The following is a 215,093-nucleotide window of genomic DNA, read 5'->3' as shown; positions in this document are numbered from 1 at the left end:
GCCTGGTCGACGAGCGCGGCACCTCCTCCACCTGCCCAGCCTGCCGGCAACGTATCCGCAAACCGACCGGGCGGACGATGACCTGCCAGCACTGCAAGGCTTCTGGGCACCGTGATCTGTTGGCGGCGGCCACCATCGCCACCCGCACCCCCAACGCGGGCGGCGGCACCGACACCACCACGGCGGCTGCGGTGCTGCCGTGTGTGGTCACGCACCGTCGAGCGGGACGGCACCTGCCCGGTGCCGGACCGTCCCGGCGTGACCCCCGTCGACCACACCGGTCGCCACCGACTGCGGTGACGGCAGGTGCGGCGGCGCGAGGGTCCGTTGGCCGGCTGAGGCCCGCCCCACTGCCACACACCGCGGTGGTGGGGAGTCGCTCGACCGCACCTGCGGGCGAGGAACCACAAACCGGTGAACGTTTGTGGTCACAGCACTAGCCCATTCGTCCCGGCGCCCTCAGACGGCGTTGCGGTCCAGGGCCCAGAAGCCGGTGACGGTCCTCAGGTCGGCGAGGTAGCGCACGCCCCCGGCCTGGTCCCAGGCGCACTGCCGGTCGGTGACGACCGCGGGCGCCCGGTCCGGATAGCCCAGCACGACGATGTGCTCCGTATGTCCCTCGAGGCTGCACGAGGTGCCCTCCGGCCGGCGGGTCGTCAGGCCGTTGAAGTACCCGGCGACGCGGGTCGCGTCGCCCGCCAGCCGATGCGTGGCACTGAGCCGGAGCGGGCGCTCGGGCGTGAACGCGTAGGTGCACAGCAGGGCCTCGCTCGGCTCGCGGGGCACGAGCGGCCCGCGCCGCTGCGGCCGGACGAAGGTGTCGTCCCAGGTCGCCGGGCACGACGCCGGGGACGGGCTGCCGGCCGCCGGGACCTCCGGGCCGTCGGCGAGGTCGTCCTCCCGGCGCGTCACCAGCACGGCCGCGACGGCCGCCGCGAGCACGACGGCTAGGGCCGCCGCGACGATCCACACCCCGCGCCGCCGGGTCGCTCGATGCTGCGCTGCGCTATCGGCGCAGGTCATGGCGGCGGTGGGTGGCCCGCTCCACCAAGGTCCGGGGGAGCAGGCGGCGCAGCGGGAAGACGAGCGCGGCGTTGCTGCCGACCGCGTAGAGGGGCCCCGGGCGGGAGGCCTCGACGGCCTTGACGATGGTGGCCGCGACCCGGTCGGCCGAGACGCCGGCCTTCTCGTTGCGGTCCAGCGCGGCCAGCATCCGTTCGAAGTCCTCGCGGTGCGGGGAGGTTGCCGAGGTGTACTTCGTCCGGCGCTCGCTGATCCCGGTGCTGATCGACCCGGGCTCGACGGTGGTCAGCCAGACGCCGAACGGCGAGTACTCGTGCCGCGCCCCGTTGCTGAACCCCTTCAGCGCGGCCTTCGTCGCCACGTAGGAGGAGCGGTAGGCGAGGGGGAAGGAGGCCAGCATCGAGCCGACCATCACGACCCGGCCGTAGCCCCGCGCGCGCATGCCGGGCAGGAGCAGCTGGCTGAGCCGCACCGGGCCGAGCACGTTGACCTGGAACAGCCGTCGCAGGGCGTCGCCGGGCAGCTCCTCGAACGGCCCGGACTGGCTCTCGCCCGCGTTGTTGACCAGCACGTCGACGTTGCCGGCGGCCGCGGCCAGGGACTCGATGGAGGCGTCGTCGCCAAGGTCCAGCGGCAGGTACTCGACGCCCTCGGCCCGCTGGCCGGGGCCGAGCGTCTCCGGGTGCCGGCTGGTGCCCACGACCCGGTAGCCCCGTGCCGCCAGCGCGGCCGCGGTGGCCTTCCCGATCCCGGACGATGCCCCGGTGACCAGCGCGGTGCGATCCATCGCTGCACCTTACCCAGGTCAGGCCGACCGCGTCAGGCAGACCTCCGGACAGCGGCGCGCGCCGATACGCTCAGGGCGTGGCTCTGGGATCGCGGCGGCGGGCGTTGTTGTGGGCGGCACGGCGCGGCGCCGAGCTGCGCGGCGGGGCGATCGACGCCGGCCTGCTGCGCGAGTGCTGCCTGACCGGGGAGCGCACGGTCGACCCGCGCGGCATCCGGCTGCGTGGGGTGCGGGTGCGCGGGCGGCTCGACCTGGCCGGGGTGGACGTCGGGTTCCCGCTGGCGTTCGACGGGTGCGCGTTCGACGAGGCGCCCGACTTCACCGGCGGGTCGGTGCGGGCGCTGGCGATCACGTGGGCGCCGCGCCTGCCGGGCCTGCTCGCCGACGGGCTGCGGGTGCGCGGCGACCTCGACCTGTCCGGCAGCCGCATCGCCGGGACGCACCCGGGCGCCGGCAGTCGCAGCATGGCCGCGGTGTGGCTGCGCGAGGCGCGCATCGGCGGGCGGCTGCTGTGCCTGGACACCACGATCGAGGCGAACGGCGGGCGGGCGCTGCACGCCGACCGGGTGCAGATCGGCGGCACGCTGCGGCTGCTGCGCGGGTTCACCGCCGACGGCGAGGTCCGGCTGCCCGGCGCCCGCATCGCCGGGTCGGTCGAGCTGGTCGGCGCGCACATCGCGCCGCGGGCCGGGACCGCGGTCGAGCTCGGCGAGGCGAGCATCGGCGGCAGCCTGTTCGTCATCGACCATCAGTTCGCCGACGGGCGCGCGCCGCGGCGGCCGCGGGTGGCCGGGCCGATCGTCGCCGGCAACGCCACCGTCGCCGGGCGGGTGGTGATCCGCGACGCCGACCTCGCCGGCGACGGCGAGGGGCCGGCCCTCGTCGCGCCGCGGCTGCGGGTCGGCGGCTCGGTCCTGGTCGAGGGGCGGTGCTCGGTGGACGGCGGGCTCGACCTGATGTACGCCGGCCTCACGACACTGTCGGTCGGGGCCGGGTGCGCGCTCGCCGCGCCCGGGCGCGTCGCGCTGGACCTCGTCGGGGCGGACGTGCGCTCGCACGTGACCGTCGAGCGGGGCACGGTGGTCGAGGGCACCGTCCGCGTCGCCCGGGCCCGCATCCGCGGCGACCTGTCCCTGCGCGGCGTCACGCTGCGCGCCCCGCAGCCCGACGGCGCCCTCGTCACGGCGGCGGGGGTGACCATCGAGGGGTCGGCGCGGCTCGAGGGACTGTCGGCCGCCGGCGGGTACCTCGGCTTCCGGGGTGCCCGCATCGGCAACGTCTTCGATGCCACCGGCGCGAGCGTCGACAACCCCGGCGGGCCGACCGTGCGGCTGGTGCAGGCGAGCGTCGGCGGCTCGGTGCGGCTCAAGGACGGCTTCCGCTCCAGCGGCGTCGTGCAGCTCAACCGGTCCACGATCGAGGGCCGGCTCAACCTCTGTGACGGGCACTTCACCTGCCCCGGGCCGTCGGAGGAGAACTCGCACGGGCACGCGGTGCAGGCGATCGGGGCGAGCGTGCGCGGCGGGCTGCGGCTGCGCTGGGCCGCCGTCGAGCCCAGCGTGGACCTGCGCAACCTGACGACCAGCGTGCTCGACGACGACCCTGACCGCTGGCCGGAGTGGATCGTGGTGTCCGGCATGACGTACGAGCGCTTCGGCAACCCGTCGTGGGACCGGGCGGCGCGGCTGCGCTGGCTGGCCCGGCAGGCCGTCTACGACGCCGGGCCGTACGAGCAGCTGGCGCGGGTGTTCCGCCGGCACGGGTACACCGGCGACGCCGAGGCGATCCTCATCGAGCGCCGCCACCGGGCCCGCCGCGCCGCCCGCCGCCACCGGCTGGACCCGCGCGGGATGCTCGACGCGCTCTACGGCGCCGCGGTCGGCTACGGCTACCGCCCGGGCCGCACCGCCTGGCTGCTGCTGGCGCTGCTCATCGCGGTGGCAGCGTCGCTGTACGTCCCGGACGTGCGCGCCTCGCTGCGCGCCACGGACCCGCGGGGCAACGTCTACGCCGTCGACGGGCGGCTGGTCACCATCGACGCGTCCGAGGCGGAGCCGGACCCGCCGGACGCCACCCGCTCGGGCCGGGCGCCCCGCCGCGACCCGTGCGGCGACGGGCAGGTGCGATGCTTCAGCCCGGTGCTGTACGCCGTGGACACCGTCGTGCCGCTGATCTCCCTCGGCCAGCGGTCCACCTGGTACCCGAGCCCCGAGGCGGAGCACGGCCGGCTCGCCGAGTGGTGGCTCAACCTGGCCACGCTCGCCGGCTGGGTGCTGAGCACGATGTACGTATTGTCGTTCACGAAGCTCGCCCGCACCGCCTGACCGGCTTAGGGGGAGACGTCATCCCGTGGTGGGGGAAACCCCCGGTCGGAATCGGGGGAGTTCCGGATCGATTCGGAAGATCAGCTGCTCAAGACTGCTTTGCATGGCAGAAAGGCCCAGGTTCAGTATCGTTATCCCGTGCTTCAACGAGGCCGGCTACGTCACCGACGCCCTGCTCTCCCTGCGTAAGCAGGACTTCGACGGGGTGTTCGAGGTCGTCGTGGTCGACAACAACTGCACGGACGACACCGCCGGCATCGCCCGCGACTTCGGCGCGCGGGTCGTCGCCGAGCCCGTTCCGGGGGTGTGCAACGCCCGCCAGCGGGGCACGGAGGCGGCGTTCGGCGAGATCGTCGTCTCCGCCGACGCCGACACGGTCTACGAGCGCGACTGGCTCAGCCGGATCGACGCGCGGTTCCGCGAGGACGACCGGGTCGTCGCGGTCGTCGGTCCCTGCCGGTACGCCGACGGCCCGCGCTGGGGCGCGGTCTACGGCCGGCTGCTCTTCGGGGCGGTCAACGGCTTCTACCGGCTGACCGGCCGCGCCGCCTATGCGAGCGCGACGAACATCGCCTTCCGCCGCGAGGCGTGGACGGGCTACGACACCAGCCTGACGCAGGGCGGGGACGAGCTCGACCAGCTGCGCCGGCTGCGCAAGCAGGGCCGGGTCGTCTACGACCACGGCAACCCGACCTACACGTCGGGCCGCCGGCTCAACCGCGGGCTGGCGTACAACCTGTTCGTGACCCTGCCGGTGCACTACCTGCTGACCTATGCCGTGAACCGGGTCGCGGGGCGGCGCGTGCTCGGGCAGGCGCCCGCCTTCCGCGAGGCGGACCGGTGATCGTCCTGGCCGGGCTGACGCTGGCGGCCGCGCTGGGCGGGGCGTACTGGCTGCTGATGTCGCCGTTCGCCCCGTCCTCGCGTGCCTATCCCTACCACGGCCCGGCCGCCGAACGGGTGGTGGCGCTGACCTTCGACGACGGCCCGAACGAGCCGTACACCTCGCAGATCCTCGACATCCTCGCGGAGCACGACATCCGGGCGACGTTCTTCCAGGTCGGGCAGTGCGTCGAGCGCCACCCTGACGTCGCCGTGCGCGCGATCGGCGCCGGCCACGTCGTGGGCAACCACTCGCTGAGCCACCGGTTCGGCACGTACCTGCGGCCCGGTGCGTTCGCGCGGGAGGTCGAGCGGAGCCAGCACATCCTGGCGCGCGTCACCGGCCGCACGCCGGCGCTGGCCCGCACGCCCTGGCTGTGGCGCCAGCCGGCCCTGTTGCGGATGCTGCGCCGCGGGGGGCTGCACCCGGTCGCCGGCGAGTTCGGCCATGCCCTGGAGGTGTTCCAGCCCTCCGGCGTGCGGATGGCCCGCCGCGCCGTGGCCAAGACCGGCCCCGGCTCGATCCTCATCTTCCACGACGGGTTCGACAGCCGGGGCGGCGACCGCGCGCAGACCGTCGTCGCCGTGCGGGAGACGATCGAGGGCCTGCTGGCCCGGGGCTACCGGTTCGTCACGGTGGACGAGCTGCTCGGCGTGCCCGCGTACCAGAGCTAAACGGCTCAGTCCCGCGCCTCGACCGTGAAGGTCGTGGTGATGACGCGGCCGTCGGCGGTGCGGAACTGGCCCCACATGCGGTACAGCCCGGGGCGCGGGAAGGTGGCGTGCAGCCGCAGTTCGGGGCCGAACTTCTGGCCCGGCAGCGCGAACGCCGTCCGGCCCTGCCCGTCGATGGCCTCGGCGTGCTCGTGGGCGAAGCCGCCGCCGTCGACGGGCATGATGACCACGTGGCCCGCCGCGGCCAGGTAGGGCTGCAGCGCGGTGAGCGGCCGGCCGGTGGCGACGTCGGTGAACCAGTAGCTGAAGCTGCTGCGGGTGCCGGCCTTCGCGGTGCCGGCGAGGATCACCTGGACGCCGTCGACGATCTGGTCGCGGGGCGACGGCTCGGCGCTGACCCGCGGCGCGCCGGCCGGGTCGCCGACGACGATCTCGTGGCGCTCGAGCAGGTCGGCCATCTCGCCCTGGCGGCGGAACTCGGTGTGGACGAGGTAGCGCCCGGCGGTCGGGAACGTCAGCTCGACCGCGAACTCGCCGGTGCGGCCGGTGGGGTGCGGGTGGACGTGGGCGAACGTGCCGAGGTCGGCGCGGGTGGCGATGAAGTGCATCCAGGCCTCGTGGCTGCGGGTGACGTCGCCGATCGGGCGGCCGGTCGCCGCGTCGGTGACCCGGATGCCGATCGTCGCCGGCCGGCCGGGGGCGAGGCCGGCGGGCACGTCGAGCGCGACCCGGACGCCGGCGTCCTCGGCCGGCAGGGGCTCGACGTCGGCCTCCATCATGACGCTCATCGACGGGCGCATCGGCATGCCGGTGCCCTGGGCCCAGGCCAGCACCCCGTTCATGCCGCGGCCGGCCGCGTCGGTGTGGCTCAGGCCGGTCAGCGCCGCACCGACCGCGACCGCCAGGAGGGCGATGCCGGTCAGGTACGCCATGTCGGCGACCCCGGCGCCCCACCGCGGGCGCAGCGCGGCGGCGGTGGCGGGGCGGCGGAACCGGCGCAGGCGCAGCGCGTTGGTGATGACGCTGACGGAGCTCATCGCCATCGCGGCGGCCGCCAGCGACGGGTCGAGCAGGGTGCCGTTCAGCGGGTACAGCACGCCGGCCGCGACCGGCACGAGCAGCAGGTTGTAGGCGAAGGCCCAGCCGAGCCCCTGCTTGATCACCGCCACGGTACGGCGGGACAGCGCGATCGCCGACACGACGCCGCGCAGGTCGCCGCCGACGAGCGTGATGTCGGACGCGGCGATGGCGACGTCGGTGCCGGTGCCGATCGCGATGCCGAGGTCGGCCCGGGCGAGAGCGGGCGCGTCGTTGATGCCGTCGCCGACCATGGCCACGACGGCGCCGCGGCGCTGGAGCTCGGCGACGTGGGCGGCCTTGCCGTCGGGGCGCACGCCCGCGATGACGTCGGCGATGCCGACCTCGCGGGCGACGACCTCCGCGGTGCGCCGCTCGTCGCCGGTCAGCATCCACACGTCCAGGCCGAGGGCGCGCAGCTGCTCGATGGCCTCGCGGGACTCGGGGCGCACCGTGTCGCGGACGCCGATCAGGCCGCACAACCGCCCGTCGAGCGCGACGTACACGGCGGTGCCCCCGGCGTCGGCCACCTCGGCGGCGGTCGGCTCCAGCGGTACCACCTCGATGTCCAGGCGGCCCATGAGCGCCGCGTTGCCGATGGCGACGTCCCGGCCGCCGGCCCGGGCGAGGATGCCGTAGCCGGGGACGGCCTCGAACGACTCGACCGGCGGGAGCGTCAGCGCGCGGTCGCGGGCGTGGGCGACGATCGCCTCGCCGACCGGGTGCTCGGAGCCGGTCTCCGCGGCGGCGGCGAAGGCGAGCAGGTCGTCGGCGCCGGTGCCGGGCCGCGCGGCGAGGGTGGTGACGGCGGGACGGCCGCGGGTGATGGTGCCGGTCTTGTCGAGCACGACGGTGGTGACGCGGCGGGCCTGCTCCAGCGCCTCGCCGCCGCCGATGAGGATGCCGAGCTCGGCCGCCTTGCCGGTGCCGACCATGATCGCGGTCGGGGTGGCCAGGCCGAGGGCGCACGGGCAGGCGATGATGAGCACGGCGATGGCGGTGCCGATGCCGAGCGTGAGCCGCCCCGAGGCGGGCCCGGCGAGCGCCCAGACGCCGAAGGTGAGCGCCGCGACGGCGATGACGGCGGGCACGAACCAGCCCGCGACGGAGTCGACGAGCCGCTGCATCGGCGCCTTGCCGGCCTGCGCCTCCTCGACGAGGCGGACGATCTGGGCCAGGGTGGTGTCCCGGCCGACGGCGGTGGCCCGCATCACGAGGGCGCCGGTGCGGTTCACGGTGGCGCCGATGAGCACGTCCCCGGCGGCCTTGGCGACCGGCAGGCTCTCGCCGGTGAGCATGCTCTCGTCGACGCTGGAGGCGCCCTCGACGGCCACGCCGTCGACCGGGATCTGCTCGCCGGGGCGGACGCGGACGAGGTCGCCGACGGTCACGTCCTCGACGCGGACCTCGACCTCGTCGCCGCCGCGCAGCACGCGGGCGGTGCGGGGCTGCAGGCCGACCAGGGCACCGATCGCCGCCGCGGTCTGCCGCTTGGCGCGCGCCTCCAGCCAGCGGCCGGCGAGCACGAGGGCGGTGACGATGACGGAGATCTCGAAGTACACGTGCAGCGGCAGGCCCCATCGCTCGGCCTGGGCCGGCCAGAGGGTGACGAACGCGCTGTAGCCGTAGGCGACGGTGGTGCCGAGCGCGACGAGGGTGTTCATGTCGGCCGCGCGGTGCCGGGCCGCCGCCCACGCCGCGGCGTAGAAGGGCCGGGCGGCGACGACCTGCACGACCGTGGCGACGACGAGCAGCACCGGCATGAGCCAGTCCATCGCGTCGATGGGCAGCGGGACGTACATCAGCACCATCATCACCAGGCCCACGGCGAGCGTGGCGAGCCAGGCCCACGGCCCCCGATCGCGCTCGGGCCGGGGTTCCTCCTCCGGCCGCGGGCCCTCCTCGGGGGGTGTCTCGGCCACGGCCCGGTAGCCGGCCCGGCCCACGGCGGTGGCCAGCGCGTCGACCGTGACGCGGGCCGGGTCGAAGGTGATCGTGGCGCGCTCGGTGGCCAGGTTGACCCGGGCCTGCTCGACGCCGTCGACCTTGCGCAGCGCCTTCTCCACGCGGCCCACGCACGACGCGCAGGTCATGCCGCCGATCTCCAACGTGCACGATGTCGCCATCGGGTGCTCCTCGGTGCGGGCCCGCGGTCCGGGCCGGTGCGCTGACCGTGCCGGGCCGCGCTGTCCGGGAACTGTCGGCGCCGGACAGGGGGCGGACAGCGGCGCCGCGCAACGTGGGCCGCATCAGCCAGTCCGAACGAAGGAGCCTTTCGTGAACGAGATCCTGCTCGCCGTCCCCGGCATCACCTGCGGGCACTGCGTCGCCGCCATCACCGCGTCGGTCGGCCAGGTGCCCGGCGTGACCGCGGTCCACGTCGACGTCGCGGCGAAGACCGTCCGCACGATCGGCGACGCCGACCCCGCCGCCGTGCGGGCGGCGATCGACGACGCCGGCTACGAGACGGCGTGAGGCCGGCATGCTCCCCCAGCTGGACACCGTGATCGTCGGCGGCGGCCAGGCCGGCCTCGCCCTCGCCTATTACCTGCGCCGCGCCGGGCAGGACTTCGTCGTCCTCGACGCGCATCCCCGCGTCGGCGACGCCTGGCGGCGGCGCTGGGACTCGCTGGCGCTGTTCACGCCGAACCGGTACAACGGCCTGCCCGGCCGGGCGTTCCCCGGCGACCCCGACGCGCACCCGACCAAGGACCAGGTCGCCGACTACCTGGAGGACTACGCGGCCCGGTTCGGCCTGCCGGTCCGCCTCGACAGCCCGGTGACGTCGGTGCGGCCCGGCCCCGGCGGCGGGTTCGTCGTCGAGACCCCGCACCGGCGCTACGACGCCCGGCAGGTGGTCGTGGCCGCCGGGGCGTTCCACACGCCGAGCGTGCCCGGCTTCGCCGCCCGGCTGGCGCCCTCCGTGGTGCAGCTGCACAGCAGCCGGTACCGCAACCCGGGCCAGGTGCCCGGCGGCGACGTGGCCGTGGTGGGCGCGGGCAACACCGGGGTGCAGATCGCCGGGGAGCTCGCCGCCGACGGCCGCCGGGTGGCGCTGTCCGCGGCCTCGCTCGGGCCGGCGCTGCCCCAGCGCTGGCTCGGCCGGGACATCTTCTGGTGGTTCGACCGGCTCGGCACCATGCGCCTCGGCCCCGACGGCCCGCTCGGCCGCCGCATCCGGGAACGCAATCCCATCATCGGTACCGACGTGCGCCGGCTGCTGGGCGACGTCGAACGCCTCGATCGCGTCGTCGGCGCCGCCGGGCGGGACCTGGTGCTCGCCGGCGGGGCGACCCGGCGGGTCGACGCCGTGGTCTGGGCGACCGGGTTCCGGCCGCACTACCCGTGGCTGGAGGTTCCGGTCCTGGACCCGTCCGGCGCGCCGGTGCACCGCCACGGCGTGACCGCCTGGCCCGGCCTGTACTTCCTCGGCCTGCCGTGGCAGCGCACCCGCGGCTCGGCGGTGCTCGGCTGGGTCGGCCGCGACGCGGCGGTGCTCGCCCGGCGGATCCTGGCCGATGCGCCGGCCCGCTCCGACGCATCGGCCCAGGTCGGCGCGCCCGCAGGCCGGTAGCATGGTGGGCCGGCCCGGAGGAGGACGTGGACTTTGGCGAACAGCGAGCCCGACACCGGCGCTGAGGTGCAGTTTCGCCTGCTCGGGCCGGCCGAGGTCCAGGTCGCGGGCCGGCCGCCGGCCGCGCTCGCCCCCTCCGTGCGGCCCCTGCTGGCCCGGCTGGTGCTCGCCGCCGGCCGCGTCGTCTCGGCCGACACCCTCACCGACGCGCTGTGGGGCGAGGAGCTGCCGGTCGACGCGGCCAACGCCCTGCAGACCCGGGTCTCCAAGCTGCGCCGGGCGCTCGGCCCGGCCGGCGACCGGCTCGTCACCCGCGCGCCCGGGTACCTGCTCGCGGTGCCGCCCGAGGCCGTCGACATCCACCGGTTCGAGCGGGCCGTGGCCGGGGCCCGGGCGGCCCGCGACGCCGGGGACCCGGCCGGCGCGCTGCGCGGCTACGACGAGGCGCTGGGCTGGTGGCGCGGCCCGGCGCTGGCCGACGCCGGCGACGCGGAGTGGGCCGAGCGGGAGCGGCACCGCCTGGAGGAGCTGCGGCTGGGCGCCGTCGAGGACCGGCTGGAGCTGCTCGTGGAGGCCGGCCGGCCCGCCGAGGCGGTCGCCGACCTGGAGCGGCTCGTGGCCGAGCACCCGCTGCGCGAGCGGCTCTCGCGCCTGCTCATGCTCGCGCTGTACCGCGGGGGCCGGCAGGCCGACGCGCTGGCCGTGCACCGGACGGTCCGCCGCCGCCTGGCCGACGAGCTCGGCATCGATCCGTCGCCGGAGCTGCAGACCCTGGCCGAGGCGATCCTGCGCCAGCAGGTGCCGGGCGGGCCGGCGGCGCCCGAGCCCGTGTCCCGTGCGACCGGCGCGGCCGCCCCGGGCCCTGCCGGGCTGCCGGCCCGGCTCACCTCGCTCGTCGGCCGCGACGACGACCTCGCCATGGTGCTCGACCAGCTGCGGGCGGCCCGGGTCGTCACGCTCGTCGGCCCCGGTGGCGTCGGCAAGACCACCCTCGCGCTGGAGGCGGCCCGCCACGCCGACCCCGGCGAGGCCGTCCGGTTCGTCCGCCTCGCCGCGGTGCCGGCCGGGGCGGACGTCGCCGAGGCCGTCGCCGTGCAGCTCGGCGTGCCGGCCGCCGAAGCCGTCGCCGGGCACCTGGCCGGCGCCCGCACCCTGCTGGTCCTCGACAACTGCGAGCACGTCGTCGACGGCGCGGCCACGCTCGTCGAGCGGCTCGTCCAGGCCGGCCCGGGGCTGCGCGTCCTGGCGACCAGCCGGGAGGCGCTCGCCGTGGCCGGCGAGGTCCAGGTCGCCGTCGCGCCCCTGCCGGTGCCGGAGGCGGTCCGGCTCTTCGTCGACCGGGCCCGGGCCGTGCGCCCCGGGTTCGCGCTCGACGACGACAACGCGCCCGCCGTCGAGGCCGTCTGCCGGCAGCTCGACGGCATCCCCCTCGCCGTCGAGCTGGCCGCGGCCCGGGTCAAGGCGCTGCCGCCGGCCGAGATCGCCGCCCGCCTGCACGACCGGTTCGCGCTGCTGACCGGCGGGCCGCGCACCGCCGAGGCCCGGCACCGCACGCTGCGGGCCGTGCTCGACTGGAGCCATGAGCTGCTGCCGCCGGCCGAGCGGACGCTGCTGCGCCGCCTGGCGGTGTTCCGCGGCGGCTGGGACCTGTCCGCGGCCGAGGACGTCGGCGGCTTCGGCGACCTCGCGCCCGGCGACGTCCTCGACCTGCTGCTGCGCCTGGTCGACCGCTCCCTCGTCGTGCCCGACCCGGACACCGGGCGGTTCCGGCTGCTGGCCACCGTCCTCGAGTACGCCGCCGCGAGGCTCGCCGACGCCGGCGAGACCGGCGCCTGCCGCGACCGCCACCTCGAGCACTACACCCGGCTCGGCGAGCGGCTCGGGCCGCTCATCCGCTCGACCGGCGGGGCGTGGCCGCGGATGCGCGAGGACGCCGACAACCTGCGCGCCGCCGTCGACCGCGCGCTCGAGCTCGCACCCGCCGAGCTCGGACCGGGGCTGCGGCTGGCCGGCGCGCTCATGCGGTACTGGAACTACGGCGTGCGCCACGAGGGCGTCCGGGCCGTCACCGTCCTGCTCGGCGCCGGCGACGTCCCGCCGGCCGCCCGCGCCGGGCTGTTGCAGGGCCTCGGCCTGCTCGGCGTCTACTACCCGACCCCCGAGTCGCGGGCGGCGGCCCGGGCGAGCCTCGCCCTCTTCGAGCAGCTCGGGGACGCCGGCAATGCCGCGATCTCCCGGCTCGTCGTGGCCTGGGAGGGCGTGTACGGCGGCGACGCGGGGCAGTACCGGGAGCTGATCCAGCGCAGCCGTGGCGAGCTCGGCGGCGCGGAGGACGACTACTGGCTGGCCACCGCCGAGTATCTCGAAGCCCTGCTCGACCTGCGCACCGGCGACTTCGCCGTGGCCGTGCGGCGGTGGCGGCAGGCCGAGACGATGTTCCGCGACCTCGGCGACGCGATGATGGCCGAGGCGTCGCTGGCCCACCTCGGCGTCGCGCTGCACGGCGCAGGCCGGACCGCCGAGGCCCTCGACACGCTGCGCGCCTCGGCCGACGAGTGCCGCCGCCTCCACGCGCCTCACGGGCTCGCGTTCGCCCTGATCCACCTCGCCCACGCCCGCCTCGACGCCGGCGACGACACGGTCACCGCGCTGCTCGCCGAGGCCGACGCCGTCGCCCGGCAGGTCCACAACCCGCGCTGCCAGGCGTGGGCGGCCTGGGGCCGGGCCCGCATCGCCCTCGGCCACGGCGACGCCGTCACCGCCGACCGGGAGTGCCGCCGGGCGCTGCGGCTGCTCGACGACCGCGAGTTCCCGTGGGCCCTGGACAAGCTGCGGGCCTTCGCCGCCGAGGCCGAGGCCGCTCAGTAGCCTCCGCGCCGCACCGCGGCGGCGATCACGGCCGCGTCCACGCTGCCGCGCACCACGAGCAGGCCGCGGCCGGCCCGCACCTCCAGCGCCACGACGCCGGGCACGTCGCCGACCCGCGCGCTGATCCGGCGCACGCACCGCCGGCAGATCGGCCCGCCGATCGACAAGGTCGTCACGCCCCCCGCGCCGCGGCCGTCATCCGTTGTCATGCCGCCCAGCCTCCACCGGGCCGCTGTCCGGCCGCTGTCCGCGCGCTGCCCGCCCCGGCCGGGCCGCCGGCGGCGACCGGACAGCGCGGCCACGCACGCTCCCCATGACAGAAGCCCACCGATCCAAGGAGCACCGGACATGGCCGCAGAGGCGCACGACCTCGTCAAGATCTACGGCAGGGGGGACACCGCCGTACGCGCCCTCGACGGCGCGAGCGTCACCATCCCCACCGGCACCTTCACCGCCGTCATGGGCCCCTCCGGGTCCGGCAAGTCGACGCTCATGCACGCCCTCGCCGGCCTCGACACCGTCGACTCCGGCCGGGTGGTGCTCGGCGACACCGACCTCACCGCGCTCGACGAGCGGCGCCGCACCCTGCTGCGCCGCGAGCGGCTCGGCTTCGTCTTCCAGAGCTTCAACCTCATCCCGTCCCTGACCGCGGCCGAGAACATCGCCCTGCCGCTCACCCTCGCCGGCCGCCCCGTCGACCAGGACTGGTACGAGGAGCTGGTCGCCACCCTCGGGCTGGCCGGCCGGCTGCACCACCGCCCGGCCGAGCTGTCCGGCGGCCAGCAGCAGCGGGTCGCCGTCGCGCGCGCCCTCATCGCCCGGCCGGAGATCGTCTTCGCCGACGAGCCGACCGGCAACCTGGACTCCCGCAGCGGCGAGGCCCTCCTGGAGTTCCTGCGCCACGCCGCCCGCGACCTCGGCCAGACGATCGTGATGGTCACCCACGACCCCCGCGCCGCCGCGTACGCCGACCGCGTCGTCTTCCTGGCCGACGGGCGCGTCACCGCCGAGCTCGACGACCCCACGGCCGACGCCGTCCTGGCCCAGATGGCGCGCCTCGACGCGCCCGCCCGGATCGGCGGGTGACCGCCATGTGGCGCCTGACCATCCGCAACGCCGTGGCCCGGCCGGCCCGGCTCGTGCTGACCCTGCTCGCCGTCGCGCTCGGCATCACCTTCGTCACCGGCACCCTCATCCTCACCGACACCTCCAGCACGCTGCTGGACGATCAGTTCCGCACCGCCGCCGCGGGCACCGACCTCACCGTCCGCCGCGCCACCGCGTTCGACGACGCGATGGGCGTCGAGGTCCAGCGCGACCCGCTGCCGGCCGCGACGCTGGAGCGGGTCCGCGCGGTGGCCGGCGTCGCCGACGCCCAGCCGGTCGCCCGCGGCCAGGGGCTCCTCGTCGTCGGCGGGCGGCCCGTGGTGCCGTCCGGCCCGTCGCTGCTGCAGTCGTGGACGACGGCGCCGTTCAACGCCTTCGCCGTGCGGGACGGCCGCGCGCCCGCCGCCGACGGGGAAGTGGTCCTCGACGCCGCCACGGCCCGGCAGTACCACATCCAGCTCGGCGACGCCGTGACCGTCCAGGCCGCCGAGAACGCGCCGCTGCGCGTGGTCGGGCTCGCCTGGTTCGGCGACCGGCCCGGCCTGCCCGACGCCACCGTGGCCCTGGTCACCCTGCCGGCCGCGCAGCGGCTGCTGCACCTCGGCGACGGCGCCTCCGAGATCGCCGTGTCGGTCGCCGACGGCGCCACCGCGCAGGAGGTGCAGCGGCGGCTGTCCGAGCGGCTCGGCGCCGACCACGAGGTCGTCACCGGCCGGGACGTGGCCGCGTCGAGCGCGGCGGCGGCCAAGACCCAGGTCGGCTACCTGCGGGCCATGCTGCTCGCGCTCGCCGGGGCCGCGCTGCTCGTCGGCGGGTTCCTGATCGCCAACACCTTCGCCATCGTCGTCAGCCAGCGCACCCGCGAGCTGGCGGTCCTGCGCGCCGCCGGGGCCACCGGCCGGCAGGTCCTCGCCTCGGTGCTCGGCGAGGCCGTCCTCGTCGGCGTGGCCGCCTCGGCCGCCGGGATCGGGCTCGGCGTCGCCGCCGCGGCCGGGCTGCGGGCGCTGGCCGCCCGGTTCGGGGTACCGCTGCCGGACGGCTCCCTCGTCCTGCTTCCCCGCACCGTCGCGATCGCGGCCGCCATCGGCGTGCTGGTCACCGTCATCGCCGCATGGGCGCCGGCCCGCCGGGCGGCCCGGGTGGCGCCGGTGGAGGCGATGCGCGAGTCCGCCACCGGTGCGGCGACGGGCCGGGCCCGCCGGCTGACCGGCCTGCTCGTCACCGTCGCCGGCGCCGCCGCCCTCGTGCTCGTGCTGGCCGGCGGGGGCTCGCTGCCGCTGCTCGGCGCCGGCGGGCTGGTCGCCGTCGCCGGGCTCGCGCTGCTCGGCCCCGCGCTCGCCCCGGCCCTGGCCCGCACGGTCGGGCGCCCGCTCGACCTGGCCGGCGTCCCCGGCCGGCTGGCCCGCCGTACCGCGGCCAGTGCGCCCCGGCGTACCGCCGCGACCGCCCTGGCCCTCGCCCTCGGCCTGGGGCTGATCAGCTTCATGACGGTGCTCGGCACGTCGGTCAAGGACGCGATCCGGCAGTCGTACGGCGAGACGATCACCGCCGACTACGTCATCGAGAGCAGCCGCAACGAGATGCTCGGCGGCCTGCCGCCCACCGTCCACGCCGGCGTCGCCGGGCTGCCCGAGGTCGCGGTGGCCTCCCGGCTGCGGTACGGCCATTGGAAGGACGACCGCGGGATGACCGGCGCGCTGACGGCGGTCGACCCGGCCACGCTGCCCCGGGTGGCCTCGCTGCACATGGTCGCCGGGCGCCTCGACGCGCTCGCCGCCGACGGGATCGTCCTGGCCGAGCGGGCCGCCCGCGACCGCCACGTCGCCGTCGGCGACGAGCTGGCGATGACGTTCGCCCGTACCGGCGCGCAACGCCTCCGCGTCGTGGGGCTCCTGCGCGACGCCGACGCGCAGGCCCTGGGCACCGACTACCTCATCGGCCTGGACTCGTACTCCCGGCTGTACACCGAGGACGTCGACGCCAGCGTGCTGGTCCGGACCGCCGACGGCGTCGAGGCGTCCGCCGCCCGGCGGGCCATCGAGGCGGCGCTGGCCGGCAGCCCGACCGCGCAGCTGCGCGACCAGGCCCAGGCGGTGGCCGGCCGGACCCGCAGCATCGACCAGATCCTGGCCGTCACCACCGCCCTGCTGCTGTTCACCGTCGTCATCGCGCTGCTGGGCATCACGAACACGCTCGCGCTGTCGATCGTCGAGCGGACCCGGGAGATCGGCCTGCTGCGGGCCGTCGGCACGACCCGGGCCCAGGTGCGGTGGATGATCCGGGCCGAGGCGGTGCTCGTGGCGGCGCTGGCGGTCGTGGTCGGCGTGGGGCTCGGCGTCGCCTTCGGCGCGGGGGCCGTGCGGGCCCTCGGCCGCGCCACGCCGCTGGCCGTGGAGATCCCGGCCGGCCGGCTCGCGCTGGTCGTCGCGGTCGCCACCCTGGCCGGGCTCCTCGCCGGCCTGCTGCCCGCCCGCCGGGCCGCCCGCCTGGACGTCCTGGACGCGATCAGCCGGGAATGAGGTCGCCGGTCACGCTCCTGCCCCGCCTTCCCCTGATCGCCGCCGGCCCGGACCCGCCGGGCAGGTCCGGGGAAGGCGGCGGCGGCACGCTCGCCGTCATGAGGAATCGATCTCGCGAGGGGGCCGCGGAGTTCTTCCGCGGCTACGGCGTCCTGGGACTGCCCTTCGCCTCCGGCCACGTGCTGGCCATGCGCAAGTTCGTCGTCTCGTCGTTTCGGCGGCGTCATCGCGGACCGGTCCACTGGCTGACGGAGCATATGGCCTGCAGCGGCACCCCGCGACCGCTCCGGCGTCCAGGGACATCACCTACGATCCCAAGCGTCGCTCTTCGAGGAGATCCGGGGGTACAGGCGGTGAGCGATTTCAGGCTGCCGACCCTGGTGCGCATCAGCATGATCGAGGGCGGCGCGGGGGTGGCCCGGGCCGTCGCCGACGCCGCGGGCCGCGCCGGCCGACACGCGCTCGAGTTGCACGATGGGCTCGACATCGGGGCGGACGAGATCGGCCTGCGTGTGGTGTTCATGCTGCCCGGCACGATCTGGCGGCCGCCCTTCGAGGGGCTGCGCGCGGGAGGGTGGTCGGCCCGGTTGCGCTCGGTGTTCTTCGAGGCCGCGGTCCCGCCCGGCCACTACGACCGGCGGGCGGCGCACGCCTACGTGCAGGCGACCCTGGCCTCGGCACGCGACCGGTTCCACCCGGCCCTGCACCGCAAGCGCAAGACGGGACCGACGGCCGTCGCCGACGCGATCCTGGACGGCGTGCTGGAGCGGCTCGAGGCCGAGCGGGAAACGGCCGGACGGCCCGAGTGGTAGGGCACCGATGACGGGCCGCTCTCGTCAGCAGGCTGACGATCCGCTGTGGGGGCTGTGAGGACCTGAGAACGAATCGTGATGCAACCTCCGGACCGGTTCGCTGGTCGCAACGGTATGCGCGTATTGACGGGGATCTGCTGTGTACTGCTGCTCCTTGCCGGCTGCTCCTCCAAATCCGAAAAATCCGGCACGGCCGACACGCCCACCTCGCCCAGCCCGGCCGCCGCGCCGAGCCCGACCCACGGCCTGTGCGGCGGCGACACGGAGCTCGACGACAAGCAGGTGACCTTCCCCACCAAGACCGGGGCCCACCTGGCCGCCTACGTCCTCGGCACCGGCGGCGTCACGCTCGTGCTCGCCCCGCAGGCCAGCACCACCGGCTGCTCGTGGCTGTCGTGGGCGAAGCGGCAGGCGGCGGCCGGGTACCGCGTCCTGGCCTTCGACTTCAACGGCGAGGGCCGCTCCACCAGCGCCGATACCGGCCACAACTCAGACGACGTCGCCGCGGCGGCCGCCTTCGCCCGCACCAGCGGCTCGACCAAGGTCGTGCTCATCGGCGCCTCGCGGGGCGCGACGGCGACCCTGATCGCCGCGGCGGCCCTGAAGCCGCCGGCGGTCGCGGTGATCAGCCTGTCCGGCCCCAGCGACTACGCCCGGGAGAGCGCCCTGCAGGCCGTGCCGGGGCTGACCGCGCCGGTCCTCTACGTGGCGGCGAAGGGCGACAGCGCGTTCGCATCGTCGGCGCAGGAGATGTACGACGCCACCCCCGGCCAGGACCGCAAGCTGGTCCTGGTGGAGGGCCGGCTGCACGGCACGGCCCTGCTCAGCGTCACCGCCGAGGGCGCACCGGAGGCCACCAAGGCCGTTGACGACTTCCTGCGCACCGCCGCCCCACCGGCCTAGCACCGCGGTGACTCCGCTAGCTTCACCACCATGGCGACCGAATTCATCCACGAGGCCTACATCCTGGTGCTCGACGGCCGGATCCTGGAGATCTTCCACCGGGGCAACGAGGACTCGAGGCGGGTCCACGTGGCGTTCCTGGGCGTCTCCGTGAAGCCGAAGGGCGACCGGTTCAAGGTCCAGGTCGGGCCGGCGTACGGCGACCAGGTCATGTCCGGCGCCTGGCTCACCATGGACGCGGTCGAGTACGAGCGCTTCCGCTCGTTCGTCGCACTGGCCATCGCGGCTCGCGACAGCGCCCCCAACCCCGCCTAGCGTCCCCGGCACACCGGCACCGGGGCCGACATCCTGGGCTCCTCGGCCGGGGGGACTGCGCCCAAGGGAGAAATCGCACCCGTACCGGGACATCAGTGTTAGCACGTAATGCGCGGTCACTCCGGGTGGTTGACGGTGCCCGATCCGGTCTGGAACGGGCTGGTGACGCCGGTGTAGCCGAGGTGCAGGATCATCCCGCTGGCGGCGTGCTCGAGGTTGTGGCAGTGGTCCATCCACATGCCGGGGTTGTCGGCGCGGAACGCGACCCGATACGTCTCGCCGGGGCCGACGTCGAGGGTGTCGACCCACCACGGGCTGCCGGTGGTGGTCCGGCCGTCGCGGGACAGCACCAGCATGTGGTGGCCGTGCAGATGCATCGGGTGGTGCTGGCCGCTGCGGTTGACGTAGGTGACCTCGACCAGGTCGCCGTCGGAGACCATGAGCATCGGCACGTCCGGGAACGTGGCGTCGTTCAGCGTGTACCGCACCGCCGGGCGGCCGTCGTAGAAGCCGAGCCGCTCGTCGAGCCGCAGCGTGAACCGCCGGTCGAAGTGGCTGTCCGCCCCGAACGCGGTCGCGGCCGGCGTGCCGTAGCGGGCCGGATCGAGCACCGGCGGCGCGGCGGCGGAGTCCGGGCCGGCGTCGCCGTGCGGGCTGTAGACGATGGCCGGCCCGTCCGCGCGCAGCGTGACCGGCTGGTCGGGCATGGTGAAGACGAGGTCGTAGCGGGCGCCGCCGCCGACGAGGATCCGTGCCCCGGGCAGTACGCCCGGTTCGTGCACGTCGGTGCCGTCGATCGCCGCGACGCGCACCGGGGCGCCGGTCAGGGTGAACGTGGCGGGGTCGCCGTCGGTGTTGACCAGCCGCAGGCGCACCTGCCGCCCGGGCGGCACCGCCCGCCGCTGCACGCCGGAGGCCAGGCCGAGCGTCGCCACCCCGTCCTCGTTGCCCCAGATGTGCCGCAGCACCGTTTCGTCGACCGTGTCGTCGTCGCGCACCGGCGCGTCCCGTGGCAGCACGACGAGGGCGCCGAACAGGCCGCGGCGGACCTGGACCGAGGACATCTCGTGCGAGTGGTACCAGTACGTGCCCGCCTGCACCGCCCGGAACCGGTACACGAAGCTGGCCCCCGGCGCGACGGCGTCCTGGGTCACCCCGGCCACGCCGTCCATCGCGTTGGGCACGTCCACGCCGTGCCAGTGCAGGGTCACACCGACCCCGGGCAGCCGGTTGACCAGCGTCACCTCGACCAGATCGCCCTGCCGGACCAGCAGCTGCGGGCCGGGCGTGACGCCGTTGAACGTCCACGCCGCCACCTGTTCACCGGAGTCCAGCCGTACCGTGGCCTCCTGCGCGGTCAACGTGAACCGGTCCACCGCCGCGTCCCCGGCGGCCGCGGTGTCCGTGCCGGTCAGCTCGGTCACGCTGCGCCCGCCGAGGTGCTGATGCTCTGCCGCGCCGCCGCCGGTGTCCACGGCGCCGCCCGTCATGCCGCTGCGCGCCGGCAGGACGCTGGCTGCGGAAACGCCCGCCGTCACCGCGAGGACCAGCGCCACACCGATCGCGGCGCGTGCTGCCGCGGGCCGCCATCCGGCTTGCCCGGCTCCCGGACGGCGCGGGAGCTTCCGGAATGCCCAGCCCAGTGCCGACGCCCCGAGGACGGCCAAGCCGGTGGCAACGGCGGCGCTCGTCCCGGCCAGCTCCGCCATCGCCGCGACGAGCACGACACCGACCGCACCGGCCAGCGCGGCCACGCGGGCCTGGCCGCTGCGGTACCGCACCGGAAGCTCGTCCGACGGCCCCCCGGCCGGGCGCAGCCACACCAGGTACACCGTCGCCGCCACCACCAGCGCCGGCGCCACGAACACCAGGCGGGGCCCGGCGAACTCCCACCCCCAGGGCAGCATCAGCGCACCGGCGGCCAGCCGCAGCGCGGCCCCGCCGAGCAGCAGGGCGAACGACACCACGGCCGCGCGCGACGGCCCCGCCGCCGAGGCCTTCGGGCCCGTCCCGGCCCACCACACCGCCACGGCCGCGGGGAGCTGCAGCAACGCGATCACCATGTCGGTGTAGTGGACCCACATATACACGCCATCGCCTCCACCCGCACCCTCGGTGCGTCCGTGCTCACGTCCCGCGCACCATACCCGGCGAATGCTGTGCGCTTTCTCAGCTGGAGCGCTGTGCGATGCGGCGGGGCAGCACGATCATGAATACGACGTACAGCGCGACCAGCAGCAGCGGCCCAGGCCCGATGGCGAAGAACGAGCCGAGCAGCCACACCACGGGCCAGAGGCCGAGCAGCCACTTCGGCAACAGGCCGGTGCGCCACGACCCGGCCGCGAGCAGCGCGAGCGCGATGAACGTGAGGAACGAGCAGAGCACGTACGTGGGGCCCCAGCGCAGCTCGGCGCCGGCGAGGACCGACGCGGCGCACTGGACGGCGAGCTCGGCGCAGGCGACGGCGTAGAGCCAGGTGCCGATCGCGCCGAGCGCTCCGTCGCGGCCGTGTTGCAGCTTGTGTACCGCGAACGCGTGCACGATGCCGACCAGGGCCATCGGCACGCCGGCGGCGGTGTACCAGTAGTCGGCGGCGTACTTGAACTCGCCGCCGTCGACCGTGGTCCAGAACGTGCTGACGATCGCGAACCCGACCAGCGCGACGATGCCGATGCTGAGCGCGACCCGGACGACGCGCACCAGCCTCGCGTCGGTGGTGCCGGTGTCGATCGCGGTTGCGGTGGTTGCCATGGTTGGTTGTCCTTCCCGGTTCGATGACTGCCGGTAAGGACGCTAGGAAAGGCGGGCGCCCGGATCGTCGGCCCAGCGAGCGAACGCCCGTCCTCCGGCCGGGGTCCTTCGCGAGGAGGACGACCCCGGGTAGGGGTCCTTCTAGGCTGACCTGCGTGGATCGTGGTTCGAGGGTCGACGCGGTCGTCGCGGCCGGCTTCGCGCTGGCCGGCGTCGTGGAGGCGGCCGTCGTCGGTCACACCGGGCCTGGGCACCTGCTCCTGAACGTGGTAGGCGTGCTGCTGCTCGTGGTGCTCGCCGTGCGCCGGCGGCGGCCGGTGCTCGCGATCGCCGGCGTCGCCGTCGCGGGCGTGCTGGTGGCCGTCGTGCCGCGGCTCGTGTGGCCGCCGACCGGCGCCGAGCTGACGGTGCCGATGGTCGCGTTCATGGTGGCGTCGTACTCCCTCGGCGCGCACGCGCGCAGCCGGGCGGTGTTGTGGCTCGGCGTCCTGCTCCCGCTGGGAGTCGTGCTCGCGGTCGACCTCACGGCGATGATGCGCGGGTGGCGGCTGCTCAACGGGGTCCTGTTCGTCACGCTGTTCCTGGGGCTCGTCCCGATGCTCGTCGGCCGGGCGGTGCGGGCGCGGCAACAGCGGCTGTCGATGCTGCGCGAGCAGCGGGAGCGGATCGAGCGCGAGCAACGCGCCAACGCGCGGTCGGCGGTGCTGGCCGAGCGGCTGTACACGTCGGAACGGCTGCGCCCGACGCTGCTGGAAGGCATGCGCGCGCTCTCCGACGACGCCGAGGCCGGCACGGACCCGGGAGCGGTCGAAGAGGCCGCCCGGGAGCTGCTCGCCCGCACCCGCGAGGAGGTGGTCGCGCTGACCGCGCCGGCCGGCGCGGCCGTCAGTGTCGTGCCCGCCGTTGCCGACCACGTGCCCGCGCTGCGCGCCGCCGCCCAGCCCTGGGTGATCCTGGCGGCGGGCGCGTTCGCGGCCGGTCTCGCCACCGAGTCGGTCGGCGTGCTGGCCGTCCCCGCGGCCGGGTGGGTCGCCGTGCTCGCGAGCGTCGCGGTCGGCCTGCCGCTGGTCGCAGCCTGGCGCGTGCCGGTGACCTCGGCCGCGTTGGCGTGGCTCGCCGCCGCGGCGTACTCGCACCTCGGCGCGCCCCTCGGTGGCACCCTGTCGGAGGCCGCGCTCGTGTTCGCCACGTCGTTCGGGGTCGCCGTGTTGTCGCGGCGCCGGATGGCGGTGGTGGGTCTCGTCGTGTGCTGGGCCGGCCACGCCGCCACGGCGGCCAACCCCGAGATTCTCGGTGACGAGGCGGCGATCCTGGTGTTCTGGCTCGGCGGGCTCGCGGTCAACGAGGTGACCCGGCTGGTCGAGCAGACCCGGGCGAACAACGAGCTCCTCGCCGGGGAGGAGGAGTCGGCGGCCCGCCGGGCGGTCGTCGGCGAGCGCGTACGCATGGCCCGCGAGCTCCACGACGTGATCGGGCACAGCCTCACGGTCGTCGCGCTGCAGGCGGGGGCCGCGCGACGGCTGTCGGCCACGGACCCGGCACGGGTGCCCGGCGTGATGCGGACCATCGCCGCCGCCGCGCGCGAGGGCGTGGCCGCGCTGGAGCCCGCCGACGCCGGGCCGGAGCTCTCGGCGATCATCGACCGGACGCGCGCCACGGGCCTCCCGGTGGACGCGGACGTCGCCGAGGTGACCGCCCTGGGGCCGCAGCAGCGGGCCGTGGTGCTCCGTGTGATCCAGGAGGCGCTGACCAACGTCCTGCGGCACGGGCCCGGCTCACGGGCCACGGTCGTGGTGCGCCGGGACGAGGAGCAGCTGCGGGTGCGGGTCACGAACTCGGCACCGACCCGGCCGGGCAGCGGCCCCGTGATGGGTCGCGGGCTGGCCGGCATCCGGGAGCGGGTCGCCGCGGCCGGCGGCCAGGTGACCTGGGGGCCGCGCGACGGCGGAGGCTTCGAGCTGCGGGCCGTGCTGCCGCTGCCCGCGCCGGCGGATCTGGAGGTCCAGGCATGATCAGCGTCGTCATCGCCGACGACCAGCCGCTCGTGCGCGGCGGGCTCCGGATGATCCTGGAAGGCGAGGCCGACATCTCGGTGGTGGCGGAGGCGGCCGACGGTGACGAGGCGGTCGCCCTCGTCCTGGCCCACCGGCCGGACGTGCTGCTCCTCGACGTGCAGATGCCGGGAGTCGACGGCATCGCCGCGATGCGGCAGATCGCCACGCACGACGTGCCGACGCGCGTGCTGATGCTGACGACGTTCGATCTCGACGAGTACGTCTATCACGCGATGCGCGCCGGAGCCTCGGGGTTCCTGCTGAAGGACATGCCGGGAGAGGACATCGTCTCCGCCGTGCGCCAGGCCGCCCGCGGCGCCGACTCCCTGCTCGCCCCGTCCGTGACCAGGCGCCTCGTCGAGCGGTTCGCCGCGGCGCCGCCGAAGCCGAGCGCCGCCGGGCTCGGCCGGCTCACGGCCCGCGAGCTCGACGTGCTGCGCCTCGTCGGGCGCGGGATGTCCAACGCCGAGATCGCCCGTGAGCTCTTCATCGGCGAGACGACGGTGAAGACGCACGTGGCGCGGGTGCTGATGAAGCTGGGCCTGCGCGACCGCGTGCACGCGGCGATCGCCGCGCATCAGGCCGGCCTGACCTGACCGGCGGGTGCCCCGGCGGGGGATCCGCCGGGGCACCATCCGTTACCGCAGTACCCGGCTCATCGCGCGGGGGTCAGGTGCGCGGCCTCGATGGTCTCGCGCAGGCGCTGCTCCGCCTCCATGCTCAGCGAACTGCGCAGCAGCTGGCCACCGAACTGGTACGGCGCCATCTCCGCCATGACCTTGTCGACGGTGACCTGGTCGATGAGCAGGAACAGCGCCGCGTGACCGGGCTGCAGCGCCGTGCCGACGTCCTTCATGAACTTGTCGTCGACTCCGACGTCGGTGGCCTTTCCGGCGATCGCACCGGTGGCCGCGCCGACCGCCATGCCGAGGAACGGTGCGAAGAAGAGCAGCCCGATGAGGCCGCCCCACATGGCCCCACCGGCCGCACCGACGCCGGTTGCGCTTGCTGCCTGATGCAGCCGGACCTTGCCGTCAGCTCCGGCCTCCACCACGGCGGCATCACGTACGGTGATGAGTCCCTGCCGCTGCAGCTCGATGATCTTCTCCCGAGCGGCGTTCGCGGTGGTCGTGTCGCGGTATCCGATGGCAATCAGATCGCTCATGATGCGTCCTCTCAGATCGCGGTTGGCGTGTCCGCCCGACTGCAACGGTCGGCATTTCGCCGCCGGACCGCTTCGCCCGGCGGGAGTGACGATCGTCGTGCCGGCCATTCCGCCCGGGCTCCCGCCGTTTCATCCTGTGCGAAGGATGGCGCTGCGCGGCGCGCGGTCCGAGGCTGAGAAACAGGGTGACGGACACGATTTTCCCCGGGAGGCCCAAGTGGATGCGTATCCGGCCATTGAGAATCACGGCCTGATCGGCGACCTGCAGACCGCCGCCCTGGTGACCAACGACGGCACCGTCGACTGGTTCTGCGCGCCGCGCTTCGATTCCCCGAGCATCTTCGCCGCGCTGCTCGACCGCCGCAAAGGCGGCTACTGCCAAATCGTTCCGGACGGCACCAGCTACGTCAGCAAGCAGCTGTACCTTCCCGGCACGACGATGCTCATCACGAGGTTCCTCAGCGCGGACGGCGTGGGCGAGCTCATCGACTTCATGCCGATCGCCGGTGGCACCGCCACCGACGTCCACCGGCTGGTCCGGATGATCCGGGTGGTCCGCGGCCACATGCGCTTCCGGGTCGAGTGCCAGCCGCGGTTCAACTACGCGCGGGACGGCCACGAGCTCGAGATCACCCCGGACGGTGCCGCGTTCCGCAGTGCCGGCGCCACGCTGAACGTCAGCGCGGTGCGCCGCAACGGGTCACTCGTCCACCCGGAGGACATCCGGCGGGACGACAACGGACTGCACCTGACCGCCACGCTGTCCACCGGTGATGTGGGCGGCTTCGTCCTGGAAACGCAGCCCGACGGCCCGCCCCGCGCGCTGCACGTCGAGCAGATCCTCGCGATGTTCCAGCAGACCAGGGACTTCTGGCGCGGCTGGATCGGCCGGTCCCGGTACACGGGCCGGTGGCGGGAGATGGTGGAGCGCGCCGCGATGACGCTCAAGCTCATGACCTACGCCCCGACGGGGGCGCTCGTCGCGGCGCCGACCGCCGGGCTTCCCGAGCAGATCGGCGGCGAGCGCAACTGGGACTACCGCTACACCTGGGTCCGCGACGGCTCCTTCTCCGTCTACGCGCTGCTGGGGCTCGGGTTCACCGATGAGGCCGAGGCGTTCCTGCGCTGGCTCAACGACCGGGTGCAGTACGCGAGCGAGAACTCCGCCCCATTGCAGATCATGTACCGCATCGACGGCTCGCCGGACCTCGACGAGGAGGTCCTCGAGCATCTGGAGGGGTACAACCGGTCCTTCCCGGTGCGGGTCGGCAACGGCGCCGCGGGCCAGCTCCAGCTCGACATCTACGGCGAGGCGCTGGACTCGCTGCACCTCGCCGACTCGCACGCGCTGCAGATATCGCACCGGGCCTGGCAGCACGTCGCGCGCGTGGTCGACTGGCTCTGCGAGAACTGGGACCAGCCCGACGACGGCATCTGGGAGACCCGTGGCGGGCGGCAGGACTTCACCTACGGGCGGCTGATGTCCTGGGTCGCGTTCGACCGGGCGATCCGGATCGCCCAGCGCCGGGCCCGGCCGGCCGACACCGCGCGCTGGACCAACATGCGCGACATGGTCTACCGGCAGGTCATCCAGCGCGCCTTCCACCCCAAGCGCGAGGCGTTCGTGCAGCACTACGACTCCGAGGTGCTGGACGCCTCGCTGCTGTACATGCCGCTCGTCGGCTTCATCGCGCCGACCGACCCGATGTGGCACAGCACGCTGTGCGCCATCGACGAGGAGCTCGTGGCCGACAGCCTGCTCTACCGCTACGACCCGATGGCGTCCCCGGACGGGCTGCGCGGATCCGAGGGCACCTTCACGATGTGCAGCTTCTGGTACGTCGACGCGCTGGCCCGCGCCGGGCGACTCGACGACGCGCGGCTCACCTTCGAGAAGATGCTGACGTACAGCAACAATCTCGGCCTGTACGCCGAGGAGATCGCGCCCACCGGTGAACAGATCGGCAACTTCCCGCAGGCGTTCAGCCATCTCGCGCTCATCAGCGCCGCGATGAACCTCGACTACCAGCTCGACCACGGCGCCGGCTGGGTCGAGCCGGTGCTCCGCCACGGCATGGCGACCTCGGGCCGCTGACCTCACCGGCCATTGCGGCCGGGCGACCGTCCCGGCCCACGCTCGCCAGTTGCAGCACCGCTTCCGCTCACCCCGCACGGGGGATGAGCGGTGACGGTTGGAGGCCGACGCTGTAGATGTCGGGCTAGCCCTTGGAGGTGTCGCACCCATGACTACCGCTTCCGGACATCCCTCGACCGCCGGGACGCTGCACGGCCCGGTGGAGGTGCCCTTCTGGCAGTTGGTGGCCGCCGGGGTCATCACGGTGCTGTTCGGCGTCGCCGTGCTGGTCTGGCCGGCGGCGACGCTGCGCCTGCTCGGCGTGCTCGCCGGCATCTGGCTGGTGGTGATGGGCGTGGCGCGCGTCGCCGGCGTCTTCAGGAGCGGCCACGGCGCGACCATGCAGCACCTCGTCGACGGCGCCTTCGGGCTGGTGCTGCTCGTGCTGGGCGTCGCGTGCCTGCGCTCGACCGGGACCGCGGTCGTGGCCCTGTCGGTGCTGATCGGCATGGCCTGGCTGGTGAGCGGCTTCGCCGAGCTGCTGCTGGGCATGACGGCCCATGGGCGGCCGCGGACGTGGCTGCTGACGATGGGCTCGGTGTCGATCGCGGTCGGCATCGTGTTCTTCGCCTGGCCGGGGATCTCGCTGACATCCCTGATCCTGCTGACCGGGATCACCGCGCTCGTGCTCGGCGCGGTCGAGGTGGGCGTGGCCCTGCAAGCACGCCGAGCGGTCACCGCGCACTAGGAGGACAACGTTGGCCCCGCCGCCCACGAGCGGCGGGGCTACTCCTGTTCGAGCGCGCTGCGCAACCGGGTCAGCTCGTCACGCGCCCGGCGGTCCAGGGTCGGGAACTGCGGGTCGAGCTCCATGAGCGCGTGGACGATGGCGGCGGCCGCGGCGATGCGGGCGAACCACTTGTGGTCGGCCGGGATGACGTACCACGGCGCCCACTCCGTGCTCGTGTTCGAGAGCATGTCGCCGTACGCGCGCTGGTAGTCGTCCCAGAACTGCCGCTCCCGCAGGTCGGCCGCCGAGAACTTCCAGTTCTTCTCCGGCCGGTCGATGCGCTGCAGCAGCCGCTTGCGCTGCTCGTCCTTGGAGACGTTGAGGAACAGCTTGACGATCCGGAAGCCGTTCTCGCTCAGGTGCCGCTCGAACTCGTTGATGGTGTGGAACCGGTGGTCCCAGACGTCGCGCATCCGCACCGACGGCGGCAGCTTCTGCTTGTCCAGCAGCTCCGGGTGGACGCGGACGACGAGCACCTCCTCGTAGTGGGAGCGGTTGAAGATGGCGATCTCGCCGCGGGCGGGCAGCCGCCAGCCGTACCGCCACAGGTAGTCGTGGTCGAGCTCCTCCGCCGACGGGACCTTGAAGCTGTGCACCCGCACGCCCTGCGGGTTGACGCCACTCATGACGTGGCGGATGGTGCCATCCTTGCCGGCGGCGTCGAGGGCCTGCAGCACGACCAGGAGCCCCCGGCGGTGCTCGGCGGCGAGCCGCGCCTGGTACTCGGCGAGCATCGCCACGCCGCGCTGCAGCAGCTCGGTGCCCGCGCCCTTGTTGACCAGGTCCCCGGTGTCCCCGGGGTCGAAGTCCCGCGGCAGCCGGACCTTCGTGCCCGGCCGGACACGCAGCGGCGCGATCAGCTCGGCGATGCGGTCACGCGGTGCGCCCGGGGCGTCGCCGCCATGGCGGCCGTCACGCGGTTTGCTCGGCACGGCGCTCGCCTCCCCTGCGCAGGATGGCCTTGCGCACCTCGGTGACCACGATCACGGACAGGGCGGCGCCGATGCAGATCAGCCACTGCACCACGCTGAGGCCCACGGTGTGCAGGAACCGCTGCAGCAGCCCCCACTCGGTGGCCAGCACGATGGCGGCGACGGACATGCCGCTCGTGACCAGGAAGCGGTGGTCGTCGAAGGTGTCCAGGCTGAACACCGAGCGGGTCTCGCTGCGCACCGTGACCGACAGGAACAGATTGAGCAGCGCGAAGGTCGTGAAGCCCATCGTGCGGGCCACGCCGATGCCGTACCACGCGTCCGCCCACTGGATGACCGCCAGCGTGACGACGCCCAGCACCACGCCGACGAACGCCAGCCACAGCAGCGTGCGGCGGGGCAGCAGCGGCTCGTCGGCCCGCCGGGGCGGGCGGTCCATGATGTCGGGCTCCGGGCGGCCGTAGCCGAGGCCGATCGCCTGGAACACCTGGGTCGTGAAGTTCACCCAGAGGGTCTGCAGCGGCACGAAGGGCACGCCGGAGGCGATGTTGAAGATGCTGGCGCCGAGGAACGTGGCGATGAAGCCGATGAGGACGCCCATCTGGAAGAAGACGTACCGCTTGAGGTTGTCGTAGAGCGCGCGGCCGATCTCGACGGCTTTGACGATGGTCGCGAAGTCGTCGTCGGTGAGGATCATCGCGGCGGCTTCCTTCGAGACCTCGGTGCCGGTGATGCCCATCGCGATGCCGATGTCGGCGCGCTTGAGGGCGGGCGCGTCGTTGACGCCGTCGCCGGTCATCGCGACGATGTGCCCCTTGCGTCGCAGCACCTCGACGAGGCGTACCTTGTGCTCCGGGGTCACCCGGGCGATGACCCCGATGTCGTCGATCTCGCGGATCAGCTGCTCGTCGCTCATCGCGGCGAACTCGGCCCCGCTGATGGCCCGGCCGTCGATGCCGAGCTGTTGTGCGATGGCCGCCGCGGTGACGGCGTGGTCGCCGGTGATCATGCGGACCCGCATGCCGGCCGCCTTCGCCGTGGCGATCGCGGCCTGCGCCTGCGGCCGCGGCGGGTCGACGATGCCGACGAGGGCGAGCAGGGTGAGCCCGTCGAGGGCGGCGAGCAGGTCCGCCTGCGGGTCGAACGTCGCCGGGGCGAAGTCCTTGCGGGCGGTGGCCATGACCCGGAGTCCCTGCGCGGCGAGCCGGTCGTTCTCGGCCAGGTAGCGTGCGCGGAGCTCGTCGTCCAGCGGGGTCGGGGTCAGGCCGGGCGAGATCACCGCCGCCGCGCGGGCGAGCAGCTGGTCCGGGGCGCCCTTGACGAAGCAGCGCACGACCTCGGTGCCCGACTCGTCGGTCATCCGATGGAACGTGGCCATCAGCTTGTAGGCGGCGTCGAAGGGCACCTCCGCGACGCGCGGGTACCGCTGCCGCGTCGACGCCACGTCGAGGTGGCCCTTCTCGGCGAGCACGACCAGCGCGCCCTCGGTGGGATCGCCGATCAGCCGGCCGTCGCTCACCACGGCGTCGCCGGCCAGCGCCATCGGCAGCAGGAACGGCTCAAGGGGGACGTCCGGCTGGCCCGCGGCGTGCCGGATGTCGCCGTCGGTGCGGTACCCGCTGCCCGACACCACGTACCGCCGGCCCGGGATGGTCAGCTCGACCGCGGTCATCTGGTTCAGCGTCAACGTCCCCGTCTTGTCGGAGTTGACGGCCGAGGTCGACCCGAGCGTCTCGGTCGACCGCAGCCGTTTGACGATCGCGTTCGACCGGGCGAGCAGCTGGGTGCCCAGCGACAGGATCGTCGTCACGACCGCCGGCAGGCCGGTGGGGACGGCCGAGATCGCGAAGGCGACCGCGGCCAGGAACACGACGTTGAACGCGTTGCCGCGCGCCAGGTTGAGCGCGATCGACAGCGCCAGCGCGACGCCGGCGACGACGAGGATCTGGTTCGTCAGCCGGGACAGCTGCCGCGTCAGCGGCGTCTCGGTGTCCTGCTCCGCCTGCAGCATCCCGGATATGTGCCCGACCTCGGTCGCCATCCCGGTGGCGGTGACCAGGAGCTCGCCGGTGCCCCGGGTGACGTTGGTGTTCATGTACGCCATGTCGACCCGGTCGCCGAGCGCCGCGTCGGCGCCGGCCACCGTGCCGGCGTCCTTGGCCGCCGGGACGCTCTCGCCGGTGAGCGCCGACTCGTCGACCTCCAGCCCGGCGGACCTGACCAGGCGACCGTCGGCCGGGACCAGATCGCCGGCCTCGATCTGCACGACGTCGCCCGGCACCAGCTCCTCCGCGGCCAGCTCGGTCAGCTGCCCGTCGCGGCGCACCCGCGCCTTGACGATCATCATCTTCTGCAGCGCGCTGACGGCGGCCGCGGCCTTGCCCTCCTGGCGCAGCCCGAGGACCGCGTTGAAGAGCGTCAGCACCAGCAGCAGGATGCCCGTGCCGTACTGCTTGAGCGGGTACAGGCTGGCGATCCCGGCACACAGCAGCACGATCTGCATCGGGTCCGCGTACTGCCGCAGGAACGCCCGCCACCACGGCTCCTTGCGCGACTCGACCAGCCGATTGGGGCCGTACGCGGCGCGTCGCGCCGTCACCTCGGCGGCCGGCAGGCCGGCGAGCGGTTCGACGTGCTCCACGGCGAGTGCGTCGCGGACCGACAGCGCGTGGAAGGGCGGGGATTCGGCCTCCGTGGCCGCCGACGTGGCCATGAGCTGGTCGCCTCCTGGAAATCCGACGGATGAGCGGACTACCCAGTCGCCGGCGATTGACGCACGCCCGCCCTAAGCCGGATCGCCTTCCGACGCCGGTGCCGCGAGTGGCGGTTCGTCCGTGTCCTCGTCCGCCGTCGCGGGCGGCTCCCGCAGGACTTCGATGCTGCGTGCCACGATCGCGGTCACCGGGGTGGCGAGCGCGAGCCCGGCGACGCCGGCCAGCGCGCCGCCCACCAGCGTGGCGAGGAGGACCGCCGGTGCGCTCATGCGTAGTGTGGCGCCGAAGGCGAGCGGGCTGACGAGGTTCTGGAGCAGGCCGTTGGCGAGCACGACGACCAGGATCATCCACAGTGCGGCCGACTGCCCGCCGCTGCCGAGCGCGATCAGCACGGCGAAGATCGAGGCGACCGCCGCGCCGAGGTAGGGCACGTATGTGCCGAGGAACGTGATCACCGCTATCGCGCCCACCAGCGGTACGTGCAGGATCAGCGCGCCGATCGCGACCGCGACGGCATTGAACGCCCCGATCAGGCTCAGCCCGCCGTAGTAGCGCCGGATGACGACGGCGGCCCGGCCGAGGAGGCGCCGAGCCAGGTGCTCGGGCAGCGGGAGCCGTGTGGCGGCCCGGTCGGCGATGGCGTGGCCGTTCATGAGCAGGAAGAAGCAGATGAACAGCGCCACGAACAGGCCGAGCAGGATGTTGACGCCGGTGCCGAGCAGGTTGCCCAGCGCGGGCAGCAGGCCGGCCAGGAGCGTGTTGCCCGACTGCTGCACGGAATTCCGGCCGGCCTCGGCGGCGTTGCCGCTGACCCCTGCCGACGTGAGGATGCGGTGCAGCTCGCCGACGGCCGCGTCCAGGTTCTTGCTGATCTGTTCCTGCTGGCTGGCCACGCCCCACACGACGAGCGCGATGGCGCCGGCGCCCAGCGCGATCACGAGGAGCAGCGTGGCGGCGGCACCGACGCTGCGGGGCACGCGGCGCCGCGCGATGCCGTCGATGACCGGCAGGAACACGATGGCCAGGAACAGGGCGACCACCAGCGCGATCACGATGGGCCGCAGGACGACGAGCAGGAAGATCGCCGCGACCACCAGCAGCGCCACGCCGACGAGCGACCAGGCCACGGCGCCCGCCGCTCGCAGCCGGTTCGACAATGGCCGGGAAGATGGCCCATCAAGGCGGTTCAACATCGGCCGGGCACTACCCCCGCAGAGCGCGGGCAATCCTGCTGGATGCGGCTAAGGCGACAGGGGGCGCCAGCTCAGCGGGGTCGACAGGACCATCGTGCTCGACGGCTGGCCGTACGGGGCCAAACGATCAATCGTGGCCTCGAAGTCCTCCATCGACACCGTCACGACCTTCAGGATCGAGCACGCGTCGCCGGTCACGCGGTGGACCTCCATGACCTCCGGCCAGTTCAGCACCTCGGGATCGCGCAGCACGCAACGCGAGCCGTAGCACGACATCGTGATCAGTGCGACGACGTGCCGGCCGGCCTTGGCCGGGTCGACGTGTGCGTGGTAGCCGGTGATCACCCCGGCGGTTTCCAGACGACGGACCCGCTCGGCGACCGCCGGGGGTGAGAGGTGGACCCGGCGGGACAGTTCGGAGTAGGAGAGCCGACCGTCATCCTGCAGTTCGCGCAGCAGCGCCCAGTCCATGTTGTCCACGGACACCTTCCGTTCGAAAAGTCGATCACCCCGGACGGTTTCCATACCGTACGTGAGCAGCCTAAACGACCGTTGATCCACTATTTCGTGGAGGTGGGTCACCGTACCAGGATTGAGGTGTGAGTGGTCCGATCCTCGACTTCCCCGAACAGGTTCCATACGACGCGTACGTCCACGCCAGCACGCTGCACTCGCTGCAGCAGCCGCTGACCAAGGACCCCGGCGAGATGTCGTTCCTCATGGTCAGCCAGGTGATGGAGCTGTGGTTCGGGCTGGCGTGCCACGAACTGCGCGAGACCCAGCGGCTCCTGCGTGAGGACGACGTGTGGGGCGCCCTCGCCCCGCTGCGCCGCATCAAGCTGCATCTGGAAGGGCTCGTCGCCGCCTGGAACGGGCTGCGCTGGATGACGCCGCCCGACTTCAACCGGTTCCGCGCGCAGCTCGGCGACGCGTCGGGCTTCCAGTCGGCGATGTACCGCCACCTGGAGTTCCTGCTCGGGCTCAAGAGCGAGGCGCTGATCCGCCCGTTCAAGCGGCAGGCCGACCTGTACCAGGACCTGACCGCCGCCCTGCGCGCGCCGAGCGTGTGGGACGACGTCACCGCGCTGCTCGCCCGCCGCGGCTTCGAGATCCCCGAGGAGGTGCTGGAGCGCGACCACTCGCACGAGTACGAGCCGTCGCCGGAGGTCGAGCGGGCCTGGGTGGAGATCTACCGCGACGACCGCGGCGACAACCCGCTCTACCTGCTCGGCGAGGCGCTGACCGACGTCGCGGACGTGTTCGGCGACTGGCGGTACAAGCACCTGACCGCGGTACAACGGACCATGGGCAACAAGCCGGGTAGCGGCGGCTCCTCCGGCGCGGCCTGGCTCACCCGCAGCATGGCGCGGGTCGTCTTCGCCGAGCTCTGGTCGGCCCGGACGGTGATCTGATGCGACTCGGAGAAGACGAGGCCCGGCGGCTCGACGCCGACGATCCGGGGCACCGGGAGCTGTTCCTCGTGCCACCCGCCGAGGGCGGCGACCACCCCGAGACGGCGTACCTGGCCGGCAACTCGCTCGGCCTGCAGCCGCGCGCCGTGCGGGGCGAGCTGCTGCAGGAGCTCGACGAGTGGGCCCGGCTCGGCGTCGAGGGGCATCTGGAGGCCGGACGGCCCTGGCTGCCGTACCACGAGCTGCTGCGCGAGCCGGCCGCCCGCCTGGTCGGCGCGCTGCCCGCGGAGACGGTCGTGATGAACTCGCTGACCGTCAACCTGCACCTGCTGATGGTCTCGTTCTACCGGCCGGAGGGCGCCCGCACGCTGATCGTCGTGGAGGACACGGCGTTCCCGTCGGACAGCTACGCGGTGCGCAGCCAGGCGGCCTTCCACGGCCTCGACCCGGACAAGACGGTGGTGCGCACGAACGACCCGCTGGCGGCGATCCGCGAGCACGGCGACCGCATCGCGCTGGTCATGCTGGGCGGGGTCAACTACCTCACCGGCGAGCTGATGGACATCCCGGGGATCACGGCGGCGGGGCACGCGGCCGGCGCGGTCGTCGGATGGGACCTGGCGCACGCGGCCGGCAACGTCCCGCTGCGGCTGCACGAGTGGGGCGTCGACTTCGCCGCGTGGTGCTCGTACAAGTACCTCAACAGCGGGCCCGGGGCGGTGGCGGGCGCGTTCGTGCACGAGCGGCACGCCGGCGCCGACCTGCCCCGCTTCGAGGGCTGGTGGAGCACCGAGGCGGCGACCCGGTTCGAGATGGCGCCGGTGTCCCGGCCGCCGCGGACCGCCGACGCGTGGCAGGTGTCCAACCCGCCGATCCTCGCGATGAGCCCGGTGCGCACGTCCCTGGAGCTGTTCGACGCGGTGGGCATGCCGGCACTGCGGGCGCGCAGCGAGCGGCTCACCGCGTACCTGCAGTCGCTACTGGACCCGATCGGCGTCGAGGTGGTGACGCCGCGCGACCCGGCGCGGCGCGGCTGTCAGCTGTCGCTGCGGGTCGCCGACGCCGGCGGGCTGAGCAAGACCCTGCGGCACCGGCACGGGGTGATCGCCGACAGCCGCGAGCCCGACATCGTGCGGCTGGCGCCGGTGCCGCTGTATTCGACGTACCACGACTGCTGGCGGGCCGCCGCCGCGATTGCACAGGAGGTGGGGGCATGAGCAGTCTGTCCGGCCGTGGGCTGCGGGGCTCGCAAGCTCACTCCTCGCCCACTCATGTCGCCGTGGTCGGTGCCGGGCTCACCGGCAGCCTGCTCGCCTGTTTCCTGGCCCGGCGCGGGCACCAGGTGACCGTCTACGAGCGCCGGCCCGACCCGCGCACCGCCGCGGCCGAGCGGGGCCGGTCGATCAACCTGGCGTTGTCGGAGCGGGGCATCGACGCGCTGCGGCGGGTCGGCCTGCACGAGCGGGTGCTCGTCGACGCGCTGCCGATGCACGGGCGGATGATCCATCCGGTCGACGGCGAGCTGGACTTCCAGCAGTACAGCATCGACGGTCAGCGGGCGATCAACTCGATCAGCCGGGGCGCGCTCAACAACGCCCTGCTCGACGCGGCCGCCGCCACCCCCGGGGTGAGCATTGTCTTCGAGCACCGGCTCACCGGGCTCGACCCGCTGGTGTTCGCGACGCCGGCCGGCGAGGCGAAGGCGAGCGCCGACGTCGTCATCGGCGCCGACGGGGCCGGCAGCGCGGTGCGCGGCCAGCTGCTCGGCATGGGGCTGATCGACGAGTCGGTCGACTTCCTCGACTACGGCTACAAGGAGCTGACCATCGCGGCCGGCCCGGACGGCGACTTCGCCATGGACCCGGGCGCGCTGCACATCTGGCCGCGCGGCACGTCGATGATGATCGCGCTGCCCAACCCGGACCGGACGTTCACCTGCACGCTGTTCTGGCCCCACGGCGGCACGTCGAGCCTCGCCTCGCTGGGCAGCCCGGCCGCGATCGAGCGGCATTTCCGGGCGGTCTACCCGGACGTGGTACCGCTGATGCCGAACCTCGTCGAGGACTACCGGCTCAACCCGGTCGGCCTGCTCGGTACGGTCCGCTGCGGGCCGTGGCAGGCGGCGACGCCGGGCGGCCCGGTCGGGCTGATCGGTGACGCCGCCCACGCGATCGTGCCGTTCTACGGGCAGGGCGCCAACTGCGGCTTCGAGGACTGCGTCGTGCTCGACCGGGTACTCGACGAGACCGGCGACGACTTCGCCGCCGCGCTGCCGCTGTTCGAGGCCCGCCGCCGCGAGGACGTCGAGGCGATCGCGACGATGGCGCTCAACAACTTCGTGGAGATGAGGGACAAGGTGGCCTCGCCGGTGTTCCAGCTCGGCAAGAAGATCGAGCACGCGCTGGAGCGGGCGCTGCCCGGCCGGTACGTGTCCCGCTACGAGCTGGTCTCGTTCAGCACCACGCCCTACGCGCAGGTGCGGGACCGGGTGCGGCGGCAGCACCAGGTGCTCGGGGCGGTCGGCGTGCTCGCGCTCGGCGGGCTCGGGGCGCTCGGCGCCGCCGTGGCGAAGGGGCGGCGGCGATGACCCTGCGCCACTTCGTCGGTGGGCGCTTCGTCGCCACCGGTTCGACGTTCGCGAAGCTGAGCCCGGTCACCGGCAACCGCGTCACCGAGGTGTGCGAGGCCGACCGGTCCACTGTGGACGCCGCGGTGGAGGCGGCGCGGGCGGCCGTGCGCGGCCCGTGGGGGCGCACCAGCGAGCTGGAGCGCGCCGCCGTGCTGCGCCGGATCGCCGACGAGCTGGAGCGGCGCTTCGACGACCTGGTCGCCGCCGAGGTCGCCGACACCGGCAAGCCGGTCAGCCAGGCGCGCACGCTCGACATCCCCCGCGGGGCGGCCAACTTCCGGGCGTTCGCCGACATCGTCTCCGCGGCACCGGCCGAGTCGTTCACCACCGTCACCCCGGCCGGGGGGCGCGCCCTCAACTACGCGGTGCGCAAGCCGGTCGGCGTGGTCGCGATCGTCGTGCCGTGGAACCTGCCGCTGCTGCTGCTGACCTGGAAGGTCGCCCCGGCGCTCGCGTGCGGCAACGCGGTCGTGGTCAAGCCATCGGAGGAGACGCCCTCCTCGGCGACCGTACTCGCCGAGGTGATGTCCGCCGCGGGCGTGCCCGACGGCGTCTTCAACCTCGTGCACGGGTTCGGGCCGGACTCGGCGGGGGAGTTCCTCACCCGTCACCCGGACGTCGACGCGATCACGTTCACCGGCGAGTCCGCGACCGGTTCGGCGATCATGCGGGCCGCCGCCGACGGGGTGAAGGCGGTCTCGTTCGAGCTCGGTGGGAAGAACGCCGGCCTGGTGTTCGCCGACACCGACCTCGACGCGGCCGTCGCCGGCTCGGTGCGCTCCAGCTTCACCAACGGCGGCCAGGTGTGCCTGTGCACCGAGCGGCTGTACGTGCAGCGCCCGGTCTTCGACGAGTTCGTCACCCGGCTGGGCAAGGCGGCGTCCGATCTGTCGTGGGGATGGCCGCAGGACGAGGGCACCGGCACGATGCCGCTGATCTCCAAGCAGCACCGCGAGAAGGTGCTCGGCTACTACGACCTCGCCCGCACGGAGGGCGCCACCGTGGTGACCGGCGGCGGGGTGCCGACCTTCGACGACGCCCGCGACGGTGGCGCGTACGTCCAGCCGACCGTGCTCGTCGGCCTCCCGCCGGACGCGCGGACCAACCGCGAGGAGATCTTCGGGCCGGTCTGCCACATCGCGGCGTTCGACACCGAGGAGGAGGCGTTCGCGCTGGCCAACGACAGTGACTACGGCCTCGCCGCGACCGTGTGGACCCGCGACGTCGGCCGGGCGCACCGGGCCGGCCTGGCGCTGGACGCCGGGCTGGTCTGGGTCAACACCTGGTTCCTGCGCGACCTGCGCTCGCCCTTCGGCGGCGTCAAGGCCTCCGGCGTCGGCCGCGAGGGCGGCGTCCACTCGCTCAACTTCTATTCCGAGCTCACCAACGTCTGCGTGGACCTCTCATGACCGATGTGCAGAAGGCGGCCGAGGCGCTGCTGGCCGCCTACGAGACCGGCACCCCGATCCCGCCGCTGCGCGGGACGGTGCTGCCGGAGGGCGACGTCGCCACGGCGTACGCCGTGCAGCGGGCCCAGGCCGAGCGCTGGGAGGCCGCCGGGCGGCGGCCGGTCGGCGCGAAGATCGGCCTGACCTCGCCGGCCGTGCAGAGCATGTTCGGCGTCTTCCAGCCGGACTTCGGCGTGCTGTACGCCGACATGGCCGTGCCCGACGGTGCCCCGATCCCGGCCGGCAAGCTGCTCCAGCCGCGCGTGGAGGTCGAGGTCGCGTTCGTGCTCGGCCGCGACCTGCCGGACGAGCAGGTCACCGTCGTCGACGTCATCCGGGCCACCGAGTACCTGCTGCCGGCCATCGAGGTGGTCGACTCGCGCATCGCGGGCTGGGACATCTCCATCGTGGACACCGTGGCGGACAACGCCTCCAGCGGCCTGTACGTGCTCGGCACCGCGCCGCGCCGGCTGGCCGACGTCGACCTGCGGCTGTGCGGGGCCGTGGTGGAGCACGCCGGCGAGCCGGTGTCGGTCGGGGCGGGCGCGGCCTGCCTCGGCAACCCGGTGCACGCGGTCGCCTGGCTGGCCACCACGCTCGCCGCCGCCGGCCGCCCGCTGCGCGCCGGCGACCTCGTGCTGTCCGGCGCGCTCGGCCCGATGGTCTCGGTGCCCGTGACGGCCGCGGGGCCGGTGTACGAGGCGCGGGTCTCCGGGCTCGGGTCGGTCCGGGCGGTTTTCGAAGGGAGCGCGGCATGACCGTGGGCGTGGCCGTCATCGGCTCGGGCAACATCGGCACCGACCTGATGATCAAGGTACTGCGGCTCTCGGAGTCGCTCTCGATGGTCGCGATGGCCGGCATCGACCCGGACTCCGACGGGCTCGCCCGGGCCCGGCGGCTCGGCGTCGCCACGACCGCGGCCGGCGTCGACGGCCTGGTCGCCATGCCCGAGTTCGCCGACGTGCGGATCGTCTTCGACGCGACCAGCGCCGGGGCGCACCGGCACAACAACGAGGTGCTGCAGGCGCACGGCCGCCGGGTCGTCGACCTCACGCCCGCGGCGATCGGGCCGTACGTCGTGCCGACGGTCAACCTCGACGAGCACCTCGCCGCGCCCAACGTCAACCTCGTGACGTGCGGCGGCCAGGCGACCGTGCCGATCGTCGCCGCGGTCGGGGCCGTGACCCCGGTCGCCTACGCCGAGATCGTCGCCTCGATCGCCTCGAAGTCGGCCGGCCCCGGCACCCGGGCCAACATCGACGAGTTCACCGTCACCACCGCCCGCGCGCTCGAGGTCGTCGGCGGCGCCGCCCGGGGCAAGGCCATCATCGTGCTCAACCCGGCCGACCCGCCGCTGCTGATGCGCGACACCGTGTACTGCGTCTGCCCCGACCGCGACGCCGACCGGACCGCGATCGCCGCGTCGGTCGAGGCGATGGTGAAGGCGGTCGGCGGGTACGTGCCCGGCTACCGCCTCAAGCAGGAGGTCCAGTTCTCCACCGACCCCGAGGGGCTGCTCGTGTCCGTGTTCCTCGAGGTCTCCGGCGCCGGGCACTACCTGCCCGCCTACGCCGGCAACCTCGACATCATGACCTCCGCCGCGTTGCAGGTCGCCGAGAGGATGGCGGCATGACCGCCGGAGCGAAGCGGAGGCGGGCTTGCCGCGCACTTGTCTTGGTTCTTGCGACTCAAGGTAGGGCTTCATGACCGAGCGTCTGTACATCCAGGACGTGACGCTGCGCGACGGCATGCACGCCATCGCGCACCGGTACACCGTCGGGCAGGTGCGCACGATCACCGCCGCGCTCGACGCGGCCGGCGTCGACGCCATCGAGGTCGCGCACGGCGACGGCCTGGCCGGGTCGAGCGTCAACTACGGCCGCGGCGCGGCCACGGACCCCGAGTGGATCGCGGCGGCCGCCGAGGCGATCACCAACGCGCGGCTGACCACGCTGCTGCTGCCCGGGATCGGCACCATCGCCGACCTCAAGCAGGCCCGGGACCTCGGCGTCACCAGCGTGCGGATCGCCACCCACTGCACCGAGGCCGACATCGCCGCCCAGCACATCGGCTGGGCGCGGGAGAACGGCATGGACGTCTCCGGCTTCCTGATGATGTCGCACATGAACCCGCCCGCGGCGCTGGCCGAGCAGGCCAAGCTGATGGAGTCGTACGGCGCGCACTGCGTCTACGTCACCGACTCCGGCGGCCGGCTGCTCATGCGCGACGTCGCCGAGCGGGTCGACGCCTATCGCCAGGTGCTCGACCCGGCCACCCAGATCGGCATCCACGCCCACCACAACCTGTCGTTCGGCGTCGCCAACAGCGTGGTCGCCGTCGAGCACGGCACCGTGCGGGTCGACGCCTCCCTCGCCGGGCAGGGCGCCGGCGCCGGCAACGCGCCGCTGGAGGTGTTCGTGGCGGTCGCCGACCTGATGGGCTGGGAGCACGGCTGCGACACGTTCGCGCTCATGGACGCGGCCGAGGACCTGGTGCGGCCGCTGCAGGACCGCCCCGTGCGGGTCGACCGGGAGACGCTCTCGCTGGGCTACGCCGGGGTCTACTCCAGCTTCCTGCGCCACGCCGAGCGGGCCTCGGAACGCTTCGGCGTGGACGTACGGGACATCCTGGTGGAGCTGGGCCGCCGGCGGATGGTCGGCGGCCAGGAGGACATGATCGTGGACGTCGCCCTCGATCTGGTGAAGGAGCGAGGATGACTCTGGCAGAGCGGCTCGACGAGGCCGAGCGGACCCGCACGGCGATTCCCCAGGTGGTCTCGCAGAGCGGCGCCGATGCCGACGAGGCGTACCGCATCCAGGAGGCGCTCGTGGCGCGGCGGGTCGGCCGCGGCGAACGGCTGGTCGGCCTCAAGCTGGGTCTCACCAGCCGGGCCAAGATGGCGCAGGTCGGCGTCGACCAGGTGATCTGGGGCCGGCTCACCGACGCGATGCGGGTCGAGGACGGCGGCACGGTCGACGCCGGCCGGTACATCCACCCCCGGGTCGAGCCCGAGGTGGCGTTCCGCCTCGACGCGAACGGCGCGGCCACCGCCGTCGCGCCGGCCCTGGAGCTGATCGACTCCCGCTACGCCGACTTCAAGTTCGCGCTGCCCGACGTGATCGCCGACAACACCTCGGCGGCCGGGTTCGTCATCGGCGCGTGGCAGCCGCTGCCGGCCGGGCTGGACAACCTGGGCGTGCTGCTGGAGGTCGACGGGCGAGTCGCCCAGATCGGGTCCACGGCCGCCATCCTGGGCGACCCCCGCCGGGCCCTCGCGGCCGCGGCCACGCTGGCCTCCTCGGCGGGTGTGCGGCTGGAGGACGGCTGGGTGCTGCTCGCCGGCGCCGCGACGGCGGCCGTGCCGCTCGCGCCCGGTGCGCACGTGCGCGCGGTCGTCGAGGGCCTCGGCACCGCCTCCCTGCGGGCGCTGTCATGATCGTCGACGGCGCGGCCCGGCCGCGCGGGCGGTTCCCACACGTGAAGGTCGCGGGCGGGTTCGCGTACGTCTCCGGCACGTCGTCGCGCCGGCCCGACAACACCATCGCCGGCGCGTCGGCGGACGCGATGGGCACGACGAGCCTCGACATCCGCGAGCAGACGCGGGCCGTGCTGCGCAACATCGACGACATCCTCGCCGCGGTCGGCGCGTCGCTCGCCGACCTGGTGCAGGTGACCACGTATCTGGTGAACATGAACGACTTCGGCGGCTACAACGAGGTCTACGCCGAGTTCTTCGACGAGACCGGGCCGGCCCGCACCACCGTGGCGGTGCACCAGCTGCCGCACCCGCACCTGCTGATCGAGATCCAGGCCGTCGCGCTGATCCCCCGTGGAGGTGGAGATGACTGACATGTCGCCGGTGAGCTTTCCCGACTGGCTCGCCGAGAACCAGCACCTGCTCAAGCCGCCCGTCGGCAACAAGCAACTGTTCCCGACCGGGTCGGACTTCATCGTGATGGTCGTCGGCGGGCCCAACCAGCGCACCGACTTCCACGTGGACCCGTACGAGGAGTTCTTCTACCAGATCAAGGGCAACATGCACCTCAACGTCATGACGCCCGACGGCCCGGACACGGTGCACATCAAGGAGGGCGGGATGTGGCTACTGCCGGGCAACATGCCGCACTCGCCGCAGCGCGAGGCCGGCTCGATCGGCATCGTGGTGGAGCGGGTGCGCGAGGAGGGGACCCTGGAGAAGTTCCAGTGGTACTGCCCGTCGTGCGGGAACAAGGTGCATGAGGTCGAGCTGCAGGTGCGCGACATCGTGGTCGACCTGCCGCCGGTGTTCCAGGCGTTCTACGAGGACGAGAAGGCGCGGACCTGCACCCAGTGCGGCAGCGTGCACCCGGGTAAAGGATGAGGGTCGACGTCCACACCCACCTGGTCCCGCTCGGCTGGCCGGACCTCGCCGCCGAGTGCGGCGGCACCGGGTGGCCGTGGCTGCGCGTCGACTCCGAGCGCGCGGCGATGATCATGGTGGGGTCCACCGAGTTCCGGCCGATCGGCCCGTCGGCGTGGGACGCGCCGACCCGCCTGGAGGACATGGACGCCGACGGCGTCGACGTGCAGGTGATCTCCCCGACGCCGGTGTTCTTCTCCTACGACCGCCCGGCCGCTCAGGCGGTCAAGGTCGCCCGGATCTTCAACGACCTGACGCTGAAGCTGGCCGCCGAGGCCCCGGGCCGGCTCGTGCCGTTCTGCCAGGTGCCGCTGCAGGACCCGGACGCGGCCTGCGCCGAGCTCGACCGCTGCCTGGCCAACGGGCACGTCGGCGTCGAGATCGGCAACCACGTGGGCGAGCGCGACCTCGACGACCCGGGCATCGTCTCGTTCCTGCAGCACTGCGCGGCCGTCGACGCGCCGGTGTTCGTGCACCCGTGGGACATGCCGGCCGGTCCGCGCCTGGACCGGTGGATGGCCCGCTGGCTGACCGGCATGCCGGCCGAGACGCACCTGTCGATCGTGGCGATGATCCTCGGCGGGGTCTTCGACGCGGTACCGCCGTCGCTGCGGATCTGCTTCGCCCACGGCGGCGGCAGCTTCGCCTTCTGGCTCGGCCGCGCCGAGAACGCCTGGCACCGCCGCGGCGACGTGGTCCGGGGCCGCGCGGCCCACCCGCCGTCGCACTACGCCGACCGCTTCTCGGTCGACTCCGTCGTGTTCGACCCGGCCGCCCTGCGGCTGCTGGTCGAGACGCTGGGGGAGGACCGGGTCATGCTCGGCAGCGACTATCCGTATCCGCTGGGCGAGCGCCCCGTCGGCGCGGTGGTCGACCGGGCCGGCTTCCTGAGCGAGGCCCAGCGCGCGAAGCTGCTGGGCGGCAACGCACTGCGGTTCCTCGGACGCTGACCACAAGGCTGCGCCGCGGTTCCTCGGACGCTGACTACAAGGCCGCGAGCCGGCCGGACACCGCCCCGCGAACACCGGGCCGTGCGACGACGTCGTCGCACGGCCCGGCGCCGTTTGGCGGCCGCTCAGACCGCTGTTTCGTGCCTGTGAAATCTGGTGAACAGACCTGATCCGCGGCATCCTCCATACGGTCGGAGAGTGCCGCCGCTAGCTGTATCTTTCCTGTTCACTGCGGGACGCATCTTGTTCACTGAACTCGCGCCTGATAGAACATCGAACAGGTCGGGCTAACAGAGGAGTGAACATGGCAGACTCTCCCCTTCTCTCCCGCCGCTCCGTACTTCAGCTCGGCGGCGTGGGCGCGCTCCTGCTCGCCACCGGCGCCTGCGCGAGCGGCAGCAAGAACAACACTTCGTCGTCGGAATCCGGCGGCGCCAAGTCGTCGACGCTGAAGATCGCGGTGTCCAGCTACATCAGCAGCTGGGACCAGGACTTCGTCGGCTTCGACCTGACCGCCCTGATGCTGTACAAGAACGTCTTCCCATACATGATCGACTACGGCGTGAAGGCCGTCGGGGACAGCAAGATCCTCGACACCGACAACATCATGCCGACGTTCGCCGAGTCCTTCGAGCCGGACGCCGAAAAGAAGGTGTGGACGCTCAAGCTGCGCAAGGGCTTCAAGTTCCCCAGCGGCAACGAGCTCAAGGCCGCCGACGTGAAGTGGTCGAAGGACCGGGCGTTCGCCGCCAAGGCCAACGTCGCCGGCATCTACCGCACGATCGGCCTCACCAAGCCCGAGCAGGTCGTCGTGGTCGACGACTACACGGTCGAGTTCCACCAGGAGTTCCCGAGCGCGCTGACCCGGCAGATCCAGGCCATCTCGCTCTACGTCTTCGACTCGGCCGAGGCGAAGAAGCACGCCACCGACGCGGACCCGTGGGCCAAGGAGTGGTTCGCGAAGAACCCGCCCACCGGCGGCTACTTCAACGTCTCCAAGGCCACCCAGGGCCAGGAGATCGAGCTCACCGCGAACGACGCCTACCCGGGCCCGGACCCCGCCAAGACCAAGACGATCCGCATCTCGGTCGTGCCGGCCGCCGCCAACCAGCGGCTGCAGCTGCAGTCCGGCGACATCGACGTGGCGCTGGGCGCGAGCCCGCGCGACATCAAGGACCTCAAGAGCGCCTCCGGCATCACGGTGCTGTCGGCGGCCAGCAACTCGCAGATCGCCATCCAGATGTCGACGACCACCGCGCCGTTCGACGACGTCAACGTGCGCAAGGCGCTGGCCTACGCCACGCCGTACGAGCAGATCATCAAGAACGTGTACGGCGGCGACGCCCGGCCGACGAAGAGCGTCGTGCCGCTGGACATGCCGGGCTACTCCGAGAAGGGGTACCCGTACACGTACGACATCGACAAGGCCAAGGCGGCGCTCGCCGCGTCGGGCAAGACCTCGATCAGCTCGGAGCTGGTCTTCCAGGCCAACAACGACGAACAGCAGCAGCTCGCCGTGCTCGTGCAGAGTGAGGCCCGCAAGGCCGGCATCGAGCTCAAGCTGACGCCGCTCGACCCGGCGACGCTCGCCGACCGGCGCGGGAAGAAGAACATCCCGCTGCAGATCACCTCGGGCCAGCTGTGGGTCAACGACGTCGAGTACATGCTGGCGACCAGCTTCGTCAAGGGCGCCAACCTCAACTACTCGAACTACACCAACCCGAAGATCGAGCAGCTCTACGAGCAGTCGCACACCACCGTGGATGCCGGCGCGCGCAACCAGCTCTGGGCACAGGTGCAGGACACCATGGCCGAGGACGTGCCGTGGGTCGTGATCTGCCAGCCCAACTTCAACCTGCCGGTGCGCAAGTCGGTGTCCGGATGGGTGCAGCCGATGGACGGCCTGGCCCGCCTGCGCTACCTGGGTGCGTCGGCCTAAATGCGAATCCTCCGGTTCGTCGCCCGCCGGCTGCTCCAGCTCATTCCGGTCCTGCTCGGGGTGGTCGTGCTGACATTCCTGCTGGTCCGGGTGCTGCCCGGTGACCCGATCCGGACCATCCTCGGGCCCAACGCGACCGCCGCCGACGAGGCGGCGGCGCGGGCCCGGTTCGGCCTCGACAAGCCGCTGTGGCGGCAGTTCGTCGACTACCTCGGCGGCCTGGTCACCGGGGACTTCGGCACGTCGATCCAGAGTGGACAGTCGGTCGGCGGCGAGATGGCGCTGCGGATCGGCCCCACCATGGAGCTGGTCGTGCTGGCGGTGGCGATCGCCGTGGTGATCGCCACCGTCGTGGGCCTGTGGTCGGCCCGGCACGCGAACCGGGCCGGCGACCACGGCATCCGGGTGCTCGCGCTGATCGGCAACTCGATGCCGGAGTTCTGGCTGGGCCTGGTGCTGATCCTCGTCGGCTATGCGGGCCTGGGCTGGTTCCCGGCGCCCAGCGGCCGCGTCGACCCGGACACCGACCTCACCCCGATCACCGGCGCCGACGCGCTCGACGCCCTGCTGACCGGCAACATGCCGGCGCTGACGTCGGCGCTGTGGCACCTGGCGCTGCCGGTGCTCACGCTCGTCATCGTGATCGTGGCCCCGCTGCTGCGCAGCGTGCGCGCGTCGGCGCTGGAGGTACTGCGGTCCGAGCCCTACGCGGCCGCCGAGGCCCACGGGCTGCCCGGCCGGCTGCTGCGCCGCGGCTACCTGGTGCGGGCGACCCTGGTACGCCTGCCGTCGCTGGCCGCGCTCGTCTTCGGCTTCGCGATCGGCTCGACGGTGCTCATCGAGTACGTCTACTCCTGGCAGGGCTTCGGTCAGTGGGCGCTGCGCGGCCTGCTCTACCGCGACTACCCGGTGGTGCAGGCGTCGGTGCTGGTGATCGCGCTCTGCTACGTCGTGGTGTTCCTGATCGCCGACGTCGTGCACGCCATGCTCGACCCGAGGGTGAGGATCTGATGTCGTTGCTGCGCACCGGCCGACGCCGGCCGGACCGCGACGGTCGCTTCGGCACCGTCCTGGTGGCCACCGGCGCCGGGATCCTGGCCGTCGTCGCGCTGGCCGTGCTGCTCGGCCCGCTGCTCACCTCGTGGGGGCCGAACCAGATCGACGGGGACGCGCCCACCCTCGCCGAGCCCGGCGGCGCGCACCTGTTCGGCACCGACGTCAACGGCATGGACGTGTGGAGCCGGCTGCTGTACGCCGGCCGCGTCGACCTCGGCATCGCCGTCGCCGCGGTCGCCGTCGCCGTCGTGCTGGGCAGCATCCTCGGCGTGGTCGCAGGCTACTTCGGCGGCTGGCTCGACGACGTGCTGATGCGCCTGACCGACATCTTCCAGGCGTTCCCCACCTTCATCCTCGCGCTCGCGGTCGCCGCCCTGCTGGGCAGCGGGCCGCTCAACCTGACCGTGGCGATCGCGCTGGTGAACGCGCCCGCCTACGCCCGCCTGGTGCGTGCCGAGGTCCGTACGATCCGCGACCTGACCTTCGTCGACGCCGCGCGCACCTCCGGCGCCTCGACGATCGGGTTGCTGTGGCGACACGTGCTGCCCAACAGCATCACGCCGGTGCGGGTCATCGCCCCGCTCAACTGCGGCTGGGCGATGCTCACGCTGGCCGGCCTGTCGTTCCTCGGGCTGGGCATCCCGGTGCCCGACGCCGAGTGGGGCGCCATGATCAGCCTCGGCACCAGCGACGTGGTGGCGGGCCGGTGGTGGACCTCGGTGCCGCCCGGCATCGCACTGCTCGTCTGCGTCCTGGGCTTCAGCCTCCTCGGCGAGGGCCTGCAGGAGCGCGCCGACCGGGTCCGACGATGAGGAGCCGCACGTGAGTCTGCTTTCGATCGACAACCTCTCCGTCGTCATCGGCGGCCGCGTCGCCGCGCTCAGCAACGTCTCGTTCACCGTCGACGCCGGCGAGGTCGTCGGGCTGGTCGGGGAGAGCGGCGGCGGCAAGAGCATGGTCGGCCGGGCGATCGTCGGCATGCTGCCCACCGGCTCGGTGGCGACCGGCCGGGTCGGCTTCGACGGCGCCGACGTGCTGACCATGTCCGCCGAGCAGCTGGCCCACCACCGCGGCCACGGTGCCGCGATGTGCTTCCAGAACCCGCGCGGCGCGCTCAGCCCGACCCGGACCGCGGGGCGGCAGCTGATCGACCGGCTCCGGACCCATCAGGAGATGGACGGCGCGCGGGCCCGCTCGTCGGCGCTGGAGCTGTTCGAGGCGGTCGGCATCCGCAGCGCCCGGCGCCGCCTCGAGGCCTACCCGCACGAGCTGTCCGGCGGCATGGCCCAGCGGGTGATGATCTCGCTCGCCACCGGGTGCGCGCCGCGCCTGCTCATCGCCGACGAGCCGACCACCGGCCTCGACGTCACGCTGACCGCCGAGATCCTGCGCCAGTTCCGCCACGCCGCCGACACCGACGGCCGCGGCGTACTCCTGGTCTCCCACGACATCAACGCGATCGCGGCCGTGTGCGACCGCATCGTGGTCCTCTACGCCGGCACCGTCGCCGAGACCGGCCCGGCCGGGCAGGTGCTGACCGCGCCGGCGCACCCGTACACCCGGGCGCTGCTGCGTTCGGTACCCGACCTCGACGGCCGGCCCGTCTTGGTGACGCCCGGCGCGATGCCGCTGATGCGCGAGGCGCCGGTCGCGTGCCCCTTCGCGCCGCGCTGCGCGCACGCCGAGGACGACTGCCGGACCGCCCGCCCGCGACTGGAGGAGCAGGGCCGGCGGTGGACGGCGGCCTGCTTCCACCCGCTGCACGACGACGTCGAGGCGGGGCAGGCGACCGACGTGACGGTCGGCACGGCCGCCCGGCGGGCCGCGGCGACCGCGGGCACCGAGCCCGTGCTCGTCGTGGACGACGCGCACGTGGTCTACAAGAGCCGGTTCGGCCGGGGCGGGCACCACGCGCTGCGCGGGGTCAGCCTCACCGTCGCCAAGGGCGAGCGGATCGGCGTCGTCGGCGAGAGCGGGTGCGGCAAGTCCACCCTCGCCCGGCTCATCGTGGGGCTCGCCAAGCCGACCGGCGGCCGCGTCACGGCCGCCCGCAGCGCGCTGGTCTTCCAGGACCCGATCGGCTCGCTCAGCCCGCGCCGGACCGTCGAGGACGCGATCGGCGAGCCGCTGCGCGCGCTCGGCGTCCCCGCGGCGGAGCGGGCCGCCCGGGCGGCCGCCGCGCTCGACCGGATGGAGCTGGACCGCTCGATCCTCGCCCGCCGGCCGCACGAGCTCAGCGGCGGCCAGGCGCAGCGGGTCGGCATCGCCCGCGCGCTCGTCGCCGAGCCGGACCTGATCGTCTTCGACGAGCCGACGTCGGCGCTGGACGTGACCGTGCAGGCGCAGATCCTCGCGGTGATCGACGAGGTCGGCGCGGACCGCTCGCACGGCTCGGTGTTCATCTCGCACGACCTGGCCACCGTCCGCGGGTTCGCCGACCGGGTCGTCGTGCTCTATCTCGGCCGGATCGTCGAGGAGGGTCCGGTCGAGGAGGTCTTCGCGCGGCCGCGCCACCCATACACGCGGGCGTTGCTGTCGCGCGGCGTGGCCCTGGTCCGCGACCTGGAGGAGGCCGACGCATCGACCGGGTGCGCGCTCGCGGCCCGGTGCCCGTTCGTCACCGACCGGTGCCGGAGCGAAGACCAGCAGTTGCAGCAGTACGGGGAGAGCCGGGCCGCCTGCTGGCGGGTGCCGGAGATTGGGGAGTTGGTGTGAGTCTCAGGCTGGCCGTCGACATCGGCGGCACGTTCGTCGACGCGATGGAGCTGGACACCCGGACCAACCAGGTGCGGTTCCGCAAGGCGTCGACCACCCCGGCCCGCCCGGCCGACGGCGTGCTCGCCGCGGTGGCCGCGCTCGGCACGGATCTGTCCGACGTCGAGCTGTTCATCCACGGTACGACGCTGGGCCTCAACGCGGTGCTGGAGCGCCGCGGCGCCGCGACCGGCATCATCACCAACGAGGGCTTCCGGGACGTGTTCCTGATCGGGCGGGGCAACGTCCCCTCCGACCACATGTACGACTTCCAGTACGAGCGCCCGCCGAGCCTGGTGAAGCGCCGGCACACGGCGGGGGTCAAGGGGCGGCTGGACTACAAGGGCCGCGTGGTCGACGAGCTCGACGCCGACTCGGTGCTCGCCGCCGCCCGCGAGCTGGTCGAGGTGCAGGGCGTGCGGTCGATCGCCATCTGCTTCCTGCACGCGTTCCTCGACCCGTCGCACGAGCGCGCCGCGGCGGCCCTCATCCGCGAGCGCTACCCCGACGTCAGCCTCTCGCTGTCGACCGACATCGCGCGGGAGTACCGCGAGTACGAGCGCACCAGCACCACCGTGCTGGAGGCGTACATCCGCCCGATCTTCGAGCGTTACGTCGACGAGCTGGAGCGGGGGCTGGCCGACGGCGGCTTCGCCGGGCGCTTCCTCATCATGCGCTCCGGCGGCGGGTCGATGACCAGCGAGGCGGCCAAGCGCTCGCCCACCCACACCGTCCTCAGTGGACCGGCCGGCGGCATCGTCGGCGCCGCGTACCTCGCCGGCGCGCTGGGCCGTGACAGCCTCCTCACCTTCGACATCGGGGGCACCTCGCTCGACGCGTGCGTCATCGAGCAGGGCAGCGCGGTCGCCGCCCACGAGGCGCAGCTGGAGCACTTCCCGCTGCTGATCCCGACGTACGACATCCGCACCATCGGCGCCGGCGGCGGCTCGATCGCCTGGCTCGACCGGGGCCTGCTCAAGGTCGGCCCGCAGAGCGCGGGCGCCGACCCGGGCCCGGTCTGCTACGGCCGCGGCGGCACCCGCCCGACCGTCACCGACGCCGCCGTCGCGCTCGGCTACGTGGACCCGGACCGGTTCCTCGGCGGCGAGATGGGGCTGCAGGCCGACGCGGCCCGTAAGGCCCTCGACGAGCAGGTGGCCGGTCCGCTCGGGCTGCCGGTCGAGGCGGCGGCCGCCGGCATCTTCGACGTGCTGCTCGCGCGGACCGTCGGCGCGGTCCGGCAGATCACCGTCGAGCGCGGCCGCGACCCGCGGCAGTTCTCGCTGCTCGCCTTCGGCGGCGCCGGGCCGCTGCTGGCGCCGCTGCTCGCCCGGGAGATGGGCATCGCGGAGGTCATCGTGCCGTTCGCGCCGTCGGGCTTCTCGGCGTGGGGCATGCTCAGCGCCGACATCGAGGACAACTTCAGCCGTACCCTCATGACCCCGCTCGACGAGGTCGACCCGGCCGCGGTCGAGGCGACCTTCGCCGAGGTCGAGGCCGAGGCGCTGGCCTCGCTGAGCGCGCAGGGCGTGCCCGCGGAGCTGGCGGTCCTGCAGCGGCAGCTGGAGCTGCGCTACCTCGGGCAGGAGCACAGCCTCACGGTCACGATCGGGCGCGACACCCTCGACCCCGACGGCGCGCGGGCCGCCTTCCAGGAGCTGCACGCCGCCCGGTACGGCCACGCGATGAACAACCGCCTGCAGATCCTGAACCTGCGCCTGCGCGCGGTGGGCCGCACGGCGAGCCCGACGCTGGTCGAGCCGCCGCCCGGCGACGGCGATCCCGCCCGGGCCCTGCTCGGGCGCCGGGACGCGTTCGACTTCGGCGCCCGGGCGATCGTGCCGTTCGACGTCTACGACCGGGCGCTGCTCGCGCCGGGCGACGCGTTCGACGGCCCGGCGCTGGTCGACGAGGGCACGTCGACGACGGTGGTCCCGTCGGGCCAGCGCGTGTCGGTCGACGCCCACGGCTACCTGCTGGTGCGTGCGCGATGACCGGTTCGGAGCGAAGCGGAGAGGCCGGTCATCATGGATTCAGCTCGCAAGTCGTGCGGCCGGAGCGAAGCGGAGGGCGCATGACGGACCTGGACGGCGCCACCGCGGAGGTCGTGCGCTCCTACCTGCTCGCCGCGGCCGAGGAGATGCGCGCGACGCTCATCCGCACCTCGTTCAACCCGGTCATCTACGAGGTCCACGACTTCGGGCTCTCGCTCTACGACGCCGACCTGCGCCTGGTGGCCGAGGCGACCGGCCTGACGTTCTTCCTCGGCGCCAACGACTTCTCGCTCGCCAAGGGCGTGGAGTACGTCGGGCGGGAGAACCTGCACCCGGGCGACGTCGTGCTGCTCAACTACCCGTACTGGAACGCCGCGCACGCCTACGACGCGACGCTGTTCGCCCCGGTGTTCGAGCCCGGCGGCCCGCTGCTGGGCTTCCTCTGCGTCCGCGCGCACTGGATGGACCTCGGCGCCAAGGACCCCGGCTACGTGCTCGACTCCACCGACGTACACCAGGAAGGCATCCTCTTCCCGGGCACCAAGGTGGTGTCGCGCGGCGAGCCGGTCCGCGAGATCCACGAGCTGATCCGGTTCAACTCGCGCATGCCCGACGAGGTGATGGGCGACCTGCACGCCCAGATCGCCGCACTGCGCACCGGCGAGCGCCGGCTGCTGGAGATCGTCGAGAAGTTCGGCCGCCCGACCGTCGAGGCGACGATCGAGCGGATGATCGCCGACGGCGCCGCCCGCACCAGCGCGGCCCTGGCCGCGCTGCCGCAGGGCTCCTGGACCGCCGAGGACGTGCTCGACGACGACGGCATCACCGACGAGCCGATCCAGATGAAGGTGACCGTCACGATCGCCGACGGCACGTTCACGGTCGACTTCGCCGGCTCGTCGCCGGCCGTGGCCGGGCCGGTCAATATGCCCTACGGCGCGACCGAGGCGATCTGCAAGGTCATCCTCAAGTCGCTGACCTCGGCCGACCAGCCCTCCAACGCCGGGACCGTCGCGCCGCTGGTGGTGAAGGCGGAGCCCGGCACGCTGTTCCACGCCGTGTACCCGCAGCCGACGTTCACGCTCTGGACCGGCATCGTCGCGGTCGAGCTGATCCTCAAGGCGCTCGCCCAGGGCATGCCCGACCGGCTGCCGGCCTCGTCGGGCGGCGACGTGCCCGGGTTCATGATGGTCGGCGTCCACCCGGACACCGGCGCCCTGTTCGCGGTCTCCAACAACGAGCCCGTCGGCTGGGGCGGCACGGCGCACCACGACGGTATGAACGCCGCCACCCACGTCTCCGGCAGCACCGGGCGGATCACGCCGATCGAGGTGCTGGAGGCGCGGACCGGGATGTTCTTCGAGCGGATGGAGATCCGCACCGACTCCGGCGGGGCCGGGCGCTTCCGCGGCGGGGCGGGCCTGCGCCGGGACATCCGGTTCGTCACGCCGGGGGAGTTCCTGTCGGTCATCAAGAAGACCAAGGCCCGGCCGTGGGCGCTTTCCGGCGGGCTGTCCCCCGAGTCGAACCGGGTGGTCATCTTCCCGGGCACCGAGCGGGAGCAGTCGGTCAGCACGAAGCGCACCGCCGTCGCCGTCGGGGACCGGATCACGCTGCTGACCGCCGGTGGCGGCGGGCACGGCGACCCGCGCGAGCGCGACCCGGACCTGGTGCGCGAGGACGTGGCCGAGGGGTACGTGTCGGCGGAGCAGGCCCGCGAGGTCTACGGGGTCGAGGATGCCTGAGGTCGACGGCGCCACCGCCGAGGTGGTGCGCAGCTACCTCGTGGCCGCGGCCGAGGAGATGCGGGCCGCGCTCGTGCGTACCGCGTTCAACCCGGTCATCTACGAGGTCCACGACTTCGGCATCTCGATCTACGACGCCGACCTGCGCCTGGTCGCCGAGTCGACGGGCCTGTCGCGCTTCCTCGGCGCCAACGACTACTCGATCCGCAAGGGCGTGGAGTACGTCGGCCGGGACACGCTGCGGCCGGGCGACGTCGTGCTGCTCAACTACCCGTACTGGAACGCCGCGCACGCCTACGACGCGACGCTGTTCGCGCCCGTGTTCGTCGACGACGCCCTCGTGGCCTTCCTGTGCGTCCGGGCCCACTGGATGGACCTCGGCGCCAAGGACCCCGGCTACGTGCTCGACTCCACCGACGTACACCAGGAGGGTCTGCTCTTCCCGGGCACCCGGGTGTTCGCGGAAGGCGAGCCGGTCCGGGAGATCCACGAGCTGATCCGCTTCAACTCGCGCATGCCCGACGCGGTGCTCGGCGACCTGCACGCCCAGGTGGCGTGCCTGCGCACCGGCGAGCGGCGGGTCGCCGAGCTGTTCGCCACGTACGGCCAGGAAACGGTGGGCGCGGTGGTCGACGCCGTCATCGCCGCCGCCGAGCAGTCCGCCCGGGAGGCCGTCGGCGCGCTGCCGCAGGGCTCGTGGACGGCGGAGGACTGGCTCGACGACGACGGGATCACCGACGACCCGATCCTGATGCGGGTCACCGTGACGATCGACGGCGGCACCTTCACCGTCGACTTCGAGGGCTCGTCGCCGGCCGTGCCGGGCCCCGTCAACCTGCCCCTCGGCGCGACGATCGCCACCTGCCGGGTCGCGTTCAAGGCGATCACCACGCCGACCGAGCAGACGAACGCCGGCCACTTCGCGCCGCTGGTCGTGCGCGCCGAGCCGGGCACGCTCTTCCACGCCGTCTACCCGGCCGCGACCTTCACCCAGTGGACGGGCACCGTCGCGCTGGAGCTGATCTACAAGGCGCTGGCGCAGGGCATGGGCGGCCGGCTGCCGGCCTCGTCGGGCGGCGACGTGCCCGGGTTCATGATGGTCGGCGTCCACCCGGACACCGGATCGCTGTTCGCGGTGTCCAACAACGAGCCGGTCGGCTGGGGCGGGACGCCCGGTCACGACGGCATCGGGCCGGCCAACCACCCGTGCCAGACCCAGGCCCGGATCACGCCGGTCGAGGTGCTGGAGGCGAAGACCGGCATGTTCTTCGAGCGGATGGAGATCCGCACCGACTCGGGCGGGGCCGGGCGCTTCCGCGGCGGACCCGGGCTGCGCCGGGACATCCGGTTCGTGACCCCGGGCGAGTTCCTGTCGGTGATCAAGAAGACCAAGTCCCCGCCCTGGGCGAGCGACGGCGGCGCGGCCCCGGAGGCGAACCGGATCCTGCTGTTCCCCGGCACGGACCGGGAGCGCGCCGTCAGTACCAAGCGCACGGCCGTCGCGGCCGGCGACCGGGTGACGGTGCTGACCGCCGGCGGCGGGGGACACGGCGACCCCGCCCTGCGCCATCCCGACGCGGTCCGCGAGGACGTGGCCGACGGCTACGTCTCCGCCGACGCCGCCCGCACGACCTACGGAGTGGAACCATGAGCCTGCTGCTGGAGAACTGCACGGTCGTCGATGGGCGGATCCAGCCGGTCGAGGACGCCGCCGTCTGGGTGATCGGCGAGCGGATCGCCGCCGTCGGGCCCCGCGAACGGGTGCTGGCCGAGATCGACGGCGACCCGGCCCGCATCGACCTCGGCGGCGCCTGGCTCACCCCGGGCCTGGCCAACATGCACACCCACCTGTCGCTCACCCTGCCGGGCGCGGCCGGTGACCGGCTCAAGCAGATGGGCCCGCACGAGCTCGCGCTGTACATGGCCGACGGCGCCCGCCGTACCCTCCACTGTGGAGTGACGACGGTCCGGTGCGTCGCCGAGAAGGACCACGCCGACTTCGCGCTGCGCCGCTCGATCGAGGCCGGCCGCGCGCCCGGACCGCGGATCTTCACCGCCGGACGCGCCCTGGTGTGCACCGGCGGCCACGGCCACGAGGGCAGCGACACCCTCGAGTGCGACGGCGCCGACGGCTTCCGGCGCGGGGTACGCGAGCAGGTCAAGGCCGGCGCCGACCTGATCAAGGTGATGATCTCCGGCGGCATCGCCGGCAAGCACGAGTCGATCGACACCCGCCAGCTGCACCCCGACGAGCTGGCGGCGGTACTGAAGACCGCGCACGACTGGGGCCGGCGGGTCACCGCCCATGCCGGCCCGGCGCCGGTCATCACCGAGGCGGTCGAGCTGGGCCTCGACTGTGTCGAGCACGGCTACGAGCTGACCGCGGAACTGGCCGCACTCATGGCCGAGCGCGGCACGGCCCTCGTGCCGACCCTGCTCGTCACCCGGTGCAAGGCGTTCTTCGACGAGCTGGGCGTCCCGGAGTGGATGCAGCAGCGGTCGCTGGGCGCGGGCGACCGGCACCTGGAGAGCTTCGCGATGGCCGTCGCCGCCGGGGTGGAGGTGCTGCTGGGCAGCGACATGCCGCCGTTCTGGCAGTTCGAGGGCACCAGCGCGACCGTCCGCGAGCTGGAGCACATGTCGGCGGTCATCGGGCCGCAGCGGGCGCTCTACGCCGGCACGCTCGGGCCGGTGCGCTGGCTGCGCGCCGAGCAGGACCTGGGCACGGTCGAGCCGGGCAAGTACGCCGATCTGATCGCGATGGACGAAGACCCGATGGCGCACACCTCGGCATTCCGGGGCGTGCGGTGGGTGATGAAGGGAGGCGCCGTGGTGCGCGACGACCGGGTCGGGGTGCGGCCGTGACCGCCCCCGTGGAGATCGCCGACGCGATCGACGACATGTACGCCGCTTTCCTGGCCGGCGACCGGGGCCGCTTCGACGCCCACCTCGACCCCGACGTGACCACCTGGGAGACGCACCTGCCGGGGCCGCTGCGCACCCGGGCGGAGCTGGACGAGTACCGCGACACCCGCGATGCCGCCGGCCGGCGCCCGGTGCTGGCCGAGATGGCCGCCCGCGCCAAGCGCATCGACGTGTGGGGCGACGTCGGCGTGGCCCGCTACGAGCTGCACTGCCGCGCCGAGGACGAGGTGTCGGTCACCCGTGTCACGGACGTGCTGCGGCGCACCGGCGACGGCTGGCGGATCGTCCACCACCACGCGGAGCTGGTGCGCCCGTGAGGCGCCTCGTCGCATACCGCGACGGCGAGCCGCTCGACGTGCTCGCCGTCGCGGACGTGCCGGACGACCCGGAGCCCGGTCCGGGCCGGGTGACGGTCGAGGTCGAGGCGGTTGGTCTCAACTTCCTCGACGTGATGCTCTGCCGCGGGACCTACCCGGTGCACCCGGATCCTCCGGTCACGCCCGGGGTCGAGTTCAGCGGGCGGGTCCTGACCGGGCCCGACGCCGGCCGCGAGGTGATCGGGTGCCCGGCGCTGCCGCACGGCGCCCTCGGCGAGACCGTCACCATCGAGGCCGGCCTGCTCGTGCCGCGGCCCGCCGGGCTCGACCCGGTGACCGGCGCGGGAATTCCGGTGACGTACCAGACCGCGTGGTTCGCCCTGGAGCGGGCCGGAGTGTCCACAGGGGACACCGTCCTCGTGCACGCCGGGGCGGGCGGGGTCGGCGTCGCGGCCACCCAGCTGGCCGTCGCCCGGGGCGCGCGGGTGATCTGCACGGCCGGCGGCCCGGCGAAGACCGAGGCCTGCCGCGCCAACGGTGCCGACGTCGCGATCGACTATCACACCGAGGACTTCACCCGGGCCGTCGACGCGGCCACCGGCGGCGCGGGCGTCGACGTCGTGGTCGACCCCGTCGGCGGCGACGTGTTCGCCCGCTCGCTGGACTGCCTCGCCTTCGAGGGCCGCATCGTCGCCGTCGGCGCCGCGGCCGGCCCGCCGCCGGCCGTCGACCCGATGCGCCTCACCGCCCGCAACGCCACCCTCGTCGGCCTCTCGTGGGGGTCGGCCTACCCCTGGCGGCGGCCGGACGAGGTCGCCGCCGCCTACGAGGCCCTGTTCGCACTCTGCGCCTCGGGTGCCGTGCGGCCGCCGGTCAACCGGGTCGAGCCGCTCGAAGGGGCGCCCGCCGCGCTGCAGGACCTGGCTGACGGGCGTACCACCGGCAAGATCGTCGTCCGGATCGGAGGGTGAGGAATGTCCGAAGAACACGACATGGAGATCTACGACCTCAGGGTCACCGTCGACCACATCGAGGGCCGCTCGGTCTGCGGAATGGCGGTCGGTGACTGCTTCGAGCTGGAGCAGAGCGCCCACCTGCGGCTGCCCGACGGCAAGCACTTCTGCGTCTACGCGCTGGCGGCCGTCCTGCCGTTCCTGGCGGCCAAGCAGCGCGCGCTGCCGGCCGGCGACTGGCTGGAGCGCGACACCCTGTTCTGCTGCCCCGATCCGGAGGAGCGCCTGGTGATGCGGGTCGAGCGGACGCAGCGGCGCGGGATGCGATCGGCCGACCTCACGTGAGCGCCCCGGCCGGGGTCGAGATCGGCCTGGGCATCCAGAGCGACAAGCGGCCCGGCGACTACGCCCGCCTGGCCCGGGCGGCCGAGGCGCACGGCTTCGACGTGCTGACCGTCTTCGGCGACCTCATGTTCCAGCCGCCGATCTTCCCGCTGCTGGAGATGGCCGGCGCCACCTCGCGGGTCCGGCTCGGCGCGGCCTGCCTCAACCCGTACTCCATGGCGCCGTACGAGATCGCCGGGCAGCTCGCGGCGCTCGACCTCGCCTCGGCCGGCCGCGCCTACCTCGGGCTGGCCCGCGGCACCTGGCTCGGCGCGGTCGGGATCGAGCAGCCCCGGCCGATCTCGGCGCTCGGCGAGGCGGCCGAGGTCGTCTACCGCCTCCTCGGCGGCCGGACCGACGGCTTCGAGGGCCGGGTGTTCCGGCTCGCGCCGGGCGTCGCCCTGCGCTATCCGGTCCAGCGGCCCGACCCGCCGCTGCTGATCGGCGCCTGGGGCGCGCAGGGCGCGGCCCTCGCCGGCCGGATCGCCGCCGAGATCAAGGTCGGCGGCAGCGCCAACCCGGCGATGGTCGCCGTGATGCGCGACCGGCTGCGGGCGGGCGCCGAATCGGCCGGCCGGTCGGTGAACGACGTGCGGATCGTGCTCGGCGCGGTGACCGTGGTCGACCGCGACGGCGCCGCCGCCCGGGCCAAGGCCCGCACCGAGGTCGCGATGTACCTCGCGGTGGTCGCCGATCTCGACCCGACCGCGGGCGTGCCGGCGGACCTCGTCCGCCGGGTCACCGAGCTGGTCGACCAGGGCGAGCACGAGGCCGCCGGCCGGCTCGTGCCCGACGACGTGCTCGACCTGTTCGCGTTCTCCGGCACGCCGGAGCAGGTCGCGGCCCAGGCGCAGGCGCTGATTGACGCCGGCGTCGGGCGGGTGGAGTTCGGCACGCCGCACGGGCTGACCGACGACGGCGGCGTGGACCTGCTCGGCGGCGCGGTGCTGCCCCTGCTGCGGAGGGAGACGGCGTGAACGTCGACGTGCTCGTCGGTCCGGACCTGGCCGCCGACCTCGATTTGGTGCGCGAGCTGGCCGAGGCCGAGTTCGCCGGGCTCGGCGTGGACGGCGCCGTCCGCGAGGCGCCCGACCTCGCGGCGGCGCTGGAGGGCACGACCGGCGCCGTCGTCGCGCTGCCCGGGCCCACGGCACCGGCCCGGCGGCTGATGACGGAGCCGGGCCGGCACGCCCCGCGCACGGTGTGGCTCGACCTGACCGCGACCGGGCCACGGCCCGTCGCCGCCGGGTCGGAGCACCACCAGGGCCGCGAGATCTGGGGTGTCACCTGGGCCGTCCGGCGGGCCGTGCACCGGCTGCGGCACCCGGCCCGGCGCATCGCGTACGGTCCGGACGAGGAGCAGTGGGGCGAGCTGCGGCTGCCCGCCGGCACCGGCCCGGCGCCCGTCGCGGTGCTGCTGCACGGCGGCTTCTGGCGCTCGGTCTGGGGCGCCGACCTCATGGACGCGATGGCGATCGACCTGGCCGGGCGCGGATTCGCCGCGTGGAACCTCGAGTACCGGCGCCCGGACCGTCACGGCTGGGCGGCCACCACGGCCGACGTGGCCGCGGGCCTGGCCTTCGCGGGCGCCGCCGATGCCCGGGTCGACCCGTCGCGGCTGGTGCTGTTCGGTCATTCGGCCGGCGGGCAGCTCGCGGTGCGGGCGGCGGCCGACGCGCCCGGTGCGGTCTCGGTGGTCGTGTCCCAGGCGGGCGTGCTCGACCTGACCGAGGGGCAGCGGCGTGGGATCGGCACCGGGGCGGTCGCCGGGGCGCTGCGCGGCGACGAGGCCGCGCTGGCGGCGGCGGACCCGCTGCTGCGGCTGCCGCTGGGCGTGCCGGTGGTCGTGGTGCAGGGCCGGGCCGACGGCCTGGACCTCGTCGACATGTCCCGCCGCTACGGCCGGGCCGCGCTGGCCGCCGGCGACCGGGTGGTCCGGCTCGAGGTGGCCGCCGACCACTTCGACGTGATCGACCCGCGCACGCCGGCCTGGACGGCCACCATGGACGCGGTCAGCGAAATTTTGACGTGAGAGTGAACAACGGTCTCTAGAACAGGCGCGGGGTCACCACCGACACCACGGTGGTGACCCCGTCGGTGTCGTTGTAGAGCCGGTGCGGGGTGCTCGAGCGCAGGTGCAGGCTGTCGCCCGGGTAGAGCCGGTGCTCGATGCCGTTGACCTCGTAGAGCAGTTCCCCCGACACCACGTAGGCGAACTCCTCGCCCGCGTGGCCGTAGGCCTCCTCGCGGCGCCCGCCGGGCGCGATGTGCACGACCATGGGCTCGAGCACCAGGTGCGGGCCGCGGTCGGAGAGCATGCGGTAGGTGATCTGGCCGGAGACGTACTCCGTCGCGCCGTTCTGGGCGCGGGTCAACGTGAAATGGTCCGGCAGGTCGTCGGTCGGCGCCGGCGGCGGTGCCGCCTCGTCGTCGGTGTGGAAGAACTCGGCGACCGGGCGGTCCAGCGCCGCGGCGACGCCGTTGAGGGCGGTCAGGCCGATCGCCGAGATGCCCCGCTCGACCTGGGACAGGAACCCGATGGAAAGCCCGGACTGGGTGGCGAGGCCGCGCAGCGTGAGCCCCCGCTCCTTGCGGAACTGGCGCATCCGCGCGCCGACCAGCGCCTGCCCGTTGTCCTCGACGCGGTGCTGCCTCGCGGTCGTGCTCACCTTCGAACCTCCTGCCGAAACTTGTTCAATCCTATCGAACTTCGTCCGGCGGGAGGACCCCCGAAAGTCCAATTCCGGCGTGCTTGCGGGGATCTGTACTTCGAAATGGGCTGGTAGCCGGCGATTCTCTCCTGGGGAACGCGTCGTTCGCAGCGTTGGCGGCACGGCACCGCGAGCAGACGGCGGTGCCCCCGGTCGGCGTGGACCGGGGGCACCGCAGCGTCGCGCAGGACAGGGCTGGAGCGGCCGCCATCCTCACCGAGTGGCTGGCTTCAGGTTGTACACCCTGAGCGCGTTCTCGCGCATCAGCTTGGCCTCCGACTCCGGCCGCAGGTTCCAGGCGGCGATCTCCTCGCGGGCGCGGGCGTGCGGGATGACCGGGAAGTCGGTGCCGAACATGACCTTGTCCGAGCCCCAGCCGTTGAGGTAGCTCACCAGCTTCGGGTCGAGGTACTTCGGGGCGTAGGCGTCGATGCCGATGTACACGTTGGGGTGCTTGTACGACACCGCGATCATCTCCTCGGTCCACGGCCAGCCGACGTGGATGCCGATGATCTTCAGCTCCGGGAAGTGGCACGCGATCGTGTCGAGCAGGATCGGCCGGCCGACCGACGGCAGCGGGTTGTCGTGGCTGTAGCGCAGGCAGTGCCCGACCTGCATCTGCACCGGCACGCCCAGCTCGGCGCACTTGGCGTAGAAGGGGTAGTAGCGCGCGTGGTCGGGTGCGAGCTCGAACCAGTGCGGGTAGAGGTGCGCGCCCACCATGCCGTACTCGGTCACCATCCGCTCGAGCTCCCGCACGCCCTTCATGCCCTCGAAGGGGTCGATGCCGATGAGCCCGCTGAATCGGTCCGGGTGCGCCTGGACCAGGTCGACGATCCTCATCGGGTCCAGCCGCCAGGACTCGGAGAGCCCCTCGCGGCCCATCTTGGGCGCGATCATCAGCGCGTGCTCGACGTTCGCGGCGTCGAGCGCCGCGAGGTGCTGCTCGACGGTGAGGCCGGCGAGCGTGGTGTCGGAGGCGTTGACCTTGCCCCCGAGGAACTGCTTGGACCACGCGGGACGGGAGGCGATCACCTCGGGCGTGAACAGGTTGCACACGATGTCGATGGCGGGCGTGCTCATGCGGGGGTCTCCTGATGTTGGCGTTCGTCGACGAACCGGCGCGGCTTCATCCGCTCGTCGGGCGGGAAGAGCACGTCGGCGGTCGTGACCTCGACGGTGGGCGTGACGCGGGTCGCGAGCTTGACGGCGGCCGCCACGTGTTCGGTGACCGCCTGCCCGGCGGCCGGCGCCAGCGCCACCTGGACGACGAGCGCGTCGCCCGAGAGCGGGTCGGCCGGGTCGCTGCGGCGTACGACGGCGCGATGGTCGACCACGCCCGGCACGCCGGCCACGGTCGTCTCGAGCACCGTCGTGTCGACGAGCTGGCCCTTGATCTTGAGTGAGCGACCCGACCGCCCATGGTGCGCCACCACGCGCCCGCCGAGGCGGCCGCAATGGGGGCACGGGCCGTGGTCGACCTCGACGCGGTCGCCGAGCAGATACCGCACCAGGACGGTGCCGTGCCGGTCGAGGTGGGTCATCGTGAAGGCGCCCGGGGTGCCGGGCGGCACGGGCCGGCCGCCGTCGTCGACGGCGTCGAGGTGGAGCAGCTCGGGAACCGGGTTGTGGAACCCGGCGCCGGGGACGCACTCGACGAGGCCGTACTGCAGCTCGGAGGCGCCGAGGCTGTTGGAGATCACCACGTCGGGGGCCCCGGCGGCGGCGAGGAGGCCGGCGAGCTGTGCGGCCATCGCCGGCGTGGTGGCCTCGCCACTGATGGCGAGCATGCGAACGTCCGGCAGGGCGCCGCCGCGGCGAACGACCTCGTCGACCACGCGGCGGACGTAGCTCGGCACGCCCCAGAGCACCGTCGGGCGCGTGGCGACGAGGAGGTCCGCGACCTCGCCCAGGCGCCGGGTGACGCCGAACCAGGGGCTCGTGCCACTCATCCCGCACACGACGGTGGCACCGAGGACCGCGGCGGCGTGGTTCGTCCGGGTCCACGCGCCGTGCGGCTGCGGCGTGAGCGGGTAGAGGTTGGCGATCCGGTCGTCCCCGCGCATCCCGCGGATCTCGGCCATCCGGACCTGCGCGGCCAGGATCGCGTGGAAGTCGTAGGCCGACTGGTAGATCGGCGCGGGCGCGGAGGTCGAGCCGGAGGTGTAGGCGATGTCCCACAGCTGCCGCTCGGGCGACCCGTCGGGCTCCAGGCGGAACCGCTCCGGGGCCGCCGTGAACATCGTCTTGGTGGTCAGCGGCAGCAGCGGGAGGTCGTCGATGCCCCGCACCGCCAGCGGGTCGACCCCCTGCTCCGCCCACAGCTCGCGGTAGAAGGGATGGCTCGCCGCGAGCCGGCCGACCGTGGCCCGCAGGGCGGCGTCCTGGACCTCGCGCAGCCGCGCGGGATCGGCGCCGGGCCGGAAGGCGTCCTCAGCGAGCGGCACCGGTCACGCTTCCCGCGAGGTCGTGCTCGGCGACGAACCGCTCGATCAGGTCGGCGCAGACCTGCGGCTGCCGGACCGGGATCTGGCCGATGCAGTCCGGCACCACCGCGTACGGCAGGCCGAGCCGCTCGGCCGCGAGCCGGGTGCCCTCCTCCAGGAACTCGCCGTCGGCCGCCACGCACAGCACCGGGCAGGTGACGCGGGAGAGCGGGGTGAGCGGGTCGTACTCGAACGCCGAGTTGTACGCCCAGTTGTAGCGCTCGAGCGACCCGAGCATCGTCCACACCGCGCGCTGGCGGGTCACCGGGTCGCATCCGCGCCACAGGCCCTGGTACCGCGTCCACGCCGACAGCAGGTGGGCCGCGTCCTCCGCGACGGGCTCCTCGGGCGCCCAGTTCTGCCGGCGGTCGCGCTGCTGCTCGGGCGTGTAGGTCGGGATGCCCAGCAGGACCAGGCCGGACACGAGCTGCGGCGCCTGGTGCGCGGCCTCGATGGCGATGCTGGCGCCGGTGTGGGAGCCGACGAGCACCGCGGGGCCGTCGAGCGAGCCGAGCAGCTCGACGACCGGCTTGGCGTAGCCCGGGATGTCCAGCCGCTGGGGCGGGGCGTCGGACATGCCGTAGCCCAGCGTGTCGGGGGCCAGGACGCGCGCCCAGGGGGCGAGCAGCGGCAGCACGTCGTCGTACACGAACGACGAGAGCGGGCTCTCGTGGAGCAGTACGACGTGCGGACCGCGGTCGCCGGCGACGCGAGCGTGGATCTGCCCGTGGGAGGTCTCGAGGTACGTGCGGTGCGTCATGCGGTTCGGAGCCTTCCGGTGGGGTTACGAGGGCGCGCGCCGCCGCGGGTGTGGCGCGCGCCGATTGAGCACGGGTCAGCCAGGCGCGTGCCTGACCGAGGCCGGGCGTGCGCCTGACCGAGGCCGGGCGCATGCCTGACCGAGGCCGGGCGCATGCCTGACCGAGGCCGGGCGCATGCCCGACCGAGGGTGCGCGCCGGCAGCGCCGCCGCCGATGTGGCGGGGCGCGGGCCGATCGAGCACGGGTCAGCCGGGCGCGTGCCCGACCGCGCGGGAGACCTCCTGCGCCGCGGCCCGGACCAGCACGCCGAGGCGCTGGAAGTCGGTGGCCTCGAAGCGGCCGACCGGCCCGCAGGCCGAGATCGAGCCGAGCACCCCGCCGTCCATGCCGAGCACGGCGGCGGCGACGCTCGCGGCGCCGGCGTCACGCTCGCCCGCGCTGATGGCGTAGCCCCGCTCGCGGATCTGGACGATCTCCTCCAGCAGCTGGTGGCGTCCGGCGATGGTGGCCGACGTCAGCACGTTGAGGTCGTGGGAGGCCAGGTACTCGTCGATGGAGGCGTCCGGCAGCGCCGCGAGGATCGCCTTGGAGGACGCCCCGGCGTGCAGCGGGTAGGCGACGCCCATGGTCACCGACATCCGGATCTCCTGCGGCGAGAGCACCTGGTCGACGTAGATCCGGCTGTCGCCCTGCTTGAGCGAGAGTGTCGCGGTCTCACGCGTCTCGCGGACCAGGCGCTCGAGGATCGGGCGCGCGGCCTGCTGGACGTTGGTCTGGCGCAGCGCGGCCATCCCGATCGCGAGCGCGCCGGTCCCGAGCCGGTAGCACTTGGTGGCGTCATCGAAGGCGAGGAACCCGTCCGCCGCCAGGCCCTTGAGCAGCCGGTGGGCGACCGCCTTGGGCTGGTCGATCTCCCGGGCTAGGGCCGAGACCCCGATGCCCTCGGCACCGGCGGCCGACACGGCGTAGATCACCTTGAGCACCCGCTCGAGCCCCGACGTCGGCTCCCGCGTCGACTGGACCTCCGCTAGCGACATCACGTCCCCCGCTTGCTCTCATCGCCGGACCAGAACACGAACTTACGCTGGCACAGCTTGACGACGCCATGGGCGATCATGCCCATGATCGAGAGGACGATGAGGACCGCGAACATCGCCGGGATGTCGAACCGGTAGTTGGCCTGCATCAATTGGTAGCCGAGACCCTCCTGCGCGCCGATGTACTCACCCACAATGGCGCCGAGAATTGCGAACACCACGCCGCTCTGCAGGCCGGCGAAGATGTACGGCAGCGCGCTCGGGAAACGGGCCATCCGGAAGACCTGGAAGCGGCTCGCCCCGAAGGAGGTCAGCATCTCGATCTTATCGTTGTCGGCGGACTTCAGACCGGCGATCACGTTGATGAGGATCGGGAAGAAGGCGATGATCACTGCCATGACGATCTTCGAGGTCATGCCGAAGCCGAACCACACGACGAACATCGGGGCCAGGGCGACCTTCGGCACCGACTGGAACGCCACGATGTAGGGCAGCACGGTGCGCTCGAGCAGCGTGATCTGGGCGACACAGGTGCCGATCAGGACCGCGACCACGGTGGCGATCACGAAGCCGACGCCGGCCTCCTGCACGGTGACCCACACATTGTGCCAGAACGGACCCTGTCCGAGCTGTTCGAAGAAGATCTTGACGATCTGGCTGGGCTTGGGCAGTACGAAGTCGTCGACGCCGAGCCAGCCCGGGACGTACTGCCAGGCGGCCATCACGACGATGAACACGATCGGCACCAGGGCGAACTCGGGACGCTCGTGCAGGTCGGGGATCAGACCGCGGCGAGGCGCGGGAGACTGGCGCGCCTGCGCGGCGGGCGGGACGGTCTGCGTGGTCATTGGTTTTCCGTCCTCAGTCGATGACGCCGGCACTGTTGAAGTACGCGCGGATCCGCTCGACGTAGACCCCGGCGTCGTCGGTGGCCATCATCCGCAGCTCGCGCGGGCGTGGCAGGTCGATGTCGATGATCTCGGCGATCCGGCCGGGGCGCGGCGTCATCACGATGACCCGGTCCGAGAGGAACACCGCCTCGGGGATCGAGTGCGTGACGAGGATGGCCGTCTTGCGGCTTTCCTGCCAGATGCGCAGGAGCTCGAGGTTCATGTACTCGCGGGTCATCGCGTCGAGCGCGCCGAACGGCTCGTCGAGCAGCAGGACCGCCGGGTCGTGCACGAGCGCGCGGCAGATGCCGGCCCGCTGCTGCATGCCGCCGGAGAGCTCGCCGGGGTACTTGTTCTCGAAGCCCTGGAGGCCGACCAGTTCCAGCAGCTGGCGAGCGCGCGCCGCATGCTTCTTGCGGTCCAGCTTCTGGATCTCGACCGGCACCATGACGTTCTCCAGGATGGTGCGCCACGGCAGGAGGGTCGCCGCCTGGAACACCATGCCGACGCCCTTGTCGGGCCCGCTGACGCGGTTGCCGGCGATCTTGGTTTCGCCTCCGGTGTAGGGGATCAGGCCCGCCAGGATCTTCAGCAGGGTCGTCTTGCCGCAGCCCGAGGGGCCGACGATGGAGACGAACTCGCCGCGCCGGGCGGCGAACGAGACGTCCGAGAGGGCGTGGGTCGGCGCTGACTTGCGCGGTCGGTAGACCTTGTCGAGGCCGGAGGCCTCGATCCAGCGCGAGTCGAGGTCGCCGTCGGCGGCCGCGGGGACCACGTTGGCTGCTGACGTCACGAGGTGTCCTTCGAGTCGGGGACGGGATTCCGAGCGGTTCCCAGGCGGTTCCGAAACAGGTTCGGTCGGATCGATGCGTTCACCTGAGCGGTACGACTGACCGCTGCCCGAAACGCTAAGCAGCAGTCTCCGACCCCGTCAAGAGCTCGGGCCAACCATTCTCGTCCGGGATGGTTTCCGCCGCGTAACGCCTGTTTTCCGGGGAAGGGCCGCACGAACTTCACGCGCGGTAACCCCTTGACGGCACCGTTGCGCCTGTCTAGCGTCGGCTCCCACAGGCGAAACAGCGTTTCTGCCAGCGGAACAACTGGGAACGTCTCCCTCCTCCGCCTCACTCCAGGAGCCGCGATGCACCTGCGAGGGTTCACCAACCCGCTCTCGCCCACCGGATCCGCAAGCCTTGTCGAACCGCCCCCGCACCACATCGGTTCGGACGCCATCCGCGTGCTGTTCCGCGCGGGCGCCGACCTGGCCCGGCGCTACCTCCCGGAGCCGCTGGAGCCCGTCGAGGACGGCGTCGGCTTCGCGTTCGTGGCCGACATGATCAAGGTCAGCGACAGCGACCCCGACCAGGCGTTCACGTCGCCCCGCCGCACCCAGTACGGCGAGGGCATCATCGGCTTCTACGCCACCTACCGCGGCGAGCCCGGCCGGTTCAGCACCTTCATCTGGGTGACCGAGGACTGGTCGATGGGCTTCGGCAACGTGATGGGCTGGGGCAAGAAGATCGGCGAGGTCCGGCGGACCCACATCAACCCGTACAACCCGGCGATGGGCCCCATCGGACCGGGCACCAAGCTGTCCGGGTCGGTCAGCCGGCTCGGCGAGCGGGTGCTCGACGTCGGCATCGAGATCACCGAGGCGATCGAGGCGTCGCAGATGCCGGCGTACGGCAACAGGGGCTTCCTGCTGTCGCACCAGCCGTCGCCGTCGCCCGCCGTCCCGACCCGCACGAGCCTGCTCGGACTCCAGCTCTCGAACGTCCGCACCGGCGACGTGTTCCGGGGCACCCCGCACCTCACGATCCACGACGCCGTCAACGAGGACCTCGCGCTCCTGCGCGACGTGGAGCCGTTCGCGGCGTACGCGTTCAAGCAGGGCTGGACCACCGACACCGTCGCCCAGGTGCTCCACGACTACCCGCCGGAGCAGGCACGGCAGGGCGTGGGGGAGGGCGCGTGAAGACCGTACGCGGCAAGCGTCCCGTCTACCTCGGCGATGCGCACACGGACCGGCTGCTGGCCGCCGTCGTCGTGCTCACCCAGGAAGTCGGCGTCCTGCAGCGCCGGGTCGCCGCGCTCGAGGCCGCGGCCGGCATCGAGGGCGACGATCCCGGCGCGGCATCGATCGCGATGAGCCGCCTGGTCAACGAGCTGACGGCCCGCGCCGAGCCGGCCGGGCCGACCCGGCAGGGAGACGCGCGATGAGCGGCCTCCCGAGGCTCGCCGACGGCCAGCTCGCGCACGCCGTGCTCGCGACGCCCAGCGTCGGCGAGGCCTACCGGCAGCAGGAGATCTGGGACCTGAAGACGCGGCTCGCCTACGACGTCGCCGGCCGGATCCGCGAGCGGTACGAGACCGAGATCGCGCCGGCCTACGCCAGTGCGCACGGCTCGGCCCCCACCAGCCGCCACGTGATCGGCGAGCTGATGGCCGAGGATCCGGCCACCCAGATGTGGAGCGCGCTGCGCCGCAGCGGCCAGGAGCAGATGTGGGACCTGGTCGCGCAGAGCACCGCCCGGCAGCTGGCCCGGCTCACCGACACCGCGGGCGCCCTCCTGGGCAGCGCCGGGTCGCTCAGCCTGGACGCTACGGTGCAGGTTCCGGCGTACCTGCAGACCGTCGACATCCACTGCATGCCGACCGGCTACTACCGTGAGACCGCGCCCGACGACCTCACTGCCGGCGCGCTCTACGACCGCGGTGTGTACATCTACGCCGCCGGCCAGCTCGGCGCGGCCAACGACGACAAGGGCCGCTCGGTCATCGAGCACTACCTCGACGTGCGCTACCCCGACCTCGCGCCGGCCGCGATCCTCGACATGGGTTGCTCGGTCGGCCACAGCACGCTGCCCTACGTCGAGCGCTACCCCGGGGCGGAGGTGCACGCGATCGATGTCGCCGCCCCGATGCTGCGCTACGCCCACGCCCGGGCGGCGTCGTTCGGTCTGCCGGTGCACTTCTCCCAGCGCGACGCGGAGGCGACCGGCTTCGCGGCCGGAAGCTTCGACCTCGTCGTCTCGCACATCCTGCTCCACGAGACCAGCACGAAGGCCGTGCAGAACATCCTGGCCGAGAGCTTCCGGCTGCTGAAGCCGGGCGGCCTGATGATCCACGCGGAGTACCCGCCGTTCACGACGATGGATCCCTTCGCGCAGTTCCTCGTCGAGTGGGACACCACCAACAACAACGAGCCGTTCTGGAGCACTGTCCGGACGCTCGACCTCGAGGCCATGGCCGTCCGCGCGGGCTTCGAGCCCGGCAAGGTCAGCCGCGAGCTGATCCCGACCGGCCGCCGCCTGGTGACCGGTCAGTCCTCCGCGGGCCGCATCGGCCTGATCGTCGCACGCCGCTAGTCAACCCCCGTCTCGCGGCGCACCCACCGGACCTCGGTCCAGGCGCCAGACCCCACGCACGGAGCGTGGGTGCATCGAAGGAGATTCATGTTCCGTCGTCCTTTCGCGCTGGCCGCCGCCCTGTCGGCGCTGGCGCTCGTCGCTTCGGCCTGTGGTGGTGCCAAGGACAGCGGGACCCCCGCTGCCGGTGGCCTCACGTCGGTCAACTACGTCACCACGGCCACGGTGCCGGGCTCGACGCAGATCGCGTTGTACGCGGTCCCCAAGCAGATGGGCTTCTTCAAGGAGGAAGGGCTCGAGGCCAACCTGAAGACGGCCAACGGCTCCTCCGCGGCGCTGCAGGTGATCGCCTCCGGTGACGCGCTGGCCACCAACGCCGAGGTCGCCTCCACCATGGCCGCGGTCGAGCAGGGCGTCCAGGTCAGGACGATCGGCTCGATCAACACCTCCTTCCCGTGGAAGATCGGCATCCCGGCCGGCTCGAACATCAAGTCGCCCGCCGACCTCAAGGGCAAGAAGATCGGCGTCATCTCGCTGGCCTCGGGCTCGAACCTGTTCACGCGCTCCTTCCTGAACGAGAACGGCATCAACCCGGACAAGGACGTCAAGATCCTTCCGGTGGGCCAGGGCACGCAGGCCAAGGCGGCCCTCGACAGCGGCCAGGTCGACGCGATCGCGCTCTACGCCGAGCTGTTCTCGCAGCTCGAACAGGCCGGCAGCAAGTTCACCTACCTGGACAACCCGTCGCTGTTCGACGGCATGCCGAGCATCTCCTTCACCGTCAGTGCCCGCACCCTGAGCGGCAAGGACCGGGAGCTGGCGGTGAAGTACGCCCGCGCCGCCTACAAGGGCCTGATGTTCGCCCGCCTCAACCCCGAGGCGGCCGTCGAGATGGGCCTGAAGACGTTCCCCGAGCTCGCCGGCACCGGCGGCGACACCCCCAAGCGCCGCGCCGAGCTGCTGACCCTGCTCAAGGCATGGATGACGACCTCCACCCCGCAGACCGACGACACGTCCGCCTGGCCGGCGTGGGGCCAGCTCAGCGACGACCAGCTCAAGAAGGCGGCGCAGTGGGCCGTCTCCACGGGCCAGGTGAAGAAGGAGCCGAACGTCGCCGACGTCTTCGACGGCTCGCTGATCAAGGAGATCAACGACTTCGATCACGACGCCGTGATCAAGGCCGCGAAGGACTACAAGACCGCCGGCTAGCCCCGGCCGATCACCGGGTGCGCGGCCCGGCCCTCTCGGGCCGCACACCCGGACCACCCGCACGGACCACCCACGCCGACCAAGGAGTCCTGGTGAGCACCACCTCAGACGCCGGCCCAGGCACGCACTGGGACGTCATCGTCGTCGGAGCCGGAGCCGGCGGCATGTCCACCGCGATCTTCGCCGCGCGCAGCGGCGCCCGCGTGCTGGTCATCGACGCCGCCCCGGAAGAGGGCGGTGCCCTCCACCTGGCCACCGGCCAGCTCAGCGCCGCCGGCACCCGGCTGCAGCGGTCGAAGGGCATCGAGGACACCCCTGAGGCGCATTTCGCCGACATCGTCCGGATCAGCAAGGACACGGCCGACCGCGAGCTGGCCTGGCTGGCCGTCTCCAACGCCGCCGCGACCATCGACTGGCTGCTGGACGACCTGGGTATGCCGGTGCTGCCCGAGCACCCGGTCCGCGGCCAGAACCACGAGCACTACAGCCAGGACCGCTACTACTGGGGACCCGACCTCGGTCGCTCGATTCTCGCCGCGGTCCGCGCGCCGTTGCGTGAGCTGATCGGCAGCGGCGCGGTCACCGCGCGCTTCGGCACCGAGGTCGTCGGCCTGGTCCAGGACCCTGCGGAGGCCGGCGGCCGCGTGACCGGCGTCGTCACCCGGCCCACCGGCGACGCGAAGGCCGGCCGCGAGGAGCACCGCGGTGCCAACGTCGTGCTCGCCACCGGCGGCTACAACGCCGATCCCGCGCTCTTCCAGAAGATGAACGGCGTCCGCGCGTACGCCGACGCCTCATACCGTTTCGCGAAGGGCGCCGGCCACCGGCTGGGCGTCGAGGCGGGCGGCTACACCCGCAACCACGACCTCTACCTGTGCTCGTTCGGCTCGGTCCTCGACCACGACGAGTTCCCCGCACCCGTGCTGTGCCGGCCCGTGCACTGGCCCGAGATGCGCATGCCGTGGGAGATCTACGTGAACGTCGAGGGCCTGCGGTTCGTCGCCGAGGACGAACCCAGCGTCGACGTGCGCGAGCACGCGCTGCTGCGCCAGACCGACCTGCGCCGGTACATCGTGCTCGACGAGCGGATGCTGCGCGAGGCGCCGCCGATGATCCCGGGCTGGAGCGCCGACGACGTGCGGGCGCGCGCCGGGCGGCACCCCATGTTCCACGTCGCCGACGACCTGCGCACGCTGGCCGAGGCGGCCGGCATCGACGCCGGCAACCTGGTGGCCACCGTCGAGGAGTACAACGCGTGCCTCGACGGCAAGGACCCGCTCGGGCGGGAGTTCCGCCCGCTGCCGCTCGCCGAGGCGCCGTTCTACGCGATCCGGGTGCAGGGCATGTCGATCACCTCGACGGCCGGCCTGGCCGTCGACGCCGGGCTGCGCGTCGTACGCCCGGACGGCACGGCCGTGCCCGGCCTCTACGCCATCGGCGAGTTGCTCGGCTCGGGCGCGTTCATGGGCAACTCGTTCTGCGGCGGCATGCTCGCCACCCCGGCGATGACCTTCGGCCGGCTGCTCGGCGACAGGATCCTCACGTGGTGAGCGCGGCGGGCGCCGGCCCCCTCGCCGGCATCCGGGTCATCGACCTCTCGACCATCCTGGCCGGCCCGCTGGCCTGTCAGCTCCTCGGCGACTACGGCGCCGAGGTCATCAAGATCGAGCACCCCGTGAAGGGCGACGGCATGCGCGGCCACGGGCCGAGCAAGGACGGCGTCGCCCTGTGGTGGAAGGAGATCTCGCGCAACAAGCGCGCGGTCGCGCTGAACATCAAGGACCCCGACGGCGCCGCCGTGCTGCTCGACCTGGTCGCCACCGCCGACGTGCTGGTCGAGAACTTCCGGCCGGGCACGCTCGAGAAGTGGGGCCTGGGGCCGTCCGTCCTGCACGCCCGCAATCCGCGCCTCGTGGTCGCCCGGGTCACCGGCTTCGGACAGACCGGCCCGTACGCGCAGCGCGCCGGCTTCGGCACCCTGGTCGAGGCGATGAGCGGGTTCGCGTACCTCACCGGCCCCGCCGACGGCCCGCCCACGCTCCCGGCGTTCGGCCTCGCCGACAGCATCTGCGGCATCGCCGCCTCCTCGGCGATCGCGATGGCGCTGCTGCACCGCGAGCGCACGGGCGAAGGACAGGTCATCGACCTCGACCTGCTCAGCCCGCTGACGACGGCGGTCGGGCCCGGCCCCACGGCCTACCAGCAGCTCGGCATCGTCGAGACCCGGCACGGCAACCGCTCGACCAACAACGCGCCGCGAAACACCTACCAGACCCGCGACGGTCACTGGGTCGCGGTGTCCTCCAGCGCCCAGTCGATCGCCGAGCGGGTGATGCGCCTCGTCGGGCACCCCGAGGTGATCGACGAGCCCTGGTTCGCCTCCGGGCGCGGCCGGGCCGGGCACGCGGACGAGATCGACGCCTACGTCGGCGGCTGGGTCGGCGAGCGCGATCGCGACGAGGTGGTGCGCGCCTTCACCGAGGCCGGCGCCGCCGTCGCGCCCATCTACTCCGCGCGCGATCTCGTCGAGGACGAGCACGTCCGCTCCACCGGCATGCTCACCGAGGTCGAGGACGACGAGCTCGGCCCGGTGCTCATGCACAACGTGATGTGGCGGATGTCGGCGTCCCCCGGTGCCATCCGCTTCACCGGACGCCCGCTGGGCGCCGACACCGAGGACGTCCTGGCCGGCCTCGGCTACGACGCCGACCGCGTCGACGACCTGCGCTCCCGGCAGGTCATCGCTTGATCCACCCGCACGACAGTCATTCCCACCAGCAAGGAGAGCACGTGCACGACTCGGCCGCCACCGTCGACCCCCTCATCGCCGCGGTCAGCGCCGGCGTCGAGGTCCACGACCTCGGCCGCACCCTGCGCATCGGCATGCCGCAGTCGCCCAACCACCCGCCGTACTGGCACGCGCTGCCCCGGCGGCACGGCGACATGGTCCGCAGCGACGGCGGCTCGGCGGCCAACGACATGATCTCGATGGGCACGCACGTCGGCACCCACATCGACGCGCTGGCCCACGTGAGCCAGGACGGCCGGCTGGCCGACGGGTCCGACGCCCGCGAGGCGTCGCTGGGCGGCCGCTTCGACGCGCTCGGCGCGCACACCATCGACCCGATCGTGCGCACCGGGGTGCTGCTCGACGTCCCGACCGCCCTCGGCTCGCCGGAGGGCCTCGACGGCGGCTACGAGATCACGCCCGCCAACCTCGAGCTGACCGCGAAGGTGCAGGGCACGACGATCGAGGAAGGCGACGTCGTGCTCATCCGCAGCGGCTGGGGCCGGCACTTCGACGACTACGCGACCTTCGTCGGCAAGGAGACCGGCGTCCCGGGCGTGGGCGAGGACGGCGCGACCTGGCTCGCCGACCGCCGGCCGCACGCCGTCGGCGCCGACACCATCGCCTTCGAGTGCCTCAAGCCCGGCGCCGGTCACGGGCTCCTGCCGGCCCACCGCGTGCTGCTCGTCGAGCGCGGCATCTACATCATCGAGGCGATGGTCCTCGACGACCTCGCGGCGGCCGGCGTGCACCGGTTCACCTTCGTGCTCTCGCCGCTCAAGCTGTACGGCGCCACCGGCTCGCCGGTCCGTCCGCTGGCGGTGGTCTCCCGTGGCTGAACCCACGCTCTCCCGCCGGATCGCGGAGCTGGCGGCCGAGACGGACCTGGGCCGGCTGCCGGCCGACGTGGTGGCCAGCACCCGGCTGCGGGTCCTCGACACGCTGGGCCTGGCGCTGCGGGCACAGGAGCTCGACTCCAGCCGGGCGGTCATCGGCTACGTCGCCGACCAGGGCGGCCGGGCCGAGGCCACCGCGATCGGCGTCGCCGGCCGGGTGCCGGCGGCCCTCGCGGCGCTGGTCAACGGCACGCTCGCGCACTCCCTCGACTACGACGACACACACCTGCCGTCCGTACTGCACCCCAGCGCCGGCGTCGTTCCGGCCGCGCTCGCCGCGGCCGAGGCGGTCGGCGCTTCGGGCGCCGAGCTGGTCGCCGCGGTGGCGGTCGGGATCGAGACCTGCGTGCGGATCGGCATGGCCGGTTACGACAAGGAGTCGGGCAACTCGACCTTCTTCGAGCACGGCCAGCACGCCACCTCGATCTGCGGCGCGCTCGGCGGCGCGGTCGCGGCCGGCATGCTGCACAGGCTCGACGCCGACGGCATCCAGTCGTCCCTGGGCGTGGCCGCCTCGATGGCCTCCGGCATCATCGAGGCGAACCGCACCGGTGGCACCGTGAAGCGGCTGCACTGCGGCTGGGCCGCGCACAGCGCGGTCACCGCCGCCGACCTGACCCGGCGCGGTCTCACCGGTCCGCCGACCGCCCTCGAGGGCCGGTTCGGCTTCTTCCAGGCGTTCCTGCACGGCACGTTCGACGCCGGCCAGGTGACCGACCGGCTCGGCGAGCAGTGGGCGGTCCCGGGCATCTTCTTCAAGCCCTATCCGGCCAACCACTTCACCCACACCACCATCGACGCGGCGGCCGAGCTGCGCCGCCGCGGCGTGCGCCCGGAGGACGTCGAGTCCATCGAGGTCGGCGTGCCGGGCCCGGTCATCCGGACCATCGGCGAGCCGATCGAGGTCAAGCGCGCGCCCCGGACCGGATACCAGGCGCAGTTCTCGGCGCCGTACGCCGTAACCGTCGGCCTGCTCGGCGGCGGCGGCCTGGGTGCGGCCCTGGAGGACTACACCGACGAGCTCGCGGCCGACCCGCTGCGCCGCGAGCTGATGGCGAAGGTGAGCGTCGTCGCCGACCCGCGCTGCGACGCGATCTTCCCCCACCAGTTCCCGGCCGTGCTCACCGCGCGGCTGAGCGGCGGCCGTACGGAGACCGTCGAGGTCCTCGCCAACCGCGGCGGGGACCAGCGACCACTGACCGACGAAGAGGTCGGGCGCAAGTTCGCCGACAACGCCGGCGCGGCCCTCCCGGCCGGCGAGGCCGAGCGGCTGCGCCGCGCCGTCCTCGCCCTCGACACGCTCGCCGACGTGCGAGCCCTGCTGCACCCGTGATCCCGGAAGGACAACGACCCATGACCCACTACGACCTGATCGTCCGTGACGTCCGGGTGGTCTCCCACGATGCGCCCGAGCCCGTCCCGGCCGACATCGGCGTCGTCGACGGCAAGATCGTGGCCGTCGCGCAGGGCCTCGACACCAGCGACGCCGCCGAGGTCGTCGACGGCGGGGGCAAGCTCGCCTTCCCCGGTGTCGTCGACGCCCACCAGCACTGGGGCATCTACAACCCGCTCGCCGTCGACACCGAGGTGGAGAGCCGGGCCGCGGCTCAGGGCGGTGTCACCACCGGCGTGAGCTACATGCGCACCGGGCAGTACTACCTCAACAAGGGCGGCGCCTACGCCGACGTCTTCCCCGAGGTGCTCGAGCTCTCCGGCGGCAAGGCCTTCATCGACTACGGCTTCCACCTCGCGCCGATGAGCAAGGAACACATCGACGAGATCCCGATGCTGGTCGACAGGTTCGGCGTCACGTCGTTCAAGATCTTCATGTTCTACGGCAGCCACGGTCTGCACGGCCGCTCGTCGGACCAGTCGAAGTTCCTGATGACGCCCGAGGGCGAGCGCTACGACATCGCGCACTTCGAGTTCGTGATGCGCGGCATCCAGAAGGCCCGCCAGCAGTACCCCGACAAGGCCGAGGCGATCTCGCTCAGCCTGCACTGCGAGACCGCCGAGATCATGGCGGCCTACACGAAGCTGGTCGAGGAGGACGGCAAGCTCACCGGTCTCGAGGCCTACTCCGCCTCGCGGCCGCCGCACTCGGAGGGCCTGGCGATCTCGATCGCGGCGTACCTCGCCCACGAGACCGGCCTGCCGAAGATCAATCTGCTCCACCTCAGCTCGGCGAAGGCCGTCGAGGCCGCGCTGCTGATGGCGAGGACGTTCCCGCACATCGACTTCCGTCGCGAGGTCACCATCGGCCACCTGGTGGCCGACATCCACACGGCGTCGGGCATCGGCGGGAAGGTGAACCCGCCGCTGCGCCCGCGCGAGGACGTCGAGGTGCTGTGGGAGCACCTGCTCGCCGGCGACCTCGACTGGGTCGTCTCCGACCACGCCTGCTGCCGTGACGAGCAGAAGTTCGGCGACGACCGCGACGACGTCTTCCTGGCCAAGTCCGGCTTCGGCGGCGCGGAGTACCTCCTGCCCGCCCTGGTCAGCGAGGGACGCAAGCGCGGCCTCGGCTGGGACCGCATCGCCGCCCTCACCTCGTGGAACCCCGCGCAGCGCTTCGGCCTGCCGACCAAGGGGGCCATCAAGGAGGGCTACGACGCCGACCTGTGCCTCCTGGACGCGGACCACCCGTGGACGATCCGCGCCGCCGACTCGCTCTCGGCCCAGGAGTACACGCCGTTCGAGGGCTTCGAGCTGAGCGCCGCCGTCACCGACACGTTCGTGCGCGGCATGCGGGTGCTCACCGACGGCGTCATCACCGGCGAGCCGCGCGGCCGGTTCCTGCACCGCCCCACGGGCCGGGCCGGCGCGTGACGCTGTCGCCCGACCTCGTTGCCCTGTACGTCCCCGGTGACCGGCCGGCGCTGTTCGACAAGGCGCTGGCCGGACCGGCGGACGTCGTGATCCTCGACCTCGAGGACGCCGTCCCGGCGGCCGGCAAGGACGGCGCGCGGGCCGCGGTACGCGACTGGCTCAGCGCGATCCCCGCGGACTCCCGCGCCCGGGTTTCGGTGCGGGTCAACGCCGTCGGCACGCCGGCGTGCGGCGCCGACCTCGCGGCCCTGGCCGGCGTCACCGGGTTCCACTCGGTTCGCGTACCCAAGGTCGAGTCGCCCACCGACGTCGCGCGGATCGCCGGCGCGCTCGGGCAGGTCCCCGTGCACGCCCTGCTGGAGTCGGCCGTCGGGATCGAGGCCGCGGCCGCGATCGCCCACACCCCGCAGGTCGCCGCGCTCGCCCTGGGCGAGGCGGACCTGCGCAGCGACCTCGGCGTCACCTCCGACGACGGCCTCGCGTGGGCGCGCTCGCGGGTGGTCGTCGCGGCCCGGGCCGCCGGCCTGCCCGCGCCGATGATGTCGGCCTGGACCGACCTCGCCGACACCGACGGGCTGGTCGCCTCCTGCCGCGCCGGCCGGGCAATGGGCTTCCTCGGCCGCACCGCCATCCACCCGAAGCAGGTCGAGCCGATCCTGTCGGGCTTCGCGCCGGGCGCCGACGAGGTCGCCGCCGCCGAGGCACTGCTCGACAGCCTCGCCGCCGCCGGGGCCGACGGCCGCGCCGTCGCGGTCACCGCGACGGGCCGGATGGTCGACCCGGCGATGGTCCGCGGCGCCCAGCGCACCCTCGCGGTCCACGCCCGCATCAGCAGTCGCCTCGGCACCCCGTCCTGACCACCCTCACCCATACCGGGAGTTGCCCACCATGACCGTCGTCCCGCACTGGATCTCCGGCACCGAGCTGCCTCCGGCCGGCCGCACCGCCCCGGTGACCGACCCGGCCACCGGGGCGGAGACCGCCCGGGTCGGCCTGGCCGACCGGGCCGTGGCCGACGCCGCAGTGAAGGCCGCGACGAGCGCGTTCGCCGAGTGGAGCGAGACCTCGCTCGCCCGTCGTACCACGGTGCTCTTCCGGTTCCGTGAGCTGCTCAACGAGCGCTCGGACGAACTGGCGGCGATCATCACCGCCGAGCACGGCAAGGTCCTCGACGATGCTCGCGGCGAGGTCGCCCGCGGGCGGGAGGTCGTCGAGTTCGCGTGCGGCATGCCGCACCTGCTCAAGGGCGGGTTCACCGAGAACGCCTCGACCGCGGTCGACGTGCACTCGCTGCGCCAGCCCCTCGGGCCGGTCGCCATCATCAGCCCGTTCAACTTCCCGGCGATGGTGCCCATGTGGTTCTTCCCGATCGCGATCGCGGCAGGGAACACCGTCGTGCTCAAGCCCAGCGAGAAGGTGCCCTCCGCCGCGCTGTGGCTGGCCCGGCTCTGGCAGGAGGCCGGCCTGCCCGACGGCGTCTTCAACGTCGTCAACGGCGACAAGGAGGCGGTCGACGCCCTGCTCGAGCACCCCGACGTGGCGGCCGTGTCGTTCGTCGGCTCCACCCCGGTCGCGGCCTATGTGCACGAGACCGCGAGCCGTCACGGGAAGCGGGTCCAGGCCCTCGGAGGGGCCAAGAACCACATGCTGGTGCTGCCCGACGCCGACCTCGACCTCGCGGCCGACCAGGCGGTCAACGCCGGGTTCGGCTCGGCCGGCCAGCGCTGCATGGCGATCTCGGTGGTCGTCGCGGTGGGCGACGTGGCCGACCCGCTGGTCGAGCGGATCGCCGAGCGGGCCCGGGGGCTGCGCACCGGTGACGGCCGCCGCGGCTGCGACATGGGACCGCTGGTCTCGGCCGCCGCGCGGGACCGGGTGGCGTCGTCCATCGCCGCCGGAGCGGCGGCCGGTGCCCGGGTGGTCGTCGACGGCCGGGAGGGCAGCTACGACGCCGACGGCGAGGGCTTCTTCGTCGGCCCGACCCTGCTCGACGGCGTCGAGCCCGGCATGTCCGTCTACGCCGACGAGATCTTCGGCCCGGTGCTCTCGGTCGTGCGGGTGGCGTCGTACGAGGAGGGCATCGCGCTGATCAACGCCAACCCCTACGGCAACGGCACCGCGATCTTCACCGCCGACGGCGGCGCCGCGCGGCGCTTCTGCCGGGAGGTGCAGGTCGGCATGGTGGGCGTCAACGTCCCGGTCCCGGTGCCGATGGCCTACTACTCGTTCGGCGGCTGGAAGTCCTCGCTCTTCGGTGACGTGCACGCGCACGGCACCGAGGGCGTGCACTTCTTCACCCGGGCCAAGGTCGTCACCACCCGCTGGAGCGAACCGAGCCGCCGCGGCCTGGAGCTGGGCTTCCCGGTCAACACCTGAGTCCCGGGGGAGCGGTTCCGGCCGGCCGGCGGCGCTACGCTCGCCACGATCGGCGTGCGCGAGCGCGACCGCGACGACTGGGACTGTCTCGACCAGTGCGTCGCGGCCACGCGCTCGGACAGCGCCGAGGTGAGCAGGGCCGGCGCGCGGTTCGTGTCGCTGTACCGGCGATTCATCTACGACAGCCTGCCGGCCAACTGGCCCGAGGTCTTCGCCGCCCTGCGGCCGAGCTGACGACCCGTGGTCCGGATATGCCACGCCCCCGCCGCCTCGGGCCAGGGGCGGCGGGGGCGCGGCGGGCGACCGGTCAGCTGACGCCGGTGACGGCCTTGACCAGGTTGATGCCGAAGTAGATCAGGAACGCGACCGCGACCGCCCACATCAGCGGGTGGATCTGACGGGCCTTGCCCTGCGCGACCCGGATCACCACCCAGCTGATGAAGCCGGCGCCGATGCCGTTGGTGATCGAGTAGGTGAACGGCATGAGGGTCATCGTCAGGAAGGCCGGGACGGCGACACCCACGTCGGTGAAGTCGATGTCCTTGACCTGGCGAATCATCAGCGCGCCGACGACCACCAGGGCCGGGCCGGCGGCCTCGCTCGGCACCAGCGTCACCAGCGGGGTGAGCAGCAGCGCGCCGAGGAAGAGGATGCCGGTGACCACGCTGGTCAGGCCGGTGCGGCCACCGTCCGCGATGCCGGACGACGACTCCACGTAGGTGGTGGCGGAGGAGGCGCTGCCCGCGCCGCCGGCGACCGCGGCGACACCGTCGACGAAGAGCACCTTGCCAAGCCGGGGCATGTCGGTGCCGTCCTCGGTGGCAAGGTTGGCCTGCTTGGCCAGGCCGACGGTGGTGCCCATCACGTCGAAGAAGTCGGCCAGCACGAGGGTGAAGACCAGCAGCAGCGCGGTCATGACGCCGACGTGCGCGAACGCGCTGAACGACACGTGACCGATCAGGTGCAGGTCGGGCTTCTGGACCAGCGGGTCCGGCAGGGTCGGGACGTTGAGCCGCCACCCGTCCGGGTTCGGCTTGCCGTCGACGAAGGCGCCGCCGGGCTTGGCGAACGCGTTGACGATCACGGCGAAGACCGTGGTGGCCACGATGCCGATCAGGACGCCGGCCTTCACCTTGCGGGCGGCCAGGATGCCGGTGACCAGCAGGCCGACCACGAAGACGACCGTGGGCCAGCCGTGCAGCGTGCCGTTGCTGCCCGAGCCGAGCTGCAGCGGCACACCGGTGCTGGGCCGGACGAGGCCGCCGTCGACGAAGCCGATCAGCGCGATGAACAGGCCGATACCGGCGGCGATGGCCGCCTTCAGCTCGGCGGGGATGGCCCTGAAGACGGCCTGGCGGAAGCCGGTCAGCACCAGCACGGTGATGAGCAGACCCTCGATCACCACCAGACCCATCGCCTCGGCCCAGCTCATCTGGGAGGCGACGGCGTACGCGACGAAGGCGTTGAGGCCCAGGCCGGTCGCCACGGCGAACGGGACCCGGCCGACGATGCCCATCATGATCGTCATGACCGCGGCGACGAGCGCGGTGACCCCGGCGACCGGCGCGATGCCGAGCAGGGTGCCGTGCTTGTCCGGGGCGGTGCCGATGATCAGCGGGTTGAGCACGACGATGTACGCCATCGTCGCGAAGGTGGTGAGCCCGGCAAGCACCTCACGCCGGACCGTTGAGCCCCTGCGGGTGATCTCGAAGTATTGGTCGAGGCGGCCGCGGGCGGGTTCCGCCGGTTCGACCGGGACAGCAGGATCCTGCTTCGTCACGCTCATGGCGTGGCTCGCTCCGTTCCGGGTTGGCCCGCCGGGCGCGCCGGTCGGGCGGTTGGGGGTGGTTGCAGCCGCTTCGATTCGGTTGGCCCGGAGAACGTCGGAGCGACTGGGCTCCACGGATCCCGTGAAGCCCTTCGATGCCGCACCCTGGTCGGAGCGCGACGTCGCAGCGCCACTCTAACTGCCGGTTAACAGCAGTTGACCTGCCCCTGTGCGTCGCGCAGAGGCGAGGTGGGCAAGGTCACGCCCGGCGCCGGCGGCGCGCTCGCGGCGCAGTGCCGCCGGCGTGACGGTGCGTGGTTCGGGCGCTGGGGCGCGCCTTATCGGTGGGCCGGCCGCAGGACGCGTTCGCGGGGTGCCGCCTGGGTCGCCGGGGCGACGGCGTCGATGTCGACGGGCAGGTGGCGGGGTCCGCGCAGGGTCGGGTTGGGCCGGTACGGCGGCGGGTCGGCGGCCAGCCGGGGGTGTACCAGACGGCGGGCCAGCGCGGACAGGGCGACCTGGGTCTCGACCCGGGCGAGCGGGGCGCCGAAGCAGTAGTGGATGCCGCTGCCGTAGCCGAGGTGGACGTTGTCGGTGCGGTCGGGGTCGAAGCGTTCGGGGTCCGGGAAGCGGGCGGGGTCGCGGCTGCCGGCGGCGAGCATCAGCGTGATCGGCGAGCCCCTCGGGATGGTGGTGCCGGCGATGTCGATGTCGGCCAGCGCGGTACGGCTGGTCAGGAACTGCACCGGGGGTTCGTACCGCAGCAGCTCCTCGACCAGCGGGGTGATCAGCTGGGGCTCGTCGCGCAGCCGGTCGAGCACGTCGGGGTGGCGCAGCAGGGCGAGCGTGCCGTTGGCGATGAGGTTGACGGTGGTCTCGTGGCCGGCGACCAGCAGCAGCGCGGCCGTGCTGATCAGGTCGGCGCGCGACATCGGCGCACCCGGGCCGGTGTCGGTGAGCATCCCGGAGATCAGGTCGTCGCCGGGCCGGCGGGCGTGGGCGTCGGCCAGCCCGTTCAGGTATGCGCCGAGCTCGGCGTTGATCTCGGTCCGCCTGCGCTGCCGCTCGGCGAACGTGCCGGTGGCCGGGTCGACGGTCTCGATGATCGCGTCGGCCCAGTGGTGGAAGCGCGGCTGGTCCTCGCGCGGGACGCCGAGCAGCCGGCAGATCGCGGTCACCGGCAGCGGGTAGGCGAACTCGTCGACGATGTCGACGCGGCTCCGGCCGGCGAAGTTGTCGATCAGGCCGTCGGCGATCTCGGTCAGCCAGGGGCGCATGTCCTCGATGCGGCCGGGGGTGCTGGGCGGCCCGAACGGCCGCGTGGCCAGGTCCCGGAGCCGGTCGTGCTCGGGCGGGTCGCGGGAGATGAAGGCCAGCGGCAGACCGGACGGACCCTCCTGCGGCGCGGACGGGACGCCGGCCAGTTCGGGGTGGTTGCGGGGGTCGGAGCTGACCCGGTGGTCGTGCAGCAGCGCGACGATCTCGTCGTAGGTGCTGACCAGGTAGGTGCCGTCGGGCTGGCGCGCCACCGGGGTCTTGCGCAGCTGGGCGTACAGCGGGAACGGATCGGCCCGGTTGGCGGGGTCGAGAACCTGCTCGAAGATGCTGGACTGTGCCATGTCGGTGCCTTTCCAGCCGCCGCGTCAGTGCTGGTGGAGCAGCTCGGCGCGGCGCTCGCTCGGGTCGTGGCCGGTCACCGAGACGGTGGCGTGGCGGTTGCGGGTGCGGTCGTCGGGAATCTGCGCCGCGACCGGCTGCCCGACGGCCGGCTCGTCGACACCGCGCAGATCCGGCGGGAAGGGCGCGCCCGCCTCGATCAGCCGCTGGTACGACTCCAGCCACTTGGCCTGGTTGAACCCGACCGCGGCGGTGAGGCGGCCCCGGTAGCCGTAGGCGGCCACGAACCGGCGCTGCGCGACCGAGCCCTGGGCGACGACGACCTGGTCGGCGAGGGTCGGCACGCCGACGGACTTGATGTTGGTGCCGAACTGCGCCGACCAGAACACCGGGAGGGCCAGGTGCGGCCACCGCTCGGCCGGGGTGCTGATCATGTTGTGGGCGGCGATGTGGGCCTGGGCCACGGCGTTGCCCCAGTGTTCGAGAGCCAGGAACTGGTAGTCGTACAGCGGGTGCGGGAAGCGGGCCACGTCGCCGGCGACGAAGATGTCGTCGGTGACCACGCCGGCGGCGTCGAAGGCCCGGCAGCCGGCGTCGCAGCCGACGCCCCACTCGCCGACGGCCAGGCCGCTGTCGTACAGCCACTCGGTGTTGCGGACCGCGCCCAGCGCCACCACGGCCACCTCCGCATCCACGGTGGTGCCGTCGGACAGGTGGGCACGGCGCAGCCTGTCGGCGGTGTCCCCCTCCAGGCGCGTGACGGTGACCCCGCAGCGCAGGTCGACGCCGTGCTCACGCTGCAGGTCGGCGGCCACCGCGCCGACCACCGCGCCCAGCGCGCCGACCAGGGGCGTGCGCCCGCGCTCGACGAGGGTGACCGCCAGGCCCCTCTCCCGGCAGGCCGAGGCGACCTCGGAGCCGGTGAACCCGCCGCCGATGACCAGCACCCGGCGCGGCCGTCCGGCCAGCCGGTGCCGCAGCACGGCGGCGTCGTCGCGGGTCCGCAGCACGAACACGCCGTCGAGGGCCGCCTCGTCCGCGTTGAACCAGGGCCGGGCCCGGGTGCCGGTGGCGATCAGCAACCGGTCGTAGCCGATCACGCCGCCGTCGCCGAGGTACACCTGCTTGCCGGCCAGGTCCAGCCCGGTGGCGGGCACGCCGAGCAGCCACCGCGCGTTGAGCTCGTCGACCCGGGGGAGCGTGGTGTGGTCCGGCGGTACCCACCCGTCGAGGACCTGCTTGGACAGCGGCGGCCGGTCGTAGGGCCGGTACGGCTCGTCCCCGATCATCGTCAGGGAGCCGGTGAAGCCCTCCTGCCGCAAGGTCGCCGCGGCGGCCAGGCCGGCCAGCGACGCGCCCACGATCACGATCCGGCCGTGCCGGCGGAGCCGCTCCATCGCCGCGTCGTGCCCGTCCGGCGAGGGCCGCCCGCGCGTTCGCGGCCACCCGGCCGTCCGCGACGGTGCGCCCGTCCTCGGGGACACCGCCGGGCCGGTCGTCGCGGACTCCACCGCGGCCTCCGTGTCGTCGACGTGGTCGACCAGGATGGCCTGCACCGGGCAGGCGGCCGCCGCCCGCAGCACCCGCTCCCGCTGCATCTCGTCGGGCTGCGGGTCGTACATCAGCGCCTCGGCGCCCGACATCCGGAACACCTCGGGAGCCAGGAAGGCGCACTGCGCGTAGCCCTGGCAGCGCGTGAGGTTCACGACAACCCGCATGGCCACACCCCCAAAGAAGAGGTATCCGCGGACTCCTGCCCGGCGGTCCGACCGGCAAACCGCCCGCGCCCGGCGGACCGTGACTACTTCCAGCGCGGGACGAGGGCCGGTACCTGCCTCGCGACGAGCACGTAGGTGCTGCGCTCGATCGCCTCGGGGACGTGGCGCTTGAACCGGTCGCGGGCGGCGATCGAGTGGTGTGCCGCGAAGGCCAGCAGCAGCGCGGCGTCGATCGCGAGCGCCACCGGGGTGGTGTGCCTGGCCGGCCCGTCGACGGTGCCGGCCAGGAATCGTGTGGCCCAGGCGGCGGCGAGCACGAAGGCCGCGTAGGCGATGAGGGCGTACAGGGAACGCATCCGCCCATCGTCGGCGGACCGCCGGCCCGGGGCAGGCGGGAAAGTACCTCAGTTCGCCGCGTGGGCGTGGACGGCAAGGTTGCTGAAGAAGCGCATCCGCCCATCGTCGGCGCGGCCGCCGGCCCGGGGCAGGCGGGAAAGTACCTCAGTTCGGGGCGGCGCTCGCGACGTACCAGGCGGCGATCTGCGAGCGGGAGCGGAAGTCCATGCGGTACCGGATCCGCTCCACGTGCGCCTCGGCGGACCGCTCGGTGATGCCGAGCCGCTCGCCGATCTCCCGGTTGGTGCGCCCCTCGGCGATGAGGGCCGCGACCTCGCGCTGCCTCGCCGTCAGCGTGGGCGCGGCCCCGCGGTGGCGGCCCGGCAGGCCGAGGAACTGCCGGATCGCGCGGGTCAGGGCGTTGGCGTCGCCGATGTACGGCAGATGCGACCGCCCCTCGACCGCCTTGAACTGGGCCCCGGGTATGCCGTCGGCGAGCCGCCGGCCCTCGCCGATCGGCGCCGCCCGGTCCCGGTCGCGGTGCACGACGAGGGTGGGCGCCGCGATCTGCGGCAGCACGTCGCGCAGGTCCACCCGGTAGGCGGCCCGCAGCATCGCGCACGCGGTCTCGGCGTCGGCGGCCTCCTGCTGGTAGCGCACGAACGCCGCCCGGGTGCCGGCGTCCGCGTCGGGCGCGAAGACGTCGGCGAGCAGGCCGGACGCGAGCCCCCAGTGCTGCCGGACGAGGCCGAGCACGTGCGTGCGGATCTCCGGCGCGGCGACGTCGGCGCCGGAGGCCCAGCCGCCGTACAGCACCAGCCGGGCCACCCGCTCCGGGTGCCGCGCGGCCCAGGTGGCGGCGACGGCGGCCCCGAGCGAGGCGCCCATGAGCTCGAACCGCTCGACCCCGGCGGCGCCGGCCACCGCGTCGAGCGCGTCGAGCTCCTGCGCCATCGAGTACCGCTCCGGCGGCGTGCGCTCGGACAGCCCGCAGCCCGGCTTGTCGTACCGGATGAGCGTGCGTCCCTGGGCCAGGGCCTGGTAGAAGGATCGCTCGGCGGGCAGCGCCCAGCTCAGCTCGAGATGGGACAGCCAACCGGCCACGTACACCAGCGGCGGCCCCGACCCCGCCACCGAATAGGCGATCCGGACCCCATCGCCCGACTCGGTCGTCGCGACGCGCTGGCCCACGCGCCAGATTCTAGCGGCCCGCCATCGACACCCGCAGAGTGAACCCCTGCCTGACAACCCGGGGTTGACAGGCTGGGGTTGAGTAGCCATGATCGGATCATGGGAGCGAGTGGTCACCACGAGGTCGTCGAGCTGGAGCGGCGCGAGCCCGGCCTGCGGGTCGTCGCCCGATGGGAGGGCGGCGACCCGGTCGACGCCCCGCCGTCCGGCCCTCGGGAGGTGCTGATCCGGATCACCGATGACGCCGCGCCCGACGCCCGGCGCCGCGGCGTCACCTCGGGCGTCATGCGCCGCGCCGAGCGCCACCTCGCCGACCTGACGGCCGAGTACAACGCGGTTCCGGCCGTCGGCGCGTATCAGGTCATGGTCCGCCAGTACCTGCAGCGACGCCTGGCCGAGCTGCCCGCCGACCCCCGGTCCGGCGGCGACGCCTACTACCAGGGTCTGCTCGACATCTACGAGGACGTCGCCGGTCGGGGACATCCGGAGCCGGTGAACGCGTTGGCGGCCGCGATGGGTGTGCCGAAGGAGACCGTCAAGACCCGGCTGCGGGTCGCGCGGCAGCGCCAGGCGGACGAGTAGGTGCCGCGGGTGCCCGGGCGCGGGGGCGCCCGGGCATCCGCGGTGCCCGTTACAGCCGAGCGACGATCTTGTTCATCGTGTCGATCTCGGCTTGCTGCGCGGCGATGATCTTCTGGGCGAGCGCCTTCGCGTCGCTGCTGGCGCCGTTGGCGAGTTCGTCTTCGGCCATGGCGATCGCGCCCTGATGATGGGCGATCATCATGGTGCAGAACCGCTTGTCGAAGTCGTTGCCCGTGGCCGCCTCGAGCTCGGTCATGTCGGCGTCGGACATCATCCCCGGCATGCCGCCGTGGTTCATGCCGCCCATGCCGTGGCTCGCCGTCGGGGCGGGCCTGCCCCATGCGGTCAGCCAGCCCCGCATGGCCTGGATCTCCGGATCCTGCGCGGCCTTGATCTGCCCTGCGAGGGTCTTGACCTCGGGTGCGGCGGCGCGGGTGCCGGCGAGTGCGGCCATCTCCACGGCCTGCTGGTGATGCGGGATCATCATCTGGGCGAACATCACGTCCGCGTCGTTGAACGCGGCGGCGCCCGATGGGCCGCCGCCGGCCGGGTGCGTGCCCGGCATCTGATCGTGGCTGTCGCTGCCGCCGCAGGCGGCCAGGAGCAGGGCAGCGGTGAGTGCGGCGCCGGCCAGGACGGCTCGGCGCACGAGGGTGCGCTTCATGATGGACCTTTCGGTGTCGGACGAGCCTGCACGGGACGCGGTGGCACGGCACCGGCGCAGCGGCCGGCGTCGTGCGGGGCGTCCTATCTGCGCAGGACCGACACCGTGGCGAGGGCGAGGCCGACCGGACGGGGCGGGGGCGCCCGCGGGCGGGCCTGCCGCGCGGCATGCCGCAGCGCGGCCGCGGTGGTGGTGCTACGCCGGGCCAGCAACGCGACGCCCAGGACGACGACGGCGAAGGCGACCAGGACGGCCAGGCAGATGGCCCAATCGTCCATGCCGCCGTGCTCGTGGCCGGACCCGGTCAGGAGCACGGCGGACAGCACCGGCATCGCCGCGACGTGTTCGGCGACGGGCGCGTGGCGGTGACCGTCGCCGAGATGCGGGCCGGAATGGCCGAGCGTGTGCATGGCGGTCAGGCCGACCAGCGTGGCCAGCAGCAGCGCGATCCGGGCCGCCCGCCCGAGACCTCCGTTGACCGCATGCGCCACGCGGTTCACGGTACCGGCTAGCTAGGGCGTGTATCAAAGTCCCCTTAACGCTGCTCTCCGCAGGGTGTGTCGCGGTTCCGGCTGGGTGGTGGCGTTGGGTAGTGTCGATGTGTGGCGGGGGCAGGACCACGGCGGCGGGGGCCGAACCGGGCGGTGCCGTGGCGGTGTGAGGGTCCGGTGTCGGTGCTACGCCTGCCGCTGGACGTGCGTGAGCCGCGGACGCGGCAGATGGTGGAGCGGGTGTTCGCGGCCGCGTTCACGGTCCGGCGGGCGGTCCAGCGTGACGCCCGGGCCCGGGTCGACGCCTACTGGGCCGCGTGTCGTGAGCGGGCGGCGGCTGGGCCGGACGCGGTCCGGGGCCGGCTCGGGTTGTCCCGCAGCGGCCTGGAACACGCCGCCTACCGGCATGTGGACGGTGCGCCGCATGTGCGGCGGTATCTGACCAAGGCCCTGGCCATGCACCTGGCCGACGGGGTGTGGGAGGCCACCGAGCGGCATCTGTTTCCCGACGTCACCGGCCGCCGGCACGGCCGGCCCCGCCTGGGCGGCTGGTGGGAATTCGCGACGATCCCGGGCCGGGCCCGTTCGCATACCCGGGCCCGGAAGTGGGAGACGTTCCGGCTGGTGGGGAGCCTGGCCGGGCATCGTGCCACGTTCGGGCACGCCGGCCGGTTGTGGCAGCCGCGGCGGATGCCGGCCGTCACCGCCACCGCCGCCAGTGAGCCGGTGCGGTCATGGTGGGATCACGACGGCCCCTTCGCGGTGATCCTGACCGGCCTCGGCGGAGACGACCTCGTCCTGCCGGTGCGGCTGCCGCAAGGCCCCGCCCGCTGGCCCGTCCTGGAGCACTACCTCGCCGACCCCGGCCGCTGGCACAAGATCGACCTGGTCCGGCACCGCGACCCGGGCGCGGTGGGCGGGTGGCGGTACGAGGCGCACCTGATGATCCTCGGCCCCGGCTACACCTCACCCGCCGTCACCCAGCGCCGCCAGACGGCTGGGCAGCTGCTGCGGCGGGGCGGGGTGGACGTCAACGTGTCCAACCTGACCGTCGTGTCCGTCCCCACCGGCCCGGACGGCGACCTGGCGGCCAGCCGCATCGCCCGCACCTGCGAACACGACGCCGCCCTGGCCGCGCAGCGGTTGCGGCAGCGACGCCGGCAGCGGGCCCTTGAGCGGTCCCGCCGCGCCGCCAACCCCGGCCAGTACCGGCTCTCGCCACGTCAGCAGCGCCGCGCCGACCGCCGCCACGCCGCCGGGCTGCCACCGGTGCAGGCCGCCGTGCCCGGCGGCCCGCGAGTCGCCAACACGGCCGGGATACCGGTCCGTGCCTACCGACGCGACACCCTGACGAACACCTACCAGCGGCTGCGAGGCCGGGCCGCGGCCGACGGTGCTGCCCGCACCCGGGCCGGGCACACCCGCGCCCGGATCACCGCCGCGGCCCTGGTCGCGGTCCACGGCGCCGGGCTGGTCGTCGAGGACACCGACATCCGCGTGTGGGCGCGCCGGTGGGGTCGTGGCATTCACGCCTTCACCCCCGGCATGCTCCTGGCCGCCCTGCGCCGCGAAACCACCGCCGTCGCCGCCCACACCGGGCAGGGGGCCGGACTTGGGCTGGTGCGGGCCGGGACCCGGCACACCGCCTGGACCCAACACTGCCTCTGCAGCCAGCGAGTCCCGAAAGGCCTCGCCGATCGCCGCCACCACTGCCCCAGCTGCGGGCTGACCGGCGACCGCGACCTGGTTGCCGCGCTGATCGGCGCGCACACCGTGCTCACCGACCCGGCCCAGCCCGGCACCGCCCGGGTCGACTGGGACGCGGCACAGGCCACCCTCGACCGGTACGGGATCGAGACCATCAACGAAGGGCTGCAAGGAGCCCTGACCGAGTCAACCGGAACCCACCACCCCGACCCCCACCAACACGGTGGACGGCCGCGGCGGCCGCAGCCCACCACCGGCCAACACGGCCAGCGGCAGGGCGCTCGGCGAACCTTCGGAACGAGCCCTCGACAACCCCGGATGAGCCCCACCACCACACCAGTGGCCAGGACCACACCGGAACGACGAGACGCACACCCCGGACTGTTCATCAAGCCCGGCATTACAACCGGACTTCGACACAGACCTCAGCCCGGCCGGCGGTAGCCGGCGATGGGCCGGCCGTCGAGTTTGGCCATGCGGACGTAGTCGCCGCTGGTGGGCGCGTGCACCATCCAGCCACCGCCGACGTAGAGGCCCACGTGGTGCAGGTCGCTGTAGAAGAACACGAGGTCGCCGGGGCGCAGGTCGGCGCGGGCGACGGCCTTGGCGTCCTCCCACTGCCATTTGGTGTAGTGACGCAGCGTGACCCCGGCGGCGGCCCAGGCCGCGAGGGTGAGGCCGGAGCAGTCGTAGCTCTTCGGGCCGGTCGCGCCCCAGACGTACGGCTTGCCGATGAGCTCGCACGCCTTCTTCGCCGCCGTGCCGCCGGCGCCGCCGAGGTAGTCGACCGGGCACGCGACCGGCTTGAGCGTGCCGGTGGCGCCGCTGCTGCCGTACGCCTGCTGGCGCAGCTTCTGCAACTCGGCGACCTTGGCCTCGATCTGGGTCTTCTTCGCCGCGAGGTCGGCGTCCTGCACGGTCTGCTGGGCGATGAGCCCGTCCAGGGTCTGCTTGTCGCCGGCCAGCTTGTCCCGCGCCGCGGCGACGCCCGCGATCTGCGCGTGCTCGTTGCGGGCGATGGCGTTGACCATGGCGAGCTGGTCGAGCATGTCGGTCGGGGTAGCCCCGGACAACAGCACCTGCATGGTGGTGACCCGGCCGACCTTGTACTGCCGGGCCGCGATCTCACCGATCTTGCCCATCGCTGCGTCGACCTGGGCCTGCAGGGGTTGCAGCTGCTGTTGCAGCGCCGCCGCCTTGGCCTGGTTCTCCTTGAGCTGGGTGTGGACCTGGTTGTACTGCTCGATGGTCGGTTCGAGCTGGTTCCACATCTCGTCGATCTGCTGCTCCAGCTCCGCCGGTGTCGGCTCGGCCTGCGCGGTGCCGGTTCCGGCGAGCAGGATCGCAACGGCGGCGAGGATCGCGATGACGGTGCGGGCCGGCGTGGCCAGGGCTCCGGTGGAGTGTCGCGGGCGGCGTGGCGGCACGTGCAGCAGGCTCCCTTTTCCTTCGGCCATACCGGATCGGTTGACGCGGCCGGACGAGTGGTGCGCCCCACCGCTGTCGCGCCGCAGCCGACCCTACGTACTGTGCGTACCGAGCACAAGACCGAATCCTACGCACCGTAGGAGATCTACATATTTACTTGGCTGCATAACGCCAGATCAGCCTGGGTCTTTGTTCGGGCGGTGCGGATATCAACGCGGTGCGTAGTTGAACGGAGGCCGCTTCTTCCAGCTAGCGGGCGTTGGCAGCGCCGGTGACCTTGCGTAACGTCGGGGCTCGTTCGGCCCGGTTCAAGCTCACAACTGGTGACGCCGGGTTGGGTCCGCTGAGTCGTGCAGGCACGAGCCGGGGACCTGTAGGGCGACCTTCGCGCCCGAATCCGTCAGCCGACCCGCTGGGCGGATGCGTAAGGAGTTATGCCAGTGCATGGCCGCAGCCCCCGTCACAGACGTCCTCGCCCGGCGCTGCGCCGATCGGCGGCGGCAGGGCGCTAGCCCGGACCGGCGCCTGCGGGCCCGCCGGGATGCGTTGCGGTGGCAGGCTTCCGGCTTGCTCCTACGGCCTGGACATTGATCGATCGCCCCTGCATGGGGTCTTGGAGAGTTGCGATGAATCCTGAACCCGTACGTGAGCAGGCCAACCACGCCGGGGGCACCCGCCGGCTGCGACTGGCGGTGATCTCGATCGCGCTGCTCGGCGCGGCGGCCGCGGCCGGCAGCGCGTGCAGCCGGCTCGGCGATCCGCCCGCCAGCGCCGCCGCGGCGGGCGCGGCGGCGGCGACACCACCACCGTCGGCCGGTCCTGGTATGGGCGACGCGGCAGTGCAGTCGACGGCACCGGCCCCGTCGACGAAGGTCCTCGCCTACCAGTTCCAGTTGCAGCCCAACTATTACTACTGCGGTCCGGCGGCCACCCGGATCGCGCTGACGGCGGCCGGTCACGCGATCAGCCAGGACCAGGCGGCGTCCATGCTGGGTACCACCACGAACGGGACCGACTCCGCCCTCGACACCACCCGGGTGCTCAACAGCGTCCTCGCCGAAGGCCGGACGGTGTACCGGACCAGGGAGATCCCGGCCTATCCGGCGACGGCGGCGCAGGCGGCCCAGCTGCAGGCGGACGTGGTGGGCACCATCGGCAGCGGGCGGGCCATCGTCGCCAACATCGCCGGGCACCTCACCGACGCCGCCGGCGTCGTCCACGCCTACGAAGGCGGGCACTACCTCACCCTCGTGGGATACCAGGACGACGGCAAAGCGGTGAAGATCGCCGATCCGGCCGATCGGAGCGGCAACGGCAGCTACTGGGTGAGCACCCCCAAGCTCGCCGACTGGATCTCCGAGCACGGCTACTCGTATTGATCGCCGACGTGGTCCGCGAGCTAAGGCGCCAGCGGTGATTGCTGGACCATGGCGATCACTATCGGCGTCACCGGCAGCAGGGTGAATCTGCGAGCTAAGGCGCCAGCGGTGATTGCTGGACCACGGCGATCACTATCGGCGTCACCGGCAGCAGGGTGAATCCGCGAGCTAAGGCGCCAGCGGTGAGCGCTGGACCACGGCGATCACTATCGGGGTCACCGGCAGCAGGGTGAACAGGACGGCCGCGGCGCGGGTCAGTGCGGCCGGCAGCGGCCGGGGCCGGTTGAGCAGCCGGTGCAGGCGCTCGGCGGTGTCCCCGCCGTGGGCGGCCAGCAGCGGGCCCGGGTCGTCCCCTTCCGGCCAGGCGCGGCCCGGCCCGGCGGCGGACTGCCGGGCCCGTGCCTCGGCCAGGGCGACCAGGGCCCGGGCCAGCACGATCGGCGGGTGGGTGCGCACGGCGACGTCGTCGGCGCGCAGCTCGACGAGCCGGCGCATCTGCCGTACCGCGGTGGCGAAGCACGACGCCCAGGGGAATGCGCCGTCGAGCAGCCGCACCGTGCGCAGCAGCCGGTAGTGCCGGCCGGTGGCGTGCGCCCGCTCGTGGGCGGCGACCGCGCGCAGTTCCTCGCCGGTGAGGTGCTGCAGCGCGGCCGAGGTGAGCACGACATCGCGCTCGTCGCCGCCGGGCAGCAGGTAGGCGGCGGGCTGCGCGGCCGGCACGACCACCGCGCCGAGTTCGGGCAGCGGCTGCCCGGTCAGGCGCATCAGCTGCCGCAGCCGGCCCCGCTGCCGCCGCTCGGCGCCGGTCAGCCGCCACGCGGCCAGCGTCAGCCGGACGGCCAGGGTGACCAGCAGGACCGCACCGCAGCCGGCGGCGACCTGCGCGGCGGGCCCGTGCCCGCCCAGCAGCGCGTCCAGGCAGACCCGCCAGGCCCGGCACGCGACATCGTGGGCGTGGCCCCAGTGCAGTATCGAGGACACCCCGGTCAGCAAGGCGCAGGCGAGCAACGCGGCGCACCACATCTGCCAGGCGAAGATCCCCAGCCTCGGGGACCGGGCGACCCAGCCGGCGCGGGCCAGCCGCGGCCCGGCCACCACGACCAGCACGACGGCGTAGGCGAGCAGCAGCAGCGGGGTCACCCGTCGGCGATCTTCCGCTCGTAGGTGTTCAGCGCCGCCCGGAGCGCCGCCGCCTCATCGAGGGTCATCTGCCCGACGAAATGCAGCAGCGTCCGTTCCCGGTCGCCGCTGTCGGTCAGCGCCTCGCGCATCAGCCCGGCGCCGTGCTGCTCGCGGGTGGCCACCGGCTGGTAGAGGTGTGCCCGGCCGTGGGGCTGCCGGCGCAGCCATCCCTTGCGGTGCAGCTTGTCCATCACCGTCAGCACCGTGGTGTACGCCAGCTCACGCTCGTCCGACAGGGCGGAGTGCACGTGACGCACGGTGACCGGACCGTCCGCCGCCCACAGTTGCCGCATCACCGCGGCCTCCAGCTCCCCGAATCCGCGCACGTCACCTCCTGGAGCAGCTCGGCGTATCCCGGCGAGCCGATGCTACGGCGCCTCCCACCGACCCGGCGTCCGTCCTGGTGCCACCGGGGCGTCAGCCGCGGCGCATCAGCCGTCCGACGGCGGCCATCATCTCCGTGGCCATCTCCTCGCCCTTGCCCTCTGCGGCGCCGTGGTGCATGCAGTGGCGGGCGTGGTCGTCGAGCAGGCCGAGCGCCACCTTGTCCAGGGCCGCCTGGATCGCGCTGATCTGGGTGAGCACGTCGATGCAGTACCGGTCCTCGTCGACCATCTTCTCCACGCCGCGGACCTGGCCCTCGATGCGGCGCAGGCGGCTCTGCAGCTGGTCCTTGGTCGCGGTGTAGCCGCGGGTGGGCGTGGTCGTCATGCCCTCCACTGTAGCGAACCCCCAGGGGGTATTCCCAGCGTTACCGCATCGCAGGGCCGGCCGGTTGACACGGATACCCCCCAGGGGTAATGCTTGGGCCCTCGCAGATACCCCTACCCCCTAGGGGCATAAAGGAGTGATATGTGATGGCATCCCGATCCCGGAAGAGATGGGCGTTGGGGCTCATCGCCCTGGCCCAGTTCATGGTCATCATGGACACGTCGATCATCGGTGTGGCGCTGCCGCGCATGCGGCAGGATCTCGGGTTCTCGGCGGAGAACCTGTCGTGGGTGTTCAACGCCTATGTGGTGGCGTTCGGCGGGCTGCTGCTGCTCGGCGGCCGGCTGTCCGACCTGTTCGGCGCCCGGCGGGTCTTCGGCATCGGCTGGGTGATCCTGCTGGCCGGGTCCGCCGCCGCGGGACTCGCCGGCGGCGTCGCGGTGGAGCTGGCCGCGCGGGCGGTGCAGGGGGCCGGCGCGGCGCTCATCGCCCCGGCGGCCCTGACGCTGCTCATGACGCTGTTCGGTGCCGAGCCGAAGGAGCTGACCAGGGCGCTGGCCCTGTACGGCGCGGCGGCGCCGGCGGGTGGCACCGCCGGGGTGTTCCTCGGTGGCGTCATCACCGAGTACGCCAGCTGGCCGTGGGTGTTCTACCTCAACGTCCCGATCGCCCTGCTCGTCCTGGTCGCGATGCCGATGGTCATGCCGGCCGGTGGCGCCCGCCGTGGCTCGCTGGACCTGCTCGGAGCGCTCACCGTGACCGCCGGGCTGGGTGCGGCCGTGTTCGCGGTCGTCCGCGCGCCGCAGGCCGGGTGGAGCTCCGGGCAGACGTGGCTGGTCCTGGCCGGCGCGGTGGCCGTGCTCGCCGCGTTCGTGGTGATCCAGGCCACGCGCCGGGAGCCGCTGGTCCCGCTGTCGATCTTCCGGGCGCCGCGACTGGCCGCGGCGAACGTCGCGCAGCTGCTGCTCGGCGCGGCGTGGATTCCGATGTGGTTCTACCTCAACCTGTACCTGCAGCAGGTCCTCGGCTACAGCGCGTTCCCGAGCGGCGCCGCGCTGCTGCCCATGACCGTCCTCATCATGGCCGGCATGATCGCCGTCGCGCCGTGGGCGATGGCCAGGTTCGGCCCGAAGCCGATGATCGTCGCCGGGCTCGTGCTCCTGGCGGCAGGGCTGGGCTGGCTGGCGTTCGTCCGCCCCGCCGGTAGCTTCGCCGTCGACGTGCTGCCCGCGTCCCTCGTCGCCGCGCTGGGCATGTCCCTGGCGTTCATCCCGTCGCTGGGGATCGCGATCGGTGCCGCCCGGCCCGAGGAGGGCGGCCTCGCCTCCGGCCTCGTCAACACGAGCTACCAGGTCGGCTCCGCGCTCGGCCTGGCCGCCATGACCGCGGTCGCCGCCGCGGCCGGCGCCGACCGCCTCGGCGATCTGCCCGCCCTCACCGACGGCTACTCGGCCGCCTTCGTCGGCGCCGCCATCGTGGCCGCCGCGGGCGCGGTCGCCGTCGCCCTCACCCTGCGCACCCGTTCCCTGCCGGCGGCCGAGCCGGAGCTCGCCACCCGGCCGTGAGTTACCCCATGGGGGTATAGGTATATTGGATGTCGAGCGACCGCAGGCTTCGACACCGCCGACCGACAACCGAAGGAGATCGTCATGACGACGCAGACCTACACCGTGACCGGCATGACCTGCAGCCACTGCGTGCAGTCCGTCAGCAGCGAGCTCGGCAAGCTCGACGGCGTCCAGCAGGTCCAGGTCGACCTGGCCAGCGGCGCGGTCACCGTCACGAGCGCGCAGGCACTCGACGACGCCGCGGTCCGCGCCGCGGTTGACGAGGCCGGGTACGAGGTGGCGAGCTAGCCATGCGCACTCCGCTCAAGCTCGGCGCCTACGCGCTGGGGCTGGCGGCCGTGTTCACCGCCGCAGTCGGGGTCGGCAGCATCGCCGGCCCCGCCCCGGCCCCGGCCGCCCACACCGACACCCACCACCCCGCCACCACGCCCACCGGCGCGGGTCACGGAGCCGGGGTGCCCGGTGGACTGCAGGTCACCGAGGACGGCTACCGCCTCCAGCCGCTCACCACCACTCTTAGCACGACGGGCGCGGTGCCGTTCCGCTTCCGCATCCTCGGGCCCGACGCTGCGCCGGTCACCGGCTACGCGGTCAGCCACGACAAGGAGCTGCACCTCATCGTGGTCCGCCGGGACCTGTCCGGGTTCCAGCACCTGCACCCGCGGCGCGACCCGGACGGCACCTGGAGCGTGCCGCTGGCCGTGGCCACGGCGGGGCAGTACCGGGTCTTCGCCGACTTCCAGCCGGCCGGGCACGGGCGCGGGCTGACCCTCGGCGTCGATGTGCCCGCCCCCGGCGACTACCGGCCGGTGGCGCTGCCGGCGCCGCAGCGGACCGCGACCGTGGACGGCTACACCATCGCCCTCGACGGCGTGCTCACCCCCGGTACCGCGTCGAAGCTGACCCTGACCGTGACCCGCGCCGGCGCCGCGGTCACCGACCTGCAGCCCTACCTCGGCGCCTACGGCCACCTGGTCGCGCTGCGCGACGGCGACCTCGCCTACCTGCACGTCCACCCCGACGGCGCGCCCGGGGACGGCCACACCGCGGCCGGCCCGCAGATCACGTTCTTCGCCGAGGTGCCCAGCGCCGGCGCCTACCGGCTGTTCCTGGACTTCCAGCACGGCGGGACGGTCCGTACCGCGGAGTTCACCGCCGTCGCCGGCGCCGTCCCCACGCACGGCTGAAGGAGGCACCGATGGCATCGCAGACCGGGCCGCTGATCGCGGTACCGCAGCACATCGAACTGGCGATCGGCGGCATGACCTGCGCCTCCTGCGCCATGCGGATCGAGAAGAAGCTCAACCGCGTCGACGGGGTCACGGCGAGCGTCAACTACGCCACCGAGAAGGCCACCGTCACCTACACCGGCGACCTCACCCCGCAGGATCTGATCACCGTGGTCGAGCAGACCGGCTACACCGCCGCCCTGCCCGAGCCGCCCGACGCCGGCGGCACCGCGGCCGAGCCGGCCGACGAGCTGCGCGGCCTGCGCACCCGGCTGTGGGTGACGCTGGCGCTCACCGTCCCGGTGATTGTCCTGGCGATGGTCCCGGCGTGGCAGTTCACCTTCTGGCAGTGGGCGTCGCTGACCCTCGCCGCGCCGGTCGTCGTCTACGGCGGGTGGCCGTTCCACCGGGCCGCGTGGACGAACCTGCGCCACGGCGCGGCCACCATGGACACGCTCGTCTCGCTGGGCACGATCGCCGCGTTCGGCTGGTCGCTCTGGGCGCTGTTCCTGGGCACCGCCGGCACGCCCGGCATGACGCACCCGTTCGAGCTGTCGATCGAACGCAGCGACGGTACCGGGAACATCTACCTCGAGGCCGCCGCCGGCGTGACCCTGTTCATCCTCGCCGGCCGCTACTTCGAGGCCCGGGCCAAGCGCCGCGCGGGTTCTGCCCTGCGCGCCCTGCTGGAGCTCGGCGCCAAGGACGTCGCCGTCCTGCGGGGCGACGCGGAGACCCGCATCCCGGTCGAACAGCTGGCGGTGGGGGACCGGTTCGTCGTGCGGCCGGGCGAGAAGATCGCCACCGACGGGATCGTCGAGGACGGCACCTCCGCCGTCGACGCCAGCATGCTGACCGGCGAGTCCGTCCCGGTCGAGGTCGGCCCCGGCGCGGCGGTGGCCGGCGCGACCGTCAACGCCGGCGGACGGCTCGTCGTGCGCGCGAGCCGCGTCGGCGCGGACACCCAGCTGGCCCAGATGGCCCGGCTGGTCGAGGAGGCGCAGGCCGGCAAGGCCGCCGTACAGCGCCTGGCCGACCGGATCTCGGGCGTGTTCGTCCCGATCGTCATCGCCCTCGCCGTCGCCACCCTCGGCTACTGGATCGGCACCGGCGCCGGGCTCACCGCCGCGTTCACCGCCGCCGTCGCGGTGCTCATCATCGCCTGCCCCTGCGCGCTGGGGCTGGCCACGCCGACCGCGCTGCTCGTCGGCACCGGCCGCGGCGCCCAGCTCGGCATCCTCATCAAGGGCCCCGAGGCCCTCGAGTCCACCCGCCGGGTCGACACCGTCGTGCTGGACAAGACCGGCACCGTCACGACCGGCCGGATGAGCCTGCACGATGTCGTCGGCACGGACGGCACCGATGCCGGTGACCTGCTCCGGATCGCCGGCGCGCTGGAGGCCGCCTCCGAGCACCCCATCGCGCGGGCGATCACCACCGCCGCGGCAGAGCGGCACGGCCCCCTGCCGGCGGTGAGCGGATTCGGCAACGCCGAAGGGCTCGGCGTGCGGGGCACCGTCGAGGGCCGCACCGTGACCGCCGGCCGGGCGAAGCTTCTGCTCGACGACGGCCTGACCATCCCCGACGAGCTGCGCGCGGCCCAGACCGCCGCCGAGGCGGCCGGCCGTACCGCGATCCTCGCCGGCTGGGACGGCCGGGCCCGAGGCCTGCTCACCGTCGCCGACTCGGTCAAGCCGACCAGCCGTCAGGCGATCGCGGCCCTGCGCGCGCTCGGCCTCACCCCGATCCTGCTCACCGGCGACAACGCCACCGTCGCCCGTACCGTGGCCGACCAGGTCGGCATCGCCGAGGTGATCGCCGACGTCCTGCCGGCGGACAAGGTCGACGTCGTCAAACGCCTCCAGGCCGACGGCAAGGTCGTCGCGATGGCCGGCGACGGCGTCAACGACGCCGCGGCGCTCGCCCAGGCCGACCTGGGCCTGGCCATGGGCACCGGCACCGACGTCGCCATCGAGGCGTCCGACCTGACCCTCGTGCGCGGCGACCTGCTGGCCGCCGTCGACGCGATCCGCCTGTCGCGGCGGACCCTGCGCACCATCAAAGGCAACCTGTTCTGGGCGTTCGCCTACAACGTCGCCGCCCTGCCGCTCGCGGCCGCCGGGCTGCTCAACCCGATGCTCGCCGGCGCGGCGATGGCCTTGTCCTCAGTGTTCGTCGTCACCAACAGCCTGCGCCTGCGGCGGTTCAAGCCGGCACACCCGAGCAGCGCCAGCAGCGCCGGCCGTCAGTAGAGCTCCGCAAACGTGGCGGCGTGGTCGCGATCTGACGGATCGCACCCACGCCGTCCCTCGGCGTCACCCCACGGACGGGCGGGCGGTGGGTCGCCCGTCGAGCACCTGACGGCGGTGCAAGTACTCGTCCTCGTCGATCTCGCCCCGCGCGAACCGCTCGTCGAGGATCTGGTGTGCGAGCGGGCGGCCGTCCTTCGGGCCGGAGCGTGGCGCGGTGTTCGGCGGCGTGCGCCGGTCGAAATGGCGCCCCAGCATCACGACGCCGACGATCACCAGCGCCCAGAACACCAGGTTCACCAGGGTCGTGAACGCCATGGCCCACGCGCTCATGCCGTTGCCCCAGTACATCATCACGTCGCTCCTTTCCGGGTCGTGCCGGACATCGCAACCTTCCCGCCGTGTGTCGCCGGCGGGTATGGCGCAATGTCATCGCGATTGGGGCCGGAGGTCCCGTCCCTGCCGCACCGCCCGGGTACGGACGCAGCGGCTACGGAACAACGGCCACGGAAAGCAGGAGACGTGGCATGAACGAGCGGCTCCTCGTGCAGGCACACGATCATGCCGCCGATCGGGTAAATCGGACCTTTCAGCATATACTTGTGCTCAGGCTGATGGAGGGAGCGATCCGTGGTCAGCCGAGAAAATCTATCCACGGCCGAGCGGAAGTACGCATGGCTGCTCGAAGAGCAGGCCGCCGTGCGACGCAACATCGCACTCGTGATGCGTGGGGCGCCCCTGCCGGAGCTGCTGACCGCGGTGGCGGAGGAGGTCGGGCGACTGGTGCACGCGGACGCCGCGCACGTCGTGCGGTACGTCGGCGACCTCGCCGTCGTCGAGGCGGTGTGGAGCAACAACGGATTGACGTTGCCGCTCGGCGTCCGTGTCCCGGTGGCAGGACACAACATCGCGACGATGGTGAAGAGGACTCGCCGGCCCGCGAGGTTCAACACCTACGCCCACGTTTCCGGGCTGATCGCCGAACGCCTTCGCGACTCGGGGGTCTGCGCGTCGGTCGGGATGCCGGTCTTTCTGAACGACCAGTTGTGGGGAACGATCGTCGTGTCGGCGACGCGGCCCGAGTCACTGCCCAGCGACACCGAGCACAGGATCGTGGAGCTCACCGAAATGATGGGCGCCTCGATCTGGGCCACCCAGGTGCGGCTCAAGATGAGCAGGCTGGTCGCGGAACAGGCCGCGCTGCGGCGCGTCGCGACCCTCGTGGCCCGTGGAGCCCCACCGGGGGAGATCCTCACCGCCGTCACCCGGGAGGTGGGACAGGTGCTCGAGGTCGACGCCACGGCCATCCACCGCATTGAGCCAGACGGCGGCGTGACCATCGTGGCCGGCTGGAACAAGGCGGGTCGCCGGGTGCCGCTGGGCGGCCTGGGGACCGTGGACGACGAAGGCGTGGCCGGGCGGATCTTCCGCAGCGGGCTTCCGGCCCGGGTCGAAGACTTCACGAGTGTGCCGGGCCCGGAGGCGGCGCTGGCCCGGCGAATGGGGTTCACCGCCGGGGCCGGGGGGCCGATCGTCGTCAACGGGCGGCTGTGGGGAGTGATCGCCGCGGCCGTCCGGACCCTGCCGATGCCCGCGGACGCCGAGCTGCGGATGAGCGACTTCACCGAGCTCGTCGCCACCGCCATCTCCAACGCGCAGGCGCGCACGGAGCTCGCCGCTTCGCGGGCCCGGGTCGTGGCCACCAGCGACGAGACGCGCCGGCGGCTCGAGCGCGACCTGCACGACGGGACCCAGCAACGGCTGGTCTCGCTGGGACTGGACCTGCGTGTCGCGCAGCGGTCCTTGCCAGGTGACCTGCAGGGGGAGCTGGGCCACATCGCGGACGGTCTCAACGACGCGCTGGAGGAACTTCGCGAGATCTCCCGCGGCATCCACCCGGCGATCCTGTCGCAAGGGGGCCTCTGTTCCGCCCTCAAGACGCTTGCCCGCCGTGCCGGGATCTCCGTGGGGCTCGAGGTGAGCATCCAGAACTGCGTGCCGGAGCCGGTCGAGGTGGCGGCGTACTACGTCGTCAGTGAGGCGCTCACCAACGCCATCAAGCACGCCAAGGTGTCGACCGCGCACGTGAACGTCGGCGTCGTGGACGACCTCCTGCACGTCAATGTCCACGACGACGGCGTGGGAGGCGCCGATCCCAGCCGGGGCTCCGGGCTGATCGGCCTCACCGACCGGGTCGAGGCGCTCGGCGGAACCCTGAGCGTGCACAGCCCCGCCGGCCAAGGGACGCTGATCCATGCGGAGCTTCCCATCAACGGGGGCTGACTGCCGTTCCCCGCCGCCTCTCCTTCGGCGGCAGAGGAACGAGGACGCGCCGGCCGTCGCCGGCCGGCGCGCTCGTCGGGCCCAGGGTCAGACGGGTTCGATCCAGATGTTGCGGTACCGCACGTTCGCGCCCGGGTCGCCGTGGTCCTGGAGGCGGATCGGCAGCGCGGCCGGGCTCTCGGCGGCGCCCGCGCCCGTCGGGCCGTCGACGGCCACGTTGTTGTGGACCGTGACACCGTTCCAGACGACCGTCACGCGGGCGTTCTCGGTCTTCGTCGTGCCGCTCCAGCGGGCCGCCCGGAACGTGATGTCGTACGTCTGCCAGGTCTCCGGCGCCGTTGCCGGGTTGCTGTCGGGCGCGCGCTTGAGGTAGATCGACCCGCACTCGTTGTTGGCCAGGACCGCCTTGCCGTACGTGTCCAGGACCTGGAGCTCGTAGCGGTCCTGCAGGTAGATCCCGGAGTTGGCGCGGGCCTGGCCCGTGACGTCCGGCGGCAGGTTCGGCAGCCAGAACTCCACGTGGAGCTTGAAGTCGCCGAAGGTCTGCTTCGTGCGGATGTCGCCGCCCAGGACCTCCGCCGAGCCGCCCGAGACCGGCCAGGTCGGGGCGGTACCGTCGGCGTTCTGGAACGCGTTAAGGTTGCCGCCGTTGAACAGCGTCACCCGCGACGGTCCGTTGTGGACCCAGACCTGCTGCGCCACCCCGGCCGCGTCCCAGATCTGCAGCTGCGTGCCGTCGGCCGAGGCGCCGCCGGCCGCGTCGAGCACCTTGCCGGACTGGGGGTTGCGCAGGGTGCCGTCGGGCTGGGACAGCCAGACCTGGGCGGCCGAGCCGTTGCAGTCGTACAGCTGCACCTTGGTGCCGTTGGCGGTGCCGCCGTTGTCGACGTCCAGGCACTTGCCCAGGGCGCGCAACGTGTCGCCGGTGCGGGTCCAGCTCTGTGCGGTGGTGCCGTTGCAGGTCCACAGCTGGATCTTCGTGCCGTTGGCGGTGCCGGCGTTGCTGACGTCGACGCACTTGCCGCCGATGCCGGTGATGGTGCCGCTGTGATCCGGCGACCCGCCGCCGGCCGGCGAGACGGCGATGTTGTCGAGGTTGACGTGGCCGATGTCGCCGCTGTCCACCTTGTACGCGATCGTGTTGCCGCCGGCCCGCAGCGTGAGCGTCTGCGTCTGCGTCGCCCACGTCTCCCAGTCCCCGGTGCTGGCGAGGGTGATCTGCTGCACCTTGGCACCGTTGAGGTACAGGCTGACGGTCTTCGGCCCGGCCGACGGGTTCGGGCCGTTGCTGTAGCGCAGCGCCACGTTGTACGACCCGGCGCTGGGTGCGGCGACACTGAACGTGGCCGCGGCGCCGGCGTTGCCGAAGCCGGCCACGAAGCCCGTGCCGGTGTATCCACTGTGGTCGGTCGCGACGCCCGCGCTGCCGCTCAGGCCCGAGTACTCGGCCTCCAGCTGGCCCGTGGGCGGCAGGGTGCCGTCGGCGAGGGCGTTGAGCGTGTACCAGGCCTCCGTGCTCCACAGCGACTCGCCCGAGGCCGACGTGAACGGCCGCGGCGAGCGCACGTACACGACCCGCCCGGGCTTGAGGCCGGAAACCTGGACCGTGACCTTCAACCGGTCGGCCGACAGCGTCGCCGAGGTGACCGGGAGGGTCTCCTCGTCGACCTTCGGGCCGCCGTAGGCCGGCGTGGCGACGTACCGCCACTGCTTGAACGTGTAGTGCGAGGCCAGCTGCTCGGCCGTGGTGGTCGACACCGGCTGCGTGTACTCCAGTTCGAAGCCGCCGGGCTTGACGCGCATCGCCTTGATGTCGAAGGCGTTGACGCCGTTCGGGGTCAGCTTCTGCAGGCCGTAGGTCAGCTTGCCCTCCTGGCCCCAGTTGCCGCCGGCGCCGAGCCCGCCCGCGTAGAGCGCGCCGTCGGGGCCCTCGCTGATGCGCAGGACGCCCATCTCCAGGCCCTGCGTCATGCGGAAGACGGCGCCCTGGTACTCGCCGTTGACCTTCTCCAGATAGGCGCGCTGGACCCCGCCGTACGTCACGTCGCCGAAGGCCACCTGACCGGCGAAGGGTCCGTTGTGCAGTACCAGTGGCGTGCTCGGCGAGTTCCCGATCTCGTTCTGCGGCAGCCAGAGCACCGGCTGCGTGACCGGCTGGCCGTCGAAGGGGCCGTCGGGGTTGGTGTAGTGGCCGAAGAAGCGGTCCTGCTTGATCTGCACGAGCTTCGATGCGGGCAGCCAGCCGCCCTGGTTGTCGGTCACGAGGATCTCGCCGCCCGGGCCCCAGCCGATGCCGTCGGGGGTGCGCAGGCCGCCGGCGACGTACTGCACGGCGCCGGTCGAGCGGTTGATCTTCAGGCTGGTGCCGCGGTTCGGCGAGCCCTGCGGCTCGGTGGTCGCGCCACCCTGGTTGATCGACACCGAGAGGTTCAGGTAGAAGTACCCGTCCTGGTAGAGCAGGCCGAACGCGAACTCGTGGAAGTTGCCGTCGAACGGCCAGGTCGCGACGGTGCGGTACCGGTCGATCTGCCCGTCGCCGTCGGTGTCGGTGAGCTCGGTCAGCTCGTGTTTCTGCGAGACGTAGATGATGCCGTCGACGATCTTCAGGCCCATGGGTTCCTTGAGCCCGGACGCGATGCGGGTGTACTGCACCTGCGACGGCGAGGTCGCGCCGGTGACGTTGCGCAGGATGTACACCTCGCCGGTCGTGTTGAGGCTGCCGCCCCAGGTGGCGATCGCGAGGCGCCCGTCGGGGAACCAGTCCATCGCGCTCACCTGCGGGTTGAAGCCGCTCGGGCGCAGGTTCGTGAGGGTGTACCCCGGGTGCACCGACGACAGCGGCAGCCCGTCGCCGGGCGAGTCGGCGGATCCCTCGCACTCCTTGCGCCCGGGCGCGGTCACCCGCACGACGCCGGCGTCGGTGCTCAGCACCGAGTTGGGCACGAGCGTGAACGCGGACGCGCCCGGCGGCCGCCACTCCAGCGTCAGTTGCTGCCCGCCGGTGCGCTCGAAGAAGTCGATGCGCAGCGCGGCGTCGAAATGTCGATTACTTCTGCTGGACGCAGCGAAAGCGCACCGGACGGAAAGGCCGATGGCCTGAGGCTGTTGTCGCAGCTGACGAAGGGCGGGCGCGCCGTTGCGCGCGCCCGCCTGCGTAGCGACGTCCGCCGTGGTGTCACGTGGTGTCAAAGTCCATTGTCATGACACCACTGTGGTGCTATCTTGGTGTCATGGACATCGACCGGTACGTCTCCGACCTCCAGACGCAGCTCGCCGCGGCGGCGGAGATCGGAGACCCCGAAGCGCGCGCGGTCGCGGAGCGGCTCAGCGGGGCGCTCGACGCGGCCACGCGACTCACGGTGCTGGGCGTGCTCAGCGACGTCGCCAGCGAGATCACGCGGGAGATTGCCCCCGGGTCGGTCGACGTCGTGCTGCGGGGACGCGATCCGCACCTCGTGGTGTCACGTCCCGCCGAGCCGGCCGCCGCGGCGCCCCCGGCCGCCCCTTCCGCGGCGCCCGAGCCGCAGGACGACACCGTCACCTCGCGCACGACGCTGCGACTGCCCGACCGGCTCAAGGCCCGGGCCGAGCAGGCCGCGGCCGAGGAGGGGGTGTCGGTCAACACCTGGTTCGTCCGGGCGATCTCCGCCGCACTGGAGCCGAGCGCTCCTCGGCCCGCCACCCCGCGGCGCGACAGCAAACGGGGCGACCGCTTCATCGGCTGGGCCCGCTAACACTCATCCCTCGAATCCTTGAGTCCCGCCGCGGGCGGCGGGACTGATCCGGCATGCCACCTGGAGGTCAACCATGCCCAGTTACGACGTCTCCGGCCCCATCGACCTGGACATCGCGGTCGGCGTCGCCTTCGTCGACATCGTCGCCTCGGACCGCCCCGAGGCCGTCGTCGAGGTCGTGCCGACCAAGCCTGGCCGCAGCGGCGACGAGTCGCTCGCCCGCGAGGCGACGGTCTCCTTCGACGGCGGGCGGATCCGCGTGAAGGTACCGCGCCGCCTCAACCTGTTCGGCAAGGGCGACTCCGTCGACGTGCACTGCGAGGTCCCCACCGGCTCGCGCGTCACGGTCGAGAACGCCTACGGGTCGGTCCGGGCCCGCGGCGAGCTCGGCGACAGCCGCATCCTCGCCAAGTACGGCGGCGTCACCGCCGACACCGTCGCCGACCTCGTCCTCAACGTGCCCTACGGCAGCACCGACATCGCCGAGGTGACCGGCAGGCTCGACGTCACCGCCGGTCACGGGGCGCTGCGAATCGCCCACGTCCGCGGCGCCGCCAAGCTGCGCGCCTCGCACGGCAGCATCGAGCTCGGTACCGCCGCCGGCGACGTGGAGGCCGCCACGTCCGGCGCGCTGACCATCGACCGGGCCCTGGGCGACGTGACCGCCCGCAGCGCGCACGGCGCCATCCGCATCCGCGAGGTCAACGGCGGCGCGATCCGGCTCGACAACGGCCACGCCGACATCGACGTCGGCGTTCCGGTGGGCGTCGGCGCCTGGATCGACGCCAGCTCGGCCAACGGCCGGGTCTTCAGTGAGCTCACGGCCGACCCCGACGCCGGGTCCAGCGACCGCACGGTCGAGCTCCACCTGCACAACAACTACGGCAACGTCACCATCCGCCGCATCACCCCGCGAAAGGACGCGACACCATGAGCACCGCCCCCGCGATCCACGTGCAAGGCCTGGAGAAGTCGTACGGCGCGACGCCGGTGCTGCGCGGCGTGGAGTTCGACGTCACCCCCGGCACCATCTTCGCCCTGCTCGGCTCCAACGGCGCCGGCAAGACCACCGTCGTGCGCATCCTGTCCACGCTGCTGCGGGCCGACGCCGGAACGACCAGCGTCAACGGCTTCGACGTCGCCACGCAGCCGGCCAAGGTGCGCGAGTCCATCAGCCTCACCGGTCAGTTCGCGGCCGTCGACGAGATCCTCACCGGGCGCGAGAACCTGATGCTCATCGCCCGGCTGCGCCACCTCAAGAACCCGGGGCAGATCGCCGATGACCTGCTCGCCCGCTTCTCGCTCACCGACGCGGCCACCAAGAAGGTCGCGACGTACTCGGGTGGCATGCGCCGCCGGCTCGACCTCGCGATGAGCCTCATCGGCGACCCGCCGGTCATCTTCCTGGACGAGCCGACCACGGGGCTCGACCCGCAGGCCCGCATCGAGGTGTGGCACGCCGTCAAGGAACTCGCCGGGCGCGGCACGACCGTGCTGCTCACGACCCAGTACCTCGATGAGGCCGAACAGCTCGCCGACCGCATCGCGATCCTGCACGAGGGCCGCATCCTCGTGAACGGCACCCTCAACGAGCTCAAGCAGCTGCTCCCGCCGGCCAAGGTCGAGTACGTCGAGAAGCAGCCCACCCTGGAGGACGTCTTCCTCACCCTCGTCGGCACGGACAAGTAGAGGAACGATGATGACCGCCCATTTCTTCGCCGACACCACCACCCTGACCCGGCGCTCCCTGAGCCACATCGCCCGCAGCCTGGACACCATCATCACGACCACGATCATGCCGATCGCTTTCATGCTGCTGTTCGTCTACGTGTTCGGCGGCGCCATCAAGTCCGGCTCCGACAACTACGTCCAGTACCTGCTCCCCGGCATCCTGCTCATCACGATCGCCTCCGGCATCTCCTACACCGCGTTCCGGCTCTTCCTCGACACGAAGAGCGGCATCTTCGAACGGTTCCAATCGATGCCGATCGCGCGGTCGTCGGTGCTGTGGGCGCACGTGCTGACCTCGATGGTCGCCAACCTGGTCTCCGTCGTGGTGGTCGTGCTCGTCGCCCTGCTCATGGGATTCCGCTCCGGCGCCAACATCCTCGCCTGGCTGGCCGTCGCCGGCATCCTGCTGCTGTTCACCCTCGCCCTGACGTGGATCGCCGTCCTGCCGGGCCTGTCGGCCAAGTCGGTCGACGGCGCGAGCGCGTTCTCCTACCCGCTCATCTTCCTGCCGTTCATCAGCTCCGCATTCGTGCCCACCGCGACGATGCCGGCCCCAGTGCGCGCCTTCGCGGAAAACCAGCCCGTGACGTCAATCGTCAACGCCATCCGCCACCTGTTCGAGCAGCAGCCGGTAGGCAATGACATCTGGCTGGCCCTAGCCTGGTGCGTAGCCACCCTGGCAGTCGCCTACACCTTCGCCATGCGCGTCTACCGCCGCAAAATCTCCTGACGGGCGGCAACCTCAAACGCAAGAGGCCCCCGCTGCGAAGCAGGGGCCTCTCGAGGTTGTAGCGGGGACAGGATTTGAACCTGCGGAAACTTGGCGCATTCAGCCCTTGAGTAGCTGCCTTGCCATTACGATCCGTTGAACTTGATTCGTGCCTTCGTAGATCTGGGTGATCTTGGCGTCCCGCATCATCCGCTCAAGCGGGAAGTCCTTGACGTAGCCGTAGCCGCCGAGCAGCTGGACCGCGTCGGTGGTGATGCGCATGGCGGCGTCCGAGGCGTAGCACTTCGCGGCCGCTCCGAAGAACGACAGGTCGGCGTCCGCCCGCTCGGATTTTGCCGCGGCGGCGTACACCATCAGCCGCGCCGCTTCGAGGGTCATGGCCATGTCCGCGAGCATGAACTGAATGCCCTGGAACTCCGCGATCGCCTTGCCGAACTGGCGGCGTTCCTTGACGTACGCGGCGGCGTGGTCCAGGGCGCCCTGGGCGATGCCGATCGCCTGTGCGCCGATGGTGACACGGGTGTGGTCGAGGGTCCGGAGGGCGATTTTGAGACCGTCTCCGACCGCACCGACCCGGCGGTCGTCGCCGATGCGGACGTTGTCGAACAACAGCTCCCGCGTGGGCGAACCCTTGATGCCCAGCTTGCGCTCCGGCTCGCCGTACGAGAAGCCGGCGTCCCCGTCCTCGACGACGAACGCGGTGACGTTGCGGCCGCGCCCGCCGTCCGGATCGGTGACGGCCAGCACCGTGTAGTAGCGGGAGACCCCGGCGTTGGTGATCCAGCTCTTCTGGCCGCTCAGTACCCACTCGTCGCCGTCGGCGACCGCGCGCGTGCGCATGCTCGCCGTGTCCGAACCGGCCTCGCGCTCCGACAGGCCGTACGAGAACATCGCCTCGCCGCGCGCCACCGGCGGCAGATAGCGGCGCTTGACCTCGTCCGAGGCGGCGAGCATCAGCGGCATCGTGCCCAGCTTGTTCACCGCCGGGATGAGCGAGGTGGACGCGCACGCGCGGGCGACCTCCTCGATGACGATGCAGGTCGCCAGCGCGTCGGCGCCGGCGCCGCCGTACTCCTCGGCGATGTGCGGGGCGTGGAAGTCGGCCGCCCGCAAGGCGTCATAGGCCTCGATCGGGAACCGGGACCGCTCGTCCACGTCGGCCGCGTATGGCGCGATCTTGTTCTCCGCCACCGCGCGGACCGCGGCGCGCAGGTCCTGGTACTCCTCCGGGAGCTGGAACAGGTCGAACGCGGACGCACTCACGCGCGGCCCTGGTCATAGCGGTAGAAGCCGCGGCCGGATTTGCGGCCCAGCAGGCCGGCCTCGACCATCCGGGAGAGCAGCGGCGGCGGGGCGTACAGCGGTTCCTTGAACTCCTCGTACAGCGACTCGGCGACGGCCTTCGTGGTGTCCAGGCCGATGAGGTCGGCCAGCGCCAGCGGGCCCTGCGGGTGGGCGCAGCCGCGCACCATGCCCTCGTCGATGTCCTCGGGGCTGGCGAAGCCGGACTCGACCATGCGGATCGCGGACAGCAGGAACGGGACCAGCAGCGCGTTCACGACGAACCCGGACCGGTCCTTGGACACGATGACGTGCTTGCCGAGGGCCTCGCCGAACGCGCGGGCGCGCTCGGTCACGTCCGGATCGGTGAGCAGGGTCGGTGCCAGCTCGACGAGCGAGAGCACCGGAACCGGGTTGAAGAAGTGCAGGCCGACGACGTGGCTGGGGCGCGAGGTGGCGGCCGCGAGCCTGGTGACGGGGATCGAGGAGGTGTTGGAGGCGAAGATCGCGTCCGGGGCCGTCACGATCGCGTCCAGCGCCGAGAGGAGCCGGACCTTCGCGCCCTCGTCCTCCACGATCGCCTCGATGACGATCTCCCGATCGGCGAGGGCGTCGAGATCGGTGACGACGCGTACCCGATCGAGCACCGCCGCGGCATCGGCGATCCTGCCCTTCGCCTCCGCGCGGCGCAGTGACCCGGCCAGGCGCTCACGCCCTGCCGCGGCCGCTTCCGGGGTCGACTCGACGACGAGCACGTCCAGGTCCGCCCGCGCGGCCACCTCGGCGATGCCGGCGCCCATGAGGCCGCAGCCGACCACACCTATGTTCTTCATGCCATAGCTCCTGACCGATGTGCGTAGGTACGTTGTTGTCAGACGTTTCGCCGGTACTGGCCGCCGACCTCGAAGAACGCCGCGCTGATCTGGCCGAGCGAGCAGCAGCGCACGGCGTCCATGAGCGCGTCGAACACGTTACCGCCGCCGGTGGCGGCCGCCTTGAGCCGTTCGAGGGCGGCGGGCGCGGCGTCCGCGTGCCGGGCGTGGAAGCCGGCCAGCCGGTCGAGCTGTGACTGCTTCTCGGCCTCGGTGCCGCGGGCCAGTTCGAGGGTCTGGACGGGCCTGGCCGCATCCTCGGCCAGGAACGTGTTGACCCCGATGATAGGCAGCGACCCGTCGTGCTTGCGGTGCTCGTACAGCATCGACTCGTCCTGGATGCGGCCGCGCTGGTAGCCGGTCTCCATCGCACCGAGGACGCCGCCGCGGTCGGCGAGGCGGTCGAACTCGGCGAGCACGGCCTCCTCGACCAGGTCGGTGAGCTGTTCGACGATGAACGAGCCCTGGAGCGGGTTCTCGTTGTCCGACAGGCCCCACTCGGCGTCGATGATCATCTGGATCGCGAGGGCCCGGCGGACCGACTGCGCGGTCGGGGTGGTGACCGCCTCGTCGTAGGCGTTGGTGTGCAGGCTGTTGGCGTTGTCGTAGATGGCGCACAGGGCCTGCAGCGTGGTGCGGATGTCGTTGAAGTCCATCTCCTGCGCGTGCAGCGACCGGCCCGAGGTCTGGACGTGGTACTTGAGCTTCTGGGCGCGCTCGCCGGCGCCGTACTTGTCGCGCATGGTGGTGGCCCAGATCCGGCGGGCGACCCGGCCGATGACGGTGTACTCGGCGTCCATGCCGTTGGAGAAGAAGAACGAGAGGTTGGGCGCGAAGTCGTCGATCTTCATGCCCCGCGCGAGATACGCCTCGACGTAGGTGAACCCGTTGGCGAGGGTGAACGCGAGCTGGCTGATCGGGTTGGCCCCGGCCTCCGCGATGTGGTAGCCGCTGATGGACACCGAGTAGAAGTTGCGCACCTGGTGGGCGATGAACCACTCCTGGATGTCGGCCATGCAGCGCAGCCCGAACTCGGTGGAGAAGATGCACGTGTTCTGGCCCTGGTCCTCCTTGAGGATGTCGGCCTGCACGGTGCCGCGCACCGTCGTCAGCGTCCGCGCCGCGATCTCGCGCCGCTCGGCGTCGTCGGGCTCCCGGCCGTGCTCGGCGACGAACGCGGCGGCCTGCTGGTCGATCGCGGCGTTGAAGAACATCGCCAGGATCGCCGGGGCGGGCCCGTTGATGGTCATCGAGACCGACGTGGTGGGCGCGCACAGGTCGAAACCGGCGTACAGCTCGCGCATGTCGTCGACGGTCGCGATCGACACCCCGGAGGTGCCGACCTTGCCGTAGATGTCCGGGCGTCGGTCCGGGTTGCGCCCGTACAGCGTCACGGAGTCGAACGCCGTCGACAGCCTGGTGGCCGGCTGCCCCTCGCTGAGCAGGTGGAAGCGGCGGTTGGTGCGGAACGCGTCGCCCTCGCCGGCGAACATCCGCGCCGGGGCCTCCTCGGTCCGCTTGAACGGGAAGACCCCGGCGGTGAACGGGAAGTACCCGGGCAGGTTCTCGCCGCGCAGGAAGCGCAGCAGCTCGCCGTCGTCGCCGCAGCGGGGCAGGCCGACCCGGGGCAGCGTCGTGCCGGACAGGGTGGTGCGGGTCAGCGGCGTGCGGATCTCCTTGCCGCGCACGGTGTACACCTGCTCGTCGCCGGCGTAGCGGGCCCGGGTCGCCGGCCACTGGGCCAGCAGTTCACGGACGTCGCCACGCAGGTCGGCCTCGGTGCGCGCGAGCAGCGCCTCGACCGCCTTCGCCGCCTCGGGGTCGTGCGCGGACAGCAGGTCCCGGGTGGTGGTGAGGTGCTGGCGGCGGCGCGCGAGGTCCACCTGCTCGGCGGTGGTGGCGTGGTACTGGCGTACCGTCTCGGCGATCTCGGCCAGGTACCGTTCCCGGCCCGTCGGCAGCACCGACGAGAGCCCGGTGGAGGTGCGGCCGGCGACGGCCGGCAGCACGCCCTGGAAGGCGGGCAGGCCGTGCGGGGCGAGCAGTCCCTTGAGGTGCTGGTACAGCGCGGTCACGCCGTCGTCGTCGAAGCGGGCCGCGCTGGTGCCGAAGACCGGCATGTCCTGCCACGGGGTGCCGAACGCCTCGCGGTTGCGCACGAGCTGGCGGGCCACGTCGCGGCGCGCGTCCTCGGCGCCCCGGCGCTCGAACTTGTTGATGGCCACCGCGTCGGTCAGGTCGAGCATGTCGATCTTCTCGAGCTGGCTGGGGGCGCCGAACTCGGGCGTCATCACGTACAGCGACACGTCGACGTACGGCACGATCGCCGCGTCGCCCTGCCCGATGCCCGGGGTCTCGACGATGACCAGGTCGTAGCCCGCGGCCTTGCAGGCGGCGATGGCGTCGTCGAGGTGCTCGGGCACCTCGGTGCCCGGGGTGCGGGTGGCCAGGGACCGGAAGAAGACCACGCCGGGGGCGATGCTGTTCATCCGGATGCGGTCGCCCAGCAGCGCGCCGCCCCGGCGCCGGGTGGGGTCGACCGCGAGGACGGCCACCCGCACCTTGTCCTCGCTGTCGCGGCGCAGCCGGCGGACCAGCTCGTCGGTCAGCGACGACTTGCCCGCCCCGCCGGTGCCCGTGATGCCCAGGACCGGCACGGTGCGCGCGGCCGCGGCGCCGCGCACCGTGGCCGCCAGGGCGCCGTCGGCGCCGGCCGAAAGCACGGTGATCGCCCGGGCGAGGGCCGCCTCGTCGCCGGCCAGCAGCGCGTCGACGGCCGGCCCCTTGGCGGCCAGGTCGACGTCGCAGTCGCGGATCAGCTCATTGATCATTCCCGGCAGGCCGAGGCGCTGGCCGTCCTGCGGGCTGAAGATGCGCACATCGCGTGCGGCCAGCAGTTCGATCTCGGCGGGGACGATCGTCCCTCCGCCGCCGCCGAACACCTTCACGTGCCCGGCGCCGCGCTCGGCGAGCCGCTCGACGAGGTAGCTGAAGTACTCGACGTGACCGCCCTGGTAGGAGGAGACCGCCACGCCGTTGGCGTCCTCCTGGAGGGCCGCGTTGACCACCTCGTCGACGCTGCGGTCATGGCCGAGGTGGACGACCTCCGCGCCCTGGGTCTGCAGCAGCCGCCGCATGATCGTGATCGCCGCGTCGTGCCCGTCGAACAGGCTGGCCGCCGTGACGAAGCGCACGGGGTGCACGGGCGCGTGCAGCGCGGACGAGTGGGCGGACGGCTTCGGCTGGGTCATGGCGCTCCTGGACCGGTGCTCCGGTGATGCGGGCTGGCAAAATACTAGGACGGCCAACTATATGATGTCCACGGAATGTGACGACCTCTAGGATTGCTTCGTGTCCAGTTCCGACCGCCTGCCCATGGACCCCATCGCCGAGGCGCGCCGTCAGTGGATCGCACACGGCTGGTCCGACGCCGCGGCCGGGATGGCGGCGATCACCTCGCTGATGCGCGCCCAGCAGATCGTCCTCGCCCGCGTCGAGACGGTCCTGCGGCGCCACGGCGTCACCTTCGCCCGCTACGAAGCGCTCATGCTGCTGCACTTCAGCCGCACCGGCGCGCTGCCCATGGCCACCATCGGCGCGCGGCTGCAGGTGCACCCCACCAGCGTCACCAACGCCGTGGACCGCTTGGAGGCGGCCGGGCTGGTCCGCCGGACCTCCCACCCGACCGACCGGCGCGCCACCCTCGTCGAACTCCTCGGCCCGGGCCGCGAACTCGCGGTCAGGGCCACCGAGGAGCTCAACGCGGAGGTGTTCGCCGCGCCCGGAATCTCGCCAGCCGCGGTGACCTCGCTGGTCGCGGTGCTCACCGAGATGCGCCGGAGCGCGGGCGACTTCTGACCTGGGTCGCGCCCCGAGCGGCCGGTAGGGGTCAGGGCGAGCCGTAGAGGACCGCTTCGAGCGCGAGCGCGGCGCCGCCCGCGACGCCGGGGCTGGGCACTGCAGGGCGGTCGATGCGGAACTCCTCGCGCAGGAAGGGGAAGACCACCCGCTTCGTGGCCGCGCGGATGTCCGCCAGCAGCGGCTCGGGGGCCGCCTCGAAGATGCCGCCCAGCACGATGCGCCGTGGGTTGAACAGGTTCACCACGCTGGCGAGTGCGTCCGACAGGTGGCGCACCACGTCGGCCCGGATGGCGAGGGCGGCCTGCGAGCCCGACCCGGCCGCGGACTCCACGACGGTCAGGACGCCCCGCGCGTCCGCGCCACCGCCGTCCAGGAGCCCGGCGTCGCGGGCGCGGCCGAGCAGGTGCGGCTCGGACAGCACGGTCTCGAGGCACCCGCGCGCACCGCAGGCGCAGGCGGCGCCGTCCTCGACGGCGCGCAGGTGGCCCAGCTCGCTCAGCCCGTGCAGCCCGGGGTAGAAGGGCCTGCGGTCCAGGACCAGCCCGAGGCCGACGCCCGTGCGGACGTAGACGTAGGCCAGGTCGCGCACGTCGTGCCCGCCGTACAGCGTCTCGGCCAGCGCCATCGTGCGGACGTTGTGGTCGACGTGGACGGGGATGCCGAGCTTCGCCTCGAGCAGCTCGGCGACGGGGACGTCGCGCCAGCCCAGGTTCACCGACATGAGGTTGGTGCGGCGCCCGGGGTCGACCGGGCCCGGCGCGGCCACGCCGACGGCGATGCACGGCGCGCCGCCGTCCCGGGCGAGGATCCTGGCCACGGCGGCGGCGACCCGGTCCAGCACCGCCGGCGCGTCGAGGCTCGGGTCGAGCGCCATCGACCGCTCCAGCCGGACCCGGGCGCGCCCGTCGGCCAGCCCGATGGCCGCCGCGCCCACGCCGAGCTGGACGCCGCAGACGGTCACGGCCTCCGGCACCGCGGCGAGCGGAATCGCCGGGCGCCCGACCCCGGCCCCGCCGCCGGTGTCGTGCTCGGTCAGGTAGCCGCGGGCGAGCAGCGGCGCCACCGTCTTCGTGATGGTGGTCGCGGACAGGCCGAGCTCCGCGGCGGCCGCCGTGCGGGAGCACGGCCCGGCGTCGCGCACGAGCCGCATGACGGCGCGCTCGTTGCGGCCGAGCCGCTCGAAGCGGCCTTCTGCTGCCATGTCCGTCCTCGGCGTGCGGATTGACGGGCCAGAACCCCGATGTTAATTTCTCAACTTGAGAAAGTAAAGGAGTTCCACATGCGGCACGGGAGCCCGGGCCGGTGATGCGGCAAGGCACGACCCGAGGCCCGCGCCGGTTCCCGGCGAGCGTCTACACCGAGGGCTCGGAGCCGGACGCGCGGTTCAGCTTCGCCAACGAGCGCACGTTCCTGGCCTGGATCCGCACCTCGCTCGCGCTCATCGCGGGTGGGGTGGCGCTGGAGTCGCTGGGGCTGCGGCTGCAGCCCGACCTGCGCCTGGCGGCGTCGCTGCTGCTCATCGTCAGCGGTGTGGCGGTGCCGGTGCACGCCTGGTTCCACTGGGCGCGCAGCGAGCGCGCCCTGCGCCGGGAGGAGCCCCTGCCGTCGCCGTTCCTGTCGGTGCCGCTGGGCATCGTGGTCGCCGTCATCGGGGTCCTCGTCGCGCTGGCGGTGCTGCTGCGATGAGCACCCGTGCGGACCGGCGGCCGGGCACCGTCCGCGACCCGGGGCTGCAGGCCGAGCGCACCACCCTCGCCTGGTCGCGCACCGCGCTCGCCCTGGCCGGCGCGTCGCTGCTGGCCGCGCTCGCCCTCGCCGCCGGGGCCGGCCCCGCCGGCGCCGTGCTGGCCGTGGCGGTCGGGCTCGCGGCGCTCGTCGCCGTCGTCGCGGCGCATCGCCGCTACCGGCGCTGGACCGCCGCCGGGCGCGCGGACCGCCCCGGGGTGTCGAACCTCGCGCTGGCCTGCGTCGCCGGCCTGCTCGGCGCGGCCGCGCTGGCCGCGTGCCTCACGGCGAACCTCTGAGCGACCGACGGCAGCAAGCACGGAAAGGCAACGCGATGACGAACCACCACCGCCGACCGAACATCGTCATGATCCTCACCGACGACCACGCGTCCCACGCGATCAGCGCCTACGGTTCGGTGGTCAACCGCACCCCGCGGATCGACGAGATCGCCGACGAGGGCTGGCGGCTGGACAACTGCTTCGCCACCAACTCGCTGTGCTCGCCGAGCCGGGCGTCGATCCTGACCGGCACCTACAGCCACGTCAACGGCGTGCGGACCCTCGTCACGCCGATCGACGCCAGCCAGCCCACGTTCGTCACGCAGCTGAAGGCCGCGGGGTACCGCACCGCGATGATCGGCAAGTGGCACATGGGCGACGGCGACGGGCACGACCCGCAGGGCTTCGACTACTGGGACGTGCTCATCGAGCAGGGTGAGTACTTCAACCCGCAGTTCCTGTCCGCGCAGGGCCTGCGGCAGGTGCCCGGGTACACCACGGACCTCATCACCGACCTGGCCATCGAATGGGTCGAGAGCCTGCCCGGCGACGACCCCTGGTGCGTGCTGATCTACCACAAGTCGCCGCACCGGCCCTGGGAGCCGGACGAGAAGCACGCCGGGATGTACCGCGATCCGATCCCGTTGCCGAGGACCTTCGACGACGACTACGACAGCCGGTCCTCGTCGGCGCGCCGGGCCGCGATGCGCATCGCCGAGCACCTCAACGCCGACGACCTCAAGCAGACCCCGCCGCCGGGGCTGTCCTACGAGGAGCTGGCGCTGTGGAAGTACCAGCGGTTCATGGAGGACTACCTCGCCTGCGTCGCGTCCGTCGACGACAACGTCGGCCGGGTCGTCGACTGGCTGCGCGAGCGCGGCGACTTCGCCGACACGCTGCTGATGTACGCCTCCGACCAGGGCTTCTTCCTCGGCGACCACGGCTGGTTCGACAAGCGGTTCATGTACGAGGAATCCCTGCGCATGCCCTTCGTGCTCGCCTACCCGCGCCGCCTGGCCCGCGGCGGCAGCTTCGGGGGCATCGTCACCAACGTCGACCTCGCCCAGACGATCCTCGACGCCGCCGGGGTCGCCCACCACCCGCGGATGCAGGGCGCCAGCTTCTTCGGCGAGCTGCTCGGCGAGCCCGGCCCGGACCGGCCCGGGATGTACTACCGCTACTGGGAGCACGACGACGTCTTCCACAAGGCGCCCGCCCACTACGGCTACCGCACGCACACCCATAAGATCATCTACTTCTACAACGACGGCCTTGGCGTCCCCGGCTGCGGTCCCTTCACCTATCCGCCGGAGTGGGAGCTGTACGACCTCGTCGCCGACCCGGACGAGACCCGCAACGTCTACGACGACCCCGCCTACGCCGGGATCCGCGAGGACCTGAAGCGGCAGATGTGGCTCGCGCAGGCGGCCGTCGGCGACGAGCCGCACCCCAGTCAGCCGAGGCCGGCGGGCGTGTGAGCCGCGGGCGGCCCGAGCCGCCCGTGAGCGAATTGTGACAGGTTGTTGCCGGAAGAATTTGCCCTTCATACCGTCGTTGTGGCACGGGCTCCGACCGCCTGCGGCGGTCCGGTCGCGCACCCCCGACCGACCCCGCATGCCGCGCGCCGCGCACCCGGTTCGCCGTGCCGTGAACCGACAGCGACGAAAGGACGTTCACCCATGCCAACCCGCCGCGCCCTGCGGTCCGGCATCGGTTCGGGGCTGGTGGTGTCGCTGGCTCTCGCCGGCATCGCATACACCCATGCGGTCTCCGCCGCGCCGCCGGCCGCCGACCAGGCCCGGACCTACTCCAATCCGATTTCCCAGCAGGTCGTCGACACCTTCCCGGACCCGGCCATGATCCGCGGCAAGGACGGCGCCTGGTACGCCTACGGCACGACGAACCCCATCTTCAACAGCAAGGGCGAGACCGGCGAGCACATCCTGCCGATGCTGCGCTCGACCGACATGGTCCACTGGAGCTACGCGGGCGACGTCTTCGACGTCGGCGCCACCCCCGCGTGGTGGCCGGGCGGGAGCCGTCCCTGGGCCCCCGACATCCGCTACGTCAACGGCTCCTACCACCTGACCTACGCGCTCTCCGGCGGCGGGGTCGCACTGGCCACCAGCGACCGCCCGACCGGGCCGTGGACCGACCACGGGCTGATGGTCCCGGCCGGCGGCAGCGGTTGCCCGACGGGCAACATCGACCAGGCGATGTTCACCGACTCCGACGGCACGAACTACCTCTACTGGGGCAGCTACGACACCATCTGCGTGTCGGCGATGAACGCCGCCGCGACCGCGCTGACCGGCCCGATCACCCAGGTCGCGCAGGGCCGGCGGGCCGAGGGCGCCTTCGTGGTCGCCCGCGACGGGCACTACTACCTGTTCTTCTCCGACGGCGGCTGCTGCGACGGCGCGTTCAGCGGGTACACCGTGAAGGTCGGCCGGGCCGACAACCCGCGCGGGCCGTTCGTCACCCAGGACGGGCAGCCGCTCATGGACCGGCGCAGCAAGGGCGGCATCGTCGCCGCCGCCAACGGCAACGGCTTCGCCGGGCCGGGGCACAACGCCATCCAGACCGACCTGTCCGGCCAGGACTGGCTGGTCTACCACGCGATTCCCACCGCCGACCCGGACTTCCCCCGGTCAACGGCGCCAGCGGCGGGCGGCTGGCCGCGCTGGCGAAGCGGCCGCTGATGATCGACCGGCTCGACTGGATCGACGGCTGGCCGGTGCTGCGCGCCGGGGCCGGACCGTCCAGCGGCCCGCAGCTCGCACCCGTCACCGACGCCGTCGCGGGCAGCACCTTCAACGACGGGATTCCGGCCGCCTGGGTCCCCGACGGACCGGGCAAGGGCCAGTGGGGGCTCGCGCACGACGCCGACGCGCAGGGTGTGCTCGCCCAGTCCGGCGCGCCCGCGCAGCCCTCGGTGTTCGTGCAGGCGAAGCCCGTGTCCGGTGACCGGCGCGTCGAGGGTGACCTGCGCCTGACCCAGGCCGGTGACTCCGGCGCCGTCGGGCTGGCCATCTCCGACCGCGGCCCGCAGAACCGGGTCATCGCGTGGCTCGACCGCGGCCGCCGCGCCCTCGTGGTGTCGGTGACCGACCACGGGCAGACCACGCAGACCAGCGCGCCGCTGCCGGCCTCGTTCGACTTCGGCAGCTGGCACACCGTGACCGCCGAGGCGCGCGGCACCGCCCTGACCGTCGAGGTCTCCGCGGACCGGCTGCGCGACCCGCAGGCGACGGTGCACGCCTCGGTGCCGGACTCGCCGGCGCCCGGCAGGGTCGGCGCCGCCTCGCTGGGCGCGCCCGGCCAGGCGGACAACATCAGCGCCGCACCGCTCTACCAGCCGGTCACGCAGCGGGTGGCGGACCCGGTGCTGGGCGAGCTCCAGCCGGCCTACTCCGACGAGTTCGACGGCACCGGCCGGCCCGAGTCGGCGAACCCGGCGTGGAGCTGGGTCCGCGGCGCATCGGCGGCCGCGACCGAGAACGGCGGCGCGCTCACCTGGCCCACCCAGGGCGGCGATCTGCACACCGGCAACAACACGGCGTCGGTGCTGCTGCGCGACGCGCCCGAGGGCGACTTCGTCGTGGAGACCAAGGTGACGTTCGACGGCACGAAGGCCGCGCAGCAGGCGGGCATGGTGCTGTACGAGAACGACGACCGCTACTTCAAGCTGACCCACTCGGTGCGCCGATCAACGGCATCGCGGGCGCGTTCACGCACCAGACCGAGTTCGGCAAGGAGGGGGAGCGGCCGACGACCCAGCCGCCGACGGCGGTCTTCAACGGGCCGATGTTCGGCGGGCCGCCGGCCGCCACCACCTGGCTGCGGCTGGAGTACCACTACGACGCCGAGCACCAGGAGCACGACGTGCGGATGGCGTCGAGCACCGACGGCACCAACTGGACCTGGGGCGGCAGCTGGTCGTTGCCGGTCAAGGGCAAGCTGCGCATCGGGCTCGTCTCGTTCGGCGGCACCGGCGCGACCGGCAGCTTCGACTACGTGCGCACCTACGGGCTCGTGTCCCAATGACCTGAGCGAGGGTGAAGGGCCGGCACCCATGGCGGGGTGCCGGCCCTTTGCGCGCGGATCACTCGACGGTACGGAAGCCGGCGTTGCCCATCGAGGAGTCGGGGGTGTTCGCCGAGCGCGCCGAGTTGCGGTAGCGGTTGCAGTACGAGTCGTGGCACAGGTACGAGCCGCCGCGCAGGACGCGGGCCGTGCCGAACGCCGGGCCCCGCGGGTCCTCGCGCGGGGAGCGGGTGTAGTAGCCGGGGTCGTACCAGTCCGCGCACCACTCCCAGACGTTGCCGACCGTCTGCCACAGCCCGAATCCGTTGGGGGAGTACGCGCGGACCGGTGCGGTCGTGAGATAGCCGTCGTCGAGGGCGTTGAACGCGGGAAAGCGGCCCTGCCAGATGTTGCACTGCCAGGAGCCGTCCTCGGCCAGGAGGTCGTCCCCCCACGGGTAGCGCGCGCCGTCGAGGCCGCCGCGCGAGGCGTACTCCCACTCGGCCTCCGTCGGCAGCCGCCGCCCCGCCCACGCGCAGTAGGCCATCGCGTCGTTCCAGCTGACGTGGACGACCGGGTGGTCGTCCAGCCCGTCGATGTCCGAGCGCGAGCCGCCCGGGTGGCGCCAGTCCGCGCCGCGCACGCCGGACCACCACGGCGTGCCGGCGACGGGGCCGATGACCTCGTCGTCGGGGGCCCGCAGGGCCAGGTGGAACACGGCGGAGTAGCCGAAGGTCTCCGCGTCGGTGCGGTAGCCGGTCGCGGCCACGAAGCGCGCGAAGTCGGCGTTGGTGACCGACGTCGCGTCGATGCGCAACGGCGCGACGACGACCGCGTGCACCGGTCGCTCCCCGTCGCCGCGGTTGCCGTCGCCCGTCGCGTCGCCCATACGGAACTCGCCGCCCGGCAGCGCCACCTGTGCGATGGCGTGCCGGACGGCGGGCGGTGCGGACGGGAGGCCGACGGGCACCGGGCCGGGCCGCGGTGCCTCGCCGGTGGGATGGGGCCGGCCGGGAGCACAGCAGGCGGCGCCGCTGTGCTCCGGCTCGTGCGGGTTCATGGCGCCGGGCTCTGGTAGGTCGCCTCGTCGAGCCCGCTCAGCGTCGGGTCGTAGTCCGTCGCGCCCACGTCGTACATCGAGGTCATCCAGTGATAGAAGTTGTCGCCGCGCTCCCGCAGGACCTGGTACAGCCGGTGCATCATCCGCGTGCGGACCGGCGCCATCTCCGGGTGCTCGTAGACGTTGAGCAGCTCGTCGGGGTCGAGCCGCAGGTCGTACAGCTCATTCACCGAGTCGGGGTTCACCACCAGCTTGTAGCGGTCCGTGCGCAGCATGCGCTGCGGGTACGGGAAGTGGTGGCCGTGGAACTCGCACACGATGTCGTCCTCCCACGGCACCCCCTCCCCGCCGCCGACGAGCGGCAGGAGGCTGCGCGAGTCCACCGCCGGCTTCGGGTCGAGGCCGGCCAGCTCCAGGATCGTCGCGGTGCAGTCGAGCAGGCTCACGAACTCCGACCGCACGACACCGCCGGGCTCGCCCGGCACCCGCAGCAGTCCCGGCGTGCGGTAGATGTCCTCGTACATCGCCGGCCCCTTGTCGTGCAGCCGGTGCGCGCCGGTGAACTCGCCGTGGTCGCACGTGAAGAACACCGCGGTGTCGTCGACCAGGCCGAGGCGGGCCATGGCGTCCATGACCCGCCCGATCTGCTGGTCGATGAGCGCCACGTACCCGTGGTACACCGCGATGAGCTTCCGGGTGGTCTCGATCGGCATCGTGTCGAACGTCCAGTGCGCGCTGTAGTTGCGCTGCACCGGAGGCTTGCCCTGGAAGGTCTCCGCGATCGAGCGGGGCAGCTCGACGTCCGCGGGATCGACCAGGTCGAAGAACTCGTCCGGCAGGATGTAGGGCAGGTGCGGGCCGAAGAAGTGCAGCGCGAGGAAGAACGGCTCGTCGCGCTCCCGCGCGGCCTCGGCGTAGCGCTCCAGCATCTCGATGGCCCGCGTCGCCAGGTAGTACTCGAAGGTCGCCTCCACCGGCTGGTGCAACCGCGCGGCCAGCAGGTTGCCGGGGCCGCCGTTGGGCAGCACGCCGCGGATGCGGTCCGAGATCTCGTACGGCGGCAGGTCGTGCTCGGCGAGGTAGGCCAGGTAGTCCGGGTGTTCCACGGTGTTGTGCCAGCCGGGGAAGTCCGGCCCGTCGAAGCCGAAGTCGCGCGCGCTCTTCTGCGTTCCCACGTGCCACTTGCCGATCAGGCCGCAGTTGTACCCCGCCTGCCGCAACGCCGTGGAGAACGCGAACTGCCCGTCGGGCAGGTCCTCGATGTACCCGACGTTGCGCTCGTGGTTGGCCAGCAGCTTGTGCCGGAACGGCGCCTGACCGGTCAACAGGCTCGCCCGGGCCGGCGTGCAGATCGCGGTGGGCGTGTACCACCGGTCGAACCGCGTCCCGGTCCTGGCCAGCTCGTCCAGCACCGGGGTGGGCCGGACGCCGCCGTAGGCGCCCAGCGTGTCCGCCCGATGCTGGTCGGTCATGAGGAACAGGACGTTTTTGCGACCGGTCACTTCGCGCCCGCCGTGAACAGGTCGCCCGTGTAGTAGGTGGACGGGTCGACCTGCGACTTGAGCTTGCCGGCCCCGACGAAGTAGTCGCCCATCCCGGTGAGCCACTTGTTGATGGTGCCGTCCTTGGTCATCGTGTCGAGCTCCTGCACCGAGAGGACCTTGACGTTGGCCGCGTCGGCCTTGACCTGCTCGGCCGGGATCTTGAGCATCTTCGCGGTCAGCTCGATGCTCTTGTCCATGTTCTCCGTGCGGAACTGCATCGCGTCGCGCAGTACCGCAATCGTCTTCTGCGTCTTCGACTGCTGCTCGGCGACGACCTTGTTGCCGGCGACGAACGCGGTCGGGAAGGAGACCTCGGAGGAGAAGTCGTCGTTCTTGGCCAGCTCGACGAGGTCCGGCACCTGCTTCTTGATGGTCGCGATGGCCGGGTACCAGAAGCCGGCGCCGTCGATCTTCTTGGACGAGAACGACGACACGATGACGGAGGCGTCCATCGGCACGACCTTGAGGTCCTGCTTGGTCAGGCCGGCCTTCTTGAGCGCGAGCGTGAGGATCATGTCGCCGGACGTGCCCTCCGGCACGGCGACGCTCTTGCCCTTGAGCTGCTCGATCGAGGTGATGCCGGGCTGGGCGATGACCCGGTCGGCGTTGCCGAGCGTGTTGATCGCGACGACCTTGGCCTGGCCGGAGGCGGGCAGCCACATCGCGCCGGGGCCGATGTAGCCGAAGTCGAGGTCGCCGGTGCCGAGCGCCTGGATCTGCAGCGGGCCGTTGGTGAACACCCGGGTGGTCGCGTTGAGCCCGTGCTTGGCCCACAGCTTCTGGTCGTCGGCGATGGCGAGCAGACTGGTGCCGTTGTAGTCGCCGATGTACCCGAACTTCACGTCCTCGGTCTTGCCGCCGCCGGAGCCGCCGGAGGAGGACGAGTCGTCCTTGCCGCAGGCGGACAGTAAGGCGGACGCGGCGGAGGCGGCGGTGAGGCCCATGAAGAGCCGGCGGGACATGGTCATGTGATTTCCTTCGAATCTCAGGCCGGCGTGACCGACGGCGCGGGGCTTGTTGCGGGGGCGGTACGGCCGTCCTGGTGGTAGACGGAGTGCCAGACACGGTTGCGCAGGGCCGCGAACTGCGGGCTGAGACGGAACTCCTCCGAGCGCGGGTAGGGCAGGTCGACGTCGATGACGTCGTAGATGCGGCCGGGCCGGGCCGCCATGACGATCACGCGGTTGGCAAGGAACACCGCCTCGTCCACGTCGTGCGTGATGAACATGACGGTCCGCTGTTCCTTGCTCCACGTGTCGAGCAGCTGCTCCTGCAGCTTGACCCGGGTCAGGGCGTCGAGGGCGCCGAACGGCTCGTCCATGAGCAGGATCGACGGGTTCACCGCGTACGCCCTGGCGATGGCGCAGCGCTGGCGCATGCCGCCGGACAGCATCTTCGGCAGCGCGTCGGCGAACTGCTCCAGCCCGACCATGCGGATGAAGTGCTCGGCCCGCTCGCGCCGCTCGGCGCGGGGCACGCGGGCGGTCTTCAGGCCGAACTCGACGTTCTTGCGCACGGTGAGCCAGGGGAACAGCGCGTACTGCTGGAAGATGACGCCGCGCTCGGGGCCCGGCCCGGAGACCGGCGCGCCGTCGACGAGCGCGCGGCCCTCGGTCGGCGTCTCCAGCCCGGCCAGGACGTTCATCAGCGTGCTCTTGCCGCAGCCGGACGGCCCGACCACGGTGACGAACTCGTTGTCGGCGATGTCGAGGGAGACGCGGTCGAGCGCGGTGAACGTCTCCCGGCCCAGCGCGAACGTCTTGGTGACCTCCTGCACGGAGATCTTGGCCGGCTGCCCGGCGCCCGGGGCGGTGTTCGTGGTCATCGGCGCTCCTGCCATCTGGTGAGCCGGCGTTCGGCCAAGAGCAGCACGCGGTCCATCAGCAGGCCGAGGATGCCGATGGAGATCAGCCCGACGAAGATCGTCGGGAGGTCGTAGTACAGCTGCGCGTTCTGCATCCGGTAACCCAGGCCCTGCTGGGCGGCGATCAGCTCGGCGGCGACCAGCGTCGCCCAGGACGAGCCGAGGCCGACGCGCATGCCGACGAGGATGAACGGGGTGGACGCGGGCACCACGACGCGGGCGAAGATGCCCAGGTCGCGGGTGCCGAGCACGCGTGCGGCGTTGATGAGCGTGCGGTCGACGTTCACCACGCCCTGGAACGTCGAGATGACGCAGGACAGGAACGCGGCGAGGAAGATCACGAAGATCTTCGGCGTCTCGTCGATGCCCATCAGCACGATCGCCAGGGGGATGATGGCGAGCGGCGGGATCGTGCGGAAGAACTGCACCCACGGCTCGACCAGGCTCCGGACGGCGCCGTACCAGCCCATCAGGAAGCCGACCGGAATGGCGACCGCCGTGCCGAGGACGAACCCGGCCAGCACCCGTCCGAGGCTGACGAGGATGTCCTGCTCCAGCGTGCCGTCGGCGAGCAGGTCCTTGGCCCGCTGCACCACCGCGACCGGCGACGGGATCGTGAGGCCCGACGCGGCGAGGATCCACCAGATCGCGATGCCCAGCAAGACCGACACGGCGTTGAGCAGCAGCGGCAGCCCGCGGGGGCGTCCGCGTCGGCTCTGCGGCGAGCCGTTTCGGCCGCCCGTGTCGGTGGGCGCAGCCGTATCAGTGACGACGGCCATGGTCCACTCCTTCAATCGTGGGCTGCGCGGCGCGGGACTCGCCCGCGCCGTCGGATGCCCGGGTCTTCGGCGGTTCGGGGTAGCCCGCCAGCAGCGGTGAGCTGTGGAACAGCGCGGCGAGCGCGCCCAGCGAGCCGTCGTCGTCGGAGAGCTCAGCCGCGCGCACGACCGGTGCGGCCGAGACGCTGGGCAGCAGCTCGAACGCGATGGCGGAGCGGATCTGCTCGACGATGACGGGGGCGATGCGCACGATCTCGCCGCCGATGACGATCTCGGCCGGGTTCAGCGCCATCGCCGCCGCGCCGACGACCCAGCCCACGGCGGCGGCCGCCGCCCGCAGTACCTGGTCGACGACGGGGTGGCACCGTTGCACCGCCGCGCGCAGCTCGTCGAGGTTGTCGATCGGGACGCCACGGGTGCGGCAGTTGGCCAGGATGGCCGGCACCGAGGCCACCGTCTCCAAGCAGCCGTTCTTGCCGCACCGGCACGACGCGCCGTGCGCGTTGACGCCGACGTGGCCGAACTCGCCGGCCAGCCCGGCCGACCCGGTGACGAGACGGCCGCCGACGACCAGACCGCCGCCCACGCCGTCGGACATCCGCACGTAGATGAGGTCGTCCACAGCGCTGCTGCCGGTGATCGCCTCGGCGAGGGCGGCGAAGCGGGTGTTGTTGTCCACCAGGACCGACGTGTCGAACCGGGCGGCGAAAGCCGGGCCGACGTCGTGCACGTCGTCGCGCGGGCCGCCGGGCGGCAGCTCGCGCAGGCGCGGGTGCGCGGCGGGCGGTGCGTGGTGCGGGCCGGGGACTCCGATCCCGATGCCCTGCAGCGCGCCGAAGTGGACGTCGGTCTCCTTCCGGAGGCGGTCGATGAGCCGGAAGGCGGTGTCCAGCCGCTCCGGCCAGGGCGCGTCGTCGATGTAGCGCTCCACGCCCGAGGCGATGATCTCGTGCGAGGCGTCGGCGACCGCGACGCAGACCCGGCGATGGCCGAAGTCGACGCCCATGAACTGCCCGGAGGAGGGGTCGAGGGCGAGCCGCTCGGCGGGCCGGCCGCTGCCTTCGCGCTTCGCCGCGTCGGTGTCGACCACCACGATGGCGCCGCGCTGCAGCAGGCTGCCGGTGATCTCGGACAGCGTGGAACGCGACAGGCCCACGGCGCGGGCGATCTGGCTGCGGCTCAGCGCTCCCTGCTCGCGCAGAGTGCGTAATACGCGCTCCTCGTGCGTGAGCCGGACGAGCGCACGCAGTCCACCGGGTGTCGACATGGTGACCACCGTTACAGCGGTGAATTATTCCGTCAACGAACCGGCAAAATTCAACCGCAATTTATCCGGAGGCCGGTCATCGGCCGTCCAGAGTGCCTTTCCCCGTCTGCCGTGTTGTTTTCTGACGCATTGCGACCCCGACCGGACGATCGAGGGAAAACGCTTTTTTGTCACCTGTTCACTGTCGGAATACCGCTCATTAGCCTGGCCTCCCACAGGGCATCGAGGCCCTGTACGAGTGAGGAGGACGTGACTGATGACCAGTTCCGGCAACGGGTTACCGATCGACCGGCGTTCCCTGCTGGCCGGTGCCGCCGGCCTGCTGGCAGCGACGGCGTTGCCCGCGACCGCCGCATATGCGGGCAAGGGCGATCCCCCCGCCACTTCCGCGCGGCCGTACCCGGAGAACTGGCCCGCGCTCGAGCCCTACGGCCTCGCCGACACCCGGCAGGACCTGTGGCCGCGCGAGGACAACTCGTTTGTCCTCCCGCTCGAGCTGCGCCCCCGTGACGAGGCGCTCGGCCGGGTCTGGATGCGCGACACCTACGTCAACTGCTTCGACGTGGACGGCCGCCCCGTCTACGTCGCCACCGGCACCACCCGCGTGCCCGGGCTCGACGCAGCCGGCCCGTGGAACGACGGCCTCTTCATGTGGACCTCCCCGTCGCTGCACGGTCCGTGGCGGCTCGTGGACACCACCGGCATCCGGCCCGGTGCCGAGAAGGGCAAGGTGTGGTCGCCCGAGTTCGTCGGTGAGAACCGGCCCGGGCGCACGGTGGTCGCGCCGTGGCAGGAGTACTGGTACGACGACCAGTTCGGCAAGCGCGGCAACGTCTGGGCGCCGGAGGTGCAGTACTTCCAGGGCAAGTGGTACATCGTCGCGTGCATGGGCGACCACTCCCAGAAGGTCGGCTCGTTCATGCTGGTGAGCGAGGGCGGGCTCGAGGGCCCGTACCGGGTGGTCGAGGGCAACCTCAACAAGCCGTTCGGCGACTCGTTCATCGGCGGCCCGGCCTTCATCAAGCCCGGCGCCTACCACCACATCGACGGCGGCATGTTCACCGAGGGCGACGACGCCTGGCTCGTCCTGCACAACAACCTGTTCGCGAAGTTCCGCGACGACATGGAGGACATCGTCACGACGACGAACCTCCCGCTGTTCCGGCAGTCGCCCTACGCGCCCGAGCCGTATCTCGAAGGCGCGTTCGTGTTCAAGTACGGCGGCAAGTACTTCCTCCTCCACGCCGCGTGGGACCGGACGTCGACCCGGCCCGACGGCACCACGCGGGCCGCCTACGACACGGCCGCCCCGGGCCGGGTGCAGTACCAGTACGACGCGATCGTCGCCGTCGCCGACAGCTTCGAGGGGCCGTACTCGAAGCGGTGGACGCTGGGCGTCGGCGCCGGCCACAACAACATCTTCGTGGACCGCAGCGGCAAGCTGTGGGCGACGTTCTTCCGCAACCCCAACTTCGGTTACTGGGCCGACCCGTCGCGCATCGGCGACGCCGCCGTGCCCGGCGTCGTGCAACTGGAGTGGACGGGCCCGCAGGGCAACCACCTGTACGCCAAGCGGCGCAACCCGGGTCACGCGAGCGACTGACCCCACGCGCGTGGCGGCCGGCCGAGCGTCCACGGCCGGCCGCCGCGGCGGTTCGTGCCGATTTGCTGACATCCACGAACAGCGGACCTATGGCGCGGGGTCCCGAAAGCCCGGGCCGTTGGTCCCGACATCGGCCCAAACCCTCGCCCATCGGCCACCGTGGCCGTAAGAAAGGTGGCAGAAACAATCGGCGGCGACCACCGGGACCGCCACGGACAACGGAGTGACAGCCATGAAGAGGATTCTCGGGCGCTGCGGTGCTCTCGCGGCCGCCGTCGGCGTGCTGCTCGCCGTGCCGGCCCCGGCTTCGGCGCACGAGAAGTGGTTCGTGCCGGACCCGGGCGCCTACCCCACCGACTGGTCGTTCGCCCTGCGGCCGCTGACGCTGGCGCTCCTGCTCGCCGTCGTGGCGGTCACCCTGCTGTGGCGGCACGTCGCGGTGCGGTACCTGCCGGTCCCCGAGCTGCGCGTGCTGGGGTTCCTGGGGCGGCTGGTGCCGTACGTGCCCCGGCTGCTCGCCATCCACCTGGGCGTGTCCCTGCTGGCCGCCGCCGTCTCCGGGCACTTCCTGACCCACGACCTCGACGTCGACGACCTGGCCGGCGGCTCCACGCTGCTGCTGCTGGAGGGCGCGCTCGGCATCTGGTTCATCACCGGCATCCGGCTGCGTCCGGCCGCCGTGCTGCTCGCGCTGGCCGGTCCGCTGGCCCTGCTGGTGACCGGCCCGGTCGGCCTGCTGTCGGCCATGGACCTGCTCGGGGTCGCGGTCTTCCTGGCGTTCGTGCCGCCCTCGGACGCCGCCTTCGGCCGGGTCGAACCGGACGCCGTGACGCTGCGGCGGGGGCTGCTCGCCCTGCGGCTGGGCGCCGGCGGCGCGCTGATCACGCTGGCGTTCGCCGAGAAGCTCGCCAACCCGGCGCTGGCCCGCGAGACGCTGCGGCTCTTCCCGCACCTGGACGTGTTCGCCCTCGTCGGCATCCACCTGCCGGCCGACTCGTTCATCGCCGTCGCCGGCGCCACCGAGCTGCTCTTCGGCCTGCTCGTCATCTCCGGGGCGCTGCCGCAGGTCGCCGTCCTGGTCGCCGGCATCCCGTTCAACGCCACGCTGCTGCTGTTCGGCGGCACCGAGATGCTCGGGCACCTGCCCGTTTACGGCGTCTTCCTCACCCTGCTGGCCTACGGTTCCAACCGCGGCACCGCCGAGCTCGTCCGCTGGCTGCCGGCGCTGCGGCGGCGGGCCGCACGCCGACCGGCGCTGGCCGGCTGAGCCCTCGCCGACGCCCCGACCACATCGCCCAGCCTCGGGACCGCCGGCCGCCGGCGGGCTCAGGGCTGGGCGAAGGTGTACCCGGCGTCGCGGAGCCTGGGCAGGACGACGCCCAGCGCGGTGAGAGTCTGCTCGCGGTTCCCGCCGCCGTCGTGCTCGAGGATGATCGAGCCGGGGTGGGTCTTGGTCAGGATCGTGGTCACGATGTGCTGGACGCCCGGGCGGCTCCAGTCCCGGGGGTCGACGGTCCAGTCCAGCGCGCGCAGCCCCTCGGCGCCGCACTGTCCCAGCACCGTCGGGGACCAGGCGCCGCCCGGGGAGCGGAACAGCGTCGGCCGGTACCCGTTCCCCGACGCCTTGGTGATCGCGTCGGTCGCCTTCGCCATCTCGGCGCGCACGGCGCTCGCCGACAGCTTGGCGATGTTCAACGGGTGGCTGAACGTGTGGTTGGCGATGTGGTGGCCGCCGTCGAGGACGCGCTTGACGAGGTCGGGATGCGCGGCGGCGCTGCGGCCGATCATGCAGAACGTGGCGCGGATCCCGTACTGGGCGAGCAGGGCCAGCATCTTCGGCGTGTACCTCGGGTCGGGCCCGTCGTCCACGGTGAGGGCGATGTCGGTGCCGTGGCACGGCAGGACGTACTGCGGGCCGCCCTGCTTCTGCACGACCCCCTGCGGCGCCGGGCAGACCCCGGCGGTCGGCGGGTTCGCCGGCGGCACCACCAGCGGCGTGGCCGAATCCGACACGTCCGGCGAGGCTTCGTCGCCCGGGCGCGAGTCGCCGGGCAGTTCGCCGGCGGCGTGCCAGTCGGCGTGGTCGTCGCCGCACCCGGCCAGCAGCCCGACCCCGCCCAGGGTGAGCAGGAGCGAGCGCCGGGACACCCCCGCGGTCACGCGCGGCTCCGGTGCGACGGGGCGGGGCTCGCCGGGCTCGCCGGCGTGCCGGTGCTGTCGTTGACCAGCTCCGGATGGGCGGCGACGAACTCGCCGACGCGGTCCTGGCCGACGGCCGCGAGGAGCTGCCTGGTGGTGGCGTCGAGGATCTCGTACGACTGGCCGTCGACGACCTCGGAGTTGAACTGGCCGTTGTTGGCCTTCAGCGTCACCAGGTGCTCCGGCGTGATGCCGTGCAGCGTGAGGATCCAGTCGGCGAGCGGGATGTCGTTGTTGTAGAACGACACCGCCTTGCCGATCGAGTTGAGCATGTGATCGACCTTCTGCGGGTTGGTGAGGACACCGGCACTGGTGGCCTTGCTCAGCATGGCCCGGATGAACTGCTGCTGGTGGCGCTGGCGACCGTAGTCTCCGTCGTTGTTCGCGAGTTTGTCACGCTGCCGCACGTAGTCGAGGGCCTGCCAGGCGGGCATGTCGGAGCAGCCGGGCTCGTACACCTGCGGGCGCATGTTCGGCTTCAACGTGGTCGGGATGCCGTCGGCGTTGAAGTTGTACGGCTCACCCTCCTGCCCCGTGCGGGTGTTCCAGCCGGTGTGGATGGACGTGGTGCGCTCGTCGACGCACATGTGCACGCCGCCGAGGGCGTCGACGAGGTCCTTGAACCCGTCGAAGTTGACGATCGCGGCGCCGTTGAACTTCAGCCCGCCGGCGAGGTTGCTCACCGTCTCGGCGAGCAGGGTCAGGCCCTCGTCGCGGCCGCCGCCGTGCTGGTAGCCGAACTCGAAGGCCGCATTGATCTTGTCGGTGCCGCCGCGGTACTGGCTGCGGGCGTCCGGCGGGATGGACACCCGCGTGTCGCGGGGGATGCTGGTCAGGTACGCCACGTCATGGCTCGCCGGCACGTGCACGATGATGATCGAGTCGGCGCGGGCGCCCATCGCCGCGTTGCCGGTCCGCTCGTCGATGCCCACGAGGAGCAGGTTGAGCGGCCCGTCGATGTCGTGGCCGGCCGCCGCCGAGCCGAGGCCGCCGGCGTGGGTGACCTGGTCGCCGTAGTGCGCCAGGAGCAGGTCGCCGCCGACCAGCGAGCCGGCGCTGCCCAGCATCAGCAGCGCGCCGACGGTGAGGCACAGGCGCGCCCACAATGGGCTCCTGGCCTTGCGCGCCGGGATCCGCCGCTTCCCGGTGGCGCCCATCCTGCCCCTTTCGCTCGCGGCGGTCGGTGCGACCGCCCGGCTGTTCCGACCGGAACGCCGTCCCAGCATCGTCGCTGCGGCAGGGCCGTACGTCCGCCCGAAGCCGCACAGTTGCTGCGGGTTTCCCGCAGCCGGCTCGGGCACCCGGCCGGGACGACATGTCGCGCTGGGCCGGGTGGCAGGAAGCTGCACGCGGCATGCTAATTCTTTCGGGACCTTGATTTCCGGCTTAAGGTTCCCGTGCCGACCTTCCCTGAGCAGCCCGAACGGCGCGACGCTGGGTGTCGCTAGCGCACGTGATCGGTCTTCGTGGAGGAATGTTCAGTGGCGAGTTTGAAGCGCGTCGGGTCCCGCCGGTTGACGGCAATCACGGTGCTGACGGGCGCGCTTCTGGTTGGTGGGGCAGTGACCGCGCCGTTCGCCTCCGCGTCGGTCAGGGGCGGCGACGGGTCCGGCGCCGGCCTCGTCCAGCGGTGGCTCTCCTGGTACGGCGGCGGATCGGGCCACGCATCCCAGCCGGCGGCCGGGCCGGCATCCTTGCCGACGTCGTGGCCCACCGATTGGCCGGCCCTGCCGGGTGTGGCCGGCCTCGGCGCGGCGCCCAGCCCCGCCGCGCCGTCGGCGCCGTCGGCGACGGCCGCGGCACCGGCAACCGGGGCCCCGGCGGCTACGGGGGCACCGTCCCACGGCGGCAACTGCGCCGATGTGGAGGTCGTGTTCGCGCGGGGGACCGGTGACCTTCCCGGCCTCGGCGTGCTGGGCACTCCGCTCGTCAGCGCGATCCGCTCCGCGCTGCCCGGCCGCAACGTCAACGCGTACGGCGTGAACTACGCCGCCGACGCGTCGCAGGCCAGCGCCGGGCCCGGCGCCACGGACATGAGCCGGCACGTGCGCACCGTCGCGGCGGCGTGCCCGGGCACCAAGTTCGTGATCGGGGGATACTCCCAGGGCGCGACCGTCACCGACATCGCGATCGGCGTCCAGTTCGGCACATCCACCGGCGAGGCGATCCCGGCCGGGCTCGCCGCGCGGGTGGCGGCTGTCGTCGTCTTCGGCAACCCGCTCGGCATCATGCACCAGACCATCGCCCAGCGCAGCCCGGTCTACGGGCCCAAGACCCGGGAGTTCTGCAGCCCCGGCGACCCGATCTGCGGCAACGGCGCGAACTCGATGGCCCACCTGCAGTACATGACCGACGGCTCGGTCCAGCAGGCCGCCCAGTTCGTCTCCGGCAAGGTCACCGGCGCCTGACCCCAGCCTCCGCGCCAACTGCGCATTGCCGACAGCGGTCGGATAGCCGACCTCCCTGGCATCCTCCGCCCGACCGTGCGGGCGCCCGTACACCGCCAGACTTGGCGACCATGACTGCGCCACACCAACCGCCCTACCAGGGCTCTCCATATACAGCAATGCGGTACCGGCTGCAGGGTCCCTCGCGGAAGCGCAGGAATGCCCTCGTCCTCGTGCTCGGCCTCGTCGGCGGGGTGTTCGCGCTCTGCGTCGTCCTCGGGACGGTCCTCGTCCTCGCCGACGGCAGGGGCGAGCAGCCGGCCGTCACCAACTCGGCCACCCCGGCGGCCGCCGGGGCCGCGACCCCGGCCGCCGGCGGCTACAAGCAGCCCACCGACCCGTGCGCACTTGCCGACCCGAGCCTGCTCGGCCCGCGCGCCGGCACCGGCACGGGGGAGGCCGTCGAGGAGAAGACCAGGTACACCCTCAACGGCTGCGACTACTTCCTCTCCGCCGCCGACGGCGCCCAGGGGCTCAAGGTGTTCGCCAACGTCGACGGCGACACCGCGGCCCGCTACAAGGAGTCCGCCGACGTGTACCCGAAGGTCTCCGGCTTCAACAACGAGAAGCTCTCCGGCTGCGGCTCGCAGGGCTTCTACACCAGGCGGCTCAGCGCCGGCGACAAGCGCATCGAGGCGGTCCTCGTCTGCGTCGAGCAGAACCTGTACGTCGAGGTCCGCTTCACCGCCGGTGGCACCGAGCCCTGGGACTCCGATGCCATGAAGTCGAACATGGCCGCCCTCGTGAAGGGCATGATGACGAAGGTCCCGAAGGCATGACGGCGTGGGCCGGGCCGCGCGACGGCCCGGCCCCTGGCTCGACCGCCGGCTGGCTCCGCTCTGTTGCCGTGTCGTGCAAGAAGTCCGGGAGGCGGTGTCGGATCGGGGCGGCGGTGTTCGTAGCAGGGTGAGGGCGCCCGCAGGGGGCGTGACACCAAAGGAGATGACGTTCAGATGCAGTACCTGGTTTCCGTGATCGATGACAAGAGCAATCCCGGCAGCACGGACAGGCGGCCGGCCATCAGCGCGTTCAACGAACGACTGATCGCCGAGGGCTACTGGGTTTTCGCGGGCGGACTCGCGGACACCGACGCGGCCACGGTCATCGACAACCGGGGCGAGCAGGCGGTGTTCAGCGACGGGCCGTTCATGGAGTCGAAGGAGTACCTCGCCGGCGTCTGGGTGTGGGAGGTCCCCGATCTGGACGTGGCGCTCAAGCTCGCCACCGAGGCGTCGAAGGTCTGCGATCGGAAGATCGAGGTGCGGCCGTTCCAGTGACAGTGTCGTCGTGAGTGCCCGGACGAGCTCGCCCCTGAAGTTCTGGAAAAGATTTCGAAGGCGGTGTCGGACCGGGCCAGGGGCGTTCGTAGTGGGGGCGAGAGGCCGCCCAGGAGGGGCGCCCCGGGCACAGGAAGGACGCTCCTCATGACTACCTTGACGGAGCCGGTCGCGGTCACCACACGCCGCTCCAGTCGCCGGATGTGGGCGATCCTGGGGCTGGTCCTGCTTGCCGACGCTCTCGACGTGGTCGATGCGACGGTCACGAACATCGCGGCCCCCACCATCGCCCGTGATCTGGGCGGCGGCGAGAGCCTGATCAAGTGGTTGGGACCGGCGTACATGCTCGCCATGGGCGTCCTGCTCGTGGTCGGCGGGCGGCTGGGTGACAAGTTCGGCCAGCGCAGGCTGCTCCTGATCGGCATGGGCGGGTTCACCCTGGCCTCGGCGGTCGCCGGGTTCTCACCGGATCCGGCCCTGCTCATCGCCGCCCGGGTCGCTCAGGGAGCCTTCGGGGCGCTCCTCATCCCGCAGGGCATGGCGATCATGACGAAGGCGTTCAGCCGCGACCTGCTCGCCAAGGCGTTCGGGCTGTTCGGCCCGGTTCTCGGCCTCTCCAGCGTCGGCGGCCCGGTCCTGGCCGGATTCGTCATCAGCGCCGACCTGTTCGGTCTGTCCTGGCGTCCGATCTTCCTCGCGAACATCATCCTCGGCGCTGTCGGGCTGGTCATGGCCGCCAAGATCCTGCCGCGTGACGACGACGGCGACCGGTCCGCCGTCGTCGACGGCTGGGGCTCCGGCCTGCTCGCGGTGACCATGATCGGGCTGCTGTACGGCCTGATCGAAGGCTCGACCAACGGCTGGAGCGTCGTCCCCGTCGCCTCGATCGCCGTCGGCGTCCTGTTCTTCGGTGCCTTCGCCTACCGTCAGCGCACCGCAACCCACCCGCTCATCAAGCCCTCGCTCCTGAAGAACCGGGGTTTCACCTCCGCGATGCTCGTGGGCCTGGCCGTCTTCGCCGCCGGCACTGGCCTGATCTTCGTGCTGTCGCTGTTCCTGCAGGAGGGGCTGCACGCCAGCCCGCGGGGCGCCTCGCTCGGCCTGGTGCCGCTCACCCTGGGGCTCATCGCCGCCGGGTTCGCCGCCATGGGTGGCCTGGTGGCCAAGCTCGGTCGCACGCTCGTCGTCATCGGCCTCGCCGTCGTCCTCGCCGGTTGCGGCTGGGTCCTGGCGCTCGTCGCTCACTCCGGGACGAACGTCGGCCTCTGGGCGCTGACCCCGGCGCTGTTCGTCATCGGCATCGGCACCGGCCTCTGCTTCGTCACGATCCCCACCGTTGCTCTCGGCGACGCGAAACCTGACGAGGCCGGCAGCGCCAGCGGCTCGCTCAGCTCGATCCAGCAACTCGCTGCAGCGATCGGCTCGGCCGCGGTCACGTCGATCTTCTTCCAGGCCGCGACCTCCGGGCTGGCCCACGCCATGCAAGTCGCGCTTGTCGTCGTGCTGGCCGTCACCGCCCTCAGCCTCCCGGTCGTCGCCCTGATGCCCCGCAAGGCACCATCAGAACCCCAGCAGTGAGCAACCGGCGATCGCTCCGGCGGTCAGATGCTGTGCATGCTTGCGACCATCGCACTCTCCAAAGTGGATGAAGGCGCTCCACAGTCACAGCGGGTCAGCGGTGCCGGCGGTGGGGCGCGGGGGACTCATCGGTGAACATCTCAACCGCACCTCCTCTCGCCAGAGCTGACCACGCGATCGTCGCATCCCCCTACCGGTCGTGCGACCCGCAACGTTCCCGGTGGCTTGGTGGCCACGGTATCCTCCATCCGTGACGAACGGGCGGAGGCCCAGGCCGTCGGCGACGTCGCTGGATCTGGGCCTTCACCTTGCCAGGTTGCTGCGCCGGCCACTGGCCCGGTGGCTCAAGGTGGCGCCCGCCGAGATCGACGACGACCTGCGGCAGCCCCCGGCAACCTGGGACGACCTGGTCATCAGCCATGTGTTGCGGCTCATGGTCTGGGGCGTCGCCGCCGGAGGGTGCTTCGTGCTCGGCATCGCGTCGGCCACCGTCGAGCAGCTCGTGTCCGGCCACTCGGGCCAGCCGTCGGCCGCGTTGCAGGTGCTCTTCGGCACGGCGCTGGTCACCGCACTTCTCCACGGCGCGGCGTTCGTGCTCGTTGACCTGTCGTCAGCTCGCCGGGCCGGCCGGCGCGGCGCGGGGGTGAGCCGCCGGAACATGGCACCGGGCGGGCCCGTGGGTCTGGTCCGGGTGCTGCTGCGGCCCGGCAACCGGTACTTCCTGGTGGCCGCCGCGTTCTTCGCTGTGGCGGTGGTGAGCGTCAGCGGGTGAGACGCCGGTTGCGCCGCCACTGAAGCGCCGGGGGCCTCCCGCCGTACGACATCAGCGGGGTGAACCTCTGGGCGGTTCCGGTGTCGCCGCGTGCCTGCTCGCCCCGCCACGACCGGGGCTGGGCCGGTGCGCGCCGGTGCGGGGGCGCCGCCGGGCGAAGCAAGATTGGAGGTGGCGCCGCACGGGCGTCGCGTGGCGAGAGGAAGGACAGGTGTCGTGAGCATTTCCCGCCGCCTGGCCAATCTGTTCCGGATCAAGGCCAACAAGGCCCTCGACCGGGCCGAGGATCCCCGCGAGGTGCTCGACTACTCCTACGAACGCCAGCTGGAGATGCTGACGAAGGTCCGCCGCGGCGTGGCCGACGTCGCCACCAGCCGCAAGCGCCTGGAACTGCAGCTCGCCCAGCTGCAGCAGGCCGCCGACAAGCTGGGGGAGCAGGCCGCGCAGGCGGTCGACGTCGGCCGTGACGACCTCGCCCGCGAGGCCCTCACGCGCCGGGCCGCCGTCACCGCCCAGATGGATGACATCACCGCCCAGCGCGACGCGCTCAGCGGCGAGGAGGCCAAGCTCACCACCGCCGCCACCCGGCTGCAGGCCCGGGTGGAGGCGTTCCGCACGCGCAAGGAGACCATCAAGGCGACCTACACCGCGGCCGAGGCGCAGACCCGCGTCGGCGAGGCGGTCTCCGGCATCTCGGAGGAGATGGGCGACGTCGGGCTGGCCGTGCAGCGCGCCGAGGACCGCACGGCGCAGATGCAGGCCCGCGCCGGCGCGATCGACGAGCTGCTCACCTCCGGCGCGTTGCAGGACGCCACCGCGACGACCGCCGGCCGCGACGACCTGCAGGCGGCCCTCGACGCGGCGCGCGGCGACCAGGGCGTCGACCGCGAGCTCGCCGCACTCAAGGCCGCCCGGCCGGCGCAGGCCGTGGCGGGGCGCCCGGAGCCTCGCGCGGTGGGCGGGGGGCCGTCGGACGAGGAGGCCCAGCGATGATCATCAGAATTCTCGGCGAGGGCCAGTACCGCGTGCCGGAGTCGGCGCTGGGCGAGCTCAACGCGCTCGACGCCGAGGTACAGGCGGCCGTCGACGCCGGCGACCAGGCCACGTTCCGCGCCCGGCTGGGCGACCTGCTGGCCACCGTCCGCGCCCGCGGCACCGGCGTGCCCGACGCCGAGCTGACCGCCTCCGGTCTGGTCCTGCCCGGGCCCGACAGCGAGCTGGCGGATGTGGCCGCGCTGCTGGGCGACGAGGGCCTCATCCCGGGTTGAGGAGCCGGAGATGCGCACGAGGTTCCGCCCCGACCGCCGGCTGACGGCCCGGATGGTGCTGACCGTGTTCCTGCTCGGGCTGGTGTACGTGGCGTTCGTCGCCGTGCTCGTCAGCCTGCTGCGCTCGTGGGTGGCGATCGTGCTCATCGCCGGCGGCGTGCTGGCCGTGCAGTACTGGTGCTCCGACCGGATCGCACTGGCCGGCATGGGCGCGCGGATCGTCAACCCGCAACAGGAGCCGCGCCTGCACGGGATCGTCGACCGGCTGTGCGCCGCCGCCGACATGCCCAAGCCGCGCGTCGCCGTGGCCGATACCGACCTGCCCAACGCGTTCGCCACCGGCCGCAACACCGAGCGCGCGGTGGTGTGCGTGACCACCGGCCTGCTGCGCCGGCTCGACACGGGCGAGCTGGAGGGGGTGCTCGCCCACGAGCTGTCCCACATCGCCCACCGCGACGTGACGGTCATGACGCTCGCCGCGTTCCTCGGCGTCCTGGCCGGCATGGTCACCCGCTTCATGTTCTACTCGCAGCTCTTCGGCGGCCGCCGCCGTAACGGCGACCAGACGTACCTGCTGCTGGTGCTGGTCATGGCCGTCTCCGCGATGGTGTACGCGCTGAGCTTCCTGCTGATCCGAGCCCTGTCGCGCTACCGGGAGCTGGCCGCGGACCGCGCCGGCGCGACGCTGACCGGCCGGCCCTCCGTGCTCGCCTCCGCGCTGACGAAGGTGACCGGCGACATGGCCCGCATCCCGACCCGCGACCTGCGCACCGCGCAGGCGTTCAACGCGTTCTTCTTCACCCCCGCGGTCGGGCCGCGCCCGAGCCTGGCGACCCTGCTCTCCACGCATCCGAGCCTGCAGCGGCGGCTGGACCAGCTGGCGCAGATCTCGGCCGAACTCCAGGAGGCGGCACCGGAGGCATGAGATTCCTCGACGCGCTGCTGGGGCGCACGAAACCGGTCCAGCCCGACCTCGACGCCCTGTTCGCGGTCCCGGCCGCGGCCACCACCCTGCAGGCGGCCCTCGACCTCGTCGCGACCGGCGCCGGCGCCGTGTGCTTCAAGACGGCCGAGGGCCAGTCCGCCGCGCGGGCGCAGTCGGACGCCCTGGCGCTGCTCACCGCCGACCAGGCGGCGCAGGTGGCCGTCAGCCAGGACGAGTACGGCTACACCTGGATCGCCGGGCGGCACGACCCCGGCGACCTCGCCGGCCTCGTCACCGACCTGCACGCGGTCAACAGCACCCTCGCCGACGCCGGCTACGGCCCCAGCCTGCTGTGCACGGTCATCGGTTTCACCGGCGCCGACGGGCGCCGGCTCGGGCTGGTGTACCTGTTCAAGCGCGGCACGTTCTACCCGTTCGCGCCCACGGGGGCGCACACCCGCGACAACGCCCTGGAGCTCGAGGTCCGCGCGCAGCTCGGCGGCGAGCTGCCGGTCGAGGCCGACCTCGGCCGCTGGTTTCCGATCTGGACGACCCCGGCGCTGTAGGCCCGCCGGGGTACCATCGGCGGGTTCGTGCCGGCAGCGACGAGGGAAGTGCAGTGCGGTTCGGGGTCCTGGGGCCGTTGCTGGTCGTGCGCGACGGCGAGCCGGTCGCGCTCGGCGCCCCCAAGCAGCGCGCGCTGCTGGCCTTGCTGCTGCTGCGCCCCCACCGGCCGGTCACGACCGACTGGCTCGCCGACGCCCTGTGGGACGGCGCGCCGCCGCCGGGCGCGCCGGTGACGCTGCGGACCTACGTCGCCGGCCTGCGCCGCGCCCTCGAACCCGGCCGCGGGCCGCGCTCGCCGGGCCGGATCGTGCGCTCCCGCGACGGCGGCTACGAGCTGTGCGTCCCGCCCGAGGCGATCGACGCCGAGCGGTTCACCGCCCTCGCCGCCGACGGCGCCCGGGCGCTCGCCGGCGGCGATCCCGACGCGGCCGAGCGGTGCTACGCCGAGGCCCTGGCCCTGTGGCGCGGCGACCTGCCCGTCGCCGACCTCGCCGCGGTCCGCCCGGACGTCGCCCGCCTCACCGAGGCCCGGTTCGGCGCCCAGGAGGGCCGGCTCACCGCCGCGGTGGCCGCCGGGCGCCACGACGCGGTGCTGCCGGACCTGCGGCGCCTGGTCGCCCGGCACCCGGCCCGGGAGGCGGCGCGCGAGCAGCTCATGCTCGCCCTGTACCGCGCCGGCCGGGCGACCGAGGCGCTCGCCGCGTTCGACGCCGGGCGCCGGCTGCTCGCCGCCGACTTCGGCGTCGAGCCCGGCCCGCGGCTGCGCGAGCTGCACCGGCGCATCCTGACCCACACCGTCGCGGGCCCTGCCGCCTCCGTCGCGGGCCCTGCCGCCTCCGTCGCGGGCCCTGCCGCCTCCGTCGCGGGCCCTGCCGCCTCCGTCGCGGGCCCTGCCGCCTCCGCCGCGGCCCCCCGGACGCCGCTGGTCGGCCGGGACGCCGAGCTGGCCCGGCTGGCGGAACTGCTGGCGGCGGCCAGGCGCGACGGCGGCCGGGTCGCGATCGTCGTCGGCGAGCCCGGCATCGGCAAGACCAGCCTGGCCTCCGCGGTGGCGCAGCGGGCCGAGCGGGCGGGGGTCCCGGTCGTGTGGGGCCGCTGCCCCGACCTCGGGCAGGCGCCGCCGTTCTGGCTGTGGATGCAGGTGGTGCGCGATCTGACGGCGCTGCCGGGCGGCGGCGATCCGGGGGCGCGCACGGCCCTGGCCGGCTTCACCGCTGACGCGGCCGGCTTCACCGCTGACGCGGCCGGCGGCGGTGACGGGCCCGACCCGGCGGCCCGGTTCCGCGCCTACGAGGCCGTCGCCGCGCTCGTCCACGCGGCGGCCGGCCCGCGCGGGCTGGTCGTCGTCCTCGACGACCTGCACGCCGCCGACCCCGACTCGCGGCTGCTGCTGCGCTACCTGGCCACCGCCGTGCACCGCAGCCGGGCGCTGCTCGTCGTCACGGCGCGGCCCCACGACCACGACGCCGGGCTCGTCGCCACGCTCGCCGACCTGGCCCGCGCCCCGGGCGGGCAGCTGCGCCTGGAGGGCCTCGGCACCGCCGCCGTGGCCGACCTGGTGCACGAGCGGACCGGCGCGGCGCCGGCCGCCGGGCTCGTCGAGCGGCTGCTGCACCGCACGGGCGGCAACCCGTTCTTCCTCACCGAACTGCTCGCGCCGGCCGGGCCGCCCCACGAGCACGACGCGCTGCCGCCGAGCGTGCGCGACGCCGTCCGGCTGCGGCTGCACGCGCCCGACCCGGCCACCCGTGAGTGCCTGGACCTGCTCGGCGTCGCCGGCCGCGAGCTCGACCTGCGGCTGCTGAGCGCGGCCGGCGGCACCGACGCGGCCGTGCGGCTGGCCGAACCGGCCGCCGCGCACCTGATCGCCGGGGCCAGCCCGGGCGCGGTGCGCTTTCGCCACCCGCTGTTCGCCGAGGTCGCCTACGCCGAGCTGGCCGTGCCGCGCCGGGCCGTGCTGCACGCCCGGCTCGCCGGCGCCGCCGCGGCGATGCCCGGCCTCGGCGGGCTGACCGCGGCCGAGCTGGCCCGTCACTACGGCCAGGCGATCGGGCTCGGCCACGGCGAGGACTTCCTGCGCTGGACGCTGCGGGCCGCCGACGAGGCCACGTGGCGGCTGGCGTACGAGGACGCCCTCGCCCATCTCGACCGGGCCGCCGAGCGGCTCGCGCCCGGCGCCGCCACCTCCCCGGAGGCGGCCGAGGCCGAGCTCGCGGTGCAGCTGCACCGCACCTCGCTGCTGCAGATCACCGCCGGCGTGGGCAGCGACGCGGTCGAACACGCCGCGGCCCGCGCCCGCTCGCTGCTGCCGCTGGCCGGCCCCGGCGCCGACCTGCGCACCGCGCTGTGGACCCTCGGCGAGGTCGCCTGCAACCGCGCCGAGTTCGCCATCGCCGCCGACCTGGCCGACCGGCTGACCGCCGCCGCGCCGCACGACGACCCGCTGCTCGGCGCCGCCGGGCCGTACCTGCAGGGCGTCGTCGCCTACTTCACCGGCCGCCTCGCCGAGGCCGACGCGCGGCTCACCGCCGCCGTCGAGCGGCTGCGCACGGTCGAGGCGCGACGGCTGCGCGGGCAGATCGGGCGCACCCCGACGCTGTCGCCGTACAACTTCCGGGCGCTGGTGCGCTCACTGCGCGGCGACCGGCCGGCGGCGCGGGCCGACCTGGCGGCGGCGCGGGAGCTCGCCGAGCGCGCCGACGATCCGTACGGCCGCGGCAACGCGGTGCTCTTCGCGGCCTGGACGGCCCTGCAGGAGCGCGACGCCGCCGCCGGACGCGAGGCCGCCCGGCGGTGCCGGGAGATCGGCGCGCGGCAGCACATCGCGCACTTCGTGGGCATCGGGGAGTTCCTGGAGAGCTGGGCGGCGGTGCACGGCGGCGAAGCGGCGCGGCTCGGCGCGATGCGGGCCGCGGGCGAGGCCATCTACCGCCACGGGCTGCGCTCCACCCGCACGATCGCGATTGCCGCGATGGCCGACGCGTATCTCACCGCCGGCGACCGGCGCACCGCCGCACAGCTCGCCGACGAAGGCCTCGCCGCGGCCGACGCCGTCGGCGAACGGGTGCTCACCGCCGAGCTGCGCCGCGTGCGGGGCCTGGCCAGTGGTGACGAGCGGGACCTGCGCCACGGCGCCGCGATCGCCGCCGAGCAGGGTGCCGGGCTGCTGGCGGCCCGCTGTGGAGCACGGCCTCAACAGGATCTCAACAGCCGCCCTCTTGCCTAGGGGGCATGGACTTCGACGTCGTCGTGGTGGGCTGCGGGCCGGTCGGCGCGCTCACCGCCAACCTGCTCGGCACCCGCGGCGTGCGCACCCTGGTCGTCGAGCGCAGCACCGAGCCGCACCGGCAGCCGCGCGCCTTCTCCTGCGACGACGAGGCGCTGCGGGTGTACCAGCAGGCCGGGCTGCGCGACGAGGTGGCCGCGGACATGTACCCGCCGCCGGTCGTCGACTACGTCGGCGGCGACGGCCGGCCCTTCGCCACGATCGCCCTCGACGAGATCGACTTCGGGCTCGGCGGCGCGCCCCTGCACTTTTTCGACCAGCCGCGCCTCGAGGCGACACTGCGCGGGGGCCTCGACCGGTTCCCGCACGTGACCCTGCGCACCGGGGCGGAGCTGACCGGCCTGACCCAGAACGACGACGGCGTCACGCTCGCGCTGCGCGACGTCGCGACCGGCGAGGCCGGGCAGGTGCGCGCCCGCTACGTGCTCGGCTGCGACGGCGCCCGCAGCGCGACCCGGACCGCCGCGGGCATCCGGCTGGCCGGCACGTCGTACGAGGAGCCGTGGCTGGCGGTCTCCGGCGACGTCGCGGACGGCGGCGTCCGGCAGCCGCGGACCCGGTTCGTCTGCGACTGGCGCCGCCCCGCGTTCGTCTCGCCGGGCGCCTTCGGCACGTACCGCCTGGAGTTCATGCTCCGCGACGGCGAGACGTCGCAGGAGATGACCCGCCCGGAGACGATCGCCCGCCTGGTCGCCCCGTACGTCGACCCGGCCCGCTTCAGCGTCACCCGCGCCGTCGTCTACACCTTCCACCATCTGATCGCACAGCGCTGGCGGCACGGGCGGGTGCTCCTGCTCGGCGACGCGGCCCACCAGATGCCGCCGTTCCTGGGCCAGGGCCTGTGCAGCGGCCTGCGCGACGCCGCCAACCTCGCCTGGAAGCTCGCGCTGGTCCTGGACGGCGTCGCGGGCCCGGACCTGCTCGACACGTACGAGGCCGAGCGGCGCCCGCACACCGAGGCGATGGCGGCCACGAGTGTCCGCCTGGGCAAGGTCTTCCTGGTCCGCAACCGCTACGCCGCCGCCGCGCGCGACGCGCTGCTGCGCACGGTGCAGACCGTGCCCCGGGTCCGCCGGTTCGTGCGGCACTTCGAGTTCAAGCCCGCCCCGGCGCTGGCCGGCCGCGCCGCTCGGGGCCCGATCGGCACGATGTTTCCCCAGCCGCAGGTCACGACCGCGGGCTCGGCGGCCCCGCGGCGGCTCGACGACGTGCTCGGCCCGGCCTTCGCGGTCATCGGCCCGGCCGTGGACGAGCGCACGGTGGCCGCCTGGGCCGGTCCCGCCGCGACGTTCGTCCGGGTGCTGCCGGCCGCCTCGTCCGGGTCGCCGGTCGCCCCGGCCCACGGCGTGGTCAACGTGGTCGACACCGAGGGCGTGCTCGGCGCCTGGTTCGACCGGCACGGCGTCGCCCTGGCCGTGCTGCGCCCGGACCGCTTCGTCCACGGCGCCGGCCCGCACGCCGAGCCGCCCCGCCTCGGCCCGGACCGGCGGCGAGCCGATGCGCCGGCCCCCGGCTGAGCCCCGGTCAGGGTACGAGCGCGGCACACCTGATGTACGGCTTCAGTGCAGTACAACCTTGAGCAAGATCATCACGACGCCGAACATCCCGGTGGCCGCTGCCGAGGCCAGGCGCTCCGGGCCGGTGAGCTGGCCGTGTCGACCCACGTCCCAGCCGGCCAGGCACAGCAACAGCGTGCTGCACACCAACGCCCAGATCACCGCGAGGTACAGGTCGATGCCCGTCAGGCGCAGCACGACGAGGACGGCCACGGGCAGGGCGGAGGCGGTCACGATTTCCCAGCCGGTGGTCATCTGTTGCCGCACCTGGCGCCATGCCGGCCGATGGCCTTCGTGGATGCGCTCCGCCACCAGCCGGGCGTAGCGCTCGGCGCTCCAATAGACGATGAGGGTGACCGCGACCGCCACGACGAGGGCCGTCGCCGAGCCGGCGTGGGAGGACGCCATGACGGCCGCGCTGACGATGACGCCGTAGATTCCGGTCGCCGTACTCTCCTTGTCCGCACCGGCCAGGCGAACGCGTCTTGCGATCGAATGCCGGCGACGTCCGGCGGATGCGGAGCTCGGGGCACCGGTCGACGCGGGCATGTCTCCAACCGCAGCCCGCCCGGCCGCCGGCCACCTCACCCGGGCAGGCTGGACGTCGCGCTCACCGGTCGAGTGCGCAGGGTGAGGGCCCGTGAGAAATCGCCCATGGCGGCTCGCGATCACCGGTTCGATCGCCGGCTTGCGGGGGAGGTGGCGTGGGGCTGCACATTCAACGCTGGAGGGGTGCGTCATGGCGGACGAGGATGACATCTTCGACGTGGTGGTGATCGGCGCGGGGCCGGTCGGGGTGACTGCCGCCGCGCGCGCCGTACGGGGTGGCCTGACCGCGGCCGTGGTCGAGGAGCGCCTGGCCGGCGGCGAGTGCGAGTACTACGCGTGTGTGCCGAGCAAGGCGCTGCTGTGGCCGATGGAGCTCGCGGCCGAGGTGGAGCGGATGCCCGGGCTGCACCTGCGCGGCCCGATCGACACCGCCGAGGTGCTGGCCCGCCGCGACGAGACGGTCTCCCACCGCGACGACGGCCACGTGGTGAACTCGATCGAGAAGTTCCCGGCGACGTTCGTGCGGGGCCACGGACGGCTGGCTGGGCCGCTGCAGGCCGAGGTCGTGTCGGCGGGGAACGGCATACGCACGCTGCGGGCCCGGCACGCCGTCGTCGTCGCCACCGGCAGCAAGCCGGCGATTCCCGCCCTGCCCGGGCTGGCGGAGGCCCGCCCGTGGACCAACCGGGAGGCGACCAGCGTCCAGCAGGTACCCAAGCGGCTGGTCGTGATCGGTGCCGGGCCGGTGGCCTGCGAGATGTCCCAGGCCCTGCACTCCCTCGGCGCCCAGGAGACGACCGTGCTCGTGCGCGGCGAGCGGCTGCTCGCCCGGGCCGAGCCGTTCGCCGGCGACATGGTGGCGCGCTCGTTCCGCGAGTCGGGCATCGACGTGCGGTTCGGCCGCTCCGTCGTCCGCGTCGAGCGGCCGGTCCCGGGCGGCCCGGTGACCGTGCACACCGACGACGGCGCGCGGATCGACGCTGACGAGATCCTGGTCGGTGCCGGCCGCTGGCCGGCGGTCGACGACATCGGGCTGGAGACGATCGGCCTGCGCGTGGACGGCCCGCTCGAGGTCGACGCCAGCATGCGGACCACCGCCCTCACGGACGGCTGGCTGTACGCCGTCGGCGACGTCAACGGCCGTAACCTGCTCACCCACATGGGCAAGTACCAGGCCCGGGTGTGCGGCGACGTGATCGCCGCCCGCGCCAACGGCACCCCCGACGACGCACCGGGGCTGCGCGACACCGCCGACGACCGGGGCGCCCCCCAGGTCGTGTTCACCGAGCCGCAGGTGAGCATGGTGGGGCGCACGGAGGCGCGGGCCCGCGCCGACGGCTTCACCGTCCGGACCGTGGAGTACGACATCGGCGACGTCACGGGCGCCGCGGTCCGCGGCGTCGGCTACACGGGCCGGGCGAAGCTGGTCGTCGACGAGGACCGCCGGGTACTGCTCGGGGCCACCTTCGTCGCCCCCGACATGGCTGACATGCTGCACTCGGCCACCATCGCGGTGAACGCGGAGGTCCCCCTCGACCGGCTGTGGCACGCCGTCCCGCCGTTCCCGACCGTCAGCGAGATCTGGCTGCGCCTGCTGGAGCAGTACGGCCTGTGAGGGCCGTGGCCGGCGGCGGTCGCTCAGCCGCCGAGCCGGCGGCGCAGAGCGGCGGCCTCGCGGCGGCGGCCGGCGCGGTCGAGCAGTTCGGCATTTCGCCCATCGGTGCAGTCCGCACCACCTGAAGGCCGGCGGCCACCGGCAGGGGCGCCGCGGCCGCCTCAGATGACGCAGCTCATCACGCAGGCGGGCTGAATACGCTACGCGAGGGGTTTGCGGGGCGGCACCGGGGAAGTGCTCTCACGCGCCACGGCCGCCCCGTGGGTGAGCAGGGCCAGGAGTCAGCGGCAGGAGATCCGGTCCGAGGTGGGTCATGAGAATGCGCACCGCCGTCGCGGGTATGTTCCTCATCGTCGCCGTGGTGCTTTCGGTCATCCTCGTGGGGCGACTGCACCATTGGAACGGCGCATCACGACACAACAGTTCCCCGCGACCGAGCGGTGCGGCGAAACAGTCCGGGTTCCATGTGAAGAACGGGCGTCTCTACGACGCCAACAACCACGAGTTCGTCATGCGTGGCGTGGGTCAGAACCACGCGGTGTTTCCGGAGAAGACGCCCCGGATGTTCAGCGACGTCAAGGCGATGGGCGCCAACACCGTACGGGTCGAGTTGTCCACCGGCGTGGTCGCGAAACGCAACGACGCGGCCGACGTCGCGCACGTGATCAGCCTGTGCCGGCAGAACCGCCTCATCTGCGTCTTTGTGGTGACCGACACCACGGGGTGGGGTTACCGCCCGGAAGCCATTCCGCAGGCGCGGGCGGTGGACTACTGGATCAGCATTCGCAGGGCGCTGATCGGCCAGGAGAAGTACGCCATCCTCGACGTCGCGAACGAACCGTACGTCCTGGACAACTTCCGCACCTGGCCCGGCGACACGATCGACTCGATCCACCGCCTGCGCCAGGCGGGCATCCGCCACACCCTCATGGTCGATGCGCCCGACTGGGGTCAGGACCTGTCGTTCACCATGCGCGACCACGCCGCCGACGTCTTCGCCGCCGACCCGGAGCACAACACCGTCTTCTCCATCCACGTGTACGGCGCTTTCAGCCGGGCCACGAACATCCACGACTATGCCGGCCGGTACCTCAAGGCCAAGCTTCCCCTCGCGGTGACCGAGTTCGCGTACACACACCAGGACGGCGACGTCGACGAGGACGCGATCATGTCCGAGGCGCAGGCGCAGGGCATTGGCTATCTCGCCTGGTCCTGGAGCGGCAACAGCGGAGACGTCAGCAACCTCGACATGGTGAACCAGTTCAACGCCAAGTCACTCACCTGGTGGGGCCGGCGAGTGTTCGACGGCCCCAACGGCATCCGGCAGACCTCCCGAGAGGCGACCGTCTACACGGGGACCGGGCGTCGTCCCGGCTGACCGTGATCGAATCGGCGGCTGCCCGCATGGGACGTGGGGTTTTGCACCCGGCTGCCGATGCGTGCGGTCGAAACTCACGGCGGTACGCCGGCATGGTGTGCGCCAACCTGGGGAGTGGGCCATGGTGATGCTGCGCCCGCGGGTGACTGCTCCGGTCGTCGGCGCGGTCGGCTTTGCCACTCGGATGGCGGGCTGGCTGACCGGCGGGGGCCGTGACGTGTGGGCGCGGCCAGGCCGGCTGTACATCGAGACGCACGGCGTGCACGGGGCGGACGGTGCGCGGGTGGCTCGCCGGGTGGAGCGGCTGTTGGAGCGGCATCCGGGGGTGGTGTGGGCGAGGGTGAACGCGCCGGCCTGCCGGGTGGTGGTCGAAGTGGCCGATCCGCCGCCGCCGCGCCGGGAGTTGGTGGCGCTGGTGGGGCGCGCCGAGGCCAACCCGGCGAGCGTGGACGAGGAGATCGCCGAGGAGGAGCTGCAGCACCCTGCCGAGGGTCCGCAGCACACCGGCGTCCTGGCGAACCTGGCGGTCGATGCGGTCGCGCTAGGCCTGTTCGGCCTTACCCGGGTGGTCCCGTGGGCGCCGCTGCCCGCCGAGTTGGCGGGCCTCGTGTCCGTCGTCGAGCTGCATCCCTCGTTACGCGAGTTCGCCGCCAGACGGCTGCACGGGCAGGAGCGGGCGGAGTCGCTGGTTTCCATGGCCGCCGGGTTGGCGCAGGCCCTCGCGGCCGGTGGGTCGAGCGTGGTGGTGGACATCGCCGAGCGTGTCGGCCTGTGGCGGGAGGCCCGCGCGGATCAGCGGTCGTGGCGGGCGGCGGAGCCGCGGCTCATCAGGGGTCCGGAGGATGCCGGGGCCGACCCGGTGGCGGTCGAGCGCCCGCGCCCGCTGCCGGACGGACCGGTGGAGCGTTACCAGCGACGGGTACTGATCGGTGGGGCGGCCCTCGCGGCGGCGGCTGCGCCGCTGGTCGGGCTGCGGCGCGCGGCGGCGGCGGGGATCGCGACGCTGCCCAAGGCGGCCGAGGCGGGTCGTGGGGCGTTCGCTTCGCAGCTGGGGCTGATGCTGGCGCGCAGCGGTGCGCTGGTGATGGATCGGGCGGTACTGCGCCGCCTGGACCGGCTGGACACGCTGGTGCTGGACGGCGCGGCGTTGCGCTCGGGTCGCTGGGCGCTGACCGAGCTGGTTCCGCTCGCGGGTGCCGACACCGACGAGGTGGCCGAGCACGGTTCCGCGCTGTTCGCGGCCGAGAACCCCTGGGACGTACGGGCGGCCGGCGAGTGGACGCTGGCCCCGGTCGAGGAACTGCAACTGCGCGGACGCACGGGGGTCCGGCAGCGGCGAGGGCTGGCGGACACCGGCGCCGAAGTGGTGCTGGGTCTGGCCCGCCGGAGTCGGCTGGAGGCGGTGCTGGGCGTCGAGGCGGATATCGCACCCCGGCTCGACACGGTCATCGGCGCGGCCCGCCGCGCCGGGCTCAGGATCGTGCTGGCCACCGACGAGCGGCGGCCGCGGGCCGACTACGCCGACGCCGTGGTGGAGCGCGGCGGGAGCCTGGTAGGCGTGGTGCGCGACATCCAGGCCGCCGGCGGGGCCGTCATGCTGCTGTCCGGGGACCGGCGGGCGCTGGCCGCGGCTGACTGCGGGCTCGGCGTACACGTCGACGGCTCACCGCCGCCGTGGGGCGCGCACGTGCTGATCGGAACCGAGCTGGGCCCGGCGGCGCTGCTCGTGGAGGCGGTGACCGCGGCCCGTGCCGTGGACCGGGACTGCATTGTCCTGGCGCAGGCGGCCACCGGCGTCGCCGCGCTCGCCGCGCTGAGCGGTGGGTCCACGCGGTCTGCCGCCCGCAGCCTCGGCGTCGTCAACGTCGGTGCGGCGCTGGGAATCGCCGATGGCGCCTGGCGTGCGCACCGATCCCGGCCGGCGCGTCGACGCTGAGCGGTGCCCCCTGCCGCGCGATCGCCTCGGCGGCACTCCTCCACGAGCGCGAGCATGTGGCGCGACCTGCGCGGACGAGCTTTCGGCAAGGACAGGGCCGGGCGTCAGCCGCGCCAGCGGGGGACCACGACGCGCTCGACGATGCGCATCGCATGGCGCAGGCGGGTGTGGTCGGTGGTCACGCCGTAGACGGAGGCGAGCTCGCTGAACGTGCCCATGTCGACGTCGACGGTCTCTCCGTGGGCCTTGCACGGTACGACCCGCCACACGCCCTCCACGGCGCGGACCTGGTCGAGGCCGTCGAGGCCGTCGAGCGTGCCCGAGCCCGCGGCGAACGCGGAGATCTGGTAGCTCACGGTGCCCGGTCCGTGCCGCATGCGGTCGGCCTCGGCGAGGGCGGTCGCGGTGTCCCCGAGCGCCGCGGCGAGGGCCATGCGCACCAGGTCGGCGCCGGTCGAGGCGTGGATGATTTTGGCGGTCTCGCCGCCGAGCCGGCCGTTGACCTCGATGACGACCGGGCCACGGGCGGTCAGCTTGATCTCGGTGTGGCACAGCCCGACGGTGATGCCGAGCGCGTGGACGGCCGCCTCCGCCTCGGCCTCCACGGATGCGAGGCGCTCCGCGGACAGGGTGCTCGGGAAGAAGATGCCGGTCTCGCGGAACGGGGGCGTGACCGGCATCCGGCCGATCGCGCCGAGATGGTGGACGGTGCCGTCGAGCACGAGCGACTCGACCGAGACGTAGTCGCCCCACGCGGGCCCGGCGATCTCGGGGTCGCCGATGATGCGCTCCTCCAGCGTGAAGCCGCCGTAGCGCTCGTGCAGCCCGGCCACCGCGGCCAGCGCGGCGGCGAGGTCCTCCCGGTCGCCGATGGCGTAGGTGTGGCGGCTGCCGTTGCTGCGGCGGGGCTTGAGCACGGCGGGGAGGCCGACGTCGGGTGCCTCGGCGCCGGGGACGACGGCGGCGAAGCGCGGCACGGCCAGGCCGGCGGCGCGCAGCGCCTCGCGCTGGGCGAGCTTGTCGGTCAGCCGCACCGCGGTGGCCGGGGAGTGGAAGGGCCGGCCGACCGCCTCGGCGACCGCCGCAGTGAGGCGCAGCGCCGCATCGGAGAAGGTGACGACACCGTCGATGCGGTGATCCCGCAACGCCGCGGCGAGCGCGGCCCGGTCGGCGCCGGCCGGCACGGTGACCGTCTCGACGAGGTCGGACAGCAGCGGCAGCAGGTCGCGCACGTGCGGGACGGACGGGTCACACACCAGCAGCGGCGTCGCGAGACCCTCGGCGGCGAGCAGGATGTCGGACGGTGACGCCGAGCCGTGGTCGTAGACCACCGCGAGCCGACCGCTCTCCATGACGCCGACGGTAACAGCACGCCCGGCCCCGCGTTGCCCCGTGACGGCGTTGACGCCCACCGATTGTTGCCATAGCGTTGGGTCGTCCATCTGATCCGGGGGGAGTGGATGCAAGTGAGTGTCGCGACGCCTTCGGCCGGTCCGCCACACACCCCCCGCCCCAGAGTCTCCGACGCCACCCTGCGCGACAGTGCGCACATGCCCGGCGTCGACTTCACGCCCCAGGACGCCGCCGTCATCGCCGGTCTGCTACGCGATGTCGGCATCGACGCGATCGAGGCGGGCATCGTGTCGGGCGCCGACCCGTGCGACACCGAGCTGTGCCGCGCGGTGCTCGACGAGGTCGGGCCCGAGCGGGCCATGACGCTGATCCTCGCGCGCAACCGCGAGCAGGTGCGCCGCGATCTCGAGCTCGTCGCCGCGCTCGGCTTCACGTCGGTCATGGTGTCGGTGCCGACCTCGCCGTCGCACGCGCGGCTCAAGCTCGGCACCGACAGCCGGCGGCGGGTGACGGCGCTGGCGACCGCGTCGATCGCCGAGGCCAAGGCGCGGGGGATGGTCACCACGTTCAGCGCCGAGGACGGCGCGCGCACCGATGTCGGGTTCCTGGAGGAGTACGTCGCGGCGGGCGCCGAGGCCGGGGCCGACCGGTTCCGCTTTGCCGAGACCGTGTCGGCGCTGCGGGTGAACGACGCCGCAGAGATCGTCGGGCGGCTCGTGCGGGCCGTGCCCGGCATCGAGGTCGAGATCCACTCGCACAACATGCTCGGCCTCGCCGTGGCCAACGCCCTTGCCGCCGCCGAGGCGGGCGCGCACTGGATCTCCGCCACGGTCGGCGGTCTCGGCGAGCGCGGCGGCAACACGCCGCTGGCCGAGGTGCTCGCGTGCATGTGGCGGTTCTGGGACGACCGGCGCTACGACCTGTCCCGGCTGACCGAGCTGACCCGCGAGGTCGCCGCGCGCGGCGGCTCCGCGTTCAGCGGCAGCGCCGGCCCGACCGCCGAGCACGCGTTCCGCTACGAGATCGCCGGGCAGTGGAGCCACCCCGAGGACTTCGAGGCGGTCCCGGCGGAGCTGGTCGGCAACGCCCGCGACGTGCGGGTGCGCCGCCGCCTGCGGCCGGCCCTCCTGCGGGCCTGTCTGCCCGCCGAGCTGCTCGACGGCCTCGACCTCGACGCCGTCGTCGCCGGCATCCTGGCGCACGATCTTCCTGACGGCACCGCCACGCTCAGCCTGGCGGACCTGCGCCGGGCCGTCGCCGGCTACGCCGGCCGCGCCGCGGACACCGGTCCCTCGCGCGAAGCGGACGCCCCGCAGGAGCAGGAGACGGCCGCCCCGCGGCAGAGGGAGCTGGTATGAGTGCCACCGCGGTGTGCCCGGAGTGCGAGTTCGCGTTCGACGCCGGCGACCTGGAGCCCGGCGAGACCCTGGCCTGCCTGGAGTGCGGGCTGACGCTGCAGGTGCTCGGCCGCGGCGACAACGGCGTCGAGCTGCGGATGATCGAGGCGGATCTGCCCGACTGGGGCCAGTAGCAGCAGGAGATCACCGCGGGGGTGAACGGTGAACGTCACGACGGAAGGCACGCGGCACGGCGCGGCACTGCGCATCGGCGGGTGTTCCGCGGTCGAACTGGCCCGGGAGCACGGCACCCCGCTGTACGTCTACGACGAGGACGGTCTGCGCCGGCACTGCCGCGACTATCGGACGGCCCTGGCGGCGGCGTGGCCGCGGACGACCGTCGCCTACGCGGTCAAGGCGTTCGGCGCCGCCGCGATGCTGCGCCTGGCTGTCGAGGAGGGCCTGGACCTCGACGTCGCCTCCGTCGGTGAGCTCGCCACGGCCCGGCACGCGCGGGTGCCGGGGGAGCGGATCACCTTCCACGGCGTGGCGAAGCGGCCGGAGGAGCTGGCGGCGGCGGTGCGCGCCGGCGTGGGCACGGTGGCGGTCGACGCCGTCGACGAGGTCGCCGACCTGATCGACGCGTGCCGGAGCGCGGGGGCGCGCCAACGCGTGCTGCTGCGCGTCAACCCGGGCACCGACGTGGCGACCGACGCCCGCTACCGCACCAGCGGCGACGAGACCAAGTTCGGCCTGCCGATCGCCGACGGATCGGCGCGCGCGGCCCTGCGGGCGGCGCTCGCATCGCCCTCCCTGATCGTCGAGGGCGTGCACTTCCACCTCGGCTCGCAGTTGATGACCGCGGGGCCGTACGTCGACGCGATGCACCGGGTCGCGGCCTTCCTCGACCGCGACGCGCAGGGCTGGCGGCCCGCCCGGATCGTGCTCGGCGGCGGGATGGGTGTGCGCTACGGGCCCGGCGCGCAGGCGCCGACGCCCGCCGAGTGGGCGGCCGCCCTGGTGCCCCCATTCGCCGAGCTGCTCGCGCCCCGGTGCGCGGACGGCGTCTCCCTGGGCATCGAGCCGGGCCGCTCGGTGGTGGCCGCGCACGGGTGGACCCTGTACCGCGTCGGCGCGGTCAAGCCCCGCTCCACGCCGGGCGAGGCGACGGTCGTGGTCGACGGCGGGCTGTCGGACAACCCGCGGCCGCTGATGTACTCCGCGACGCACGAGGTGCTCGCCGCCGCCGCGCCCGCCGCCGCGGCGACGCTGCTGGCCCACGTCTACGGCCGGCACTGCGAGACCGACCTGCTCTTCCCAGCCGTGGCGCTGCCCGGCCTCCGGCGCGGCGACGTGCTCGCGGTGCGCGCCACCGGCGCCTACACGCACAGCATGGCCAGCAACTACAACCGCTTCCCGCGCTCCGCCGTGGTGTTCGCCCGCGACGGCGTGAGCCGGGTGGTGGTGCGCCGCGAGACGGCCGAGGACCTGCTGCGGGCCGAGGTGCCGGCGTGAAGGTCGCGATCGTCGCCGACCGCATCGGCTGGGAGGAGCGCCGCCTCATCGACGCCGCGGGGGCGCGGGGGCTCGCGGCGTTCTGGCTCGACGACGGCGACCTGTGCGCCGGGCCGGCGGCCGAGGGCGTGCCGCCCGCCGACCTGTACCTCGTGCGCAGCCGGGGGTACACCCGCAGTGCCGTGCTGGCCGGGCTGCTCGGCGACCGCGACGAGCGGGTCGTCAACACCGCGGCGGCGATCGCGATCTGCCAGGACAAGCTCGCCACCGCGCGGGCGCTGCACGCCGCAGGCGTCCCGGTGCCGCCGTTCCGGGTGGTGCTGACCCGCCGCGACCTCGCCCGCGCCCTCGGCGAGCTGGGCCTGCCGTGCGTGCTGAAGCCGATCCTGGGCGGGCTGGGCCGGCGCGTGCTGCTCATCCGCGACCGCGACCTCGCCGACGCGGCCTACGACTACGTCGAGCAGTTCGCCGGGGGGTTCGACCGGGTGCTGCTCGCGCAGCCGTTCCTTCCCGGCGGCGACGAGCGCGCCTTCGTGGTCGGCGGCCGGGTCGTCGCCGCCTACCGGCGGGTCGCCGGGAGCGATTGGCGCGCCAACCTGGCCACCGGCGGGGCGGCGGAGCGCATCGACGCCGACGCCGAGCTCACCGCGCTGGCGACCGCGGCGGCGGGCGCGACCGGGGCCGAGATCTTCGCCCTCGACGTGCTGCGCGACGCCGCCGGTCGGCGGTTCGTCAACGAGATCAACCACGTGCCGCAGTTCCGCGGCGGGGCCGAGGCGACCGGCGTCGACCTTGCCGCCGCGGTGCTCGACCACCTTGCGGGCCACCGGACCGTCGCGTGACGACCGGCGTGGGCGTGATCGGGGCGACCGGCCTGCAGGGTGGCGAGCTGCTGCGGCTGCTGCGCGATCATCCGGAGTTCGCGCTGCGGCACGTGTCCCGCTCGGCCGACGGCCCGGCGGTCCCGATCGGCGACGTCCACCCGCACCTCGGGGACGGTCCGTGGGACGGCCTGCCGCTCGGACCGGCCGACGTGCGGGCGGCCGCGCGCGACTGCGCCGTCGTCTTTCTCGCCACCCCGCCCGAGGTCTCCGCGGCGCTCGCCCCCGCGCTGCTGGCCGAGGGGGTCGCCGTGGTCGTCGACCTGAGCCCCGCGTTCCGGCTGTCCCGGCCCGCCGCGCACCGGCGCTGGTATCCGCGCGTGCCCCGCGCCGAACCGGTACCGGCCGTCTACGGCCTGCCGGAGCTGCATCGCGCGGCGCTGCCCGGCGCCCGGCTCATCGCCGTGCCGGGGTGCCTGGCCACCGCCGCGATCCTCGCGCTGCTGCCGCTGCACGGGCTGCTCGCGCGGCTGGGCCTGCGGCTGGCGAGCATCACCGTCGACGGCAAGGCCGGTTCCACCGGCGCCGGGGCGAGCGGCGGGTCGGCGCACGCGCTGCGCGCCGGGACGGTGGCGCCCTACGCGCCGAGCGGGCACCGGCACGCCGCGGAGATCACCGAGGCGCTGACCGGGCAGGGGCTCACCACCACCGACGGCGGGTTGCGGCTGGGCATGTCGGTCTTCGGCGTCGACCTCGTGCGCGGGGTGTCGGTCGCCGTGCACGCGAGCGTCGATCGTCCCCGCGCCAGCCGGCGGGGCATCGCGGTGGCCGAGCACTACGCCGAGTTCTACCGCGCCGAGCGGTTCGTGCGGGTGCGCGAGTGGCGGCGCGGACCGGTGCCCCTGCCCGATCCGAAGGCCACGACCGGCTCGAACCACTGCGACGTCGCCGCGTTCCACGACCTCGAGGCCGACCGGCTGGTGCTCGTCGCCGCCCTGGACAACCTCGTCAAGGGCGGGGCCGGCCAGGCGCTGCAGGCGTGCAACGCGCGCTTCGGGCTGCCCGAGGACCTGGGCCTGACGGCCGCGCCGCTCTATCCGGCGTGAGGTGGCGATGACGGGTGTACCAGTGGTGGCCAAGGTCGGCGGAAGCGTCCTCGAGGCGCTGCCGCCGCCGTGGTGGGACGACGCGGCGGCGGTGGCACGGGGGCGCGGGCTCGTCCTCGTGCACGGCTGGTCGGCGCCGCTGCGGGCCGCGCAACTGGCCGCCGGCCGGCAACCGCTCGTGCTGACCAGTCAGCACGGCCGGCGCAGCCGGTTCACCGACGCCGAGGTGCTCGGCGACATCCGGCGGACGTCGGCCGGGCTGACCGCGCTGGCCGCACGGGAGATGTCCGCGCGGGGTGCGACGGTCGCCATGGTGGACGCCGCGGCGGCCCGCATCCTCACCGCCGAGGTCCGCCCGCAGCGGTGGTGGGTCGACGGCGAGCTGCGCCGGCTGGAGAACCTCGTGGGCCCGGTGCGCGCGGTCGACGCCGTCGCGCTCGCCCGGTGGCGGCGCGCCGTCGACGCGCTCGTCGTCACGCCGCTCGCGGTCGCACCCGGGCATCCGGCGGTCAACACGGACGCCGACCGCGCCGCGGCCTGGATCGCCACCGCGCTGGGCGCGCCGGAGCTGGTGTTCGTCACCGACGTGCCGGGCGTGCTCATCGACGGCGCGGTGCGGCGCCGGCTGCGGGCCGGGGAAGCCGACGCGGCGGCGGAGGCGAGCGGCGGGATGCGCAAGAAGCTCGACGCGGCGACCGCGGCCCTCGGGCGCGGGCTGACCCGGGCGGTCATCGGCCGGGCGCCGATCGGCGAGCTGCTGGCCGGCCGGGCCGGGACGGAGGTGGTGGCGTGACCGGCGGCCACGTCGAGCGCTTCGGCCGCCTGCGCCGCGAGCTGCACGAGGCGCGGGCCGAGGGGCGGCGGCGCTGGGGGGACGCGTTCGCCGACCTCGGCGGTTCGGAGCCGCTCACGGCGTGGCCCAGCGACGCCGAGGCGGACCGCGCGCTCGCCGTCGCCGCGCACACCCGTCGCTACGGGCCGGTGGAGGGGCGCGACGACATCCGCGCGGCCGTGGCCGCCCACTACGGCCGGGCGCTCGGCATCCCGCTCGGCCCGGAGCACGTCCTGCTCAGCCCGGGCGCGCTCGCCGGCATCACCCTCGCCGTGCTGGCGCTGTGCCGCCCCGGTGAGCCGGTGGCGGTACCGCTGCCGCACTATCACGCGTATCCGGGACTCATCGAGCTCGCCGGCGGCCGGCCCGTGCCGGTGCCCGTCGACGGGCGGCTGACCATCCGGCCGCCGGGAGCGCTGCTGCTGGCCAATCCGGTCAACCCGACCGGCGCCGTCTACGGCCGCCGGCACCTCGAGCGCATCCTGCCCGGCGGGCCGGTCGTGGCCGACGAGGTGTACGCCGAGCACGTCTACGACCCGCGCGACTTCACCAGCGTCGCGTCGATGCTGCCGCTGGACGGCAGCGTCGCCTGGCTCGCGGTGCGCAGCGCCTCCAAGACGCTCGGCCGCCCGGGCCTGCGCGTCGGCGTCGTCATCGGCCCGGCGCCCCTGATCGCGGCGGTGGCAGATCGGTCCGCCGTGCTCAGCGGCGCGGCGAACCTGCCCGGCCAGCTCGCGTTCGCCGCCGGGCTGCCCGGCGCGGCCGCGGCCGACCACATGCGCCCGTACCGCGCCCGGCTGCACGACACCCTCGCCCTGTGCGAGGGGCTCGGGCTGCCGGTGGAGCGCCCCCGGGGCACGTACTACCTGTGGGTCGGCCCGCCCGCCCCGGCCACCGCCGCGCACGCCGCTCGCCTTTGCCGCGACGCCGGGGTGTTCGTCTGGCCGGGCGAGTACTTCGGCTCCCCCTCACACGCCCGGGTCTCGCTGGCGGTGCCCCGCGCGACCCTGGCCGCGGGCCTGCGCCGGCTGGCGGGTGCCCGATGACCGGCGTGCTGTTCCTCGACCCCGGCGCCGACGTGACCCGCCGCGACGTGTACCGCCGGGGCCGGGAGCTCGGCGCGCGGGTCGTGCTCGTCGCGCCCCGCCTCGGGTGGGAGCGCGACGAGGTCGACGACTGGATTCCCGCCAATCCCGCCGAGCCCGCCGCGGTGCTCGCCGCGCTCGCCGACCGCCCGCCACCGCTGGGCGTGGTCAACTGCAGCGAGACGTGCCTGGAGACCGCCGCTGCGATCGCGGCCCGCTACGGCCTGCCGGGGCTGCCCGCCGAGGTCGTCGCGCGCTGCCGGGACAAGGTGCTCATGGGCGAGCGGCTCGCGGCGGCCGGCGTGCCGATGGCCCGGCGCTACGTGCTGCGCCGCGCGGAGGAGGCCGCCGCGGCCGTCGCGGCGGTCGGGCGGCCCGGCGTGCTCAAGCCCAGCACCGGGGTCGCGAGCCGGTACACGGTGCGCTTCGACGACGCCGCGGAGCTGGCCGAGCGCGTCCGCGCGTTCGAGGCGCAGCTCGCCGGGCACCGGCCGGCGTTCCTGCGGCACATGGACGGCCGGTGGCTCGTCGAGTCCTACCTGTCCGGCACCGGATACAGCGTCGAGTCGCTCGTCGCCGGTGGGGTGACGACGCACCTGGCGGTGTGCGAGAAGGGCCCGATCACCGGCCCGTACTTCCGCGAGATCGGCCACGTCAGCCCGCCCGACCTGCCCACCGGGCTGCGCGAGGAGCTGTGCGAGCTGGCCGGCCGGGCGATCCAGGGGCTGGGCATCGACAACTGCGTGACGCACGCCGAGTTCAAAGTGCCGCCAGAGGGTCCCCGGCTGCTGGAGATCGGCGCGCGGATGGGCGGCGGCTCGATCCGGCAGGTGGTCCGCCACGCGACCGGCGTCGACCTGCTCGACCTGACACTGCGCCTGGCGCTCGGCGAGCGCCCCGCACCGGCGATCGCCGAGCACGGGGCAGCGGCCAGCCGCAGCCTGTACCCGCCGCGGCCGGGCCGGGTGCCCCGCGTCGACGTGGACCGCCTCGCCCGCCTGCCCGGCGTCGTCGCGGTCAACCTCTGGATGCGGGAGGGCGCGATGTACCGCCTTCCGCCGCACGGCTACGGCGAGGTGCTCGGCGTGGTGGCCACGGCGCCGACCGCGGCGGAGGCGGTCCGGCTCGCCGACGCCGCGACGGCCGAGGCGGCGCGCGCGACGGTGCTCGACGAGGAGGCGATGACGGCGTGAGACCCGGGATCTTCCGGCAGGAGGAGTTCTTCGAGCAGTACGAGTTCCACTGCCGGTACATGCTGGCGCTCAGCGGTGTGCAGCCGTTGTCGAGCACCGAGCTGGCCGGCCTGGTCCCCGAGGGGCCGCCGGACGTCGAGCTCGGCTACACGGCCTCCGCCGGGCAGCCGCGGCTGCGCGAGCTCGTCGCCGCGGGCTATCCGGGGGCGGGCGCCGAGAACGTCATGGTCACCGTTGGGGCGATCGAGGCGCTCCTGATCGCGGTCAACCTCCTCGTCGGGCCGGGCGACGAGGCCGTCTGCCTGTGGCCGTCCTACCAGCCGCTGCACGAGCTGGTCACCGCGGCGGGCGGGGAGGTGCGCTTCGTGCGCCTGGCGCCGGCCGACGGGTTCGCCATCGACCTCGACCGGGTGCGCGCCGCGGTCACCGCCCGGACCCGGCTGGTGGTGCTCAACGTGCCGCACAACCCGACCGGGCGCGACGTGCCGGCCGCCGACCTCGTCGCCCTCGCCGACGACCTCGCCCGGCGCGGGGTGCACCTGCTCGTCGACGAGGTGTTCCGGCGGATGTGGGCGGGCGCGCGCGCCACCGCGTGGAGCGGCCCGCGCAACCTCCTCGTGGTCGACGGGCTGAGCAAGGCGTTCGGGCTGCCGGGCCTGCGCATCGGCTGGCTGGTCGGGCCGCCCGAGCTGGTGGTGCGGGCGCGGCAGTACCGCAAGTACACGACGCTGAACCCGGGCGCGCTCGACCAGGCGTGGGCCTGCGTGGCGCTGCGGCACGCCGAGACGATCCTGGCCCGCTCGCACGGGCTGGTCCGGGCCGGCCTCGACCTCGCACTGCCCTGGTTCGCGGCCCGCCCCGAGCACTTCGAGCTCACCGCCCCCGCCGGCGGCGGGCTGCTGTTCCCGCGGCTGCGCCACGGCGGGCCGGTGCACGAGTTCTGCGTCCGGCTGGTGGACGAGACCGGGGTACTGCTGGCCCCCGGCAGCGACTGCTACGACATGGAGGGGTTCCTGCGCGTCGGCTTCGCCACTCCGCAGCTGGCCGAGGGGCTCGACCGGCTCGACGCGTTCCTGCGCCGGTCGTGATGCGCTTCTGGAAGTACTACGCCGAGGGCAACTCCTACGTCGTGGTGGACGATCCCGGCGCCGCCGCGGCGCTGGCCGGGGGCGTCAACGACCCGGCGCGGGGCCTCGGCGGCGACGGGCTGCTGCTGGCCCAGTGGGGCAGCGACCGGGTCGGCATGCGGATCGTCAACCCGGACGGCAGCGCCGCGCCCGCCTGCGGCAACGGCGCACGCTGCCTGGCCGCGCTCGCGATCGCGCTCGGCCGGGCCGATCCGGACGCCGTGCTGGACGTCGTCAGCCCGGGGCTCACCGTGCGGCACCGCCTGCTGGACCGCGCGACGTGGCGGTTCGCGCAGGAGCTGACGCTGGCCACCGCGCCGGTCGAGGGCACCCAGTTCGTGCTCGGCACGCCGCACCGGGTGGTGCTCGGCCCGCTGGCCGGGCTGGACCCCGCGGTCGCCGGGCCGCCACAGGAGCGCTCGTGGCCCGGCGGGACCAACGTGATGTTCGCCGAGGTGCGCGCGGCCGGCCGGATCGCGGTGCTGCCCTGGGAGCGCGGGGTCGGCGCCACGCTGGGCTGTGCCACGGGCGCGGCCGCGGCGGCGCTGGCCGTGGCGCGGCGCGAGCCGGCCTGGCCCGCCCGCACGGTCGTGGAGCAGCCCGGCGGAACGATCGCGGTGACATGGGACCGGGCGCGGCCGGACGCGCTGACGCTGGAGGGCACCGCCCGCCCGATCGCGACCGGAGAAGTCCACCCGTGGTGAACGCGGCCCTGCTCGTCGACAACGGCAGCCCGTCGGCGCCGCTGCTGGCCAGGCTCATCGCCGGGGCCGGGTGGACGCCGCTCGTGACGCCGGTGGAGCGGCTCCCGCGACGGGTCCCGCCGGTCAGCGCCGTGATCCTGAGCGGCACCGATGTGCCGGTGTGGCTTCCGGTGTACGCCGCGGAGGTGCGCCTGATCCGCAGCTGCCCGGTGCCGCTGCTCGGGGTGTGCGGCGGCCACCAGCTGATCGGGCGGGCGCACGGCGTGGGGCTGCGCCGGGTGCCCCCGGCGCTCGGGCGCACCCGCGTGCGGCTGCACGGCGACCATCCACTGTGGACCGGTCTGCCGCCGCAGGTGGAGCTGTTCCAGCGGCACGTCTACGGGCTGCGCGCCGTGCCGGCGGGCTTCGACCTCATCGCGACGTCCGGCGCCTGCCCGGTCGAGGGCATCGCCCGCACGGGCGGCCAGGTCTACGGGATGCAGGCGCATCTGGAGTTCCGGCCCGAGGGGCGGGCGATCCTGTCGCGCTTCCTCGACCTGGCCGCGCCGACCGGCCCGGTGTCATGGTGCACCGATGACTTCGACGGGCAGCTGGTTGACCCCGAGGATGAAGTTTGACCGCAGCCGGGCGACCGGACCCGCCGGGACGAGCCGCACCCGGCGCTCGATCAGCTTTGCGAACAGGGTGCGCAGCTCGGCGGTGCCGGCGCCGACCCCGATGCACCGGTGGATGCCGCTACCGAAGCTCAGGTGCCGGTTCGGCGAGCGGGTCACATCGAAGGTGTCGGGGGCGTGGAACTGGGTCTCGTCGCGGTTGGCCGCGGCGTTCCACAGCGTCACCGAGTCGCCGGCCCGCACCGTCCGGGCGCCGAGCTCCAGGTCCCGGGTCGCGACCCGGCGCACGTAGGCGTTGGTGCTCGTCCAGCGCAGGATCTCCTCCACCGCGCGGTCGAGCAGCCCGGGGTCGGCGCGCAGCCGCGCGTCCTGGTCCGGGTGGCGCATCAGCGCCTCCACGCCGGCGCTCGCGGTGTGCGCGGAGGTCTCGTTGCCGCCCACGGCCACGTTGAGCGCGTTGTAGAGAATCTCCGCCTCGCTCGGCGATCGTCCGTTGAGCTCCCCGGAACGCAGCACGTCGAGCAGGTGCTGCTCATCGCCGGGCGGCCGGCTCCGCGCCGGCAGCCGGTCGTGGAAGAACTCCAGGATCTCCGTCTGCAGCCAGGCCAGCCGGGTCCGCTCGTCGCCGCCGGTGTCCACGAGCGCCGGGTCGCGGTAGCCCACCATGCGGCGGGTCATGCCGATCAGCTCCGTGGCCGCGGCCCGGTCCAGGCCGGCGAGTGCCGACAGCGCGCCCACCGGAAGCTGCACCGCCACGTCGGCCGCGAAGTCCCCGCCGCCGGCCGCGACCAGCCGGTCGAGCGCGGCGTCGACGCGCTCGTCGACAGCGGCCCGCACCCGCTCGACCGGCGCCGGCGCGAAGAGCGGGTGCAGCAACTGGCGTAGCAGGCGGTGCCGCGGGACGTCGCTCGCGACGAGCATCAGCCCGGCCGCGGTGTCGCCGTCCGTGCGGAACGACCCGCCGAGCACCGCCCCGTGCGCCGAGGACAGCCCGACGTGGTCGCGGTAGGCGCGGACCACGTCGTCGTAGCGGGTGAGCACCCAGAACCCGCCGTCGGCGGCCGGGTGCCAGTGGACGGGGTCGTGCCGGCGCAGCCAGGCCAGCGCCGGATACTGCCGGCCCTGCACGAACATGTCCAGGTCGTTGAGGTCGACGTGCTCCTGCTCCGCGGTGGTCACGGCGCCGTGACCGGGTCGCCGACCGCCTCGGGGGTCGTCGGCTCCGGCGGCCGGGTGCGCACCGCCCAGTTCACCGCCGGCCCGTTGACCAGCATGCCGAGGACGAAGATCGCGGCGATGGCCAGCCACCCGGCGGCGTGCCAGCCGATCAGCACCGTCACCACGAGCGGCCCGACGACCGTGCGCACCGTGGAGCCGAGGGCGAACACCCCGCCGTACTGCCCCTGCGCGTGCGCGGGCGCCAGCTCGTACCGCAGGCCCCAGCCGCCGGCCGCGCCCCACATCTCCCCGACCGTCAGCAGCAGCACGCTGAGCGCCAGGACCACGGTGGCCGCCCACGCCGGGATACCGGCGGCGAGCCCGGCGATCGCGCAGGCCACCCCCGTCGCGGCGAACGCCCGGCGTTGCAGCCGCGCGGCGCCCGCGGGACTGTCGGCGTCGCGGGTGAGCGGCACCTGCAGCAGCACCACGAGGATCGTGTTGAGCACGACGAGCCACGCGGCCAGCGGCCGGGGCGCGTGGGTGTCGTTGACGAGCCACAGCGGGATGCCGACGGTCAGCACCACGTCGCCCAGCCCGGCGATGCCGCTCACGAAGGCGACCGCGACGTAGGGGAAGTCCCGCAGCGCGCTCCAGCGGCCCGCCGCCGCGGGGGCGGGCGACGGCGGCGCGGCGGGCAGACGCAGCAGCAGGATCGCGCCGAGCGCTCGGGTGCCGGCGGTGACGAGGATCGCCGCGATGTACCAGTCGTGCGTGTCGAACGCGAGCACCAGGCCGGACAGCGCGAAGCCCACGGTGGCCGCGGCGTTGAACGCGCTGCGCAGATAGGCCGAGACCTTCGTGCGCCCCTGCCGGCCGAGCACCGCCGTGATGAGCGCGCCGCGGGCCGTGTGCGCGCCCTCCTCGGCGACCGTCAGCAGCACGACGACGGCGATGTAGGCCGGCACCACGCCGATGAACGGCACGGTGAGCACCAGCGCGGCCTGCGCCAGCTCCAGCGCGATCGTGACGGGCTTCGGCCCGATCCGGTCGGCCAGCCGCCCGAGCACGATGCGCATCGGCACCGCGACCGCGCCGGCGATGGACAGCCCCAGGCCGATGGTCGCGACGGCGAAGCCGACATCGCGGTTGAAGTAGATGACGATCAATCCGGAATAGAGCCCGACGCCCACGCTGGACAACACTGTGCTGAGCGCGAAGATACGCCCGGCGCCGGCGGGTGGCGCCATTGCGGTGAGCAGCCGCCCAAGACGTCCGGCCATCCGTTGCCCCCGATCGCAGCGGCGAATCCGTGCGCTCAGGCTAGCAGCGCGCGGGCGGGTGGGCTGCCCCGTCGGGTTCGCCTGACTGACACGGGTATTGATCGACATTGGCCCGAGTAGATCAATCCATTGACACTGGCCGTGGCGTGTGCCTCTAATCGAAACGCAGCACGATCGGTTGGTGGGCACGCCGACCGATCACGGGGGGTCGTGTCCCGGCACTGCCGGGCGCCTTCGACCAAAGACCAGGCGTGTTCCGGTTCCGCCATTGCGACGGGGGAGTGCCATGGCCATTCTCGGCGGCCAAGAAGAGTCCAGCCAACTCACGACATGCGCCACGGGATCGGCCGGCGGCTGCGGAGCCGGTTGCGGCTGCGCCGCGCCGCCCGCCGCGACCGGCGCGGTGACCCTGGCGGGTCTGACGCCCCGCGGCGAGCGCGGTGCCCGCGCCGTGATCCGCGAGCTGCGCATCGCCGTGAGCTACCAGTGCAACCTGCGCTGCCAGCATTGTTACGTGCCGGAGGAGCAGCGGTCGCAGTACCACAAGCTGTTCCCGGACGAGCTGTCGGTGGAGGAGCTGGAACAGACGATCGACGTCATGGCGGCCGACTTCGGCCTGCGCCGGATCAGCATCACCGGCGGCGAGGCCCTGATGACGCCGGTGTGGCCGCGCACGGAGCGCCTCCTGCGCCGCGCGCTGCGCCACGACCTCAAGGTGCGGCTCATCACCGGCGGGGCCGGCCAGGTGCCCGTCGCCACCGTGCTCGCCGCGGCGGAGCACAGCGACAACCTCACGTTGCAGGTGAGCCTCGACGGCGTGCGCGCCGAGTCGGTCAACGCGTTGCGCGGGCGGTCCTATGCCTTCGACCGCGCCGTCGCGACGATCGGCGAGATCGCCGGGACGGGCACGCCGGTGCTCGTGCGCTACACGGTCACCGACGACAACTACGACCAGACGCTCGCCTGCTACGACCTCGCGGCCGAGCTGGGCGCCTCGACGTTCGTCTTCAAGCCGGTCTTCTCCGCCGGCGAGGCCCGCCGCGGCGGCCTCACCCCGGTGACCCCGGCCACCGTGCGCGAGCTGCAGCTCGCCGCGGCCGAGCGCAGTGTCGGGCGGCGCACCCGGCTCAAGCTGCCCCAGCCGTGCTACCTCACCGCCGAGGACCTGCCGGCGGGCGCCAACGTCCAGATCGCCTACTGCGGCTGCGGCCGCGACATCGCCTACCTGACGCCGGACGGCGACGTCTACCCGTGCACGTACCTCGTCGGCATGCCCGGCATGGAGCAGTGGCGGCTGGGCAACCTGCGCGACCCCGAGTTCGATCTGGCGCGCGCGTGGACGGCCGAGGACACCTACCAGGAATTCCGCGACGCGCCGCAGGCGTGCCACTGCACCGCGCAGGAGATCGGCCGGCGCAGCGACGAGACGCTGGCGTGCCGGGCATGAGCCTGGACCGCGTCGCCCGCCAGCTGGCCTCCGACGTGAGCCCGCTGGCGGCCCACCTGGCCGACCGCTACGTCGGCCCGGCCCCGCTGCCGCCGGTCGCGATCGTGACCGCGACGCCCCGCAAGCTCAAGTGGTTCGAGCTGGAGCGCTTCCTGCGCCCCGTGTCCTCGCTCGAGGACACCTCGTCGCTGACCCGGATCTGGGAGCACGACTCGGGCCCGGTCGCCACCCTGGTCCACGGCGTCGGCGGCCCGAGCGCGGACCGCCTGCTCATCACGGCGCTCATGCAGGGCGTGCGGGCCTTCATCCGGATCGGCACCTGCGGGCTGCTCACGCCCGGCGCGACGATCGGCACGGTGGTCGTGGCCGAGGAGGCGACCGGCGACGACACGGCCTTCCAGTGGTACCTCAAGGCACTGCACGGGGCGGGCCGGCCGGTGGCCAACCCGCCGTTCGTGGCGGCCGACCCCGAACTGGCCCGCGTCGCGGCGGACACGCTCGGGTCCATCGTGCCCCCGGGCCGCGCCGTCGCGGGCCGCGCCTTCTCCACCAGCCTGATCTTCCGCGAGGGACCGCACGCGGCCCAGGGGTATCGCGACCTCGGGTGCGACGGCGCCGACATGGAGGCCGCGACGGTGCTGGCGTGTGCCCAGTGGTACCGCGTGCCGGCCCTGGCTCTGCTGGTGGGGCGCGACCACATCATCGAGGGCGGCTTCCACACCAACGAGCCGGATCGCTTCGCGGCCGGGGTCGACGCGATCCGCCGGACCCTCGACGCGCTGCTTCCGGTGGCCCAGCGCGCGGCCGCTCGCGTCGCGGCCGAAGCGTGAGCGCCGAGCGCGTCCTGGTCGTCGGCGGTGGTGTCGCGGGGATCGCGGCCGCCCGCACGCTGGCCGAGCGCGGTGCACTGCCGCTGGTGCTGGAGGCGACCGGCGCCCTCGGCGGCAACTGCGGCGGCTTCCGGGCCGGTGGGTTCCGCTTCGACCTCGGGCTGCACTGCTTCTTCACCACCGATCCGCGGGCACAGGCCCAGGTGGACGCGCTCATGGGCGGCCGCGGGCGGGAGCGGCCGCTGCGCGAGGTGGTGCACCAGGACGGCCGGTGGCTGCCGTACCCTCCGCTGCGCAACCTCGCCGCCTACCCGGACGCCGGCACCGTGACCCTGCCCGACCGTCCACTGTCGACACCGCCGCCCGACGCCGCCGCAGCCGTGCGGGCGCAGGTCGGCGACGAGCTGGCCGAGCGGTTCGTGCTGCCGCAGCTGCGCAAGCACTGGGGCGCCGATCCGCGGACGCTCCCGGCCGGGGTGGCACGCAGCGGCGGTCTCGCCCCGGCCGAGGAGATCCTGGCCGGCGCCCGGGCGCCGCTCGACGAGCCGCCGGGGCGCACCTGGCAGTACCCGCCCGTGGGCGGCTTCGCCGCCTACATCGAGCGCCTCGCCGAGGGGGTGCCCGTCCGGTTCGGCGCGCGGGTGGTGCGCGTCGACCTCGACCGGCGGGAAGTGACCCTGGACGGCGGCGAGGTGCTGCCCTACGAGCACCTGGTCAGCTCGATGCCGCTGCCGGCGCTCGTCGCCGCCCTGTGCCCGGCGCCCTCCGCCGGCGTGCTCGGCCGGGCCGCCGCGCTGCCGCACAGCTCGCTCACGCTGGTCAGCCTCGGCGTGTCCACTGTGGACGCGCCGGCCCCGTGGGTGTACTCCTTCGACGAGGACGTGCCCTGGGTGCGCGCGACGTTCCCCGCCGAGATGGACCCGGCCGCCGCGCCGCCGGGCACCGCCGCGGTGCAGGCGGAGGTGTACTGGCGGGGCCGGCGGCCCGACGCCGCCACCCTGGCCGAGGAGGTGACCGCCTCGCTGCGCCGGCTCGGCCTGCTGCCGCGCGGCGCCGACGTCCTGGTCCGCGACGTGCGCACCGTGCGGTACGCCAACACCTGCGCGAGCGACGAGGACCGCGCCTTCGTCGACGGCCTGCTCGCCGACCTGCAGGACCGCGGGGTGAGCGCCGCCGGTCGCTACGCCCGCTGGGACAACGGGCGCTTCGACCAGACCCTCGTCCGGGCCACCGACCTCGCCGGACGGATCGTGCCGGCGCAGGCGGCCGGGAGGGCGGGGTGACGCCGTCCGTCCTGCTCATCGGGCTGGGGCTGCACGCACGGCGGGTGCACTTCCCGGTCCTGGGCGAGCTGGCGGCCGCGGGGAAGGTGCGGTTCGCGGGCATCGTCGACCGGCACGTGGCGGCGGCCGGCGTGCGCGCCCACGCCGAGGGCGGCGGCGTGCCGACGGCCTTCGTCGACGACCTGGCGGCCGACGGCGAGCTGACCCGGGAGACGGTTGCCACGCTCGACGCGCTGGTCCAAAGGGCCGCGGTGTCGGCGGTCCTGGTCGCCACGGAGCCGCTGGCGCACGGGCCGTACGCGCGCTGGGCCCTGTCCCGCGGCCTCGACGTGCTCGTCGACAAGCCGCCGACGGCCCGCACCGGGCTGACCGACGACCCGGGCCAGGCCCGCGGGATGGTGGCCGACTTCGGGGCGCTGGCGACGCTGGCCCGGGAGCGCGGGCGGCGCGCCGGCGTGCTCACGCAGCGCCGCTGCCACGACGGGTACCTGCTGCTGCGCGAGCTCGTGCGGGAGGTGCGCGAGCGCACCGGGTGCCCGCCGACGTCGGTGCACGTCGAGCACAGCGACGGTGAGTGGCGCATGCCGTGGGAGGTGGTGCGGCAGGAGTACCACCCGTTCAACCGCGGGTACGGCGTGCTGCTGCACTCCGGCTACCACGCCGTCGACATCGGCCTGTGGCTCACCGACGTCACCGAGCCCGAGCGCGGCGGGTACACCGCGATGAGCGTCCGGCCGCATTTCACAGTGCTCGACGACGTGCGCGCCGCGCTGCCGGACGAACGCATCCACGCCCTGCTCGGCGGCCCGCCGCCCGCCGCCCGCGTGGAGAGCCGCGGCGGCCTGGGCGAGATCGACGCCCACCTCACGATCGGGCTGCAGCGCGACGGCGCCACGCCGACGGTCCTCACCGTCGCCGCGCTGCACACCAGCTTCTCCCGGCGGGGGTGGCTGGACTCCACCGGCCGTAACCTCTACACCGGCAACGGCCGGCGGGTCCACGAGAGCGTGTCGCTGCAACAGGGCCCGTTCCAGGCGATCCGCCTGCACTCGTACAAGGCCCGGCTGCCCGGCGAGGACGGCGCGGGCGGCACGCAGGTGGGCGGGGACCGGCACTGGCTGCTGCAGGTGTTCCGCAACACCAGCGCGTTCCCGGACTGGCGGACGGTGCGCGAGTACACGTCCGAGGACGTGCCCGGCGGACCGGAGGCGGCCAAGCGGCGGCTCGTCGGCGAGTTCCTCGGCACCGGGCCGTTCGGGTCCGAACTGGCCGGTCACGTCGTCACGGTCGCGGCGATCGGCAGCGCCTACGAGTCCTGGTCCACCCGGGGCAGTGCCGGCCCACCGGCGATCATCACCAAACTGGAGGACCCATGAGCCACGCCGTAACGTCGGGCGCCCTTCCCGTGACGGGCAACCAGGAGCGGTTCCTGCTGCGCGACGAGGCCCATCGGCGGGCGGGCAAGCCCCCGTACATCCGTACGGTGTCCTGGTGCGCCCGCATCGACGGCGACCTCGACCCGGACCGGCTGCGCGCCGCCGTCGGGGCGCTGCTGGCCCGCCACGAGGCGCTGCGCACGCGGTACGGGCTCGAGGACGGGCGCGGGTACGCCGTCGTGGAGACTGTCGCCGAGCCGTCGCTGGAGCTGGTGGACCTGACCGGCCTGCCCGCCGACGAGCGCCTCGACGCCGCGCTGCAGGCGGCGACCGAGGCTGCGGACACCCCATTCGACCGGCGCACCCTGCCGCGCCTGCGGGCCACCCTGTACGTGCTGCGCCCCGGCAGCCACGTGCTGCTGCTCGTGGCCGACCACATCGTCGGCGACGGGCGCACCACGGAGATCCTGGCCCGCGACGTGGCCGCCCTCTACAGCGGCACGGCGCTGCCCGAGGTGCCGCTGCGGTATGTCGACTGGGTCGCGGCCGCACAGGGCCCGGAGGGGCTCGCACGGCGGGAGCGGCTGCTCGAGTACTGGCGCGACGAGGTGGGCGAGAACCGCTTCTTCCCCCGCGTCCGGCTGCCCTTCGCCCGCGACGAGCCGCTGCCCGACTCGTTCCTCGGCGCGCACCGCACGATGCGCGTCGACCGGCCCACCGTCGCGGCGATGGCGAAGCTCGCGCGGGCCCACCGCACCACGATGTTCACCGTGCATCTCGCCACCCTCGTCGCCGCGCTGCACCGGGCGACCGGCGAGCTGGACGTCACCGTCGTGGTGCCCGACGACAACCGCGGCGACCCGCGCACCGAGGACGTCGTGGGCTGGTTCGCCACCTCGATGGCGCTGCGCTTCCGGCTTCCGCCGGAGCCGAGCCTGGACCAGGTCGTCGACACCGCCCGCGAACAGCTACTGACCGCGCTGGAGCACCGGGGCATCAGCTTCGGCGAGGTCCTTGACGCCGGTGCCGGCCGCCGGGGTACGGCACCGCCGGCGGTCGTGCGGTTCGAGTACTCCGCACCGATGGGCGGCGCCCCCCGCTTCGACGGGGTGCCCGCCACCGAGCTGTCGCTGCCGATCGTCTCGGCCGGGCTCGGCCTGGCCATCTGGACCCGTCAGCAGGGGCCGGACCAGGCCCCCACCGGCCTGGAGATCACGATCGTGCACGGGCTCGAGTACTACAGCGAGGAGGCCGTCGGGGGCTTCCTCACCGACTGGCGGGAGCTGACCCGCGCGCTGCTGGCGGACCCGGGCGCCCCGGTCGCCACCGTGAACCTGACCGCGTGAGGGAGCCGAGATGACCGACACCATTCCCCACCAGTACCTGCCGCCCAAGCCCGTCGACCTGGACGAGGCCGAGCGCGCCGTCGAGCTGCTGCTGCGCGCCCTGGGCCAGCAGCACAAGCCGGAGGTGATGGCGCAGACGCCCCGGCGGGTCGCCGAGCTCTACGCCGAGACCATCAACCCGGGCGGCTTCGACATCGAGGCCGACTTCACGGTCTTCGACAACCCCGGCGTCACCGACCTCATCATCGTCAACGACGTGCACTACGTGTCGATGTGCGAGCACCACCTCGCGCCCGCGTTCGGCGTCGCGCACCTGGCGTACGTGCCGGACGCGACGATCGCCGGGTACTCCAAGCTGAAGAAGGGCCTCAACTACCTGGCCCGCCAGCCTCAGCTCAACGAGCGGCTCGTGGTCGGGGTGCTGGACTTCGTCGAGGCGCGGCTGCGCCCGCTGGGCTCCGGGCTCATCCTGCGCAGCGCGCACTGCTGCATGGCGCTGCGGACCAACGCGCCCAGCCAGGAGGTCGTGACGGTGTCGGACTTCCGCGGCGTGCTGCGCGAGGACCGCTACCGCAACCAGCTGTGGGCGACGGCGCTGGCGGACAGACCGACGTTCCTCGGCCGGTAGGCGATGGCCGACGACGGGACGCTGGCGGAGAGCCTCGCCGCGCAGGTGCGCCAGTCGCTGCACGGGTGCGCCCAGCACCCGGGCGGCCCGCTGGCCGCCTTCGACCGCTGCTGCGAGGCGCTGGCCGACGGCCGGCTGACCCCGCGGGAGTTCCGCGACGTCGGCGCGCGGCTCGTGGCCATGTCCGAGGCCCGGCTGGCCGGCGGCGCCGGCGACCGGGCGCTCGCGCAACGCGAGACGCGCCTGATCCGCTTCGTCTCGGCGCTGTTCGGGCTGCCGGGCGCGCCGGGGCGGCCCGTTGCGCCCGCCCTGCCCCGCACGAAGGTGGCCGTGGTGGGCAAGGGGCGTAACTGCCCCGAGCCGGTGTACGAGCTGGCCCTCGCGGCCGGCGAACTGGTGGGGTCCCGCCCGGACCGCTGCCTGCTGCTGACCGGAGGCCTCGCCGGCGTCATGCGGGCCGCCGCCACCGGTGCCAAGCGCGCCGGCGGGCTGGTGGTCAGCGTGCTGCCGGCGCAGGCGCTGCGCCCGACGGCCGCCCACGACCAGGCCGACCTCACGCTGGACACCGGCATGTCGGTGCACGTGCGCAACGTCGTGCTCGCCTCGTCGGCCGGCGCCCTGATCGCCCTGCCCGGCGGCCACGGCACGCTGCAGGAGATCATCGTGGCGACCGACCTCGGCAAGCCGGTGTGGGCGCTCGGCGACCATGCAGTGCGCCTGCCCGGCGTGGAGTACCTCGACTCCCTGACCGAGCTGGCGCAGCGACTCGACGCCTTCCTCGACGCCCCACCCGGCGATGCCCCGCCGGAGAGCGCTCAGTCCTGACCCGCCCCGGCGGCCGCCCGCGCGTCGATGATCTTCGCGAGGTCGCCGAGGACGCTGTTGTCGAGCAGGTCGCGGAACTCCAGTTCGACGCCCAGCTCCCGCTTGATGCGCCGCTGCGCCCGGAACGCGAGCAGCGAGTGCCCGCCCAGGGCGAAGAACTCGTCGCCGGTGCCCACGCGCTCCGTGGCCAGCAGCTCCTCCCACAGCGAGGCCAGGTACCGCTCGGTGGCCGTCTGCGGTTCGGCGTAGGCGTCGCTGCGCTGCCGCTGCTCCGCGACCAGCTCGTGCAGCCGTTCGGGGTCGCGCTTGCCGTGGTCGTTGGCGGGGATCTCGCCGAGGACGACGAACGTCGCCGGGACCATGAACTCGGGCACCTGGGCCGCCGCGAACGCGCGCAGGTCCTTGAGCACGATCGTCTCGTGCGGCACGACGAAGGCGATGAGCAGCTTGTCGGTGCCGGTACCGTCCGCCACGACGGCGGCCTCCCGCACGTCGGGATGGCGGCACAGCAGCTGCTCGACCTCGCCCGGGTCGACCCGGTAGCCGCGGATCTTCACCTGGTCGTCGACGCGCCCGACGAACTCGAGGGCACCGTCGGGCCGCCTGCGGGCGAGGTCGCCGGTCGCGTACATCCGGCCACCGGGCGCCCCCCAGGGGTCCGGCCGGAACCGTCGCGCGGTGACCGCCGGGCTGTCCAGGTAGCCGCGGGCCACGCCGACGCCGCCGATGTGCAGCTCGCCCGGCTCGCCGTCGGGCACCGGCTCCAGCCCGGCGTCGAGCAGGTGCACCGAGGTGCCGTCGAGGGGGCGGCCGATCGGCACGCTGCCGGCGTCGGCGGCCAGCCCGGCCAGCGGCTGCGCGGTGCAGGCCGTGGTCGCCTCGGTGGGCCCGTAGAGGTTGACGAACGTGCCGCTGAACGCGCCGCCGAGCACGTCGTGGGCGGCCGCCACCGGCAGCACGTCGCCGCCCGTGGCAAGAACCCGCAGCGGCGCGAACGCCTCCCGGTCCTCCCGCACCACCTGACTGACCGCCATCGTCGGCGCGAGCATCGCCGTGACCCGCCGCCGTCGCAGCTCCCGCTGCAGGTCGAGCAGCACCAGCTCCCGCAGCGGCGGCAGCACCACGATCTCCGCGCCGGCGGCGAGGCTGCACCAGACCTCGTAGTGGAACGCGTCGAAGGAGACGCTGGACACCTGCGCCATCCGGTCCCCGGGGCCGAGCGGCGGCAACGCGGCGTTGGTCGCGAAGTTCACCAGCCCGGCGTGCTCCAGCACCACCGCCTTGGCCGTGCCCGAGGTGCCCGACGTGAACAGCACGCATGCCGCCGACTCCGGCCCGACCGGCCGGGCCGGCGCGTCCGGGGCGTCACCGGCCCACGCCTCGGCCCACGCCTCGCACCCGGCGGGCAGGGTGCCGGCCCAGCCGGGCGCGACGAGTGCGAGCCGCGCACCGCTGCGGGCCACCATGAGGTCCCGCCGCGCCGCCGGATACGAGGTGTCCACCGCGACGTACGCCGCGCCCGCCCTGAGGATCCCCAGCATCGCCACCACGACGTCGACGCCGCGCTCCAGGTGCACGACCACCCGGTCGCCGGCCTCGACCCCGCGCGCGACGAGCCGAGCGGCCAGGGCGGCCGACCGCGCGTCGAGCTCGGCGTAGGTCAGGCCGCCGCCGGCGTCGGACACGGCCGGCGACGGGCCGTGTGCGGTCACGGAGGCGGCGAACATCGCTACGAGCGTCGCCCCGTCGCGCGCGGGCCCGCCGGGCGACGCGGGCCTGGCCGGCGGGCGCGCCTCGATGGTCGCCAGGCAGTCCTCGAGCGGTGCGGCCGGCCCGACAGGCCGCCACCCGCTGGGCAGCGGCGGGCCGGGCGGTTCGGGCCAGACACTGAGATCGCCGCGATCGTTGTGGACGACCGTGTAGAGCCCCGACTCTTCGAACGGACGCATCGCGAGCCCCCCGCTACGGTGACGAAGTCCGCTGTCAGCTTATCCGTGTCCATCGCTGCGTGACACCCCGCGATACTCAGTCGCCATGGTTGATGTCGCGATCGCGACGCCTCCCGGTCGGGAGGTGTCCACCTTGGACAGCACGGACCATTTGCTCGAAGCGGGCTTTTAGCCCATACGTGAGCGTTTGCCACCCAGGCACCGCCGGCATTCCGTGCGCCGGCCGGCTGCGTCGCCGACCGGGTATCGCCGTCGAAATCGGAGGTTTGGGCGCGCGCTGGGTGGACAGGTGCCTGTCACCCGCCCGGTGGTACCACGAATTTCAGTGGACGCATGGCCGGCGCCGGGCACGTCTGCATCGGAAGGATGCCCACCGCGCATGTCCGCTCAGCACTCCAGATCGAAGCTGCGCCCAGGGTCGGCCGCGATCTCCATGGTCCTGCTCGCGCTCAGCATCGTGCTGGTCGTGGCGATGACCCGGTACCTCAGCCACACGGTCCGCCATGACCCGGCACCGGCGCGCGCCACGCCGACCGCGCTGCCGCAGAACGTCAAGCCGTCGTTCGATCCAGGTGCCGGGGCGCCGCTGCCGGAGCACCGGGTGGTGGCGTTCTACGCGGTGCCGGACGCCGCCGCCACCGGGCCCGCCTACCAGCTCAGCGACGCGATGCTGGCCCGGCTGCGCTCACAGGCCGATCAGTACCAGGCCCTCGACCCGGCCCACCCCGTGGTCGCCGGGATCGACCTCGTGGTCAGCGTGCCCGACCGGTACTCCGGCCCGGCCGGCACCTACAGCCACCGGGTCGACCGCGCCACCATCGACCGCTACGTCGAGTTCTGCCGGGCCAACGGGCTCGTGCTGTTCCTCGACCTGAACTTCGGCTGGTCCGACCCGCTCACCGAGCTCAACGCCTTCCGCGACTACTTCAAGCTGCCGTTCGTGCACGTCGCCGTCGACCCCGAGTGGATGTTCCCCCGGCACAACGGTGTCCCGGGCACGAACCTGTCGAACGTCCGGGCCGCCGACCTGAACCCGCTGATCCAGGCGGTCGCCGCGATGCCGCAGGAGTTCCAGGTGCCGCGCAAGATGTTCATCATTCACCAGTACCGGCCCGACGGCGACGGCCTGGCCAACCCGTACGATCCCGGCGCGGCGCTGATTGCCGACAAGCGGAACCTGGTGGATGACGACCGTGTCGACGTCGTCGTCCACGTCGACTCCGTCGGCGGCTGGCCGGGCGACATCCAGGTGAAGACCCAACAGTACAACGAGTGGGTCGCGCAGGGCATGCAGCAGTACCACAACTTCCGCTACGGCGGATTCAAGATCTTCTACCAGCTGGAGTCCAAGAACCGGCTCATGACCCCGCAGGAGGTCATGGCGCTGCAGCCCCCGCCGATGGTGATCACCTACGGCAACTGAGCCCAGCGGCCGGCGCCGCTAGCACCGGGGCAAGGTGAATCTTGGGGTGGTTCGCGCCACCCGGGCCGTCACGGGTCCAGCCTTCGGTGCCCAGAGCCCTAGCATCGACTGGTTGCCTCCGCTCGACCGGCTCTGCCTGCCCAGCCACGGCGGAACCGACGTGTTCGACAAGAGGACCGATAGATGCAGGGACGCCTTGCGTCGTGGCTGGTGCGACTCAGTCCGCCGCCGCTCGCCATGGGGATCGCGGTCGCCGCCGGGTTCATCGTCGTGCAGACCCTGCTGGTGTACCCGCTGCGCAACGTCGCCACGGTCGAGGCCCTGGCCCTTGTCTACCTGCCCGGTGTGCTTGTCGTCTCCATAGTGTGGGGCTTGTGGCTGGGCGTGGGCACGGCGATGGTCAGCGCGCTCGCCTTCGACTACTTCTTCACCGCGCCGCTCGGGCGCTTGGAGACCGAGGACTGGCGGGACTGGCTGGGGCTTTCGGTGTACCTCATGGTCGCCGGGGTCGCCGCCTCGGTGGCGCAGCTGGCCCGTGCGCGGGCGCTCGAGACGATCGAACGGCGACGGGAGACCGACGCGGTCGCCGAACTGACCCGGCTCATCCTCGGCGCCGAGGATGTGCGAGCGGTACTTCCGGAGACCTCCGCCCGGATCGCGAATGCCATGCGGCTGCCGTATGCGGCGATCGAGCTCGACCCGGTCCCGCCGCACGAGGACCAGGTCCATCTGCCGCTGCAGCCGGGCGCACTCGTCGTGCCCGCGGATCTGCCGGACCGTGTCATGGGGCGCCTGCGGGACGGAGTGGTGCCCGGGCTGGCGACGGTGTTGCGGGCCGGCAGGTCGCTGCAGGCCAACCGGACCGAGCTGCGGGCACTCCTCGCGCAACAGGCGGCGCTGCGCCGGGTGGCGGAGCTCGTGGCCCACGGCGTCGCCCCCGCCGAACTCGCCGCCGCGGTCGCCGCCGAGGCGGCCGAGCTGTTCGACCCGGACGCCGCCCGGGTGTTGCGCCGGGAGGACGGCAGCACGATGAGCGTCGTCGCCGAGTGCTGCAAGAAGCCAGGAGCCGAGCCGATGCTGGGCATGCGGCTCGACTCCTCCGGCGGCGTCACGGAGATGGTGGTGCGCGACGCCCGTCCGGCCCGCATGGATTCGTACGAGGGCAGCAGCGACCAGCTCGCCAGCGTCGCCCGCGCCGTCGGTTTCCGCGCCTCCGTCGGCGCGCCGATCATCGTCGACGGCCAGGTCTGGGGTGCCCTCGTCGCCTACTGGGGCAGCACCGGCCCGCCGCCACCCGGCACCGAGCACGAGCTCGCCCGGTTCACCGACCTCGTCGCGACCGCGATCGCCAACACCGAGAGCCGTGCGGAGCTCACCGCGTCACGGGCCCGGCTCGTCTTCGCCGCGGACGACGCCCGCCGCGGCATCGAACGCGAACTTCACGACCGCGTGCAGCAGCGGCTCGTCTCGCTCGGGCTCGAGCTGCGCGTCGCCGAGGCACTGGTCCCCGAGGATCTCGGCGAGCTGCGGTCCCGGCTGTCGGGCACCGCCGAGGGGCTGTCCGGCGCCTTCGACGAGCTCCAGCGGATCGTCCGCGGCATACATCCGTCGCTGCTGGCCCAGGGCGGGCTCGTCCCCGCGATCAAGGCGCTCGCCCGCCGCTGCCCGGTGCCGGTGACGGTCCACGGCGGGCCGAACCGTCGCCTGCCCGGCTACGTCGAGGTCGCCGCCTACCACGTGATCGCGGAGGCGCTCGCCAACTCGGCCGAGCACGCGGACGCCTCGGTGATCGAGGTGGACCTCGACATGATCGCCAACGGGTCGGCAGCGGACGGATCGGCGCAGGGCGAGTTGCTCAGCGTGACCGTGCACGACGACAGCGCCGACGGTGCGGACACCCGCCAGGACCTGGCCGACGTGCGCGACCGCGTCGAGGCACTCGGCGGCACGCTGTCCCTGACCAGCCCGGCCGGCCACGGCACGTCCCTGAACGTGAAGCTGCCCGTGGGCGGCCAAGCCCGGCGGGATACGGAGGCCGACCGGCCGGTCGATGGAACGTGACCATGCTCGACCAGTTCGTCGGCGACCCGTCGCGGGGGTGGCCGTCAGCCGGTGTCGCGCAGGCCGGCGAGGCGGCACATGGCGGCGAAGCCGTCGTCGGTGCCGGGCCAGTGCGCGCGTACGGCGCCGAGGCCGGCCCGGCGGACCGTGGAGCGCAGCACGGCGGTGACGATGATGGCGTCGTCGGCATAGCCGAGGACGGGGATGAAGTCGGGGATCAGGTCGATCGGGACGGCCAGGTAGACCAGCAGGAGCCCCAGCCGGACCCGCACGCCGCGGGGGAGCGCCGGGTCGGCGGCGAGCCGGCGCAGCAGCCGGAGCAGGTCGGGCAGCAGCCGCAGTGCCTCGCGGAGCTGGGCCTTGCCGGGTTTGGCGATGAGCAGCGCGGCGATGAGCGCGAGCCAGATGGCGGCCAGGGCGATCGCGAGGCCGATGAGGGTCTGCAGCCACCACGGCATGCCGGCGACTCCTTCGGGTGCTGGTTCAGGACTCGGGCGGGGTGCTGGGGCCGGTTCCGGTCTCGGCGGCCACGGCGGCGCAGCGGTCGCTCGCGGCTTCCGCCGGGGCGCGGCCGGGGCGCGGCCGGGGCGCGGCCGGGGCGCGGCCGGGGCGCCGAAGTTGCCGCCGGAGACCCGCTGCGCGAGGGTTGGAGATGAGCCCGGACGCCGGCGGGGTGGTCGCAGTGGAGTTGGTCGTCTTCTTGATCGTCCTGGTGGCGGTGGCGATCCTGTCGTCAGGTAGCGCATGGATCGCCAGGCGCCGCAGCCGGGAGCCGATCGAATTGTCGTCCTCCTCGCCGCAGGGTGAGCGGGCCGAGGCCGTGCTCACCGCGTGTCTGCTCGCCGGGCGTCTGTCGGCCGAACGGTACCGGCGGGACATGGCCATCCTTGCCGCGCAGGAGGCGCACCGCCAGCCACCGCTCACCCCGCCCGGCCCCTGACCGGCATCTTGGTATGTCCGGCACCGCGCCGTACCGATAGCATCGGGCTTCATCGCGTCCGGTCCGGTGGTCTTCGGCGAGCCCCGTACCGGCTGCAACCGTCACTTGTCTGGAGCCAGGATGCCGTCCCGTTCGCCGAACCGTTCCCGGCCGCTGCCCGCGCGCGCCGGATCCCGCAGCAGGCCCCGCACCGCCAGGCCGTGGCTGATCGTCGTGATCGCGGCCGGCGCGCTCGCCGTCGGCGGGCTGATCGGCGGCCTCATCGGCGCGGCCGTCGCGGACCCGCGCACCGACATCCAGCGCCGGATCGACCAGATGCAGGTCGCCGAGGTGCAGCGCGACGCCGCGCAGGTGCTCACGCTCACCGACCAGGCCCGCCGGGTGCTGGACCTGCTCGGCCCCGTCGTGGAGCAGCTGGCGACGGCGCTGCCGCCCGGCGGCACCGCGGGGCCGGTCGCGGACCAGGGCAAGGTGGACGGGTGGAAGGCGGTCACGCGCAAGGGCGCCGAGGAGTTCGCGAACCCGCCGTCGGCCGGGACGGCGGTCAACATCGCCCGCGGCAGCCTCGCCGCGGGTGCCCGCCAGCTCGACCTGGCCGTCGACACCTACGCCGCCGCGGTCAAGGCGGCCGAGCCGGACCGGCCGGCGCTGCTGACGCTGGCCGGCCGCCAGCGTGACACGGCGGTGGCCACCTGGTCGGTCGGCGCCACCCAGCTCGACCTGCTCAACGTCGACACCGGCCGCGGCCACCAGCACGTGTTCCTGCCCTCGGCGCCGGGCCAGCAGGCCATGACCTCCGACGGGTCGGAGGAGGGCAACTGAGCGGTGGGCCTGCCGCTGCGCCGGCGATGGTCTCCTGGACCCGGACGACGCCGTCGCGGCGTGCGTGCGCCGAGAGGTGCGCGACGAGCAGGCAGGTGACCGGGTCGCCGACCTTGCTGGCTTCCCGCCCTTCGACGACATCTGCAGCGCCCACTCACCGTCCGGCGAGAAGGTGGCGGCGGACCTTGCCGCTGGGGTCGGCGCGAAGCTGGCCGGCACGTGCGGCGAAGGTGTCCGGGTCGAGGGTGGCGAGGGCGCGCCACGCCTCGCCGCGGATTCGCACGTTCGGATGGCCGAGGAAGGCGACGAGCCGGGTGGCATCCTCGCGGGTGCCCATGTCGGCCAGGCCGGCGAGCGCACCGATGATGGCGTCTCGGGTCGCGTCGGCGCCGGCGAGCGTCGTGCGGTAGAGCGCGGCGGAGCCGGTGTGGCCGAGGGCGCGCAGGCCGGTGCGGGCCAGGTAGCGCACCCGTGCGTCCGGGTCGAGCAGGGCGCGGCGGAGGTGCGGTTCGCCGCCGGGGTGGTGGGTGCGGGCCCGTAGCGCCTTCCACCGGATACGGGGGTTGGGGTCGGATTCGAGCAGCGGCAGCAGCCGGCGCTGGACGGCCGGGTCGAGGCTGCGTGCGGTGGCCACCCCGGTGGCCCAGAGCCGCAGGGCCGGGTCGCCGGTGGCGACGGCCTGCTCGACGGCCGCGGCCGGCTCGATGGTGGCGAGCATGCGCAGGCAGCTCGCGGCGACCGCGGGGTCATCGCCGCGGGCGCCGGCCCACAGGGCGGCTCGGCCGGCCGGGTCACCGTCGATGAGCAGCTCGCCGATGGCGCGCACGATCGGGCCGGCGCGGCGGCGCGCGCCGAGGCCCTCGATCAGCGGGAGGAGCCGCACGAGCAGGTCGCCGTGGCCAACCGTGAGCCGGGCGTGCACCGCGGCGGCGGCCTGCTGACGGACGGGGTCGACCGGGTCGTTGAGGCGCAGCAGCAGGAACGGCAGGGTGAACAGCTCGCCGCTGGTGGCCAGCCACCGGACACCGGCCTCACGCAGGTACCCGGACCGGTCGAAGGTCATCAGCGCCGCGACCGCGTCGGAGTGCCGGCCGTAGTCCTCGGTCAGCGTGCCGGCGTCGGCTCCGAGCAACGGCGCGAGCGAGCGGCGACGGCCGCGGTACGCGCCCTCCAGGACGACGACGGCGCGCGGGGTGGCCACGCGCAGCAGGCCGCCGAGGCTTCCGGCTGCCCGCGCGGGGTCCTGGTCCCAGCAGCGCAGGACCTCCTCGACGCTGACGATCAGGCGCTCGGCGTTCCAGCGCTGCGCCCATTCGTCGTGTTTCCACCGCATCGTGCTACCCGTCCCGCAGCCGGATGACGATGCGGCTGCCCTGCTTGCGCAGGATAGCCAGGGACACCAAAGCGCCGCCGCGGCCCGGCGATCCGGTTGCGGTTCGGCTGCAGTACCGCGGCCGGCCGTAGCTGTCCGCGCGCCGCGCTCAGGTGGCCCCGCCCGTGGCCGACTGAGCTGCCATGGCGCAACGGTCCTCAGCCGGCGGACTCCTCCGCGACCCGGTGCTGCTCGGCATGGCCGGGCTGGCCCTGGCCGTGCCGGTGTGGTTCCTGGCCGGGCCGGGCGGCGCCGCTTCCTCCTGGGCGATACAGGCCGCGCTCGACGTGTCGATCGTGGTGTTCGCCCGCCGGCTGGAGGCGCACGGCGGCGTGGAACGGCACAACCGCCGGTTCTGGCGGGCGATGGCGGCCGCCGGACTGGTGTGCGCGATCGGCGACGGGACGCAGACCGCGCTCGTGGTGGCCGACCCCGCCGCCGCGGTGAGCATCGTGCAGTCGTTGTGCGTCGTGTGCGCGATGACCGTGATGGCCGTGGTGATGCTGCGCCATCCGCTCGGCCGCGGCGGCCGGCAGCGGGTGCGGCTCTGGCTCGACGCGGGCACCGTGCTCGCCGGTGTCGCCGTGTTCCTGTGGTACTTCTCGATCGGCGCCGAACTGGACAATCCGCGCCTGGCGGACCGCTTGGCGGGGTCCGCGGGCGCGGTGGTCATGCTCGTCATCGTGCTGGGCGTGCTGAAGCTCATGCTCAGCGGTACCGCTCCCTTCACCCGGCTGGCGGGGGTCGCCGGCTGCGTCGGGGTCGGCGGCACGGCGGTCGGCACCTCGGTCAGCTTCATGCTCACGGGCGTCGCCGACCCGCGGATCGAGGCGATCGCGTCGCTGCTGCCGTGCATCCTCACCGTGGCGAGCCTGCGCGTGCAGGAGGTCCAGCAGCGCGGCCCGGCCGAGCGCGGCGGGGCCGAGCGGCGCCGGTTCAGCGTCATGCCGTACGTCGCCGTCGTCGCCACCGAGCTGCTGGGGGTCGTCGCCCAGCGGGGCACCGGCGCGGACGCGCGCATGTGGGGCGTGGCGATCGGCATCCTGGTGATCACCGCCGTGGTGCTCACCCGCCAGCTGGTCGCCTTCCACGACAATGACCGGCTGCTCACCGACCTCGACCGCAGCATGCTCGAGCTGCAGCGGCTGCACGACGAGCTGCGCCACCAGGCGACCCACGACGCGCTGACCGGCCTGGCCAACCGCGTGCTGCTGGCCGAGCGTCTGGCCGCGATGGACACCGCCGCCGAGCTGAGCGTCCTCGTGCTCGACCTCGACGGCTTCAAGCAGGTCAACGACGTCCGCGGCCATCACGCCGGCGACGAGCTGCTCGTCCAGGTGGCCCGCCGGCTGGACGCGGCCATCGGGCCGGACGACCTGGTCGCCCGCCTCGGCGGCGACGAGTTCGCGATGCTCCTGCCGGGGCTCGGCGCCGACGCGGCGCACCGCCGGGCGGCCTCGGTCGCCGCCGCCCTCACCCGGCCGTACGACCTGGCCGGCGCGGTGGTGCGGGTCGGCGCCAGCGTCGGTGTCGCCACCGGTACCCCGGCCGACGCGGACGCGCTGCTGCGCCGCGCCGACGCCGAGATGTACCGCCGCAAGCGACGACCGGGCCGGCTCGGACAACGGGCGGCGGAAGAGGTTGGTGCTTGACGGACGTCGATCTGTTAGTAGTCGTAACTATCTGACTGGTTGGACGGCCCCACCTTGGAGGGCATCATGCGCCTGTCCGTCCCGGTAGCCCTGCTGGTCGCGGCCGGCGCCGGCCTGGTGGCGCTGGTCGCCGCCCCGCCGGCCTCGGCGGTCCTGGGCGTCGAGGATCCACTGTGGACCGAGACCCAACGTCGACTACCTGGAGGTTTCCTGACCCTTGGATCCGCTGTGGTGCAGGTCGCGATGATGACGCCGGTGCGCTCCGCCATGTAACGCGTAATATCTTGGGACAGATGTCCCGCAATACTCGTCTGGTGGAGGCAGGTGCTCGCGATGCGCGCGGTCGGGTTCAGTCGCTTCGGGGGACCGGAGGTGCTCGGCGTGGTCGACTTGCCGATACCGCGGCCGAGCGCGGAACAGGCGGTGATCCGGGTGGTCGCGGCCACCGTGAATCCCACGGACACGTTGTTCCGGGCCGGTGCGCAAGCCGACCGCATGGTCGGCCTGCCTCCGCCGTTCGTGCCCGGAATGGAGTTCTCCGGCGTGGTGTACGCGGTGGGGGAGAGCGCCGCGGACGAGCCGGCCCTGCGGCCCGGCGACCGGGTCATGGGGATCGTCAACCCGCGCCGGCCGGGCGGCGGTGCCCAGGCGGAGTACGTGGCGGTCCCCGTCGCCTCGCTCGCACCCATCCCGCCGGCCCTTGCCGCGGCGCCGGCCGCCACGCTGCCGATGAACGGGCTCACCGCCCGGATGGCCGTCGAGGCGCTCGACCTCGGCCCGGGCGCCACCGTCCTGGTCACCGGCGGCGCCGGGGCCGTGGGGGGCTACGCCATCCAGTTGGCCCGCCGCGGTGGCCTGATGGTGTACGCCGACGCCAAGGACGAGGATCGCGAGCTCCTTCGGTCGCTCGGGGCGAGCGGGATCGTGGCGCGCGGTGCCGGCATGGTCCGGGAACTGCGGGCGGCGCTGCCGCGCGGTGTCGACGGTGTCGTGGACGCGGCGCGGCTCGGGGTAGAAGTGCGCCCGGCCGTCCGGGACGGAGGCACGATCGTCTCCCTGCGCAACACCGATGTCTTCGCCGGCGATCGGACCGTCAGGCACCGGTATGTGTCGGTGACCGAGCAGATCGAGCACACCGCGGCGCTGGCCGAATTGGCCGGGCTGGCCGCTGCCGGGGAGCTCACGCCCCGGGTTGCCGCCTGCCTTCGTCCGGAGGAGGCCGGCGCGGCCCATGCGCTCGTCGAGCGGGGCGGGCTGCGCGGCCGGGTCGTGCTGTGCTTCGGGCCGGACGGTGCCGGGCGGTAGCGGCCCGGCACCGTCCATGCCGGACGGTCAGCCGCCGTCCGGCGGGAGGTAGCCGACCACGCCGCTCTGCCCGCCGTCGACGACGAGGGTCTGCCCGGTGATCCAGCACGATTCCGGGCCGGCCAGGAACAGCGTCGCCGTGGCGATGTCCCAGCCGGTGCCCTCCATGCGCAGCGGCAGGCCGTCGCGGCGCTGGCTGCGGTGGGCCGCGATCGCATCGTCGCTGTAGCCCTTGAGTCGCAGGTTGCGTACCGCCATCGGCGTCCACATCTGGCCGGGGCACACGCCGTTGACCCGGATCCCCGCCGCGCCGAGCTGGATCGACATGGAGGAGACGAGGGTGTTGATCGCGCCCTTGGACGCCTCGTAGGCCAGGTTGCCGAAGCTGCGGAGCGATCCCAGCGAACTGATGTGCACGATGGCCGAACCGCGGCGCATGTGCCCGGCCGCGGCCCGCGACATCCGGACGGCTCCCATCAGGTTCACGTCCAGGGTCTGCAGGAACCCCTCGTCGTCGTCGGCCAGCGCCGCGCCGGGGCCGATGATGGCGGCATTGTTGACGAGGACGTCGATCGCGCCGAACCGTTCGACCGCCGCGGCGATCACCGCCTCGCAGTCCGCCCGGCGGCGCACGTCGCCGATGGCCGCGTACGCGGTGAGTGCAGGGTCGAGTCCCGTGATGGCGTCGGCGGTGTGCCGGGCCGCCTGCTCGTCGAGGTCGACGACGACGACCCGGGCGCCGGCGGCGGCCAGTACCGCGCTGATCGCCTGGCCCACGCCGACGACCTCGCTCGGGTGTGAACCGGCGCCGGTGACCACGGCCACGGTGCCCTGAAGGCGGCCGCGTACCCGTTCGATCAGGCCCGGCCGCCGGCGCAGCAATGGCTCGAGTGGCGTCACAGGTACAACTCCATCAACTCGTTCTCGGTGAGGGTGCGGGCCGACTGGCCCAGCGGCCGCAGTTCGCCGAGGGACATCGCGTAGGCGTTGGCCGAGATGGCCAATGCGGCGGGGGCGTTCTGCTCGATGAGCAGCACACCCTGGCCCGCCTCGGAGATGCGGCGGATGGCCCGGAACACCTCCTCGACGACCAGCGGAGCCAGTCCGAGGCTTGGTTCGTCGAGGATGAGGATCCGTGGCCGGCGCATCAGTGCCCGGGCGATCGCCACCATCTGCTGCTGGCCGCCGGAGATCTGGTTGCCGTGCCGGGCCGGGAACTCGCGCATGGCCGGGAAGATGTCGAAGACCATGTCGAGGCTGGCCGCCTGCTGCGATTTGCTGCCGGTGGCGGCCATCTGCAGGTTCTCCAGCACCGTGAGCGAGGAGAACACCCGGCGGTCCTCGGGCACCAGGGAGATCCCGTTGCGGGCCCGGCTCCACGCGGGCGTGCGGCTCAGTTCGACGTCGTCGAGGCGCACGCTGGTGGCCGTGGCCCCCACCAGGCCGGCGATGCCACTCACCAGCGACGACTTCCCCGAGCCGTTGCGGCCGATGATCGAGGTGATCTCGCCTGGTTTCGCGGTCAGCGATGCGCCACGCACGGCTTGGATGCCGCCGTACACGACTGAGAGTTCCTCAACGACGAGCACGGGCGTCCTCCTCAAGGTCTTCGCTCCCGGACGTGCCGGTGTATGCGTCGATGACGACCTTGTCGCGGCGCACGGTGTCCGGCGGGCCGGCCGCGATGAGCCGGCCGAGGTGCTGGACGCTGACGTGCTCGCAGATCGAGAAGACCCAGTTGACGTTGTGGTCGATGACCAGCACGCCGATGCCGAGAGCGGAGATGGCCCGCAGCACCGCGCCGAGGTCGTCGGCCTCGGGCGCGGTCATGCCGGCCGCCGGCTCGTCGAGCAGCACGAAGGTTGGCTCGGCGGCCAGCGCGCGGGCGATCTCGACCCGGCGTTGGTCGGCGTACGACAGTTCGTCGGCGCGGCGGTGCACCGAGCCCTGGTAGCCCACGGTGCGCAGCGCGACGGTGGTCGCGGCCTCGTCCGGCAGCCGGCGCCGTTGGTGGCGGTCGCGGGCGGAGATGGCGCCCATCATGACGTTCTGCCGGACGGTCATCTCCGGGAACAGCCGGCACGCCTGGAACGTGCGGGTCACCCCGGCCCTGGCGAGGCGGTACGAGGGGAGCCGGGCGATGTCGCGGCCGCCGAGCTTCAGGTCGCCCGCGTCGAGGGCGCTGACCCCGGCGAGGAGGTTGATGACCGAGGTCTTGCCCGCGCCGTTCGGCCCGATGAGGCCGACGACCTGCCCGGGGCGGATGTGGAGGGACACGTCCTGGACGGCCCGGACGCTGCCGTACGCCCGGGCTATCGACACGGCCGACAGGTCGCCGGTGCGGCGGGCCAGCAGCGACGGTCCCTCCCCGGGCTCGCCGGCGGTGCCGTCGCCGCGGCGCAGCAATGCCCTGGCGGCGCCGGCGACCGACTCGGCGGTCAGCGGGATGACGCCGGCCAGCCCGCGCGGGAAGAACAGGAGGATGAGGACGGTGAGCAGCCCCACGACGGTACCCGCGACGAGCGCGTAGCTGGACAGCAGCAGTGGCAGGCCGACGACGACCAGCGAGCCGAGGACCGGTCCCAGTGGTGAGCGGTAGCCGCCCACCACGACCGCGCACAGCAGGGACACGACGAGGCCGAAGCCGAATCCGGTCGGTTCGATGGCGAACTGGTTGCCGGCGAGCGCGGCGCCGGCGACCCCGCCGATGGCGCCGCTGAATGCGCTGGCGATGACTCCGCCGCGGGCGACGTTGACGCCGGTGGAAGCGGCGGCGACCTCGTCCATGCGCATGGCGGCCTGCTGGCGGCCGGGCCGGGAGACCTCGTAGACCGTCACGGCGACCAGCACGGCCGCGGTCAGGCCGACCAGGACCGGCAGGGTGGCCCAGACCGGGATGTTGGTGATGCCGAGGGCCCCGCCGGTGACCGGTGTCCACACCATGGCGATCTGCTGGACGACGAGGACCACGGACAGCGTGGCGATGGCGACGTAGGCGCCGCGAAGCCGGCCGACGAGCATGCCGAGCAGCGCGCCGGTGACGGCGGTGAGCAGCGCCGCGCCGAGCACCGCCACGACGACCGGGAGGTGCCAGGTCATGATGGCGTAGGTCGAGCTGTAGGCGCCGATGGCGATGAAGGCCGCGGGTGCGGTGGAGAAGAAGCCCGCGCGCTGCACGACGTACTGGCTGTAGCCGCCCAGCGCGGTGATCAGGGCAGAGATGAGGAACGCGGGACTGATGAGGATGCCAAAGTCGATCATGTGCGGGACACTCCGCCGCCGAGGACCCGCGCGCCCATGATGCCCGACGGGCGGATGAGCAGCGTGAGCAGGAGGATTCCGAAGAGCATCATCGTGACGACGGGCACGGAGAAGTGGTTGGCCGCGAAGACCCGGACGAACGCCACGATGAAGGACGCGATGATGGTGCCGGTCAGGCTGCCGATGCCGCCGACGGTGACGATGATGAAGCCGAACAGCAGCAGCGGTTCGCCCATCGCGGGGCTGACGTTGTTGTACAGCAGGCCGGTGGCCATGCCGGTGAGGCCCGCCAGCGCGCCGGAGATGAAGAACACGCCGGCGCTGGTGACGTTGGGCCGCACACCGAGAGCCGCGGCCATGTACCGGTCCTCGGCGACGGCGCGCACCCGCACCCCGGCCGCGGAGCGGTTGATGTAGAGGTTGATGCCCACCGACACGACGATCGCCGCGAGGACGATCGTCACGTCGAGGACGGACACGTGCAGCGAACCGACGCGCAGCGTGCCGGAGACCGTGCCGGCGTTCTCGAAGACATAGCCGACCCCGGTGACCACGTTGTACAGCACTCCGGTCGCGATGCCGACGACGGCGAGCGTTGCCACGACCGGCGTGAGTTCCTCGCCGGAGCCGTGCAGGGACGACGTCCGGCGGAGGATGGGCTGGATGACCAGCGCGTCCATGAGCAGGTTGAGCAGCCCGGCCGCGACGGCCGCGAACACCGCGGCGAGCGCGAGCGGCCAGCCGAAGTGGTTCGCGGCGAGAATGCCCATGAACGCGCCGACGGTGAGCACCGCCCCGTGGGCCATGTTCATGATGCGGAAGGCGCCATAGACGAGGGTGAAACCGGACGAGAAGACGACGTACACCGACCCCAGTACGACGGCGTTGGCGATCAGGCTAAACGACATGCTGACCTCAGCGGTTGATGGCGTGTTGGGACGTTGTGGGTTACTCGTACGGCGTGAACTTGCCGGCCGAGTCCAGCCGCAGCAGCGCCGCGTTGATCTGCGTCCGGCGGTCGGCGCCCATGCTCAGCTTGCCGTCGCTGACGACGACCTCGACGTCCTTGGCGGTCGCCAGCGCGGAGGTCAGTTTGTCGCGGGTGACCTTCTCCGACGCAGGGATCGACTTGATCGCCGCGGCCAGGGTGAGGACCGTGCTGAACGCCTGGGCGGCGTAGACGTCCGCCGGCGTGTTGGCCTCCTTCTGGTACGCCGATCGGAACGCGTCGTTGAGGTCGGTCCGCAGGTTCGGGTTGTAGTCGGTGGTGATGACGGATCCGACGGCCGACTGGCCGGCGTTCTTGAAGACGACGTCGTTGGCGAACATCGGCCCGCCGAGCCACTGCGGGTGGTAGCCGGTGCGTTCGGCCTGGATGATGGCCGCGGCGACACCGCCGGAGTTGGTGGCGATGAAGACGCCGTCGCAGTTGGCGTCGCGCATCTTGGCCACGGCGCTGGTGTAGTCCTGGTCGGTCGCGGGGATCGTGAACTCCACGACGGCCGCGCCCGCCTTCGCCAGGGCGTTTATGGCGCTCTTGCCGGCGACCAGGTTGGCGTTGTTGTCCGGGCTGTAGATCACGCCGACCTTCGTGAGGTGCTGCTTCGGCACCACCGCCTGGATGACCTGTTCGGCGAGGACGTCGTTGGTCGCGGCCATCTGGAAGACCCGGTCACCGGCGTCGGTGATGCCCGGCGCGGGTGAGCCCGGGACGACGAGCGGGATTTTGGACGACTGCGCCAGCGGTCCGAGGGCGAGGGCCTGCGGGCTGGTGCTGGGACCGACAAGGCCGACGTACTTCGAGTCGGCGGCCATCGAGCGGGCCAGTGCCACGGCCGTCGGCGCGGTCTCGCCGGCGTCCTTGGCCTCGACCTTGACGGAGCGGTCCGCCGATCCGAGATACCTGGCCGGGTCGGCGTTGACCATGTTCACCGCGACCGTGTACGCCTTGCTCGCCGAGACGCCCACGTAGGCGTTGACGCCGCTGGTCGTGACCAGGCCGCCGAAGGTGATCTCCTGTTTGCCCCCGTCGGCGCCGTCGCCCGCGCCGCCGCACCCGGCGAGAGCGGCGACCAGCACACCGACCACGCAGACGCGTAACCGTCTCGACACCATGCGCGAACTCCTAGCGTTAAGTGGGACGTCTGTCCTGCATTTGGTGAAAGACTGCGACTGTTACGCGAGTGTGTCAAGACTGTTCCGGCCGATCCGCCGCACCGTGTACCCGGCACGCTGCCCGCAATCCGGCGCAGGAGTGCCGGATTTGCCCCGTCGGCTCGGCGGTCGAGCGTTGACATTCAGAGCGCAATGTTGAAAAACTCGGGACACCTGTCCCACTAGAGAGCTTCAGGAGATGTCGTGGCGCAGCGAGAACACAGGGGGGTCCTCTCAGGGCTGAAGGTCGTGGAGTTCGCCCACGTGCTGTCGGCCCCCATGGCGGGAACGCTGCTGGCGGACCTGGGGGCCGATGTCATCCACGTCGAGAGCCCCAACGCCGGCGACTCCAGCCGGGAGATCGGACCCGAAAAGGACGGTGTGTTCCTGTGGTGGAAGGTGATGGCCCGCAACAAACGCGCCATCACGCTCGACCTGCGCAGGCCTGACGGCCAGCAGGTCGCGCGGGAACTGGTGGACTGGGCGGACGTGGTCATCACGAACATGCGCGTTCGCACGCTGGAGCGGTGGGGGCTGGACTGGCCGACCCTGCACGCGCGCAAGCCGAGGCTGGTCTACCTCTCGGTGACCGGCGACGGCCTGGGCACCAGCGATGAGAACGCCCCCGGCTTCGGCAAGGTCGGCGAGGCGCGCAGCGGCGTCGTGAGCGTCACCGGCTTCCCGGACGGACCGCCGGTGCACACCGGCTTCTCCCACGCCGACACGGTGACCGGGCTGATGGGTGCCTTCGGCATCGCCGCAGCGTGTTTCAAACTCAAGGACCCCGGATTCGAGGGCGAACTCATCGACATCGCCCTGTTCGAAGCACTCTTCAGGCTCGTCGACTGGCAGGTCATCGTCCACGACCAGCTCGGGGTCGTGCCGCGCCGCGCGGGCAACCAGCTGGCCGTAGCGCCCGGGCTCGTCGTCAACACCTACCCGACGCGGGACGGGCGATGGATCACCGTCACCTCCGGCACGCCGAAGTCGGTCGTGAACGTCATCCGGCTGCTCGGCCTCGACGTCGAGGAGTACATGGGTCCCCGCGCGCGGCCCGACGCACGGGAGGACCTGGACGCCCACCTGCGCGCCTGGCTGGCCCAGCGGGACACCGGCGAGGCACTGGAGGCGATGCGCCAGGCCGAGGTCGTCGCCGAGAAGGTCTTCGACATGGCGGACATCATCGACTCCAAGCTCTACAAGGAACGGGACGACATCATCACCATCGAGGATCCCGAGCTCGGCCCGGTCCGCATGGCCGGTGTGGTGCCCAAGCTGCACGTCAACCCGGGACACGTGTGGCGCACCGGCCCGGGCCACGGCCAGGACAACGACGAGGTCTTCGCCGAGGTGCTCGGCATGGGCCAGGACCGGATCGCGACGCTGAGGAGCAACGGTGTCATCTGAGCAGTCAACCGCCCTGTCACCGTCGTCCGAACCGGCCGTGCCGGCGCTGGACTTCCGCCGCGTGCGCAGCGTGATGGAGACGCCGATCCTGGACGAACGCAAGTGGTCGAAGCTGCCGGCGATTCCGGCCGACGCGTTCATCATCGACCTCGAGGACAGCGTGGTCCCCGCGGCCAAGGAGGCCGCGCGGCAGCGTGCGATGCGTTACCTCGCCGACCCGGATTTCTTCGGTGACCGGCTGGTACTCGCGCGGCCCAACAACCTTGCCACGGACTGGGGCCGGGACGACATCATCGCCCTGGCCGAGGCGAATGTGCGCCTCATGCTCTACCCCAAGGCCCGCAGCGCCGACGAGCTGCTCGAGGTCCGGGAACTGCTCGCCGCGCACGGCGCGCATCCACTCCTCTTTCCCATCGTCGAGACCGCCGGCGCGATCCTCGACCTGCGGGCCGTCGCCCGGGTGCCCGGGCTCGGCGGCCTGTTCACCGGTATCGGCGACCTCAGCGTCGACGCCGGCGTCGGCTTCCGCGACGCCGGGGGCGGCATCAGCCACGTGCTCGACCACGCCCGGGAACAGGTCGTCCTGGCGGCGGCCGCGGCCGGGGTCTCGTCCACCGACACCGTGTACGCCACGGACATCAAGGACCCGGAAGCGGTTCGGGTCGCCATCGCGGACGGGCGCGGCAAGGGGTTCACGTCGCTGGTGACGTTCTACCCGCCGCACGTCCCGCTCATCAATGAGCTGCTGACGCCCTCGGAACGGGAGCTCGCCGCAGCACGGGAGCTCGTGGGCGCCTACGAGGAGGCCCAGGCCGCCGGTCGGCCGGCGTTGATCATGCCGGACGGGCGGACCGTCCTGCTGCTGGACTACGCGCGGGCTCAGAGGCTGCTCGCCCGCGCAGAGGCCGGCGTGCCTACGGCGGGGGACGTCCGATGAGGCTTGCCCGCGTCGGCCTGCGCGACGGCTCCGTCGAACTGGCCACGGTGGAGGAGGCCGGCGTGCGCGTGGTGGGCGGCGGCGCCGGGATCGCCCGGCTCACCGAGGTGCTGCTGGACCCGCGGTCGGCCCGTCCGGGCGAGCTACTGCCGCTGGCCGACGTCACCCTGCTCGCACCGATCGGACGCCCGCCGTCGGTCCGCGACTTCATGGTGTTCGAGGAGCATGTGGCCAACGCCAGGCAGCGGACCGGTCGTGATGTGCCGCCGGCGTGGTACACCGCCCCCGCGTTCTACTTCACGAACCCGGCCGCGGTGGTCGGCCCGGACGACGAGGTGGCGGTACCCCGGGGCTGCCGGGCGCTGGACCTCGAGCTGGAGGTGGCCTGCATCGTCGGCCGGGAGGTCGCTGACCTCGACCCGGACGACCCGGCGTGCCTCGACGCCATCGCCGGCTTCGTGCTCATGAACGACTGGTCCGCGCGCGACCTGCAGGTCAGGGAGATGCCGGTCGGGCTGGGACCGGTCAAGGGCAAGGACTTCGCGACGTCGCTCGGCCCTTGGGTGGTCACGAAGGACGAGCTCACCGAGGTGGCACCGGGCCGGTGGTCCTGCGACGTCGAGGCGGCGGTCAACGGCCGCCGGATCGGCGGGGCGGACATCGCCACCGCCGCGTTCGGCTGGACCGAGATCGTGGCCCGGGCCTCAGAAAATACCCGGCTCGTGCCCGGCGACGTGCTGGGCTCCGGGACCGTCGGCACCGGTTGCGTGCTCGAGCTTCGCGAGCTCGGGCACCGCGACGACAACCCGTGGCTGCGTGCGGGCGACGTCGTCGAGCTGCACGGCGGCCCGCTGGGCACGCTGCGCAACCGCGTCGTCGCCAATCGGCGTACGACCGAGTGACTGGACAAGGTGGCTGCAAATGGACTTCACGCTCAGCGAGGAGCTGAGCGCGTGGCGGGACTCGCTGCGTCGCTTCGTCGACCGCGAGATCGCACCTGTCGCGCGTGAATATGAGCAGTCGGGCCACTACCCGACGCAGATCGTGGAACGGATGAAGGAGCTCGGCCTCTTCGGCGTGACCGTCCCGGAGCAGTACGGCGGCCTGGACACCGGCGCCGTGGGACTCGCGGTCATGTTCGAGGAGATCTCCCGTGGGTGGATGAGCGTGGCGGGTACCCTCGGCAGCCACACCCTGGCCTGTTTCATGATCGCCAAGCACGGGACGGACGAACAGAAGGCCCGCCTGCTGCCCGATCTCGCCACCGGCGCGCGGCGCACCGCACTCGCCCTGACCGAGCCCGGTGCCGGCAGCGACCTGCAGGGCATCACGACGCGGGCCGTGCGCGACGGTGACAGCTACGTCATCAACGGCACGAAGATGTGGATCACCAACGCGCGGTACGCCGATCCGCTGCCCGTCCTGGCGCGTACCGGCGAACAGCGGCGCGGCAGCAAGGAACTGAGCATCCTGCTCGTCGACGCCGGCACGCCGGGGCTGAGCGTGTCCCGGGACCTGGGCAAGCTCGGGTACCGCGGGATCGACACGTGCGAGGTGGTCCTGGACAACGTCCGCGTGCCGGCCGCAAACCTGCTGTCGGGGGAGGAGGGCAACGGCCTCGGTCAGGTGCTCTCCGCGCTGGAGATCGGCCGGATCAACGTCGCGGCGCGCAGCCTGGGCATCGCCCAGGCCGCCTTCGACAAGGCGATCGCCTACGCCCAGGAGCGCGAGGCGTTCGAGCGGCCGATCGCGCAGTTCCAGGCCATACAGCTGAAGCTGGCCCGCATGGCGACCAACATCCAGGCGGCCCGCCTCCTCACCTGGTGGGGCGCCGCGGCGATCGACCAAGGTGCGCGCAGCGACGTGGAGGCGGGCATGGCCAAGCTCTTCGCCTCCGAGGTCGCCATCGAGGCCGCACTGGAGTCGATGCGTATCCACGGCGCTGCCGGCTACTCGACCGAGTACGAGGTGGAACGGCTGTACCGCGACGCACCCCTGATGGTCATCGGCGAGGGTACCAATGACATTCCGTCCATGGTCATAGCCCGTGGCCTGCTGAAACGGTCCCGGTGACGACCGCGGCCGCCGTCCCGGGACGATGAGGTGAGAATCCGATGACGTACACGACGCCGGAGCAATGGCGTCACATCAAGGTCGCCCGCTCGGGCGGCGTCACCGAGCTGACGCTGCACACCGACGACGGTCCGCTGGTGTGGAACGGCCGCGCCCACCAGGAGGTGGCCGATCTGTGGGCGTGGCTGGCCGCCGACGAGGCGACCAGGGTGGTGATCCTGACCGGGACCGGCGACGCCTTCTGCGACCAGATCACGTCCCCGAGTTCGGAGCGCGAGTGGCACGACATCTGGCTCGAGGGCCGCCGGATGATCGCCGATCTGGTGAACATCGACGTGCCACTCATCAGTGTCGTGAATGGCCCGGCGACGATCCACACCGAGCTGGCGTTGCTCGCGAACATCGTCCTGGCGGTGCCGGGTGCCCTGTTCGCCGACCACGCACACGTCACCCGGGGCGTGGTCCCCGGGGACGGCGTGCAGGTGGTGTGGCGGAACCTGGTCGGCCCCAGCCGGGCGAGCTATCACCTGCTGACCGGCATCCCGATCGCCGCCGAGGAGGCGCTGCGGCTGGGCATGGTGCACGAGATCCACGAACCGGGCGAGGTCATGGCCCGTGCGCACGCGTTGGCCGAGCCGTTGGCGGCGCTGCCGCGGGAGATGCTGGCGTACACCTGCGCCGCGCTGCGGATCGAGGATCGTCGCCATCTTCCGGAGGCCGTGGCGCACGGGCTGGGATTCACCGGCCTAGCGGTGCACATCGGCAGGTAGGCGCGCCGGCTGCAGCCGTTGACTCCACAAGTATGGCCACATAATCTGGGACGGTAGTCCCACATTGTCGCGTGGGCCACCCCGACACCCGATCCGGTGGTCCGCCGCACCAACCGACCACGTCTGGCGATGCGCCCCGTCCGGAACCGCCGTGTCATCAAGTGCCGGCCCCGGCCGGCCGCGCGTCCCGCGGCTGAAGGTCACACCCCTATGACACCGGAGTGGTCTGTATGAACACCGATCTGGCCGGGAAGTCCCTCATCGTCACCGGTGGTGCGCAGGGCATCGGCGCTGCCATCGCCAAGACCGTCGCCGAACGCGGTGCGCACGTCGTGATCGCCGACCTCAAGGAGGAACAGGGCCAGGAGGTCGCGAAGCTCATCGGCGGGACGTTCGTCCGGGCGGACGTGTCCCAGCGAGCCGACGTCGAGGCCGTCGTCGCCCGGGCGGTCGATGCCCACGGTGGGCTGGACGGCATCGTGAACAACGCCGGCATCACCAGGTTCGTCGACTTCTTCGAGATCGAGGACGAGCACTGGGACCGCATCCACGAGGTGAACGTCCGCAGCATGTTTCTCTTCACCCGGGCCGGCGCCCGGCACATGCGCGAGCACGGCGGCGGCGCCATCGTCAACATCTCCTCCATGGCGGCCAAGGGCTACCGCCACACGTCTTCGGCCGCGTACGCCACGACGAAGGGCGGCGTCCTCGGTCTGACCCGGTCGTCCGCGATGCAGCTGGCCCGGTACAACATCCGGGTCAACGCAATCTGCCCGGGCATCGTCATCACCCCGCTCAACGCCCAATGGCTGGCCGACAACCCCGGCTACATCGAGGAGATCCCGCTCGGCAGGCCGTGCCGGCCGGAGCACATCGCCGCGGTCGCGGCCTTCCTACTCTCCGATCAGGCCTCCGTGATCACCGGGCAGTCGTGGAACGTCGACGGCGGCCTGGTGATCGACTGACCCGCCGCCAGGCGGCACCTGAAGACACCCCGAAGCGCCAAGGAGGACATACAGCATGACCGAACTCTCCCTGCAACCGGTGGGCGCCCTCAGGGGCGTGATCCGCGGCCCGGTGAACGCCGAGAAGATCGTCACCGTGCCGGACACGCCGTGGGTCATCACGAGCGGCATGATGAGCGCCAGCGTCCCGTACGGCCGGCTGTACGCGGTGGACACCCGTGACGGTGCGTGCCAGGAGATCTATCCGCACCGGGTCGGCTCGCGGCACGACGCCGCGACCTACGGCGCGGCGCCCGACGCGCTCGACCCGCTCGTCTTCGAACCGCACGGCCTGGACGTCCTGCGGCACGAGGACGGGCGCTACTCCCTCTACGTCGTCAACCACGGCGGCCGGGAGTCGGTGGAGGTGTTCGACCTCGACGTCAGCGGCGTGACGCCCACGCTCGTCTGGCGCGGCGGGGTGGTCCTGCCGCGGGGCACCTGGCCCAACGACGTGGCGCCGCTGGCCGACGGCGGCTTCATCGTGAGCAACACGGCGGACCCGGACACCGAGGGGTTGCAGGCCGGCATGGCCAGGATGTTCGACGGGGCTGAGACCATCGGGGCCGTCGAGTGGCACCCGGGATCGGGCTTCACCGACGTCCAGGGCAGCCGGATGCCGGGCGCGAACGGCATCGTCGCGAGCAAGGACGGGCGGCGAGTCTTCATCGGCGGCTGGCGGAACAAGGACGTCGTGCGCATCATCCGCGACGGCGGTCCCGGCGGTGCGGTCCAGGTGGACCGGGTGCAGCTGGACATCCTGGTCGACAACCTCACCTGGGCCCCGGATGGCGCGATCCTCGCCGCCGGCGCATTCGACACCACCCCGACGCAGATCTTCACCTGCTTCGGCACGAAGGACAGCTGCTTCTTCCCCTGCAAGGTCCTGCGCATCGATCCGGACACCTTCGATGTGACGGAGGCCGTCGTCTACGGCACCGACACCTTCGGGCTCGGCACCACCGGGCTGGCCGTCGGCGACGAGATCTGGGTGTCGTCGGCCCGCGCCGCGGGGATCGCTCGCTTCGCGTCCGCCTGACACACAGACCCGGCGGCCGCCCGGCACGATGGACGATCCCACGTGCGGGCGGCCGCACGGTCGCGGCCGCCCGGATTCCCCCGGCCCGGTCAGCCGCGCAGCCAGCCCAGGCCGACCGAGGTCGCCCTCGCGGCCTCCATGCAGGTGCGGCCGATGAACTCCTCGTCGACCGACGTCTGACGGTTCGGCCAGGCGATGACGATCCCGCCCACGACGCGGTCGCGGCCGTTGAGGATCGGCGAGCAGACGCCAGTGGTGCCGGGAATGCGGTCGCCGTGGGTGATGGCCCACCCGGTGTCGCGGATGCGGCGCAGCTCCCGCTCCATCGAGCGCAGGGTGACCGGCCGGCCCTTGACGTCCACGCGCGGTGTGGCGAAGTAGTTGACCAGGTCGGTGGGGGGCAGCGAGGCGAGGATCGCCTTGCCGCTGGCCGACAGGTGCAGGTCGGTCCACTCGCGCAGCGCCGCCCAGACGAACTGGATGGGGTGGTCGGACGCGACGGCGTCCAGTGCGATGATCTGCCGCCGGTTGTCGTCGTAAGCCACCAGCAGCGTGGTCTCGTGGGTCGCGTCACGCGCCGCGAGCATGTGCGGGTGGGCGATCCGGGTCAGGTCGGCGGACTGGACGAGACCCGAGGCCAATCGCAACAGTTCCGCGCTGGCCACGTAGGAGCCGTCCTCGGCGCTGCTGAGCAGGTGCTCGACCGCCATCTCCTGCAGCGTGCGGTGCAGCCCCGACTTGGGGACCTCCAGGCGCGCGGCGAGCTCGCGGACGCCCCATTGCGGCTGCTCCGTGAACGCGTTCATCACCTGCACGATCCGTCGCACAACCCCGCGCGATCGCGCGCTGTCTGTGGTGGTGGGGGACATCGTCATCCTCCGGTTGGTCATCGGTAGCGGCGGCTGTGTGCGGGCTGTCCCAGGTTCTGCCAGGGGCCCCATACTAGTCATCGGACGGCCCTGAGGTCCGTGTAGTGCATGCGGTGGCAGGACCCAGGCACGGCGCGTCAGCTCGACCCGCGCGCCAGGATCGCCCGCGCGTGGGCGACGAGCGGCGCGTCGATCATGGTTCCACCCTGGCGGAAGACGCCACCGTGCCGCCGCGCGGCCTCGAGGATGTCCCTGGCCCACGCCAACTGCTGCGGGCTCGGCCGGAACGCGGCCCGCACGACGTCGGCCTGGCGGGGGTGGATGCACGCTTTGGCGTCGAAGCCCATGCGGGCCGCCGACTCGGCCTCGGCCCGCAGCCCGTCTTCGTCGTCGAAGTCCACGTGGACGGTGTCGATGGCGATCCGGCCGTGCCGCCGGGCGGCCAGGAGCGTGTGGTGGCGGGCGTGCTGGCTCACCCCGGTGAACGCCCCGCCCGGCTCCCGGCTGCTCGTGCCGCCGAGCGACGCGGTCAGGTCCTCGCTGCCCCACATGAGCCCGCAGCAGTTGTCCGCCGCGGCGATGGGATCGGCGTTCAGGACGCCGGCGGCATTCTCGATCAGCGCGAACACCGGCGCCGGCATCAGCGCGCTGACCGCCGCCGCGCCGTCGCACTTCGGCAGCATGAGCGGACCCTGCCACACCTCGCGCAGCGCCGCGAAATCCGCGCCGTGCCACGGGGTGTCGGTGCCGTTGATCCGTACAACCACCCGGTCGGCAGGCAGGCCGGGCAGCGCCGCGACGACGGCGCCGCGGGCGTGTGCCTTGGCCTCGGGTGCAACCGCGTCCTCCAGGTCGAGCACGACGGTGTCGGCGCGCTCCAGCGCCTTGCCGTACCGGTCGGGCCGGTCGCCAGGGCAGAACAGCACAGAGGGACCCATCTTCACCCTTCCTCCCCTCGGGTTGCCGCGTCCCCGAGCAGGGCCTGGGATCTCAGCAGCCGCTGCGGGTCGGCGACCAGTGGCCGCCGGTACGACGGGTCGCTGCGGTCGCGGGCCGCCGGTGGCGCCGAGCGCATGAGCATGCGTTGCGCGTCGGACAGCGATCCCGAGGTCGATGTCAGCGTCGTCGGATCGGCTGGTTCGTGCGGGCCGTCGGTGGCGGCCCAGTCCCGCACGCAGAGCCGGTGCGCGATGGCCCAGCGGCCGTCGCGGCGTTCGAACCGGTCGATGTAGCGCCCGGCGCTGGCCGACCACGGGGCGCCGGTCCTGTTCATCGACAAGAACATGAAGTACGCCTCGGTGTGGGCGGTGTCGCCGTCGAGCTCGCAGCTGTGGTGCAGGATCGCGTGCAGGTGGCTGTGATGGTGTTGCCGGTGCATCGCGAAGGACCATCGCACGAACTCGGCCGGGCTGCCGACGAACTTGCCGTGGTCGTCGACAGCGTCGGGATGATACGCCGACAGCACCAGATCGCGATCGAGACGGTCCATCCCTCGGGCGTAGCGGCCGAGGCAGTCGGCGATCTCCGCCCGGTCGGCCAGTCGCCGCACGGTGCCGTCCGGAATGTTGTTCATGCGATAGACCTCCTCCGCCTCGCACCGCGAGAGCCCCACGGCCCGCGTCGCGTGCGTTGCGCATCGCCGCGCATGCGCGCATCCTAACCCACAGATGGGACGGTTGTCCCACTCAAGGATACGCGCAGAGAGAGGCGTGAGCATGGCGGTGCACCACAAGGCCGAGCTGGGCCGGTTCCTCGAGGACTACCGGATCGGCGACACCTATCAGCACCCGTTCGGTCGCACGATCAGCGAGGCCGACTGCACCTGGCTGAGCCAGCTGACCTGCAACACCAACCAGAACCACTTCAATGCCCACCTGGCCCGGTCGAACCCCATTTCGGCGGGCAGGATCATCGTCAACTCCGGGCTGACCGTCGCCCTCGTCCTGGGCCTGTCGGTCATCGACACCAGCCAGAACGCGGTTGCGAACCTCGGCTGGACGGACATCAGACTGACCCACCCGGTGTACGTCGGCGACACCATCTACGCGGAGAGTATCTGCCTCGACGTCCGGCCCAGCGCGTCGCGTCCGGGCCTGGGGATCGTGACCGTCTTCACGCGCGGACTCAACCAGAACGGCGACGAGGTCGTCTCGTGGACGCGCTCGGTCATGGTCCCCAGTCGTGCCACCGGCATCGGGCAGAACTACTTCCCCGAGGCGAAATCCGGACCTCTGACCCTCCCGGCGCGCTGACGGCGCCCGCCGGCCCGGAAGGGGGTTGACAAAGCGTCGCCGGGCACACGAAAGTGGGACGCGTGTCCCGCAATACGCGGGACACGCCATGCCACGACGGATCGCTTCTGAGGTGGGGTCGCGCTCGATGCAGACAGAACTGGTAAGGATGTTCGGATTGGACTTTCCGGTGTGCGGCTTCTCGCACTGCCGGGACGTCGTCATCGCCCTGTCGAAGGCCGGAGGCCTGGGCGTGCTCGGGACGGCCCGCTACTCGCCCGAGCAGTTCGACATCGAGCTGACGAAGATCGACGAGGCGCTCGACGGCCGGCCTTACGGCGTCACCATCATCTTTCCCACCCCGAAGGCCGACGACGACGGCGCGAACGACCCGGACTCGCTGGCGGAGAAGATCCCCGACCGCTACTGGCACTACGTGCGCGGGTTGGCCGATCGCTTCGACATCCCGATCGAGGACGACCTCAAGCACGTGGAGCCCACCCAGGGCGTGGTCAACGCCTTCCCGCTGACCCGCGAGCACGCGCTGGCCATGCTCGAGGTGACGATGCGCCACCCGGTGTCGCTCGTGTCATCGGCGATCGGGGCCCCGCCCAGGGACGCCGTCGACGAGTTGCACCGCCGCGGCGTCAAGGTCTGCGGCCAGGTGGGCGACCCGAAGCACGTCCAGCGCCACCTTGACGCCGGCGTCGACATCATCGTGGCGACCGGGACCGAGGCGGGCGGCCACACCGGCGAGATCGCCTCGCTGGTCCTCACTCCGGCGGTGGTCAACGCCGCCAAGGGCGTCCCCGTGCTCGCCGCCGGCGGCATCGGCACGGGCAAGCAGGTCACCGCCGCGCTCGCGCTGGGCGCCGCGGGCGTGTGGATGGGCTCCGCGTGGCTCGTCACCGTCGAGAGCGACCTGCCCGAGGAACTCAAGAAGAAGCTCGTCGCCGCCAGGACCTCCGACACCATCCGCAGCCGCTCCCTCAGCGGGCGGATGGCGCGGCAGCTGCGCACGCCGTGGGTGGACGCGTGGGAGGAGGAGGGTGCGCCCTCGCCGCTGCTGCCGCCGCTGCAGGGCGTACTGGTCAAGGGCGCGCAGGCCGGGATGCTCAAGCGCGGCCAGGAGAACATGATGGGCACTCCGGTCGGCCAGATCGTGGGCGACCTCACCGCCATCCGCTCGGTCAAGGACGTCGTGCTGGACATGATGTCCGACTCGATCGCCGCCGCCGACCGCGTCGAGGCGGCCTTCGCCGACCTGCGCTGACCACACCGCAGATCTTCACCCCCGCAGACCGAACCGAGAGGACCTCAGCAATGCCCGACAACGGAACTGTCGACCTTGCCGTCGAGGAGCACGTCGGCATCATCACGCTCAAGTACGAGGAGCGGCTCAACGCGCTCAGCCAGGGCATCCGCGACGGGCTCTGGCGCACCTTCCGCGACGCCGAGGCGGACCCGGAGGTTGAGGTCATCGTCGTCACCGGCGCCGGGGACAAGTCCTTCTGCGCCGGCGCGGACCTCAAGGAGATGACCGAGACCGGGATGGCGGTGCCCGACGTGCGCGCCTACATGCCCCAGCTCGGGCGCAACATCCGCTGCGACAAGCCGGTCATCGCGGCCGTCAACGGCTACGCGCTGGGCGGCGGCCTGCTCCTCGCCCAGATGTGCGACATCCTGATCGCCGCGGAGAACGCCGAGTTCGGCATGCCCGAGGCCCGTTGGGGCCGTGGCGCGCCGTGGTCCGTGCCGCTGATGTGGAAGATCCCGAAGAACGTCTGGGCCGAGCTGGCCATGATGGGCAAGCGGATCGACGCCCAGCGGGCCTACGAGATCGGGCTGGCCAACGTCGTGGTCCCGCGCGGCGAGGCTCTGTCGACCGCGCTCGAGTGGGCCGCCGAGATCCGCAAGGGTGCGCCCCTCACGCTGCGCGCCACGAAGCGCATGCTCGACACGAGTACCGGGCAGGTCACCTACCCGGCGTGGCAGGTCTCCGACGCGCTCTTCGAGGAGATCGTGTACCAGAGCACGGACGCGCTGGAAGGGCCCCGCTCGTACGCCGAGGGACGGCCGGCGGTCTGGGCCCGGGGCTGAGGTCCGGTGCGTTGCGAGCAGAAGGCGGACCTGTGCCTGACGAACTGAGGCTGCGGCCCTTGCTGAACGCGCGGTCGGTGGCGGTCATCGGCGCGGTGCCCCCGCGGGACCACGCGAAGCTGGCCAGCAAGCCCATCGCGAACATGCAGAAGTATGGATTCGGCGGCCGGATCTACCCGGTCAACCCGAGCTACGACGAGATATCCGGCCTGCAGTGCTACCCGTCGCTGGACGCGCTGCCCGAGGTCGTCGACACAGCCATGATCCTGCGCCGCGCGGACGCGGCGGCCGGGACCGTACGGGAACTCGGCAGCTTCGGCGTCGCCGGCGCCGTGGTCTGCGGTGGCGGGTTCGGCGAGGCCGGACCCGAAGGCCAGGCCCGGCAGGACGACCTCGTGGCGGCCGCGCGGGACCACGGCGTCGCCGTCTGCGGTCCCAACACCAACGGCCTGCTCAACTTCCGCTCCGGGATGATGCTCGGCTTCCACCCCCTCCTGGAGGCCGACCAGAAGGTACCGACCGGAGGCATCAGTATCGTCTCGCACAGCGGCACCGTGACCGGCGCGATCATGGCCCGGCTGCGCGGCAGCGGGCTCGGCTTCGGCTACGTCGTGAGCGCCGGTAACGAGGCGGTGCTGCAGGCCGCCGACTACATGCACTACCTGGCGGCCGACGCCGAGACCGACACGGTCGTGCTGTACCTGGAACAGGTCCGCGACGGCGAGATCTTCCGCCGGGCCTGCGAGGCGCTGCGGGCCGCCGGCAAGTCCATCGTCGCGCTGAAGGCCGGCGCCTCCGACGGCGCCGCAGAGGTCGCCTTCGGACACACCGGTGCCCTCGTCGGCTCGCACACCGCCTTCCTGGCCGCGGCGCGCGACTACGGCATCGCCGTGGCGCAGGGCCTGGAGGAGCTTGTCGCGCTCACCCGGCTCGCCGCCACCGGGCGGCGCGGCTCCACCGGCGTCGTCGGGCTGTCCATGTCGGGTGGCCTGAACGGCCTGATGGCCGACGCGGTGGACCGAGCCGGTGGCACCTTCGTCCCGCTGTCCGCCCCTACGGTCGAGCGGCTCAAGGAGGTCGTGCCGATCTCCAGCCCGACGAACCCGTTCGACCTCACCGGGCTGGCCGTGGACACCCCCGGCATGCTGCGGCAGGTCCTGGACGTGCTGCACGACGGCACCGGGGCGGGTGACGTCGTCTTCTCCCTCGGCCTCATGCCCGACGCCACCTGGCCGGACTGGTCGCAGGAGTGCCGGGCCTTCGCCGCCGAGCGCGGCGTGCGCATCTCCGTGTACGCCGCGTCCGGCCGGACCCCGGGCGACGGCTACGGCTACTTCGAACGGGCCGGCATCGCGGTGTACGAGGCCATCGAGCCCCTGGCCCGCGCGCTGGTGAGCGTGGCCCAGGCCGGCGAGCGGCCGCGGGCGGCGGAGGCCGGAACCGCGCCGCCGGCCGCCCCGCCCGCGGCGCTGCCCGACGACGTTCCGTCGCGGCGAAGCATCCTGCGCGACTGGGACCTGCCCTACGTCCCCTACGCCTACGTGAGCACCGCCCAGGAGGCGGTCCGGGCCGCCGAGGGCATGGGTTTCCCCGTCGCGATGAAGGTGGCGCACGAGGAAATCGCCCACAAGGCCAAGCTCGGACTGGTCGAACTCGGCGTCGGATCGCCGCAGGCCGCGTCCGATGCGTTCGCCCGGCTCCAGCACAACTACGACCGCCTGGCCGGCACCCTCGCGGCACTCGGACCCATCCGCGTGGAGGTCCAGCGGCTGTTGCCGGCCGGTGGCCTCGAGGTCTTCCTCGGCGGCCGGGTCGACGACACGTTCGGCCCGGTCGTCAGCGTCGGCCTCGGCGGCGGGCTGGTCGAGGCCATCGCCGACCTGTCCAGCGCCCTGGCCCCGCTGACCCGTGACGATGCGCACCGGCTGATCCTCGCCAACGGCGGCCTGCGCCGGGCGCTCAAGGGCGGGCGCTGGAACAGTGAGCGGCTCGCCTGCGTGGTCGCCCGGTTCTCCGAGATGCTTGCCGGCGTCCGGTCGATCGTCGCCGAGGTCGAGTGCAATCCCGTCGTGCTCTACCAGGACGACGCCTGGATCATCGACGACCTGTGGACAGCACGGAAGGCGGAGACGAGATGAACGTCGTCGTGTGTGTCAAGTACGTGCCGGACGCCCAGTCGGCGCGCGGCTTCAACGACACCGACAGCACCACGGACCGGCTGGGGGTCGAGGGCCGTCTCTCCGAGACCGACGAGTACGCGGTCGAGGAGGGCCTGCGCCGTGCCGGGCCCGACGGTGGCGTCGTCGTCGTCACCGTCGGGCCCGGACCCGCCGTCGAGGCCGTGCGCCGGGCACTGCAGATGGGCGCCCACCGGGCGGTGCACGTCTGCGACGACGACATCCACGGATCCGACGCGCTGGCCACCTCGCTGGTGCTCGCCGCCGCCGTCCGTAAGGCCGGCGGCGACGCACTGCCCGACCTGGTGCTCATGGGCATGTCGTCCACCGACGGCGTCATGGGAGTCGTGCCGGCCATGGTGGCCGAACGGCTCGGCGTCCCCCAGGTCACCTTCGTGTCGCGGCTGACGATCGAAGGGACCCGGCTGATCGCCCGCCGGGACAGCGACACCGCCTCCGACACGATCGAGGCGAACCTGCCCGCCGTCGTGTCCGTCACCGACCAGATCAACGAACCGAGGTACCCCTCGTTCAAGGACATCATGGCCGCCAAGCGAAAGCCGGTCGACGTCTGGACCCTGGCCGACCTCGGCATCGACCGGTCCTCCGTGGGCCTGGGCGCGACCCGGGCCCGGGTCCGGTCCGTCGTCCGGCGCCCGCCGCGAGGGCGCGCCACGATCGTTGCCGACGAGGGCCAGGCCGGTGCGACGCTCGCCCGGTTCCTGACCGACGGACACTTCATCTGACCCGCACCGGACGAAGGAGACAAACCACCATGTCGGAAGTGCTGGTTCTGGTCGATCACGTCGACGGCCGGCTGCGCAAGGTCACCGCCGAGCTGCTGACGATCGCCCGGCGCCTCGGATCGCCGTCGGCCGTCTACATCGGACCCGGGGTGGACGCCGTCCGCGAGGACCTGGCCGGCCACGGCGCGGAGAAGATCTACGCCTGCGCCGACCCGCGGCTGCAGACCTGTCTGGTGGCCGCGCAGGCCGAGCTGCTCGCCTCGCTCGTCGAGCGGATCGCACCCGTGGCCGTGCTGTTCGCCAGCGGCCCGGCCACCAAGGAGATCGCGGCCCGGCTCGCGGTCCGCACCGGCTCCGGGCTCGTCACCGACGCCGTCGACGTCGCCGCCGGCACCGACGGCATCGACACCACGCAGTCGGTCTTCGCCGGGACCTTCATCGTCACCTCCACGATCGAGGCACCTACGGCGGTGGTCACGGTGAAGCCGAACTCCGTGCAGATCGATCCGGTGCCCGGCCAGGGCACCGTCGAGCCGGTCGAGGTGCAGCTGAGCGAGGCCGCGACGGCCGTGCGGATCACCGGCTCGCAGCCCAAGGCGACCAGCGCGCGCCCCGACGTCACCGAGGCCGAGATCGTGGTCGCCGGCGGACGGGGCACCAACGGCGACTTCGCCGCCGTGGAGGCCCTCGCCGACGTCCTGGGGGCCGCGGTGGGCGCGTCGCGGGCCGCCGTGGACGCCGGCTGGTACCCGCACAGCAACCAGATCGGCCAGACCGGCAAGACGGTCTCCCCGCGGCTGTACGTCGCCTGCGGCATCTCCGGCGCCATCCAGCACCGGGCCGGTATGCAGACCTCGAAGACGATCGTCGCGGTCAACACCGATGCCGAGGCGCCCATCTTCGAGTACGTGGACCTCGGGATCGTCGGCGACCTCTTCGCCGTCCTGCCGCCCGCGACCGCCGCGGTCGCGAAGGTGAAGGGCTGAGGATGGCCACCACGTTCGACTTCGCCGGCCAGACCGCGATCGTCACCGGCGGCGCATCGGGTATCGGCGCCGCCATCGCACGGCTGCTGCTCGACGGCGGCGCCGTGGTGATCGTGGCCGACCGCGACCCCGGCGGAGCACCCGCCGCAGCGATCGGCCGACGCGTCGACGTGGCCTCGTTCGACGAGGTCGAGCGGCTGGTCGACTGGACCGTGGCCCGGACCGGACGCATCGACGCGATGTTCAACAACGCCGCCGTCAACGCCTTCACGGACGTCACGCGTTCCACCGTGGAGGAGTTCGACCGGCTGATGGCGGTCAACGGGCGGGGCGTCTACAACGGCATCAAGGCCGTCCTGCCGCACATGGTCAAGGCCGGGCGGGGCGCGATCGTGAACACCGGCTCCACCGCCGCGATCATGGGTACGCCCGACCGGGCCGCCTACAGCGCCAGCAAGGGCGCGGTGTCCGCGCTGTCCCGGCAGGTCGCGGTGCAGTATGCGGCCCAGGGTGTGCGCTGCAACTGCGTCCACCCCGGCAGCACCGACTCGCCGATGGTCGCCGACGTGATCGCGTCGTCGGCCGATCCCGAGGCCACCCGCCGCCGGATGGCGACGCGGCAGCCGATCGGGCGGATGGCCCAGCCGGAGGAGATCGCCTCCGCCGCCGTCTTCCTCGCCTCGGACCGGGCGAGCTTCATCACCGGCATCGACCTCGTCGTTGACGGAGGCTGGACCGCGGCCTGACGCGTCACCCCCCGGGGCGCACCGGACCCAGCCCGGCCGGGTCCGGTGCGAAGCACGCTCGGGACGAGCGTCCCGCCTCTATCCGGCAAGGTCGAACGACTTGGCGATGATGTTCTTCTGTATCTGCGTCGATCCGCCACCGATCGTGAAGAGGCGGGAGTCCCGCCAGTGCCGGTTGACGGTGGACTCCACCGCATATCCGTAGGCGCCGAAGATCTGCACGCCGAGGTCGGCGGCCTTCTGATAGCTCTCGGTGCAGTGGACCTTCAACGAGGCGGTGTCGCGCCGGGTCGTGACCCCCGCGTTGAGGCGACGGGCGTAGTCGAGCGTGAGGACGCGGTTGGTGTAGGACGCGATCTGGATGTCGGCGACCATGTGGGAAACCGCTTGGAAACTGCCGATGGGCGCACCGAACTGCCGCCGGGTCCGGGCGTACCCGACGACTTCGTCCAGGATGTTCTGACAGCATCCCGTGGCTATGGCGCACATTCCCAGCCGCTCGAACTCGAGATGGCTCATCATGACGCCCCAGCCGGCGTTCCATTCGCCGAGCACGTTGGACGCGGGAACCGTGACGTCCTCGTACCACACCTCGTAGGACGGCATCGCCCGGTAGCCCACCCCGTCGAGCGGCCGCATGTGCAGGCCAGAGGCGTTGGTGGGCACCAGGATGGCACTGATCCCGCGATGCCGTGGCCGGCTTTGGTCGGTTCGGGCGTAGCAGATGACGTAGTCGCTCAGACCCATGCCGGTGTTCCAGATCTTGTGACCGTTGATCACCAGGGAGTCGCCGTCGAGCACCGCGTGGGTCCGGATGCTCGCGGCGTCGGCCCCGGCCTCCGGCTCAGTGATGCCGTTCACGAAGAGGAGATCACCGTCGAGGATCTTCGGAAGGAGATCACGCTTCATCTGCTCGGACCCGTGGGCGATGATGTTGCGCGCCCCATGGACCAGCACACGGTAGGCGAGGTCGCCGAGCGCCAGGTACCCGCGGGAAAGCTCCTCGAGGAGGATCGCGGTAGCGACGTAGTCCTGGGCGCCGCCGTACTCCTCCGGTATGCCGACGGCCAGCCAGCCCTGACGAGCAACCTCGCGGAGCAGCTCGCGCGGCGGGGTGCGCTCGGACTCGCAGCGGTCGATGACATCGCGCGTGACCCGCTGACGCACGAATGACCTCAGCGAGTCCCGGAACGCGTCGTACTCCTCGTCGTTCGGCGGCAAGGCACTCTCCTTCGTCGAATCCCGGTCTCGTGTGGGCCGTGCCGCGGTGCTCAACCGCGACCCCGCGCGTAGCGGGTACGGGAAAGCCGCAGCACCGCCGTCACTACCAGCGCGCACACCGCCGTGAGCGTGAGTCCCAACGCCGCGATGAGCGGGAACGTGCCGGCGTCGTACAGATTGAGCAGCATGTAGCCGGCGGTTGGGCTGCGCGGGCTCGACAGGAGCACGGACAGCGTGAGGTCACCGAACGCGAAGACGAACATCATGGCCCACCCGGCCGCGATGGAGGGCAGCATCAGCGGTACGGCGACCGTGCGGAGCGATCGCCACTCGCCGGCACCGGAGACCCGGGAGGCCTCCAGGAGCGAGGGATGAACCTGCGAGACGGCGGATCCGGAGGCGATAGAGCCTTGGGGGAGGTAGGCGAGCACATAGGCCAGGAGCAGGATCGCCAGCGAGCCTCCGAGGTGGAACGGAGCGCCGCCGTACGCCAGCAGGAGCGACACGCCCAGGACGAGGTGCGAGATCCCGGCTGGGAGCTTGACGACGCTGTCGATCGCCCGGCTGAACACCGATGCCCGCTGGCTGTTGCTGAACGCGAGTACCCAGGCGATCGCCATCGCGACGGTGGCCGTGAGCAGACCGAGCACGAGACTGTTCAGGATGGCGCTCTGCGTGGTCGCGTTGCCGACCAGAACCGCCTGGAAGTTGTACGACGTGAGACGGTCGAACCGGTAGTGGGCCGACCAGAACCGCTGCAGCGAGACCATGGCCAGGGCCAGTACCGGCAGCGCCGTCGTCAGGAGGATGAAGGCCGCGATCATCACCCGCGCGGGCAGGCGCCATCGGCCGAGCACCACCCGGTTCGCGCCGACGCCCTTTCCACCGATGGCCGCCGTGCGGGAGGTCCTGGCGATCCATGACTGCAGACCCCAGGCAACAACGATGACGAAGAGCATGATGCAGCTCAGGACGACGGCCAGGCTCGTTCGGGGCGGGTACTGGTTGCGCAGCAGGTGCAGGATCTCCGTCGACAACACCGGGACCCGCGCACCGCCCCCGATGATCGACGGCACGGAGAACATGGCCAGCCCCATGGTGGTCACCAGCAGCCCGCTGGCTGCCAGGGCCGGACGGATGGCCGGCAGCGTCACTCGCCACAAGGTCTGGAAGGGGCCGGCGCCGGACATCCTGGAGGCCTCCTCCAGGGCCGAGTCGATGTTCCTGAGCGCGGCGCTCATGACGACGTAGACGAACGGCGTGAGCTCAAGCACGTACAGGAACACCAGGCCGGGCCAGCTGAAGATGTTGAGCGGACCCTCTCCGTCCGTCGAGCCGAAGGCACCGCGGATCGCCGCGTTCAGCAGGCCGGCCCGGGGCGACAGCAGCATCACCCATCCGATCGCGGCAGCGACCGGGGGGACGAGCAGGCCAAGGACCGGCAGGATGGTCGAGAACCAGCCCAGGTGGGCGTCGGTGCGTTCGTTCAGCCAGGCCAGCGTCGAGCCGACGAGCATCGCGCCGAGCCCGCCGAGCGCGACCAGGACGGCGGTGTTCCGCAGCACGTCCGTCAGCCCGGGAAGCTGCAGTGCCTCCCTGACCGGACTCGCGGCCGCCTTGTCGCCGGTCACGAGGACGCCGGCAAGCCGCCACAGCGGGAAGGCGAGACTGAGCACGACTGCCGATCCAAGAATGGCGGACGCCACCGCCAGTCGCGAGCGACGACCGCGACGCTTGCCCGTTTCCGCTGCGGGGCGCCGGTCAAGTTGCGCGGCCTGCGTCACGACGGCTCCTCGGCGCAGAACATCATGACCCGCTCCGGGTCGACCATCAGTACGGCGTCGGCGCCGACGGGCAAGTCCCTCGTGGCGGCGGTCTCGATGGCCACGAAGCGCTCGGCACCGTCGGTGACGACCCACTGCGTGTGCTCGCCCAGGAAGATGTTGTCGCAAACCTCGACGTCCCAAGCGTTGCCGGCCGGGACGGACGACGTCTCGCGACCAACGACGATGTCGCACCATTCGGGCCGGAACATCACGGTGGCCCGCCGCCCGACGGTAGGCGGGGTCGAGGACCGCCACGTCCCCTGGATGCGCCAGCCATTCGCACCCTTGGCCACGATCCCGTCGCCGTCGACCGCGGCCACCGTCGCCTCCAGCTCGTTGACACTGCCCAGAAAGCGCGCGACGTACGGCGAGCGCGGCCGCTGGTACACCTCCCGGCCCGTGCCGAGCTGCTCGATGCGGCCTTCCCGCAGCACGGCGATGCGGTCAGCCAGTTCCAGCGCCTCGTCCTGGTCGTGCGTCACGTACACGGCAGCGAACCCCACGCGGCGCTGGATCTCGCGAAGCTCCTGGCGCAGCTGGGCCCGGACCTTGGCGTCCACGTTCGACAGCGGCTCGTCGAAGAGCACCACCTTGTGGTTCGCCACCAACGCGCGAGCCAGCGCCACCCGCTGCTGCTGCCCGCCGCTGATCTCGCTCGGATACTGTTGCGCCAGGCTGTCGCACTGCACGGTCTCCAGTGCGGCTGTGACCCGCTGCCTGAGCTCGGCCTTCGCGACCTTCAGCGATCTGAGTGGGTATGCCACGTTGTCGAAGACGCTCATGTGCGGCCACAGGGCGTACGACTGGAACAGCATCGACGCCCGCCGCTTCTCGGGCGGCAGGTTGATCCCGCCGGCCGACGAGTACACGGTGCGCCCGGCCAGCGTGACGAGGCCCTGGTCCGGGTCTTCGAGCCCGCCGAGACACCGCAGCAGGGTCGTCTTCCCGCAGCCGCTCGGCCCCAGCAGGACGAAGAACTCTCCTGCCGTGACGTGCAGGTCGACGCCGGCAACGGCCACGACCTGCTCGCCGCCGTGCCGGCGCCGGAACGCCTTGCGCAGGTCGCTCACGTCGATCAGTCGCTCAGGTTCCGTGTCGTTCGGGGCGTCCCGGCCGGCCGCCTGAGCACCCTGCGCCTCGGCCGGCGAGCTCACGAGGCAGCCCCGACGAGTTGGTAAAGTGCCTTCGTCCGGGCGGCATCAACCGACACGGGCGGGGCGACATATGCGCTGGGCAGCTTCAGCTCGCTGGCACCCGGGAGCATCGAGACACCGGTCGCCCCCTGGATGATCTTCTGCCCTTCGGCGCTCATCGCGTAGTTCATGAACACGCGGGCCGCCGTTGGATGGGGAGCCTTCGCCGGGATCGCGACGTTCTCCGAGTACCCCGTCGTCACCGCGGGCATGACGGCCTTGAGCGGTGCGCCTTGGTCCAGCAGGGGCTGAAGATAACTCGGTGTCGCCAGCGGGTAGACGCCGATCTCCCCAGCGGCCAGGGCCTGCATCGCGGGTACCACGCTGTCGTACTGCTTCGGCTGCTGGGCGACGAAGTCGGTGAGGTACCGATCGCCGTACTGCCGGGCGAAGAAGTCCAGGACCCTGGGGTACGAGATCGACGCCGTCCACGTCGGCTGTCCGAGCAGGCCCTTGAACTGCGGCTTGGTGAGGTCCTCGTAGGTCCGGGGTGCGTTCGTGTCCTGCACGCGATCCGTGTTGTACGCGATCTCGTACGGATTGATCTGGACCCTGAAGGAGTTGAAGACGAAGGCATCCTCGGGATAGCCCGCCATTGCGGGGAAGGATGCCGCGTCCAGCGAGACGAAGGTGTTCTTGGACATCTCGGACTGGAAGAACGCATCCGCGGCCACGTCCACGACGTCCGCCGTCGGGGTGCCCGCCTGCAGTTCGCTCAGGAACCGCTGGGTGATCGTCGCGCTCGGACCGCGCACCCAGGTGAGCCCGATCCCGTAGCGGGCACCGAAGTCCTTCTTGACGCGCTGCAGGATCGTCTCGTCCAGCGCGCTGTACAGCAGAACGGAGCCTTCCGTCTTCGCCTGCGCCAGCACGCTGGCCGGCAACTCATGCTCGATCGGGGTCAGGGCGGACGGGTCGCCGTCTGTCGTGCTACTGGGCGAACAACCAGCGACGACCGCCACAGTCAGCGCCAGCGCTGACGCGAATAACCAGGTCTTCGGACGCATCATGGCCTCGTTCGTGGGGTGTGTGACTCGCGAGGTATGTAAGTAGGGACATGCGTCCCACACTTCACGACCCTAGGCGTGGCGCGACTCACGTGTCAACGGTCCTGTCGCAGCGCGGGTGGCCCTGGTAGGCGCGCTTCCCCGCCGCAGGCGTTGCCGCCGGCGCGGGGTTCGAGGTCGCCGATCCTGGCGGCGCAAGTCGGCGCGGCTGTGATCGCGGCGCCGTCAACGTCGGGTTGGGTGTCTGCTGTTGTCCGCGGGAGTTCCTCGGCGCCGTTGGGTGGGCGCGACCGGGCTACGAGACCGCGCCGGACTGGGTGAGCAGGCTGGTGTACCAGCTGTCCGACGGGTGGTTCGTCGCCGGGTAGTTGGCCAGCGGGTTCGTCGCGTAGGTCGCGCTGTCGAAGTCCCAGCCGCGAACGATGTGGCCGCCCTGCCGGGCCGCGGTGATGAAGGCGCTGTTGGTCGCGGTCGAGGCGTAGAACAGCGCGCCTTCCTGCAGGATGGCGGCGTCCCCGGACTGGTACTCGTCGAACGCGGTCTGGACGTAGCGGATCCGGTCCGAGCCGACCGGGCCGGTCGAGTACAGCAGCGTCTGGGCGGGTGCGGCGCCGTCGGTGCCGGTCCGCACCGAGACCCGTGCGCTCCCGGCTGTGGAGGTCGCCGTGTCGAACAGGGCGTCCGAGGTCTTGCCGTTCGCGCTCCACGAAACCGTCATCGCGCCGGCGTTGAGGGTGCCGGTCCAGTTCCAGTTCTGGTTGTTCGACTGGCTGCGGTGGACCTCCCGCAGGGTGGTGCCGCCGTTGGTGAACCGGATCGTCGGCAGGACCCCGGAGTCGTACTGGTGGCTGGGTGACCAGGTGATCTCGCCGTCCGCGCCGATTGTCCCGACGTGGTACCAGAGCGTGTCCGCGGTCTGCGACTTGTGCACCTCGACCAGCTGGCCGTTGTCGTTGAGCGCGACGGCCGGGGTGGTCCCGGAGTCGTACCGGCCGTGGCGCAGCCACGTGATCCGGCCGTCGGCGCCGTAGGTGCCGGTCCAGTACCACAGCGCGCCGGCCCCCGAGTCGTGCACCTCCACGACCTGGCCCTGCGCGTTGATGGCGACCGCGGGGTGGTACCCGACGTCGCGCCGGTACTCGGTGCGGGTGCCGGCGTCGCCGGAGAGCAGGGTCAGGACGCGCCCGCGCAGCGAGCCGACCGTGCCCAGCGCGCCCGGCACGTCCTTGGCCATCAGCAGCCGCGACCCGAACGCATCGCGCAGTTCCTGGTTGAGCGCGGTCAGGTTGCCGGCCGCGAACGACGTGTTGTCGGTCAGGTCGTCCTTGAGGTCGAGCATCACCACCAGCGGCGCGTGCGCCGGGTGCGCCGCGGACCACGCCGAGACGGTCTGCAGCCAGTCGCGCAGGAGGTTGGAGGCCGGGTTGCCGGTGTGGTCGACCGCGTCGCCGGGGGAGTTGTGCCCGATCGAGTAGTCGTGGTTGGTCGCGTACCCGTTGTCGTGGACGTCGAACTCGATGAAGCGCACGCCGCTGTCGAGCTGGCCGGTGATCGAACCCTTGCTGCCGTCGACGTTCCCCGAGTAGCTGTTGTGGGTGGCCCGGAAGACCGCCGACGCGAAGGGCAGGCTGTCGCCCGGCGCGGCGGCCAGGCTCGTGGCCGGCACGGCCAGTGCCGCGGCGCAGGCGATGCCGAGCGTGACCACCGCCGCGGACGGCCGCCGCCCGCGCGTCAGGCGCAGTGCTGTCATGAAGGCCTCCAACCCGCGAGCGCGCCGCCCGGCACGTCGGACTTCATCTATGTCACGCAGTCGGCGTCGGGCTCAATGCGCGCGCGGTGAACGTTGGCGGTCGGAAAGTCAAAGGTATCGATGCCCCGCCGCGCGCTTACTGGAGGCATCCCTCCGAATGGTGTAGGTTCGTAAGGTGAACCCGCTGATCGATCGCCTGCGGGCGTACGATCCGGGCGGAATCCGCGTGCGCCTCGCGGCCCAGGTCGTCGTCACCATGACGGCCGCCATGGCCGCCGAATGGCTCCTCGTCCAGGCCCGGCACGACCCGGTGCCCGTCGTCGCGCTGATGCTCGGCGCGGTCGTCGCCCTCTGCGGGGTGTTCGCCGCCCCGATGTTCGACACCCCGCGGCAGCAGGCGCTGAACCTCGCGCTCATCCCGATCCCGGCGCTCGGCGGCATCGCGCTCGGCCTGGCGCTGGCCCCGCATCAGTTCTGGGGCTTCGGCGCCGTCATCGTCGTGTTGACCGCCGGCGCGTACCTGCGCCGGTTCGGCCCGCGCGGCTTCTTCGGTGGCGTCTTCGCCTTCAACGGCACCTTCTTCGGGCTCTTCCTGTACGGCGTGATCACGCTCGGGTCCCTCGGCTGGGTGACCGTCGAGGTCGTCCTCGCCGTCGCCGTCACCGTCGCCCTGCAGCTCACCGCGTTCCGCATCCGCAACGACCGCACCCTGGCCCGGCTCCGCCGCTCCTTCGGCGCCCGATCGCGCGCGGTGGCCGCCGTCGCGCTCGCGCTCACCGAGGCCCCGGCGCCTCGCCGCCGCGCACGACTCGTCCGGCTCCTGCGCCGGCGCACGCTGGCGTTCAACGAGGCCGCGCTGATGGCCGACGCGTACCTCGAGCGCCCGGGCGCGCTGCCGGCCGGGGCGAGCCCGGGCATCGTGCACCAGCGGCTGTTCGACCTCGAGCTGGCCGTCACGAACCTGGCCCGCTTCGCCGTCACCCTCGCCGACGCGGACCTGCCGCCGAAGCTGCGCGAGCTGGTGCGGGAGGGGCTCGCGGCCGTCGGCGAGCTCGACGCCGACCGCGCGGACGCCGCCGGCCGCCTGGTGCTGCAGGAGCTTCCCGACGGGCCGGCGCGCATCGTGGCACACCGCTTCGGTGGCTGCCTGCGCGCCGTCGCCGAGGCGTTGTACGGCCTGCGTGGCGGCCTTGGCCGCGACGAGCCCGAGGTCGAGTTCGTGGCGGCCGCGGAGCTCGCGGGCGGCTTCCTGCCGGGCTCGGCCGGGGTCAGCCAAACCGCCTCCGAGGAGCCGCAGATCGCCCGGCGCATCGGCCGGTCCGGGCTGCCACCCAACGTCAGGATCGCCGGGCAGATGGCCGTGGCCGCGACCGCCGCGCTCGTCCTGGGCTACACGGTCGACCACCGGCGCTGGTACTGGGCCGTGGTCGCCGCGTTCGTCACGTTCATGGGCGCACACAACGCGGGCGAGCAGCTGCGCAAGGGCTCGCTCCGCGTGATCGGCACGGTCGCGGGCGTCCTCATCGGCGCCCTGCTCGCGCACGCGATCGGCCCGCATGTCTACGCCGCGCTCGCGGTCATCCTGGCCGCGCTGTTCCTCGGCCTCTACCTGATGCGCTCCAGCTACGCGTGGTTCGTTATCGCCATCACCATTGCCGTTTCGCAGCTGTACGTCGAGCTGGGCGAGTACTCCGAGGACCTGCTCCTGCTGCGCCTCGGCGAGACGGCCCTCGGCGCCGCGGTGGCGCTGCTGACCGTGCTCGTCGTGATGCCGCTGCGCACCGGGCGGGTCGTGCGGGTGGCGACCCGCGAGTACCTGACCACGCTGGACGGCGTCGTCGCGGCCACGCAGCAGCAGCTCCTCGGTACCGGCTCCGATCTGCGGGCCGCGGTACGCCGGCTCGATGCCGCCTATCAGGCGCTGATGGCGACCCTGTCGGTGCTCGGCGTGCCGCTGCTGCCGGCCCCGTCCGCCCGCATCCTGTTCAGCAACAGCCTCTCCGCGTCGCGCAACTACGCGCGCAACCTGCTCACCGACGCGGCGGGTTCCGTGACCCTCGACGCCGCACAAGCCGAGGCGCTGGGGCTCGCGGCCGGCACGCTGCGAGCCTCGATCGAGGAGCTCATCACCCGGCTGCGGGGGCAGGAGCCCGGCCCGTACGTCCGCTCGGCCTCGCGCTTCGCCACCCTCGGCGCGGGACTGCACCTGCCCGAGACCGCGCCGCCCGTGCTGGCGCTACGGGATCTGCAGCTCATCGACGGCTCCCTCGCCGTGATCGCCGAGCAGCTGGGCCTGACGGTGGCCGCGCTCGACCAGGCCCACACGTGAGACTGGCGCACGCGGACTCGCGTTGTCTCCCGAGCGACGTCAGTGGCGGGGGAGGGCCGGTGTGATGTCGACCCCGGTCAGCTCCGCCGACCGCGACCACAGACGCGTCGCCTGGTCGCGGTCGGTGGCGGCGCCGGAGAATGTCTCGAAGGTCGGACGGGCCCGGCGCAGCGGCCGGCCCGGGCCGATGTGGCGGCCCGTGGGTGCGGCGGTCTCGGTGGCGGCGTAGAGGATCGGCGTCACGGCGTCGTCGATCGGCCGGCGCAGGACGAGTCCGAGCAGCGTCCCGACCACGCGGGCCGCGGGCGGCGCGGTGCGGTCCAGATCGGTCTTCGCCATGCCGGGATGGGCGAGCAGGCTGCGCACCGGTGAACCGGCGGCGCGCAGGCGGCGGTCGAGTTCCAGGCCGAACAGGACGTTGGCGAGCTTGGAGGTGGCGTAGGCGCCGCCCGGCGAGTAGCGGCGTTCGGCGGCGAGGTCGTCCAGGTCGAGGCGGCCCATGCGGTACAGGCCGGACGCGACGGTCACCACGGCCGGGTCGCGCCCGGCGGCCAGCCGGTCGAGGAGCAGGCCGGTGAGCGCGAAGTGGCCGAGGTGGTTGGTCGCGAGCTGGCTCTCCACGCCCTGCGGGCTGAGGCGCCGGGGCGCGGTTCCGATGCCGCCGTTGTTGATGAGCACGTCGGGGGTGACGCCGTCGGCGCGCAGGCGGTCGGCGAACCGGCGCACGGTGTCCAGGTCCAGCAGGTCGACGTGGCGGACCTCGAGGTCGGCCTCCGGGTGCTCGGCCCGCAGCCGGTCGCGCACGCGGCCGCCCTTGCCGGTGTCGCGGACCGCCATGATCACCCGGCCGCCGTGGGCGGCGAGGTGGCGGGTGATCGCCACGCCGAGACCGCTGCTGGCGCCGGTGACGACGAAGGTACGGCCGGTCTGGTCGCCGAGATCGACTGTGCTCCATGTGGTGGTGTCGGGCATGGGTACTCCTCAGCCTTAAGCGGATGACCTATCCGATTGAAGAGGGCTGGAACCGGATTGTCAATCCGGTTAGGTAGACTGGTGCCGTGACCGCGACGCTTCGTGCCGACGCCGCCCGCAACCGCGACAAGTTGCTGGCCACGGCCCGGCTGATGGTGGCCGCGGGCGATCTGTCGCTGCAGCTCAACGACGTCGCTCGCCGGGCCGGGATGGGCGTCGGCACCGTCTACCGGCACTTCCCGACCCGCCGGGCGCTCGTCGAGGCCCTCGCCGACGGCACCTTCACCGCCCTGCTCGAC

Annotated in this window: 191 protein-coding genes and 1 pseudogene (1 of these 192 cut by a window edge); 128 read left to right on the top strand and 64 right to left on the bottom strand. The window is 73.0% G+C overall.

The annotated features are described in order from the left end of the window. The first annotated feature begins 2 nt into the window (after positions 1–2). The gene (locus ABD352_RS57600) at positions 3–440 is read left to right on the top strand and encodes a zinc ribbon domain-containing protein (RefSeq protein ID WP_425553523.1); all 438 of its coding nucleotides are present in this window, start codon (positions 3–5) and stop codon (positions 438–440) included. 19 nt (positions 441–459) lie between these two features. Here ABD352_RS57600 and ABD352_RS12145 read toward each other — a convergent pair whose 3' ends face one another. Both ABD352_RS12145 and ABD352_RS12140 read right to left on the bottom strand, forming a co-directional pair. Beyond that, on the bottom strand, positions 460–972 hold the full coding sequence (locus tag ABD352_RS12145) for a hypothetical protein (RefSeq protein WP_344612398.1): 513 nt from the start codon (positions 970–972) through the stop codon (positions 460–462). A gap of 34 nt (positions 973–1,006) precedes the next feature. Then, positions 1,007–1,810, bottom strand: a complete 804-nt coding sequence (locus ABD352_RS12140) for an SDR family oxidoreductase (RefSeq protein WP_344612397.1) — start codon at positions 1,808–1,810, stop codon at positions 1,007–1,009. A 77-nt stretch (positions 1,811–1,887) separates the two neighbouring features. Between ABD352_RS12140 and ABD352_RS12135 the strand changes: the two genes are divergently transcribed. From ABD352_RS12135 to ABD352_RS12125, 3 genes are all read left to right on the top strand, one after another. Beyond that, entirely contained in the window at positions 1,888–4,134 is a 2,247-nt protein-coding gene (locus tag ABD352_RS12135) for a hypothetical protein (protein WP_344612396.1), read from the top strand. Between the two features lie 103 nt (positions 4,135–4,237). Further along, positions 4,238–4,978 (top strand): glycosyltransferase family 2 protein, encoded by a 741-nt coding sequence (locus ABD352_RS12130; protein WP_344612395.1) that lies wholly within the window; start codon positions 4,238–4,240, stop codon positions 4,976–4,978. After that, on the top strand, positions 4,975–5,691 hold the full coding sequence (locus ABD352_RS12125) for a polysaccharide deacetylase family protein (protein ID WP_344612394.1): 717 nt from the start codon (positions 4,975–4,977) through the stop codon (positions 5,689–5,691). The genes ABD352_RS12130 and ABD352_RS12125 overlap by 4 nt, the downstream gene beginning before the upstream one ends. Before the next feature lie 5 nt (positions 5,692–5,696). Here ABD352_RS12125 and ABD352_RS12120 read toward each other — a convergent pair whose 3' ends face one another. Beyond that, positions 5,697–8,894: a heavy metal translocating P-type ATPase gene (locus tag ABD352_RS12120; RefSeq protein ID WP_344612393.1), complete on the bottom strand. Its 3,198-nt coding sequence runs from the start codon at positions 8,892–8,894 to the stop codon at positions 5,697–5,699. A gap of 151 nt (positions 8,895–9,045) precedes the next feature. Between ABD352_RS12120 and ABD352_RS12115 the strand changes: the two genes are divergently transcribed. From ABD352_RS12115 to ABD352_RS12105, 3 genes are read left to right on the top strand one after another with little or no spacing between them, the layout of a single operon-like run. Beyond that, positions 9,046–9,243: a heavy-metal-associated domain-containing protein gene (locus ABD352_RS12115; RefSeq protein WP_344612392.1), complete on the top strand. Its 198-nt coding sequence runs from the start codon at positions 9,046–9,048 to the stop codon at positions 9,241–9,243. A gap of 7 nt (positions 9,244–9,250) precedes the next feature. After that, on the top strand, positions 9,251–10,342 hold the full coding sequence (locus ABD352_RS12110; RefSeq protein ID WP_344612391.1) for a flavin-containing monooxygenase: 1,092 nt from the start codon (positions 9,251–9,253) through the stop codon (positions 10,340–10,342). Positions 10,343–10,375: 33 nt separating this feature from the next. After that, positions 10,376–13,210 (top strand): AfsR/SARP family transcriptional regulator, encoded by a 2,835-nt coding sequence (locus ABD352_RS12105; protein WP_344612390.1) that lies wholly within the window; start codon positions 10,376–10,378, stop codon positions 13,208–13,210. Here the strand turns inward: ABD352_RS12105 and ABD352_RS12100 are convergent. After that, positions 13,204–13,419: a cation transporter gene (locus ABD352_RS12100; RefSeq protein ID WP_344612389.1), complete on the bottom strand. Its 216-nt coding sequence runs from the start codon at positions 13,417–13,419 to the stop codon at positions 13,204–13,206. The genes ABD352_RS12105 and ABD352_RS12100 overlap by 7 nt on opposite strands. A 139-nt stretch (positions 13,420–13,558) precedes the next feature. On the opposite strand from ABD352_RS12100, the gene ABD352_RS12095 reads away from it, so the two are divergent. The 5 genes from ABD352_RS12095 to ABD352_RS12075 all read left to right on the top strand — a co-directional run bounded on the left by ABD352_RS12095 (position 13,559) and on the right by ABD352_RS12075 (position 18,866). After that, positions 13,559–14,296, top strand: a complete 738-nt coding sequence (locus tag ABD352_RS12095; RefSeq protein ID WP_344612388.1) for an ABC transporter ATP-binding protein — start codon at positions 13,559–13,561, stop codon at positions 14,294–14,296. A gap of 5 nt (positions 14,297–14,301) precedes the next feature. Then, the gene (locus tag ABD352_RS12090; RefSeq protein WP_344612407.1) at positions 14,302–16,836 is read left to right on the top strand and encodes an FtsX-like permease family protein; all 2,535 of its coding nucleotides are present in this window, start codon (positions 14,302–14,304) and stop codon (positions 16,834–16,836) included. A gap of 353 nt (positions 16,837–17,189) precedes the next feature. Further along, complete coding sequence (locus ABD352_RS12085; protein ID WP_344612387.1) at positions 17,190–17,648, top strand: hypothetical protein; 459 nt, start codon at positions 17,190–17,192, stop codon at positions 17,646–17,648. Between the two features lie 114 nt (positions 17,649–17,762). After that, complete coding sequence (locus ABD352_RS12080) at positions 17,763–18,551, top strand: alpha/beta hydrolase family protein (protein ID WP_344612386.1); 789 nt, start codon at positions 17,763–17,765, stop codon at positions 18,549–18,551. A 30-nt stretch (positions 18,552–18,581) separates the two neighbouring features. Next, on the top strand, positions 18,582–18,866 hold the full coding sequence (locus ABD352_RS12075) for a hypothetical protein (RefSeq protein ID WP_344612385.1): 285 nt from the start codon (positions 18,582–18,584) through the stop codon (positions 18,864–18,866). 116 nt (positions 18,867–18,982) lie between these two features. On the opposite strand, the gene ABD352_RS12070 is transcribed toward ABD352_RS12075, so the two are convergent. Together ABD352_RS12070 and ABD352_RS12065 are read right to left on the bottom strand one after the other, a co-directional pair. After that, on the bottom strand, positions 18,983–20,950 hold the full coding sequence (locus tag ABD352_RS12070) for a multicopper oxidase family protein (protein WP_344612406.1): 1,968 nt from the start codon (positions 20,948–20,950) through the stop codon (positions 18,983–18,985). An 85-nt stretch (positions 20,951–21,035) separates the two neighbouring features. Further along, positions 21,036–21,617 carry a hypothetical protein gene (locus ABD352_RS12065; protein WP_344612384.1) on the bottom strand — a complete coding sequence of 194 codons (582 nt, stop codon included), beginning with the start codon at positions 21,615–21,617 and terminating at the stop codon, positions 21,036–21,038. A gap of 155 nt (positions 21,618–21,772) precedes the next feature. On the opposite strand from ABD352_RS12065, the gene ABD352_RS12060 reads away from it, so the two are divergent. Continuing rightward, a complete protein-coding gene (locus ABD352_RS12060; protein WP_344612383.1) occupies positions 21,773–23,629 on the top strand; it encodes a sensor histidine kinase in 1,857 nt (618 codons plus the stop codon). Further along, positions 23,626–24,267 (top strand): response regulator, encoded by a 642-nt coding sequence (locus ABD352_RS12055; protein WP_344612382.1) that lies wholly within the window; start codon positions 23,626–23,628, stop codon positions 24,265–24,267. The genes ABD352_RS12060 and ABD352_RS12055 overlap by 4 nt, the downstream gene beginning before the upstream one ends. A gap of 59 nt (positions 24,268–24,326) precedes the next feature. Here ABD352_RS12055 and ABD352_RS12050 read toward each other — a convergent pair whose 3' ends face one another. Next, positions 24,327–24,944, bottom strand: coding sequence for a DUF1269 domain-containing protein (locus tag ABD352_RS12050; RefSeq protein WP_344612381.1), 618 nt, complete (start codon positions 24,942–24,944; stop codon positions 24,327–24,329). Between the two features lie 109 nt (positions 24,945–25,053). On the opposite strand from ABD352_RS12050, the gene ABD352_RS12045 reads away from it, so the two are divergent. Together ABD352_RS12045 and ABD352_RS12040 are read left to right on the top strand one after the other, a co-directional pair. Continuing rightward, positions 25,054–26,931 (top strand): glycoside hydrolase family 15 protein, encoded by a 1,878-nt coding sequence (locus tag ABD352_RS12045; protein ID WP_344612380.1) that lies wholly within the window; start codon positions 25,054–25,056, stop codon positions 26,929–26,931. Positions 26,932–27,079: 148 nt separating this feature from the next. Then, positions 27,080–27,658 carry an HdeD family acid-resistance protein gene (locus tag ABD352_RS12040; protein WP_344612379.1) on the top strand — a complete coding sequence of 193 codons (579 nt, stop codon included), beginning with the start codon at positions 27,080–27,082 and terminating at the stop codon, positions 27,656–27,658. 38 nt (positions 27,659–27,696) lie between these two features. Here ABD352_RS12040 and ABD352_RS12035 read toward each other — a convergent pair whose 3' ends face one another. The 4 genes from ABD352_RS12035 to ABD352_RS12020 all read right to left on the bottom strand — a co-directional run bounded on the left by ABD352_RS12035 (position 27,697) and on the right by ABD352_RS12020 (position 33,019). Then, positions 27,697–28,632 carry a polyphosphate kinase 2 family protein gene (locus ABD352_RS12035; RefSeq protein WP_344612378.1) on the bottom strand — a complete coding sequence of 312 codons (936 nt, stop codon included), beginning with the start codon at positions 28,630–28,632 and terminating at the stop codon, positions 27,697–27,699. Then, entirely contained in the window at positions 28,613–31,345 is a 2,733-nt protein-coding gene (locus tag ABD352_RS12030) for a cation-translocating P-type ATPase (protein ID WP_344612377.1), read from the bottom strand. Before ABD352_RS12030 ends, ABD352_RS12035 begins: the two co-directional genes overlap by 20 nt. A gap of 72 nt (positions 31,346–31,417) precedes the next feature. Further along, positions 31,418–32,539, bottom strand: a complete 1,122-nt coding sequence (locus ABD352_RS12025) for an AI-2E family transporter (RefSeq protein WP_344612376.1) — start codon at positions 32,537–32,539, stop codon at positions 31,418–31,420. 48 nt (positions 32,540–32,587) lie between these two features. Continuing rightward, positions 32,588–33,019: an Lrp/AsnC family transcriptional regulator gene (locus ABD352_RS12020; RefSeq protein ID WP_344612405.1), complete on the bottom strand. Its 432-nt coding sequence runs from the start codon at positions 33,017–33,019 to the stop codon at positions 32,588–32,590. Positions 33,020–33,138: 119 nt separating this feature from the next. Here ABD352_RS12020 and ABD352_RS12015 point away from each other — a divergent pair, with 119 nt between their 5' ends. The 24 genes from ABD352_RS12015 (at position 33,139) to ABD352_RS11900 (ending at position 59,476) form a co-directional block, all read left to right on the top strand. Then, positions 33,139–33,951, top strand: coding sequence for a tryptophan 2,3-dioxygenase (locus tag ABD352_RS12015; RefSeq protein WP_344612375.1), 813 nt, complete (start codon positions 33,139–33,141; stop codon positions 33,949–33,951). Further along, the gene (kynU, locus tag ABD352_RS12010) at positions 33,951–35,168 is read left to right on the top strand and encodes a kynureninase (protein ID WP_344612374.1); all 1,218 of its coding nucleotides are present in this window, start codon (positions 33,951–33,953) and stop codon (positions 35,166–35,168) included. Before ABD352_RS12015 ends, kynU begins: the two co-directional genes overlap by 1 nt. Beyond that, on the top strand, positions 35,165–36,538 hold the full coding sequence (locus ABD352_RS12005; RefSeq protein ID WP_344612373.1) for an FAD-dependent oxidoreductase: 1,374 nt from the start codon (positions 35,165–35,167) through the stop codon (positions 36,536–36,538). Before kynU ends, ABD352_RS12005 begins: the two co-directional genes overlap by 4 nt. Beyond that, positions 36,535–37,989: a 2-hydroxymuconic semialdehyde dehydrogenase gene (locus tag ABD352_RS12000; protein ID WP_344612372.1), complete on the top strand. Its 1,455-nt coding sequence runs from the start codon at positions 36,535–36,537 to the stop codon at positions 37,987–37,989. Before ABD352_RS12005 ends, ABD352_RS12000 begins: the two co-directional genes overlap by 4 nt. Then, entirely contained in the window at positions 37,986–38,786 is an 801-nt protein-coding gene (locus ABD352_RS11995) for a 2-keto-4-pentenoate hydratase (RefSeq protein WP_344612371.1), read from the top strand. The genes ABD352_RS12000 and ABD352_RS11995 overlap by 4 nt, the downstream gene beginning before the upstream one ends. Further along, positions 38,783–39,661, top strand: coding sequence for an acetaldehyde dehydrogenase (acetylating) (locus tag ABD352_RS11990; protein ID WP_344612370.1), 879 nt, complete (start codon positions 38,783–38,785; stop codon positions 39,659–39,661). The genes ABD352_RS11995 and ABD352_RS11990 overlap by 4 nt, the downstream gene beginning before the upstream one ends. Before the next feature lie 70 nt (positions 39,662–39,731). After that, positions 39,732–40,745: a 4-hydroxy-2-oxovalerate aldolase gene (dmpG, locus tag ABD352_RS11985; RefSeq protein ID WP_344612369.1), complete on the top strand. Its 1,014-nt coding sequence runs from the start codon at positions 39,732–39,734 to the stop codon at positions 40,743–40,745. Continuing rightward, entirely contained in the window at positions 40,742–41,464 is a 723-nt protein-coding gene (locus ABD352_RS11980) for a 2-keto-4-pentenoate hydratase (RefSeq protein WP_344612368.1), read from the top strand. The genes dmpG and ABD352_RS11980 overlap by 4 nt, the downstream gene beginning before the upstream one ends. Further along, positions 41,461–41,877 carry a RidA family protein gene (locus ABD352_RS11975; protein WP_344612367.1) on the top strand — a complete coding sequence of 139 codons (417 nt, stop codon included), beginning with the start codon at positions 41,461–41,463 and terminating at the stop codon, positions 41,875–41,877. The genes ABD352_RS11980 and ABD352_RS11975 overlap by 4 nt, the downstream gene beginning before the upstream one ends. Then, entirely contained in the window at positions 41,870–42,388 is a 519-nt protein-coding gene (locus ABD352_RS11970; RefSeq protein ID WP_344612366.1) for a 3-hydroxyanthranilate 3,4-dioxygenase, read from the top strand. Before ABD352_RS11975 ends, ABD352_RS11970 begins: the two co-directional genes overlap by 8 nt. After that, a complete protein-coding gene (locus ABD352_RS11965; protein WP_344612365.1) occupies positions 42,385–43,377 on the top strand; it encodes an amidohydrolase family protein in 993 nt (330 codons plus the stop codon). The genes ABD352_RS11970 and ABD352_RS11965 overlap by 4 nt, the downstream gene beginning before the upstream one ends. Positions 43,378–43,681: 304 nt before the next feature. Next, positions 43,682–45,316, top strand: a complete 1,635-nt coding sequence (locus ABD352_RS11960; RefSeq protein WP_344612364.1) for an ABC transporter substrate-binding protein — start codon at positions 43,682–43,684, stop codon at positions 45,314–45,316. Further along, positions 45,317–46,327, top strand: a complete 1,011-nt coding sequence (locus tag ABD352_RS11955; protein WP_344612363.1) for an ABC transporter permease — start codon at positions 45,317–45,319, stop codon at positions 46,325–46,327. Then, positions 46,327–47,184: an ABC transporter permease gene (locus tag ABD352_RS11950; RefSeq protein ID WP_344612362.1), complete on the top strand. Its 858-nt coding sequence runs from the start codon at positions 46,327–46,329 to the stop codon at positions 47,182–47,184. The genes ABD352_RS11955 and ABD352_RS11950 overlap by 1 nt, the downstream gene beginning before the upstream one ends. A gap of 10 nt (positions 47,185–47,194) precedes the next feature. Further along, positions 47,195–49,087, top strand: coding sequence for a dipeptide ABC transporter ATP-binding protein (locus ABD352_RS11945; RefSeq protein ID WP_344612361.1), 1,893 nt, complete (start codon positions 47,195–47,197; stop codon positions 49,085–49,087). After that, on the top strand, positions 49,084–51,120 hold the full coding sequence (locus ABD352_RS11940; RefSeq protein WP_344612360.1) for a hydantoinase/oxoprolinase family protein: 2,037 nt from the start codon (positions 49,084–49,086) through the stop codon (positions 51,118–51,120). The genes ABD352_RS11945 and ABD352_RS11940 overlap by 4 nt, the downstream gene beginning before the upstream one ends. Positions 51,121–51,200: 80 nt before the next feature. Next, positions 51,201–52,865 (top strand): hydantoinase B/oxoprolinase family protein, encoded by a 1,665-nt coding sequence (locus ABD352_RS11935; RefSeq protein ID WP_344612359.1) that lies wholly within the window; start codon positions 51,201–51,203, stop codon positions 52,863–52,865. Continuing rightward, complete coding sequence (locus ABD352_RS11930; RefSeq protein WP_344612358.1) at positions 52,858–54,516, top strand: hydantoinase B/oxoprolinase family protein; 1,659 nt, start codon at positions 52,858–52,860, stop codon at positions 54,514–54,516. The genes ABD352_RS11935 and ABD352_RS11930 overlap by 8 nt, the downstream gene beginning before the upstream one ends. Next, positions 54,513–55,730: an amidohydrolase family protein gene (locus ABD352_RS11925; protein ID WP_344612357.1), complete on the top strand. Its 1,218-nt coding sequence runs from the start codon at positions 54,513–54,515 to the stop codon at positions 55,728–55,730. Before ABD352_RS11930 ends, ABD352_RS11925 begins: the two co-directional genes overlap by 4 nt. Next, positions 55,727–56,107, top strand: a complete 381-nt coding sequence (locus ABD352_RS11920; protein ID WP_344612356.1) for a nuclear transport factor 2 family protein — start codon at positions 55,727–55,729, stop codon at positions 56,105–56,107. The genes ABD352_RS11925 and ABD352_RS11920 overlap by 4 nt, the downstream gene beginning before the upstream one ends. Continuing rightward, on the top strand, positions 56,104–57,078 hold the full coding sequence (locus ABD352_RS11915) for an NADPH:quinone oxidoreductase family protein (protein WP_344612355.1): 975 nt from the start codon (positions 56,104–56,106) through the stop codon (positions 57,076–57,078). Before ABD352_RS11920 ends, ABD352_RS11915 begins: the two co-directional genes overlap by 4 nt. A gap of 3 nt (positions 57,079–57,081) precedes the next feature. Continuing rightward, positions 57,082–57,405: a TIGR04076 family protein gene (locus tag ABD352_RS11910; RefSeq protein ID WP_344612354.1), complete on the top strand. Its 324-nt coding sequence runs from the start codon at positions 57,082–57,084 to the stop codon at positions 57,403–57,405. Then, positions 57,402–58,421, top strand: a complete 1,020-nt coding sequence (locus tag ABD352_RS11905) for an LLM class flavin-dependent oxidoreductase (protein ID WP_344612353.1) — start codon at positions 57,402–57,404, stop codon at positions 58,419–58,421. Before ABD352_RS11910 ends, ABD352_RS11905 begins: the two co-directional genes overlap by 4 nt. Next, positions 58,418–59,476 (top strand): alpha/beta hydrolase, encoded by a 1,059-nt coding sequence (locus ABD352_RS11900; RefSeq protein WP_344612352.1) that lies wholly within the window; start codon positions 58,418–58,420, stop codon positions 59,474–59,476. Before ABD352_RS11905 ends, ABD352_RS11900 begins: the two co-directional genes overlap by 4 nt. A 16-nt stretch (positions 59,477–59,492) precedes the next feature. Here ABD352_RS11900 and ABD352_RS11895 read toward each other — a convergent pair whose 3' ends face one another. The 7 genes from ABD352_RS11895 to ABD352_RS11865 all read right to left on the bottom strand — a co-directional run bounded on the left by ABD352_RS11895 (position 59,493) and on the right by ABD352_RS11865 (position 66,122). Next, a complete protein-coding gene (locus tag ABD352_RS11895; protein ID WP_344612351.1) occupies positions 59,493–60,113 on the bottom strand; it encodes a helix-turn-helix domain-containing protein in 621 nt (206 codons plus the stop codon). A gap of 255 nt (positions 60,114–60,368) precedes the next feature. Continuing rightward, on the bottom strand, positions 60,369–61,238 hold the full coding sequence (locus tag ABD352_RS11890) for an amidohydrolase family protein (protein ID WP_344612350.1): 870 nt from the start codon (positions 61,236–61,238) through the stop codon (positions 60,369–60,371). Then, on the bottom strand, positions 61,235–62,602 hold the full coding sequence (locus ABD352_RS11885; RefSeq protein ID WP_344612349.1) for a phenylacetate--CoA ligase family protein: 1,368 nt from the start codon (positions 62,600–62,602) through the stop codon (positions 61,235–61,237). Before ABD352_RS11885 ends, ABD352_RS11890 begins: the two co-directional genes overlap by 4 nt. Then, positions 62,589–63,401: an alpha/beta fold hydrolase gene (locus tag ABD352_RS11880; RefSeq protein ID WP_344612348.1), complete on the bottom strand. Its 813-nt coding sequence runs from the start codon at positions 63,399–63,401 to the stop codon at positions 62,589–62,591. Before ABD352_RS11880 ends, ABD352_RS11885 begins: the two co-directional genes overlap by 14 nt. Positions 63,402–63,647: 246 nt before the next feature. Then, entirely contained in the window at positions 63,648–64,439 is a 792-nt protein-coding gene (locus ABD352_RS11875; RefSeq protein WP_344612404.1) for an IclR family transcriptional regulator, read from the bottom strand. Next, entirely contained in the window at positions 64,439–65,287 is an 849-nt protein-coding gene (locus ABD352_RS11870; protein ID WP_344612347.1) for an ABC transporter permease, read from the bottom strand. Before ABD352_RS11870 ends, ABD352_RS11875 begins: the two co-directional genes overlap by 1 nt. Before the next feature lie 13 nt (positions 65,288–65,300). After that, positions 65,301–66,122 carry an ABC transporter ATP-binding protein gene (locus ABD352_RS11865; protein WP_344612346.1) on the bottom strand — a complete coding sequence of 274 codons (822 nt, stop codon included), beginning with the start codon at positions 66,120–66,122 and terminating at the stop codon, positions 65,301–65,303. Between the two features lie 348 nt (positions 66,123–66,470). On the opposite strand from ABD352_RS11865, the gene ABD352_RS11860 reads away from it, so the two are divergent. The 12 genes from ABD352_RS11860 to ABD352_RS11805 all read left to right on the top strand — a co-directional run bounded on the left by ABD352_RS11860 (position 66,471) and on the right by ABD352_RS11805 (position 79,029). Next, positions 66,471–67,304 carry an acetoacetate decarboxylase family protein gene (locus ABD352_RS11860; protein WP_344612345.1) on the top strand — a complete coding sequence of 278 codons (834 nt, stop codon included), beginning with the start codon at positions 66,471–66,473 and terminating at the stop codon, positions 67,302–67,304. After that, positions 67,301–67,549 (top strand): hypothetical protein, encoded by a 249-nt coding sequence (locus tag ABD352_RS11855; protein WP_344612344.1) that lies wholly within the window; start codon positions 67,301–67,303, stop codon positions 67,547–67,549. Before ABD352_RS11860 ends, ABD352_RS11855 begins: the two co-directional genes overlap by 4 nt. Then, positions 67,546–68,697: a class I SAM-dependent methyltransferase gene (locus ABD352_RS11850; RefSeq protein WP_344612343.1), complete on the top strand. Its 1,152-nt coding sequence runs from the start codon at positions 67,546–67,548 to the stop codon at positions 68,695–68,697. Before ABD352_RS11855 ends, ABD352_RS11850 begins: the two co-directional genes overlap by 4 nt. 87 nt (positions 68,698–68,784) lie before the next feature. Next, positions 68,785–69,906, top strand: coding sequence for an ABC transporter substrate-binding protein (locus ABD352_RS11845; RefSeq protein ID WP_344612342.1), 1,122 nt, complete (start codon positions 68,785–68,787; stop codon positions 69,904–69,906). Positions 69,907–69,998: 92 nt separating this feature from the next. After that, positions 69,999–71,456: an FAD-dependent oxidoreductase gene (locus ABD352_RS11840; protein WP_344612341.1), complete on the top strand. Its 1,458-nt coding sequence runs from the start codon at positions 69,999–70,001 to the stop codon at positions 71,454–71,456. Continuing rightward, a complete protein-coding gene (locus ABD352_RS11835) occupies positions 71,450–72,655 on the top strand; it encodes a CaiB/BaiF CoA transferase family protein (protein WP_344612340.1) in 1,206 nt (401 codons plus the stop codon). The genes ABD352_RS11840 and ABD352_RS11835 overlap by 7 nt, the downstream gene beginning before the upstream one ends. A gap of 41 nt (positions 72,656–72,696) precedes the next feature. Next, complete coding sequence (locus tag ABD352_RS11830; protein WP_344612339.1) at positions 72,697–73,533, top strand: cyclase family protein; 837 nt, start codon at positions 72,697–72,699, stop codon at positions 73,531–73,533. Then, positions 73,526–74,923, top strand: coding sequence for an MmgE/PrpD family protein (locus ABD352_RS11825; protein ID WP_344612338.1), 1,398 nt, complete (start codon positions 73,526–73,528; stop codon positions 74,921–74,923). The genes ABD352_RS11830 and ABD352_RS11825 overlap by 8 nt, the downstream gene beginning before the upstream one ends. Positions 74,924–74,943: 20 nt before the next feature. Further along, a complete protein-coding gene (locus ABD352_RS11820; protein ID WP_344612337.1) occupies positions 74,944–76,419 on the top strand; it encodes a dihydroorotase in 1,476 nt (491 codons plus the stop codon). Next, positions 76,416–77,276 (top strand): HpcH/HpaI aldolase/citrate lyase family protein, encoded by an 861-nt coding sequence (locus ABD352_RS11815; protein WP_344612336.1) that lies wholly within the window; start codon positions 76,416–76,418, stop codon positions 77,274–77,276. Before ABD352_RS11820 ends, ABD352_RS11815 begins: the two co-directional genes overlap by 4 nt. A gap of 31 nt (positions 77,277–77,307) precedes the next feature. Beyond that, a complete protein-coding gene (locus ABD352_RS11810) occupies positions 77,308–78,795 on the top strand; it encodes a CoA-acylating methylmalonate-semialdehyde dehydrogenase (protein WP_344612335.1) in 1,488 nt (495 codons plus the stop codon). A 54-nt stretch (positions 78,796–78,849) separates the two neighbouring features. Beyond that, complete coding sequence (locus ABD352_RS11805) at positions 78,850–79,029, top strand: hypothetical protein (RefSeq protein ID WP_344612334.1); 180 nt, start codon at positions 78,850–78,852, stop codon at positions 79,027–79,029. A gap of 73 nt (positions 79,030–79,102) precedes the next feature. On the opposite strand, the gene ABD352_RS11800 is transcribed toward ABD352_RS11805, so the two are convergent. The 5 genes from ABD352_RS11800 to ABD352_RS11780 all read right to left on the bottom strand — a co-directional run bounded on the left by ABD352_RS11800 (position 79,103) and on the right by ABD352_RS11780 (position 85,425). Further along, positions 79,103–80,581: an NCS2 family permease gene (locus tag ABD352_RS11800; RefSeq protein WP_344612333.1), complete on the bottom strand. Its 1,479-nt coding sequence runs from the start codon at positions 80,579–80,581 to the stop codon at positions 79,103–79,105. A gap of 320 nt (positions 80,582–80,901) precedes the next feature. After that, positions 80,902–82,182, bottom strand: coding sequence for a cytochrome P450 (locus tag ABD352_RS11795; protein WP_344612332.1), 1,281 nt, complete (start codon positions 82,180–82,182; stop codon positions 80,902–80,904). A gap of 24 nt (positions 82,183–82,206) precedes the next feature. Then, on the bottom strand, positions 82,207–83,898 hold the full coding sequence (locus ABD352_RS11790) for an FAD-dependent oxidoreductase (protein ID WP_344612331.1): 1,692 nt from the start codon (positions 83,896–83,898) through the stop codon (positions 82,207–82,209). Between the two features lie 83 nt (positions 83,899–83,981). After that, positions 83,982–84,254 carry a hypothetical protein gene (locus ABD352_RS11785; protein WP_344612330.1) on the bottom strand — a complete coding sequence of 91 codons (273 nt, stop codon included), beginning with the start codon at positions 84,252–84,254 and terminating at the stop codon, positions 83,982–83,984. A 145-nt stretch (positions 84,255–84,399) separates the two neighbouring features. Continuing rightward, a complete protein-coding gene (locus ABD352_RS11780) occupies positions 84,400–85,425 on the bottom strand; it encodes an alpha/beta fold hydrolase (protein WP_344612329.1) in 1,026 nt (341 codons plus the stop codon). A gap of 99 nt (positions 85,426–85,524) precedes the next feature. On the opposite strand from ABD352_RS11780, the gene ABD352_RS11775 reads away from it, so the two are divergent. Next, positions 85,525–86,007 (top strand): hypothetical protein, encoded by a 483-nt coding sequence (locus tag ABD352_RS11775; protein ID WP_344612328.1) that lies wholly within the window; start codon positions 85,525–85,527, stop codon positions 86,005–86,007. 49 nt (positions 86,008–86,056) lie between these two features. Here ABD352_RS11775 and ABD352_RS11770 read toward each other — a convergent pair whose 3' ends face one another. Then, entirely contained in the window at positions 86,057–86,671 is a 615-nt protein-coding gene (locus tag ABD352_RS11770; RefSeq protein ID WP_344612327.1) for a DUF305 domain-containing protein, read from the bottom strand. 83 nt (positions 86,672–86,754) lie between these two features. Further along, positions 86,755–87,162, bottom strand: a complete 408-nt coding sequence (locus ABD352_RS11765) for a DUF6153 family protein (RefSeq protein ID WP_344612326.1) — start codon at positions 87,160–87,162, stop codon at positions 86,755–86,757. A gap of 177 nt (positions 87,163–87,339) precedes the next feature. On the opposite strand from ABD352_RS11765, the gene ABD352_RS11760 reads away from it, so the two are divergent. Then, positions 87,340–89,313, top strand: coding sequence for a hypothetical protein (locus tag ABD352_RS11760; RefSeq protein WP_344612325.1), 1,974 nt, complete (start codon positions 87,340–87,342; stop codon positions 89,311–89,313). Here ABD352_RS11760 and ABD352_RS11755 read toward each other — a convergent pair. Then, positions 89,295–90,326: a C40 family peptidase gene (locus ABD352_RS11755; RefSeq protein ID WP_344612324.1), complete on the bottom strand. Its 1,032-nt coding sequence runs from the start codon at positions 90,324–90,326 to the stop codon at positions 89,295–89,297. The genes ABD352_RS11760 and ABD352_RS11755 overlap by 19 nt on opposite strands. Positions 90,327–90,923: 597 nt before the next feature. Here ABD352_RS11755 and ABD352_RS11750 point away from each other — a divergent pair. Further along, positions 90,924–91,676 (top strand): C39 family peptidase, encoded by a 753-nt coding sequence (locus tag ABD352_RS11750; protein ID WP_344612323.1) that lies wholly within the window; start codon positions 90,924–90,926, stop codon positions 91,674–91,676. Positions 91,677–91,844: 168 nt separating this feature from the next. Here ABD352_RS11750 and ABD352_RS11745 read toward each other — a convergent pair whose 3' ends face one another. The 3 genes from ABD352_RS11745 to ABD352_RS11735 form a co-directional block, all read right to left on the bottom strand. Further along, the gene (locus ABD352_RS11745; protein ID WP_344612322.1) at positions 91,845–92,816 is read right to left on the bottom strand and encodes a M56 family metallopeptidase; all 972 of its coding nucleotides are present in this window, start codon (positions 92,814–92,816) and stop codon (positions 91,845–91,847) included. Beyond that, entirely contained in the window at positions 92,813–93,184 is a 372-nt protein-coding gene (locus ABD352_RS11740) for a BlaI/MecI/CopY family transcriptional regulator (RefSeq protein WP_344612321.1), read from the bottom strand. Before ABD352_RS11740 ends, ABD352_RS11745 begins: the two co-directional genes overlap by 4 nt. A 91-nt stretch (positions 93,185–93,275) precedes the next feature. Beyond that, positions 93,276–93,569: a metal-sensitive transcriptional regulator gene (locus ABD352_RS11735; RefSeq protein ID WP_344612320.1), complete on the bottom strand. Its 294-nt coding sequence runs from the start codon at positions 93,567–93,569 to the stop codon at positions 93,276–93,278. A 146-nt stretch (positions 93,570–93,715) separates the two neighbouring features. Between ABD352_RS11735 and ABD352_RS11730 the strand changes: the two genes are divergently transcribed. The 4 genes from ABD352_RS11730 (at position 93,716) to ABD352_RS11715 (ending at position 98,618) form a co-directional block, all read left to right on the top strand. After that, positions 93,716–95,134 carry an MFS transporter gene (locus tag ABD352_RS11730; RefSeq protein WP_344612319.1) on the top strand — a complete coding sequence of 473 codons (1,419 nt, stop codon included), beginning with the start codon at positions 93,716–93,718 and terminating at the stop codon, positions 95,132–95,134. A gap of 84 nt (positions 95,135–95,218) precedes the next feature. Continuing rightward, positions 95,219–95,425, top strand: coding sequence for a heavy-metal-associated domain-containing protein (locus ABD352_RS11725; RefSeq protein WP_344612318.1), 207 nt, complete (start codon positions 95,219–95,221; stop codon positions 95,423–95,425). A 2-nt stretch (positions 95,426–95,427) separates the two neighbouring features. Beyond that, entirely contained in the window at positions 95,428–96,324 is an 897-nt protein-coding gene (locus tag ABD352_RS11720) for a hypothetical protein (protein WP_344612317.1), read from the top strand. Positions 96,325–96,335: 11 nt separating this feature from the next. After that, positions 96,336–98,618: a heavy metal translocating P-type ATPase gene (locus tag ABD352_RS11715; protein WP_344612316.1), complete on the top strand. Its 2,283-nt coding sequence runs from the start codon at positions 96,336–96,338 to the stop codon at positions 98,616–98,618. Between the two features lie 63 nt (positions 98,619–98,681). Here the strand turns inward: ABD352_RS11715 and ABD352_RS11710 are convergent, their stop codons facing one another. Continuing rightward, positions 98,682–98,969, bottom strand: a complete 288-nt coding sequence (locus tag ABD352_RS11710; RefSeq protein WP_344612315.1) for an SHOCT domain-containing protein — start codon at positions 98,967–98,969, stop codon at positions 98,682–98,684. Positions 98,970–99,245: 276 nt separating this feature from the next. On the opposite strand from ABD352_RS11710, the gene ABD352_RS11705 reads away from it, so the two are divergent. Next, positions 99,246–100,898, top strand: coding sequence for a sensor histidine kinase (locus ABD352_RS11705; protein WP_344612314.1), 1,653 nt, complete (start codon positions 99,246–99,248; stop codon positions 100,896–100,898). Between the two features lie 87 nt (positions 100,899–100,985). On the opposite strand, the gene ABD352_RS11700 is transcribed toward ABD352_RS11705, so the two are convergent. Then, on the bottom strand, positions 100,986–104,087 hold the full coding sequence (locus ABD352_RS11700) for a 3-keto-alpha-glucoside-1,2-lyase-like domain-containing protein (protein ID WP_344612313.1): 3,102 nt from the start codon (positions 104,085–104,087) through the stop codon (positions 100,986–100,988). 41 nt (positions 104,088–104,128) lie between these two features. Here ABD352_RS11700 and ABD352_RS11695 point away from each other — a divergent pair, with 41 nt between their 5' ends. The 4 genes from ABD352_RS11695 to ABD352_RS11680 all read left to right on the top strand — a co-directional run bounded on the left by ABD352_RS11695 (position 104,129) and on the right by ABD352_RS11680 (position 107,093). Continuing rightward, positions 104,129–104,632, top strand: coding sequence for a toxin-antitoxin system HicB family antitoxin (locus ABD352_RS11695; protein ID WP_344612312.1), 504 nt, complete (start codon positions 104,129–104,131; stop codon positions 104,630–104,632). A 73-nt stretch (positions 104,633–104,705) separates the two neighbouring features. Then, entirely contained in the window at positions 104,706–105,566 is an 861-nt protein-coding gene (locus ABD352_RS11690; RefSeq protein WP_344612311.1) for a DUF4097 family beta strand repeat-containing protein, read from the top strand. After that, the gene (locus ABD352_RS11685; protein WP_344612310.1) at positions 105,563–106,321 is read left to right on the top strand and encodes an ABC transporter ATP-binding protein; all 759 of its coding nucleotides are present in this window, start codon (positions 105,563–105,565) and stop codon (positions 106,319–106,321) included. The genes ABD352_RS11690 and ABD352_RS11685 overlap by 4 nt, the downstream gene beginning before the upstream one ends. 10 nt (positions 106,322–106,331) lie before the next feature. Beyond that, positions 106,332–107,093, top strand: a complete 762-nt coding sequence (locus tag ABD352_RS11680; protein ID WP_344612403.1) for an ABC transporter permease — start codon at positions 106,332–106,334, stop codon at positions 107,091–107,093. 99 nt (positions 107,094–107,192) lie between these two features. Here ABD352_RS11680 and ABD352_RS11675 read toward each other — a convergent pair whose 3' ends face one another. Genes ABD352_RS11675 through icmF form a run of 3 tightly spaced genes read right to left on the bottom strand, consistent with a single transcriptional unit; the run spans position 107,193 to position 112,497 of the window. Beyond that, positions 107,193–108,356 carry an acyl-CoA dehydrogenase family protein gene (locus ABD352_RS11675; protein WP_344612309.1) on the bottom strand — a complete coding sequence of 388 codons (1,164 nt, stop codon included), beginning with the start codon at positions 108,354–108,356 and terminating at the stop codon, positions 107,193–107,195. After that, the gene (locus ABD352_RS11670; protein WP_344612308.1) at positions 108,353–109,207 is read right to left on the bottom strand and encodes a 3-hydroxybutyryl-CoA dehydrogenase; all 855 of its coding nucleotides are present in this window, start codon (positions 109,205–109,207) and stop codon (positions 108,353–108,355) included. The genes ABD352_RS11675 and ABD352_RS11670 overlap by 4 nt, the downstream gene beginning before the upstream one ends. Before the next feature lie 38 nt (positions 109,208–109,245). Continuing rightward, on the bottom strand, positions 109,246–112,497 hold the full coding sequence (gene icmF, locus ABD352_RS11665; RefSeq protein ID WP_344612307.1) for a fused isobutyryl-CoA mutase/GTPase IcmF: 3,252 nt from the start codon (positions 112,495–112,497) through the stop codon (positions 109,246–109,248). A 100-nt stretch (positions 112,498–112,597) separates the two neighbouring features. Here icmF and ABD352_RS11660 point away from each other — a divergent pair, with 100 nt between their 5' ends. Continuing rightward, the gene (locus ABD352_RS11660; RefSeq protein WP_344612306.1) at positions 112,598–113,104 is read left to right on the top strand and encodes a MarR family winged helix-turn-helix transcriptional regulator; all 507 of its coding nucleotides are present in this window, start codon (positions 112,598–112,600) and stop codon (positions 113,102–113,104) included. Between the two features lie 31 nt (positions 113,105–113,135). Here ABD352_RS11660 and ABD352_RS11655 read toward each other — a convergent pair whose 3' ends face one another. Beyond that, entirely contained in the window at positions 113,136–114,308 is a 1,173-nt protein-coding gene (locus ABD352_RS11655; RefSeq protein ID WP_344612305.1) for an ROK family transcriptional regulator, read from the bottom strand. Between the two features lie 104 nt (positions 114,309–114,412). On the opposite strand from ABD352_RS11655, the gene ABD352_RS11650 reads away from it, so the two are divergent. From ABD352_RS11650 to ABD352_RS11625, 6 genes and pseudogenes are all read left to right on the top strand, one after another. Next, positions 114,413–114,793, top strand: coding sequence for a YidH family protein (locus tag ABD352_RS11650; RefSeq protein WP_344612402.1), 381 nt, complete (start codon positions 114,413–114,415; stop codon positions 114,791–114,793). After that, entirely contained in the window at positions 114,790–115,131 is a 342-nt protein-coding gene (locus ABD352_RS11645; protein ID WP_344612304.1) for a DUF202 domain-containing protein, read from the top strand. The genes ABD352_RS11650 and ABD352_RS11645 overlap by 4 nt, the downstream gene beginning before the upstream one ends. Before the next feature lie 35 nt (positions 115,132–115,166). Continuing rightward, complete coding sequence (locus ABD352_RS11640; RefSeq protein ID WP_344612303.1) at positions 115,167–116,591, top strand: sulfatase family protein; 1,425 nt, start codon at positions 115,167–115,169, stop codon at positions 116,589–116,591. Positions 116,592–116,792: 201 nt separating this feature from the next. Further along, positions 116,793–117,815: a family 43 glycosylhydrolase gene (locus ABD352_RS11635; RefSeq protein ID WP_344612302.1), complete on the top strand. Its 1,023-nt coding sequence runs from the start codon at positions 116,793–116,795 to the stop codon at positions 117,813–117,815. Beyond that, positions 117,815–118,753: pseudogene (locus tag ABD352_RS57595) on the top strand (hypothetical protein); the annotation flags it as partial. The gene ABD352_RS11635 and the pseudogene ABD352_RS57595, both read left to right, overlap by 1 nt. Positions 118,754–118,920: 167 nt before the next feature. Continuing rightward, positions 118,921–119,160, top strand: a complete 240-nt coding sequence (locus ABD352_RS11625; protein WP_344612300.1) for a hypothetical protein — start codon at positions 118,921–118,923, stop codon at positions 119,158–119,160. A 58-nt stretch (positions 119,161–119,218) separates the two neighbouring features. On the opposite strand, the gene ABD352_RS11620 is transcribed toward ABD352_RS11625, so the two are convergent. The 6 genes from ABD352_RS11620 to ABD352_RS11595 are packed head-to-tail and all read right to left on the bottom strand — an operon-like array spanning position 119,219 to position 125,653. After that, positions 119,219–120,199 carry a formylglycine-generating enzyme family protein gene (locus ABD352_RS11620; RefSeq protein ID WP_344612299.1) on the bottom strand — a complete coding sequence of 327 codons (981 nt, stop codon included), beginning with the start codon at positions 120,197–120,199 and terminating at the stop codon, positions 119,219–119,221. Further along, positions 120,196–121,701, bottom strand: coding sequence for a sulfatase family protein (locus ABD352_RS11615; protein ID WP_344612298.1), 1,506 nt, complete (start codon positions 121,699–121,701; stop codon positions 120,196–120,198). Before ABD352_RS11615 ends, ABD352_RS11620 begins: the two co-directional genes overlap by 4 nt. Continuing rightward, the gene (locus ABD352_RS11610; protein WP_344612297.1) at positions 121,698–122,711 is read right to left on the bottom strand and encodes an aliphatic sulfonate ABC transporter substrate-binding protein; all 1,014 of its coding nucleotides are present in this window, start codon (positions 122,709–122,711) and stop codon (positions 121,698–121,700) included. The genes ABD352_RS11615 and ABD352_RS11610 overlap by 4 nt, the downstream gene beginning before the upstream one ends. 17 nt (positions 122,712–122,728) lie before the next feature. Continuing rightward, positions 122,729–123,568 carry an ABC transporter ATP-binding protein gene (locus ABD352_RS11605; RefSeq protein WP_344612296.1) on the bottom strand — a complete coding sequence of 280 codons (840 nt, stop codon included), beginning with the start codon at positions 123,566–123,568 and terminating at the stop codon, positions 122,729–122,731. Then, a complete protein-coding gene (locus ABD352_RS11600; RefSeq protein ID WP_344612295.1) occupies positions 123,565–124,386 on the bottom strand; it encodes an ABC transporter permease in 822 nt (273 codons plus the stop codon). The genes ABD352_RS11605 and ABD352_RS11600 overlap by 4 nt, the downstream gene beginning before the upstream one ends. Continuing rightward, positions 124,370–125,653 carry an ROK family transcriptional regulator gene (locus ABD352_RS11595; protein WP_344612294.1) on the bottom strand — a complete coding sequence of 428 codons (1,284 nt, stop codon included), beginning with the start codon at positions 125,651–125,653 and terminating at the stop codon, positions 124,370–124,372. Before ABD352_RS11595 ends, ABD352_RS11600 begins: the two co-directional genes overlap by 17 nt. A gap of 256 nt (positions 125,654–125,909) precedes the next feature. On the opposite strand from ABD352_RS11595, the gene ABD352_RS11590 reads away from it, so the two are divergent. Beyond that, positions 125,910–127,256 carry a family 43 glycosylhydrolase gene (locus tag ABD352_RS11590; RefSeq protein WP_344612293.1) on the top strand — a complete coding sequence of 449 codons (1,347 nt, stop codon included), beginning with the start codon at positions 125,910–125,912 and terminating at the stop codon, positions 127,254–127,256. Between the two features lie 232 nt (positions 127,257–127,488). Next, positions 127,489–128,523: a hypothetical protein gene (locus ABD352_RS11585; protein WP_344612292.1), complete on the top strand. Its 1,035-nt coding sequence runs from the start codon at positions 127,489–127,491 to the stop codon at positions 128,521–128,523. A 59-nt stretch (positions 128,524–128,582) separates the two neighbouring features. Here the strand turns inward: ABD352_RS11585 and ABD352_RS11580 are convergent, their stop codons facing one another. Together ABD352_RS11580 and ABD352_RS11575 are read right to left on the bottom strand one after the other, a co-directional pair. Then, positions 128,583–129,416 carry a polysaccharide deacetylase family protein gene (locus tag ABD352_RS11580; protein WP_344612291.1) on the bottom strand — a complete coding sequence of 278 codons (834 nt, stop codon included), beginning with the start codon at positions 129,414–129,416 and terminating at the stop codon, positions 128,583–128,585. Beyond that, entirely contained in the window at positions 129,413–130,612 is a 1,200-nt protein-coding gene (locus tag ABD352_RS11575; RefSeq protein WP_344612290.1) for an LCP family protein, read from the bottom strand. The genes ABD352_RS11580 and ABD352_RS11575 overlap by 4 nt, the downstream gene beginning before the upstream one ends. 405 nt (positions 130,613–131,017) lie before the next feature. Between ABD352_RS11575 and ABD352_RS11570 the strand changes: the two genes are divergently transcribed. The 11 genes from ABD352_RS11570 to ABD352_RS11520 all read left to right on the top strand — a co-directional run bounded on the left by ABD352_RS11570 (position 131,018) and on the right by ABD352_RS11520 (position 143,092). Continuing rightward, complete coding sequence (locus ABD352_RS11570; RefSeq protein ID WP_344612289.1) at positions 131,018–131,863, top strand: cutinase family protein; 846 nt, start codon at positions 131,018–131,020, stop codon at positions 131,861–131,863. Positions 131,864–132,075: 212 nt separating this feature from the next. After that, positions 132,076–132,681 carry a hypothetical protein gene (locus tag ABD352_RS11565; RefSeq protein WP_344612288.1) on the top strand — a complete coding sequence of 202 codons (606 nt, stop codon included), beginning with the start codon at positions 132,076–132,078 and terminating at the stop codon, positions 132,679–132,681. Between the two features lie 174 nt (positions 132,682–132,855). Next, complete coding sequence (locus tag ABD352_RS11560) at positions 132,856–133,179, top strand: YciI family protein (RefSeq protein ID WP_344612287.1); 324 nt, start codon at positions 132,856–132,858, stop codon at positions 133,177–133,179. Positions 133,180–133,326: 147 nt separating this feature from the next. Continuing rightward, positions 133,327–134,757 carry an MFS transporter gene (locus tag ABD352_RS11555; protein ID WP_344612286.1) on the top strand — a complete coding sequence of 477 codons (1,431 nt, stop codon included), beginning with the start codon at positions 133,327–133,329 and terminating at the stop codon, positions 134,755–134,757. Between the two features lie 316 nt (positions 134,758–135,073). Beyond that, the gene (locus ABD352_RS11550) at positions 135,074–135,529 is read left to right on the top strand and encodes a hypothetical protein (RefSeq protein WP_344612285.1); all 456 of its coding nucleotides are present in this window, start codon (positions 135,074–135,076) and stop codon (positions 135,527–135,529) included. Between the two features lie 216 nt (positions 135,530–135,745). Then, positions 135,746–136,522: a PspA/IM30 family protein gene (locus tag ABD352_RS11545; protein WP_344612284.1), complete on the top strand. Its 777-nt coding sequence runs from the start codon at positions 135,746–135,748 to the stop codon at positions 136,520–136,522. Continuing rightward, the gene (gene pspAA, locus ABD352_RS11540; protein ID WP_344612283.1) at positions 136,519–136,797 is read left to right on the top strand and encodes a PspA-associated protein PspAA; all 279 of its coding nucleotides are present in this window, start codon (positions 136,519–136,521) and stop codon (positions 136,795–136,797) included. Before ABD352_RS11545 ends, pspAA begins: the two co-directional genes overlap by 4 nt. A 10-nt stretch (positions 136,798–136,807) precedes the next feature. Next, the gene (gene htpX / locus ABD352_RS11535) at positions 136,808–137,722 is read left to right on the top strand and encodes a zinc metalloprotease HtpX (protein WP_344612282.1); all 915 of its coding nucleotides are present in this window, start codon (positions 136,808–136,810) and stop codon (positions 137,720–137,722) included. Then, positions 137,719–138,288 carry a PspA-associated protein PspAB gene (gene pspAB, locus ABD352_RS11530; RefSeq protein ID WP_344612281.1) on the top strand — a complete coding sequence of 190 codons (570 nt, stop codon included), beginning with the start codon at positions 137,719–137,721 and terminating at the stop codon, positions 138,286–138,288. Before htpX ends, pspAB begins: the two co-directional genes overlap by 4 nt. Before the next feature lie 53 nt (positions 138,289–138,341). Continuing rightward, positions 138,342–141,515, top strand: a complete 3,174-nt coding sequence (locus ABD352_RS11525; protein ID WP_344612280.1) for an ATP-binding protein — start codon at positions 138,342–138,344, stop codon at positions 141,513–141,515. 5 nt (positions 141,516–141,520) lie between these two features. Continuing rightward, on the top strand, positions 141,521–143,092 hold the full coding sequence (locus ABD352_RS11520) for a bifunctional 3-(3-hydroxy-phenyl)propionate/3-hydroxycinnamic acid hydroxylase (protein ID WP_344612279.1): 1,572 nt from the start codon (positions 141,521–141,523) through the stop codon (positions 143,090–143,092). Between the two features lie 42 nt (positions 143,093–143,134). Here ABD352_RS11520 and ABD352_RS11515 read toward each other — a convergent pair whose 3' ends face one another. Beyond that, positions 143,135–143,539 (bottom strand): hypothetical protein, encoded by a 405-nt coding sequence (locus tag ABD352_RS11515; protein ID WP_344612278.1) that lies wholly within the window; start codon positions 143,537–143,539, stop codon positions 143,135–143,137. Between the two features lie 331 nt (positions 143,540–143,870). Between ABD352_RS11515 and ABD352_RS11510 the strand changes: the two genes are divergently transcribed. From ABD352_RS11510 to ABD352_RS11500, 3 genes are all read left to right on the top strand, one after another. Continuing rightward, on the top strand, positions 143,871–145,295 hold the full coding sequence (locus ABD352_RS11510) for a dihydrolipoyl dehydrogenase family protein (protein ID WP_344612277.1): 1,425 nt from the start codon (positions 143,871–143,873) through the stop codon (positions 145,293–145,295). Between the two features lie 313 nt (positions 145,296–145,608). Further along, complete coding sequence (locus ABD352_RS11505) at positions 145,609–146,673, top strand: cellulase family glycosylhydrolase (protein ID WP_344612276.1); 1,065 nt, start codon at positions 145,609–145,611, stop codon at positions 146,671–146,673. A gap of 121 nt (positions 146,674–146,794) precedes the next feature. After that, a complete protein-coding gene (locus tag ABD352_RS11500; protein WP_344612275.1) occupies positions 146,795–148,609 on the top strand; it encodes a hypothetical protein in 1,815 nt (604 codons plus the stop codon). 104 nt (positions 148,610–148,713) lie between these two features. Here the strand turns inward: ABD352_RS11500 and ABD352_RS11495 are convergent, their stop codons facing one another. Beyond that, entirely contained in the window at positions 148,714–149,961 is a 1,248-nt protein-coding gene (locus ABD352_RS11495) for an ATP-grasp domain-containing protein (RefSeq protein ID WP_344612274.1), read from the bottom strand. 108 nt (positions 149,962–150,069) lie between these two features. Between ABD352_RS11495 and ABD352_RS11490 the strand changes: the two genes are divergently transcribed. From ABD352_RS11490 to ABD352_RS11440, 11 genes are read left to right on the top strand one after another with little or no spacing between them, the layout of a single operon-like run. Further along, positions 150,070–151,320, top strand: coding sequence for a hypothetical protein (locus tag ABD352_RS11490; protein ID WP_344612273.1), 1,251 nt, complete (start codon positions 150,070–150,072; stop codon positions 151,318–151,320). Beyond that, entirely contained in the window at positions 151,317–151,493 is a 177-nt protein-coding gene (locus ABD352_RS11485) for a hypothetical protein (protein WP_344612272.1), read from the top strand. The genes ABD352_RS11490 and ABD352_RS11485 overlap by 4 nt, the downstream gene beginning before the upstream one ends. Positions 151,494–151,521: 28 nt before the next feature. Beyond that, positions 151,522–152,814, top strand: a complete 1,293-nt coding sequence (lysA, locus tag ABD352_RS11480; protein ID WP_344612271.1) for a diaminopimelate decarboxylase — start codon at positions 151,522–151,524, stop codon at positions 152,812–152,814. After that, entirely contained in the window at positions 152,811–153,656 is an 846-nt protein-coding gene (locus ABD352_RS11475; RefSeq protein WP_344612270.1) for an ATP-grasp domain-containing protein, read from the top strand. The genes lysA and ABD352_RS11475 overlap by 4 nt, the downstream gene beginning before the upstream one ends. Continuing rightward, positions 153,653–154,741, top strand: coding sequence for an N-acetyl-gamma-glutamyl-phosphate reductase (gene argC, locus ABD352_RS11470; RefSeq protein ID WP_344612269.1), 1,089 nt, complete (start codon positions 153,653–153,655; stop codon positions 154,739–154,741). The genes ABD352_RS11475 and argC overlap by 4 nt, the downstream gene beginning before the upstream one ends. A 7-nt stretch (positions 154,742–154,748) precedes the next feature. After that, positions 154,749–155,534, top strand: coding sequence for an amino acid kinase family protein (locus tag ABD352_RS11465; protein WP_344612268.1), 786 nt, complete (start codon positions 154,749–154,751; stop codon positions 155,532–155,534). Continuing rightward, entirely contained in the window at positions 155,531–156,619 is a 1,089-nt protein-coding gene (locus ABD352_RS11460) for a pyridoxal phosphate-dependent aminotransferase (protein ID WP_344612267.1), read from the top strand. Before ABD352_RS11465 ends, ABD352_RS11460 begins: the two co-directional genes overlap by 4 nt. Continuing rightward, positions 156,616–157,851, top strand: coding sequence for an ATP-grasp domain-containing protein (locus ABD352_RS11455; RefSeq protein WP_344612266.1), 1,236 nt, complete (start codon positions 156,616–156,618; stop codon positions 157,849–157,851). Before ABD352_RS11460 ends, ABD352_RS11455 begins: the two co-directional genes overlap by 4 nt. After that, positions 157,848–158,939: an aminotransferase class I/II-fold pyridoxal phosphate-dependent enzyme gene (locus ABD352_RS11450; RefSeq protein ID WP_344612265.1), complete on the top strand. Its 1,092-nt coding sequence runs from the start codon at positions 157,848–157,850 to the stop codon at positions 158,937–158,939. Before ABD352_RS11455 ends, ABD352_RS11450 begins: the two co-directional genes overlap by 4 nt. Continuing rightward, positions 158,939–159,682: a diaminopimelate epimerase gene (locus ABD352_RS11445; protein WP_344612264.1), complete on the top strand. Its 744-nt coding sequence runs from the start codon at positions 158,939–158,941 to the stop codon at positions 159,680–159,682. Before ABD352_RS11450 ends, ABD352_RS11445 begins: the two co-directional genes overlap by 1 nt. Continuing rightward, entirely contained in the window at positions 159,676–160,299 is a 624-nt protein-coding gene (locus ABD352_RS11440; RefSeq protein ID WP_344612263.1) for a type 1 glutamine amidotransferase, read from the top strand. Before ABD352_RS11445 ends, ABD352_RS11440 begins: the two co-directional genes overlap by 7 nt. On the opposite strand, the gene ABD352_RS11435 is transcribed toward ABD352_RS11440, so the two are convergent. Both ABD352_RS11435 and ABD352_RS11430 read right to left on the bottom strand, forming a co-directional pair. After that, complete coding sequence (locus ABD352_RS11435; RefSeq protein ID WP_344612262.1) at positions 160,243–161,475, bottom strand: cytochrome P450; 1,233 nt, start codon at positions 161,473–161,475, stop codon at positions 160,243–160,245. The two genes, ABD352_RS11440 and ABD352_RS11435, sit on opposite strands and share 57 nt — an antisense overlap. Beyond that, on the bottom strand, positions 161,472–162,737 hold the full coding sequence (locus tag ABD352_RS11430) for an MFS transporter (protein WP_344612261.1): 1,266 nt from the start codon (positions 162,735–162,737) through the stop codon (positions 161,472–161,474). Before ABD352_RS11430 ends, ABD352_RS11435 begins: the two co-directional genes overlap by 4 nt. Positions 162,738–163,140: 403 nt before the next feature. Between ABD352_RS11430 and ABD352_RS11425 the strand changes: the two genes are divergently transcribed. Genes ABD352_RS11425 through ABD352_RS11395 form a run of 7 tightly spaced genes read left to right on the top strand, consistent with a single transcriptional unit; the run spans position 163,141 to position 170,472 of the window. Then, entirely contained in the window at positions 163,141–164,184 is a 1,044-nt protein-coding gene (locus ABD352_RS11425; protein WP_344612260.1) for a radical SAM protein, read from the top strand. Next, a complete protein-coding gene (locus ABD352_RS11420; protein ID WP_344612259.1) occupies positions 164,181–165,014 on the top strand; it encodes a phosphorylase family protein in 834 nt (277 codons plus the stop codon). Before ABD352_RS11425 ends, ABD352_RS11420 begins: the two co-directional genes overlap by 4 nt. Beyond that, positions 165,011–166,297 carry a protoporphyrinogen/coproporphyrinogen oxidase gene (locus ABD352_RS11415; protein ID WP_344612258.1) on the top strand — a complete coding sequence of 429 codons (1,287 nt, stop codon included), beginning with the start codon at positions 165,011–165,013 and terminating at the stop codon, positions 166,295–166,297. The genes ABD352_RS11420 and ABD352_RS11415 overlap by 4 nt, the downstream gene beginning before the upstream one ends. Continuing rightward, positions 166,294–167,673 (top strand): Gfo/Idh/MocA family protein, encoded by a 1,380-nt coding sequence (locus ABD352_RS11410; RefSeq protein ID WP_344612257.1) that lies wholly within the window; start codon positions 166,294–166,296, stop codon positions 167,671–167,673. Before ABD352_RS11415 ends, ABD352_RS11410 begins: the two co-directional genes overlap by 4 nt. Beyond that, positions 167,670–169,019, top strand: a complete 1,350-nt coding sequence (locus tag ABD352_RS11405; protein WP_344612256.1) for a condensation domain-containing protein — start codon at positions 167,670–167,672, stop codon at positions 169,017–169,019. Before ABD352_RS11410 ends, ABD352_RS11405 begins: the two co-directional genes overlap by 4 nt. Before the next feature lie 10 nt (positions 169,020–169,029). Further along, the gene (locus ABD352_RS11400; protein WP_344612255.1) at positions 169,030–169,647 is read left to right on the top strand and encodes a GTP cyclohydrolase I; all 618 of its coding nucleotides are present in this window, start codon (positions 169,030–169,032) and stop codon (positions 169,645–169,647) included. Between the two features lie 3 nt (positions 169,648–169,650). Next, positions 169,651–170,472: an SLOG cluster 4 domain-containing protein gene (locus ABD352_RS11395; RefSeq protein WP_344612254.1), complete on the top strand. Its 822-nt coding sequence runs from the start codon at positions 169,651–169,653 to the stop codon at positions 170,470–170,472. Here ABD352_RS11395 and ABD352_RS11390 read toward each other — a convergent pair. Then, on the bottom strand, positions 170,463–172,421 hold the full coding sequence (locus ABD352_RS11390; RefSeq protein ID WP_344612253.1) for an amino acid adenylation domain-containing protein: 1,959 nt from the start codon (positions 172,419–172,421) through the stop codon (positions 170,463–170,465). The two genes, ABD352_RS11395 and ABD352_RS11390, sit on opposite strands and share 10 nt — an antisense overlap. Before the next feature lie 379 nt (positions 172,422–172,800). Between ABD352_RS11390 and ABD352_RS11385 the strand changes: the two genes are divergently transcribed. Both ABD352_RS11385 and ABD352_RS11380 read left to right on the top strand, forming a co-directional pair. Then, positions 172,801–173,844 (top strand): hypothetical protein, encoded by a 1,044-nt coding sequence (locus tag ABD352_RS11385; RefSeq protein WP_344612252.1) that lies wholly within the window; start codon positions 172,801–172,803, stop codon positions 173,842–173,844. 183 nt (positions 173,845–174,027) lie between these two features. Beyond that, the gene (locus tag ABD352_RS11380) at positions 174,028–175,905 is read left to right on the top strand and encodes a sensor histidine kinase (protein WP_344612251.1); all 1,878 of its coding nucleotides are present in this window, start codon (positions 174,028–174,030) and stop codon (positions 175,903–175,905) included. Positions 175,906–175,949: 44 nt separating this feature from the next. Here the strand turns inward: ABD352_RS11380 and ABD352_RS11375 are convergent, their stop codons facing one another. Beyond that, complete coding sequence (locus ABD352_RS11375; RefSeq protein WP_344612250.1) at positions 175,950–176,363, bottom strand: YkvA family protein; 414 nt, start codon at positions 176,361–176,363, stop codon at positions 175,950–175,952. Between the two features lie 194 nt (positions 176,364–176,557). Here ABD352_RS11375 and ABD352_RS11370 point away from each other — a divergent pair, with 194 nt between their 5' ends. Further along, positions 176,558–176,845: a hypothetical protein gene (locus ABD352_RS11370; RefSeq protein ID WP_344612249.1), complete on the top strand. Its 288-nt coding sequence runs from the start codon at positions 176,558–176,560 to the stop codon at positions 176,843–176,845. 120 nt (positions 176,846–176,965) lie between these two features. Continuing rightward, positions 176,966–177,667, top strand: coding sequence for a hypothetical protein (locus tag ABD352_RS11365; protein WP_344612248.1), 702 nt, complete (start codon positions 176,966–176,968; stop codon positions 177,665–177,667). Between the two features lie 154 nt (positions 177,668–177,821). On the opposite strand, the gene ABD352_RS11360 is transcribed toward ABD352_RS11365, so the two are convergent. Beyond that, on the bottom strand, positions 177,822–179,000 hold the full coding sequence (locus ABD352_RS11360; RefSeq protein WP_344612247.1) for a hypothetical protein: 1,179 nt from the start codon (positions 178,998–179,000) through the stop codon (positions 177,822–177,824). 182 nt (positions 179,001–179,182) lie between these two features. Between ABD352_RS11360 and ABD352_RS11355 the strand changes: the two genes are divergently transcribed. The 3 genes from ABD352_RS11355 to ABD352_RS11345 all read left to right on the top strand — a co-directional run bounded on the left by ABD352_RS11355 (position 179,183) and on the right by ABD352_RS11345 (position 181,996). Continuing rightward, on the top strand, positions 179,183–180,691 hold the full coding sequence (locus ABD352_RS11355) for a diguanylate cyclase domain-containing protein (RefSeq protein ID WP_344612246.1): 1,509 nt from the start codon (positions 179,183–179,185) through the stop codon (positions 180,689–180,691). Between the two features lie 66 nt (positions 180,692–180,757). Next, on the top strand, positions 180,758–180,964 hold the full coding sequence (locus tag ABD352_RS11350) for a hypothetical protein (protein ID WP_344612245.1): 207 nt from the start codon (positions 180,758–180,760) through the stop codon (positions 180,962–180,964). A gap of 60 nt (positions 180,965–181,024) precedes the next feature. Next, positions 181,025–181,996 carry an alcohol dehydrogenase catalytic domain-containing protein gene (locus ABD352_RS11345; protein WP_344612244.1) on the top strand — a complete coding sequence of 324 codons (972 nt, stop codon included), beginning with the start codon at positions 181,025–181,027 and terminating at the stop codon, positions 181,994–181,996. 27 nt (positions 181,997–182,023) lie between these two features. On the opposite strand, the gene ABD352_RS11340 is transcribed toward ABD352_RS11345, so the two are convergent. The 5 genes from ABD352_RS11340 to ABD352_RS11320 are packed head-to-tail and all read right to left on the bottom strand — an operon-like array spanning position 182,024 to position 187,372. Then, the gene (locus ABD352_RS11340; protein ID WP_344612243.1) at positions 182,024–182,896 is read right to left on the bottom strand and encodes an SDR family NAD(P)-dependent oxidoreductase; all 873 of its coding nucleotides are present in this window, start codon (positions 182,894–182,896) and stop codon (positions 182,024–182,026) included. Continuing rightward, a complete protein-coding gene (locus tag ABD352_RS11335; protein WP_344612242.1) occupies positions 182,893–183,585 on the bottom strand; it encodes an ABC transporter ATP-binding protein in 693 nt (230 codons plus the stop codon). Before ABD352_RS11335 ends, ABD352_RS11340 begins: the two co-directional genes overlap by 4 nt. Then, positions 183,572–185,257, bottom strand: coding sequence for a branched-chain amino acid ABC transporter ATP-binding protein/permease (locus ABD352_RS11330; protein WP_344612241.1), 1,686 nt, complete (start codon positions 185,255–185,257; stop codon positions 183,572–183,574). Before ABD352_RS11330 ends, ABD352_RS11335 begins: the two co-directional genes overlap by 14 nt. Then, the gene (locus ABD352_RS11325; protein ID WP_344612240.1) at positions 185,254–186,165 is read right to left on the bottom strand and encodes a branched-chain amino acid ABC transporter permease; all 912 of its coding nucleotides are present in this window, start codon (positions 186,163–186,165) and stop codon (positions 185,254–185,256) included. The genes ABD352_RS11330 and ABD352_RS11325 overlap by 4 nt, the downstream gene beginning before the upstream one ends. A gap of 40 nt (positions 186,166–186,205) precedes the next feature. Next, on the bottom strand, positions 186,206–187,372 hold the full coding sequence (locus ABD352_RS11320; RefSeq protein WP_344612239.1) for an ABC transporter substrate-binding protein: 1,167 nt from the start codon (positions 187,370–187,372) through the stop codon (positions 186,206–186,208). A gap of 243 nt (positions 187,373–187,615) precedes the next feature. On the opposite strand from ABD352_RS11320, the gene ABD352_RS11315 reads away from it, so the two are divergent. The 7 genes from ABD352_RS11315 (at position 187,616) to ABD352_RS11285 (ending at position 194,641) form a co-directional block, all read left to right on the top strand. Next, the gene (locus ABD352_RS11315; protein WP_344612238.1) at positions 187,616–188,818 is read left to right on the top strand and encodes a CaiB/BaiF CoA transferase family protein; all 1,203 of its coding nucleotides are present in this window, start codon (positions 187,616–187,618) and stop codon (positions 188,816–188,818) included. Next, on the top strand, positions 188,808–189,755 hold the full coding sequence (locus ABD352_RS11310; RefSeq protein WP_344612237.1) for an HpcH/HpaI aldolase/citrate lyase family protein: 948 nt from the start codon (positions 188,808–188,810) through the stop codon (positions 189,753–189,755). Before ABD352_RS11315 ends, ABD352_RS11310 begins: the two co-directional genes overlap by 11 nt. Beyond that, complete coding sequence (locus ABD352_RS11305; RefSeq protein ID WP_344612236.1) at positions 189,752–190,657, top strand: fumarylacetoacetate hydrolase family protein; 906 nt, start codon at positions 189,752–189,754, stop codon at positions 190,655–190,657. The genes ABD352_RS11310 and ABD352_RS11305 overlap by 4 nt, the downstream gene beginning before the upstream one ends. 19 nt (positions 190,658–190,676) lie before the next feature. Further along, complete coding sequence (locus tag ABD352_RS11300) at positions 190,677–191,828, top strand: acyl-CoA dehydrogenase family protein (RefSeq protein WP_344612235.1); 1,152 nt, start codon at positions 190,677–190,679, stop codon at positions 191,826–191,828. Positions 191,829–191,869: 41 nt separating this feature from the next. Further along, the gene (locus tag ABD352_RS11295; RefSeq protein WP_344612234.1) at positions 191,870–192,598 is read left to right on the top strand and encodes an enoyl-CoA hydratase/isomerase family protein; all 729 of its coding nucleotides are present in this window, start codon (positions 191,870–191,872) and stop codon (positions 192,596–192,598) included. A gap of 230 nt (positions 192,599–192,828) precedes the next feature. Continuing rightward, positions 192,829–193,563 (top strand): SDR family NAD(P)-dependent oxidoreductase, encoded by a 735-nt coding sequence (locus tag ABD352_RS11290; RefSeq protein WP_344612233.1) that lies wholly within the window; start codon positions 192,829–192,831, stop codon positions 193,561–193,563. Positions 193,564–193,618: 55 nt separating this feature from the next. Next, entirely contained in the window at positions 193,619–194,641 is a 1,023-nt protein-coding gene (locus ABD352_RS11285) for an SMP-30/gluconolactonase/LRE family protein (RefSeq protein ID WP_344612232.1), read from the top strand. Between the two features lie 89 nt (positions 194,642–194,730). Here ABD352_RS11285 and ABD352_RS11280 read toward each other — a convergent pair whose 3' ends face one another. From ABD352_RS11280 to ABD352_RS11270, 3 genes are all read right to left on the bottom strand, one after another. After that, a complete protein-coding gene (locus ABD352_RS11280) occupies positions 194,731–195,510 on the bottom strand; it encodes an IclR family transcriptional regulator (protein WP_344612231.1) in 780 nt (259 codons plus the stop codon). A gap of 137 nt (positions 195,511–195,647) precedes the next feature. Next, positions 195,648–196,448, bottom strand: a complete 801-nt coding sequence (locus tag ABD352_RS11275) for an HpcH/HpaI aldolase/citrate lyase family protein (protein WP_344612230.1) — start codon at positions 196,446–196,448, stop codon at positions 195,648–195,650. A gap of 2 nt (positions 196,449–196,450) precedes the next feature. Then, a complete protein-coding gene (locus tag ABD352_RS11270) occupies positions 196,451–197,083 on the bottom strand; it encodes a nuclear transport factor 2 family protein (RefSeq protein ID WP_344612229.1) in 633 nt (210 codons plus the stop codon). Positions 197,084–197,225: 142 nt separating this feature from the next. Between ABD352_RS11270 and ABD352_RS11265 the strand changes: the two genes are divergently transcribed. From ABD352_RS11265 to ABD352_RS11235, 7 genes are all read left to right on the top strand, one after another. After that, the gene (locus ABD352_RS11265) at positions 197,226–197,762 is read left to right on the top strand and encodes a MaoC family dehydratase (protein WP_344612228.1); all 537 of its coding nucleotides are present in this window, start codon (positions 197,226–197,228) and stop codon (positions 197,760–197,762) included. A 157-nt stretch (positions 197,763–197,919) separates the two neighbouring features. Further along, entirely contained in the window at positions 197,920–199,014 is a 1,095-nt protein-coding gene (locus tag ABD352_RS11260) for an NAD(P)H-dependent flavin oxidoreductase (protein ID WP_344612227.1), read from the top strand. A 50-nt stretch (positions 199,015–199,064) separates the two neighbouring features. Beyond that, positions 199,065–199,841 (top strand): enoyl-CoA hydratase/isomerase family protein, encoded by a 777-nt coding sequence (locus ABD352_RS11255; protein ID WP_344612226.1) that lies wholly within the window; start codon positions 199,065–199,067, stop codon positions 199,839–199,841. 32 nt (positions 199,842–199,873) lie between these two features. Beyond that, on the top strand, positions 199,874–201,979 hold the full coding sequence (locus ABD352_RS11250) for an acetate--CoA ligase family protein (RefSeq protein WP_344612225.1): 2,106 nt from the start codon (positions 199,874–199,876) through the stop codon (positions 201,977–201,979). After that, positions 201,976–202,764 (top strand): electron transfer flavoprotein subunit beta/FixA family protein, encoded by a 789-nt coding sequence (locus tag ABD352_RS11245; RefSeq protein WP_344612224.1) that lies wholly within the window; start codon positions 201,976–201,978, stop codon positions 202,762–202,764. The genes ABD352_RS11250 and ABD352_RS11245 overlap by 4 nt, the downstream gene beginning before the upstream one ends. A gap of 29 nt (positions 202,765–202,793) precedes the next feature. Continuing rightward, entirely contained in the window at positions 202,794–203,750 is a 957-nt protein-coding gene (locus tag ABD352_RS11240) for an electron transfer flavoprotein subunit alpha/FixB family protein (RefSeq protein ID WP_344612223.1), read from the top strand. 2 nt (positions 203,751–203,752) lie between these two features. After that, a complete protein-coding gene (locus ABD352_RS11235) occupies positions 203,753–204,496 on the top strand; it encodes an SDR family NAD(P)-dependent oxidoreductase (protein WP_344612222.1) in 744 nt (247 codons plus the stop codon). A 78-nt stretch (positions 204,497–204,574) separates the two neighbouring features. On the opposite strand, the gene ABD352_RS11230 is transcribed toward ABD352_RS11235, so the two are convergent. The 5 genes from ABD352_RS11230 to ABD352_RS11210 all read right to left on the bottom strand — a co-directional run bounded on the left by ABD352_RS11230 (position 204,575) and on the right by ABD352_RS11210 (position 211,493). After that, complete coding sequence (locus ABD352_RS11230; RefSeq protein ID WP_344612221.1) at positions 204,575–205,717, bottom strand: acyl-CoA dehydrogenase family protein; 1,143 nt, start codon at positions 205,715–205,717, stop codon at positions 204,575–204,577. Between the two features lie 50 nt (positions 205,718–205,767). Next, on the bottom strand, positions 205,768–207,501 hold the full coding sequence (locus ABD352_RS11225) for an ABC transporter permease (RefSeq protein WP_344612220.1): 1,734 nt from the start codon (positions 207,499–207,501) through the stop codon (positions 205,768–205,770). Continuing rightward, complete coding sequence (locus ABD352_RS11220) at positions 207,498–208,697, bottom strand: ABC transporter ATP-binding protein (RefSeq protein WP_344612219.1); 1,200 nt, start codon at positions 208,695–208,697, stop codon at positions 207,498–207,500. Before ABD352_RS11220 ends, ABD352_RS11225 begins: the two co-directional genes overlap by 4 nt. After that, positions 208,694–209,743: an ABC transporter substrate-binding protein gene (locus tag ABD352_RS11215; RefSeq protein ID WP_344612218.1), complete on the bottom strand. Its 1,050-nt coding sequence runs from the start codon at positions 209,741–209,743 to the stop codon at positions 208,694–208,696. Before ABD352_RS11215 ends, ABD352_RS11220 begins: the two co-directional genes overlap by 4 nt. A 295-nt stretch (positions 209,744–210,038) precedes the next feature. Beyond that, positions 210,039–211,493: a Ca2+-dependent phosphoinositide-specific phospholipase C gene (locus tag ABD352_RS11210; protein ID WP_344612217.1), complete on the bottom strand. Its 1,455-nt coding sequence runs from the start codon at positions 211,491–211,493 to the stop codon at positions 210,039–210,041. Between the two features lie 175 nt (positions 211,494–211,668). On the opposite strand from ABD352_RS11210, the gene ABD352_RS11205 reads away from it, so the two are divergent. Next, a complete protein-coding gene (locus tag ABD352_RS11205; RefSeq protein ID WP_344612216.1) occupies positions 211,669–213,822 on the top strand; it encodes an FUSC family protein in 2,154 nt (717 codons plus the stop codon). A gap of 39 nt (positions 213,823–213,861) precedes the next feature. Here ABD352_RS11205 and ABD352_RS11200 read toward each other — a convergent pair whose 3' ends face one another. Further along, a complete protein-coding gene (locus ABD352_RS11200; RefSeq protein ID WP_344612215.1) occupies positions 213,862–214,794 on the bottom strand; it encodes an oxidoreductase in 933 nt (310 codons plus the stop codon). Positions 214,795–214,880: 86 nt separating this feature from the next. Here ABD352_RS11200 and ABD352_RS11195 point away from each other — a divergent pair, with 86 nt between their 5' ends. After that, a protein-coding gene (locus tag ABD352_RS11195) for a TetR/AcrR family transcriptional regulator (protein ID WP_344612214.1) crosses the window boundary here: on the top strand, positions 214,881–215,093 show its beginning. The gene runs 372 nt beyond the window's last position; 213 of the gene's 585 nt are visible here — the first part of the coding sequence; the start codon lies at positions 214,881–214,883; the stop codon falls past the right edge of the window.

The organism is Dactylosporangium salmoneum, from assembly GCF_039532525.1.
Taxonomy (GTDB): Bacteria; Actinomycetota; Actinomycetes; order Mycobacteriales; family Micromonosporaceae; genus Dactylosporangium; species Dactylosporangium salmoneum.
Note: the sequence above shows the minus strand (reverse complement) of the source record. Positions and strands in the feature narration are given on the sequence as shown.

Excerpts from the sequence above, each read along its gene's own strand:
- ABD352_RS12140 (WP_344612397.1), bottom strand. The coding sequence starts at position 1,810 with ATGGATCGCACCGCGCTGGTCACCGGGGCATCGTCCGGGATCGGGAAG.
- ABD352_RS12130 (WP_344612395.1), top strand. The coding sequence starts at position 4,238 with ATGGCAGAAAGGCCCAGGTTCAGTATCGTTATCCCGTGCTTCAACGAG.
- ABD352_RS12120 (WP_344612393.1), bottom strand. The coding sequence starts at position 8,894 with ATGGCGACATCGTGCACGTTGGAGATCGGCGGCATGACCTGCGCGTCG.
- ABD352_RS12110 (WP_344612391.1), top strand. The coding sequence starts at position 9,251 with ATGCTCCCCCAGCTGGACACCGTGATCGTCGGCGGCGGCCAGGCCGGC.
- ABD352_RS12100 (WP_344612389.1), bottom strand. The coding sequence starts at position 13,419 with ATGACAACGGATGACGGCCGCGGCGCGGGGGGCGTGACGACCTTGTCG.
- ABD352_RS12095 (WP_344612388.1), top strand. The coding sequence starts at position 13,559 with ATGGCCGCAGAGGCGCACGACCTCGTCAAGATCTACGGCAGGGGGGAC.
- ABD352_RS12090 (WP_344612407.1), top strand. The coding sequence starts at position 14,302 with ATGTGGCGCCTGACCATCCGCAACGCCGTGGCCCGGCCGGCCCGGCTC.
- ABD352_RS12080 (WP_344612386.1), top strand. The coding sequence starts at position 17,763 with ATGCGCGTATTGACGGGGATCTGCTGTGTACTGCTGCTCCTTGCCGGC.
- ABD352_RS12075 (WP_344612385.1), top strand. The coding sequence starts at position 18,582 with ATGGCGACCGAATTCATCCACGAGGCCTACATCCTGGTGCTCGACGGC.
- ABD352_RS12070 (WP_344612406.1), bottom strand. The coding sequence starts at position 20,950 with ATGTGGGTCCACTACACCGACATGGTGATCGCGTTGCTGCAGCTCCCC.
- ABD352_RS12065 (WP_344612384.1), bottom strand. The coding sequence starts at position 21,617 with ATGGCAACCACCGCAACCGCGATCGACACCGGCACCACCGACGCGAGG.
- ABD352_RS12055 (WP_344612382.1), top strand. The coding sequence starts at position 23,626 with ATGATCAGCGTCGTCATCGCCGACGACCAGCCGCTCGTGCGCGGCGGG.
- ABD352_RS12050 (WP_344612381.1), bottom strand. The coding sequence starts at position 24,944 with ATGGCCGGCACGACGATCGTCACTCCCGCCGGGCGAAGCGGTCCGGCG.
- ABD352_RS12040 (WP_344612379.1), top strand. The coding sequence starts at position 27,080 with ATGACTACCGCTTCCGGACATCCCTCGACCGCCGGGACGCTGCACGGC.
- ABD352_RS12030 (WP_344612377.1), bottom strand. The coding sequence starts at position 31,345 with ATGGCCACGTCGGCGGCCACGGAGGCCGAATCCCCGCCCTTCCACGCG.
- ABD352_RS12025 (WP_344612376.1), bottom strand. The coding sequence starts at position 32,539 with ATGTTGAACCGCCTTGATGGGCCATCTTCCCGGCCATTGTCGAACCGG.
- kynU (WP_344612374.1), top strand. The coding sequence starts at position 33,951 with ATGCGACTCGGAGAAGACGAGGCCCGGCGGCTCGACGCCGACGATCCG.
- ABD352_RS12005 (WP_344612373.1), top strand. The coding sequence starts at position 35,165 with ATGAGCAGTCTGTCCGGCCGTGGGCTGCGGGGCTCGCAAGCTCACTCC.
- ABD352_RS12000 (WP_344612372.1), top strand. The coding sequence starts at position 36,535 with ATGACCCTGCGCCACTTCGTCGGTGGGCGCTTCGTCGCCACCGGTTCG.
- ABD352_RS11995 (WP_344612371.1), top strand. The coding sequence starts at position 37,986 with ATGACCGATGTGCAGAAGGCGGCCGAGGCGCTGCTGGCCGCCTACGAG.
- ABD352_RS11990 (WP_344612370.1), top strand. The coding sequence starts at position 38,783 with ATGACCGTGGGCGTGGCCGTCATCGGCTCGGGCAACATCGGCACCGAC.
- dmpG (WP_344612369.1), top strand. The coding sequence starts at position 39,732 with ATGACCGAGCGTCTGTACATCCAGGACGTGACGCTGCGCGACGGCATG.
- ABD352_RS11980 (WP_344612368.1), top strand. The coding sequence starts at position 40,742 with ATGACTCTGGCAGAGCGGCTCGACGAGGCCGAGCGGACCCGCACGGCG.
- ABD352_RS11975 (WP_344612367.1), top strand. The coding sequence starts at position 41,461 with ATGATCGTCGACGGCGCGGCCCGGCCGCGCGGGCGGTTCCCACACGTG.
- ABD352_RS11970 (WP_344612366.1), top strand. The coding sequence starts at position 41,870 with ATGACTGACATGTCGCCGGTGAGCTTTCCCGACTGGCTCGCCGAGAAC.
- ABD352_RS11965 (WP_344612365.1), top strand. The coding sequence starts at position 42,385 with ATGAGGGTCGACGTCCACACCCACCTGGTCCCGCTCGGCTGGCCGGAC.
- ABD352_RS11960 (WP_344612364.1), top strand. The coding sequence starts at position 43,682 with ATGGCAGACTCTCCCCTTCTCTCCCGCCGCTCCGTACTTCAGCTCGGC.
- ABD352_RS11955 (WP_344612363.1), top strand. The coding sequence starts at position 45,317 with ATGCGAATCCTCCGGTTCGTCGCCCGCCGGCTGCTCCAGCTCATTCCG.
- ABD352_RS11950 (WP_344612362.1), top strand. The coding sequence starts at position 46,327 with ATGTCGTTGCTGCGCACCGGCCGACGCCGGCCGGACCGCGACGGTCGC.
- ABD352_RS11935 (WP_344612359.1), top strand. The coding sequence starts at position 51,201 with ATGACGGACCTGGACGGCGCCACCGCGGAGGTCGTGCGCTCCTACCTG.
- ABD352_RS11930 (WP_344612358.1), top strand. The coding sequence starts at position 52,858 with ATGCCTGAGGTCGACGGCGCCACCGCCGAGGTGGTGCGCAGCTACCTC.
- ABD352_RS11925 (WP_344612357.1), top strand. The coding sequence starts at position 54,513 with ATGAGCCTGCTGCTGGAGAACTGCACGGTCGTCGATGGGCGGATCCAG.
- ABD352_RS11910 (WP_344612354.1), top strand. The coding sequence starts at position 57,082 with ATGTCCGAAGAACACGACATGGAGATCTACGACCTCAGGGTCACCGTC.
- ABD352_RS11890 (WP_344612350.1), bottom strand. The coding sequence starts at position 61,238 with ATGAGCACGCCCGCCATCGACATCGTGTGCAACCTGTTCACGCCCGAG.
- ABD352_RS11880 (WP_344612348.1), bottom strand. The coding sequence starts at position 63,401 with ATGACGCACCGCACGTACCTCGAGACCTCCCACGGGCAGATCCACGCT.
- ABD352_RS11875 (WP_344612404.1), bottom strand. The coding sequence starts at position 64,439 with ATGTCGCTAGCGGAGGTCCAGTCGACGCGGGAGCCGACGTCGGGGCTC.
- ABD352_RS11870 (WP_344612347.1), bottom strand. The coding sequence starts at position 65,287 with ATGACCACGCAGACCGTCCCGCCCGCCGCGCAGGCGCGCCAGTCTCCC.
- ABD352_RS11860 (WP_344612345.1), top strand. The coding sequence starts at position 66,471 with ATGCACCTGCGAGGGTTCACCAACCCGCTCTCGCCCACCGGATCCGCA.
- ABD352_RS11850 (WP_344612343.1), top strand. The coding sequence starts at position 67,546 with ATGAGCGGCCTCCCGAGGCTCGCCGACGGCCAGCTCGCGCACGCCGTG.
- ABD352_RS11845 (WP_344612342.1), top strand. The coding sequence starts at position 68,785 with ATGTTCCGTCGTCCTTTCGCGCTGGCCGCCGCCCTGTCGGCGCTGGCG.
- ABD352_RS11820 (WP_344612337.1), top strand. The coding sequence starts at position 74,944 with ATGACCCACTACGACCTGATCGTCCGTGACGTCCGGGTGGTCTCCCAC.
- ABD352_RS11810 (WP_344612335.1), top strand. The coding sequence starts at position 77,308 with ATGACCGTCGTCCCGCACTGGATCTCCGGCACCGAGCTGCCTCCGGCC.
- ABD352_RS11800 (WP_344612333.1), bottom strand. The coding sequence starts at position 80,581 with ATGAGCGTGACGAAGCAGGATCCTGCTGTCCCGGTCGAACCGGCGGAA.
- ABD352_RS11795 (WP_344612332.1), bottom strand. The coding sequence starts at position 82,182 with ATGGCACAGTCCAGCATCTTCGAGCAGGTTCTCGACCCCGCCAACCGG.
- ABD352_RS11790 (WP_344612331.1), bottom strand. The coding sequence starts at position 83,898 with ATGCGGGTTGTCGTGAACCTCACGCGCTGCCAGGGCTACGCGCAGTGC.
- ABD352_RS11785 (WP_344612330.1), bottom strand. The coding sequence starts at position 84,254 with ATGCGTTCCCTGTACGCCCTCATCGCCTACGCGGCCTTCGTGCTCGCC.
- ABD352_RS11775 (WP_344612328.1), top strand. The coding sequence starts at position 85,525 with ATGGGAGCGAGTGGTCACCACGAGGTCGTCGAGCTGGAGCGGCGCGAG.
- ABD352_RS11770 (WP_344612327.1), bottom strand. The coding sequence starts at position 86,671 with ATGAAGCGCACCCTCGTGCGCCGAGCCGTCCTGGCCGGCGCCGCACTC.
- ABD352_RS11755 (WP_344612324.1), bottom strand. The coding sequence starts at position 90,326 with ATGGCCGAAGGAAAAGGGAGCCTGCTGCACGTGCCGCCACGCCGCCCG.
- ABD352_RS11750 (WP_344612323.1), top strand. The coding sequence starts at position 90,924 with ATGAATCCTGAACCCGTACGTGAGCAGGCCAACCACGCCGGGGGCACC.
- ABD352_RS11735 (WP_344612320.1), bottom strand. The coding sequence starts at position 93,569 with ATGACGACCACGCCCACCCGCGGCTACACCGCGACCAAGGACCAGCTG.
- ABD352_RS11730 (WP_344612319.1), top strand. The coding sequence starts at position 93,716 with ATGGCATCCCGATCCCGGAAGAGATGGGCGTTGGGGCTCATCGCCCTG.
- ABD352_RS11725 (WP_344612318.1), top strand. The coding sequence starts at position 95,219 with ATGACGACGCAGACCTACACCGTGACCGGCATGACCTGCAGCCACTGC.
- ABD352_RS11720 (WP_344612317.1), top strand. The coding sequence starts at position 95,428 with ATGCGCACTCCGCTCAAGCTCGGCGCCTACGCGCTGGGGCTGGCGGCC.
- ABD352_RS11715 (WP_344612316.1), top strand. The coding sequence starts at position 96,336 with ATGGCATCGCAGACCGGGCCGCTGATCGCGGTACCGCAGCACATCGAA.
- ABD352_RS11710 (WP_344612315.1), bottom strand. The coding sequence starts at position 98,969 with ATGATGTACTGGGGCAACGGCATGAGCGCGTGGGCCATGGCGTTCACG.
- ABD352_RS11695 (WP_344612312.1), top strand. The coding sequence starts at position 104,129 with ATGGACATCGACCGGTACGTCTCCGACCTCCAGACGCAGCTCGCCGCG.
- ABD352_RS11690 (WP_344612311.1), top strand. The coding sequence starts at position 104,706 with ATGCCCAGTTACGACGTCTCCGGCCCCATCGACCTGGACATCGCGGTC.
- ABD352_RS11685 (WP_344612310.1), top strand. The coding sequence starts at position 105,563 with ATGAGCACCGCCCCCGCGATCCACGTGCAAGGCCTGGAGAAGTCGTAC.
- ABD352_RS11680 (WP_344612403.1), top strand. The coding sequence starts at position 106,332 with ATGACCGCCCATTTCTTCGCCGACACCACCACCCTGACCCGGCGCTCC.
- ABD352_RS11670 (WP_344612308.1), bottom strand. The coding sequence starts at position 109,207 with ATGAAGAACATAGGTGTGGTCGGCTGCGGCCTCATGGGCGCCGGCATC.
- icmF (WP_344612307.1), bottom strand. The coding sequence starts at position 112,497 with ATGACCCAGCCGAAGCCGTCCGCCCACTCGTCCGCGCTGCACGCGCCC.
- ABD352_RS11655 (WP_344612305.1), bottom strand. The coding sequence starts at position 114,308 with ATGGCAGCAGAAGGCCGCTTCGAGCGGCTCGGCCGCAACGAGCGCGCC.
- ABD352_RS11650 (WP_344612402.1), top strand. The coding sequence starts at position 114,413 with ATGCGGCAAGGCACGACCCGAGGCCCGCGCCGGTTCCCGGCGAGCGTC.
- ABD352_RS11645 (WP_344612304.1), top strand. The coding sequence starts at position 114,790 with ATGAGCACCCGTGCGGACCGGCGGCCGGGCACCGTCCGCGACCCGGGG.
- ABD352_RS11640 (WP_344612303.1), top strand. The coding sequence starts at position 115,167 with ATGACGAACCACCACCGCCGACCGAACATCGTCATGATCCTCACCGAC.
- ABD352_RS11635 (WP_344612302.1), top strand. The coding sequence starts at position 116,793 with ATGCCAACCCGCCGCGCCCTGCGGTCCGGCATCGGTTCGGGGCTGGTG.
- ABD352_RS11625 (WP_344612300.1), top strand. The coding sequence starts at position 118,921 with ATGTTCGGCGGGCCGCCGGCCGCCACCACCTGGCTGCGGCTGGAGTAC.
- ABD352_RS11620 (WP_344612299.1), bottom strand. The coding sequence starts at position 120,199 with ATGAACCCGCACGAGCCGGAGCACAGCGGCGCCGCCTGCTGTGCTCCC.
- ABD352_RS11610 (WP_344612297.1), bottom strand. The coding sequence starts at position 122,711 with ATGACCATGTCCCGCCGGCTCTTCATGGGCCTCACCGCCGCCTCCGCC.
- ABD352_RS11605 (WP_344612296.1), bottom strand. The coding sequence starts at position 123,568 with ATGACCACGAACACCGCCCCGGGCGCCGGGCAGCCGGCCAAGATCTCC.
- ABD352_RS11600 (WP_344612295.1), bottom strand. The coding sequence starts at position 124,386 with ATGGCCGTCGTCACTGATACGGCTGCGCCCACCGACACGGGCGGCCGA.
- ABD352_RS11595 (WP_344612294.1), bottom strand. The coding sequence starts at position 125,653 with ATGTCGACACCCGGTGGACTGCGTGCGCTCGTCCGGCTCACGCACGAG.
- ABD352_RS11590 (WP_344612293.1), top strand. The coding sequence starts at position 125,910 with ATGACCAGTTCCGGCAACGGGTTACCGATCGACCGGCGTTCCCTGCTG.
- ABD352_RS11585 (WP_344612292.1), top strand. The coding sequence starts at position 127,489 with ATGAAGAGGATTCTCGGGCGCTGCGGTGCTCTCGCGGCCGCCGTCGGC.
- ABD352_RS11575 (WP_344612290.1), bottom strand. The coding sequence starts at position 130,612 with ATGGGCGCCACCGGGAAGCGGCGGATCCCGGCGCGCAAGGCCAGGAGC.
- ABD352_RS11560 (WP_344612287.1), top strand. The coding sequence starts at position 132,856 with ATGCAGTACCTGGTTTCCGTGATCGATGACAAGAGCAATCCCGGCAGC.
- ABD352_RS11555 (WP_344612286.1), top strand. The coding sequence starts at position 133,327 with ATGACTACCTTGACGGAGCCGGTCGCGGTCACCACACGCCGCTCCAGT.
- pspAA (WP_344612283.1), top strand. The coding sequence starts at position 136,519 with ATGATCATCAGAATTCTCGGCGAGGGCCAGTACCGCGTGCCGGAGTCG.
- htpX (WP_344612282.1), top strand. The coding sequence starts at position 136,808 with ATGCGCACGAGGTTCCGCCCCGACCGCCGGCTGACGGCCCGGATGGTG.
- pspAB (WP_344612281.1), top strand. The coding sequence starts at position 137,719 with ATGAGATTCCTCGACGCGCTGCTGGGGCGCACGAAACCGGTCCAGCCC.
- ABD352_RS11520 (WP_344612279.1), top strand. The coding sequence starts at position 141,521 with ATGGACTTCGACGTCGTCGTGGTGGGCTGCGGGCCGGTCGGCGCGCTC.
- ABD352_RS11515 (WP_344612278.1), bottom strand. The coding sequence starts at position 143,539 with ATGGCGTCCTCCCACGCCGGCTCGGCGACGGCCCTCGTCGTGGCGGTC.
- ABD352_RS11510 (WP_344612277.1), top strand. The coding sequence starts at position 143,871 with ATGGCGGACGAGGATGACATCTTCGACGTGGTGGTGATCGGCGCGGGG.
- ABD352_RS11505 (WP_344612276.1), top strand. The coding sequence starts at position 145,609 with ATGAGAATGCGCACCGCCGTCGCGGGTATGTTCCTCATCGTCGCCGTG.
- ABD352_RS11500 (WP_344612275.1), top strand. The coding sequence starts at position 146,795 with ATGGTGATGCTGCGCCCGCGGGTGACTGCTCCGGTCGTCGGCGCGGTC.
- ABD352_RS11495 (WP_344612274.1), bottom strand. The coding sequence starts at position 149,961 with ATGGAGAGCGGTCGGCTCGCGGTGGTCTACGACCACGGCTCGGCGTCA.
- ABD352_RS11490 (WP_344612273.1), top strand. The coding sequence starts at position 150,070 with ATGCAAGTGAGTGTCGCGACGCCTTCGGCCGGTCCGCCACACACCCCC.
- ABD352_RS11485 (WP_344612272.1), top strand. The coding sequence starts at position 151,317 with ATGAGTGCCACCGCGGTGTGCCCGGAGTGCGAGTTCGCGTTCGACGCC.
- ABD352_RS11465 (WP_344612268.1), top strand. The coding sequence starts at position 154,749 with ATGACGGGTGTACCAGTGGTGGCCAAGGTCGGCGGAAGCGTCCTCGAG.
- ABD352_RS11455 (WP_344612266.1), top strand. The coding sequence starts at position 156,616 with ATGACCGGCGTGCTGTTCCTCGACCCCGGCGCCGACGTGACCCGCCGC.
- ABD352_RS11445 (WP_344612264.1), top strand. The coding sequence starts at position 158,939 with ATGCGCTTCTGGAAGTACTACGCCGAGGGCAACTCCTACGTCGTGGTG.
- ABD352_RS11430 (WP_344612261.1), bottom strand. The coding sequence starts at position 162,737 with ATGGCCGGACGTCTTGGGCGGCTGCTCACCGCAATGGCGCCACCCGCC.
- ABD352_RS11420 (WP_344612259.1), top strand. The coding sequence starts at position 164,181 with ATGAGCCTGGACCGCGTCGCCCGCCAGCTGGCCTCCGACGTGAGCCCG.
- ABD352_RS11405 (WP_344612256.1), top strand. The coding sequence starts at position 167,670 with ATGAGCCACGCCGTAACGTCGGGCGCCCTTCCCGTGACGGGCAACCAG.
- ABD352_RS11400 (WP_344612255.1), top strand. The coding sequence starts at position 169,030 with ATGACCGACACCATTCCCCACCAGTACCTGCCGCCCAAGCCCGTCGAC.
- ABD352_RS11395 (WP_344612254.1), top strand. The coding sequence starts at position 169,651 with ATGGCCGACGACGGGACGCTGGCGGAGAGCCTCGCCGCGCAGGTGCGC.
- ABD352_RS11390 (WP_344612253.1), bottom strand. The coding sequence starts at position 172,421 with ATGCGTCCGTTCGAAGAGTCGGGGCTCTACACGGTCGTCCACAACGAT.
- ABD352_RS11385 (WP_344612252.1), top strand. The coding sequence starts at position 172,801 with ATGTCCGCTCAGCACTCCAGATCGAAGCTGCGCCCAGGGTCGGCCGCG.
- ABD352_RS11380 (WP_344612251.1), top strand. The coding sequence starts at position 174,028 with ATGCAGGGACGCCTTGCGTCGTGGCTGGTGCGACTCAGTCCGCCGCCG.
- ABD352_RS11375 (WP_344612250.1), bottom strand. The coding sequence starts at position 176,363 with ATGCCGTGGTGGCTGCAGACCCTCATCGGCCTCGCGATCGCCCTGGCC.
- ABD352_RS11370 (WP_344612249.1), top strand. The coding sequence starts at position 176,558 with ATGAGCCCGGACGCCGGCGGGGTGGTCGCAGTGGAGTTGGTCGTCTTC.
- ABD352_RS11365 (WP_344612248.1), top strand. The coding sequence starts at position 176,966 with ATGCCGTCCCGTTCGCCGAACCGTTCCCGGCCGCTGCCCGCGCGCGCC.
- ABD352_RS11360 (WP_344612247.1), bottom strand. The coding sequence starts at position 179,000 with ATGCGGTGGAAACACGACGAATGGGCGCAGCGCTGGAACGCCGAGCGC.
- ABD352_RS11355 (WP_344612246.1), top strand. The coding sequence starts at position 179,183 with ATGGCGCAACGGTCCTCAGCCGGCGGACTCCTCCGCGACCCGGTGCTG.
- ABD352_RS11350 (WP_344612245.1), top strand. The coding sequence starts at position 180,758 with ATGCGCCTGTCCGTCCCGGTAGCCCTGCTGGTCGCGGCCGGCGCCGGC.
- ABD352_RS11345 (WP_344612244.1), top strand. The coding sequence starts at position 181,025 with ATGCGCGCGGTCGGGTTCAGTCGCTTCGGGGGACCGGAGGTGCTCGGC.
- ABD352_RS11330 (WP_344612241.1), bottom strand. The coding sequence starts at position 185,257 with ATGATCGACTTTGGCATCCTCATCAGTCCCGCGTTCCTCATCTCTGCC.
- ABD352_RS11325 (WP_344612240.1), bottom strand. The coding sequence starts at position 186,165 with ATGTCGTTTAGCCTGATCGCCAACGCCGTCGTACTGGGGTCGGTGTAC.
- ABD352_RS11320 (WP_344612239.1), bottom strand. The coding sequence starts at position 187,372 with ATGGTGTCGAGACGGTTACGCGTCTGCGTGGTCGGTGTGCTGGTCGCC.
- ABD352_RS11305 (WP_344612236.1), top strand. The coding sequence starts at position 189,752 with ATGAGGCTTGCCCGCGTCGGCCTGCGCGACGGCTCCGTCGAACTGGCC.
- ABD352_RS11300 (WP_344612235.1), top strand. The coding sequence starts at position 190,677 with ATGGACTTCACGCTCAGCGAGGAGCTGAGCGCGTGGCGGGACTCGCTG.
- ABD352_RS11295 (WP_344612234.1), top strand. The coding sequence starts at position 191,870 with ATGACGTACACGACGCCGGAGCAATGGCGTCACATCAAGGTCGCCCGC.
- ABD352_RS11290 (WP_344612233.1), top strand. The coding sequence starts at position 192,829 with ATGAACACCGATCTGGCCGGGAAGTCCCTCATCGTCACCGGTGGTGCG.
- ABD352_RS11285 (WP_344612232.1), top strand. The coding sequence starts at position 193,619 with ATGACCGAACTCTCCCTGCAACCGGTGGGCGCCCTCAGGGGCGTGATC.
- ABD352_RS11280 (WP_344612231.1), bottom strand. The coding sequence starts at position 195,510 with ATGTCCCCCACCACCACAGACAGCGCGCGATCGCGCGGGGTTGTGCGA.
- ABD352_RS11275 (WP_344612230.1), bottom strand. The coding sequence starts at position 196,448 with ATGGGTCCCTCTGTGCTGTTCTGCCCTGGCGACCGGCCCGACCGGTAC.
- ABD352_RS11270 (WP_344612229.1), bottom strand. The coding sequence starts at position 197,083 with ATGAACAACATTCCGGACGGCACCGTGCGGCGACTGGCCGACCGGGCG.
- ABD352_RS11265 (WP_344612228.1), top strand. The coding sequence starts at position 197,226 with ATGGCGGTGCACCACAAGGCCGAGCTGGGCCGGTTCCTCGAGGACTAC.
- ABD352_RS11255 (WP_344612226.1), top strand. The coding sequence starts at position 199,065 with ATGCCCGACAACGGAACTGTCGACCTTGCCGTCGAGGAGCACGTCGGC.
- ABD352_RS11245 (WP_344612224.1), top strand. The coding sequence starts at position 201,976 with ATGAACGTCGTCGTGTGTGTCAAGTACGTGCCGGACGCCCAGTCGGCG.
- ABD352_RS11240 (WP_344612223.1), top strand. The coding sequence starts at position 202,794 with ATGTCGGAAGTGCTGGTTCTGGTCGATCACGTCGACGGCCGGCTGCGC.
- ABD352_RS11235 (WP_344612222.1), top strand. The coding sequence starts at position 203,753 with ATGGCCACCACGTTCGACTTCGCCGGCCAGACCGCGATCGTCACCGGC.
- ABD352_RS11215 (WP_344612218.1), bottom strand. The coding sequence starts at position 209,743 with ATGCGTCCGAAGACCTGGTTATTCGCGTCAGCGCTGGCGCTGACTGTG.
- ABD352_RS11210 (WP_344612217.1), bottom strand. The coding sequence starts at position 211,493 with ATGACAGCACTGCGCCTGACGCGCGGGCGGCGGCCGTCCGCGGCGGTG.
- ABD352_RS11200 (WP_344612215.1), bottom strand. The coding sequence starts at position 214,794 with ATGCCCGACACCACCACATGGAGCACAGTCGATCTCGGCGACCAGACC.